Annotated in this window: 191 protein-coding genes, 1 tRNA gene, 1 other RNA gene and 1 pseudogene (1 of these 194 only partly in view); 120 read left to right on the forward strand and 74 right to left on the reverse strand. The window is 64.2% G+C overall.

All coding sequences use genetic code 11. From position 1 onward, the window contains the following. The 3 genes from AC56KZ_RS14865 to AC56KZ_RS14875 form a co-directional block, all read left to right on the forward strand. A protein-coding gene (locus tag AC56KZ_RS14865; protein WP_497162953.1) for a TonB-dependent receptor plug domain-containing protein crosses the window boundary here: on the forward strand, nt 1-1,887 show its 3' portion. Its footprint begins 894 nt before the window's first position; only the last 1,887 of its 2,781 coding nucleotides appear in the window; the start codon falls outside the window, past its left edge; its stop codon occupies nt 1,885-1,887. Between the two features lie 107 nt (nt 1,888-1,994). After that, nucleotides 1,995-2,309 (forward strand): hypothetical protein, encoded by a 315-nt coding sequence (locus AC56KZ_RS14870; RefSeq protein WP_497162954.1) that lies wholly within the window; start codon nt 1,995-1,997, stop codon nt 2,307-2,309. Nucleotides 2,310-2,447: 138 nt separating this feature from the next. Then, nucleotides 2,448-2,891 (forward strand): hypothetical protein, encoded by a 444-nt coding sequence (locus tag AC56KZ_RS14875; RefSeq protein ID WP_497162955.1) that lies wholly within the window; start codon nt 2,448-2,450, stop codon nt 2,889-2,891. An 83-nt stretch (nt 2,892-2,974) separates the two neighbouring features. Here AC56KZ_RS14875 and AC56KZ_RS14880 read toward each other — a convergent pair whose 3' ends face one another. The 3 genes from AC56KZ_RS14880 to AC56KZ_RS14890 are packed head-to-tail and all read right to left on the reverse strand — an operon-like array spanning nt 2,975 to nt 5,698. Further along, the gene (locus tag AC56KZ_RS14880; RefSeq protein ID WP_497162956.1) at nt 2,975-3,457 is read right to left on the reverse strand and encodes a glutathione peroxidase; all 483 of its coding nucleotides are present in this window, start codon (nt 3,455-3,457) and stop codon (nt 2,975-2,977) included. Between the two features lie 53 nt (nt 3,458-3,510). Next, nucleotides 3,511-4,647: a PilT/PilU family type 4a pilus ATPase gene (locus AC56KZ_RS14885; RefSeq protein WP_497162957.1), complete on the reverse strand. Its 1,137-nt coding sequence runs from the start codon at nt 4,645-4,647 to the stop codon at nt 3,511-3,513. 7 nt (nt 4,648-4,654) lie between these two features. Then, nucleotides 4,655-5,698, reverse strand: coding sequence for a type IV pilus twitching motility protein PilT (locus tag AC56KZ_RS14890; RefSeq protein ID WP_497162958.1), 1,044 nt, complete (start codon nt 5,696-5,698; stop codon nt 4,655-4,657). 77 nt (nt 5,699-5,775) lie between these two features. On the opposite strand from AC56KZ_RS14890, the gene AC56KZ_RS14895 reads away from it, so the two are divergent. Continuing rightward, nucleotides 5,776-6,486 (forward strand): YggS family pyridoxal phosphate-dependent enzyme, encoded by a 711-nt coding sequence (locus tag AC56KZ_RS14895; RefSeq protein ID WP_497162959.1) that lies wholly within the window; start codon nt 5,776-5,778, stop codon nt 6,484-6,486. 9 nt (nt 6,487-6,495) lie between these two features. Beyond that, a complete protein-coding gene (gene proC / locus AC56KZ_RS14900; protein WP_497162960.1) occupies nt 6,496-7,308 on the forward strand; it encodes a pyrroline-5-carboxylate reductase in 813 nt (270 codons plus the stop codon). A 107-nt stretch (nt 7,309-7,415) separates the two neighbouring features. Here the strand turns inward: proC and AC56KZ_RS14905 are convergent, their stop codons facing one another. From AC56KZ_RS14905 to AC56KZ_RS14915, 3 genes are all read right to left on the reverse strand, one after another. Next, complete coding sequence (locus AC56KZ_RS14905) at nt 7,416-7,733, reverse strand: ElaB/YgaM/YqjD family protein (RefSeq protein WP_497162961.1); 318 nt, start codon at nt 7,731-7,733, stop codon at nt 7,416-7,418. 72 nt (nt 7,734-7,805) lie between these two features. Further along, on the reverse strand, nt 7,806-8,660 hold the full coding sequence (ubiA, locus tag AC56KZ_RS14910) for a 4-hydroxybenzoate octaprenyltransferase (protein WP_497162962.1): 855 nt from the start codon (nt 8,658-8,660) through the stop codon (nt 7,806-7,808). A gap of 60 nt (nt 8,661-8,720) precedes the next feature. Beyond that, nucleotides 8,721-9,662 carry a hydrogen peroxide-inducible genes activator gene (locus AC56KZ_RS14915; protein WP_497162963.1) on the reverse strand — a complete coding sequence of 314 codons (942 nt, stop codon included), beginning with the start codon at nt 9,660-9,662 and terminating at the stop codon, nt 8,721-8,723. Nucleotides 9,663-9,825: 163 nt separating this feature from the next. Between AC56KZ_RS14915 and AC56KZ_RS14920 the strand changes: the two genes are divergently transcribed. From AC56KZ_RS14920 to AC56KZ_RS14930, 3 genes are read left to right on the forward strand one after another with little or no spacing between them, the layout of a single operon-like run. Then, nucleotides 9,826-11,013 (forward strand): PilT/PilU family type 4a pilus ATPase, encoded by a 1,188-nt coding sequence (locus AC56KZ_RS14920; RefSeq protein WP_497162964.1) that lies wholly within the window; start codon nt 9,826-9,828, stop codon nt 11,011-11,013. Nucleotides 11,014-11,018: 5 nt separating this feature from the next. After that, on the forward strand, nt 11,019-11,495 hold the full coding sequence (locus AC56KZ_RS14925; protein WP_497162965.1) for an adenylyltransferase/cytidyltransferase family protein: 477 nt from the start codon (nt 11,019-11,021) through the stop codon (nt 11,493-11,495). A 41-nt stretch (nt 11,496-11,536) separates the two neighbouring features. Next, nucleotides 11,537-12,286, forward strand: a complete 750-nt coding sequence (locus AC56KZ_RS14930; protein WP_497162966.1) for an alpha/beta hydrolase — start codon at nt 11,537-11,539, stop codon at nt 12,284-12,286. Here AC56KZ_RS14930 and AC56KZ_RS14935 read toward each other — a convergent pair. The 3 genes from AC56KZ_RS14935 to AC56KZ_RS14945 form a co-directional block, all read right to left on the reverse strand. Further along, nucleotides 12,277-13,176: a DUF4394 domain-containing protein gene (locus tag AC56KZ_RS14935; protein WP_497162967.1), complete on the reverse strand. Its 900-nt coding sequence runs from the start codon at nt 13,174-13,176 to the stop codon at nt 12,277-12,279. The two genes, AC56KZ_RS14930 and AC56KZ_RS14935, sit on opposite strands and share 10 nt — an antisense overlap. 211 nt (nt 13,177-13,387) lie before the next feature. Next, nucleotides 13,388-13,858 (reverse strand): tRNA (uridine(34)/cytosine(34)/5-carboxymethylaminomethyluridine(34)-2'-O)-methyltransferase TrmL, encoded by a 471-nt coding sequence (trmL, locus tag AC56KZ_RS14940; protein ID WP_497162968.1) that lies wholly within the window; start codon nt 13,856-13,858, stop codon nt 13,388-13,390. 40 nt (nt 13,859-13,898) lie between these two features. Continuing rightward, complete coding sequence (locus AC56KZ_RS14945) at nt 13,899-14,669, reverse strand: phosphoribosyltransferase family protein (protein ID WP_497162969.1); 771 nt, start codon at nt 14,667-14,669, stop codon at nt 13,899-13,901. Between the two features lie 89 nt (nt 14,670-14,758). Here AC56KZ_RS14945 and AC56KZ_RS14950 point away from each other — a divergent pair, with 89 nt between their 5' ends. From AC56KZ_RS14950 to AC56KZ_RS14975, 6 genes are all read left to right on the forward strand, one after another. Beyond that, entirely contained in the window at nt 14,759-15,643 is an 885-nt protein-coding gene (locus tag AC56KZ_RS14950; protein ID WP_497162970.1) for a methyltransferase domain-containing protein, read from the forward strand. A gap of 373 nt (nt 15,644-16,016) precedes the next feature. Further along, nucleotides 16,017-17,204, forward strand: coding sequence for a cytochrome c oxidase subunit II (coxB, locus tag AC56KZ_RS14955; RefSeq protein ID WP_497162971.1), 1,188 nt, complete (start codon nt 16,017-16,019; stop codon nt 17,202-17,204). Between the two features lie 21 nt (nt 17,205-17,225). After that, nucleotides 17,226-18,839, forward strand: a complete 1,614-nt coding sequence (gene ctaD, locus AC56KZ_RS14960) for a cytochrome c oxidase subunit I (protein ID WP_497162972.1) — start codon at nt 17,226-17,228, stop codon at nt 18,837-18,839. 116 nt (nt 18,840-18,955) lie between these two features. Continuing rightward, the gene (locus tag AC56KZ_RS14965) at nt 18,956-19,510 is read left to right on the forward strand and encodes a cytochrome c oxidase assembly protein (RefSeq protein WP_497162973.1); all 555 of its coding nucleotides are present in this window, start codon (nt 18,956-18,958) and stop codon (nt 19,508-19,510) included. Continuing rightward, a complete protein-coding gene (locus AC56KZ_RS14970) occupies nt 19,510-19,731 on the forward strand; it encodes a DUF2970 domain-containing protein (protein WP_497162974.1) in 222 nt (73 codons plus the stop codon). The genes AC56KZ_RS14965 and AC56KZ_RS14970 overlap by 1 nt, the downstream gene beginning before the upstream one ends. Nucleotides 19,732-19,794: 63 nt before the next feature. Beyond that, nucleotides 19,795-20,685, forward strand: coding sequence for a cytochrome c oxidase subunit 3 (locus AC56KZ_RS14975; protein WP_497162975.1), 891 nt, complete (start codon nt 19,795-19,797; stop codon nt 20,683-20,685). A gap of 58 nt (nt 20,686-20,743) precedes the next feature. On the opposite strand, the gene AC56KZ_RS14980 is transcribed toward AC56KZ_RS14975, so the two are convergent. Beyond that, nucleotides 20,744-20,944: a twin transmembrane helix small protein gene (locus AC56KZ_RS14980; protein ID WP_497162976.1), complete on the reverse strand. Its 201-nt coding sequence runs from the start codon at nt 20,942-20,944 to the stop codon at nt 20,744-20,746. A gap of 42 nt (nt 20,945-20,986) precedes the next feature. Here AC56KZ_RS14980 and AC56KZ_RS14985 point away from each other — a divergent pair, with 42 nt between their 5' ends. The 6 genes from AC56KZ_RS14985 to AC56KZ_RS15010 are packed head-to-tail and all read left to right on the forward strand — an operon-like array spanning nt 20,987 to nt 26,010. Continuing rightward, entirely contained in the window at nt 20,987-21,712 is a 726-nt protein-coding gene (locus tag AC56KZ_RS14985; protein WP_497162977.1) for an SURF1 family protein, read from the forward strand. Continuing rightward, nucleotides 21,705-22,295: an SCO family protein gene (locus AC56KZ_RS14990; RefSeq protein ID WP_497162978.1), complete on the forward strand. Its 591-nt coding sequence runs from the start codon at nt 21,705-21,707 to the stop codon at nt 22,293-22,295. The genes AC56KZ_RS14985 and AC56KZ_RS14990 overlap by 8 nt, the downstream gene beginning before the upstream one ends. Nucleotides 22,296-22,299: 4 nt before the next feature. Next, nucleotides 22,300-23,448 (forward strand): COX15/CtaA family protein, encoded by a 1,149-nt coding sequence (locus tag AC56KZ_RS14995; protein WP_497162979.1) that lies wholly within the window; start codon nt 22,300-22,302, stop codon nt 23,446-23,448. After that, the gene (gene cyoE / locus AC56KZ_RS15000; protein ID WP_497162980.1) at nt 23,445-24,335 is read left to right on the forward strand and encodes a heme o synthase; all 891 of its coding nucleotides are present in this window, start codon (nt 23,445-23,447) and stop codon (nt 24,333-24,335) included. Before AC56KZ_RS14995 ends, cyoE begins: the two co-directional genes overlap by 4 nt. Nucleotides 24,336-24,350: 15 nt before the next feature. After that, entirely contained in the window at nt 24,351-24,938 is a 588-nt protein-coding gene (locus tag AC56KZ_RS15005; protein WP_497162981.1) for an SCO family protein, read from the forward strand. A gap of 25 nt (nt 24,939-24,963) precedes the next feature. Beyond that, entirely contained in the window at nt 24,964-26,010 is a 1,047-nt protein-coding gene (locus AC56KZ_RS15010; RefSeq protein WP_497162982.1) for an AI-2E family transporter, read from the forward strand. A gap of 10 nt (nt 26,011-26,020) precedes the next feature. Here the strand turns inward: AC56KZ_RS15010 and AC56KZ_RS15015 are convergent, their stop codons facing one another. From AC56KZ_RS15015 to nhaR, 4 genes are all read right to left on the reverse strand, one after another. Next, complete coding sequence (locus AC56KZ_RS15015; RefSeq protein ID WP_497162983.1) at nt 26,021-27,574, reverse strand: hybrid sensor histidine kinase/response regulator; 1,554 nt, start codon at nt 27,572-27,574, stop codon at nt 26,021-26,023. A 2-nt stretch (nt 27,575-27,576) separates the two neighbouring features. Further along, a complete protein-coding gene (locus tag AC56KZ_RS15020) occupies nt 27,577-28,380 on the reverse strand; it encodes an alpha/beta fold hydrolase (RefSeq protein WP_497162984.1) in 804 nt (267 codons plus the stop codon). Between the two features lie 87 nt (nt 28,381-28,467). Next, nucleotides 28,468-29,835, reverse strand: coding sequence for a hemolysin family protein (locus AC56KZ_RS15025; RefSeq protein WP_497162985.1), 1,368 nt, complete (start codon nt 29,833-29,835; stop codon nt 28,468-28,470). A gap of 90 nt (nt 29,836-29,925) precedes the next feature. Continuing rightward, entirely contained in the window at nt 29,926-30,813 is an 888-nt protein-coding gene (gene nhaR / locus AC56KZ_RS15030; protein WP_497162986.1) for a transcriptional activator NhaR, read from the reverse strand. A gap of 104 nt (nt 30,814-30,917) precedes the next feature. Between nhaR and AC56KZ_RS15035 the strand changes: the two genes are divergently transcribed. The 8 genes from AC56KZ_RS15035 (at nt 30,918) to AC56KZ_RS15070 (ending at nt 37,286) form a co-directional block, all read left to right on the forward strand. Continuing rightward, nucleotides 30,918-31,979, forward strand: a complete 1,062-nt coding sequence (locus AC56KZ_RS15035; protein WP_497162987.1) for a DUF475 domain-containing protein — start codon at nt 30,918-30,920, stop codon at nt 31,977-31,979. A 221-nt stretch (nt 31,980-32,200) separates the two neighbouring features. Continuing rightward, the gene (locus AC56KZ_RS15040; protein ID WP_497162988.1) at nt 32,201-32,776 is read left to right on the forward strand and encodes a TerD family protein; all 576 of its coding nucleotides are present in this window, start codon (nt 32,201-32,203) and stop codon (nt 32,774-32,776) included. 43 nt (nt 32,777-32,819) lie between these two features. After that, nucleotides 32,820-33,515: a TIGR00266 family protein gene (locus AC56KZ_RS15045; RefSeq protein WP_497162989.1), complete on the forward strand. Its 696-nt coding sequence runs from the start codon at nt 32,820-32,822 to the stop codon at nt 33,513-33,515. Between the two features lie 20 nt (nt 33,516-33,535). Further along, nucleotides 33,536-34,117: a TerD family protein gene (locus AC56KZ_RS15050; protein ID WP_497162990.1), complete on the forward strand. Its 582-nt coding sequence runs from the start codon at nt 33,536-33,538 to the stop codon at nt 34,115-34,117. 166 nt (nt 34,118-34,283) lie between these two features. Continuing rightward, on the forward strand, nt 34,284-34,502 hold the full coding sequence (locus AC56KZ_RS15055) for a CsbD family protein (RefSeq protein ID WP_497162991.1): 219 nt from the start codon (nt 34,284-34,286) through the stop codon (nt 34,500-34,502). Between the two features lie 191 nt (nt 34,503-34,693). Continuing rightward, nucleotides 34,694-35,092 (forward strand): GntR family transcriptional regulator, encoded by a 399-nt coding sequence (locus tag AC56KZ_RS15060; RefSeq protein WP_497162992.1) that lies wholly within the window; start codon nt 34,694-34,696, stop codon nt 35,090-35,092. After that, nucleotides 35,089-35,862, forward strand: a complete 774-nt coding sequence (locus AC56KZ_RS15065; protein ID WP_497162993.1) for an ABC transporter ATP-binding protein — start codon at nt 35,089-35,091, stop codon at nt 35,860-35,862. Before AC56KZ_RS15060 ends, AC56KZ_RS15065 begins: the two co-directional genes overlap by 4 nt. Further along, nucleotides 35,859-37,286 carry a hypothetical protein gene (locus tag AC56KZ_RS15070; RefSeq protein WP_497162994.1) on the forward strand — a complete coding sequence of 476 codons (1,428 nt, stop codon included), beginning with the start codon at nt 35,859-35,861 and terminating at the stop codon, nt 37,284-37,286. Before AC56KZ_RS15065 ends, AC56KZ_RS15070 begins: the two co-directional genes overlap by 4 nt. Nucleotides 37,287-37,308: 22 nt before the next feature. On the opposite strand, the gene AC56KZ_RS15075 is transcribed toward AC56KZ_RS15070, so the two are convergent. Together AC56KZ_RS15075 and ggt are read right to left on the reverse strand one after the other, a co-directional pair. Then, the gene (locus AC56KZ_RS15075; RefSeq protein ID WP_497162995.1) at nt 37,309-38,193 is read right to left on the reverse strand and encodes a dienelactone hydrolase family protein; all 885 of its coding nucleotides are present in this window, start codon (nt 38,191-38,193) and stop codon (nt 37,309-37,311) included. 78 nt (nt 38,194-38,271) lie between these two features. Then, on the reverse strand, nt 38,272-40,029 hold the full coding sequence (gene ggt / locus AC56KZ_RS15080) for a gamma-glutamyltransferase (RefSeq protein WP_497162996.1): 1,758 nt from the start codon (nt 40,027-40,029) through the stop codon (nt 38,272-38,274). Nucleotides 40,030-40,210: 181 nt separating this feature from the next. On the opposite strand from ggt, the gene pstS reads away from it, so the two are divergent. Further along, the gene (gene pstS, locus AC56KZ_RS15085; protein ID WP_497162997.1) at nt 40,211-41,254 is read left to right on the forward strand and encodes a phosphate ABC transporter substrate-binding protein PstS; all 1,044 of its coding nucleotides are present in this window, start codon (nt 40,211-40,213) and stop codon (nt 41,252-41,254) included. A 135-nt stretch (nt 41,255-41,389) separates the two neighbouring features. Here the strand turns inward: pstS and rpoH are convergent, their stop codons facing one another. From rpoH to ftsY, 4 genes are all read right to left on the reverse strand, one after another. Continuing rightward, nucleotides 41,390-42,280, reverse strand: coding sequence for an RNA polymerase sigma factor RpoH (gene rpoH / locus AC56KZ_RS15090; RefSeq protein WP_497162998.1), 891 nt, complete (start codon nt 42,278-42,280; stop codon nt 41,390-41,392). A 468-nt stretch (nt 42,281-42,748) separates the two neighbouring features. Then, nucleotides 42,749-43,666 carry a permease-like cell division protein FtsX gene (gene ftsX, locus AC56KZ_RS15095; protein ID WP_497162999.1) on the reverse strand — a complete coding sequence of 306 codons (918 nt, stop codon included), beginning with the start codon at nt 43,664-43,666 and terminating at the stop codon, nt 42,749-42,751. Beyond that, nucleotides 43,663-44,448, reverse strand: a complete 786-nt coding sequence (locus AC56KZ_RS15100; RefSeq protein ID WP_497163000.1) for a cell division ATP-binding protein FtsE — start codon at nt 44,446-44,448, stop codon at nt 43,663-43,665. The genes ftsX and AC56KZ_RS15100 overlap by 4 nt, the downstream gene beginning before the upstream one ends. Nucleotides 44,449-44,466: 18 nt before the next feature. Further along, nucleotides 44,467-45,555: a signal recognition particle-docking protein FtsY gene (ftsY, locus tag AC56KZ_RS15105; protein WP_497163001.1), complete on the reverse strand. Its 1,089-nt coding sequence runs from the start codon at nt 45,553-45,555 to the stop codon at nt 44,467-44,469. Between the two features lie 218 nt (nt 45,556-45,773). On the opposite strand from ftsY, the gene AC56KZ_RS15110 reads away from it, so the two are divergent. Then, on the forward strand, nt 45,774-45,932 hold the full coding sequence (locus tag AC56KZ_RS15110; RefSeq protein WP_497163002.1) for a hypothetical protein: 159 nt from the start codon (nt 45,774-45,776) through the stop codon (nt 45,930-45,932). 20 nt (nt 45,933-45,952) lie between these two features. On the opposite strand, the gene AC56KZ_RS15115 is transcribed toward AC56KZ_RS15110, so the two are convergent. Next, on the reverse strand, nt 45,953-46,753 hold the full coding sequence (locus AC56KZ_RS15115; RefSeq protein WP_497163003.1) for a DUF4261 domain-containing protein: 801 nt from the start codon (nt 46,751-46,753) through the stop codon (nt 45,953-45,955). Between the two features lie 351 nt (nt 46,754-47,104). Here AC56KZ_RS15115 and AC56KZ_RS15120 point away from each other — a divergent pair, with 351 nt between their 5' ends. From AC56KZ_RS15120 to AC56KZ_RS15130, 3 genes are all read left to right on the forward strand, one after another. After that, nucleotides 47,105-47,479: a collagen-like protein gene (locus AC56KZ_RS15120; RefSeq protein ID WP_497163004.1), complete on the forward strand. Its 375-nt coding sequence runs from the start codon at nt 47,105-47,107 to the stop codon at nt 47,477-47,479. Between the two features lie 63 nt (nt 47,480-47,542). Beyond that, complete coding sequence (locus AC56KZ_RS15125) at nt 47,543-47,926, forward strand: response regulator (RefSeq protein ID WP_497163005.1); 384 nt, start codon at nt 47,543-47,545, stop codon at nt 47,924-47,926. Beyond that, nucleotides 47,926-49,083, forward strand: a complete 1,158-nt coding sequence (locus AC56KZ_RS15130) for a sensor histidine kinase (RefSeq protein ID WP_497163006.1) — start codon at nt 47,926-47,928, stop codon at nt 49,081-49,083. Before AC56KZ_RS15125 ends, AC56KZ_RS15130 begins: the two co-directional genes overlap by 1 nt. Nucleotides 49,084-49,095: 12 nt before the next feature. On the opposite strand, the gene AC56KZ_RS15135 is transcribed toward AC56KZ_RS15130, so the two are convergent. Next, the gene (locus AC56KZ_RS15135) at nt 49,096-50,796 is read right to left on the reverse strand and encodes a thiamine pyrophosphate-binding protein (protein WP_497163007.1); all 1,701 of its coding nucleotides are present in this window, start codon (nt 50,794-50,796) and stop codon (nt 49,096-49,098) included. A 174-nt stretch (nt 50,797-50,970) separates the two neighbouring features. On the opposite strand from AC56KZ_RS15135, the gene rnpB reads away from it, so the two are divergent. Beyond that, nucleotides 50,971-51,320: RNase P RNA component class A (gene rnpB / locus AC56KZ_RS15140), an RNA gene on the forward strand. A gap of 42 nt (nt 51,321-51,362) precedes the next feature. Next, the gene (gene glpK, locus AC56KZ_RS15145) at nt 51,363-52,850 is read left to right on the forward strand and encodes a glycerol kinase GlpK (RefSeq protein WP_497163141.1); all 1,488 of its coding nucleotides are present in this window, start codon (nt 51,363-51,365) and stop codon (nt 52,848-52,850) included. Between the two features lies 1 nt (nt 52,851). Here glpK and AC56KZ_RS15150 read toward each other — a convergent pair whose 3' ends face one another. After that, a complete protein-coding gene (locus AC56KZ_RS15150; RefSeq protein ID WP_497163008.1) occupies nt 52,852-53,550 on the reverse strand; it encodes a fumarylacetoacetate hydrolase family protein in 699 nt (232 codons plus the stop codon). Nucleotides 53,551-53,611: 61 nt separating this feature from the next. After that, nucleotides 53,612-54,562 (reverse strand): AAA family ATPase, encoded by a 951-nt coding sequence (locus AC56KZ_RS15155; RefSeq protein ID WP_497163009.1) that lies wholly within the window; start codon nt 54,560-54,562, stop codon nt 53,612-53,614. A 447-nt stretch (nt 54,563-55,009) separates the two neighbouring features. On the opposite strand from AC56KZ_RS15155, the gene mraZ reads away from it, so the two are divergent. From mraZ to lpxC, 25 genes and pseudogenes are all read left to right on the forward strand, one after another. Further along, on the forward strand, nt 55,010-55,438 hold the full coding sequence (gene mraZ / locus AC56KZ_RS15160) for a division/cell wall cluster transcriptional repressor MraZ (protein WP_497163010.1): 429 nt from the start codon (nt 55,010-55,012) through the stop codon (nt 55,436-55,438). Between the two features lie 7 nt (nt 55,439-55,445). Beyond that, a complete protein-coding gene (gene rsmH, locus AC56KZ_RS15165) occupies nt 55,446-56,408 on the forward strand; it encodes a 16S rRNA (cytosine(1402)-N(4))-methyltransferase RsmH (RefSeq protein WP_497163142.1) in 963 nt (320 codons plus the stop codon). Next, nucleotides 56,408-56,683, forward strand: coding sequence for a cell division protein FtsL (gene ftsL / locus AC56KZ_RS15170; RefSeq protein WP_497163011.1), 276 nt, complete (start codon nt 56,408-56,410; stop codon nt 56,681-56,683). The genes rsmH and ftsL overlap by 1 nt, the downstream gene beginning before the upstream one ends. 59 nt (nt 56,684-56,742) lie before the next feature. Continuing rightward, a complete protein-coding gene (locus tag AC56KZ_RS15175; RefSeq protein ID WP_497163143.1) occupies nt 56,743-58,467 on the forward strand; it encodes a peptidoglycan D,D-transpeptidase FtsI family protein in 1,725 nt (574 codons plus the stop codon). After that, nucleotides 58,467-60,002, forward strand: a complete 1,536-nt coding sequence (locus AC56KZ_RS15180) for a UDP-N-acetylmuramoyl-L-alanyl-D-glutamate--2,6-diaminopimelate ligase (protein WP_497163012.1) — start codon at nt 58,467-58,469, stop codon at nt 60,000-60,002. The genes AC56KZ_RS15175 and AC56KZ_RS15180 overlap by 1 nt, the downstream gene beginning before the upstream one ends. Beyond that, complete coding sequence (locus AC56KZ_RS15185) at nt 60,002-61,372, forward strand: UDP-N-acetylmuramoyl-tripeptide--D-alanyl-D-alanine ligase (protein WP_497163013.1); 1,371 nt, start codon at nt 60,002-60,004, stop codon at nt 61,370-61,372. The genes AC56KZ_RS15180 and AC56KZ_RS15185 overlap by 1 nt, the downstream gene beginning before the upstream one ends. After that, nucleotides 61,373-62,542, forward strand: coding sequence for a phospho-N-acetylmuramoyl-pentapeptide-transferase (gene mraY, locus AC56KZ_RS15190; RefSeq protein ID WP_497163014.1), 1,170 nt, complete (start codon nt 61,373-61,375; stop codon nt 62,540-62,542). Continuing rightward, a complete protein-coding gene (gene murD, locus AC56KZ_RS15195) occupies nt 62,542-64,068 on the forward strand; it encodes a UDP-N-acetylmuramoyl-L-alanine--D-glutamate ligase (RefSeq protein ID WP_497163015.1) in 1,527 nt (508 codons plus the stop codon). Before mraY ends, murD begins: the two co-directional genes overlap by 1 nt. Continuing rightward, entirely contained in the window at nt 64,068-65,282 is a 1,215-nt protein-coding gene (gene ftsW / locus AC56KZ_RS15200; protein ID WP_497163016.1) for a putative lipid II flippase FtsW, read from the forward strand. The genes murD and ftsW overlap by 1 nt, the downstream gene beginning before the upstream one ends. 8 nt (nt 65,283-65,290) lie before the next feature. Continuing rightward, complete coding sequence (gene murG / locus AC56KZ_RS15205) at nt 65,291-66,370, forward strand: undecaprenyldiphospho-muramoylpentapeptide beta-N-acetylglucosaminyltransferase (RefSeq protein WP_497163017.1); 1,080 nt, start codon at nt 65,291-65,293, stop codon at nt 66,368-66,370. Then, a complete protein-coding gene (gene murC / locus AC56KZ_RS15210; RefSeq protein ID WP_497163018.1) occupies nt 66,370-67,776 on the forward strand; it encodes a UDP-N-acetylmuramate--L-alanine ligase in 1,407 nt (468 codons plus the stop codon). Before murG ends, murC begins: the two co-directional genes overlap by 1 nt. Next, nucleotides 67,773-68,729, forward strand: a complete 957-nt coding sequence (locus AC56KZ_RS15215; RefSeq protein WP_497163019.1) for a D-alanine--D-alanine ligase — start codon at nt 67,773-67,775, stop codon at nt 68,727-68,729. The genes murC and AC56KZ_RS15215 overlap by 4 nt, the downstream gene beginning before the upstream one ends. A 4-nt stretch (nt 68,730-68,733) precedes the next feature. After that, nucleotides 68,734-69,555 (forward strand): cell division protein FtsQ/DivIB, encoded by an 822-nt coding sequence (locus tag AC56KZ_RS15220; protein WP_497163020.1) that lies wholly within the window; start codon nt 68,734-68,736, stop codon nt 69,553-69,555. A gap of 11 nt (nt 69,556-69,566) precedes the next feature. Continuing rightward, nucleotides 69,567-70,799 (forward strand): cell division protein FtsA, encoded by a 1,233-nt coding sequence (gene ftsA, locus AC56KZ_RS15225; protein WP_497163021.1) that lies wholly within the window; start codon nt 69,567-69,569, stop codon nt 70,797-70,799. A 148-nt stretch (nt 70,800-70,947) separates the two neighbouring features. Continuing rightward, nucleotides 70,948-72,141 (forward strand): cell division protein FtsZ, encoded by a 1,194-nt coding sequence (gene ftsZ / locus AC56KZ_RS15230; RefSeq protein ID WP_497163022.1) that lies wholly within the window; start codon nt 70,948-70,950, stop codon nt 72,139-72,141. A 141-nt stretch (nt 72,142-72,282) separates the two neighbouring features. Further along, nucleotides 72,283-72,789 (forward strand): peroxiredoxin, encoded by a 507-nt coding sequence (locus AC56KZ_RS15235; protein ID WP_497163023.1) that lies wholly within the window; start codon nt 72,283-72,285, stop codon nt 72,787-72,789. Nucleotides 72,790-72,895: 106 nt separating this feature from the next. Continuing rightward, nucleotides 72,896-73,738: a DMT family transporter gene (locus tag AC56KZ_RS15240; RefSeq protein WP_497163144.1), complete on the forward strand. Its 843-nt coding sequence runs from the start codon at nt 72,896-72,898 to the stop codon at nt 73,736-73,738. A 215-nt stretch (nt 73,739-73,953) separates the two neighbouring features. Next, complete coding sequence (locus tag AC56KZ_RS15245) at nt 73,954-74,388, forward strand: PAS domain-containing protein (protein ID WP_497163024.1); 435 nt, start codon at nt 73,954-73,956, stop codon at nt 74,386-74,388. Between the two features lie 553 nt (nt 74,389-74,941). After that, the gene (locus tag AC56KZ_RS15250; protein WP_497163025.1) at nt 74,942-76,765 is read left to right on the forward strand and encodes a M2 family metallopeptidase; all 1,824 of its coding nucleotides are present in this window, start codon (nt 74,942-74,944) and stop codon (nt 76,763-76,765) included. A gap of 139 nt (nt 76,766-76,904) precedes the next feature. Then, nucleotides 76,905-78,065: pseudogene (locus tag AC56KZ_RS15255) on the forward strand (IS30 family transposase). Nucleotides 78,066-78,548: 483 nt separating this feature from the next. Next, nucleotides 78,549-78,887, forward strand: a complete 339-nt coding sequence (locus AC56KZ_RS15260) for a hypothetical protein (protein WP_497163026.1) — start codon at nt 78,549-78,551, stop codon at nt 78,885-78,887. A 731-nt stretch (nt 78,888-79,618) separates the two neighbouring features. Continuing rightward, nucleotides 79,619-79,942, forward strand: coding sequence for a hypothetical protein (locus AC56KZ_RS15265; RefSeq protein ID WP_497163027.1), 324 nt, complete (start codon nt 79,619-79,621; stop codon nt 79,940-79,942). Between the two features lie 340 nt (nt 79,943-80,282). Further along, nucleotides 80,283-80,711 (forward strand): hypothetical protein, encoded by a 429-nt coding sequence (locus tag AC56KZ_RS15270; RefSeq protein WP_497163028.1) that lies wholly within the window; start codon nt 80,283-80,285, stop codon nt 80,709-80,711. 162 nt (nt 80,712-80,873) lie between these two features. Continuing rightward, a complete protein-coding gene (locus AC56KZ_RS15275) occupies nt 80,874-81,356 on the forward strand; it encodes a hypothetical protein (RefSeq protein ID WP_497163029.1) in 483 nt (160 codons plus the stop codon). Between the two features lie 135 nt (nt 81,357-81,491). Then, the gene (gene lpxC / locus AC56KZ_RS15280) at nt 81,492-82,427 is read left to right on the forward strand and encodes a UDP-3-O-acyl-N-acetylglucosamine deacetylase (protein WP_497163030.1); all 936 of its coding nucleotides are present in this window, start codon (nt 81,492-81,494) and stop codon (nt 82,425-82,427) included. 9 nt (nt 82,428-82,436) lie between these two features. Here the strand turns inward: lpxC and AC56KZ_RS15285 are convergent, their stop codons facing one another. Further along, nucleotides 82,437-82,913: a DciA family protein gene (locus AC56KZ_RS15285; RefSeq protein WP_497163031.1), complete on the reverse strand. Its 477-nt coding sequence runs from the start codon at nt 82,911-82,913 to the stop codon at nt 82,437-82,439. 228 nt (nt 82,914-83,141) lie between these two features. Between AC56KZ_RS15285 and secA the strand changes: the two genes are divergently transcribed. Further along, entirely contained in the window at nt 83,142-85,922 is a 2,781-nt protein-coding gene (gene secA, locus AC56KZ_RS15290; protein WP_497163032.1) for a preprotein translocase subunit SecA, read from the forward strand. Between the two features lie 64 nt (nt 85,923-85,986). Here the strand turns inward: secA and AC56KZ_RS15295 are convergent, their stop codons facing one another. Then, complete coding sequence (locus AC56KZ_RS15295; protein ID WP_497163033.1) at nt 85,987-87,000, reverse strand: peptidoglycan recognition protein family protein; 1,014 nt, start codon at nt 86,998-87,000, stop codon at nt 85,987-85,989. A gap of 13 nt (nt 87,001-87,013) precedes the next feature. Further along, complete coding sequence (locus AC56KZ_RS15300; RefSeq protein WP_497163034.1) at nt 87,014-87,760, reverse strand: hypothetical protein; 747 nt, start codon at nt 87,758-87,760, stop codon at nt 87,014-87,016. Between the two features lie 257 nt (nt 87,761-88,017). Between AC56KZ_RS15300 and argJ the strand changes: the two genes are divergently transcribed. The 4 genes from argJ (at nt 88,018) to AC56KZ_RS15320 (ending at nt 92,117) form a co-directional block, all read left to right on the forward strand. After that, the gene (gene argJ, locus AC56KZ_RS15305; RefSeq protein WP_497163035.1) at nt 88,018-89,256 is read left to right on the forward strand and encodes a bifunctional glutamate N-acetyltransferase/amino-acid acetyltransferase ArgJ; all 1,239 of its coding nucleotides are present in this window, start codon (nt 88,018-88,020) and stop codon (nt 89,254-89,256) included. Nucleotides 89,257-89,268: 12 nt separating this feature from the next. Continuing rightward, a complete protein-coding gene (locus tag AC56KZ_RS15310) occupies nt 89,269-90,162 on the forward strand; it encodes an ATP-binding protein (RefSeq protein WP_497163036.1) in 894 nt (297 codons plus the stop codon). A gap of 210 nt (nt 90,163-90,372) precedes the next feature. Beyond that, a complete protein-coding gene (locus AC56KZ_RS15315) occupies nt 90,373-90,783 on the forward strand; it encodes an NUDIX domain-containing protein (protein ID WP_497163037.1) in 411 nt (136 codons plus the stop codon). 32 nt (nt 90,784-90,815) lie between these two features. Beyond that, nucleotides 90,816-92,117 (forward strand): D-amino acid dehydrogenase, encoded by a 1,302-nt coding sequence (locus AC56KZ_RS15320; RefSeq protein ID WP_497163038.1) that lies wholly within the window; start codon nt 90,816-90,818, stop codon nt 92,115-92,117. Between the two features lie 65 nt (nt 92,118-92,182). On the opposite strand, the gene AC56KZ_RS15325 is transcribed toward AC56KZ_RS15320, so the two are convergent. From AC56KZ_RS15325 to AC56KZ_RS15340, 4 genes are all read right to left on the reverse strand, one after another. Further along, a complete protein-coding gene (locus tag AC56KZ_RS15325; RefSeq protein ID WP_497163039.1) occupies nt 92,183-92,374 on the reverse strand; it encodes a DNA gyrase inhibitor YacG in 192 nt (63 codons plus the stop codon). Nucleotides 92,375-92,389: 15 nt separating this feature from the next. Further along, nucleotides 92,390-93,145, reverse strand: coding sequence for a cell division protein ZapD (zapD, locus tag AC56KZ_RS15330; RefSeq protein WP_497163040.1), 756 nt, complete (start codon nt 93,143-93,145; stop codon nt 92,390-92,392). Between the two features lie 64 nt (nt 93,146-93,209). Next, on the reverse strand, nt 93,210-93,851 hold the full coding sequence (gene coaE, locus AC56KZ_RS15335) for a dephospho-CoA kinase (RefSeq protein ID WP_497163041.1): 642 nt from the start codon (nt 93,849-93,851) through the stop codon (nt 93,210-93,212). 4 nt (nt 93,852-93,855) lie between these two features. Further along, nucleotides 93,856-94,719: a prepilin peptidase gene (locus tag AC56KZ_RS15340; RefSeq protein ID WP_497163042.1), complete on the reverse strand. Its 864-nt coding sequence runs from the start codon at nt 94,717-94,719 to the stop codon at nt 93,856-93,858. Nucleotides 94,720-94,948: 229 nt separating this feature from the next. Between AC56KZ_RS15340 and AC56KZ_RS15345 the strand changes: the two genes are divergently transcribed. From AC56KZ_RS15345 to udk, 4 genes are all read left to right on the forward strand, one after another. Then, the gene (locus AC56KZ_RS15345) at nt 94,949-95,623 is read left to right on the forward strand and encodes a hypothetical protein (RefSeq protein ID WP_497163043.1); all 675 of its coding nucleotides are present in this window, start codon (nt 94,949-94,951) and stop codon (nt 95,621-95,623) included. Next, nucleotides 95,616-96,305 carry an RES family NAD+ phosphorylase gene (locus tag AC56KZ_RS15350; RefSeq protein WP_497163044.1) on the forward strand — a complete coding sequence of 230 codons (690 nt, stop codon included), beginning with the start codon at nt 95,616-95,618 and terminating at the stop codon, nt 96,303-96,305. Before AC56KZ_RS15345 ends, AC56KZ_RS15350 begins: the two co-directional genes overlap by 8 nt. A 52-nt stretch (nt 96,306-96,357) precedes the next feature. Further along, nucleotides 96,358-97,536, forward strand: coding sequence for a pyridoxal phosphate-dependent aminotransferase (locus tag AC56KZ_RS15355; protein ID WP_497163045.1), 1,179 nt, complete (start codon nt 96,358-96,360; stop codon nt 97,534-97,536). A 69-nt stretch (nt 97,537-97,605) separates the two neighbouring features. Beyond that, a complete protein-coding gene (udk, locus tag AC56KZ_RS15360) occupies nt 97,606-98,244 on the forward strand; it encodes a uridine kinase (RefSeq protein WP_497163046.1) in 639 nt (212 codons plus the stop codon). Nucleotides 98,245-98,308: 64 nt separating this feature from the next. On the opposite strand, the gene AC56KZ_RS15365 is transcribed toward udk, so the two are convergent. The 9 genes from AC56KZ_RS15365 to uraH form a co-directional block, all read right to left on the reverse strand. After that, complete coding sequence (locus AC56KZ_RS15365) at nt 98,309-99,439, reverse strand: YsnF/AvaK domain-containing protein (protein ID WP_497163047.1); 1,131 nt, start codon at nt 99,437-99,439, stop codon at nt 98,309-98,311. A gap of 29 nt (nt 99,440-99,468) precedes the next feature. Continuing rightward, entirely contained in the window at nt 99,469-100,128 is a 660-nt protein-coding gene (locus AC56KZ_RS15370; protein ID WP_497163048.1) for an OmpA family protein, read from the reverse strand. A gap of 344 nt (nt 100,129-100,472) precedes the next feature. Then, nucleotides 100,473-101,708, reverse strand: coding sequence for a type II secretion system F family protein (locus tag AC56KZ_RS15375; protein WP_497163049.1), 1,236 nt, complete (start codon nt 101,706-101,708; stop codon nt 100,473-100,475). Between the two features lie 19 nt (nt 101,709-101,727). Next, complete coding sequence (gene pilB, locus AC56KZ_RS15380; protein WP_497163050.1) at nt 101,728-103,464, reverse strand: type IV-A pilus assembly ATPase PilB; 1,737 nt, start codon at nt 103,462-103,464, stop codon at nt 101,728-101,730. 221 nt (nt 103,465-103,685) lie between these two features. Continuing rightward, nucleotides 103,686-105,242 carry a methyl-accepting chemotaxis protein gene (locus AC56KZ_RS15385; protein ID WP_497163051.1) on the reverse strand — a complete coding sequence of 519 codons (1,557 nt, stop codon included), beginning with the start codon at nt 105,240-105,242 and terminating at the stop codon, nt 103,686-103,688. Between the two features lie 99 nt (nt 105,243-105,341). Further along, on the reverse strand, nt 105,342-105,749 hold the full coding sequence (locus AC56KZ_RS15390; RefSeq protein ID WP_497163052.1) for a hypothetical protein: 408 nt from the start codon (nt 105,747-105,749) through the stop codon (nt 105,342-105,344). A 10-nt stretch (nt 105,750-105,759) separates the two neighbouring features. Next, nucleotides 105,760-107,013: a porin gene (locus AC56KZ_RS15395; RefSeq protein WP_497163053.1), complete on the reverse strand. Its 1,254-nt coding sequence runs from the start codon at nt 107,011-107,013 to the stop codon at nt 105,760-105,762. Nucleotides 107,014-107,255: 242 nt separating this feature from the next. Continuing rightward, on the reverse strand, nt 107,256-107,813 hold the full coding sequence (locus AC56KZ_RS15400; protein WP_497163054.1) for a ClpP family protease: 558 nt from the start codon (nt 107,811-107,813) through the stop codon (nt 107,256-107,258). Between the two features lie 90 nt (nt 107,814-107,903). Then, a complete protein-coding gene (uraH, locus tag AC56KZ_RS15405; protein ID WP_497163055.1) occupies nt 107,904-108,257 on the reverse strand; it encodes a hydroxyisourate hydrolase in 354 nt (117 codons plus the stop codon). Nucleotides 108,258-108,389: 132 nt separating this feature from the next. Between uraH and puuE the strand changes: the two genes are divergently transcribed. The 11 genes from puuE to AC56KZ_RS15460 all read left to right on the forward strand — a co-directional run bounded on the left by puuE (nt 108,390) and on the right by AC56KZ_RS15460 (nt 125,656). Further along, nucleotides 108,390-109,337 (forward strand): allantoinase PuuE, encoded by a 948-nt coding sequence (gene puuE, locus AC56KZ_RS15410; RefSeq protein ID WP_497163056.1) that lies wholly within the window; start codon nt 108,390-108,392, stop codon nt 109,335-109,337. Between the two features lie 96 nt (nt 109,338-109,433). After that, complete coding sequence (xdhA, locus tag AC56KZ_RS15415; protein ID WP_497163057.1) at nt 109,434-110,900, forward strand: xanthine dehydrogenase small subunit; 1,467 nt, start codon at nt 109,434-109,436, stop codon at nt 110,898-110,900. Nucleotides 110,901-110,910: 10 nt separating this feature from the next. Then, nucleotides 110,911-113,250 (forward strand): xanthine dehydrogenase molybdopterin binding subunit, encoded by a 2,340-nt coding sequence (xdhB, locus tag AC56KZ_RS15420; RefSeq protein WP_497163058.1) that lies wholly within the window; start codon nt 110,911-110,913, stop codon nt 113,248-113,250. Then, entirely contained in the window at nt 113,250-114,254 is a 1,005-nt protein-coding gene (xdhC, locus tag AC56KZ_RS15425; protein WP_497163059.1) for a xanthine dehydrogenase accessory protein XdhC, read from the forward strand. The genes xdhB and xdhC overlap by 1 nt, the downstream gene beginning before the upstream one ends. Further along, nucleotides 114,254-115,564 carry a guanine deaminase gene (gene guaD / locus AC56KZ_RS15430; RefSeq protein ID WP_497163060.1) on the forward strand — a complete coding sequence of 437 codons (1,311 nt, stop codon included), beginning with the start codon at nt 114,254-114,256 and terminating at the stop codon, nt 115,562-115,564. Before xdhC ends, guaD begins: the two co-directional genes overlap by 1 nt. A gap of 193 nt (nt 115,565-115,757) precedes the next feature. Next, on the forward strand, nt 115,758-117,302 hold the full coding sequence (locus AC56KZ_RS15435) for an adenosine deaminase (protein ID WP_497163061.1): 1,545 nt from the start codon (nt 115,758-115,760) through the stop codon (nt 117,300-117,302). A gap of 393 nt (nt 117,303-117,695) precedes the next feature. Continuing rightward, nucleotides 117,696-121,112 carry a TonB-dependent receptor gene (locus AC56KZ_RS15440; RefSeq protein WP_497163062.1) on the forward strand — a complete coding sequence of 1,139 codons (3,417 nt, stop codon included), beginning with the start codon at nt 117,696-117,698 and terminating at the stop codon, nt 121,110-121,112. Nucleotides 121,113-121,248: 136 nt separating this feature from the next. After that, entirely contained in the window at nt 121,249-122,946 is a 1,698-nt protein-coding gene (locus AC56KZ_RS15445) for a bifunctional metallophosphatase/5'-nucleotidase (RefSeq protein ID WP_497163063.1), read from the forward strand. Nucleotides 122,947-122,969: 23 nt separating this feature from the next. Then, nucleotides 122,970-124,022 (forward strand): S1/P1 nuclease, encoded by a 1,053-nt coding sequence (locus AC56KZ_RS15450; protein ID WP_497163064.1) that lies wholly within the window; start codon nt 122,970-122,972, stop codon nt 124,020-124,022. Between the two features lie 28 nt (nt 124,023-124,050). Further along, nucleotides 124,051-124,695, forward strand: coding sequence for a DsbA family oxidoreductase (locus AC56KZ_RS15455; RefSeq protein ID WP_497163065.1), 645 nt, complete (start codon nt 124,051-124,053; stop codon nt 124,693-124,695). A 118-nt stretch (nt 124,696-124,813) separates the two neighbouring features. Further along, nucleotides 124,814-125,656, forward strand: coding sequence for a MipA/OmpV family protein (locus tag AC56KZ_RS15460; RefSeq protein ID WP_497163066.1), 843 nt, complete (start codon nt 124,814-124,816; stop codon nt 125,654-125,656). 46 nt (nt 125,657-125,702) lie between these two features. Here AC56KZ_RS15460 and AC56KZ_RS15465 read toward each other — a convergent pair whose 3' ends face one another. The 5 genes from AC56KZ_RS15465 to AC56KZ_RS15485 all read right to left on the reverse strand — a co-directional run bounded on the left by AC56KZ_RS15465 (nt 125,703) and on the right by AC56KZ_RS15485 (nt 131,653). Next, complete coding sequence (locus tag AC56KZ_RS15465; RefSeq protein WP_497163067.1) at nt 125,703-126,665, reverse strand: ABC transporter permease; 963 nt, start codon at nt 126,663-126,665, stop codon at nt 125,703-125,705. Between the two features lie 3 nt (nt 126,666-126,668). Beyond that, nucleotides 126,669-127,754: an ABC transporter permease gene (locus AC56KZ_RS15470; RefSeq protein ID WP_497163068.1), complete on the reverse strand. Its 1,086-nt coding sequence runs from the start codon at nt 127,752-127,754 to the stop codon at nt 126,669-126,671. A gap of 5 nt (nt 127,755-127,759) precedes the next feature. Beyond that, nucleotides 127,760-129,289, reverse strand: a complete 1,530-nt coding sequence (locus tag AC56KZ_RS15475; protein WP_497163069.1) for an ABC transporter ATP-binding protein — start codon at nt 129,287-129,289, stop codon at nt 127,760-127,762. Between the two features lie 99 nt (nt 129,290-129,388). Beyond that, nucleotides 129,389-130,384, reverse strand: a complete 996-nt coding sequence (locus tag AC56KZ_RS15480) for a BMP family lipoprotein (RefSeq protein ID WP_497163070.1) — start codon at nt 130,382-130,384, stop codon at nt 129,389-129,391. Between the two features lie 399 nt (nt 130,385-130,783). After that, nucleotides 130,784-131,653: an alpha/beta hydrolase gene (locus AC56KZ_RS15485; protein WP_497163071.1), complete on the reverse strand. Its 870-nt coding sequence runs from the start codon at nt 131,651-131,653 to the stop codon at nt 130,784-130,786. Nucleotides 131,654-131,820: 167 nt separating this feature from the next. Between AC56KZ_RS15485 and AC56KZ_RS15490 the strand changes: the two genes are divergently transcribed. Next, entirely contained in the window at nt 131,821-132,123 is a 303-nt protein-coding gene (locus AC56KZ_RS15490; RefSeq protein WP_497163072.1) for a YciI-like protein, read from the forward strand. A 27-nt stretch (nt 132,124-132,150) separates the two neighbouring features. On the opposite strand, the gene AC56KZ_RS15495 is transcribed toward AC56KZ_RS15490, so the two are convergent. Next, complete coding sequence (locus AC56KZ_RS15495; RefSeq protein ID WP_497163073.1) at nt 132,151-133,302, reverse strand: SMP-30/gluconolactonase/LRE family protein; 1,152 nt, start codon at nt 133,300-133,302, stop codon at nt 132,151-132,153. Between the two features lie 182 nt (nt 133,303-133,484). On the opposite strand from AC56KZ_RS15495, the gene AC56KZ_RS15500 reads away from it, so the two are divergent. Genes AC56KZ_RS15500 through pcp form a run of 3 tightly spaced genes read left to right on the forward strand, consistent with a single transcriptional unit; the run spans nt 133,485 to nt 135,825 of the window. Next, nucleotides 133,485-134,177 carry a DUF969 domain-containing protein gene (locus AC56KZ_RS15500; protein WP_497163074.1) on the forward strand — a complete coding sequence of 231 codons (693 nt, stop codon included), beginning with the start codon at nt 133,485-133,487 and terminating at the stop codon, nt 134,175-134,177. Further along, nucleotides 134,174-135,157 (forward strand): DUF979 domain-containing protein, encoded by a 984-nt coding sequence (locus AC56KZ_RS15505; protein ID WP_497163075.1) that lies wholly within the window; start codon nt 134,174-134,176, stop codon nt 135,155-135,157. Before AC56KZ_RS15500 ends, AC56KZ_RS15505 begins: the two co-directional genes overlap by 4 nt. Before the next feature lie 23 nt (nt 135,158-135,180). Beyond that, a complete protein-coding gene (pcp, locus tag AC56KZ_RS15510; RefSeq protein WP_497163076.1) occupies nt 135,181-135,825 on the forward strand; it encodes a pyroglutamyl-peptidase I in 645 nt (214 codons plus the stop codon). On the opposite strand, the gene AC56KZ_RS15515 is transcribed toward pcp, so the two are convergent. Genes AC56KZ_RS15515 through AC56KZ_RS15525 form a run of 3 tightly spaced genes read right to left on the reverse strand, consistent with a single transcriptional unit; the run spans nt 135,822 to nt 138,761 of the window. Beyond that, on the reverse strand, nt 135,822-136,724 hold the full coding sequence (locus AC56KZ_RS15515) for a LysR family transcriptional regulator (protein WP_497163077.1): 903 nt from the start codon (nt 136,722-136,724) through the stop codon (nt 135,822-135,824). The two genes, pcp and AC56KZ_RS15515, sit on opposite strands and share 4 nt — an antisense overlap. 10 nt (nt 136,725-136,734) lie before the next feature. Further along, nucleotides 136,735-137,652: a pseudouridine-5'-phosphate glycosidase gene (locus AC56KZ_RS15520; protein ID WP_497163078.1), complete on the reverse strand. Its 918-nt coding sequence runs from the start codon at nt 137,650-137,652 to the stop codon at nt 136,735-136,737. Between the two features lie 11 nt (nt 137,653-137,663). Then, nucleotides 137,664-138,761 carry a carbohydrate kinase gene (locus AC56KZ_RS15525; RefSeq protein WP_497163079.1) on the reverse strand — a complete coding sequence of 366 codons (1,098 nt, stop codon included), beginning with the start codon at nt 138,759-138,761 and terminating at the stop codon, nt 137,664-137,666. Nucleotides 138,762-139,053: 292 nt separating this feature from the next. On the opposite strand from AC56KZ_RS15525, the gene xapA reads away from it, so the two are divergent. The 6 genes from xapA to AC56KZ_RS15555 all read left to right on the forward strand — a co-directional run bounded on the left by xapA (nt 139,054) and on the right by AC56KZ_RS15555 (nt 146,415). Then, nucleotides 139,054-139,899, forward strand: a complete 846-nt coding sequence (xapA, locus tag AC56KZ_RS15530) for a xanthosine phosphorylase (RefSeq protein WP_497163080.1) — start codon at nt 139,054-139,056, stop codon at nt 139,897-139,899. 12 nt (nt 139,900-139,911) lie between these two features. Further along, nucleotides 139,912-141,105, forward strand: a complete 1,194-nt coding sequence (locus AC56KZ_RS15535) for a phosphopentomutase (RefSeq protein ID WP_497163081.1) — start codon at nt 139,912-139,914, stop codon at nt 141,103-141,105. Next, nucleotides 141,102-142,058, forward strand: a complete 957-nt coding sequence (gene deoC, locus AC56KZ_RS15540) for a deoxyribose-phosphate aldolase (protein WP_497163082.1) — start codon at nt 141,102-141,104, stop codon at nt 142,056-142,058. The genes AC56KZ_RS15535 and deoC overlap by 4 nt, the downstream gene beginning before the upstream one ends. 18 nt (nt 142,059-142,076) lie before the next feature. Further along, nucleotides 142,077-144,467 carry an aldehyde dehydrogenase family protein gene (locus AC56KZ_RS15545; protein WP_497163083.1) on the forward strand — a complete coding sequence of 797 codons (2,391 nt, stop codon included), beginning with the start codon at nt 142,077-142,079 and terminating at the stop codon, nt 144,465-144,467. 212 nt (nt 144,468-144,679) lie between these two features. Next, the gene (gene deoA / locus AC56KZ_RS15550) at nt 144,680-146,005 is read left to right on the forward strand and encodes a thymidine phosphorylase (protein ID WP_497163084.1); all 1,326 of its coding nucleotides are present in this window, start codon (nt 144,680-144,682) and stop codon (nt 146,003-146,005) included. A 5-nt stretch (nt 146,006-146,010) separates the two neighbouring features. After that, a complete protein-coding gene (locus tag AC56KZ_RS15555) occupies nt 146,011-146,415 on the forward strand; it encodes a cytidine deaminase (RefSeq protein ID WP_497163085.1) in 405 nt (134 codons plus the stop codon). 70 nt (nt 146,416-146,485) lie between these two features. Here AC56KZ_RS15555 and AC56KZ_RS15560 read toward each other — a convergent pair whose 3' ends face one another. From AC56KZ_RS15560 to AC56KZ_RS15575, 4 genes are all read right to left on the reverse strand, one after another. Beyond that, entirely contained in the window at nt 146,486-147,247 is a 762-nt protein-coding gene (locus tag AC56KZ_RS15560; protein ID WP_497163145.1) for a LytR/AlgR family response regulator transcription factor, read from the reverse strand. Further along, a complete protein-coding gene (locus AC56KZ_RS15565) occupies nt 147,247-148,137 on the reverse strand; it encodes a sensor histidine kinase (protein ID WP_497163086.1) in 891 nt (296 codons plus the stop codon). The genes AC56KZ_RS15560 and AC56KZ_RS15565 overlap by 1 nt, the downstream gene beginning before the upstream one ends. A 2-nt stretch (nt 148,138-148,139) precedes the next feature. Further along, nucleotides 148,140-148,391, reverse strand: a complete 252-nt coding sequence (locus AC56KZ_RS15570; RefSeq protein ID WP_497163087.1) for a hypothetical protein — start codon at nt 148,389-148,391, stop codon at nt 148,140-148,142. Between the two features lie 89 nt (nt 148,392-148,480). Continuing rightward, nucleotides 148,481-149,074, reverse strand: a complete 594-nt coding sequence (locus tag AC56KZ_RS15575; protein WP_497163088.1) for a GNAT family N-acetyltransferase — start codon at nt 149,072-149,074, stop codon at nt 148,481-148,483. Nucleotides 149,075-149,377: 303 nt separating this feature from the next. Here AC56KZ_RS15575 and aptA point away from each other — a divergent pair, with 303 nt between their 5' ends. The 8 genes from aptA (at nt 149,378) to AC56KZ_RS15615 (ending at nt 159,607) form a co-directional block, all read left to right on the forward strand. Further along, entirely contained in the window at nt 149,378-150,694 is a 1,317-nt protein-coding gene (gene aptA / locus AC56KZ_RS15580; RefSeq protein ID WP_497163089.1) for an omega-aminotransferase AptA, read from the forward strand. 11 nt (nt 150,695-150,705) lie between these two features. After that, on the forward strand, nt 150,706-152,208 hold the full coding sequence (locus tag AC56KZ_RS15585) for a CoA-acylating methylmalonate-semialdehyde dehydrogenase (protein WP_497163090.1): 1,503 nt from the start codon (nt 150,706-150,708) through the stop codon (nt 152,206-152,208). A gap of 99 nt (nt 152,209-152,307) precedes the next feature. Next, a complete protein-coding gene (locus AC56KZ_RS15590; protein ID WP_497163091.1) occupies nt 152,308-153,678 on the forward strand; it encodes an NAD(P)-dependent oxidoreductase in 1,371 nt (456 codons plus the stop codon). Further along, nucleotides 153,666-155,015, forward strand: coding sequence for an NAD-dependent dihydropyrimidine dehydrogenase subunit PreA (gene preA, locus AC56KZ_RS15595; protein ID WP_497163092.1), 1,350 nt, complete (start codon nt 153,666-153,668; stop codon nt 155,013-155,015). Before AC56KZ_RS15590 ends, preA begins: the two co-directional genes overlap by 13 nt. Nucleotides 155,016-155,083: 68 nt before the next feature. Continuing rightward, nucleotides 155,084-156,568: an NCS1 family nucleobase:cation symporter-1 gene (locus AC56KZ_RS15600; RefSeq protein ID WP_497163093.1), complete on the forward strand. Its 1,485-nt coding sequence runs from the start codon at nt 155,084-155,086 to the stop codon at nt 156,566-156,568. Nucleotides 156,569-156,602: 34 nt separating this feature from the next. Continuing rightward, complete coding sequence (gene hydA / locus AC56KZ_RS15605) at nt 156,603-157,994, forward strand: dihydropyrimidinase (protein ID WP_497163094.1); 1,392 nt, start codon at nt 156,603-156,605, stop codon at nt 157,992-157,994. A 29-nt stretch (nt 157,995-158,023) separates the two neighbouring features. Further along, entirely contained in the window at nt 158,024-159,265 is a 1,242-nt protein-coding gene (locus AC56KZ_RS15610) for a Zn-dependent hydrolase (protein ID WP_497163095.1), read from the forward strand. Between the two features lie 12 nt (nt 159,266-159,277). Then, the gene (locus AC56KZ_RS15615; protein ID WP_497163096.1) at nt 159,278-159,607 is read left to right on the forward strand and encodes a hypothetical protein; all 330 of its coding nucleotides are present in this window, start codon (nt 159,278-159,280) and stop codon (nt 159,605-159,607) included. Nucleotides 159,608-159,646: 39 nt separating this feature from the next. Here AC56KZ_RS15615 and AC56KZ_RS15620 read toward each other — a convergent pair whose 3' ends face one another. From AC56KZ_RS15620 to AC56KZ_RS15630, 3 genes are read right to left on the reverse strand one after another with little or no spacing between them, the layout of a single operon-like run. Beyond that, nucleotides 159,647-160,117, reverse strand: a complete 471-nt coding sequence (locus AC56KZ_RS15620) for a GNAT family N-acetyltransferase (RefSeq protein WP_497163097.1) — start codon at nt 160,115-160,117, stop codon at nt 159,647-159,649. A 60-nt stretch (nt 160,118-160,177) separates the two neighbouring features. Then, on the reverse strand, nt 160,178-161,923 hold the full coding sequence (locus AC56KZ_RS15625; protein WP_497163098.1) for an allantoate amidohydrolase: 1,746 nt from the start codon (nt 161,921-161,923) through the stop codon (nt 160,178-160,180). A gap of 25 nt (nt 161,924-161,948) precedes the next feature. Further along, nucleotides 161,949-162,887: a LysR substrate-binding domain-containing protein gene (locus AC56KZ_RS15630; RefSeq protein WP_497163099.1), complete on the reverse strand. Its 939-nt coding sequence runs from the start codon at nt 162,885-162,887 to the stop codon at nt 161,949-161,951. Between the two features lie 128 nt (nt 162,888-163,015). Here AC56KZ_RS15630 and AC56KZ_RS15635 point away from each other — a divergent pair, with 128 nt between their 5' ends. Next, nucleotides 163,016-164,254 (forward strand): urate hydroxylase PuuD, encoded by a 1,239-nt coding sequence (locus AC56KZ_RS15635; RefSeq protein WP_497163100.1) that lies wholly within the window; start codon nt 163,016-163,018, stop codon nt 164,252-164,254. Further along, nucleotides 164,251-165,489, forward strand: coding sequence for a M20/M25/M40 family metallo-hydrolase (locus tag AC56KZ_RS15640; RefSeq protein ID WP_497163101.1), 1,239 nt, complete (start codon nt 164,251-164,253; stop codon nt 165,487-165,489). Before AC56KZ_RS15635 ends, AC56KZ_RS15640 begins: the two co-directional genes overlap by 4 nt. Here AC56KZ_RS15640 and AC56KZ_RS15645 read toward each other — a convergent pair. From AC56KZ_RS15645 to AC56KZ_RS15655, 3 genes are all read right to left on the reverse strand, one after another. Continuing rightward, a complete protein-coding gene (locus AC56KZ_RS15645; RefSeq protein WP_497163102.1) occupies nt 165,486-167,174 on the reverse strand; it encodes a vWA domain-containing protein in 1,689 nt (562 codons plus the stop codon). The two genes, AC56KZ_RS15640 and AC56KZ_RS15645, sit on opposite strands and share 4 nt — an antisense overlap. 112 nt (nt 167,175-167,286) lie before the next feature. Further along, nucleotides 167,287-169,503, reverse strand: a complete 2,217-nt coding sequence (locus tag AC56KZ_RS15650; RefSeq protein ID WP_497163103.1) for an RIFT barrel domain-containing protein — start codon at nt 169,501-169,503, stop codon at nt 167,287-167,289. An 84-nt stretch (nt 169,504-169,587) separates the two neighbouring features. Continuing rightward, nucleotides 169,588-171,951 carry a S9 family peptidase gene (locus tag AC56KZ_RS15655; protein ID WP_497163104.1) on the reverse strand — a complete coding sequence of 788 codons (2,364 nt, stop codon included), beginning with the start codon at nt 171,949-171,951 and terminating at the stop codon, nt 169,588-169,590. A 382-nt stretch (nt 171,952-172,333) separates the two neighbouring features. On the opposite strand from AC56KZ_RS15655, the gene AC56KZ_RS15660 reads away from it, so the two are divergent. Beyond that, nucleotides 172,334-174,028, forward strand: a complete 1,695-nt coding sequence (locus AC56KZ_RS15660; protein ID WP_497163105.1) for a DUF4832 domain-containing protein — start codon at nt 172,334-172,336, stop codon at nt 174,026-174,028. 104 nt (nt 174,029-174,132) lie between these two features. Here AC56KZ_RS15660 and AC56KZ_RS15665 read toward each other — a convergent pair. Further along, a tRNA-Pro gene (locus AC56KZ_RS15665) sits at nt 174,133-174,209 on the reverse strand. A 58-nt stretch (nt 174,210-174,267) separates the two neighbouring features. Next, entirely contained in the window at nt 174,268-175,257 is a 990-nt protein-coding gene (ispB, locus tag AC56KZ_RS15670; protein WP_497163106.1) for an octaprenyl diphosphate synthase, read from the reverse strand. A 295-nt stretch (nt 175,258-175,552) separates the two neighbouring features. On the opposite strand from ispB, the gene rplU reads away from it, so the two are divergent. From rplU to AC56KZ_RS15700, 6 genes are all read left to right on the forward strand, one after another. Beyond that, nucleotides 175,553-175,864, forward strand: a complete 312-nt coding sequence (gene rplU / locus AC56KZ_RS15675; protein WP_497163146.1) for a 50S ribosomal protein L21 — start codon at nt 175,553-175,555, stop codon at nt 175,862-175,864. Between the two features lie 36 nt (nt 175,865-175,900). After that, nucleotides 175,901-176,182 (forward strand): 50S ribosomal protein L27, encoded by a 282-nt coding sequence (gene rpmA / locus AC56KZ_RS15680; RefSeq protein ID WP_497163107.1) that lies wholly within the window; start codon nt 175,901-175,903, stop codon nt 176,180-176,182. A 101-nt stretch (nt 176,183-176,283) separates the two neighbouring features. After that, on the forward strand, nt 176,284-177,402 hold the full coding sequence (obgE, locus tag AC56KZ_RS15685; RefSeq protein ID WP_497163108.1) for a GTPase ObgE: 1,119 nt from the start codon (nt 176,284-176,286) through the stop codon (nt 177,400-177,402). Then, complete coding sequence (locus AC56KZ_RS15690) at nt 177,392-177,826, forward strand: hypothetical protein (protein WP_497163109.1); 435 nt, start codon at nt 177,392-177,394, stop codon at nt 177,824-177,826. Before obgE ends, AC56KZ_RS15690 begins: the two co-directional genes overlap by 11 nt. A gap of 22 nt (nt 177,827-177,848) precedes the next feature. Beyond that, a complete protein-coding gene (proB, locus tag AC56KZ_RS15695) occupies nt 177,849-178,967 on the forward strand; it encodes a glutamate 5-kinase (protein ID WP_497163110.1) in 1,119 nt (372 codons plus the stop codon). Between the two features lie 164 nt (nt 178,968-179,131). Next, a complete protein-coding gene (locus AC56KZ_RS15700) occupies nt 179,132-180,760 on the forward strand; it encodes a methyl-accepting chemotaxis protein (protein WP_497163111.1) in 1,629 nt (542 codons plus the stop codon). Between the two features lie 8 nt (nt 180,761-180,768). Here AC56KZ_RS15700 and nth read toward each other — a convergent pair whose 3' ends face one another. Beyond that, complete coding sequence (gene nth / locus AC56KZ_RS15705; protein ID WP_497163112.1) at nt 180,769-181,446, reverse strand: endonuclease III; 678 nt, start codon at nt 181,444-181,446, stop codon at nt 180,769-180,771. A 3-nt stretch (nt 181,447-181,449) separates the two neighbouring features. Continuing rightward, on the reverse strand, nt 181,450-182,172 hold the full coding sequence (rsxB, locus tag AC56KZ_RS15710) for an electron transport complex subunit RsxB (protein ID WP_497163113.1): 723 nt from the start codon (nt 182,170-182,172) through the stop codon (nt 181,450-181,452). 151 nt (nt 182,173-182,323) lie between these two features. On the opposite strand from rsxB, the gene AC56KZ_RS15715 reads away from it, so the two are divergent. Both AC56KZ_RS15715 and AC56KZ_RS15720 read left to right on the forward strand, forming a co-directional pair. Continuing rightward, nucleotides 182,324-182,764 (forward strand): RcnB family protein, encoded by a 441-nt coding sequence (locus AC56KZ_RS15715; RefSeq protein WP_497163114.1) that lies wholly within the window; start codon nt 182,324-182,326, stop codon nt 182,762-182,764. A gap of 98 nt (nt 182,765-182,862) precedes the next feature. Then, entirely contained in the window at nt 182,863-183,066 is a 204-nt protein-coding gene (locus AC56KZ_RS15720) for a hypothetical protein (RefSeq protein WP_497163115.1), read from the forward strand. A 66-nt stretch (nt 183,067-183,132) separates the two neighbouring features. Here AC56KZ_RS15720 and AC56KZ_RS15725 read toward each other — a convergent pair whose 3' ends face one another. The 4 genes from AC56KZ_RS15725 to AC56KZ_RS15740 form a co-directional block, all read right to left on the reverse strand. Continuing rightward, complete coding sequence (locus tag AC56KZ_RS15725; RefSeq protein WP_497163116.1) at nt 183,133-184,368, reverse strand: polyhydroxyalkanoate depolymerase; 1,236 nt, start codon at nt 184,366-184,368, stop codon at nt 183,133-183,135. Between the two features lie 240 nt (nt 184,369-184,608). Then, on the reverse strand, nt 184,609-185,706 hold the full coding sequence (locus AC56KZ_RS15730) for an NAD(P)/FAD-dependent oxidoreductase (RefSeq protein WP_497163117.1): 1,098 nt from the start codon (nt 185,704-185,706) through the stop codon (nt 184,609-184,611). Nucleotides 185,707-185,862: 156 nt separating this feature from the next. Then, a complete protein-coding gene (gene fdxA, locus AC56KZ_RS15735; protein ID WP_497163118.1) occupies nt 185,863-186,186 on the reverse strand; it encodes a ferredoxin FdxA in 324 nt (107 codons plus the stop codon). A 183-nt stretch (nt 186,187-186,369) separates the two neighbouring features. Beyond that, entirely contained in the window at nt 186,370-187,911 is a 1,542-nt protein-coding gene (locus AC56KZ_RS15740; RefSeq protein ID WP_497163119.1) for a hypothetical protein, read from the reverse strand. Between the two features lie 170 nt (nt 187,912-188,081). Here AC56KZ_RS15740 and AC56KZ_RS15745 point away from each other — a divergent pair, with 170 nt between their 5' ends. Next, nucleotides 188,082-188,363, forward strand: coding sequence for a polyhydroxyalkanoic acid system family protein (locus AC56KZ_RS15745; protein ID WP_497163120.1), 282 nt, complete (start codon nt 188,082-188,084; stop codon nt 188,361-188,363). 42 nt (nt 188,364-188,405) lie between these two features. Here AC56KZ_RS15745 and AC56KZ_RS15750 read toward each other — a convergent pair whose 3' ends face one another. Together AC56KZ_RS15750 and AC56KZ_RS15755 are read right to left on the reverse strand one after the other, a co-directional pair. Beyond that, complete coding sequence (locus AC56KZ_RS15750) at nt 188,406-188,660, reverse strand: acyl-CoA-binding protein (RefSeq protein ID WP_497163121.1); 255 nt, start codon at nt 188,658-188,660, stop codon at nt 188,406-188,408. 76 nt (nt 188,661-188,736) lie between these two features. After that, nucleotides 188,737-189,093, reverse strand: a complete 357-nt coding sequence (locus AC56KZ_RS15755) for an FKBP-type peptidyl-prolyl cis-trans isomerase (protein WP_497163122.1) — start codon at nt 189,091-189,093, stop codon at nt 188,737-188,739. Nucleotides 189,094-189,234: 141 nt separating this feature from the next. Between AC56KZ_RS15755 and AC56KZ_RS15760 the strand changes: the two genes are divergently transcribed. The 4 genes from AC56KZ_RS15760 to AC56KZ_RS15775 all read left to right on the forward strand — a co-directional run bounded on the left by AC56KZ_RS15760 (nt 189,235) and on the right by AC56KZ_RS15775 (nt 197,334). Beyond that, nucleotides 189,235-190,080, forward strand: coding sequence for an EI24 domain-containing protein (locus tag AC56KZ_RS15760; protein ID WP_497163123.1), 846 nt, complete (start codon nt 189,235-189,237; stop codon nt 190,078-190,080). 284 nt (nt 190,081-190,364) lie between these two features. Then, nucleotides 190,365-193,922 carry a transglycosylase domain-containing protein gene (locus tag AC56KZ_RS15765; protein WP_497163124.1) on the forward strand — a complete coding sequence of 1,186 codons (3,558 nt, stop codon included), beginning with the start codon at nt 190,365-190,367 and terminating at the stop codon, nt 193,920-193,922. A 1-nt stretch (nt 193,923) separates the two neighbouring features. Further along, the gene (locus AC56KZ_RS15770; protein ID WP_497163125.1) at nt 193,924-195,333 is read left to right on the forward strand and encodes a TAXI family TRAP transporter solute-binding subunit; all 1,410 of its coding nucleotides are present in this window, start codon (nt 193,924-193,926) and stop codon (nt 195,331-195,333) included. A 57-nt stretch (nt 195,334-195,390) separates the two neighbouring features. After that, nucleotides 195,391-197,334: a CocE/NonD family hydrolase gene (locus AC56KZ_RS15775; protein ID WP_497163126.1), complete on the forward strand. Its 1,944-nt coding sequence runs from the start codon at nt 195,391-195,393 to the stop codon at nt 197,332-197,334. A 4-nt stretch (nt 197,335-197,338) separates the two neighbouring features. On the opposite strand, the gene AC56KZ_RS15780 is transcribed toward AC56KZ_RS15775, so the two are convergent. Beyond that, nucleotides 197,339-197,797 (reverse strand): rhodanese-like domain-containing protein, encoded by a 459-nt coding sequence (locus AC56KZ_RS15780; RefSeq protein ID WP_497163127.1) that lies wholly within the window; start codon nt 197,795-197,797, stop codon nt 197,339-197,341. 261 nt (nt 197,798-198,058) lie between these two features. Between AC56KZ_RS15780 and glnA the strand changes: the two genes are divergently transcribed. From glnA to corA, 5 genes are all read left to right on the forward strand, one after another. Continuing rightward, nucleotides 198,059-199,474, forward strand: coding sequence for a type I glutamate--ammonia ligase (glnA, locus tag AC56KZ_RS15785; RefSeq protein ID WP_497163128.1), 1,416 nt, complete (start codon nt 198,059-198,061; stop codon nt 199,472-199,474). Nucleotides 199,475-199,661: 187 nt separating this feature from the next. After that, nucleotides 199,662-200,192, forward strand: coding sequence for a DUF4124 domain-containing protein (locus AC56KZ_RS15790; protein WP_497163129.1), 531 nt, complete (start codon nt 199,662-199,664; stop codon nt 200,190-200,192). Next, complete coding sequence (glnL, locus tag AC56KZ_RS15795; RefSeq protein ID WP_497163130.1) at nt 200,189-201,289, forward strand: nitrogen regulation protein NR(II); 1,101 nt, start codon at nt 200,189-200,191, stop codon at nt 201,287-201,289. Before AC56KZ_RS15790 ends, glnL begins: the two co-directional genes overlap by 4 nt. An 86-nt stretch (nt 201,290-201,375) precedes the next feature. After that, nucleotides 201,376-202,818, forward strand: coding sequence for a nitrogen regulation protein NR(I) (ntrC, locus tag AC56KZ_RS15800; protein WP_497163131.1), 1,443 nt, complete (start codon nt 201,376-201,378; stop codon nt 202,816-202,818). Between the two features lie 53 nt (nt 202,819-202,871). Further along, on the forward strand, nt 202,872-203,840 hold the full coding sequence (corA, locus tag AC56KZ_RS15805) for a magnesium/cobalt transporter CorA (RefSeq protein WP_497163132.1): 969 nt from the start codon (nt 202,872-202,874) through the stop codon (nt 203,838-203,840). Between the two features lie 9 nt (nt 203,841-203,849). On the opposite strand, the gene AC56KZ_RS15810 is transcribed toward corA, so the two are convergent. From AC56KZ_RS15810 to AC56KZ_RS15820, 3 genes are all read right to left on the reverse strand, one after another. Beyond that, a complete protein-coding gene (locus AC56KZ_RS15810) occupies nt 203,850-204,953 on the reverse strand; it encodes a GGDEF domain-containing protein (protein ID WP_497163133.1) in 1,104 nt (367 codons plus the stop codon). A 117-nt stretch (nt 204,954-205,070) separates the two neighbouring features. Further along, nucleotides 205,071-205,985 carry an EamA family transporter gene (locus tag AC56KZ_RS15815; RefSeq protein ID WP_497163134.1) on the reverse strand — a complete coding sequence of 305 codons (915 nt, stop codon included), beginning with the start codon at nt 205,983-205,985 and terminating at the stop codon, nt 205,071-205,073. Between the two features lie 2 nt (nt 205,986-205,987). Then, nucleotides 205,988-207,634, reverse strand: a complete 1,647-nt coding sequence (locus AC56KZ_RS15820; RefSeq protein ID WP_497163135.1) for an NAD(P)/FAD-dependent oxidoreductase — start codon at nt 207,632-207,634, stop codon at nt 205,988-205,990. A 502-nt stretch (nt 207,635-208,136) separates the two neighbouring features. On the opposite strand from AC56KZ_RS15820, the gene AC56KZ_RS15825 reads away from it, so the two are divergent. Beyond that, nucleotides 208,137-211,172, forward strand: coding sequence for a TonB-dependent receptor (locus AC56KZ_RS15825; protein WP_497163136.1), 3,036 nt, complete (start codon nt 208,137-208,139; stop codon nt 211,170-211,172). An 82-nt stretch (nt 211,173-211,254) separates the two neighbouring features. Here the strand turns inward: AC56KZ_RS15825 and AC56KZ_RS15830 are convergent. After that, nucleotides 211,255-211,336, reverse strand: an 82-nt coding sequence (locus AC56KZ_RS15830; RefSeq protein WP_497163137.1) for an IS3 family transposase, incomplete at its 5' end; no start/stop codon positions are given.

Raw genomic sequence — 211,336 nt, forward strand, 5'->3', positions numbered from 1 at the left:
TACGCCATCGCCAGCAACACCCATTTCCGCATCGGCTCGAGCATCGACGCCAACTTCGAAGTCACGACCGGCGGCGCGAAGAACGACTACATCGTCGCCCCATTCAACGTCAGCAACGGCGCGGCAACGAGCTCGTCCAGCATCTGGTACAACGTGCTCGACGGCAAGCTGGTCGGACCGTTTTCCTATCCACGGCTGCCGGTGGGCCACCCGAACAATCCGGATAACACGCCGATCGAGTACCGTGCGCGCATGATGGACACGGGCGACGGCTTCAACTTCAACACGACCGACTCCGACCAGTCCCGCGTCATGCTGGCCTTGACCGGCACGATCGGCAAGTACGACTGGAAATCGGCCGCCGGCTGGATGCGATCGTCGGCCACCAAGGCTACCCGCGCCGTCAGCCAGAAGGGGTATACCGACGCGATCATCAACCGCACCTACAAGTTCGGCCAGCAGAACGATCCGGCACTGCTCAACACGATGTTCCCGATCCGTACCACCGAAGGCCAGGCGGACGTCAAGTTCTTCGACGCGACCATTTCGGGCGCCGTCATGCAACTGCCTGCCGGTCCCCTGAATGTGGCAGTGGGCACCGACATCCGCAGCAACGGCTACTGGATGAAGAGCTCGGAAAACGTGCTGCGCGGCGAGCTGGTCGGCATTTTCGGCCTGCAAGTCGACGACCGTGTCATGCAGTACGCGGTGTTCACCGAAGCGGTTGCTCCAGTGACCAAGCGTATCGAAGTGTCCGCCGCCCTGCGTGCCGACAAGACCGCCGGTTTCGAGTCCAACCTGTCGCCGAAACTGGGCGTGCGTTACACCGTGACGGACAACCTGCTGCTGCGCGCCACGGCGTCGGGCGGTTTCCGCGCGCCGAACATCGTCGAGTCCGGTAACGGCCTGGGCCGCAGCTCGGTCGCCACCAGCGTCGTCGATCCGCGCCGCTGCCCGACCGCCAACACGCTCAACGCCCTGGTGCAAGGCGCCGCCGGCGCAACCACCGCCGACAAGGCGCAGGCGAACGCCTTCCGCAGCGCCGAATGCCTGGCCGGCTTGCCAAGCTTCGTGTCGTCGAACCCGAACCTGGAGCCGGAAACCTCGCGCTCGCTGACCGCAGGCCTGGTGTTCCAGCCAATCAAGAACTGGTCGATGGCGCTTGATTACTACTTCATCGAGCGCGAGAACGAGATCGGCTCCCGTGCCGTGACCGACATCCTGCGCGGCGAAGCCAACCTGCCGGCCGGCCAGCTGATTCGTGTTGACAACACTGCCAACGACAACGAATTCCTGTCGCTGGTGCGCAAATATGCGCCCAACAACACCGTCAACTACGGTGGCGTCGGCAAGCTGGGCCTGATCTACAACCCGTACGTCAACAGCGGCAAGACGCGCGTGTCGGGCCTCGACTTCGATGCATCGGGCCGCTTCAAGCTGCTGGGCAACGACGTCCGCGTGAAACTCGACGGCACCTACGTGCTGAAGTACCAGAGCTTCAGCGTGGCTGACAATGCCTACGAGCCAAATGTCGTCGGTACCTACGACTTCGGCTCGCGCATGCAGGCCATTGTCGGCGTGTTCGTGAAAAAAGGTGACTTCGACCACGGCGTGCGCGTGAACTATTCCAGCGGCTACACCAACAACAGCCTGTCGTCGCCAACCTACTGCGTCACGCAGAATGTAGCTGCCCAAAACCTGGCTGATTGCGAGCGTGTCGATCACAACATCACCACCAACTACAGCCTGGCCTACAGCGGCATCAAGAACGTGAAACTGAACCTGTACATCGACAACATCTTCGAACAGGAAGCGCCGATCCAGTGGCGTGATGGTTTCAGCTCGCAGTTCCGCCGCATCGGCGGCGCAGCCAGCTACAGCTTCTGATCACCAAGTAGTCAGTAGCCATCCAGAAGACCAGGCTTCGGCCTGGTCTTTTTTTATGCCCGCTCGTGATAGCATCCTTGTCCTATCGAGTTCGAGCAGGACAAGCAATGAGTTTCGTATTTCGCCTGGTGCGCGAAGAAGGCGGCGACGCACCCGCCGTCGTGTTCCAGGATTCCACCAGCCCCGGTTTCGTGCCCCTGTGGGAAGAAGTCGGCGTCTACGACGCGCTCTACAACAGCGACGGCAAGATCGCGCGCGAGGTCTCGCGCCGCATCGCCTATGGCCTGGATCGCATCAGCGCCGAGGCCGCGCTGGCACGCCTGCTACCGCCTTTCCTGTCGCAGGGCGAAGCGATCCGCTTCCTGGAAAACGTGAATCGCGCCTGTGTCGTCCACGGCACGGCGCAAGTCGAAACGCGCTGAGTGCACGTAACTGTAAGCAATTGCCACTATTGTAAGAATTTGTTAAATCGGTCAACGCAAGCCGCCTCAGCTTCGTTAACGGTCGAGTAGCATGTGCATACGTGCGCTAACACGACAATTAAACCGAGGAGCCACAACATGAAAAAAATTATCGCCACCCTGATCGCCGGCCTGTTCGCTACCACCGCCTTTGCACAAGTTCCGGACAAGGTCGTCTCGAAAACCACCGTCGAGACCAAGGATTCGAAGACCGGCGCGCTGGTCGACACCAAGGCTGCCCAGGCTGACCTGAAAGGCACCACCATGGATGCCCAGAAAGCGGCAACGACCACCACCAAGAGCAAAGTGGTCACCAAGGTAGACGCCAAGGACAGCAAATCGGCGGCCGCCATGAAAGCCGATGCCAAGGCAGCCAAGGCTTCGGCCAAGGCCGACATGAAGGACGCCAAGGCCGAAGTCAAGGCGGACATGAAGGATGCTAAGGCAACGACCGACGCCCATGCCAACCATGGCGCGAACGTCTCGGCTGAAGCCCACGCCAACCATGGCGCGGACGTCTCGGCCACGGCCAAGACCAAGTAAGCATCCATCCAGGCAGCATCAGGCAGGAACGAAGCCCGCGCAGACGCGGGCTTTTTTTCGCCTGCCGCTGTTGCGCTAGCCCTTCAAGAGGCGAGCAATTGCTCGATGTCGTCGACGATGTCTTCCGGCTCCGTCTGCGGCGCATAGCGATTCACCACCTGTCCGTCGCGGTTGACGAGGAACTTGGTGAAATTCCACTTGATGAGCTGGGTGCCGAGCACGCCCGGCGCTGCGCTTTTCAGGTGCCGGAAGAGGGGATGGGCCTGGCGGCCGTTGACGTCGATCCTGGCAAACATCGGAAAGCCGACGCCGTAGTTGCGCCGGCAGAAGGCGTCGATGCCGGCTTCGTCGAGGGGCTCCTGGCCACGGAACTGGTTGCAGGGGAAGCCAAGCACCGTGACGCCACATTCCTCGAACCGGCGGTGGATCGCCTCCAGGCCGGAAAACTGGGACGTGAACTTGCAGGCGGTAGCCGTGTTGACGATCAGGAGCACCCGGCCGCGGTAGCGCGACAGGTCGATGGGAGTGCCATCGAGGGCAGTTGCTGCGAAGTCGAAAACGTTCATGTCCGGATGATACCAAAATTGCAAGCATCATCCGACCATCGTTTAGACCGGGTTCAAAGCAGCCCGAGGTGCTCGGTGCCGCTGTTGAAATCGCGGTCCTTCGCGTTCTTGCTGTTGAGCTTGATGTTGAGGCGCAGGTCGTTCACCGAGTCGGCATTGCGCAGCGCGTCTTCGTAGGAGATCTTGTCCGCCTCGTACAGGTCGAACAGGGCCTGGTCGAAGGTCTGCATGCCCAGCTCGCGCGACTTCTTCATGATTTCCTTGATCTCGTGGACTTCGCCCTTGAAGACGAGGTCCGAAATCAGCGGCGAATTGAGCATGATTTCCATCGCCACCACGCGGCCCTTGTCTTCCTTTTTCGGGATCAGGCGCTGCGACACCAGGCCGCGCAGATTCAGCGACAAATCCATCAATAGCTGCTGGCGGCGCTCTTCGGGGAAGAAGTTGATGATGCGGTCGAGGGCCTGATTGGCGCTGTTGGCGTGCAGCGTGGCCAGGCACAGGTGGCCGGTTTCGGCAAAGGCGATCGCGTGTTCCATCGTTTCGCGGTCGCGGATCTCGCCGATCTGGATCACGTCCGGCGCCTGGCGCAGGGAGTTCTTCAGGGCCGCCTCGAAACTGTCGGTGTCGACGCCGACTTCGCGCTGCGTGATCACACAGTTCTTGTGCGGGTGGACGAATTCGACCGGGTCCTCGATCGTGATGATGTGGCCGAAGCTGTGTTCATTGCGGTAGCCAACCATGGCCGCCAGCGTCGTCGATTTGCCGGAACCGGTCGCGCCGACCATGATCACCAGGCCGCGCTTGGACATGATCACGTCTTTCAGCACGTGCGGCAGGTCCAGGTCCTCGAACTTCGGGATCTTGGTCGTGATCGTGCGCAGCACCATGCCGACGTTACTCATCTGCACAAAAGCCGACACCCGGAAGCGCCCCAGGTCGCCCGGGCTGATCGCGAAGTTCGCTTCCCGGGTCAGCTCGAAACCGGCGGTCTGCTTGTCGTTCATGATCGAGCGCGCCAAATCGGCCGTGTGGGCGGCGGTGAGCGGCTGGTTCGAGACCGGCGTCATCTTGCCGTCGATCTTGACCGCCGGCGGGAAGCCGGCCGTGATGAAGAGGTCCGAACCGCCCTTGCTGACCATCAGGCGCAGCAGGTCGAACATGAATTTGGATGCCTGGTCGCGTTCCATGATGTTCTTAGCCTGGGAAGTTTTCGGGGATTTTGGCGGCCGAACGGGCGGCGGCGCTGGAAATCACGTTGCGGCGCACCAGGTCGGTCAGGTTCTGGTCGAGCGTCTGCATGCCGACGTTGCTGCCGGTCTGGATCGACGAATACATCTGGGCGATCTTCGCTTCGCGGATCAGGTTGCGGATCGCCGGCGTGCCGATCATGATCTCGTGCGCCGCCACGCGGCCCGAGCCGTCCTTGGTTTTCAGCAGAGTCTGCGAAATCACGGCCTGCAGCGACTCCGACAGCATCGCCCGCACCATCTCCTTTTCTTCGGCCGGGAACACGTCGACGATACGGTCGATGGTCTTCGCCGCCGACGAGGTGTGCAGGGTGCCGAACACGAGGTGGCCGGTTTCAGCGGCGGACAGGGCCAGGCGGATGGTTTCCAGGTCGCGCAGCTCGCCGACCAGGATCGCATCCGGGTCTTCGCGCAGCGCCGAGCGCAGCGAATTGGCAAATGACAGGGTGTGCGGGCCGACTTCGCGCTGGTTGATCAGGCATTTCTTCGACTCGTGCACGAACTCGATCGGGTCCTCGATCGTCAGGATGTGGCCGTATTCGGTCTCGTTCAGGTGGTTCACCATTGCCGCCAGCGTGGTCGACTTGCCGGAGCCGGTGGGGCCGGTCACCAGCACCAGGCCGCGTGGTTTCAAGGCCAGGTCGCCGAAGATCTTCGGGGCGTTGAGTTCTTCCAGCGACAGGATTTTCGACGGGATGGTCCGCAGCACGGCGGCCGCGCCGCGTTCCTGGTTGAAGGCATTCACGCGGAAACGCGCGAGGCCCGGAATGGCGAAGGAGAAGTCGATCTCGAGCATCTCTTCGTACTGTTTGCGCTGGCCGTCGTTCATGATGTCATAGATCATGGCGTGCACGTCCTTGTGCTCGAGCGGCGGCAGGTTGATGCGGCGTACGTCGCCATGGACCCGGATCATCGGCGGCAGGCCGGCCGAGAGGTGCAGGTCCGACGCCTTGTTCTTCACTGAGAAGGCCAATAATTCTGAGATGTCCATCTATAATCCCTAATCCAGGATGGGCGTTTCCGGCATGCGCGCTGGCATCTTTCCGAATATTTCCCAAGAAAAACATTATGTCCACAATCGCTGCTAACTTGCAAGCTGTCGAAGCGACAATTACTGCTGCGGTAGAGGCCGCCGGCAGGCCCCGTTCGACGGTCCAGTTGCTTGCCGTGTCGAAGACCTTCCCGGCGGAAGCGGTGCTGGAGGCGATGGCTGCCGGCCAGCGCGCCTTTGGCGAAAACTATTTGCAGGAAGGCGTCGAAAAAATCGCCGCCGTGGCGCGCGCGCAACCGGCGCCGCCGGGCGAGCCGGTCGAATGGCATTTCATCGGTCCGATCCAGAGCAACAAGACGCGTCCGATCGCGACCGGCTTCGCCTGGGTGCACACGGTCGAGCGCCTGAAAATCGCGCAGCGCCTGTCCGAGCAGCGCCCGCCCGAGATGGGGGCGCTGAATATCTGCCTGCAGGTCAACATCAGCGGCGAAGCCACCAAGAGCGGCGCCACCGCCGCCGAACTGCCCGAACTTGCGCGCCAGGTGGCTTTGCTGCCGAACCTGCGCCTGCGCGGGCTGATGGCCATTCCCGAAGCGCAAACCGACCCGGCCCTGCAGCGCGCCGCTTTTGCAAAGCTGCGCCGGATGGCGGACGAGCTGCGTGCCGGCGGCCTGTCCATCGACACGCTGTCGATGGGGATGTCGGGCGACATGGCGGCGGCGATTGCCGAAGGCGCGACCATCGTGCGCGTGGGCAGCGCCATTTTCGGCCATCGCAACTACGACTAGGACGACCCAATGAAGATCGCATTCATCGGCGGCGGCAACATGGCCACCGCCTTGATCGCCGGATTGAGCACGCAGGCCGGCGCCGGGCACCGCTTCCACGTGGTGGACCCGAACGCGGACGCCCTGGCACGCCTGGCCGCCGAGCATGGCGTGAGCACCGCAACGGCCATCGATGACCAGCTCGCCGGCGTCGACGTCATCGTGCTGGCCGTCAAACCGCAGCAGATGCGCGAGGTCGCGGCCACGCTGGCGCCGCACCTCGGTCAGCAGCTAGTGCTGTCGATCGCGGCGGGCATCCGCGGCGCCGACCTGTCGCGCTGGCTCGGCGGTCACAAAGCCATCGTGCGGACCATGCCGAACACCCCGGCGCTGATCCGGCAGGGCATCACGGGCATGGTGGCGCTGCCGGGCGTCAACGAGGCCCAGCGCGCGGCGGCAGACAGCATATTGCGCGCGGTCGGGCAAACCGTTTGGCTGGACGACGAAGCACTCATCGACCCGGTGACGGCGGTTTCCGGCAGCGGCCCGGCCTATGTGTTCTATTTTTTGGAAGCGATGCAGGCGGCGGCGCTCGAGATGGGCCTGAGCGCCGAGCAGGGCAGGCAGCTGGCACTCGCCACTTTTGCCGGCGCGACCCAGCTGGCGGCCGAGTCGGACGAGCCGCTCGACGTGCTGCGCCAGCGCGTGACCTCGAAAGGCGGCACGACGCATGCGGCGATCAGCAGCATGGAGGATTCGGGGGTCAAAGAGGCGATTGTCGCGGCCTTGAAAGCCGCGGCTGCGCGCGGGCGCGCATTAGGGGACGAACTAGGGGCGGCCTAGGGTGGGCGGCTCCGCCGCTCACGCGTTCAACGACCGCAAGAGCAGGCGAGCAGGTATTCCAGACGTGGTTTGAACGCGTGAGCGGCATAGCCGCCCACCCTACAGCATCAACGACGGGTATTGATCAGCAAGCCCAGTACCACACCGACGGCGGCGCCAATGCCGACCGCTTTCCACGGGTTTTCCTTGACGTACACGTCGGTCGCCTTGGCGGCGGCCTTCGATTTTTCCACGACTTCCAGGTTGGTCAGGCCTTCTTTGGCGGTCGTGATGGCGCTCTCGAACTTGGCCTTGGCGGCATCGAGCTGCTCGCCGGTCAGCGATCCGCCATGGCGCAGCCAGGCTTCAGCGTCGTGAAGCACGGTTTTCAGGTCGGTCAGCAGTTGATCGCGGGCGCCGGTCTGGGTCGGGATTTTTTCCATCATGGGAGGACCTCTTTCTTTGAAAAATAGGCCGCCATCTTGTGGACGGCGACGGTACATGCAATTCGGACAATATTATCCTAATGCATAGTCTAACGCGACACCCATGAATAGTGCCGCACCTAACCAATTGTTGTGACGGAATGCGGCAAAGCAGCGCATCCGGTCCCGCTCGCGAATCAGGGTGTAGTGATACAAGGCGATCGCCGCGGCAACGAGCACGCCGCCGACGAACCACCAGCGCAGGCCCAGCAGCCAGCCGCACACCAGGTTGATCACCAGGGCCAGGCCATAGCACAGCATCACCGCGGCCACGTCGAAGCGTCCGAAGGTGATGGCCGAGGTGCGGATGCCGATTTTCAGGTCGTCGTCGCGGTCCACCATCGCATATTCGGTATCGTAGGCCACGGCCCAGAACACATTCGCCGCCAGCAGCCACCAGGCAATGGCGGGAACCGCGTTCTGGATGGCGGCGAAGGCCATCGGGATGCCGAAGCCGAAGGCGATGCCGAGATAGGCCTGCGGAATGGCGAAGAAACGCTTGAAATAGGGGTAGCTGCCGGCGATGATCACGGCCAGCACGGACAACTGTTTGGTCAAGGTATTGAGCGACAGGATCAGCAGGAAGGACAGGATCGCCAGCACGGCGGCCACCATCAGCGCTTCCCAGCCCTTGATGCGCCCGCTGGTGAGGGGGCGGTCGACGGTGCGCTTGACGTGGCGGTCGAAGTCGCGGTCGGCGTAGTCGTTGATGGCGCAGCCGCTTGATCGCATCAGCGCGGTGCCGAGCACGAAGATCGCGACGATCATCGGGTCGGGCCTGCCGTCGGACGCCATCCACAGCGCCCACAGGGTCGGCCACAGCAGGAGAAGAATGCCGATCGGCTTGTCAGCACGGATCAGCCGGAAGTACAGCGCCAGCTTGTTCATGATTCGCTTCTTGTCGCGCAAGAATATTGTGTACAAGACAGCGATTTTAGCAGCCGAACGTCAGGCCGCCTGCTCCAGCGCCAGCATCTCCACCCCTGGCAGGGCGCATTGCGCCACCGCATTGCACACCGCCTCGATCGCTGCGCGCCGCGTAAAACTCTTGCGCCACACCATCACCACGCGCCGCGAGGGCGCCGGGCTCGAGAAGGGCACGAAGGAGAGCATCCCGTTCGGGTCTTCCATGTCGCGCACCGAGGCGCGCGGCAGCACGGTAATGCCGATGCCGCTGGCGACCATGTGGCGGATCGTTTCCAGCGAGGAGCCCTCGAAGGTGCGCTGCATGCCATTGCCAGGGGAGGCGAAACGCGCCATTTCCGGGCAGACTTCCAGCACCTGGTCGCGGAAGCAGTGGCCGCTGCCGAGCAGCAGCATGGTTTCCGCTTTCAGGTCGTCGGCAGGCATGTCGCGGCGTCCGGCCCAGGGATGGGCTTTCGGCACCGCCACCACGAAAGGCTCGTCGTACAGCGTCTGCATCAGCATGCCGTGGTCCGGCAGCGGCAAGGCCATGATGGCGGCGTCGAGTTCGCCCTGGCGCAGCAGTTCCAGCAATTTGACGGTGAAATTTTCCTGCAACACGAGCGGCATCTGCGGCACATTGTCGATCAGGTTTTTCACCAGCGGCGGCAGCAAATAAGGGCCGATGGTGTAGATCACGCCCAGGCGCAGCGGCCCTGCCAGCGGGTCCTTGTTCTGCTTGGCCAGTTCCTTGATCGCGGCAGTCTGTTCCAGCACGCGCTCGGCCTGCGCCACGATCTGCGCCCCGATCGGCGTGACCGACACTTCCGATCCACCGCGCTCGAACAGCGTCACACCGAGCTCGTCCTCCAATTTCTTGATCGCGACCGACAGCGTGGGTTGGGCGACAAAACACGATTCGGCGGCGTGCCCGAAGTGTCTGGCGCGGGCGACGGCGACGATGTATTTCAGCTCGGTGAGGGTCATGGAAGGTTGGTCAGTTCAATTGCAAAGGGTGCAATGTCCAGATAAATAAGCTACTGCCACGCTCCCGGCAGGTACCGCCGAGAAAATGTATTTTACCGGGAATCGAACCGATATAATTGCCGGGCGAGCGGATATCGTCGCGCACCATCCAGAAAGGCAATCCATGTCCACTTCCTTTGGCCCGGCCGAGGCCCTCGCCTATATCCAGAAGCTGCTGGTCGTCATGCACCAGCAGGGCGGTTCCGACCTCTTCATTTCCGCCGACTTCCCGCCGAGCATGAAGCACCAGGGCGCCATGAAGCCGATGAGCCAGCAACGGCTGACCGGCGAAGTCACCCGCGCCTTGGCCATGTCGCTGATGAACGAGCGCCAGCGCGCCGAGTTCGAAGCCGAAATGGAGTGCAATTTCGCCATTTCACTGCCAAACGTCTGCCGCTTCCGCGTCAACGTCTTCGTACAGCAGCAAAGCGTGAGCATGGTGGTGCGAACGATCGCTTCGGAAATCCCGAATTTCGAAAAACTCGAGCTGCCCGAGGTACTCAAGGACGTCGTCATGACCAAGCGCGGCCTGGTGCTGGTGGTCGGCGGCACTGGTTCCGGCAAGTCGACCACGCTGGCCGCGATGATCGACTACCGCAACAGCCAGTCGGCCGGCCACATCATCACGGTCGAAGACCCGGTCGAGTACGTCCACAAGAACAAGAGCTGCCTGGTGACGCACCGCGAAGTCGGTGTCGATACCCATTCCTGGCACAACGCCCTGAAAAACACGTTGCGCCAGGCGCCGGACGTGATCCTGATCGGCGAAATCCGCGACACCGAAACGATGGAACACGCGATCGCCTTTGCCGAGACCGGCCACCTGTGCCTGGGCACGCTGCACGCGAACAACGCCAACCAGACGATGGACCGGATCATCAATTTCTTCCCGGAAGAGCGCCGCAACCAGCTGCTGATGGATTTGTCCACCAACCTGCGCGCGATCGTCTCGCAGCGCCTGATCCGCACCGAAGACGGCAAGGGCCGCAAGGCGGCAATCGAAATCCTGCTCAATACCCCGACCATCGCCGAGATGATCCTGAAAGGGAATTTCCAGAGCATCAAGGAGATCATGCACAAGTCGCGCGAGCTGGGCATGTGCACCTTCGACCAGGCCTTGTACGAGCTGTATAACAAGGGTTATATCGCTTACGACGAAGCGATCCGCAATGCCGACTCGGCCAACGGCCTGCGCCTGCAGATCAAGCTCTCGGGCGAGCGGCGCGAGGCGGACGAGGGCGGCGGCGGCAAGGCCGCTTCGCTGTCGATGATGCTCGAGGAAGAACCGGAAGACCCCGCAACGCCCCAATAGACACCATGCCAAACTTTGAAAACAAACTTTGCTCGCGCGCCGAACTCCGGGCGCGCGTCGCCGCCCTCCCGAAACCGGTCGTGCTGACCAACGGCGTCTTCGACATCCTGCACCGCGGCCACGTCACCTACCTGGCGCAGGCGCGCGAACTGGGCGCCTCGCTGGTGGTGGCGGCGAACACCGACGCCTCCGTCAAACGCCTCGGCAAGGGCGAAGACCGGCCCCTGAACACGCTGGTCGACCGCATGGCGGTGCTGGCGGCGCTCGAATCGGTGAGCCTGGTGGTGGAATTCGACGAGGACACGGCGCTGGAAACGGTGCTCGAAGCGCGGCCCGAGATCTACGCCAAGGGCGGCGACTACCAGATGGATGCGATTCCGGAAGGGCAGGCGGTGCTGGCCTATGGCGGGCAGGCGGTGGCCATCGATTTCGAGCACGACCGCTCGACGACCAAGCTGCTGACCAAAGTGCGCGCCGGCTGAACCGGTTTTTTTTAGGCAGGCTAATGCAGAAGGCGCTCGCCATGATCCTCCTGAGCGCGATTGCCGCTTACGCGGCTGCCTGCCTCGCCCTGTTTGCCTTCCAGCGTTCGCTGATCTATTTTCCTCCGGCGATCCCTTCCGTGCCGGCGCCGCACACGTCGATGCTGGCGGTGCCGGGTGCGCTCGTAAAAGTGTCCGAGCGGCCGCGCCAGGGACGGAAAGCCCTCATTTATTTCGGTGGGAACGCCGAAGACGTATCAGCCAGCCTGCCGCTGCTGGACGGCGCCTTTCCCGACCACGCCCTGTATCTCATGCATTACCGGGGCTACCTCGGCAGTTCGGGTAAACCGACCGAACAGGCGCTGGTGTCCGATGCGCTGGCGCTGTTCGACCGGGTGCGTGCCCAGCACAGTGAGATCGTGGTGCTTGGCCGCAGCCTGGGCAGCGGCGTCGCGGTGCAGTTGGCCAGCCAGCGTCCGGTCAACAAGCTGGTGCTGGTGACGCCGTTCGACAGCCTCGGCGCGATCGCCGCCGGGCAGTTCCCGGTGTTCCCGGTGCGCTGGCTGCTCAGGGACCGCTATGACTCGGGCAGCTACGCCGCAGGAATCAAGGCGCCCACGTTGATCCTCGCGGCCGGACAGGACGAAGTCATCCCGGCGCAGAGTACCGAATTGCTGTTCTCGCGCTTTGCAAAAGGGGTGGCAAGGATGCAGGTGATCGAGGAGGAAGGGCATAACTCGATCTCCGGCAACCCTGCCTATGTTTCCATGCTCCGCCAGGATCAACGCTGATTCAAGGGAATGGCAATGCCGACGACCTGATACTGGCCCGGAAAGCGGCCTCGCAAGCTGGCCTTACCTGTGGGCAGGCTGATGCTGTACAGGTTGTTCGCCCCAGCGACGGTCTGCAGGGATGCCAGGCCTTGGACTCCGACAGTCACCCCGGAACGGATCGTGCTGTAAATATCGAAACCGACTGCGGGCCCGGCATCGACAGTGAGCTTGCCGGTGGCGGCAAGCGTGCCGTCGTTCGGTGGCGATTGCAGCGCGATCTGGTCGAGCGCGGAATCGAGTGCGTACAGCGTCGTGGCAGTGTCGGGGGAAAGGTCGTTGTTCGTGTAGGCCGACCCGGTAACGAAGGTCGCTGCCGGACCCACGCCATTCACACTGGCTGGATAGTCCAGCGGATCGTCCACGATCGTCACCCCACCTGCGTTGACGTTATGCCGGAGATTCTGCCCGGTATCGCTGACGATGCGCAACCGGTCGGCCGCGGGATTGAAGTCCACACCAAATGCGTTGCCTTCGAGGGCTACCGAGACCTGGTTCACCCTGGTGGCCATGGCAGTGCGCAGGTCGAGCTTGTAGACACCGCCGCTGCGGCTGACGCCATACAGCTGCTGGTCCTGGACCCGATAATCGATGCCGACCAGTACATCGCCCCGCATCAGGCCGTTGATGGCCCCGATGCTGCGGGCGGCGCCCGGCCGGTATTCATTGAAGCAGACGAGCTGCATGTCGCTCGTCAGGCCGACGACCCACAAGGGACCGAAGCGGCCGCGCTTGTCTGGATTTTCACAAGCAGAACCCGCGCGGCTGCTGGTATAGGTTTCTGCGGACATGGCTGGCAGGGACGCGGCGGCAAGGCTTGCGGCGACTGCGATAGTGGCGATCTTTTTCACAATACTTCTCCCGGAAAAATGCCGCATCGGATAACGAGGCGGCGCTACTTCTATGTGAAGCGAAGGAAAATGTTGCCACGTGATTGAGAGCGTCCGCGCAGCAACACCATGGTCGAATCCGGGTGGATCCGATAGGGTGACTACGCGGTGTGCCGGGGGATGGATGCAGCCAGCTACAAATATAATTTAAACAATGTTTCGACGTTCATTGCTACGAACCGCCCGCGTAGCCATTCTGGCGCCAGGCCTCGTACACGACCACCGCCACCGTATTCGACAGGTTCAGGCTGCGGTTGTCCGGCATCATCGGCAGGCGGATGCGCTGGGAGGGCGGGAAGCTTTCGCGCAGGGCGGGGTCGAGCCCGCGCGACTCGGGGCCAAACACGAAGACGTCGCCCGGTTTGAAGGCGGCATCGGCGAAGGGAGCCGAACCGTGGGTTGTGAGGGCGAACATGCGCGCCGGGTCGGGTTTGGTGTCAGTTAAAAACGCGTCCCAGTTCTTGTGCACTTTCATGGTCGCGTAATCGTGGTAGTCCAGCCCGGCGCGGCGCATCTTGGCGTCGTCCAGCGGGAAGCCGAGCGGCTCGATCAGGTGCAGCTGCACGCCGGTGTTGGCGCACAGGCGGATGACATTGCCCGTGTTGGGCGGGATTTCGGGTTCGACCAGGACGACGTGAAACAAATAATTCTCCTCAATAATTAAAACGCTGCATCAGGGTGCGTCAAGACGGAAGCGTCCTGGCAAACACCAGGTTCGAGACGCGCGCCGCGCCGGCCGCCTTCAGCGTGGCGGCCAGTTCGTTCAGCGTATGCCCGCTGGTCATGACGTCGTCGACGACGCCGACATGGCGGCCGTACACGAGGTGCGCCATGTCCGGCGCCACCGCGAAGGCGCCGCGGATGTTCCGGGCGCGCTCGCGTGGCGACACGCCGGACTGGGCCACCGTGTCGACGACGCGTGTCGCCAGCCGCGGCTGCAGTTCGATACCCGCCGCGCTTGCCAGCGGCCGGGCGATCTCGAGCGCCTGGTTGAAGCCGCGTTCGGCGAGGCGGCGCCGCCCCAGCGGCACCGGGCACAGCACCTCGGGCAGCGTCATTCCGGCTTGCGCCAGCACGGCGTCGCGCAGCAGTTCGCCGAACCAGGGCGCCAGCGGCAACTGGGCGCCGAATTTCAGGCCGAGCACCAGGGCGTCGAGCGGCGCCACGTAATCGACGGCGGCAATGGTGGCGTCGTAGGCGGGCGGATCGGCCAGGCAGGCGCCGCAACGCTGTCCCGCGCCGGCGCCGGGCGCCAGTGGATTGGCGCAACAGGGACAGCGCGCTCCGCCCGGGGCGGCGTAACGCAACCTGCAATGGCCGCAGACGACCTTGGGCGCGAGCTCGCCGCACAGCGCGCAGGAGCAGGGCAGCAAGGCGTGGATCAGCCCCCTCATGGAGCTGCGGCGCAAGCCAGGCAGCCAGCCGATCGTCCATCCTTCCAGGTGCCCGGCCATCGGCTCGCATCCCCACAAACATGTACACTCCCGCCATTATCTCATTTGAACGCAACAGAACCATGGCTTCTCCCCCGTCCCAAACGAAAATGAGCGCGCCGATTGACGGGCAGCGCGTGCGTGCGCTGTTTGCGGAACCAGCTCGCGTGGGCGCGGCGGACTTTCTGCGCCGCGAGATCGCCGAGCGCATGCACGAGCGGCTGAGCCTGGTAAAAATCGTGCCGCAGCGCGTGCTCGACGCCGGCTGCGGCTGCGGGCCCGATCTCGCCACCTTGCAGAAGAGCTATCCGGCGGCCCAGATCGTCGGGCTCGATGCCTCCGCCGCCATGCTCGCCGGCGCCAGGGCGCCGGCGCAGCGCTCGCTCGGCGGCATGCTCAGCCGCCTGATGCCGGCGAAAGCCGGGATCGATCTCGTGTGCGGCGACTTCGGCAATCTGCCTTTGGGGCCGAACTCGATCGACCTGGTGTGGTCCAACCTGGCGCTGCACTGGCATCCCCAGCCGGACCGCGTGTTCGCCGAATGGCGCCGCAGCCTGCGCGTCGATGGTTTGCTGATGTTCTCGAATTTCGGTCCCGACACCTTCAAGGAGCTGCGCGCCGCCTTCGCCGCGCTGGACGAAACGCCGCATACGCTGCCGTTCGTCGACATGCACGATTTTGGCGACCAGTTGGTGGAGGCCGGCTTTTCGACGCCGGTGATGGATGCCGAGCGCATCACCGTCACCTATGGCACGGTGGCCTCGCTGCTGGCGGATGTACGGGCGATCGGCGGCAATCCGCTGGCAACGCGCCGCCGTGGTTTGATCGGGCGGGCGGCCTGGGGGCGGATGGTCGATGCGCTCGAGGCCGGGCGCGGGGCGGACGGCAAGATCGCGTTGACCTTCGAGGTGATTTATGGACACGCATTCCGGCCGGTGCCGAAAACAACGGCGGCCGGGGAGTCGATCGTACGCTTCCAGCCGCGCAAGCCTTGAACGCCGCCTTGCAGCAACAGCAGATGCCTCCGCGCACGAAATAAGCGGGCTATTGGAACAATTTTCCTTGAATAAAAATTACCGGTTTGAGTATAATCAATGACTATTTTTTCGCCCTGTGCGCTCAAAACGCCAAGAACCAGGCGAAAGGGTTGAGAAAATAGAAAATTGATTAATGCAGCATCAGCAAGTTTCGCGCCCGTCAGTGTGTATGCAGTTGCTGGTGGACGCCCCTGGGGTTTCACCTGCTCGCGCGTCCGCACGCCGCGCCGTCGGGAGCCAGGCTTGCACTGGCTTCGGAGCGGCGGCGGTTCGATCATGGAATTGCTGACCGTTTAAAAATATTCTTATATTTGGTGGTTGGGGACAATTCATGACATATGCAAAGCGACTTCACGCCTTGATGCTCGGCCTGGCGGCATCGGCCGCCATTCCGGCACTGGCAGCTCCGGAAATCACGGGCCGGCCGCTGGAACACCAGTTGAACATGCAGACTCCGGTCACTGCGATCGGCGCGGAGATCTACAGCATGCACAACTGGCTGATGATCGTCTGCCTCATCATCTTCGTCGCCGTCTTCGGCGTCATGTTCTATTCGGTGTTCAAGCACCGCAAATCGCTCGGCCACAAGCCCGCCACCTTCCACGAATCGACTGCCGTCGAAATCGCCTGGACCATCGTGCCTTTCCTGATCGTCATCGGCATGGCCCTGCCGGCCACCAAGACCGTCATTGCACTGAAAGACACCTCGAGCGCCGACATCACCATCAAGGCGACCGGCATGCAGTGGAAGTGGGGTTACGACTACCTCAACGGCGAAGGCCAGGGCATCAGCTTCCTGTCGAACCTGGCAACGCCCCGTTCCCAGGTCGGCGAGCCGGGCATCGCGGCCACCGAGGCGCGCGGCGAAAACTACCTGCTCGAAGTCGACAACGAAATGGTGGTCCCGGTCGGCAAGAAGATCCGCATGGTGTTTACCGCCAACGACGTGATCCACGCCTGGACCATTCCGGCCTTCGCCATCAAGCAGGATGCGATCCCCGGTTTCGTGCGCGACGGCTGGTTCAAGGCCGAAAAGATCGGCACCTACCGCGGCAATTGCGTCGAGCTGTGCGGCAAGGAGCACGCCTTCATGCCGATCGTGGTGCGCGTTGTCTCGGCCGAGGATTACAGCGCCTGGGTCGCTGGCGAGCAGAAAAAGATGGCCGCGCTGGCGGACGACCCGAACAAGGTCTGGACCATCGACGAACTGAAGGTCAAAGGCGAGCAGGTCTACGCCGCCAACTGCGTGGCCTGCCACCAGGCCAACGGCAAGGGCGTGCCGAACGCCTTCGCACCGCTCGACGGTTCGGAAGTCGTGCTCGGCCCGAAAGCGCCGCAGATCGACGTGCTGCTCAATGGCCAGGACACGCCGCGCTACGCCTCGGCCATGCCGGGCTGGAAGCAGCTGTCGGACACCGAAATCGCCGCCGTCATCACTTATACCCGCAACTCCTGGAGCAACAAGGCTGCGGAAAATATCGTTCAACCAGCTGAGATTCTGGCTGCGCGTAGCAAGTAATCAGTTCCCAGGGATATCGACATGACTACCAGCACTATCGACCACGCGCACGACGACCATCACGGCCACGGTCATGACCATGATCACGCGCACGAAATGCCTACCGGCTATCGCCGTTGGCTGTTCGCCACCAACCACAAGGACATCGGTACCTTGTACCTGTGGTTCTCGTTCATCATGCTGCTTTCGGGCGGCGTGCTGGCGCTGATGATCCGCACCGAGCTGTTCCAGCCCGGCCTGCAGTTCTTCCGTCCCGAGTTCTTCAACCAGCTCACCACCATGCACGGCCTGGTGATGGTGTTCGGCGCGATCATGCCGGCCTTCGTCGGCTTCGCCAACTGGATGATCCCGCTGCAGGTGGGGGCCTCGGACATGGCGTTTGCGCGCATGAACAACTTCTCGTTCTGGCTGCTGCCGCCGGCGGCGCTGCTGCTGGCCGGTTCCTTCTTCTCGCCGGGCGGCGCCACCGCCGCCGGCTGGACCCTGTATGCGCCGCTGTCGACCCAGATGGGACCGGGCATGGACATGGCGATTTTCGCGATGCACATCATGGGCGCGTCGTCGATCATGGGTTCGATCAACATCATCGTCACCATCCTCAACATGCGCGCCCCTGGCATGACGCTGATGAAGATGCCAATGTTCTGCTGGACCTGGCTGATCACCGCCTTCCTGCTGATCGCCGTGATGCCGGTGCTCGCGGGCGCCATCACCATGACCCTGACCGACCGCCACTTCGGCACCTCGTTCTTCAACGCCGCCGGCGGCGGCGACCCGGTCATGTACCAGCACATCTTCTGGTTCTTCGGCCACCCCGAGGTCTACATCATGATTCTGCCGGCCTTCGGCATCGTCTCGCAGATCATCCCGGCCTTTGCCCGCAAGCCGCTGTTCGGCTATGCCTCGATGGTCTACGCGACCGCCTCGATCGCCGTGCTGTCCTTCATCGTCTGGGCGCACCACATGTTCACCACCGGCATGCCGGTGACCTCGCAGCTGTTCTTCATGTACGCCACCATGCTGATCGCGGTGCCGACCGGCGTGAAGGTGTTCAACTGGGTCGCCACGATGTGGAAGGGCTCGATGACCTTCGAGACCCCGATGCTGTTCGCGGTCGGCTTCATTTTCGTGTTCACGATGGGCGGCTTCACCGGCCTGATCCTGGCCGTGACCCCGGTCGACATCCAGGTGCACGACACCTATTACGTGGTGGCGCACTTCCACTACGTGCTGGTTGCCGGCTCGCTGTTCGCGCTGTTCGCCGGCTTCTACTACTGGGCGCCGAAGTGGACCGGCCACATGTATCCGGAAGGCCGCGGCAAGATCCACTTCTGGCTGTCGCTGATCACCTTCAACGTGACCTTCTTCCCGATGCACTTCCTCGGGCTGGCCGGCATGCCGCGCCGCTACGCCGACTACAACGCCGTCTTCACCGACTTCAACATGCTGGTCTCGATCGGCGCCTTCGGTTTCGGTTTGTCGCAGGTGTACTTCCTGTTCGCAGTGGTGTTCCCGACCATCCGCGGCGGCGCCAAGGCTGACGCCAAGCCATGGGAAGGCGCAGAGGGCCTGGAGTGGACCGTGCCGAGCCCGGCACCATTCCACACCTTCGAGACCCCGCCGCTGGTGAAGTAATGAACGGATCGAAGAAGGCCAGCAACAAGAAAATCGCCCTGGTGCTGTGTGTGGTCGCCGCGTTTTTCTTCGCGGCGGTCATTCTCAAGCGCTTGTGGATGTAAGGTAATTTTTAGATGAGCTACAGCCCGACCGAGCGCCTGCGCCTGAACCGCTCCACCTTCGGCAAGCTGGTGGTGGTGGCGATCATGATGTTCGGCTTCGGTTATGCGCTGGTGCCGGTCTACCGCCAGATGTGCGAGGTGCTCGGCATTAACGTGCTGACCCAGCAGGACGGCACCGTCGAGCGTCCGGCCAATACCCAGGTCGATAAAAGCCGCCTGATCACGGTGGAGCTCGACGGTAATTCGCAGGGCTCGTGGCGATTTCGCCCGACCACGCGCAGCATCCAGGTGCATCCGGGCGAGCTGGCAACCGTCGTGTACGAGGTCGTCAACACCCAGCCGCGTGCAGTCAAGGCGCAGGCGATACCGAGTTATGCGCCGCAGTCGGCGACGCCGCATTTCAAGAAAGTCGAATGCTTCTGCTTCCGCGAGCAGACCATGAAGCCGAACGAAGCGCGCCAGATGCCGGTGGTATTCTTCATCGACCCGAAGCTGCCGAAGGAAGTGAAGACGATTACCCTGTCGTACACGTTTTTTGAAATCGGCGGGGCAGTGGCGGCCAAGTGATGGATCCCGACCCGCATACCCCCGAACCCCGCCGCCAGTCGTCGTTCGTCAGGTCGATGAAGGCGGTGTTCTGGTCGTTTTTCGGGGTGCGCAAGCGCCGCGACTACGAGGACGATGCGGTCAACCTGAATCCGCTGCACGTGATTCTCGCGGCCTTGCTGGGTTTGATGATTTTTATCGGCGTGCTGGTTCTCCTGGTGAGAATCGCGGTCGCGCAGTAAGCGTCGCGTAGTAATACAGTTTTTCAGCAATCCATTCAAAGAAGATTGATTTAGGAGACGAAGATGAGTTTGCCAAACACCGCGCCACACGGCACGCCAGTAAGCGCGCACGCCGCGCCGCATTATTTTGTGCCGGGCCCTTCGATGTGGCCGATGGCGGGCGGCATTGCGATGCTGGTGACCATGCTCGGCGCGTCCGCCTGGGTCAACAGCGCTTCCTGGGGGCCGGCAGTCTGCCTCGCCGGCATCGTCGCGATGCTGGTCGTGCTCTACTTCTGGTTCGGCGACGCCATCGGCGAGTCGGAATCGGGTCAGTACAGCCGGAATATCGATTCGTCCTTCCGCTGGTCGATGAGCTGGTTCATCTTCTCGGAAGTGATGTTCTTCGCCGCCTTCTTCGGCGCGCTGTTCTATGCCCGCACCATCTCCATGCCCTGGCTGGCCGACCTCGACCACAAGGTCCTGTGGCCCGACTTCGCCGGCCACTGGGGCAACACCGGCCCGGCCGGCGTGGTCGAAGGTTTCAACACGATGGGCCCGTTCCCGATCCCGACCATCAACACCGCGCTGCTGCTGCTGTCGGGCGTGACGCTGACCATCTCGCACCACGCGATCCGCGCCGGCCACCGCCGCAACACCGCGGTCTGGCTGTTCGCCACCATCCTGCTGGGCGCGATCTTCATGGGCTTCCAGGTCTATGAATACATCCACGCCTACCAGGAACTGAACCTGAAGATGACCTCGGGTATCTACGGCTCGACCTTCTTCATGTTGACCGGTTTCCACGGCTTCCACGTGACCCTCGGCGCGATCATGCTGTCGGTGATCCTGTACCGCGTGCTGCGCGGCCACTTCACGCCTGACAACCACTTCGGTTTCGAAGGCGCCGCCTGGTACTGGCACTTCGTCGACGTGGTCTGGCTCGGTCTGTACGTGGTCGTGTATTGGTTGTAATTTAGTTGTTTGGCAGCCTTAAGCGGGGACAGTCACACATGTGGCTGTCCCCGTGTTGTTAGCGGATGCCGGTTGGCTGGATCCAGCCCATCTTGTACGACGCCAGCAAAATCAGGAACAGGGTGATCGACAGGCCGACGCGCATTGCCAGGGCCTGGACCGTGCGGTTGCTCTGGCCCTTGTCCTTCATCAGGAAGAACAGCGCCGACCCAAGGCTGGCGATGATCAGGATGAAGGCAATGGCAACGAAGATTTTCATGGTCGGCCCGGCAGTAGGGGTTCAGTAAGGGATTTCATTGTAATGCGTTTGGCATTTCGTTTTAGGACCATTCCTTTTCTTGCGACGGTGCTGCTGGTTGCCCTGGGCCTGGTGCTGGGCAATTGGCAGATGCGTCGGGCCGAGGAGAAGCTGGCGCTGGCGGCGCGCATGGCCGAGCGTTCGGCAGCGGCGCCGGTCGCCCTCGGTGGCGCGAATGTCCCCACGGATCTCGAATATCGGCGGGTGCGGGTGACGGGGGAGTGGGTTGCTGGCTGGCCGCTGTTCCTGGATAACCGGCCGCAGGATGGCAGGGCCGGGTTCTATCTGGCGATGCCGTTTAAAATAGCGGGATCAAGCACACATGTGCTGGTGCTGCGCGGGTGGCTGCCGCGCGATGCGCGCGATTATGCGCGCCTGCCCGAGTTCGCCACGCCGGCCGGTTCGGCGACGATCGAAGGGATCGCCACCGCCAGTGCCGGCAATGTCATGCAGCTCGGCACCAAGGCGGCCCTGAAGCCTGGCGCCGTCGTCCAGAACCTGACGCCGGAGGAAGTGGCGCGCGCCAGCGGACTGCGCCTGCAAGCCTTTTTCGTGCAGCAGACCGGTCCCGCCGCGCCGGGTGAAGCGCTGGTGCGCGACTGGCCGGCGCCGGCAAGTGGCGTCGACAAGCACCATGGCTATGCCTTCCAGTGGTATGCGCTGGCCGCGATGGCGTTCTTATTTTTCGTGATAACGGGATTTCGAAGTGGAAGAAAACAAGTTGTCTAATCAAAAAAAGCGCATGTCGGGGCGCTGGAAGCTGTTCGCGCTGCTGATGGTGTGCGCAGCGCCCATCATCGCTTCCTATGTCACCTATTACATCATCAAGCCGGGCGGGCGCACCAACTACGGCGCCTTCATCGACCAGCGCGCGCACCAGATGCCGGACCTGGCCACCACCACGCTCGACGGCCGCCCGGAAAAACTCCAGCAATACGCCGGCAAGTGGGTCATGCTCAAGGTCGGCGGCGGCGCCTGCGAAGAAGCCTGCCTGAAGCAGCTGTTCGCGATGCGTCAATGGCGCACGATGCAGGGCAAGAACATGGACCGCATCGAGCGGGTCTGGCTGATCACCGACAGCGCGCCGATCGACACCAGGATCATCCGCCAGTACGACGACCTGCACATGCTGCGCGTGGCGCCCGAGTCGCTCGTGAAATGGCTGCCGGTGGAGCAGGGCGGCAAGCTGGAAGACCACATCTTCCTGATCGACCCGCGCAGCAACCTCATGATGCGCTTCCCGAAAGACCCGGACCCGCGCCGCGTGCACAAGGACGTCGCCAAGCTGCTCAAAGCGTCCGCGATCGGATAAAAGCATGAGCGCCGGCACCCTGTTCCAGCTTGCACTGATGGGCCTGTTCGTGGCCAGCATCCCGCTGACCATGGTCTGGCTGTCGAGCGACGCCAACAAATACCGCAAGCTGGTCTGGGTGATGGCCTTCCTCACCTTCGACCTGATCGTCTTCGGCGCTTTTACCCGCCTGACCGACTCGGGCCTGGGCTGCCCCGACTGGCCGGGCTGCTACGGCGCGGCCAATCCGTTTATCGCCCACGAGCAGATCGCCGCGGCCGAAGCGGCGATGCCGACCGGTCCGGTGACGCAGGCCAAGGCCTGGATCGAGATGATCCACCGCTACCTGGCCATGGGCATCGGCGTGCTGATCATGGCGCTGATGTTCCAGTCGATCCGCCAGTGGCGCAAGACCCGCTTGCCAGCGTTTGCGCCGGCGATTCCCGTCGCGCTGTTCGTCTTCGTCTGCATCCAGGGCGCCTTCGGCGCCTGGACCGTAACCCTCAAATTGCAGCCGGTGATCGTCACCATCCACCTGCTGCTGGGCATGCTGCTGCTGGCCATGCTGGTGTGGCTGGGCGCGCACCAGGACCGTTTGCTGGCGCCACTGGTCCCGAGCCCGAACCCGGGCGGCCTGCGTGGACTGCGCACCCTGGCCCGGCTGGCGGCGCTGGTGCTGATCGTCCAGATCGCCCTCGGCGGGTGGGTAAGCACTAACTACGCAACCCTGGCCTGCGACGAATTCCCCCTGTGCGACGGACAGCTGGTGCCCGACATGGACTTCGAGCATGGCTTCACGCTGTGGCGCCAGCTCGGCATGACGGCGGCCGGCGACTACCTGCTGTTCCCGGCCCTGGTCGCCATCCATTGGGTGCACCGCAATTTCGCGATCGTGGTGACGCTGGTGCTGGGCTGGACCGCCTGGCGCGCCATGCGCGAGCCGGCGCTCGGCCGCACCGGGCGCCTGCTGGCGCTGGCCCTGGTCGCGCAGCTGTTCACGGGCGTGGCCACGGTGTTCTTCAACTTCCCGCTGGCGATCGCCGTCTTGCATAATGCCGGCGCCGCGGTCCTTGTGGTACTGGTGACCATGTTAAACTACAGGGTCAAGACCTTACTCGACGTGTCGCAGCGCAGCCCCGCGAATGCGGACGCCCTTGCGAACTCGTATCGATGACCACCCAGACCGCCATCCAACCGCTCAACCGCATCGCCCAGTACTGGACGCTGACCAAGCCACGGGTCACCCAGCTTGCGGTGTTCTGCGCCGTCATCGGCATGTTCCTCGCCACCGACGGCTTCCCCGGCTGGCGCGTCCTGATCGCCGGCACCGCCGGCATCTGGCTGCTGGCCGGCGCCGCCTTTGCCGTGAACTGCCTGATCGAGGCGGAGATCGACGCGCGCATGGCGCGCACCGCGCGCCGCGCCACTTCCACCGGCGAACTGACGCGCAACCAGACCCTCGTTTTCTCCGGCATCATCGGCGGCCTCGGCATGCTGATCCTGTACACGCTCGTCAATCCGCTGACGATGTGGCTGACCCTGGTCACCTTCGTCGGCTACGCCGTCGTCTACACCATCTACCTGAAGCCGGCCACGCCGCAGAACATCGTCATCGGCGGCCTGTCGGGCGCGATGCCGCCGGCGCTGGGCTGGGCCGCGGTGGCCAACGAGGTGCCGATGCAGGCCTGGCTGCTGGTGCTGATCATTTTCGTGTGGACGCCGCCGCATTTCTGGGCGCTGGCCATGTACCGGCGCGACGATTACGCGCGCTCGGGCCTGCCGATGCTGCCGATTACCCACGGCATGGACTACACCGGCCACCAGGTCTGGCTGTACTCGCTGGCGCTGTTTGCGACCACGATGCTGCCCTTCGCGGTGCGCATGAGCGGCCTGATCTACCTGGCGGCGGCGGTCGTGCTGAACCTGATGTTCATGCGCCATGCATGGCGCGTGCACAAGCACTACACCGACCAGACGGCGCGCAAGGCCTTCGCTTTTTCGATCGTCTACCTGTCGCTGCTGTTCGCGGCGCTGCTGGTCGACCATTATTTTCGGTTTTAATTGGCCGCTCTCGAGATGAAAAAACTGATCATTGCGTCGATGCTCGCGCTGGCGGTCCTCGCCGCCGGCTGCGACAAGCTGTCCTCGAAGCCCGCCGCCTTCCAGAATACCGACCTGACCGGGCTCGATTATGCGAAAGGGTTTTCGCTGACCGACCACACCGGCAAGGCGCGCACCCTGGCCGACTTCAAGGGCAAGCTGGTGGTGCTCTTCTTCGGCTACATCCATTGTCCCGACGTATGCCCGACCACGATGGCCGAAATGGCCGCCGTCATGAAGGAGCTCGGCCCGTCCGCCGACGATGTACAGGTCCTGTTCGTCACCCTCGACCCCGAACGCGACACCCAGCAGGTGCTGTCCGAATACGTGCCGGCCTTCGACAAGCGTTTCCTCGGCCTGCGCGGCACGCCGGAACAGACGGCGGCGACGGCCAAGGAATTCAAGGTTTTTGTCGCCAAAGTCAAGGGTACGGAACCGGGCAGCTACACGGTCGACCACACGGCCGGCAGCTATGTCTTCGACCGCGACGGCAGGGTGCGCCTGTTCCTGCGCCACGGCCAGGGGCCGGCTCCGATCGTCCACGACCTGCGCCAACTGCTTTAATCAAGTAACGACACACGCACCCCGAATGGAAGAGCGCCCAGCAAGGAACTACACCCGCATCGCCACCGTCGTCCTGCTCACGCTGGGCTGCCTCTTCGTTCTGAAACCCTTCCTGCCGGCGATCCTGTTCGCCGCCGCCGTCGTCATTTCTTCCTGGCCGCTCTACCTGCGGGTCCTGTCCTGGATGAAGGGCCGCCGCTCGCTGGCGGCGCTGACGATGACGCTCTCGCTGACCCTGCTGGTCATCATTCCGCTGGCCACCGTCGCCTACAACCTGGCCGACGACGTCGCCACTACCTTCGGCGAGCTGCGCAATGCAATCGAACACGGCGAGCTGCTGCCGCCAAGCTGGGTGCGCGACCTGCCGTTCCTCGGCGAATGGGTCGACAGCTACCTGCGCCAGCTGGTCGCCAGCCGCGACCAGATGCTGGCCCTGGCCCAGCGCATGCTGGAGCCGGCGCGCAAATACCTGATGGCCGGCGGCCTGATGCTGGGCGGCGGCGTTGTGCAGATGAGCCTGGCCGCCTTTGTCAGCTTCTTCCTCTACCGCGACGGCAATGCGTTGATCGCGGTGACCTCGGCGATGATGAGGAAAGCGATGGGCGAGGGCGCCCAGGCCGTCACCGACATCATCGGCCAGACCACGCGCAGCGTCATGTACGGCTTGCTCGGCACGGCGCTGGCGCAGGCGCTGGTGGCGGCGATCGGCTTTGCGATTGCCGGCGTGCCGGCGGTGCCGCTGCTGTCGGTGATGGTATTCCTGTTCTCGCTCGTCCCGGTGGGGCCGCCGATGATCTGGGGCGGGGCGGCGATCTGGCTGTTTTCCCAGGGCAGCACCGGTTGGGGCATCTTCATGCTGGTCTGGGGCGCCTTCCTGATCAGCGGCGTCGACAACGTGGTACGGCCGATGCTGATCAGCCGCGGCACCAGCCTGCCCTTCCTGCTCACCTTATTGGGCGTGCTGGGCGGCGTTCTCGCCTTTGGCTTCGTCGGGATGTTCATCGGCCCGGTGCTGCTGGCCGTGGGTTATTCGCTCATTACGGAATGGGCGGGGGCGCGCGAGGCGAGCTAGAGTGCCCACCCTAGGCCAGCAAGGACCTTAATCGTTCGAAATCGATCGGCTTGGTGAGATGGTGGTCGAAGCCGGCATCCATCGCCAGGCGTTTATCCGCTTCCTGGCCCCAGCCGGTGGCGGCGATCAGGAGCATGCCGGCGCCGCCGGGCAGGGCGCGCGTGCGGCGCGCCAGTTCGTAGCCGTTCATGTCGGGCAGGCCGATGTCGAACAGCGCCACTTCGGGCGCGAATTCGCCGACCGCGCTGAGCGCCGCTTCGCCGCTGTGCACGGCGCGCGCCGTGCAGCCATACAATTCCATGAACATGACCAGGGTGTGGGCGGCGTCGGCGTTGTCGTCGACGATCAGGATGCGCCGCGCGTGCATGCCCTGGGCTTGCGCCGGCGCGGCCACGGCGCGCGCCGCGCCGGGGGCGAGCGGCAGGCGCACGGTGAAGGTGCTGCCCAGGCCTTCGCCCGCACTGTCGGCGCTGATGCTGCCGCCATGCAGCGTCAGGATGCCGCGCACCAGTGCCAGGCCGATGCCCAGGCCGCCCATCGAGCGGTCGAGCGCCGGTTTGAGCTGGGAAAACATGCCGAAGACACTGTCGAGCGCCTCGGGCGGAAGGCCGATGCCGTTGTCGCGCACTTCGATCAGCGCTTGATCGTTTTCAATCCAGGAGCGCAGCGTGATGGCGCCGCCGTCGGGCGTGTACTTGGCCGCATTGGTGAGCAGGTTGACGACCACCTGGGTCAGGCGCGTGACGTCGGCATCCACGACCACATCCGGCCCGGGCAGGGTCATGGTCAGCGTATGACCGGCCGCCGCCATCTGGGCCGAGGTGTCGTGCGCCGCGCTTTGCAGGATGCCGGCCAGCGCGACCGGGGCGCGGCGCAGCTCCATGCGGTCCTGGGTGATGCGCGAGATGTCCATCAGGTCGTCCACCAGGTGCGTCAGGTGGTGCAGCTGGCGATCGAAAATGCCCAGCAGGCGCGCCGGCGGCGGGCCGTCGGTGCGGGCCAGCTTGAGCACTTCAAGGGCGCTGCGCATTGGCGCCAGCGGGTTGCGCAGTTCATGCGACAGCGTGGCCAGGAACTCGTCCTTGCGGCGGTCGGCGTCGGACAGCTCGGCATTGAGCGCGCGCAGTTTCGTCTCCGCTTCGAGCTGGGCCGCCAGGGCGCGCTCGGCGCTTTTGCGCGCCGCGAGCAGCTCGCGTTCGTAGGAGCGGCGATCCCTGACCACGAACAGCGCCCATTCGTCGTGCACCGTATCGCCATGGCGGCGGCGCGCGATGTTGGCCAGCATCGGTACGCGCTGCTGCTGGTAATCGAGCACTTCGATCTGCAATTCCGCGATCGAGCCCTGCATTTGCAGGATCGGTTCGCAATGGGTCTGGTGAAACACGCGCGCCCCGATCGGAAGCCGGTCGTGCAGCCTGGTTCCCACCAGCGCGTCCGCTTCGATACCGAGCCAGGCGCAGAGGGTCGCGTTGGCGCGCAGGACCAGGCCGCTGCGGTCGGTGACGAGCAGACCGCAGCCGGCCTGCTCGTACAGCAACCCAACCTCAGGCAGCGTCCTGTCCATGATCATCGCAGGTGCGCGTCCAGGAAGTGGTTGATCGCGAGCGTACTGGCGCTCGGCGCGCTCATGTGCGGGCAGTGGCCGATGTTGTCGATCACGTGCAACGCGCTCTGCGGCAGGTGGCGGTTCAGGTAATCGCCGACGCTGCGCGGCGCGATCAGGTCGTCGCTGCACTGCAGGATCAGCGCCGGGATGGACGAGCGCGGCACGTCCGCGCGATGGTCCGACAGGAAGGTGACTTCGGCGAAGTGCCGGGCAATCTGGGGATCGTTGCGGCAGAAGCTGGTGGTCAGTTCCAGCGCCAGCTCCGGCTGGCCCGGCGCGCCCATGATCGCCGGCGCCAGGTTGCTCGACCAGCCAAGGTAGTTCGAGTCCATCGTGTCGAGCAGCTCCTCGATGTCGCCGCGCGAGAAGCCGCCGATGTAGTCGCCGTCGTTGATGTAGCAGGGCGACGGTCCGATCATGATCTGCGCGGCGAAGCGCTGCGGCGCCGCGATCGTGGCCAGCATGCCGATCATCGAACTGACCGAATGGCCGACAAAGATCACCGGCCCCTCGGCGCATTCCTCGACAATTTCCAGCAGGTCGGCGGCATGGGCGTCCAGCGTGGCGTACTTGTCGCGGTCATACAGGGCAAGCTCCGAGCTGCCGCTGCCCATCAGGTCATACTTGACCACGCGAAAACGGTCTTCGAAGGCCGGCGCCATCATGCGCCACATGGCCTGGTCGCAGCCGAAGCCGTGGGCAAAGACCATCGTGGCCTTGCCGCGCCCGGAAACGGACACGTTATGGCGCGTATGTACGGACATGCTGTTTTCCAATGCAGAAAGGAGATCTTATGAAAGAGGAAATTATAGCCCGCCCGATCGCGCGCACGTTTGGGCTGTGCGGGGCTGTCAGCCGCGCTCTTCGGCGTCGCCGCGCGCCAGTTGCGGGATCACCTTCACCAGCAGGATACGCGGGCCATTGGTTTTCTTGACTACCACGTCGAACTTCGGGAATTCGATGCGCTGGCCCTGTTTCGGGATATCGCCCAGCTTTTCCATCAGCAGGCCGCCGACCGATTCGACATCGTCCAGGCCCATTTCCTCGTTGTCGATGTCGATGCCGAGCAGGCGCTCGAGCGAATAGATCGGCAGGCTGGCCTTGCCGATATAGGTGCCGTCCGCCTGCGGCAGCCAGTCGTTCTCGTTCATGCGGAATTCGTCGCGGATCTCGCCGACCATCGCGCCCAGCAGGTTGTCGAGCGTGATGAAGCCGACCGGGCGCTTGCCCTTTTCGCCGATCAGCGCGAAGTGCGGGGCCCCGGTGCGGAAACGGCGGAAGATGTCCTGGGCCGGCGTGCGCGCCGAGATCGTCTCGACCGGGCGCAGGTAGGGTGACAAATCGCTGATCTCCTTGCCGGCCTGCTGGGCGAAGAACAGGTCTTTCAGGTGGATCACGCCGAGTACTTCCTCGCCTTCCTCGTCGAAATATGGATAGCGCGAGAACCGGTTGCGGCGCACGGTGTCGAGGTTTTCCTCGATCGACAGATCCTCGTGCAGGGCGATGACTTCGTTAATCGGGCGCATCAGGTCGGACGCGGCCATTTCCGAAAATTCGAGCGACTGCGCCAGGATGTGGCGCTCGTCGTGGGTGAACTTGTCCTTGCCGCCGCCGGTACTGCTACCGGTGTTGGTGCTCGTATTCGTGCGCAGGATGAGTTTCAGTTCGTCGGTCGAGTAATGGGTCTCGTGGCTGCCGGAACCGGCCAGGCCCGCCACGCGCAACACGCCGTTGGCGCTCTTGTTCAGCACCCAGATTGCCGGGTACATGGCCCAGTAAAAACCATACAGCGGCAGCGCACACCACAGCGCGACCACTTCCGGAATCCGGATCGCTAGCGATTTCGGGGCCAGCTCGCCGACCACGATGTGCAGGAAGGAAATGACGCTGAAGGCCACGAAGAAGGACACGCCGTGGATCACTTGCGGCGAGGTCACGCCGAGCATGGCGAAGACCGGTTCGAGCAGGCTGGCAAAGGCCGGTTCGCCGACCCAGCCCAGGCCGAGGGAAGCCAGGGTAATGCCGAGCTGGCAGGCCGAGAGGTATTCGTCGAGCTGGCCGTGGACCTTGGACAGGATCCGCCCGCGCAAGCCGGTGGTCTTGGCAATCGCCCGCACCCGTGTCTTGCGCAGCGTGACGATACTGAATTCCGCTGCGACGAAGAAGCCGTTCAGCGCCACGAGGAACAGCGCCAGAACGAGAAATAAAATATTTTCCATAGAAACGGTGAGTTGATAAAAGGTACTGCCGATATGCATTGTACAACTCAAGCGGAAACGGACTTCCGCAGGGGGAGCAGCGCCGGTCCCTCAGTGCATGGAAGCGAGGATAGCGGCGACGGCCGGATGCTGGATCTTGCGCTCGTTCGAGATCGCATAAAACTGTTCGCGCACCTGGGGCACGCGCCCGACCAGCACCGCCTGCAATTGCTCGAGCAGGTCGCTCGCCAGCGCCGCCGGCGCGAAGAACAGGCCGAGGCCGCGCCGCCCGAAGGTATTGAGCAAGGCGTTGTCCTCGAACTCGCCGACGATATCGGGGTGCACCCCCTGCAATTCGAACCATTCGTCGATTTTGATGCGCAATGCATTATTCCGCGTCGGCAGCAAGAAAGGCGCGCCGTTCAGTTTCTTCGGGAAATCTTCCGAATAGGTCGCCGCCAGGCCTGCCGTGCCGACTACGGTCATTTCGCTTTCGAACAGCAGGTGGCTGAACACGCGCAGGGTGCTGCCGGTGGAGAGGGCGCGGTCGGTCAGCACCACGTCGAGCTTGTGCAGCGCCAGATCGGCCAGCAGCGCTTCGTGCTGGTCTTCGAAGCAGACCAGGCGCACCGGCATGGCAAGCCGGGTCGTTGTCTCGAGCAGGCGGAAAGCGGTGAGTTTGGGCAGGGAATCGGCGATGCCGACGGTGAGGCGGGTACGCAGGTTGCCGTCGCCGTCGAGCGCTTCCTGCATCTGTTCGCCGAGCAGGAAAATCTGGTCGGCATACTTGTGCGCGACCTCGCCGGCTTCCGACAGCACCAGGCGCCGGCCCTGCTGGGTGAACAAGACCTTGCCGACCGCTTGTTCAAGCAGCGTAATTTGGCTGCTGACGGTTTGCACGGCCAGGCCGAGCCGCTCGGCCGCGCGCGTGATGCTACCCTCCTTGGCGACCACCCAGAAGTAATATAGATGCCGGAAATTTGTGCTGGCGTTTTTCATGTCTTCCGTTTTTCCGAAGTAATCATTCGATTATCTTCGCTTTTTCAAGGATTGTGTGTGCGTTACACTGCGTCCTATCAATTTCACAATGGGGAAAATTCAACATGAAACACTTTAGAGGATCGATCCTCGTCGCAATCGTCTGTCTGGCCATCGCCGCCTGGTGGGGCTTCAAGCAGGGTGGCACGTCCGGGGCCATGACGGCACTCGGCGTCGCCGTCATCCTGTCGATCATGGAAGTCTCGCTGTCCTTCGACAATGCCGTGGTGAACGCCTCGGTGCTGAAAAACTGGAACGAATTCTGGCTCAAACTGTTCCTCGGCCTGGGCATGATCATCGCCGTGTTCGGCATGCGCCTGGTATTCCCGTTGGTCATTGTCGCTGTCGCGGCCGACCTGGGCGCGGCCGAGGTGTGGAACCTGGCGCTGACCAATCCAAAAGCCTTCTCCGGGCACCTGACGGCGCACCATGCGGAAGTGGCGGCCTTTGGCGGCATGTTCCTGCTGCTGGTCTTCCTGAACTTCCTGCTCGACGACGAGAAGGAAACGCACTGGCTGGGCACTTTCGAACGCAAGCTCGGTTCCATGGGCCGCGTGTCGTCGATCGCGGTGATGGTGGCCCTGGCTGCCCTGCTGTTCGCCTCGACCTTCGTGGAAGACGCACAAAGGATGATCGTCCTGATCGCGGGTATCTGGGGCATCCTGGTCTACGTCGGTGTCGACATGATCAGCGGCCTGCTGGAAAAGAGCGAAGAAGCGGGCGGCGACGTCGGCGACATGGTCAAAAAGGGCGGTATCGGCGGCTTCCTCTACCTCGAAGTGCTCGACGCATCGTTCAGCTTCGACGGCGTGATCGGCGCCTTCGCGATCACCAGCGACGTCGTCATCATCATGCTGGGCCTGGCCATCGGCGCGATGTTCGTGCGTTCGATGACGGTCTTCCTGGTCAAGAAGGGCACGCTCGACGAGTTCGTGTACCTGGAACACGGCGCGCACTACGCGATCGGCATCCTGGCCGTGATCATGCTGGTCAGTATGAAGATGCACGTGCCCGAGCTGGTGACCGGCCTGACCGGCGTGGCCTTCATCGTGGCCTCGCTGTGGTCCTCGATCCAGTACAAGAAGAAGCATCCCGCAGTGGAAGAGCATGAGAAGCAGATAGCGTAAGGTTTACTGCGTGGAGTCGGGACTCCACCCTACGAGAGCCGGGCAGTTGTAGCGTGGGCTCTCGAGCCCACGCGGTACACCGCAAGCACAGCAGCACAGAATGTCGCCCAGCGCCACAAGCGCTGCGCCAACAAACCGCACGGCGAGCGGCAGAACACCAGCTCGCTGCGCGTGGTTTACCGGTGTTCAACAATAAGTTATCCACTTAGGAGATACACATCATGGCAATCAGTCTGCAAAAAGGCGGCAACGTCAACCTGTCGAAAGAAGCACCCGGTCTGACCAACCTGAAGGTCGGCCTCGGCTGGGATACGCGCGCCACCGACGGCGCCGCCTTCGACCTCGACGGCGCCGTGTTCCTGCTGAACGCGTCCGGCAAGGTCCGTTCGGACGCCGACTTCATTTTCTACAACAACCTGAAGTCGGCCGACGGCTCGGTCGTCCACTCGGGCGACAACACCAGCGGCGCCGGCGAAGGCGATGACGAATACGTCAGCGTCGACCTGGCCAAGGTGCCGGCCGATGTCGACAAGATCGTGCTGGCCGTGACCATCCACGACGCCGAGACCCGCCGCCAGAACTTCGGCATGGTCGGCAAGGCCTTCATCCGCTGCGTCAACGCCAGCGGCGACGCGGAAATCGCCCGCTACGACCTGTCGGAAGACGGCTCGACCGAAGCGGCCATGGTCTTCGGCGAGGTCTATCGCAACGGCGCCGAGTGGAAGTTCCGCGCCATCGGCCAGGGCTTCAAGGGCGGCCTCGGGCCACTGGCCAAGAACTACGGCGTCAACGTTTGATTCCAGCGTAAATTAACAACCGCCAAAAGGAAGCCACTTCAACATGCCAACTTTTACCGTGACCGGGGATGTCGATCCCTTCCTGCATGTGTCGATGCGACAGGGCGAGACCATCTATTGCGAATCCGACGCGATGGTGATGATGGAATCGACCCTCGACCTGAAAGGCAAGATGCGCGGTGGTATCGGCAGCGCGCTGATGCGCACCTTCGCCAACGGCGAGTCCTTCTTCCAGCAGCACATCGAAGCGACGCGCGGTGCGGGCGACTGCCTGCTGTCGCCGACGCTGCCGGGTGCGATGCAGATCGTCGACGTCGGCCCGAACAACTACATCCTCAGCGACGGCGCCTTTGTCGCTGCTTCGTCCGGCGTCGAGCTGAAGGTGCGCACCCAGAACATCGGCAATGCGCTCTTCGCCAACAGCGGCGGCTTCTTCGTCACCGAGACCGGTGGCCAGGGGCAGGTGGCGGTGTCGGGCTTCGGGTCGATGTCGGTGCTCGATGTCGAGCCGGGCAAGGATGCAATCATCGACAACTCGCACGTGGTGTGCTGGGACAGCACGCTGCGCTACGAGATCTCGATCACGACCGGCACCAGCGGTGGTTTCCTGGGTAACCTGATCAACAGCCAAACCAGCGGCGAGGGCATGGTCCTGCGCTTTTCGGGCAAGGGCAAGGTCTACGTGTGTTCGCGTAACCGTGCCGCCTTCAAGGCCTGGATGCAAACGCCCGCGAAGTAAGCCAACTAAGGAGTAATGCAATGACAGTCAGTCTGCAAAAAGGCCAGAAAATCTCGCTCTCGAAAGAGGGCGGTGGAGCATTGACCCGTGTCACGATGGGCCTGGGCTGGGACGCCATCAAGTCCAAGGGCTTCCTCGGCTTCGGCGCCAAGACCGAAAGCGTCGACCTCGACGCCTCGGTCGTGATGTTCGACGAGTCGAACCGCCCGGTCGACACGGTCTGGTTCCGCCAGCTCAAAAGCAAGGACGGCAGCGTGGTCCACACCGGCGACAACCGCACCGGCGCCGGCGATGGCGACGACGAACAGATCAACGTCGACTTGTCCGGCGTGCCGGCGAATATCCGGTCGCTGGTGTTCACGGTGAACAGCTTCACCGGCCAGAACTTCTCGCAAGTGCAAAACGCCTACTGCCGCCTGCTCGATGCAAGCGGCAACAAGGAAGTGGCGCGCTACGACCTGTCGGTGCAGGGCGCCCACACCGCCCAGGTGATGGCCAAGCTGTACCGCCACAACGGCGAGTGGAAGATGCATGCCATCGGCGAAAACGCCAGCGGCCGCACCTTCGACGACCTGATGCCGGCAATCACGCCGCACCTGTAATCGTCTGGGCAGTATCGAACGAGAAACCGGGGACAGTTCACATGTCCCCGGTTTTTCTTTTTCGAAATGTGATCCTTGTGTGCGGGTGGTAACGGAAGAGCCAGGAAGTGGGGCTTATGATGGCTTCAATGCATGGCCATCCGGGCCTGACTTTGAGGAGAACAGCATGAATCAAGACCAAGTTGCGGGCAAACTGAAAGAAATCGGCGGCAAGATTCAGGAAGAATTCGGCGATGCAATCGACAGCCGCGAGCAGGAAGCCAAGGGCCTGGTGAATCAGGCCGAAGGCAAGGTCCAGAAGAAGGTCGGCGATGCAAAAGAAGTGATCGACGATGCGACCCATGGCACCACGACCACCACGACGACGACCACCCGCCGTCCATAAAACGATCTGCCGTTCCGGCACATCGCAGAACGGTCCGCTCCATATTTGGACGGGCCGTTTTTTTACGTCCGCACGCTGCCAATCCTCCCAGCCTTTTCTGGACAAGCCCTCTGATCGACATTGTTGATATTTCGTATTGACATCGCTTCCGATCTAGTCTACTGTATTAATCAACTAATACAGCAGACACCATGACAACCCACTCCGCCCAGCTTTTTTCGATCAGTACCGGCTCTCCCGAGCCGATCTACCGCCAGCTCGTCGAGCAGGTGCGCCGCCTGGTGGCGGCCGGCCAGATGGCTCCCGGCGACGCGCTGCCCTCGGTACGCGAGGTTGCGCACGCCCTCGCGCTCAATCCGATGACCGTCTCGAAGGCCTACAACCTGCTCGAGATGGAAGGCGTATTGGCGCGCCGCCGCGGCCTGGGCATGCTCGTTGCCGAGCGCAGCGGCGCCAGCCACAGCACTGCCAGCCGCGCCGCGCTGCTGCGTCCCATCCTGGAGCGCGCCGCGCTCGAAGCACGCCAGCTCGAACTCGATTCCGACACCGTCCTTTCTCTCCTCACCCAAATCCTGAAGGAACAAGCATGAGCTCACCGACCGTCGCTCCGATCGTTGCTCCGATCGTCGAAATGTCCTCGATCAGCAAGCGTTTTGGCAGCCAGACCGTATTGAATGGCCTCGACTGGAAGATCATGCCGGGCCAGGTGGTCGGCCTGCTGGGCCGCAACGGCGCCGGCAAGTCGACCCTGCTCGAATGCCTGCTCGGGCTGCGCGAAACGGAATCGGGCAGCGTGCGCATCTACGGCGAGGACGTCGCGAACCTGTCGGACGCCACGCGCGCCCGGATCGGCTTCGTGCCGCAGAAGTCCGAGCTGTTCGACTGGCTCACGCCGCGCCAGATGCTCGATTACTTCAAGGCGCTGTACCCGCGCTGGAATGACGCCAGGACCGACGCGCTGCTGGCGCGCTGGGGCTTCGATGCGCTCATGCAGTCCAGGGCGATCGGCAAACTCTCGGGCGGCGAGCAGCAGCGCCTGTCGATCATCCGCGCCCTCGGTCCCGATCCGGAGCTGCTGATCCTCGACGAACCGGTCTCCAGCCTGGACCCGGTCGGGCGCCGCGAGTTCCTGCGCGAGCTGATCGACAGCGTCATCGAACACGGCACCACGGTCGTGTTCTCGACCCACATCCTGTCCGACTTGGAGCGGGTGGCGCTCGATGTCGCCTTCCTGAAGGATGGAAAAATCACCCTGCAGGGCCAGCTCGACGACCTGCTCGAAGGTGCGCGCGGTCTCGAAAGCGGCGTTCGCACAGAGGCAATCAGCCTGGAAGACCTGTTCATCGAGGTGACGCAATGAAGGCCGCGCTGCGTGACTATGCTGTATTGCTGCGCGCCGCAATGGCGCTGCAGCGGCCGCACGTGCATGCCGTCCTGCTTGGCGCGGCGCTGCTGGGCGCGCTCGCGGCGGGTGCGCTGGCCTGGATGAAGACGCTTGACCCGCTCGAGGTGGCGGTCAACGCCCTGCGTGCCGTCTACGCCCTGCCGGCTTGCGGCTGGCTGATGATGTTCATCGATGGTGCGATCAAGCTCAACACCCCGGCCAATGCGAAACTGGTGCCGCGCATGCGCCGTCGGGCGATGCAGATGACGGCGCTGGCCTGGCTGGCCGTTGTCGGCTGCAGCGCAGCCCTGGCGCTGGGCAGCCCGGTGGCGCCGATCCTGGTCGTGCTTGGCGCCGGCCTTGCCCTGATCCTGGGAGGCCTGGCGCGCAGCGGCCACAGTGCCGGCGCGCTGATGGTCATGGTGATCCCGATCGGGCTCTTCGCCAACAGCGCCGTGCCGCGCGAATGGTATCCGCTCTTGGGCAGCGCGCCGGTGCTGGCGCTGGCCGTGCTGCTGATGCTGGCCCTGGGCGCCTTTACGCTAGGCGCCATGTTCCCGCATGGCGGCGAGCGCCATTTCCGCCTGCGGGCGGTGCAAAAACGGGCCAGCGACCGAACCAGCGTCGAGGCGCGCGCCAGGCAGGCCCCGCTGCCGCGCATCGGCCAGTGGATCAACGACGCCGCCTCGCGGCGCATGGGTGCCCGCCGCGATGCCGGAGTCCTGCTGATGCAGCTGCTGGAATCAGGCGTGCATCCCGTCGGGCGCTTGCTGTCGATGGCCCTCCTGGTCGGGATCATCGCCGTCGTCATGGCCGTCATGCGCCGCGTGGCGGACGCGGACACGCTCACGGGACTGGCCGCCAGCTTCTGGATTGCCTTGTCGACGGTCCTGCTGCTGCCGCTGTTCGACGGCGAACGCCGTCTGATACGGCTGTCCGTCACACGTGCCGAGCAGGGCCTGGTGCGGCTGGTCCCAAGCATGCCCGGAGCGCCCGCTGCGTTCAACCGCCTGCTCGCGTCGCGCCTGCTGCTGGCCGCGCTGACCGACTGGGCGATCGTATCGATTGGCGTGCTGTGCGTGGTGGCGCTCACCGGGGCCACAGCGTCGACATTCTGGATGCAGGCCTGTCTCTGCTGCCTGACCTTGCCGATGCTGGCGGCGACCCTGCGCGACCATGCGCGCCACAGCGGTTCCGGCGGCCTGCCGCTGGTGCTGTGGCAGGCTTTGTCGCTGGGCGCCTGTTTGATGCTAGGCGCCCTGGCAGGGCGCATGTTGAATACACCCCTGCTGCCAGTGGCCGCGCTCGCATCGGTGCTGCTGGCCGTGGCGGCAGTGGCCTGGCGCTGGCGTGGCCTCGAGGCCGCACCGCACGCCTTCCCGGTCGGGCGCCTGGCCTGAACCGCCAGGCCGGCAGCGCGGATCAGGCCAGCTTGGCTTTGAAAAACGCGACGGTGCGGCTCCAGGCCAGCTTGGCCGCCGCCTCGTCGTAGCGCGGGGTCGTATCGTTATTGAAGCCGTGTTCCGTGTTTTCGTACACGAAGTGCTGGTACTCGACCTTGTTCGCCTTGAGCGCTTCTTCAAACGCGGGCCAGCCGGCCAGGATGCGCGTGTCCTTGCTTGCGTCGTGCACCATCAACGGCGCCCGGATCCTGCGCACATCGGCGACGTTGGCCTGGCCGCCATAGAAGGGCACCGCGGCGCCGAGGTCGGGCATCACGGTCGCCAGGTAATTCGCCATGGACCCGCCATAGCAGAAGCCGACGACGCCGAACTTGCCGGTCGTCTGGGGCAGGGTCTTGAGGGCGTCCGCCGCGGACAGGAAATCGGCCCGGGTCTTGACCTGGTCCAGCTTCTGGAACAGCACGCGCGCCTTGTCTTCGTCGCCCGGATAGCCACCCAGCGGATGCAGCGCGTCCGGCGCGAAAGCGATGAAGCCTTCGAGCGCCATGCGCCGCGTGACATCCTCGATATGGGGATTGAGGCCGCGGTTTTCGTGCACCACCAATACGGCCGGCAGCTTGCCCTTGGCATTCGCGGGAACCGCCATGTAGCCGCGCACCTTGCCGTAACCGCGCGGGGAAGGGAACTCCTCGTAGCTGGTCTTCAGACGGCTGTCCGTCGGCGTGACCAGGGGCGCGGCAAAGGAAGGCGACAGCTGCGCCAGCAAGGTTGCCGCCGTCAGGCCGCCGACCGCGTGGCGCGAAGCGGCGGCCAGGAAGTCGCGGCGCGACAGTTGTCCGTGCACATAGCCGTCGAATAATTCCAGTACTTCGGGATCGAAATCTTTTGCTGTCAATCGGGTCATGGTGGTGGTCTCTTGGTGTTTGGAAATATTCTCTTAGCATACGCCGCTTGTCTGCCGTGTGCTTCTGCCAGTGTTACCTTAATGACCCATCTTTTGTACCAGCGCGCTGCCGACGCCGTGGCGGCGCCCTTCGCTGACCGCCGTCACCGTGCCATCCGGGTTGAACACGATGGCGTTGGCGGCGCCGATTTCTTCGGCCGGATCTTCCCACTTGTGGCCGAAGGCGGCCAGAGCCCGTGCCTGCGGGGTGGCGGCAAAACCCGGTTCGACCGAGGTGGCCGTGCCGTTGCGCTCGGACAGGCGCGGCGCGTTCAGGGCCGCATCCATCGGCATGCCGAAGTCGATGTGGTTCACGATCGTCTGCAGGACGGTCGTGATGATGGTCGCGCCGCCCGGGCTGCCGATGGTAAACGCCGGCTTGCCGTCCTTGAAGGCGATGGTCGGGGCCATGCTGCTGCGCGGGCGCTTGCCGGCTTCCGGCACGTTCGGGTGCGGCCCTGAAAAATCGAAGTCGGTCATCTCGTTGTTCAGCAAGAAGCCGTAGCCCGGCACCACGATGCCGCTGCCGCCCCAGGATTCGATGGTGAAGGTGTAGGAGACCACATTGCCCTCCTTGTCGGAGACGGTCAGATGTGTCGTGTGCGCGCTTTCCTGGCCGAGCCGGCGCGCGGGGGCAGGGCGCAGCGGCACGCTCGGGTCGGCCTGCCAGGCATACGGGTCGCCGGCCACAACCCTGGCGGCGGCGCGGTTCACGTCGATCGCGGCGCGGCGCTGTCCCGCATACCCTTTCGAGAGCAGGCCGGCGACCGGCGCTTCGACATATTCCGGGTCGGCGAGATAGGCATTGCGGTCGGCAAAGGCGAGCCGGCTCGCTTCCAGGTAGAGGTGCTCGGCCTGCGCGCGCGGCATGGCTTTCAGGTCGTAGCCTTCGAGGATGTTGAGCGCCTCGGCCACCGCAATGCCGCCGCTGCTCGGCAGCGGCATGCCGGCGATCTGGTAGCCGCGGTAGCTGCTCATCACTGGCTGGCGGATGCGCGCCTCGTAATTGGCCAGGTCGGCCAGGGTCATTTGCCCGGGCCGCACGCTCGCACTGCCGGCCACCGGTGGGCGGTTCACGGCATCGACGATGGCGCGCGCCATCGGGCCTTCGTAGAAGGCGCGCTGGCCACGGTCGGCGATGGCGCGATAGGCCTTTGCCATGTCGGGATTGCGCAGCAGCGTGCCAGCCTGCACCGCTTTGCCGCCGCGCAGGTAGAGCGCGGCCGTGCTGCCGAACTGGCGGAATTTCGGTTCGTTCTGCTGCGTCAGCTGATGAAACGTGGCGCTGACCCTGAAACCCTTGTTGGCGACGTCGATCGCCGGCGCCAGCACCGTCTTGAACTTCATCGTGCCGTAGCGTTCCAGCGCTTCGTGCCAGCCGCGCACCGTGCCCGGCACGCCGACCGCGGCGCCGCTGGCGATCGCCTGCTCGTAGTCGCGCTCCTTGCCATTGTCGAGGAAGACCGCGGGCGTGAACGAGGCCGGGGCGGTTTCGCGGCTGTCGATGGTGACGACGCGCTTGTCCCTTGCCAGGTAGATGAGCATGAAACCGCCGCCGCCGATGCCGCAGCTGAAGGGATCGGTCACGCCCAGCGTGGCGGCGGCTGCCACTGCCGCGTCGACCGCATTGCCGCCGCGGTTCAGGATGGCCAGCGCCGACTGCGAGGCCTGTTCGCTGATGGTGGCGACGGCGCCGCCGCTGCCGGTGGCGACCGGCGTCTTTGCCAGCGCCGGCGGCGCCTGCAGGATGATCGAGAGGGACAGGCCGCAGGCGAGGGCGGTTACGGATCGGGTCATGGGCGGCAATGGGAAAGTGGAAAAGCGGACAGGTTGTCTGGCGAGCATAGCAAAAACGCCAACGCGGCGGCGCATTCGCCTGTCATGCAACCGTCACATGCACGTCACATGCCGGTCACACTGGGTCGTTAGACTGCGCTGGTTACTTGATCAACCTTCGCCAACACCGGACCACGACAACATGAAAACCAAGCAGCTGTTCAAAACGATGATCGCCGGCGCCGCCGCAGCGATGGTGATGTCTTCCTCCTTTGCCGCCGACGTCACGGGCGCCGGCGCGACCTTCCCGTACCCGATCTACGCCAAGTGGGCCGAAATGTACAAGGGCGCCACCGGCAGCAGCATGAACTACCAGTCGGTCGGTTCGGGCGCCGGCATCAAGCAGATCAAGGCCAAAACCGTCGACTTCGGCGCCTCGGACATGCCGCTCAAGGCCGCCGAGCTGGAAGAAGCGGGCCTGATGCAGTTCCCGGCCATCATGGGCGGCGTGGTCGCCGTGATCAACGTCGAAGGCGTGACCCCGGGCCAGCTGAAGCTGACCGGCCCGGTCCTGGCCGACATCTACCTCGGCAAGATCACCAAGTGGAACGCGCAGCCAATCACCGCCCTGAACCCGGGCGTGAAACTGCCGGACGCCGACATCACCGTCGTGCACCGCGCCGACAGCTCGGGCACGTCCTTCCTGTTCACCGACTACCTGTCGAAAGTGAACCCTGACTTCCAGGCCAAGATCGGCGCCGGCACCTCGGTGAAGTGGGCCACGGGCGTGGGCGGCAAGGGCAACGAAGGCGTCGCCGCCAACGTGCAGCGCATCAAGGGTTCGATCGGCTACGTCGAGTGGGCCTATGCCAAGAAGAACAAGCTGTCGCACACCCAGCTGAAGAACAAGGACGGCCAGTACCTGCAGCCGGACGACGAAGCCTTCAAGGCCGCCGCCGCCAGCGCCGAATGGACCAAGACCCCGGGCTTCGCCGTGATCCTGACCGACACCGCCGGCAAGAACAGCTGGCCGATCACGGGCGTGTCCTACATCCTGATGCACAAGGCGCAGGCTGACGCGGCCAAGGGCAAGGAAGTCGTGAAGTTCTTCGACTACGCCTACAAGAACGGCGCCGCCGCAGCAGCCGAGCTCGACTACGTGCCGATGCCGGCATCGGTCATCAAGCTGGTGCAGGGCGCCTGGAAAGTGCAGCTGAAGGATACGGCTGGCGGCGCGATTTATTGATTGAAAACGGGCGAAAGCCCGTTGTACTTACCGGATTTGCGGCGGCCCTCACAGGCCGCCGTTTTTTTTGGTGGCCCGTTCGTACAAAAAAAAGCGGCCCTCGCGGGGCCGCCTGTTCCTGCATGCGACTGGCGCTTAGATAAACGCCGCCAGCGCGCCTTTCATCTTCTTCAAGGCCGCCGATTCGATCTGGCGGATGCGCTCGGCCGACACGCCGAACTCTTCGGCCAGCGTGTGCAGCGTCGCACCGGAACCGTCGTCGTTCGCCAGCCAGCGCGCTTCGACGATGCGGCGCGAGCGCGGGTCGAGCTTGCCCAGCGCCGTTTCCAGGCCTTCGGACTGCAGGCGCGTGACCTGTTCGGCTTCCAGCACCTTGGTCGGCTCCTGCATGTCCGAGGACAGGTAGGCGATCGGCGAGAACTTGTCGTCTTCGTCGTCGGTCGGCGCTTCCAGGGCGATGTCGCGGCCCGAGAGGCGGGTTTCCATCTCGATCACTTCTTCGCGCTTGACGTTGAGCATCTTCGCCAGGTCGTCGACCTGGGTCGGCGTCATCGAATCGAGGCCAACCTTGTTGCTGCGCAGGTTGAAGAACAGCTTGCGCTGGGCCTTGGTCGTGGCGACCTTTACCAGGCGCCAGTTCTTCAAGATGTATTCGTGCATCTCGGCCTTGATCCAGTGCATGGCGTACGACACCAGGCGCACGCCCTGGTTCGGGTCGAAACGCTTGACTGCCTTCATCAGACCGATATTGCCTTCCTGGATCAGGTCGGCATGCGGCAGGCCGTAGCCGAGATAGCCACGTGCAATCGACACCACCAGGCGCAGGTGCGACAGCACCAGTTTTTGTGCGGCATCGAGATCGTTCGCATCGCGCAGGCGCGTTGCCAGCGAAACTTCTTCCTCATGGGTCAGCATCGGCAGGCGGTTCACCGCGGAAATATACGCGTCGATGTTACCGAGTTGGCCGGTAAAGCCGAGTCCCAGGGCACGATTGCTGGTTGGAACCAATGCGGATTGTGCGGACATTATCTTTTCCTCGTAGAGTCATTTGTGCTGCATCGTCAAGCTGACCAGGACACCCCGGCGCCGACTGCACGACATCGTGCGCGATGCGTTACAAGCCTTGTAGTCGTTCACTTGAGGACATATATTAGCACTCCCTGAGGGTGAGTGCCAGCGACCCCCCATAGGAGCGGAATCGTTTAAGTCTGCTTAAAGTATTGCCCATCAGTATTTAAAAAAAGTGCAGATTCACTGTAGAGCAGAATCTTGCAAATCTCTTGATAGACCTCAAATGTGTGTGACTTGTACTGCCGTTTAAACCGCAGGGTACGGGGACAAGCACCCTGTTTTCTGTTAGTTGGCGCACGGTGGGGGAAGTTCGCCGGGTGAAGCGCTGCTATCCGGCGCAGGCGCGGCGCGCAGGACTACAAGAAGATTTGGTCAGGAAATAATATGGTAGGCACGAGCGTGCCTACCATAAACAAACTACGCTCAGCTCAGCCGCGCCAGATGCCGCTGCACGGACAGCATCGCCCCGATCAGGCCGAGTCCGGCGCTTACCGCCAGCAAACCCAGCAGCTCCAGCGCTCCCAGCGGCGCCAACTGGAATTCCGACGCGTACAGGCGCGCGAAATCGGCAATCGCCGCGTTCAGCGGGTGCAGGGCCAGCATGACCGCGCCCAGCGCCACGGCGCCGGCGCACAGGCCGAGCAGGGCGCCGGTGTAATAGAAGGGGCGATGGATGAAGTTGTCGGTTGCACCCAGCAGTTTCGAGACGGCGATTTCGTCGCGCTGGGTCAGCACCTGCAGGCGGATGGTGTTGAACACGACGGCGATCACGACCACGCCCAGGGTCACTGCCAGCAGCAGCGCCAGGCGCAGGATGCCCAGCAGCGCGGCCAGGCGCTTGACCCAGGCCGAGTCGACCTGCACCGTATCGACCTGCGGCAGCGCGCCCATCTGTTCGACGATGCCGTCGATGCGCGCCGCGTCGGCACTGCTGGAAAAGCCTTCCAGCTTCATCACATAGCTGTCGGGCAAAGGATTGTCGCCGAGGGTATCGAGGGCGGCCGACAAGCCGCTGCGTTCCTTCAAGTCTTCCAGCGCGTTCTCGCGCGGCACGAACGCGATGCGGGCCTGGCTGCCCTGCAGGATGCGGCGCAGCTGCGGCTCGAGCGCCTGGGCGTCTGCGCGCGAGGCTTCCGGTTTCACGAACAGGCTCACTTCCGGGTCAACCGACAGTTGGCCGGTCATCGGGCGGACGTTGTCGAGCAGGGTCAGGCCGGCGAAGGGCAGGGCGAGCGCAACGGCGACGACCAGCACGTTGAACAGGAAACTGCCCGGCGCCTTGCGCAGGTGCGAGAGCGCTGCGCCGATGGCGAAGCGGTGGTGGCGGATCCACGGGCTCATGGCGCAGCTCCCAGGTCATCGACGGCAGGGTCGGCGGCAGGCTCGGCAATCACGCGGTCGGCCAGGGCGCGGTCGGCAACCCGGCGGTCGGTCGCCGCGCGCTCGGCCAGGACATGGCTGCCCGGGGCGCCGGCGGAGACCAATATCCCGTGCTCGAGCCGGATCACGCGCGCCGCGCGGTCGAGCACCTGCTCGTCGTGGGTCGAGATGACGCAGGTGACGCCGACCGAATTGAAGGCGCGCAGGGCGTCGAGCACCTTGTCGGCCGCCACGCGGTCGAGGTTGGCCGTCGGTTCGTCGGCCAGGATGATCTGCGGCCGGTTGACGATCGCACGGGCAATCGCCACGCGCTGCTGCTCGCCGCCCGACAGTTCGAGCGGATGGGCGCGCACGCGGTCGAGCAGGCCGACCTTGTCGAGCGCGGCCCGGGCGCGGCTTTCGGCAGCGCCCGTCGGTGCGCCCGAGACCAGCAGTGGCAGCATGACATTGGCCAGGATGTTGCGGTCGTTCAGCAGGCGCTGGTGCTGGAAGATCAGCCCGAGTTTGCGCCGCAGGAAGGGGATGCTCGGCTTTTTCAGCTTGCCGATGTCCTGGCCGAACACGATCACGCGTCCGCTGCTGGGGCGCTCGATGGCCGCGACCATTTTCATCAGGGTCGACTTGCCGGCGCCGGAGGGGCCGGCCAGGTACACCAGCTCGCCCTTGTCGATGTTCAGGGAAACGTCGGAGAGGGCGGTGGCCTCGGCGGAATACTGTTTTGAAACGGAGTGAAATTCGATCATTGGCTGTAGCTCTTCTTGTTAACCCAACAGCGCTTCGACGAATTCTTCGGCATTGAAAGGCTGCAGGTCGTCCAGCTTTTCGCCCACGCCGATGAAGTACACCGGCACCGGGCGCGTGCGCGCGATCGCGGCCAGCACGCCGCCCTTGGCCGTGCCGTCCAGCTTGGTAATGACCAGGCCGGTCAGTTGCAGCGCATCGTCGAAGGCTTTCACCTGGGCCAGCGCGTTCTGGCCGGTATTGCCGTCGATGACGAGCAGGAGCTCGTGCGGCGCGCCATCCATGCCCTTGCCGATCACGCGCTTGATCTTCTTGAGTTCTTCCATCAGGTGCAGCTGGGTTGGCAGGCGGCCGGCGGTGTCGACCATGACGACGTCGACGCCGCGCGCCTTGCCCGACTGTACCGCGTCGAAGGCGACCGCGGCCGGGTCGCCCGATGCTTGCGAGATCACGGTGACGTTGTTACGCTGGCCCCAGACCATCAGCTGCTCGCGCGCGGCGGCGCGGAAGGTGTCGCCGGCGGCCAGCAGCACCGACTGGCTTGAGCGCTGCATGTGCTTGGCCAGCTTGCCGATGGTTGTGGTCTTGCCGGCGCCGTTGACGCCGGAAATCATCATCACCATCGGCTCATGGCGGCCCAGTTCGAGCGGCTTTTGAAGGGGTGCGAGCATCTCGACCATCAAGTCCTTGAGCGCGGCCTTGACGGCGGCGGCGTCGAGCAGCTTGTCTTCCTTGACCTTGCGGCGCAGGTTGTCGAGCAGGAACTGGGTTGCGTCCATGCCGGCGTCGGACATCAGCAGCGCAGCCTCGAGTTCCTCGTACAAGTCTTCGTCGATGCGCGCGCCCACGAACAGCAGCGACAGGTTGCTCGAGGTCTTCGACAGCCCGGCCTTCAGGCGCCTCATCCACGATGTTTTCTTTTCGGCCTCGGTGGTCGGGCGCTCGGCCGTTTCCTCGATGAAGAGCTCGGCTTCGGGCAATGCGACAGGGGCGACCGCGACAGGCGCGGGCGGGGCTGCGCGCTCGGGCGCCGGGGCGGGCTCGACAGCAGCAGGCTCGACCGGGTCCGGCGTTTCGGGGGCTTTTTTTCTTTTGAAAAAACTAAACATGGATATGTGTTGGGGGGCTAGGGTCGCGCGTATTCTACCAGAGGGCGACCTGCCGAATCGGCCTGGGCGAGCCGAACCCGGCATGCACAAACGCGACAGTTCCGCCGTCCCGTCCGCCGCCGTTCGAATAGCCCGGCGCGCCCAAGCGTGCGCACTGGCGGCGCAGGCGCAGGAAGGGTAGATTCGGCGTGAACGCATCCAGACCGACAGGACCGCCCATGAAACTTCCGCGATTTCCCAGCCGCCCCATGCGCCATGCGCTTGCCTGGATTTTCATCACCGTGGTCGCGCTCTTCCTGACCGAGCAGCACAGCCTGTTCGACGGGCCGGTGCCGTTGCCGGCGGAACTGGGCCTGGAACCGGGCCAGCCGGGTTGAACGAAAGGCGCACGAGGTTCTCAGGAGCGGATCTTGCTCCACCAGCCGTGTTGCTTGTCTGCCTGCGCACTCTCGGTGAGCGCTTGCCCGGCTTCGGCTCCCTCCAGCTCCAGGCGCCAGGCGCCGTAGGGATTGTTGAAGAGGGAGTCGGGGCCGTAGTCGCGTGCCGGCACTTTATGCACGCGGTAGACCGGCTCGCCCTCGCGTACCGAGAAGGTATGCCCGTCCGCGAGCAGCGGCGCGCCTTCCAGCAGGTAGCGGGTAAACGTGCGCAGCATGTCGGCGGCGGCCGCCTTGTCGAAGGCGCCCGTCATCGCATCGGGCAGGCCGAAGTTATGCATGCCGCAGGAGAAAACCTCTTCCCTCCCCATGACGTACACCACCAGCGCCCGGTGCGCGGTCAGCTGATCGAGCTTGTCGCAGATGTCGAACCAGTAGGCCGGGCCGTGGGCGATGCCGGTACTGTCGACCTTGACCCCCAGCCCGCCGGCCTCGACCAGTGCGCCGGCGGCGCGCATCATCGACTCGGCCGCGTCGCGCGAGCCGCCCTTGCCGACCAGGTAGACGACGCAGTCATGGTCGGCCACCGCCGCCATCGCATCCGACTGCGCCCAGTGCGGTCCGGCCTTGGCGAAGGCGGCCGCCAGCTCCGGATCGGCGCCCTCGAGCACGAGATCGCAGGCAAAGCCGTCGAAAGTATCGCGCAGCACGCCGGCGATCAATTGATAACCGGTCTCGCTGTCGGCAATGCTGTCCGTCAACTCCTTGCGGTCCCGCCAGGGTCCGGGAATACACAGGACCAGCTCTGGGGCGTCATTCACGGTAGTACGTCTCCTTGATCGTATGTGGTGCGCGTGTGTGGCGCGGCCAACCGGGCCGCTGCCGAGCAGCATAGCGTATCCGCCGGGCGGCTGTCGTTCTGCCCGCGCGGCATGAGATCCGTCAAAAATCACTGTCATGCGCACAGCTAAAACTGCGCAATGTACGTTTCCGTACGGAAGCAGGTGAAATGGCGGCGCATGATGGTTTTACTCCCCGCCGTTCCGCCTGCGTCGAAGTTGACGCCGGCCGCACTCCTGGCCACTTTCCCTCACCCGCCACGTAGAACGCCTGCCCGACGCCGTCGAGCCGTTCCGCCTGCCGCGGCGCACGTCCCGACAAAAGGATTCATCATGAAACATTCCCTGATTCTGCTCGCCCTGGCCGCCACCGTTTCCCTTTCCGCCTGCAGCAAATCCGAGGCGCCTGCGGCAGCGCCAGCCCCGGCTCCCGTGGTGCAAGTGATTGCCGGTCCTGCCGGCGCACCCGGTGCTACCGGCGCCACCGGCGCTACCGGTGCTGAAGCGCCAGCCGGCGCCACGGGCGCCACGGGCGCGACCGGCATGACTGGCGATACGGGCATGACCGGCCAGACCGGCGATACCGGCACCACGGGCCAGACCGGCGACACCGGCAACACCGGTGCGACCGGCGCCCAGGGCTACGAAGGCGAAAAAGGCGACAAGGGCCGCACCGGCGACACCGTCGTCGTGCTGCCACAGCGTTAATACGGTGCCGGCGGCCATGCCGCCGGCATGAATACAGGCATTCGCAGGCTCGAGGAGAGAACCATGATTTTAATTGCAGACGACGACTCAGACTTCGCCGAGAACTGTTCGATGTTGCTGGAGTCTTACGGCTATGACACCAGCGTGGTATTGAGCGGCGGGGAAGCCCTCGCAAAAATTTCCGACAAGCAGCCCGAGCTGCTCATTTCAGATTGCTGCATGCCTGATTTTACCGGCCTGGAACTGAGCAAACAAATGAAGGCCAGCCCATCGATGACAGGCATCCCGATCCTGTTGATGAGCGGATCCCTGCAATGCCGGGTTGCCCCTGGGAAAACCTACGATGCCTTCCTGAGAAAACCGTTCCTGGCCGAAGAATTACTGGTCGAGGTGCGCAGGCTGCTGCAGCAGAACCCTGTTACGGCTAATCAACATATAGGACATTAATGAAGTTATCGAGTTTTATTGTAGGCAACCTCGAGTGCATCTTGCAGGAGTGGGAAGATTTCGCTTCGACGATCGAGCCTTTGGTTAACGCCAACAAAAAAGAGTTGCGCGATCACGCCGCGGCCGTCCTGAAAGTGGTCGCGGCCGACCTCGACACGCCTCAGGCGGAACACGAGAGCATCGCCAAATCCAAGGGACTTGGCCCGCAAATGGCAACCGATACGGCGGCCGAGGTTCACGCGGCCGACCGCGTGGCGGCAGGTTTCACCGGCGAGCAGGTGATGGCCGAATACCGGGCGTTGCGCTCGAGTGTCCTGCGCCTGTGGGCGCGCCAGGTCGACATTACGACCGCCGGCGACATCCAGGACATGATCCGTTTCAACGAAGCGATCGACCAGGCCCAGACCGAATCGATGGCGCGCTATGCCAAGATGCTGCGCGAAGCCCAGAACCTGTTCCTCGCCATCCTCGGTCATGACGTGCGCACGCCGCTCGGCGCCATCAGCATGGGCGCACAGGTGTTGCTGCAAGACCAGAGCCTGCCCTCGAAAGCCCTGAAAGTCGGCCTGCGGATCTTCAACAGCTCGAAACGCATGGATGCGATCGTGCGCGACCTGCTCGATTTTTCGACCTCGCACCTGGGCGATGGCATCCCGGTCGATCCGACGACGGTCGACCTGGCGGAGATCTGCCTCAACGTGGTCGAGGAAGCGAAGACCTTTCATCCGGATCGCCAGATCGAGCTGACGACCGAGGGTGGCCTGGTCGGGGCTTGGGACGGCGCGCGCATGTCCCAGGTGTTTTCGAACCTGATCTCGAACGCCGTCCAGCATGGCAAGCCGGAGTTCCCGATCAAGGTGGCGCTGCGCGGCCTTCCAGATGAAGTCATCTACGAGGTGCGCAACGCGGCCGAGCCTATTGCGCCGGCCAAGCTGCGCACCCTGTTCGACCCGGTCAAGCGGTTTGCCATCCGTCCGCCGAGCGAGCGGGTTGCGGCCGGTACGCCGAACCTGGGTCTGGGCCTGTATGTGGTCAAGCAGATCGTCAACGCCCACCATGGCGAGATTTCCGTCACCTCGGGCGATGATGACGGCGTGGTCTTCTCGGCACGCCTGCCGCGAATCACGCCGGCTCGCCGGGGCGACGACGTCGTATAAGCCAAGCGCGGTTCAGGCGGCCTTTGCCGCCTGGGCCTGGGCCCGCAGCGTCTCCAGCGTGGCGTTCGGCGTGATCAGGTTGCCGTCGTAGCGCAGTTCGATCAGGGCCGGCAGCTGCTGGCCATTTGCATGACGCACCGCGCGTTCCAGCGCCGGCGCGAAGTCGGCCGTCTTTTCCACTACCTCCCCATGCGCGCCATAAGCCCGCGCCAGCGCCGCGAAATCGGGGTTGTGCAGGCCGGTCCCGGACACGCGTCCCGGATAGGTTTTTTCCTGGTGCATGCGGATGGTGCCGAACATGCTGTTGTTGAAGACGATGATGATCACGCCCGCCCCGTATTGCACGGCGGTCGCCAGTTCCTGCCCGGTCATCATGAATTCCCCATCGCCAGCGAAGGTCAGCACCGTGCGGTCCGGGTCGACGATTTTCGCGGCCACGCCCGAGGGCACGCCATAGCCCATGGCGCCGTTGGTCGGCGCCAGCTGCGTACGCATGCCGCCGTAGCGCCAGAAGCGGTGCGCCCACGAGGCGTAGTTGCCGGCGCCATTGGTGACGATGGTGTCGTGCGGCAGGGCGGCCATCAGGTCCTGCACGACTTGCCACAGGTCGAGCGGGGCTTCTCCACTTTCAAAAATCGGCGGCTGCTGCTGGAAGGCGGCCAGTTCGGCCTTGGCCTGGGCCACCGAGTCGCGCCAGGCGCCCGCATCCACCGGCGCCATTGCCGCCAGCATGCTGGCCACTTGCGGCGCGCCGCTGGCGATCATCAGGTCGGCCTGGTAGACGCTGCCCAGTTCCTCGGGGTCGGCATGGATGTGCACCAGGCGCTGGGTGGGCACCGGGGAAGCGAGCAGGGTGTAGCCGCCGGTCGTCATCTCGCCCAGGCGCGGGCCGATGGCGATCAGCAGGTCGGCATTCCTGACGCGCGCGGCCAGCTTCGGGTTGATGCCGATGCCCACGTCGCCGATGTAGTTCGGATGGGCGTTGTCCAGCAGGTCCTGGAAGCGGAAGCTGCAGGCCACCGGCAGCGCGTTCGCTTCGGCGAAGGTCTGCAGGTCGGCGCAAGCCTGCGCATTCCAGGTGCCGCCCCCAAGCAGCACGAGCGGCCGCCGGGCCTCCATCAGCAGCGTGCGCAGCTTGTCGATCTGAGCGGCCGACGGCGAGGCCTGCACCGGCGCATAGCGGCGCGTGTCGGCCACCTGGGCGAGGTCGATCAGCATGTCTTCGGGCAGGGCCAGCACCACCGGGCCGGGGCGGCCACTGGTCGCCACCTGGAAGGCGCGCGCAAGGTATTCCGGGATGCGCTCGGCACGGTCGATCTGCGCCACCCACTTCGCCATTTCGCCGAACATGCGGCGGTAGTCGATTTCCTGGAAGGCTTCGCGGTCGATGAAGTCGTTGCCGACCTGGCCGATGAACAGGATCATCGGGGTCGAGTCCTGATAGGCCGTGTGCACCCCGATCGAGGCGTTGGTGGCGCCGGGACCGCGCGTGACGAAGCAGATGCCCGGCTTGCCGGTCAGCTTGCCATAGGCTTCGGCCATGAATGCCGCGCCTCCCTCCTGGCGGTTGACGATGAAGCGGATGCTCGAATCGTGCAGCGCGTCGAGCACGTCGAGATAGCTTTCGCCGGGCACGCCGAAGGCGGTGTCGACGCCGTGGACATGCAGTGCATCGACCAGGATCTGGCCGCCGGTGCGGGAAGGGTGCGTCATGGGTCGGTCATCCTTGGTGGTTTGCGGGCATCGGCCCATTCTATGTGAGCGGTCCGGCCGGGGCTTTTGAAATGGCGACACCAAATTTCAGAAATGACAAATAAGAACAAATGCGGAAAAACGCGCCGGCGCGCAGCGCAGGGCGATGGCGGCATCGGGTACAATGCATCCCGTGAAGCAGGCCAGACAGCCGCTGGCTGGCACTCTCAAGGTGCTGGCGGGAGGAAGGTCCGGACTCCATAGAGCAGGGTGACGGTTAACGGCCGTCCGCTGAAAGCCCTGGCGCAAGCCAGGGTATAAGGCGAGGAACAGGGCCACAGAGACGAGCGTATTAAGTTACGGTGAAACGCGGTAACCTCCACTCGGAGCAATTCCAAATAGGCACGCGTTGATGTTGCTCGCGGAGCGTGCGGGTAGGAAGCTTGAGCGCCGGAGTAATTCGGCGCCTAGAGGAATGGCTGTCATAGGGGCGTCCCGCAAGGGAAACCACTACACAGAATCCGGCCTATCGGCCTGCTTTACACTGAATTTTTTTTCAAGCGCAGGGGACCCACGTGCCTCAATATGTGCAGCAATACATTCTGGCGCTCGACCAGGGAACGACCAGTTCCCGCGCCATCCTGTTCGATCGCCAGGGCCAGGTCGTCGCCTGCACCCAGCAGGAATATCCCCAGCATTTTCCGCAGCCCGGATGGGTCGAGCACGACGCGCTCGATATCTGGAACAGCCAGCTTGCCTGCGCGCGCAAGGTGCTTGCCGACGCCGGGGTCAAAGCCGGGCAGGTGGCGGCCATCGGCATCGCCAACCAGCGCGAAACCACCCTGGTCTGGGACCGCGCGACGGGCGAGCCGATCGCGCGCGCCATTGTCTGGCAGGACCGCCGCACCGCCGGCGCCTGCGACCGTCTGCGCGAGGCGGGCCATGCGCGCCTCGTTCAGCGCAGCACCGGCCTCGAACTCGACGCCTATTTCTCGGCCACCAAACTGCAATGGCTGCTGGAGCATGTGCCGGGCGCCCGCGACCGGGCCGAGCGCGGCGAGCTGTGCTTCGGCACGATCGACAGCTGGCTCGCCTATAAACTGTGCGGGCGTCACGTTACCGACGTCAGCAACGCTTCGCGCACGATGCTCTACAACATCCATTCGATGCGCTGGGACCCGCAGCTGCTCGAGCTGTTCGGCATTCCCGCGGCGATGCTGCCGGAAGTCGTGCGCAGCTCGGAACAGGTCGGCGTCGTGCACGATGCATGGTTCGGCGCCCCGATCCCCCTGTCCGGCATCGCCGGCGACCAGCAGGCCGCCACCTTCGGCCAGGCCTGCTACGACAAGGGCATGGTCAAGAATACTTATGGCACAGGCTGCTTCATGCTGATGCATGCCGGCTATGTGCCGCCCGTTTCCCGCAACCGGCTGCTCGCCACCGTCGGCTGGAAGGTCGACGGGCGCACCGATTACATGCTGGAGGGCAGCGTGTTCATGGCCGGCGCCACGGTGCAGTGGCTGCGCGACGGCCTCGGCATCATCAAGCAATCCAGCGACGTCGAGGCGCTGGCCACCTCGGTGCCGGACGCCGGCGGCGTGATGCTGGTGCCGGCATTCGTCGGCCTCGGGGCGCCGCACTGGGATCCGTACGCGCGCGGCACCATCGTCGGCATGACGCGGGGCACCACCGCCGCCCACATCGCCCGTGCTGGGGTCGAAGCGATCGCCTACCAGAGCGCGGAACTGCTGGCGGCAATGCAGAAGGACGCCGCCTGCCCGGTGCGCGAAGTGCGCGCCGATGGCGGCGCCGCCAGGAACGACCTGCTGATGCAATTCCAGGCCGACCTGCTCGGGGTGCCGGTGGTGCGCCCGGCGGTCACTGAAACCACGGCGCTCGGCGCGGCCTACCTGGCCGGGCTGGCCGAGGGTTTCTGGAGCTCGCGCGAGGAAATCAAAGCCCTGTGGCGCGCCCAGCGCCGTTTCGAGCCGGCGATGGAAGCCGAGCGGCGGATGGAGCTGCGCGGGCGCTGGGCGCGCGCGGTCGAGCATGCCAAGGGCTGGATCGAGCACTAGATTATTTCTCGACGATCTCCAGGTCGAATTCATCCACCCCCGCCACTTCGCCATGCACCCTGTCGCCCGGCTGCAAGGCGCCGACCCCGCCCGGCGTACCAGTAAAAATCAGGTCGCCCGGCGCCAGCGTCACCAGGCGCGACAGGTGGCTGATGATGTCGGCGATCGGCCAGATCATTTCATTGAGCGCGCCGTCCTGGCGCGTTTCGCCATTCACCGTCATGCGGATGCAGGCGTCCTCGGACGGGTGGCCGAAGCTGCTGACCGGGCGCAGCGGGGTGCAGGGCGCCGAGGCGTCGAAGCCTTTCGCCATGTCCCAGGGCCGGCCGGTCTCCTTGGCGGCGGCCTGCAAATCGCGCCGGGTCAGGTCGATGCCGACGCCATAGCCCCAGACTTTCGCCAGCGCTTCGTCGGACGGAATGTCGGCGCCGCCCGAGCGCAGGGCCACGACCAGCTCGATTTCATGGTGCAGGTCTTGCGTGGCCGGCGGATAGGGCAGGGCGCCCTCGGCCGGCACCACGGCGTCGGCCGGCTTGGTGAAGAAGAAGGGCGGTTCGCGGTCCGGATCGCTGCCCATTTCGCGCGCGTGGGTCGCGTAGTTGCGCCCAACGCAAAAGACGCGGCGGATCGGGAAACGGGCGCTGCTGCCGAAAATGGCCAGCGAGGGAAGCGCGGGCGGCGTAAAGGCGAAATCGGTCATGGCGCTCTCATGTTGACAAAATGAACCTATTCTAGCGCCGGTCCCGCTTCGATGGGGCACGTCAAAACCCGATCCGCCCCCGTCCCGGCGCCTGGCGCAGGCGCACGTCGTCGGCCAGCACCTGCCCGCGCCCGTTCGCCACCGCATAACCCAGGCTGTCGAGCAGGGTCTTGCGCAGGTCGCGCGGCGACACGCCGGCCAGGCGCTCGAGCACCGCATCGGCCAGGCATGGATCGAAACCAGCCAGGTTCAGTTCGCCCAGCAGCGCGGCATACATGCGCTGGGCGATGCCGGCCGCCTGCTCCGGCGTCGGCGCCAGCACCTCGTACACCGCCATCCGGTTCAATAGCGGCGCCGGGATGCCCTCGACCGAATTGGCCGTCAGCACCCAGAAGATCTGGCTGGCGTCGATTTCGACGTCGATGAATTCGTCGCGGAAGGCTTTCGAGGTTTCCGGTTCCAGCAGCTGGTAGAGCGCGGCCAGTGGATCGGACTGCGAGGAGCCGCTCGCCTTTTCCACTTCGTCGAGCACCACCACCGGGTTGGCGTACTGGCCGCGCACCAGGCGTTCGGCGACCTTGCCGCATTTGGCGCCGCGCCAGCTGGCCGAGCTGCCGGTGATGACGAAGCCGGCCGACAGCGCGTTCATGCTGATCAGCTCGCACTCGGTGCCGAGTGCGCGCGCCAGGCGCTTGGCGAAATGGGTCTTGCCGACGCCGGGGCCGCCCAGCAGCAGGATCGGCATTACGTTGACACCCTTGTTGCCGGCATGGGCCAGGCGCAGGTAGCGCGCCAGGTCGTCCAGCACGTCGTCGAAATTCGGGCATTCCGCGAACAGCGGGTCGAGCGCGTCGAGGGAAGAGGGGGTGGTGACGAAGCGTTCCGGCCCGGTATCGAGCATGCGTTCATAAAAGGCATCGAGCTCGGGCGAGCGCCCGCGGCTGCGCTCGAGCGCCTCCTGCACGTCGAGCAGGTCGTAGAGGGGGCGGGTACGGGCAATGGCAATGCTCACGGCAGGTCTCCGATGCGGGCAACAGTCCTTGCCTGGAAATCCTAACCCGGCGCGCATGAAATCGCAATTTCTTGCTGTGCAGTGCGGCACTGTCTTGCCGACCCGGCTTGCCGTCCGGCCTCGCGTGTGCTCAGCCGTGTAATGACAAATATTTTTCCTAAAAGCAAAGATTATTAGGCGGTAATCAGATGAGGTAGCACATTCACTGTTTTACCTAAGTGCTTAATTTTCCGGAGTATTTTACTTTAGCGCTGCTTGAGGGAAGCGTGCTAAGTCCTTCATTTCATTAGCAAAATTCAGGTTTTTCCTACTGGAATTCGCTTGACCAGACACAACCCTTCCTCTAAAGTGGGAAACAGTGTGAAAAAGTGCAGTTTTGTGGGAGAAGTCAGGTTTCTCCGGCACGCAAAACAATTCAACTGATAACTCTCCAAAGCTAGGTTCAACGTGTTCCAAGGCGCGTCAGCGATCAATCTCGATGCGAAAGGCCGGATGTCAATACCGGCAAAGCATCGTGACGCCCTCGCGCTTCAATGCGAAGGCCGCCTCACGCTGACCCGCCATCCACAGGGCTGCCTGTTGTTTTTCCCGCGCCCCGTGTGGGAAACCCACCGCGACCAGATCGCCGCCTGGCCCATGTCGGCGCGCGCATGGCAGCGCATTTTCCTCGGGAACGCCTGCGATGTCGAGCTGGACAGCGCCGGCCGCGTCCTGATCTCGCCCGAGCTGCGCGCGGCTGTCGGCCTGGAAAAAGAAGTGATGATGCTCGGCATGGGCAGCCACTTCGAAATCTGGGATGCCGCCAGGCTGGCCGCCGACGAAGCGGCTGCCGTGGCCGGCGGCATGCCCGATGTACTCTCCAATTTCTCTTTCTGAGGCACCGATGACGATTGCGAACACGGTGCCAGAGTTCCTGCATCGCACGGTGCTGCTCGACGAAGCGATCGCCGGCCTCAACCTCGAAGAGGGTGGGCGCAAGGATGGTGTCTATATAGACGGCACCTTCGGACGCGGCGGCCACAGCCGCCTGCTGCTGTCGCGCCTGGGGCCAAGCGGCCGCCTGATCGCTTTCGACAAGGATCTGCAAGCCATCGCCACGGCCGAGCAGATCGACGACCCACGATTTTCGATTGTCCACGACAGCTTCGCGACGATGGGCGCCAGCCTGGCCGCGCGCGGCATCGCCCAGGTCGACGGCATCCTGCTCGACCTCGGCATTTCGTCGCCGCAGGTGGACGATGCCGCGCGCGGCTTCAGCTTCCGCAACGACGGCCCGCTCGACATGCGGATGGACACGACCCGAGGAATCTCGGCCGCCGAGTGGATTGCCACGGCGACCGAACAAACACTGGAAAAGGTAATACGCGAATATGGGGAAGAACGGTTTGCTTTTCAGATTGCAAAGGCGATTGTTGCTCGCCGGGCAGTCGAACCAATTTCAAGCACACGACAGCTTGCCGCAATCCTGGCAAACACGGTCAAGACTCGGGAAAAGGGCAAGGATCCGGCCACCCGTACCTTTCAGGCTATCCGGATTTTCATCAATAAAGAGCTTGAGGACCTCGAGGCTGGGCTGAGCGCCGCTTACGCGATGCTGCGTCCCGGCGCGCGCATGTCCGTCATCAGCTTCCATTCCCTCGAAGACCGCATGGTCAAGCAATTTTTGGCAAGCAAGGCCAATGTGCCGCAGCCGGACCGCCGCCTGCCGATCCGCGCGGTCGACCTGCCGCAGCCGCAGATGAAGCTGGTCGCCAAGATCAAGCCGTCCGATGCCGAGGTGGACGCCAACCCGCGCGCCCGCTCGGCGGTGCTGCGCGTGGCCGAGCGCCTGGAGGATGCATCTTAATGAGCAGCAACAAGCTCAACATCTTCCTGGCGGCCGGCCTGGTTGCCTGCGGCCTGACCCTGGTCAACGCGCGCTACCAGGTGCGCCAGCTGACCACCGAGCTCGAGCGCATGCAGGGGCAGTCGCGCCAGCTCGACATCGACTGGGCCCAGCTCCAGCTGGACCAGTCCACCCTCGGCAAGAACGAGCGCATCGAACAGATCGCGCGCACTGAACTGAACATGACGCCGCTGACGCCCGCCCGCACCCAGTACCTGACCGAGGGCGCACCGTGAAGCGCGACAAACCCTTCAGCAACAGCAGCGGCAGCGGCCGCGTGGCCGCCTCGAAAGGCATGGCGTTCTCGAAAAGCCCGGTGCTGGCCGTGCGCCTGCCCGACTGGCGTTCGCGCGTGATGCTGTTCGTGCTGTTCGCCGCCTTTGCCGCACTCGGCGCGCGCGCCGTCTGGCTGCAGGCGATGTCGACCGGCTTCCTGCAAAAGCAGGGCAAGAGCCGCTACGAGCGCACGCTCGACATGCCGGCCACGCGCGGCAAGATCATGGACCGCAACGGCCAGGTGCTCGCGTCCTCGCTGCCGGTGAAAGCCGTATGGGCTTTGCCGGAAGACGTGCTGGCCTCGCCGCCGGAAAAAATCACGGAACTGGCGCGCCTGCTGGAGATGCCGGAAGCGCAGATGCGCAAGAAGCTCGACTCCGACCGCACCTTCGTCTATCTCAAGCGCCAGGTGGAGATGGATGTCATCGCCAAAATCGAGAAGCTGAAGATTCGCGGCATCGACACCAGGAAAGAATACAAGCGTTTCTACCCGCAGGGCGAAGTTATGACCCACATGGTGGGTTTTACCAACGTCGAGGACATCGGCCAGGAAGGCATGGAGCTGGCCCAGCAGAAAACGCTGGTCGGCACGCCCGGCAGCCGCCGCGTCATCAAGGACCGCCTCGGGCGCGTGGTCGAAGACCTGGGCATCGTGCGCGTGCCGCACGACGGCAAGGACCTGACCCTGTCGGTCGACAGCAAGCTGCAATACATCGCTTTCACCAGCGTCAAGAACGCGGTCGAGAAATTCAATGCCGACGCCGGCGGCGCCGTCGTGCTCGACGTGCAGACCGGCGAAGTGCTGGCCATGGCCAACTACCCGACCTACAACCCGAACGACCGCAGGAAGCTGACCGGCGCCCAGCTGCGCAACCGCGTCATCACCGACACCTTCGAGCCCGGCTCGACGATCAAGCCGCTGACGGTAGCTCTCGGCCTGGAGACCAAGCGCATCACGCCGAATACCGTGTTCGACACCGGAGGCGGGCGCATCGTCGTTGGCGGCAAGACGATCCGCGACCTGCACCCGAAGCCGATGCTGACCACCAACGGCGTGATCCAGAAGTCGTCGAACGTCGGCGTGGTCAAGATCGCGCAAATGATCCCGCCGCAGCAGATGTGGGAGCTGTACACCAAGGTCGGCTACGGCCAGGCGCCGCGCTTCGGTTTCCCGGGTCCGACCGCTGGCCGCGTGCGCCCATGGAAATCCTGGAAGCCGATCGAATACGCGAACATGGCCTTCGGCCACGGCCTGTCGGTGTCGCTGCTGCAGATGGCGCGCTCGTACATGATTTTCGCCCGCAATGGCGACATCATCCCGCTCTCCTTCGTCAAAGTGACCGAAGAGCCGGTCGGCCAGCAGGTGATCTCGCCGAAGACCGCGGCGCAAGTGCGCACCATGCTCGAATCGGTGGTCGGCCCGGAAGGCACGGCCTCCAGGGCCCAGGTGCCGGGCTACCGCGTGGGCGGCAAGACCGGCACCGCCGAGAAGATCGTAGCCGGCCGTTATTCGAAAACCGACAACATCGGTTATTTCGTCGGCATCGCGCCGATGTCCAAGCCGCGCTTCGTGATCGCCGTCATGGTCGACAACCCGCGCGGCGCGCTGCGCCAGGGCGGCAACGTCGCTGCGCCGACCGCCGCCGACCTGGCCGCGAATGCGCTGCGCGCCGCGAACATCGTGCCGGATTCGTCGGTCACCGACATCATCATTCCCGAAATCCCACTCGAGGAGGGCCTGTGATGCTTCCAGCTCACCACGACATCGCACGCTGGGTCGTCGCTGCCGCACCCGGCGGCAAGCTCGTATCCGACTCGCGCCAGGTGGCGCCGGGCGACGTCTTCTTTGCCTACCCCGGCGATACGGCCGACGGCCGCCGCTTCATTCAAGCCGCGCTCGACGCCGGCGCCGCCGCGGTGGTCTATGACGACACCGGTTTCGCCTGGGACGAGAGCCTGGCCGTGCCGCACCTGGCCGTGCCCGGCCTGAAGCCGCAGGCTGGCCGCATCGCCCACGCCTGCCTCGGCCAGCCCGACGCCGACATGTTCACCGTCGGCGTGACCGGTACCAACGGCAAGACCTCGATCGCGGTCTGGCTCGGCCAGGCGTTTGCCAAGCTGGGCGAGACCGCCGCCGTGATCGGCACCCTGGGTGTCGGCGTCTACAAGGGCAGGGCCGAAGCGGAGTTCATCGAGACCGGCTACACCACGCCCGACGCGGTGCTGCTGGCCAGCCGCCTGGCCGCCGTGCGCGAAGCCGGCGCCCGTACCCTCGCCATCGAAGTGTCGTCGATCGGACTCGAGCTGGGACGTACGGACGGCATGCATTTCGACGTCGCGATCTTCACCAACCTGACGCGCGACCATCTGGACTTCCACGGCGACATGGCCAGCTACGAATCGGCCAAGGCGAAACTGTTCGCCTGGCCCGACTTGCAGCATGCCGTCATCAACCTCGACGATCCGGCCGGGCAACGGCTGGTCGCGCAACTGCGCGCCACCAACCCGACCCTGGCGCTCACCGGCTACACCCTGCACGACGCCGCCACCCAGCCGGCCATCGACGGCGTCGCCATCCTGCGCGCTACAAATAAACGCAGCCGTCCGGCGGGCAGCGAATTCCAGCTCGAATCAAGCGCCGGCAGTGCGGTCGTGAAAACCCAGCTGGTCGGCCACTTCAATATCAGCAATGCGCTGGCCGTGCTGGGCGCGCTGCTGGCCAAGGGCGTGGCCCTGAAAAACGCGGTCGAGGCTCTCGAAGCGCTGGTGCCGGCCCCGGGCCGCATGCAGCAGGCCGGCGGCCAGGACGCGCCGCTGGTCGTCATCGACTACGCGCACACGCCGGACGCGCTGGAAAAAACCCTGGGCGCGCTGCGCCAGGTGGCGGACGAGCGCCATGGCCAGTTGTGGTGCGTGTTCGGCTGCGGCGGCGACCGCGATCCGGGCAAGCGCCCGCAGATGGGCGCCGTCGCCCAGCTGGCCGACCAGGCGATCGTCACCAGCGACAACCCGCGCAGCGAGGAGCCGGCCGCCATCATCGAACAGATCGTCGCCGGCATGGACCCGGCGCAGGCAGCTTCGCGCATGCAAACCATCGAAGACCGCGCCACCGCCATCCTGTCGGCCGTGAAGAACGCGGGCAAGGCGGACGTCATTTTGCTGGCCGGGAAGGGCCACGAGCCCTACCAGGAAATCAAGGGCCGCAAGATGCCGTTTTCCGACGCCGACCACGCCGCGCTGGCCCTGTCCGCGCGCATGACCATGATGAGGAATAGCTGATGCGCGGTTCGCTCGCAGACATCGTTGCGTCCATCGACGGCGCCAGCATCACCGCCGATGCCGCTTTCGAGTCGGTGTCGACCGACAGCCGCAAGGCCGGCGCGGGCGCGCTGTTCGTCGCCCTGCGCGGCGAGAACTTCGACGCCCATGACTTCCTGGCGCAGGTCGCCGCCAACGGCGCCGCCGCCGTCGTCGTCGAGCGCCTGCCGGAAGGCTGGACGCTGCCGGCGCTGGTCGTGCCCGATACGCTGGTCGCGCTGGGACGCATCGCCAATGCCTGGCGCCGCCGGTACGCGCTGCCCCTGATCGGCGTCACCGGCAGCAACGGCAAGACCACCGTCAAGGAAATGATCGCCGCAATCCTGGCCGCCGCGGTCGGCGAGCAAGCGCGCCTGGCAACCCAGGGCAACCTGAACAACGAGATCGGCGTGCCGCTGACCCTGATGCGCTTGACAAGCGCGCACCGCGCCGCTGTCGTCGAACTCGGCATGAACCATCCGGGCGAGATCGGCCGCCTGGCCGCGATTGCCGAGCCGACCGTCGCGCTGGTGAACAACGCCCAGCGCGAGCACCAGGAATTCATGCACACCGTGGAAGCGGTGGCGCTGGAGAACGGTTCCGTGTTCAAAGCGCTGCCAGCAAATGGCGTGGCCGTCTACCCGGGCGACGACATCTATACGCCGCTGTGGCAAGGGCTGGCGGCAGGTTGCCGCAGCATGACTTTCGGCCTGAGCGACAGCTGCGACGTGCGCGCCAGCTTCACCAGCACCGGATTTGGTAACAATTTGAAAGTCACGGCCCCGGACGGCGCCTTTGCGGTAAAACTGGCCGCAGCCGGCGAGCACAACGTCCGCAACGCGCTGGCCGCGATTGCCTGCGCGCTGGCGGCGGGCATCGATCAGGACACGATCGTGCGCGGGCTGGAAAGCTTCGCGCCGGTGGGTGGGCGCCTGCAGCGCAAGCAGGCCGCCAACGGCGCGGTCGTCATCGACGACACCTACAACGCCAATCCGGATTCGATGCGCGCCGCGATCGACGTCCTGGCAGCCTATCCGGCGCCGCGCCTGCTGGTCATCGGCGACATGGGCGAGGTCGGCACGCAGGGCCGCGAGTTCACCGAAGAGATCGGCGCCTATGCGCAAGCGCGCGGCATCGAGACGGTGCTGGCGACGGGCGAACTCTCACGCCACCTGGTGGCAACGGGCGCACAGCATTTCGAGCAGTTCGACGCATTATTGGCAGCACTGGACCAGCAACTGGGCGGCAATTCTGAGGCAACTGTGTTGGTGAAGGGCTCGCGTTTCATGAAGATGGAACGCGTCGTCAATCACCTGATTGGTTCCACAAACACTGGCAAGGACGCCCACTAAATGCTTCTCTGGCTTGCACAATACCTTCAGGACTATATCGGTCCGATGCGTGTCTTTAACTTCATCACTTTCCGCGCGGTGTTCGCCACGATTACCGCGATCGCGCTCGGCCTGTTCACGGGACCGGCCGTCATCCGCAAGCTCACCGAGATGAAGGTGGGGCAGGCGGTGCGCACCCAGGGTCCGCAGACCCACCTGAAAAAACACGGCACCCCGACCATGGGCGGCGTGCTGATCCTGATTTCGATCGCCATCTCCACGCTGCTGTGGTGCGACCTGTCGAACCGCCTGATCTGGCCGGTGCTGATCGTCACGCTCGGCTTCGGCGCCGTCGGCTGGGTCGACGATTACCGCAAGGTGGTCTACCAGGACCCGGAAGGCATGCGCTCGCGCGAAAAATACTTCTGGATGTCGCTGGTCGGCCTGACCGCCTCGCTGTATCTGGCGTTCTCGGTTTCGGCCTCGACGCCATGGGGCGTGGCGCAGCTGTTCTGGGCCTGGGTGCAGTCCGGCTTCTCGCTCGACCTGCCGCCAAAGGCCGACCTGATCGTCCCCTTCTTCAAGACCATCAGCTATCCGCTGGGCGTGTGGGGCTTCATCGCGCTGACCTATTGCGTGATCGTCGGCACTTCGAACGCCGTCAACTTCACCGACGGCCTCGATGGCCTGGCGATCATGCCGACCGTGATGGTGGGCGGCGCGCTAGGCCTGTTCGCCTACCTGACCGGTAACGTCGTGTATTCGAAATACCTGCTCATTCCCTATATCGCCGGCGCCGGCGAGCTGATGATCTTCTGCGGCGCAATGGCGGGCGCGGGCCTGGCCTTCCTCTGGTACAACGCCCACCCGGCACAGATGTTCATGGGCGACGTCGGGGCCCTGGCCCTGGGCGGCGCGCTCGGCACCATCGCCGTCATCGTGCGCCAGGAAATCGTCCTGTTCATCATGGGCGGCGTGTTCGTCGCCGAAACCCTGTCGGTGATCATCCAGGTGACCTGGTTCAAGTACACCAAGAAGCGCTACGGCACCGGCAGGCGGGTATTCCTGATGGCGCCCCTGCATCACCATTTTGAACAAAAGGGCTGGAAAGAGACCAAGGTCGTGGTCCGCTTCTGGATCGTGACGATGGTGCTGGTCCTCGTCGGTCTCTCCACCCTGAAGCTGCGCTGATGAATTACGACGGCAAACTCGCACTGGTCTTGGGGCTCGGGGAATCCGGGCTCGCGATGGCGCAATGGCTGCACCGTTGCGGCGCGCGCGTGCGCGTGGCCGATACGCGTGCAGAGCCGCAGCGCCTGGCCGCGCTGCGCGAGACCGTGCCCGCTGCCGAATTCGTGGCCGGCAACGCAGTTGACGGAAAATTCACCGCCGCACTGGTCGAAGGCGTTGATTTCGTGGCCGTCAGCCCGGGGCTGGCGCCGAACAAGGAACTGGCCGAGATCATCCCGGCCGCGCAGAACGCGAACGTTCCGCTCTGGGGCGAAATCGAACTCTTCGCGCAAGCCCTGGCCGCCTTGAAGGCGGAGCGCGGCTATGCGCCGAAGCTGATCGCGATCACCGGCACCAACGGCAAGACCACGGTCACCAGCCTCACCGGCCTGCTGTGCCGCCGCGCCGGCCTGGAGACGCGCGTTGCCGGCAACATCAGCCCGGCCGCGCTCGACGTGCTGCGCGAAGCGCTGGATGACGCCGTACGCGGAGGCGGCACGCTGCCGCAGGCCTGGGTGCTCGAATTGTCGAGCTTCCAGCTGCACACCACCTTCAGCCTGAACGCCGATGCCGCGACCGTCCTGAACATCACCCAGGACCATCTCGACTGGCATGGCGACATGGCAGCGTATGCCGCCGACAAGGCGCGCATTTTTGGCGCGGACACGATCCGGGTGCTGAACCGCGACGACGCGACCGTCATGGCCATGGCCGCGCCGGGTGCGCCAGTCACCACCTTCGGCACCGGCGAACCGGATGCGCCGGGCGCCATGGGCCTGGTCAATGAGCGCGGCGTGCTCTGGCTGTCGACCGCCATTGCCGGCGAAACTGTCGAGAAAAAACTCAAAAAAGGCGAAACCGCGCCGGCCGTCGAATTCAGCGTGAATCGCCTGATGCCGGCCGACGCCCTGAAAATCCGCGGCATCCACAATGCCTCGAATGCGCTGGCCGCGCTGGCACTGTGCCGCGCCGCGGGCCTGCCGCTGGCGCCCCTGCTGCACGGCCTGCGCGAGTATGCCGGCGAGCCGCACCGCGTGGAACTGGTCGCCACCATCATGGATGTCGATTACTACGACGACAGCAAGGGCACCAATGTCGGCGCCACCGTGGCCGCCTTGCTCGGCCTCGGCAAAGCCTTTGTCGGCGACAACCAGCAGATCGTGCTGATCGCCGGCGGCGACGGCAAGGGCCAGGATTTTGCGCCGCTGGCCGAGCCGGTGTCGCGCCATGTGCGCGCCGTGCTCCTGATCGGGAAAGACGCCGCGGCTGTGCGCGCGGCGATCGAACCGTCCGGCGTGCCGTGCTTCGACATGGATGACCTGCCGCAGGCCGTGCGCCGCGCCGCGGGTCTTGCGCGCACGGGCGACTGCGTGCTGCTGTCGCCGGCTTGCGCCAGTCTCGACATGTTCACCAATTACGCGCACCGCGCGCAGGTGTTCGTCGATACCGTGCGCGAGCTCGCTTTGGATAAGGGAGTGGAAATCTGATGGCTTTCCAGCTGCCCTTCAAATTCCTCGGTGCCAGCGCCGACGCCGTCTCCGAGCGCGCGCGTCCGTCGAAAATGATGGATTACGACCAGCCCCTGGTCTGGATCACGCTGATCCTGATGCTGTTCGGGATGGTGATGGTGTACTCGGCCTCGATCGGGCTGCCGGACTCGCCCAAGTTCACCAACCTGAACGGGCGCCACGAGTACTTCCTGTACAAGCAGGCCGCATTCGTGATCGCGGCCATCATTGCCGCGTATGTCGCTTTCCGCTTCCCGGTCGCGTTCTGGCAGAAGATGGCGCCGGTGATGTTCGTCGCGACCCTGATCCTCCTGATCCTGGTGCTGATTCCTGGCGTCGGCGTGGTCGTCAACGGCGCGCGGCGCTGGCTGTCCTTCAAGCTGTTCCAGGTGCAGCCGTCCGAAATCATGAAGATCGTCGTGGTGCTGTACGCCGCCGACTTCACGGTGCGCAAGCAGCAGTTCATGCACAAGCTGACCAAGGGTTTCATGCCGATGGCCTTCGCCGTCGGCGTGGTCGGCATGCTGCTCCTGCTCGAGCCGGACCTGGGCGCCTTTGGCGTGATCGTCTGCATCGCCATGGGCATCCTGTTCCTGGGCGGCTTCAACATGATCTGGTTCGGCGGCATCGGCGCCATCCTGGTCGTGGTGTTCTCCTCGATCATCGCGCTCTCGCCCTTCCGCCGCGCGCGCATGTTCGCCTACCTCGACCCGTGGCAGGAAGATAATGCGCTCGACAAGGCCTACCAGCTGACCCATTCCTTGATCGCCTTCGGGCGCGGCGAGATCACCGGCGTCGGCCTGGGCAACAGCGTCGAGAAGCTGCACTACCTGCCGGAAGCGCATACCGACTTCATCATGGCCGTGATCGGCGAAGAGCTGGGCCTGATCGGCGTGCTGATCACGCTGGCGATGTTCTACTGGCTGGTGAAACGCGCCTTCGACATCGGCCGCCAGGCCATCGCCCTCGACCAGTTCTTCGCCGGCCTGGCCGCGAAAGGCATCGGCATCTGGATCGGCGTGCAGACCTTCATCAACATGGGCGTGAACCTGGGCCTGCTGCCCACCAAAGGCCTGACCTTGCCCCTGATGAGCTACGGCGGCTCGGGCGTCCTGATCAACTGCGTGGGTCTCGCGATCCTGCTGCGCATCGACTACGAAAACCGTGTGTTGATGCGGGGAGGACGAATTTGAACAAGCCAATGAAACGCTTGATGATCATGGCGGCCGGTACCGGCGGCCATATCTTCCCCGGCGTGGCGATCGCCCAGACCATGCGCGAGCGCGGCTGGGAAGTGAGCTGGCTCGGCACCGCGCACGGCATGGAAGGCGAGTTCGTGCCGAAGCACGGCATCCCGATGGACACCATCGATTTCGCCGGCCTGCGCGGCAAGGGCATCGGGCACTCCGTCAAGGGCGTCTTCAAGATGGTCGCCGCGTTTGGCGCCTGCCTGCGTTACCTCGGCCAGCGCAAGCCCGACGTCGTGCTCGGCATGGGCGGCTATGTCACCGTCCCCGGCGGAATGATGGCGCGCGTGCGCGGCATTCCGCTGGCGCTGGTGAATGCCGACGCTGCGCTGCTGTTGTCGAACAAGACGCTGGCGCCGCTGGCGTCCCGCGTGCTGTTCGGCTTCCCGGCGAATTTCGGCGCCGCTGCCGGCAAGGCCGTCGTCACCGGCAACCCGGTTCGCCAGGCCATCCTCGACCTGCCGGCGCCCGTCGCACGTTTTGCCGGGCGCAGCGGTCCCTTGCGGGTGCTGGTCGTCGGCGGCAGCCTCGGCGCGAAGGTGCTCAACGACAGCGTGCCGGCTGGCCTGGCCCTGATCGACGCGAATGTGCGTCCCGTCGTGACCCACCAGTCGGGCAAGAAAAATATCGACGCCTTGCGTGCGGCCTATGCCGCCGCCGGCGTGCAAGCGACCGTGGTCGATTTCATCGACGACATGGCGTCCGCCTATGCGGCCGCGGATTTGGTAATCTGCCGCGCCGGGGCGATTACCGTGTCCGAGCTGACGGCGGCCGGCGTGGCCAGCGTGCTGGTGCCGTTTGTTGCCAGCACCACCGGCCACCAGCGCGACAATGCGGTCTGGATGGCGGGGCAGGCCGCTGCCGTCCACCTGCCGCAGGGCGAATTGTCGGCCCAGCGCGTGGCCCAGCTGCTGCAGGGTTTGACGCGCGCGGCTTGCCTCGAGATGGCAGGGGCGGCGCGCTCCGTAGGAAAACGCGACGCGAACGAACAAATAGCGAATGTGCTGGAACAACTGACGAAGAAACAACAGTAATGAAACATAAGATCAAGCACATTCATTTCGTCGGCATCGGCGGCAGCGGCATGAGCGGCATCGCCGAAGTGCTGCTCAATCTCGGCTATAAAGTGTCGGGCTCCGACCTGTCGAGCAATGCGGCCAGCAACCGCCTGAAGGACCTCGGCGCGCGCGTCTACCTGGGCCATGCCACCGATAACATCCTCGGCGCCGACGCCGTCGTCACCTCGACCGCCGTGAACGAGGCGAACCCGGAAGTCATCGCCGCCCGCGCCGCGCAAGTTCCCGTGGTACCGCGCGCGATCATGCTCGGCGAACTGATGCGCCTGAAGCGTGGCATCGCGATTGCCGGCACCCATGGCAAGACCACCACCACCAGCCTGGTCGCTTCGGTGCTGGCCCAGGGCGGGCTGGACCCGACCTTTGTCATCGGCGGCAAGCTGACCAGCGCCGGCGCCAATGCCAAGCTGGGTACCGGCGACTACATCGTGGCCGAGGCCGACGAGTCGGATGCCTCCTTCCTGAACCTGTCGCCGATGATCGAAGTGATCACCAACATCGACGCCGACCACATGGAGACCTACGAGCACGACTTCGAAAAGCTGAAGGCCGCTTTCGTGAACTTCACCCACCGCCTGCCGTTCTACGGCCGCGTCATGCTGTGCATCGACGACCGCCACGTGCGCTCGATCCTGCCGCAGGTGACGAAACCGGTCACCACCTACGGCTTCTCCGAGGACGCTCAGGTACGCGCCCTCGACGCCTACGCCGACGGCGTGCACATGCATTTCACCGTGCGCCAGGACGGCTATGCGGACACGAAATTCGTGCTGAACCAGCCAGGCATGCATAACGTGCTGAACGCCTGCTCGGCGATTGCGATCGCCCGCGAAATCGGCATCGACGACGCCGCCACCGCCCAGGGCCTGCTCGAGTTCCGCGGCGTCGGCCGCCGTTTCACCCGCTACGGCGAGGTGGCGCTGGAGGGCGGCGGCAGCTTCACGCTGGTCGACGACTTCGGCCACCACCCGGTCGAGACCGAAGTGACGCTGGCCGCGGCGCGCGCCGCCTACCCGGGCCGGCGCCTGGTGCTGGCCTTCCAGCCGCACCGCTACAGCCGCACGCGCGACCTGTTCGAAGACTTCGTCAAGGTGCTGGCCACGCCCGACGTGCTGTTGCTGGCCGAGGTGTATGCGGCTGGCGAGACGCCGGTCGTCGGCGCCGACGGCCGCGCCCTGGCACGCTCGCTGCGCGCCGGCGGCAAGGTCGAACCGATTTTCGTGGAAACCATCGCCGACATGCCCGACGCGATCCGCCAGGTGGCGCGCCCGGGCGACGTCGTCCTGACCATGGGTGCGGGCTCGATCAGCGGCGTGCCAGCAAAATTAACTGAGCAACTGACTTCTTCAAAGGTTCCATCGTGAGCGACACCATCACCAATTTCGGCAAAGTCGGCGTCCTGTTCGGCGGCCGCTCGGCCGAGCGCGACGTCTCGATCATGTCCGGCACCGGTGTGCTGCAGGCTTTGAAAAGCCGCGGCATCGATGCCCATGCCTTCGACCCGGCCGAGCGCAGCATCGCCGAACTCGCCGCTGAAAAATTCGACTGCGTCTTCATCGCGCTGCACGGCCGTTACGGCGAAGACGGCAGCCTGCAGGGCGCCCTCGAGCAGCTCGGCATTCCCTACACCGGCAGCGGCGTGATGGCCTCGTCGGTCGGCATGGACAAGATCACGACCAAGATCATCTGGCTCTCGAAGGGCATTCCGACTCCGCGCTACGCGACCGTCGTGCCTGGCGACGACCTGGACGCCATCGTGGCCGAACTCGGCCTGCCGCTGATCGTCAAGCCGCCGCTCGAAGGCTCGACCATCGGCATCACGAAAGTGGAACAGGCCGACGAGTTCGAAGCGGCGGTCAGCCTGGCCGCGGGTTTCGACGAAACCGTGCTGGCCGAGGAATTCGTCACCGGCCGCGAGTTCACCGTCGCCGTGCTCGGCTCGGGCAAGAGCGCGCGTGCGCTGCCGATCGTCGAAATCATCGCCCCGCAAGGCAATTACGACTACCAGAACAAGTATTTTACGGACGACACCCAGTACCACTGCCCGGCGCAGCTCGACGCTGCCCTGACCGCCGAGATCCAGAAGCACGCGGTCGACGCCTACCGCGCTTTGGGGTGCGAGGGCTGGGGCCGGGTCGACGTGCTGGTGCGCGAGAGCGACATGCGGCCGTTCCTGCTGGAAGTGAATACCTCGCCGGGCATGACCGGCCACTCGCTGGTGCCGATGGCGGCGCGCGCGGTGGGCATCGATTACGAAGACCTGTGCATCGAGATCCTGCGCTCGGCACGCTGCAAGATGGTAAAGGCACAAGGCTAAGACTATGTGGCATGACGTACGCGCCCTCAACGCCACCGCCAGCGCACTGCTGGCGGCGACGCTGCTCGCCGCGATCGCGTCGGGGGTGTGGTGGCTGTCGCAGCGGCCGATGTTCACGCTGCGCGAAGTGCGTGTCGAAAGCCTGTACGGCATGCAGCTCAAGCACGTGAACGAACTGACGGTACGCAACAGCGTGTTGGGCAAGCTGCGCGGGAATTTCTTCACGACCGACCTGGAGCAGGTGCGCACGACCTTCGAAGCGGTGCCCTGGGTGCGCCGCGCAACGGTGCGCCGCGAATGGCCGAGCAACCTGATCGTGGAAGTCGAAGAGCACGAGCCGCTCGGTACCTGGGGCGAAGGGCGTTTGCTGTCGGTGAAGGGCGACGTCTTCACGGCCAACCTGGCCGAGGCCGACGACGACCACGAACTGCCGGCCTTTGTCGGCCCGGCCGGCAGCGAACGGGAAGTGCTGGCGCGTTTTGCCGAACTGCGCGCCTGGTTTGCCCCGGTCAAGCTGGTGCCGCAGCAGCTGTCGCTGTCGTCGCGCTATGCCTGGACGGTGAAGCTGGACAACGGGATGAGCGTGGAGCTGGGACGCGAGCCGAACAAGAATACGATCAAGGCGCGCGTGCAGCGCCTGGTCGCGGTCTACCCGCAGCTGGTTGCAAGGCTGCAGGAAGGCCGCATCGATACGATCGACATGCGCTACCCGAACGGGCTGGCGCTGTCTTCGGCGGCATTGACGGTGCCGACGGATGCCACCAAGCCTGTGAAGGCCGCGGCAAAAAAGAAAACTCCTACTAACAAGACTACAAAGAACATCTAAGCAGGCGAGCAATGACAAAAGACGCGAAAAACCTGATCGTCGGCCTCGACATCGGCACCTCCAAGGTGGTGGCGGTGGTGGCCGAAGTGATGTCCGACGGACGCCACGAGGTGATCGGCCTCGGTCAGGCCGAGTCGAAAGGATTGAAGAAGGGCGTCGTGGTCAACATCGAGGCCACCGTCGAATCGATCCAGCGCGCGCTCGAAGAAGCCGAGCTGATGGCCGACTGCAAGATCCGCAATGTGTATGCCGGTATCGCCGGCAGCCATATCCGCTCGTTCAATTCGAGCGGCATGGTGGCGATCAAGGACAAGGAAGTCACGCCGACCGACGTCGCGCGCGTGATCGAGACGGCGAAAGCGGTCAACATCCCGACCGACCAGCAGCTGCTGCACACGGTGCCGCAGGAATTCATCGTCGACAACCAGGAAGACGTGCGCGAGCCGATCGGCATGAGCGGCATCCGCCTCGAGGTGAAGGTGCACATCGTCACCGGCGCCGTTTCGGCGGTGCAGAACATCGTCAAGTGCGTGCGCCGCTGCGGCCTGGAAGTGTCGGACCTGATCCTGCAGCCGATGGCCTCGGCCGACGCCGTGCTGACGATCGACGAGAAGGAACTCGGCGTGGTCCTGATCGACATTGGCGGCGGCACCACCGACATCGCCGTGTACTCCGACGGCGCGATCCGCCACACGGCCGTGATCCCGATCGCCGGCGACCAGATCACCAGCGACATCGCCATGGCCCTGCGCACGCCGACCAGCGAAGCCGAGGAAATCAAGCTGCGCTACGGCGTGGCAAAACAGGTATTAGCCGATCCGGGCGAAACCCTGGAAGTGCCGGGCCTGGGCGACCGCGGACCGCGTGCCCTGTCGCGCCAGGCGCTGGCCGCCGTCATCGAACCGCGCGTCGAGGAACTGTTCGCGATGGTGCAGCAGGTGATCCGCGAATCGCGCTACGAAGGCGTGCTGTCGTCGGGCATCGTCATCACCGGCGGCACCTCGATGATGCCCGGGATGATCGAAATGGCGGAAGACATGTTCCTGAAACCGACGAGATTGGGAACGCCGGACTACCGCGGCCAGCTGGCCGACGTCGTACGCAGCCCGCGTTACGCGACGGTGCTCGGCCTGTTGCTGGAAGCGAAAAAACAGCACGAACGCGGCCATATCGTGACAAGGCAGGACGGCTCGGTGAAGGCGGTTTGGCAAAGAATGAAGGAATGGTTTTTAGGGAATTTCTAAGCAGCAAGTAGACGCATTAGTTTTAACGTATTTGATTCGAAACAAAACACATATTTTTATATTACTAAGCTGTATCCAAGCGCTAGGCCTGATACCCTTATGAGGTTTGGTGCATGGATATAGCACATTGAAAATTAGGAGTGACATCATGGAGTTCGATATGGTCGATAACGCAGCACTGGGAACGGTGATCAAGGTAGTCGGCGTGGGTGGTGCAGGCGGCAACGCGGTGCAGCACATGATCAATAAAGGTGTGTCGGGCGTGGAGTTTATCGCCGCCAACACCGATGCCCAGGCGCTGGCTGCCTCGAGCGCGAACAACATCATCCAGATCGGCGAGTCCGGCCTGGGCGCGGGCATGCGTCCTGAAGTCGGCCGCCAGCTGGCCGAGCAGACCCGCATGCGCATCGAAGACTCGCTGCGCGGCGCGCACATGGTCTTCATCGCGGCCGGCATGGGCGGCGGCACTGGCACCGGCGCCGCACCGATCGTGGCCGAAGTGGCCAAGTCGATGGGCGCACTGACCGTGGCCGTGGTCTCGAAGCCGTTTTCGTACGAAGGCCAGAAGTGCATGGACATCGCCGAGGCAGGCTTGGAAGAGCTGTCCAAGCACGTCGATTCGCTGATCATCATCCTGAATGAAAAGCTGGAAGAGATCTACGAAGACGAATCGATGATCGACTGGATGAAGCACGCCGACGACGTCCTGAACAACGCCGTCGCCGGTATCGCCGAGATCATCAACGTGCCGGGTCACATCAACGTCGACTTCAACGACGTGAAAACGATCATGAGCGAACAGGGCAAGGCCATGATGGGCACCGCCACGGCCTCGGGCGTGGACCGCGCGCGCATCGCCGCCGAGCAGGCAGTCGCTTCGCCGCTGCTCGACGGTATCGACCTGTCCGGCGCCAAGGGCGTGCTGGTCAACGTCACCGCCAGCCGTGGCCTGAAGGGCAAGGAAATCAAGGAAGTCATGGCCGCCGTGCGCGCCTTTGCCGCTCCGGACGCATCGATCGCCCAGGGCATCGCCTACGACGACGCCATGGGCGACGAGATCCGCGTGACCGTGGTCGCCACCGGCCTCGGTAAAGCCAAGAAGATGCAGCTGGTGCAGCCGCAGCAGGTGCTGCGCACCGGTACCTACAACGCGCCGATGATGGGCACCGCGCCGCTGACCGGCGGCATGACCATGGGTTCGGCCAGCGTTGGCGCCGGCGACGGCATGAAGCAGCCAGCCGTGTGGCGCCGCGAGCAGGCCTCGGAGCAGGTCCGTGCGATGCAGAACAACGGTGTCGAGACTTACGACATCCCGGCCTTCCTGCGCAAGCAGGCTGACTAAGCTTTTCAAAGCTTGATAAAAACCGGGACTGGAGCATTTGCTCCAGTCCCGGTTTTTTTATGGGCCGGCCCCTCCCGTGCAAGCCTTGGCGGTATCAGGCATACTTGCAGGCTTACCAAAATAACACTTGAGGAGTAGCACATGACGATCAAGATTGGCGACCGCCTGCCGGAAGGCACCCTGGCCGAATTCATCGAAACGGAAACCGCAGGATGCTCGCTCGGCCCGAATACCTTCCAGGTCAGCGAACTGGCCAAAGGCAAAAAAATCGCCATCTTCGGCCTGCCTGGCGCCTTCACGCCCACCTGCTCGGCCAAGCACGTGCCGGGCTATGTCGCCAACGCCGACGCCTTGAAGGCCAAGGGCGTCGACGAAATCTGGTGCATCTCGGTGAACGACGCCTTTGTCATGGGCGCCTGGGGCCGCGAGCAGCAGTCGACCGGCATCGTGCGCATGATGGCCGACGGTAACGCCTCCTTCAGCCAGGCCCTCGGCCTGGACGCCGACTTCTCGAAGCACGGCATGGGCACCCGCTCCCAGCGCTATTCGATGCTGGTCGAAGACGGCGTCGTCACCCAACTGAACGTGGAGCAGGGCGGCGGCTTCGATGTGTCGAACGCCGAAACGATGCTCAAGCAACTGGGCTGATCGCCGGCTTCTGTTTTACTCAACGGCGCTGCGGCGCCGTTTTTCTTATCGACCTATGAATAAACTTGGTGGAAACCTGAGCGGCAACCTGCGCAGCATCTACGCGATGATGATCGCCGTCTTCATGTTCTCGCTGATGGACACGGCGATGAAGCTTCTCGCCGAGGACTACCCGGCGATGCAGGTGGCGGCCCTGCGCTCGCTGTCCTCGCTGCCCCTGGTGTGCGCCTGGGTCGCCTGGCGCGGCGGCTTTGCCACCATGCTGAATGTCCGCTGGTCGCTGCAGGTGTTGCGCGCTGTGGTCGGCATCGCGATGCTGGCGCTGTTCGCCTACGGCCTGAAACAACTCTCGCTGGCCGAAGCCTATTCGATCTTCTTCATCGCGCCAGCCCTGATCACGGCCCTGTCGGTGTTCGTGCTGAAGGAAAAAGTCAACCTGGCGCGCTGGATTGCGATTGCCGTCGGCATGGCCGGCGTGCTGGTCGTGCTGCGCCCGGAAGGCGGCGGCGTCCTGACCCTCGGCGGCCTCGCCATCCTCGGTTCGGCCGTGTGCTACGCGATCTCCGCGATCGGCGCCCGGGTGCTCGCGCGCAGCGACAGCAGTGCCCAGATCATGTTCTGGCTGATGCTGATGATGGCCATTGGCGCCACCGTACTGGCGCTGCCTTCATGGGTGGCGGTCGACGCGGTCCACATTCCTTTGTTGCTTGGCCTGGCCGTCAGCGGCTTCTTCGGCCAGCTGGCCATCACCGAGGCCTTCAGCCATGGCGAAGCATCGGTGGTCGCGCCTTTCGAATACTCGGCGCTGGCCTGGGGCGTGGCGATCGACTGGCTACTGTGGCAGACCCTGCCCGACGAGTACACGCTGCTGGGGGCAGCGATCATCATTGGCAGCGGGATTTACCTGATCCGGCATGAGAAGGTGCATGTGGACGCGGAACATCCATAGGGTGGGTGAAACCTCCTGCTTGTCGTGACTGCAAACGGACTCGTACTGCGCGTGTAGGGTCGCCGGCTTTCGAGCACAAGCGGACCTGGTTGTTCGTGCGAACAACTGCAAACAGTGGAGGTTTTAGCCACAATTGCCAAGGCTCACCCAGCAGCTGTCAATACACTCGGCTATCATGCGAGGTTGCGACGTGTATAACTATAGCCGAGGCCATCGTGACAAGCCAAACAACACCCCCGTCGGTAAGAAACAAGCAAACCGCCGAGCTACCCGAGCTTTCAGGGGGAGTCGTACTCTTCCGCGCACTCACTGAACACATTCCTGACGCAGCTGTCTTTGTGCTCGACCATCATTTTCGCTACGTCCTGGCAGGGGGCAGCGGGCTTCTCGACGCAGGAATGAAAGCTTCAGATTTTGAAGGAAAGTATCTTGCCGACGTAGTGCCAGATGAACTCTTGAGTCAGTACATGGCGGACTACACTGCGATTTTTGCGGGGAAGACATTCGTTCGTGAGCATTCAGTGGGCTCGAGAATGTATGTAACTCGCGGTAGATTGATCAAGGGAGTCAATGGCAAGCCTGATCTTGCTATGGCTATTTCCTACGGTATTGCTAACGACCAGCAGGTTGCGAAATTTGGGCAATTTTAGCCATTGGCTTGTATGGCCGCTTGGGTCACCAACGATCGTCCGCGGCCGGCTCGGGAGCGGATGCTACCACTGCAATCGGCCAGAAGCGGACGAGATGAAAGCCGCTTCTAAGGATCGCGGCTGGTTTCGTTGTTGTACCAACCTCGGCTTGGTGGCGGATCATTCATGATAGCGAGCGGCAGGGGGATACGAGCTGACAGTCGAACTGTCTGTGATCGCGCACTTGAGCGCGCAGGCGTTATCGGGACGCCAGTAGCGAACGAAGCAATTTTGATAGTGGACTCGCTCTGGCTCACGGAGCTGCGAATTGAAGAAATTCGGGCGTTGGACAGCATCGTTCAACCTTAAGCTTGTAGGCCCGCTCTGGGCCGAACGCCGTTGCCACGTCAGTTCAACCGCTAGAAGTAGCCACCATCGGAGCTTCCGCAGAGCCATACCCAGAGCATGGTTCAGATAGCCGGAACCGGCCGAAACTTCCTTGCAGCGGCAGCGCTTAGCTATACTGTTGGCAACCTTGTACAACAAAGCCAGCCGTCCAACAAAGGAGACAAGTTTGAAACTGCCACGCCCATCCCGCCTCGCCGCGCTGTTCGCGCTTACCGCCATCGCCGCAGCTACCAGCGCGCTGGCTGCACCGAAGGCCAAGCCGGCGGTGGCCGAGGCCGAGAAGTTTTTAGCGGCCACCGAAACCCGCTTCGCCGACGAATACGAGGACATCGTACGCGCGCAATGGATCGGTGCGAATTTCATCACCGACGACACTGAAGCGATCGCGGCCCACTTCGGGGAAAAGGCCTTGAACTCGCAGGGCGAAGCAGCCCTCGCCGCGCGCCGCTACAATGGCCTCAAGCTGAAGGATGACGCGGCGCGCAAGCTCAAGCTGCTGCAGCTGACGCTGATGCTGTCGAATCCGAAGGAGCGTGCCGACTACGCCAGCAAGCAGGCCGCCCTGTCGGGCGCCTACGGCAAGGCCAAGTACTGCCCGGCCGGGTCGCAGGATGCCTGCCTGGCGCTGGGTGAGCTGGAAAAGGTCCTGGCTACCAGCCGCGATCCTGTCAAGCTCAAGGACGCCTGGACCGGCTGGCACCAGCAGGCCCCTGGCTACAAGCAGACCTATGTCGACTATGTGGTGCTGTCCAACAAGGGTGCGCGAGAAATGGGATTCGCCGACACCGGCGCCCTGTGGCGCTCGCAGTACGACATGAAGCCCGAGCAGTTCGCCGCCGAGATGGAGCGCATGTGGCAGCAGGTCAGGCCGCTGTACGAATCGCTGCACACCTACGCCCGTCTGAAGCTGCGCCAGAACTACGGCGCGGCCGTGGTACCGGCCAGCGGTCCGGTGCCGGCCCATCTGTTCGGCAATATGTGGAGCCAGGACTGGCAGCACATCTATCCGCTGCTCAAGCCGGCGACCGGCGCAAGCAGCTTCGACCTGAGCAAAGTGCTGGTCGAGCGCAAGACCTCGGCCAAGGAAATGACGCAGTATGCCGAGCGTTTCTATACCTCGCTCGGTATGCCGAAACTGCCGCCAACCTTCTGGACGCGCTCCCTGCTGACCAAGCCGACCGACCGTGAGGTGGTGTGCCATGCATCGGCCTGGAGCCTGGACCGCCTGGACGACGTGCGCATCAAGATGTGCATCAGGCCGACCGCCGAAGACTTCAAGGTCATCCACCATGAGCTGGGCCACACCTATTACCAGCTGGCCTACAAGAAGCAGCCGATCCTGTTCCAGAACGGCGCCAACGATGGCTTCCACGAAGCCATCGGCGACACGGTCGCGCTGTCGATGACGCCAAGCTATTACCAGCAGCTCGGTTTCATGGACAAGGCGCCCGAGACCAACGCCGACATCGGCGAACTGCTGCAGGTGGCCCTGTCCAAGGTTGCCTTCCTGCCGTTTGCCTACTCGGTGGATAAATGGCGCTGGGATGTGTACGCAGGCAAGGTCAAGCCGGACGACTACGACAAGACCTGGTGGCAGCTGCGGGAGCAGTACATGGGCGTGAGCCGACCCGCGCCGATGGCCGCGGGCGGTTTCGATGCCGGCGCCAAGTACCACGTGGCGGCCGACGTACCGTACGCACGCTACTTCCTGGCCCACCTGTTGCAGTTCCAGCTGCACCGTTCGCTATGTGCTGAGGCCGGATACAAAGGACCGCTGCATCAGTGCTCCATCTATGGCAGCCAGAAAGCAGGTGCCAAATTGCAAACCCTGCTGGAAATGGGCGCAAGCAAGCCTTGGCAGGAGGCACTGAAAGCGGCGACCGGCGAAGACAAGATCGACGGCTCGGCCTTGCTGGACTATTTTGCGCCGTTGAAGATCTGGCTTGACGAGCAGAACAGGCAGTTGGCCGCTGTCGAGGTCAAGAAGTAATTCGACCAGGAGGATTGGCCGTTGAGGGGGCAGGGCAAATCACCTGCCCGCCTGTTCTTGTCGCAAGTGCAGTAGGTCTGCTACCGGCCGTGGATTCAACTGGTGAACGCAACACTCTAAGACGTATGGAGGAGTTCACATGAAGCGGAAACCTCGGATTTACTATTCGGACAGTCAAAAGGCACTGATGTGGGAACGATGGCGGCAAGGCGATTCGCTTCAAAAGATTGCCCAGCTGTTCGACCGTAATCACTCGTCTGTTATCCGGATTCTGGCGGAAACGGGTGGCATCCGTCCACCCCAAAGATGCCGCTCTCGACTGGCGCTAACGCTCGCTGAGCGCGAGGAAATATCGCGATCAGTAGTGGCTGGCCAATCGATTCGCTCCATTGCCGCTACCCTCGGACGGGCTCCGTCCACAGTCAGTCGGGAGGTCAGGCGAAACGGCGGTCTGGAAAACTATCGCGCAACCCAGGCCGACCAGCGTGCATGGGATCGAGCGCGACGTCCCAAGCCATGTAAGCTCGTGGTGAATCGGAAGCTGGCCGATATCGTCGCAGGCAAACTGCAGTTCCAATGGTCGCCGGAGCAAATCGCTGGTTGGCTAAAGCAGGCATACACGGGTGACGAGGACTTCCACGTGTCGCACGAAACGATCTACCGTAGCCTATATATTCAGGCTCGAGGCGCTTTGAAAAAGGAATTGCTCGAGCACTTGCGGCGCAGCCGAAACATGCGCCGATCTCGCCATCACACACAAAAGACCGACGACCACGGCAGGATCAATGGAACGGTATCGATCAGCGAACGGCCTGCCACTGCAGAGGATCGAGCAGTGCCCGGGCACTGGGAAGGCGACCTGCTCTTTGGCAGCCATAACAGCCAGATTGCCACCTTGGTCGAGCGCCAGACTCGTTACGTCATGCTCGTGAAAACCGCAGGCAAAGACACCACGTCGGTCGTTGATGCACTCATCTTGAATGCACGAAAGCTGCCACAGGAACTCTATAAATCACTGACATGGGACCGCGGAAAGGAAATGGCTGACCACAAGCGCTTTACTTTGGACACCCATATCCAGGTATATTTTTGCGATCCTCATCAACCTTGGCAACGTGGCTCTAACGAAAACACCAACGGACTCTTGAGGCAGTAGTTTCCCAAAGGGCTGGACCTCTCTACGTACTCGCAGGAGAATCTGGACGAGGTAGCCAGGCTACTGAACGAGCGTCCACGGAAAACTCTCAGCTACCAAACACCCGCACAGCGATTTCATGAATGTGTTGCGTCGACTGGTTGAATGCGCAGCCAACAGCGGACTTTCACGGTGAATATTCATGATGAGGTCAAACGTATGCTTCGATACGTTTTCATAAGTAGTTGCGTGTTGTGCCTTGGGGGATGCTATACCGTGAACGATGAACGGTTTGCGGCTGACATGCGCAAGCTCGTCCAACCTGGACTTGACATGGTAAGTGCGACGGCACGCCTCAAAGCTGCTGGGTTTGACTGTGATGCAGTGAGTGCAGCCCCTTCGACCACTTGCACGAAAACACGTCAAAGCCTTCTTCCTTACACGTGTGTCGAGCGGGTCAACCTTGTACCCGCTGGCGAACCTCCCGGCGTTAATCGTGTCGATATCCCACAAATCATGTGCGCCGGGCTCTAGCATCGGTGGCATGTCAAGGTCCGTAATGGGTCGTAAGCGGACCTAACCATACGTCCACGAACGGCCAAAAGCGGAGGCTCGCCCCTTGGTGCGATCTCCCTACTGACTTAGTCAATGAAAAAAATTCTATTGATCGCAGCGTTAGCACTACTCGCCGTGTATTGGGAATCAAGATTGGGTGGAGTTGAGTTTACGCTTGAGAATGCAGGATCTGAAGCGCTCCGCGGGGTCATTGTCGAGGTTACTGGTAGATCATATGAGCTTGGCGACCTGCCTCCAGGAGGCAGCGAAACGGTCGAGCTTAATGCCACCGGGGATTCGCACATTGAGTTGCGGTTTTCAAACGGCCGCCGCCTGACTATTGATTGCTACTTTGGGCCTGGCTTTGGCGGAAGCATCAAAGCAAAAGTCACATCACAAGCTGTTGTCGCTGTTGAAGATGAAATCAGCTAGCGGTCCTGTTCTGAACAAATTGAACGTCTGTTCCGGGTGGCAGTAAGCGGACCTCATCGAAGGTCCGAAAGCGGCCAAGAGCGGACTGATGACTTACGGAGGATTATGGTTTAAGCACTTGCCATGTGTAACCAGCTGCAATCACTAGTCCAGTAGCTACCGAAAAAAGAACAACACCGTAGACGACGCGGAGTAGCGAAAATGACTGTGTGGCAGTTTTCTGCTCCACGAAACGCGTGGCTTTGTTGTTTGAGACAAGCTCACCTAGGAACTCGAAAGCCAGCTGAAGCGGGATAGCAAGTAGGAAGGCCCATAGCAATGCGCTTTGTGTGGATAGGATATTGAGGTAGAAAAAGATGGCCTGCATCAGTACTAGAAAGACTGACATTCCAATATAGATGCCTACAAATTTTATTGTGGTACGCATGAACTGATAGTACAGAATTTTGACTGCTTTGGGGCGGGAGCGGACGTCGAGTCCGGCCTAAGCGAGATCTCTAAACTTTCCCAACTGGCAATAAGTCCGGTAGACTTAGCGCCTAAAGAGGGTCTACTACCGGCCAAACGCGGACCTTCGGCTTGCCAGTCCGCATGTCGTAGCCGTACCTATCCACAGTATCCGCCATGGCCAAACAGTGTGAAAAATGTAGGAAGCCAACACTACCGATTCTTGGGGTTGTGTTCGCTAGCGTCCTTCATAGCCCCTTGAAATGCAGAGCGTGCGGCGAATTATGGGTCGTCATCCCTTCCAGAGCATGGAGGAATACCGCAATGGTTTGGGGCGCGATAAGTGGGTCTGTCATGCCCTATGCGGCGATACTGCTGTGGAGTTGGCTGCCGATAATGATGTCTTCGGCGCTCCTGTGCTTCCTTACCTACAAGGCAGCAGAAGCTGGGACGATCAAAAGACGTTTTTGCCTCAGCTGAGCTGGCAGTGCGCGGTCTGCACGATGCTCGGCAGCTGTAAGGTCCGCTACCGGCCAGAAGCGGTCGTTAGTGCAACTGAGGTTGTCGACAGGTCTGCAAGAAATAGCGAGGAAATATGGATCATCTGACGGCGCAAAAGCTTATGGCAGTTTACAAACGCATAGGCGATGCCATCAACGAAGCAGACAACATCATTCACACACTGCCTAAAGACGAGAGGACTGAGCACTTACGTGGCCTAGGCGACATGATGGGCCACCTATGGTGCAAGCTTCAGTTACCAGTTGTTCGCGAACATAGTGATCTAGATCCAGACGGCGATCGTTTCCAGAAGAGGCCAACTCAAGGGCAATAGGATATGGCTGCTTAGGGTCGGAAGCAGACGCTACAATGGGTCTGCTACCGGCCAAGAGCGGACATCACTGCACGAAAATCATAGAGTTGGACTGTGATTTCGATGGAAAATAAATGTTCGAATTTATACTGCTCTTTTTCCTCAGCAGGACTGACATCAATGAAAAACCGATGCATCTAGGCGTCGGAGAACATCAATTTCGCCTGAAGGAACCTGTGTGGGTTTTGAACTCTAGAGCTCACCTCGATATTGAAGTCTCGACTATGCTCAAGAAGTTGGGTCATAGACGTGGAACTTTGCCCTCGAAGTTGGTCAATAAGCGCTTTCCAACAAAATGCTTCAAGGCGGTTTTGCATGGGCCAGGCGGCGTTTCTGCTCGACTGGAATTCAGCGGCAGTCACGCATACAACGGCAATGAAGTTTTCTTGCGGGTCGGCGAGCCAGGTTCGCTCAGTAGATGGGAAAAGTTCGATTTGATTAAGTTGTCTAGTTGCACCCCACTCGACAGTGTTACTTTGCGTTGGACAAACGCTGAACCGTAACCGATCACCAATGGTTAAGATGTCCGCTTCGGGTCGGGAGCGGACACCATCGAAGGTCTGCAACGGCCAAGAGCGGTTGTTTAGTCGGGGATAACCCTATGGTGCATAGCCAACGGGAGTTCACACCATGCGATACTGAAAAGTCATCCGGAGCGCTCCAACTTGCCAGAAATCTCGTTCGAAAAGATCGACAGCTCCAAGAGTGGGGGGCAGGACGCCGCATACATCATGAGCGTTCTGCTCCTGATCGTTGGCGCATGGACACTTTTTACAGCCACGGGAACAGGTACATTCGTCGGAGGGGTGGCGTTGATCGTGGTGGCGGTTCTAGGCTATGTTCGGCTCTTAAAAAAGACACCAAAGCTGCACTACTTCCGTTACTTCTGGCTGGATCAAGACGGTGTCCACCACATCGAAGGCAGCAGCCCGACTGACCGGGTTGCGCATTTCACTTTGAATGAAATTCAAAGCGCTGAGGCGTCGGCGTCAGGGGACGACTTCAGGGGACTAGTGCTCACCTTGAAGCGTCGGGGGTGGCAAGGGGTGCCAGTTCTCCTAACAATGGATGATGCCGAAGAGGCAGCGGCCGCCATACGAGAAGCCATAGACTGTGGGCATCGTCGTCGAGGAAACGTGCATAGTTGAGTAGCATCTGCTTCGGGTCGTTAGCAGACGTGCACAAAGTACTTTCGAACACCGTGTTCCAACAGCGCCTGCAGTATTGCCCAGCTGCGCAGACCAGCCCCGGCAGCGATTCGGCAGCACCTATATAATCTTCCCATGCTCAAACAACGAACCATCAAAGAACTGGTGCGCACGACCGGCGTGGGGATGCACTCGGGCCGCAAGGTCGAACTGACGCTGCGCCCGGCGGCCGTCGATACCGGCATCGTGTTTCGCCGTGTCGACCTCGACCCGGTCGTCGAATTCCCGTCGAGCGCCGAGGTGGTGGGCGATACCCGCATGGCCTCGGTGCTGGTCAGTGGCGGCGCGCGTGTGTCCACGGTCGAACACCTGATGTCGGCCTGCGCCGGCCTCGGTATCGACAACCTGTACATTGAAGTCACGGCCGAGGAAATCCCGATCATGGACGGCTCGGCGGCCTCCTTTGTGTTCCTGCTGCAGCAGGCCGGGGTCCAGGACCAGGCGGCGCCGAAGAAATTTATTCGGGTGCTGAAAGAAGTGGAAGTGCGCCAGGGCACGGGCAGTAACGAGAAGTGGGCGCGTTTGAAACCCCACGATGGCTTCAAGCTCGATTTCTTCATCGAATTCAACCACCCGGCGGTGGACGGCACGACCCAGAACGCCTCGGTCGATTTCGCCCATGTCTCGTATGTGCACGACGTGGCGCGGGCGCGCACCTTTGGCTTCATGCAGGACGTCGAAAGCCTGCGCGGCATGGGGCTGGCGCGCGGCGGCTCGCTGGAAAACGCGATCGTGATGGACGAGTACCGCATCCTGAATGCGGACGGTCTGCGCTACGACGATGAATTTGTGCGCCACAAGATCCTCGATGCGATCGGCGACCTGTATCTGGTGGGGCATCCGCTGCTTGCCGCTTACGAGGCGCACAAGTCGGGGCATGCGCTCAACAATGAGCTGCTGCGTGCTTTGCTGGCGCAGCCGGATGCTTATGAGATCGTTTCGTTTGATGGGATCGAAGGGGCGCCGGCGTCTTACCTGAAGCAGATGAAGCAGGAGTGGGCGCAGATGTAATGGGGCGGGTTACCCGGCCCGGCGCTTTGCGGCCAGTCTCTTGATCGCGGCCACCAGGGCGGCATTCTGCGGGGTGTCCGGCAGGCTGTCACCGAGTTCTTCAAAGGCATTCACGGCCGTCGGCGGCAATTCCAGGTTGCGCATTTCGACCCGGTCCGGCATGGCGCGCGTGACCTGCACCTTCAGGCGCATCGACGTGACTTGCCAGCCGCGCGCCTGCAGGGTGGACTGCAGCTTCGGCAGGCCCTGCTTGAGCCTGGCGGCGACCGCCGAGCTGGGGACGGCCAGCACCAAAGCGCCGTCCTGGAAGGACAGCACGTCGCAGTTGCCGGCCACCGCGGGCAGCGCCAGGCCGACGTCGCGCTGCAGGTCGGCCATGCGCATCGCGGTCGGCAGCAGGCTCGCCATGCGCTCGTTCGAGCGCAGGAAACTCGTTGCTTCGAACGAAGTAGGGCGGTTGCGGGTGCCGTAGATATGCATCGGCATAACATACCACAGGCGTCCCCCGGCACGCCAATTGTGGCCCTATCCTGTGGCTTCGATGCAATTTGATAACATTCTTTAGTGCACGATACTTGTTATCGGGCGTGTCAGCCCCAAGTGTGGCCCTATCGCATGATAAAATCACTCGCTTTTTGCCACCGTCGGTCTTGGTTAGGTATCGTTTGATATCATTCCTGGCTCTTTTTGCGGCGTCTTTTTAAGAAACCTAGCATGTCATTACTGACCCAGATTTTCGGTAGCCGCAACCAGCGGCTGCTCAAGCAATACCAAAAAACCGTGCGCCAGATCAGCGCGCTCGAGCCGCAGATGGAAGCGCTGTCCGACGCTGAGCTCCAGGCAAAAACGCCAGAATTCAAGGATCGCGTCGCCAAGGGTGAATCGCTCGACGATATCCTGCCGGAAGCCTTCGCAGTCTGCCGCGAGGCCGCCAAGCGCGTCCTCAAGATGCGCCACTTCGATGTGCAAATGATCGGCGGCATTGTCCTGCACCAGGGCAAGATCGGCGAGATGGGCACGGGCGAGGGCAAGACCCTGATGGCAACCCTGCCGGTCTACCTGAATGCGCTGTCCGGCAAGGGCGTGCACGTCATTACCGTCAACGATTACCTGGCGCAGCGCGACGCCGATTCGATGGGCAAGCTGTACGGCTGGCTGGGCCTGACGACGGGCGTGAACCTGTCGCAGATGGACCATGACACCAAGCAGACCGCCTACGGTTCGGACATCACCTACGGCACGAATAACGAGTTCGGCTTCGACTACCTGCGCGACAACATGGTCTACGAAGCACGCGAGCGCGTGCAGCGCGGCCTGAACTTTGCCGTGGTCGACGAGGTCGACTCGATCCTGATCGATGAAGCACGGACGCCGCTGATCATTTCCGGCCAGGCCGAGAACCATACCGACCTGTACCACCGCTTGAACGAACTGCCGCCGATGCTGGTGCAGCAGATTGGCGAGGAGACGTCGGACGGCAAGGGCGTCGTCGAAGTCCCGGGCGACTACATCAAGGACGAGAAAGCGCACACCGTGCTGCTGACCGAGGCCGGCCACGAGAACGCCGAAGCCATTCTGACCAAGATGGGCCTGCTGCCGGAAGGCGCCTCGCTCTACGACGCCGCCAACATCACGCTGATCCACCACCTGTATGCGGCGCTGCGCGCCCACGTCCTGTACCACAAGGACCAGCACTACGTGGTGCAGAACAATGAAGTCGTGATCGTCGACGAATTCACCGGCCGTCTGATGACGGGCCGGCGCTGGTCCGATGGCCTGCACCAGGCCGTCGAAGCCAAGGAAGGCGTGCGCATCCAGAACGAGAACCAGACCCTGGCCTCGATCACCTTCCAGAACTACTTCCGCATGTACACCAAGCTGTCCGGCATGACCGGTACCGCCGATACGGAAGCCTACGAATTCCAGGAAATCTACGGCCTCGAAACCGTCGTTATCCCGCCGAACCGTCCTTCCCAGCGCAAGGATCGCCAGGACCAGGTCTACAAGTCGGCGCAGGAAAAGTACAACGCGATGCTGGTCGACATCCAGGATTGCTACGAGCGCGGCCAGCCGGTGCTCGTCGGTACCACCTCGATCGAAAATTCGGAACTGCTGTCCGGTATCCTGACCAAGGCCGGCCTGCCGCACAACGTCCTGAACGCCAAGCAGCACGCCCGTGAGGCGGAAATCATCGCCCAGGCGGGCCGCCCGAAGATGATCACGATCGCCACCAACATGGCCGGCCGCGGTACCGACATCGTCCTCGGCGGTAACGTCGAGAAGCAGATCCAGATCATCGAAGCCAATAACGAGCTGTCGGAAGCGGACAAGGCGGCGCAGTCGGCCAAGCTGCATGATGAATGGCAGTCGCTGCACGACCACGTGGTGAACGCCGGCGGCCTGCACATCGTCGGCACCGAGCGCCACGAATCGCGCCGCGTCGACAACCAGCTGCGCGGCCGTTCCGGCCGCCAGGGCGACCCGGGTTCCTCACGCTTCTACCTCTGCCTCGACGATGCGCTGCTGCGCATCTTCGCCGGCGACCGGGTGCGCGCCATCATGGAACGCCTGAAAATGCCGGAAGGCGAGCCGATCGAGGCGGGCATCGTCAGCCGTTCGATCGAGACCGCCCAGCGCAAGGTCGAGGCGCGCAACTTCGACGTGCGCAAGCAGCTGCTCGAATACGACGACGTCGCCAACGACCAGCGCAAGGTGATCTATGGCCAGCGTAACGAACTGCTGGAAGCGGCCGACATTTCGGAACTGATCGCTTCGCTGCGCGCCGGCGTCTACACCGACGTCGTGCGCACCCACGTGCCGGCCGAATCGGTCGAGGAGCAGTGGGACATCAAGGCGCTGCAGTCGGCCCTGGCGACCGAATGGGCGATCGACGTGCCGCTCGAGCAGATGCTGGTCGACGAGCCGAACCTGAACGACGACGACATCCTGGAAAAGGTGCTGGCCGCGGCCGACGCTTCGTACAACGCCAAGATCGAGATCGTCGGCAAGGATTCCTTCGGCGGCTTCGAGCGCAATGTCATGCTGCAGAGCGTCGACACCCACTGGCGCGAACACTTGGCCGCGCTGGATCACCTGCGTCAGGGTATCCACCTGCGCGGCTATGCGCAGAAGAACCCGAAGCAGGAATACAAGCGCGAAGCTTTCGAACTGTTCGGCAGCATGCTGGACCAGATCAAGAACGAAGTGATCCGCACCGTGATGACGGTCCGCATCCAGTCGCGCGAGGAAGTCGAGGCGGCGGAAGCGGCCATGGCGGCCCAGCACACGCAGCTGGAAAACATCAACTACCAGCACTCCGACTTCAACCCGTCCGCTGCGCCCGAAGAACTGCTGGCGCCGATCACGAATCCGTCGTCGGAATCGGTCTCTGCGGAAGACCACAGCACCTACCTGGGTGTCAAAGTCGGCCGCAATGACCCATGCCCTTGCGGCAGCGGCAAGAAGTTCAAGCAGTGCCACGGCAAGCTGGCGTAAGCCGGTCGTCGTAAAGCAGAAAGGCGTCCCGCGGGACGCCTTTTTTACGTTCAGCGATCAACCATCACCAGGCCATCTTGCTCCAGGTATTGTCGCCCACGATGCCATCCACGCCCAGGCCCTTCGAGGACTGGAAGCTGCGCACGGCGCTGTTGGTGCCGGCGCCGAAGATACCGTCGACGGTCAAGCCATAACCGCTTTCGTTCAGCTGGCTCTGCACGGCGCGCACTTTGGCGCCCGATTCGCCCTGCTGGGTGACGATGGTCAGCGCCGGCCAGGTCGCGTTGCCGACGACGCCATCGGCGCCCAGGCCGCGCGAGCCCTGGAAGTTCTTCACCGCGTTCTGGGTGGCGGTGTCGAAGCTGCCGTTGACGGTGAGCGTATAGCCCCACTGTTGCAGCAGGTACTGGATGGTGCGCACGCGTTCGCCCGTGTTGCCGTACTGGACCAGGGGCCAGGTGAGGGAGGCATCGCTGCCGCCGCCGCCGGCGGTGCCGCCTGCGACCAGGGTTTTATAGCGCGGCCAGTCCCAGCCCGAACCCGGGTCGGTATGGCTCTGGCTGGCGAAGTTGACGTGGCCCTTGACGTTGTACAGCGAATCGGACGGCACCGCGTTCCAGCCGCTGCTGCCGTCATACACTTTTTGCGACAGGCCGCGCGAGGCGAGGATGTCGCGCGTCAGCGCCGCAGAGGCGTTGTACATGGCGCTGGTGTACCAGGTGGATGGCGCGTTGACGTAACCCTCGTGCTCGATGCCGACCGTGTAGCCGTTCGAATTGCCGACGTGCCAGGCCTTGTCGGCCTCGCGCACCATCTGCGTCACTTGCCCGTCGGACGAGCGGATCACGTAGTGGGCGCTGACGCCCGCCTGGCAGTTCTGGAACCAGGAGATCGAGCCGGCGTAGGAGCCTTGCGTGGTGTGCACCGTCACGTGGCTGACCGCCACCGTACGTGCCGACTGGTTGCAGCTGGCGGCCGGATTCCAGATCGCCGGCGGATAGTCGGTCGAGGCGCTGACGGGGAGGGCGAGGGTCGCCAATGCCAGGCTTGCGGCCAGGCCTTTCATGCTGTTTTTCATGGATCAGTCTCCGTTATTTGTTCTTGGCAGAGGCATCGACGAAGTCGGGCGCCGAGATCTTCGGATCGGGCACGCCGGTTTCGACCGTGATGCGGCGCGCGGACAGCTTCCTGAGCTTGTCCTTGCCATAGACTTTTTCCATCTCCACGTGGCGCTGGTTTATCTTGTAGCCGCTGTCCTCGCGGCCCTGGCGGATCGCGGTCAGGATTTCATACGTGTAGATCTGGGCGACTTCGGGCTGCGGGATGCCGGAATAGCGGGCCACGGCGCCTTCCCATTGCTCGAGCGGGAAGGCGCGGGTCTTGCGCGCGCCGTACTGGGAGAGCAGGGCGGCGGCGGCGCGGATGTTGCTGCGTACGTCAGTCATGACGAGGGCGGGCGAGACGCGGATCAGCGCCGCGCCCTGCGTCAGCGAGGTGCCGAAATAGGTGTCGTTGCGCAGGCCCATGATGCCGTAGCTGGGCGGCATGCCGTGGTGCGGGTCTGGATCGATTTCAATCTGGGGCTCGCCGTTCTTTTTCAGCTGGCCTTTCGGCACGTGCGAGATCCAGCGCGTTTCGGCATAGGCGATCGACTCCAGCAGCTCGACCGGCACGTCGAACTCTTTCGATGCTTCCTGGAAGTATTGCTTGTAGAGCTTGGCAGAGGCCGTCAGCTGGCGCGGCTGGCCATCGGCAAACGCGGCTGGTGCGGCTGCGAGGCCTGCACACAGCACCGCACACAGCACAGCAGGCACGCGCGCTTTCATGGTGAACTTCATTTTCCGTCTCCTGATTTTTTGCTTTAGTTATGTACGCCCGTGGCAGCCACGGGCACCGCCCGATTAAGTTGCACCAGGCAAATCGAGTATAGGCACGTTTCTTCCTCGCACAATTGCTGTGGTGTATTTTTAACACTGGCTGCCTGGAAGTTGACAGTTCATTCATTCTGGTGTTCAAGAAAGCGTTCCCTGCGCCGCGCCTGGGCTGTCGTCTGCGCAGTACAATAACGAATTCGACAATCTTTCCAGAGACCACCATGGCCGTGAATTCCCCCCTGCCCGTCGCCGCCGACCTGAAACCGGTTGCCGGTATCGAGATCGGTTTTGCCCAAGCCGGCATCAAGAAGCCCAACCGCAAGGATGTGCTGGTGATGCGCCTTGCCGATGGCGCGACCGTCGCCGGCGTGTTCACCCTGAACCGTTTTTGCGCCGCCCCGGTGCAGGTCAGCAAGGCCAACCTGGCGGCAGTGACGCAGGGTGGGGCGCCGATCCGTGCGCTGGTGGTCAATACCGGCAACGCCAACGCCGGTACCGGCGAGACTGGCCTGGCCAACGCCCGGGCCACCTGCGCCGAAGTGGCGCGCCTGCTCGGCTGCGAGCCGGGCCAGGTGCTGCCGTTTTCGACCGGCGTGATCCTCGAACAGCTGCCGCTCGAAAAAATCGTCGCCGGCCTGCCGCAGGCGGTCGCCAACCTGACGCCGGACAACTGGTTCAATGCGGCCGAAGCCATCATGACCACCGACACCCAGCCCAAGGCGGCGTCGGTGACGACCACCATCGGCGGCCACACGGTCACCATGACCGGCATCAGCAAGGGCGCCGGCATGATCAAGCCGAACATGGCGACCATGCTCGGTTACCTGGCGTTCGACGCCAAAGTGGCGCAGCCGGTGCTGGACGAACTCGTAAAGTATGCCGCCGACCGCTCGTTCAACAGCATCACCATCGACGGCGACACTTCGACCAACGATTCCTTCATGCTGATCGCCACCGGCGCCGGCAGCCTCGAGATCACGCAAGCTTCGGGTCCCGACTACGAAGCGCTGCGCGATGCGGTAACAAGCATTTCGCGCAACCTGGCGCAGCAGATCATCCGCGACGGCGAAGGCGCCACCAAGTTCATCACCATCACGGTGGAAGAGGGCCGCACCCTGGAAGAGTGCCGCAAGATCGCCTATGCAATCGCGCACTCGCCACTGGTGAAGACCGCCTTCTTCGCGTCGGATCCGAACCTGGGCCGCATCCTGGCCGCCGTCGGTTATGCCGGCGTCGACGACCTCGACGTCACCAAACTCGATCTGTACCTGGACGAGGTGCTGGTCGCGCAGGCGGGCGGGCGCAATCCGGCCTACCAGGAAGCGGACGGCCAGCGCGTCATGAAGCAGTCCGAGATCCTGGTGCGGGTGACGCTCGGTCGCGGCGAGGCCAGCGCCACGGTGTGGACCTGCGACCTGTCGCACGACTACGTCACCATCAACGCCGACTACCGCTCGTAAGGGTTTGCGCCCATGACGCCGCTCGAGCAGTTCCTGCAACGCGCCGAGGGCCTGCTGACGCGGCTGGAGGCGGTGCTGCCGCCGGCCGTGCCACGCGAGCCGGACTGGAAGCGCGCAGCGGCCTTCCGCTGGCGCCGCCGCGCATCCGGCGGCGGCAGCTGGCTGCAGCCGGTGCTGCATGCCTCGAACATCCGCTTCGAGGACCTGCAGCACGTCGAGGCGCAAAAAATGGCGATCGAGCAGAACACGCGCCAGTTCATCGCACGCCGTCCCGCCAACAACGTGCTGCTGACGGGTGCGCGCGGCACCGGCAAGTCTTCCCTCATCAAGGCCTGCCTGAATGGCTTTGCCGACCAGGGACTGCGCCTGATCGAAGTCGACAAGGCGGATCTGGCCGACCTGCCCGACATCGTCGACCTGGTGGCGTCGCGCCCGGAGCGCTTCGTCATTTTTTGCGACGACCTCTCCTTCGAAGAGGGCGAGGCCGGCTACAAGGCGCTCAAGGTGGCGCTCGACGGCAGCATCGCCACTCCCTCGGACAATGTGCTGATCTACGCGACGTCGAACCGGCGCCACCTGATGCCGGAAAAGATGGCGGACAACGCCGGCTTTTCGCACAGCGACGAAGGGGAGCTGCATCCTGGCGAAGCGGTGGAAGAAAAGATTTCGCTGTCCGAGCGCTTTGGCGTGTGGCTGTCGTTTTATCCGTTTCGCCAGGACGACTATTTGGCCATCGTGGCGCACTGGCTGGGCAGCTTCGGCTGCACGCCGCAGCAGATCGAAGCGGCGCGGCCGCTGGCGCTGCAATGGGCGCTCGGACGCGGCTCGCGTTCCGGGCGCGTTGCGTGGCAGTTTGCGAAGGATTACGCAGGCAAACTGGCTGCCGACGGTTCGCCGGCTGGTTGAACGCGTGGGCGGGATACCCGCCCACCCTACGTCCCGGGGAATACCGCTAACGTTTGCAGCAGGCCGTAGGGTGGGCGGCTTCGCCGCGCACGCGTTCAACCAGCCGACGCATCGCGCCGCCATCACAATTCCGCATCACCCGACACAACAGCACCCATGCCTTGCGCATCAGCCTGGCGTACAATATCGGATTTTCCGGACGGACCAGCCATGCAGGAAGCGAAGGCCCAGCCGATCGATGTGGCGGTCGGCATCTTGATGCGCCCGAACGGCGACGTGCTGCTTGGCCAGCGGCCGGCGGGCAAGCCCTATGCGGGCTACTGGGAATTCCCCGGCGGTAAAGTCGAACAGGGCGAGGACATTTTCAAAGCCCTGCAGCGCGAATTCGTCGAGGAGCTGGGCGTCGAGATCGTCAGCGCCACGCCGTGGTGCGGGGTCGAGCACGTCTACGAGCACGCCCATGTGCGGCTCCATTTTTACATCAGCCGCGACTGGCGCGGCGAACCGCAAAGCCTGGAAGGCCAGGCCTTTGCGTGGCAAGGGACAGTCGGCGTCACCCCGCTGCTGCCCGCCACCATCCCCTTGCTCGAGTGGCTCGATCAGCTGCGCTTTGCAAGGTAAGAAGCAGTCAATCAATCTGTTGAAGGATCCCTGTGAAAATCATCGTCCTGGGTAGTGGTGTCATCGGCACCACCACCGCGTATTACCTGGCCCAGGCCGGGCATGACGTGACCGTCATCGACCGCCAGCCGGCCGCCGGCATGGAAACGAGCTACGGCAACGCCGGCGAAATCTCGCCCGGCTATGCATCGCCATGGGCCGGCCCCGGCGTGCCCGCCAAGGCCTTCAAGTGGCTCATGATGCAGCACAGCCCGCTCGTGGTGCGCCCCAAGTTCGACCCCGTCCAATGGCGCTGGATGCTGCAGATGCTGGCCAACTGCAACCACAAGAGCTATGCCATCAACAAGGGCCGCATGGTGCGCCTGGCCGAGTACAGCCGCGACGTGATGGTGCAGCTGCGCGCCGACACCGGCATCGCCTACGACGAGCGCACCCAGGGCACACTGCAGCTGTTCCGCACCCAGAAGCAGGTCGACGGCGCCGCCACCGACATCGCCGTGCTGCAGCAGTATGGCGTGCCGTATAAAGTGCTCGATCCGGCCGGCTGCGAAGCTTTCGAGCCGGCCTTGAGTAAAGTGCGCGGCAAGTTTGTCGGCGGTCTGCTGCTGCCGAACGACGAGACCGGCGACTGCTTCAAGTTCACCCAGCGCCTGGCCGAGATGGCCAAGGAACTGGGCGTGAAATTCCGCCACGGCGTCGACATCCGGCGGCTCTCGGTCGAAGGCGACAAGGTGGTCGGCGTGGTGACCTCGCAGGGCGAACTGAAGGCCGATTCCTTCGTGCTGGCGCTGGGCAGCTATTCGCCGCTGATCCTCAAGCAGATCGGTATCCATATCCCGGTCTATCCGGTGAAGGGCTATTCGATCACGGTACCGATCACGGACGCCGCCGGGGCGCCGGAATCGACCATCATGGACGAGACCTACAAGGTGGCGATCACGCGCCTGGGCGACCGCATCCGCGTCGGCGGCACGGCCGAAATCGCGGGCTACGACCTGAGCCTGCACCAGGCGCGCCGCGACACCCTGGAGCACTCGGTGACCGATCTGTTCCCGCAGGGTGGCGACGTATCGAAAGCGGAGTTCTGGTGCGGCCTGCGCCCGATGACGCCGGACGGCACGCCGGTGGTGGGCCCGACCCCTTACCGCAACCTGTTCCTGAACACCGGCCATGGCACGCTGGGCTGGACCATGGCCTGCGGCTCGGGGCGCGTCCTGGCCGACATGGTCTCGGGCCGCCAGCCGGAGATCGGCCTGGAAGGCCTGTTCATGGACCGCTACGGGCGCCGTAACAAGCCGGTGCTGGTGCCGGGCGGGATTACCGTCAACGCGTAATTCGTGGGGTGGGCCGGGCGGCGAACCGCTCTTGAGCCCACCCTACAAACTACGAAGCCGTCATATCAGTGCTTGTCTTCGTCGTCGAGCGGATTGTCCTGCAGCTCGCTCGGCGCGGCGCCGGGGATGGTGTATTTCTCTTCGGCCCAGGCGCCGAGGTCGATCTGTTTGCAGCGCTCCGAGCAGAATGGACGGAACTTGTTTTCAGGCGTCCATTCGACTTTGCGGGCGCAGGTAGGGCAGGCAACAACGGTCATGGCAGGTAGTAAAGCTTAAAAATTACAGAGCGTCAGCTCGAACGGCACTTCTTCTTCCAGCGACTTGGGCTTCAGGTCGCCGCCCTGGGTGGTGAACCGCACCCACAGCATGTACTTGTTGGCGGAAATCTCGGGGATCGCGCCCAGAGACTCGTCGATGGTCAGCCGCAGCATGTGGTAGATCTTCCCCTGCAACATCTGCTGGTAGCTGCCGGAAGTCGCGACCATTTTGGTCGGGCGGCCGGAGTCGCGCAGCAGGCGCAGCACGAGGGAGAGGGCGTCGCACAGCGGCGCGAGCGGGCCGAACCAGCCCATGATGTCGGCGTGGCGCTGCTCGAAGGGGCGCTGCTGCCAGGCGTAATACGAGGGCAGGTCGAATTCGCAGGCGCCGCCGGGAATGATCGTGCGGCCGCGGATGCTCATCAGCCACTCGTTGTCGCGCACGTTCTGGCCGGTCTTGCCCTGGGCGGCAACGAGTGCGCTGCTGACCTGGTCGAGTTCGCCGAGGATGGCGTCGAGGGCTTCGGCCGCCACCGCCGGATTGCTGCGGTAGGCCAGCAGGCTTTGCTTCTGGCGTTCGAGTTCTTGGAGCAGGTCGGATTTCAGGTCGGCGCGGCCGGCCACTTCCAGTATGTCGAAGATCGTCGCGAGCGCGACGTGGTGCTGCATCGGATGATCCTGTTGGACGAAAAATTTGAATTTTTCGTACAGGTCTTCCAGCCGCAACAACGTGCGAATGCGCTCGTTGAAAGGATATTCATAGACGATCAAAGTAACATTCCCCTGGAGGTGGGCTGGCGAGCAACCCCGTGATTCTGAACCATGCGAAGCAAAATTACAAATCCCGCTTGATCGACGCTTTGACGCGCGCGGACTCGGCCAGGTAAAACACGTGCAGGCGTTCGACCTGGGGCTGCAAGGCGTCGATGCCGTCCTCGTTGAGGATCACGTCGTCGGCCGCCGCCAGGCGCTGCGCACGGGTCGCCTGCGCCGCCATGATGGCGCGTACCTGGGGCTCGGGCAGAGCGTTCCTGGCCATGACGCGCGCCACTTGGGTGGCCTCGGAACAGTCGATCGCCAGCACCCGCGTCACGCGATCGGCCCAGCTGCCGGACTCGATCAGGAGCGGCACCACGAAGATGACGTAGGGGCCGGTGGCGATCGCCGCCGCGGCGCTCGTGGCCTCGCGGATGCGCGGATGCAGGATCGCTTCCAGCCTGGTGCGGGCGCCGGGATCGGCGAACACCAGTTCGCGCATCTTCGCGCGGTCCAGTGCACCCTCGGGCGTGACGAAAGCAGGGCCGAACTCGGCCAGGATCGGCGCGATCGCAGCCCCGTGCGGGGCGGTGAGCGCATGGGCGATGGCGTCGGTGTCGACCAGGGTGGCGCCGAGCGCGCCGAACATGTCGGCGACCGTCGTCTTGCCGCAGCCGATGCCGCCGGTCAGTCCCACTGAAAATGCGGGGGCGGCCGTCATGGCGTCAAGCCAGGTAGCCGAGGAACATCGCGCCGATCTGCTCGCCGTAGAGCAGGGCGATCATGCCGGCGGCGGCCAGGTAGGGACCGAAGGGAATCGGCTTGTCGCGCCCGCGCTTGGCGAACACGATCAGGCTGATGCCGACCAGGGCGCCGACCACCGAGGACAGCAGGATAATCGTCGGCAGCATGGTCCAGCCGAGCCAGGCGCCGAGGGCGGCGAGCAGTTTGAAATCGCCATAGCCCATGCCTTCCTTGCCGGTCGCGAGCTTGAACAGCCAGTACACCGCCCACAACACGAGGTAGCCGGCGGCCGCGCCGATGACGGCGTCGCGCAGCGGCACGAAGGTGCCGTCCAGGTTGACCAGCAGGCCGGCCCACAGCAGCGGGAAGGTGAGGTCGTCCGGCAGGAGCTGGGTGTCGACGTCGATGAAGGTCATCGCGATCAGGAGGTAGGCGAACAGCAGGGTCGCCATGCCGGCCACGCCGGAACCGAAGGTCCAGACCAGCAAGGCGGACAGCAGGCCGGTCAGGAGTTCGACGGCAGGGTAGCGTGCCGAGATCGGCGCCTTGCATTTGCGGCACTTGCCGCGCAGCGCCAGCCAGCTGACGACGGGGATGTTTTCCATCGCCCCGATCTGGTGGCCGCAGTGCGGGCAGGCCGACCTCGGCACCATCAGGTTGTAGCGGTCGGTGTGCGGCAATTCCTTGCCGCTTTCGCTGGCAACATAATTGTCGGACTCGCGCTGCATCATCTTCGGGACGCGGTGGATCACCACGTTCAGGAAACTGCCGATGAGCAGGCCAAACAGGCCGGCAACCAGGGCAGGGGCGAGCAATGCCGGGGCGGCGAAGAGAAGAGTTTCCAAAGGCTGGCTTCCGAAAGTAAAGAATGGTTCCGTAGATCAACGTATTTTAGGGGGTTTCTCCCCGTTTGGCGAAGGAAGCTTGCATCGGCAGCCCTGCCAACATGGCAGACGCGCCTTCAAGGGCCGTTGGCGGCATTCTTTCCGTCTCCTTAAGGCGTTCGTGGTGCCAATCGGTTATATGGGTTATGATGAAACAAAGTTAGCCGGCATAATCTCATCAGGAGGGGCCATGTACGCACTGGAACAGGAAGTGCCTGGTATTTCGGCATTGGCAGGCGACCCCGAAGAAGTCAGCAGGGGCTTGCACCAGGTCGACGCCGAACAGGTGGTGGCCGTGGCGCTGGCCCATGCCACGCCGCGCGAAGCGGCTGCGATAGCGCAAACCTTCGCCAGCATCGCCGAGCTCGTGAAAACCCTGGTCGGCAAGCACCACCGCGCATCGCTCGAAGCGATCGTCGGGGCGCTGGTGCCGAAGGTGCCGCCCACGCCGAACGAGCTGAGGGAAGCGACCATGCTGGCGCGCGCGCGCACCGCCGTCATCGACAGCGGCGACTGGATGACGGCGGCCGAAATCGCCACCGCGGCCAATTTCAGCGCCACCAATCCCAGCGCCCAGCCCAACAAGTGGAAACGCGACGGCGCCATTTTCGCCATCCGCCACAACGGCGTCGATTATTTCCCCAGTTACGGACTCGACCCCCAGGCCGGCTACCGGCCGCGCAAGGCGCTGGCGCAAGTGCTGAAAACCTTCGGCGATGCCAAGGACAGCTGGGGCCTGTCCTACTGGTTCATGTCCGCCAACAGTTACCTGGGCGGCAAAACGCCACGCGAGCTGCTCGCGCTCGACCCCGCCCGTGTCATCGCGGCAGCCGCGGACGAATGCGAAGGCGTGCTGCATGCGTAAGCCGCCGGCCGCCAGGCCGCGCAGCATCCGACACCACGACACCGCAAGTTCGCCATCATCCACCCTGCATATTTCCACGACGGCCTGGCCGGCCGGCGCCACCATTCACCGGGTACATGCCGGCTTGTACGGCGCGGTGCAGTTCAATCCTGGCGTGCGCGGCAACGCCCGCTTCAGCCCCATCCGCAACAGCCGGGGCGAGCCGATTCCCACCCTGTACGGCGGCTCCAGCTTTGCCTGCGCGGCGATGGAAAGCGTGTTCCACGACGTGCCTTTCGCGCCAGGTCATAAAACCTTCGACAGGAACAAGCTCGACGGTCAGCTGCATTCCCGTTTCGAAGCGACAAACGGCCTGCTGCTGGCCGACCTCGGCAGCAAGGCCCTGCGCAAGCTCGGGGTGCAGCGCAATGCCCTGATCGACACCGAAAAAGACCAGTATCCGGTCAGCCGGCTGTGGGCCGAAGCGATCCACGCCCAGTGCCCGCAGGTGCAGGGGCTGTGCTGGACCTCGCGCCAGGACGACAGCGCGCGCTCGCTCGTGCTGTTCGGCGACCGGGTCGACGGCGAGGCCCTGCGCGAGGTGGCAGGCTCGCGCAGCCTGGTGGGCGATGCGAGCGCGTATGGCGAACTGCTGGCGCTGGCCGAGCTGATCGGGGTAGATATCGTCCCTGGCCGCAGTTGAGGCGCCGGCGCGGTTAAAATCCGCCTCAGGCAGTCTTCAACCGGAACCCATCATGAAAATATCCCAGCGCGCCCAGGCGGTCGATCCCTTCTTCGCCATGGAGTTCGGCAAACGCGCCGCCGCCCTCGAAGCGCAAGGCCACCACGTCATCAAGCTCAGCCTCGGCGAGCCCGATTTCGGTCCGCCTCCGGCCGTGCTGGAAGCGGCGCGCGCGGCCCTCGACGGCGGCGCGCTGCCCTACACCGCGGCCCTGGGCATACCGGCCCTGCGCGAGGCGATCGCCGGCTTTTACCTGCGCGAGCATGGCGTGACGATTGCGCCGAGCCGGATCGTCGTCACCGCCGGGGCCTCGGCCGCGCTCTTGCTGGTGACGGCGGCCCTGGTCGATCCGGGCGACGAGGCCATCGTCGGCGACCCTTCGTATCCCTGCAACCGCCAGTTCCTGAGCAGCTTCGGCGCGCAGGTGAAACTGGTGCCCACCGATGCCGGCAGCCGCTTCCAGCTTTCCGCCGAGAGCGTGCGCGCCCACTGGACGGCGCAAACGAAGGGCCTGATGATCGCGACGCCCTCGAATCCGACCGGCACTTCGGTGGCGCCGGCGGAGCTGCGCGCCATCTGCGACTGGGCGCGCGAGCACGACGCCTGGCGCATCGTCGACGAGATCTACCTGAACCTGGGCGACCGCGACGGCGCCGGCCACGCGCCGCAGACGATCCTGGCGCACGACCCCGGCGCCATCGTCATCAACAGCTTCTCGAAGTATTTCGGCATGACCGGCTGGCGCCTCGGCTGGGCCGTGGTGCCGGACGCGATGGCGCCGACGATGGAGCGCCTGGCCCAGAATTACTATATTTGCCCGTCCAACGTGTCGCAGCAGGCGGCGCTGGCCTGTTTCACGCCGGCCTCGCTGGCGATCTGCGAAGAGCGGCGGGTCGAGTTCGCCCGGCGCCGGGAGCTGGTGTTACAGGGTCTGGCCGGCATCGGCCTGCCGGTGCCGGTGCCGCCGGACGGCGCTTTCTATGTGTACTTCGACGTGAGCGCGACCGGCTTGAGCTCCTGGCAGTTCTGCGAGCGCGCGCTGGACGAGGTGCACGTGGCGCTCACGCCCGGCAAGGATTTCGGACATTGCGGCGCCGACCGTTACGTGCGGCTGTCGTATGCGGCCAGCGCGGGGAACCTGATGGAGGCGATCAGGCGGCTGGGGGTGCTGATGGCGCGTATCAAACAGTAAGGCTGTGCAGACGTCGGCGCCGGCAGCATGCCACTGTCAGTTCAGCCGCCGCTCCGGTATCATGCGGGGATGAATGCAATTTCTTCCCCTCCGTTTGTCATTGGTGTCGCTGGCGGCAGCGGCAGCGGCAAGTCGACGGTGTCCCAGCAGGTGCTCGCTTCCTTCGGCGCCGATACCGTCTCGGTCGTGATGCAGGACGATTATTACTGCGATCAGTCCGATCTCAGCCCCGAAGTGCGGCGCAAACAGAATTACGATCATCCGCAGGCCTTCGACTGGCCGCTGCTGGTGCAGCACGTGCAGGCCTTGCGCAATGGCGAAGCGATCGAGATGCCCGAGTACGATTTCACGATCGACAACCGCTCCAACAAGACCATTCCCGTCAAACCTGCCCCGGTCATCGTGATCGAGGGCCTGTTTGCCCTGTACGACGCGGACTTGCGCAAGATGATGTCGCTGAAGATTTTTGTCGACACCGCTCCCGACGTGCGCTTCATCCGCCGCATGCAGCGCGATATCGCCGAACGCGGCCGCTCGGTGGAGAGCATCGTCAGCCAGTACCTGGAAACCGTGCGTCCGATGCACAAGCAGTTCATCGAGCCGACCAAGCGCCACGCCGACGTGATTCTGCCGCACGGCGCAAACGGCCCGGCGGTCGATGTCATCACCACCAAGGTGGCGAGCGTGATCGGACAGAGGCGGCCATAGAACGGCGATAGAACAGGCATGAAAAAACGCGGGCGAACCCGCGTTTTTTACTCAGTCAGGAAGCTTAATACGACCGGTTCGTGCCCTTGTCGTCAGTCATGCGATCCCATCCATGACGGACGGCCGCCTTCATCTTTTCCCAGGTCGAACCCGTGCCGGCGTTGCGCGACTCCCAGTCGGTGCGCAGGTCGCTTTCGACGCTGTCCCATTGACGGCCGCTGTAGCGGGTGTCGCCGCGCATCTGCGAGCCATAGGAATAGGCCGGGGCAAAGTCGTCGTACGAACCGCCTGCGCTGCCGTAATTGCTCTGGAAGTGATTCCGATAGTAGCTGTCGTCATCCGTGCCGCCCAAGCGCTCGACTTCCACTTCGGTATGGCGCACCGTGTCGTGGATCTGCTGCTGGCGCTCGCTCACGTCCTTGCTGATCGTGACTTCCTCGACGACGCGGGCGGTTTTCTGGACCACGGCTTCCTCGGCGGTTTCACGCATCTCGATGCTTTGCTCCTTGAACGCGGTCGCGTCGGCACCGCTGATCGGCTGGTCGACGGCGCGGCGTTGCACATCCACGTGCTCCTCGCGCAATTCGACGCTTTCGTTGACGGGCGTTTCGACGACATGCGAGTAGACCCGCACGCCGCCGCGCTCGACTTCACGCTTGCCAACCTTCAGTTGCTCTTCCACGACGGGAATACGCTCGCTCGTCGTATCGCGTTGCAGGGAGTCGGTACGACCCGTGCTGTCCTGCAGGTTCGAGGACTGCGCCGACATCGACGAAGAGTGCTGCGCGCCGGCGCCCATGCCTGCCATGCCTGCCATGCCGGCACCCGTGGCCGCAGGCGTCCAGCCTTCCGACTTCCACTGATGGGCGCGGTCTTCGACATCGACGCTTCTGAGCTGGGATTCGTTGAGTGCCGCAACGGCCTCGTCGGCTTCGTCGTCGTCGACGTCGGCGATCAGCAGGAAGCCGCCGCGGCGCAAGCCTTCTTCATAGACATGACGGTCTTCGCCGGGCAGGAAGGCGTTCTTGTTAGCCGCCCAGATCCCCGATTCCTGCTGCGACGAACCCGTTTCACCCAACGCCGACTTGTCGTAAATCTTGACCCTTTCGGTATCGAGATTGGCTGCAAGCAGCCGCTGGCGGCCTGCGTCGGCGTCGGCATAGCTGTCGAACAGTGCGGTAATAGTACGTGACATGAGAGTTTCCTTTCTTGAAACGGATGGGATCAGCGCTGCAGCACGATCAGTTCGGTGCGGCGGTTTTCGGCCTGGCCGGTCGAGGTGGCATTCGTGTCGGCGGGGTTGGTCTCGCCACCGGAAGCCGTATCGATGCGATCGGCGGCAATGCCGTCGGCCACGAGTGCCGCCTTCACGCTGTCAGCGCGCGCCTTGCCCAGGGTCGCGTTGGCAGTGGCGTCGCCGCGTGCATCGGCATAACCGACGATCTGGATGCGCGCGTTCGGATACTGCTTCAGCGCAGCGCCCAGCATGTTCACTTCTTCGCGGTCGGCTGCCCGAATCTCGCTTTTCGAGGTATCGAAATAGAGCTTTTCAAACACGAAGGTGCGCGGCAGTGCTTCGGTGCCGGCAAGATAGCTGCCAACGCCCGAAGTGCCGGCCAGGACCGCGGTGGTGCCGGTGGCGGGAGCGGTGACAGGCGCCGGCGCCACGGTCGCATCGGCGACGGGCGCCGTTGTTGTCGTGGTCGTGGTCGTGTCGACGCGGGTAACTGCCTCGTCGTCGCTGCAGCGGCGCAGCCCGAACAGCAGGGCCAGCAAGCCCAGACCCAGCAGGATCCATGGGAGGATGCTTTTCTTCTTAGTTGCTGGGCCAACATGCACTTTGCTTGGCGGGGCGCCGTCGCCCTTGTGATCCGAATTTGCCATCAGATGATTTCCTTTTGGTTAGTTAAGTGTTTTCACGAATTCCGTGCGAGCGAACGCCCAGGTTTCGTTCCTTATTTGACAATTCATTTTAGCCAATCGTTCTCTCGCCTTCAGTCGATTCTGTAGGGGAATCGCGCAGGGAGATGTAGGAAAAAAGGCGGGTTGGCTGTCGCAGTAGCCCCACAGACTGGTTGACATTGTGGAGGCAAGGACAGGCAGGTTAAAGAAGCCGGGGAGACGTGCTGAAGGGAGTCGGGCGGAAGAAGCGTGCAGGGCCGTGGCGCCCTGGTGATGCTGTGCAGTAGTTTCGCCCGCTCGGGGCAAAACTACTGCGAACGGTAAGTTTACACGACCGAACCGAGCTTGAAAATCGGCAAATACATCGCCACCACCAGGCCGCCGATCAGCACGCCCAGGATGACCATGATCATCGGCTCCATCAGCGAGGACAGCGCGGCGACGGCCTCGTCGACTTCTTCCTCGAAGAAGTCAGCCACTTTGCCCAGCATGGCATCGAGGGCGCCGGATTCCTCGCCGATGGCGACCATCTGGATCACCATGCTCGGGAACACGTTCGCGTTCTGCATGGCGCTCGTCAGGCTGGTGCCGGTGCTCACTTCGGTCTGGATGCGGCGCGTGGCGTCCAGATAGACGGCATTGCCGGAGGCGCCGCCGACCGAGTCGAGCGCTTCGACCAGCGGCACGCCGGCGGCGAACATGGTGGCCAGAGTGCGCGTCCAGCGGGCGATGGTCGCTTTCCTGATCACGGCGCCGAAAATCGGCAGGCGCAGCAGGATGCGGTCCATCGCCTGCTGCATTTTCAAGGAGCGGCGCCAGGACTGGAAGAAGAAGTAGACGGCGCCGAAAATCGAACCGAAGATCAGCCACCACCACTGCACGAAGAATTCCGACATGCCCATCACGATCAGGGTCGGTGCGGGCAGGTCGGCGCCGAAGCTCTGGAACACCGATTTAAAAGCGGGGACCACCCAGATCATGATCACGGCGACGACGATGAAGGCGACCGACAGGATCGCGATCGGGTAGGTCAGGGCGGACTTGATCTTCGATTTGATCGCCAGCGTCTTTTCCTTGTAGATGGCGAGGCGGTGCAGCAGGTCTTCCAGGATACCGGCCTGTTCGCCGGCGCCGACCAGGTTGCAGAACAGCGGATCGAAATAGCGCGGGTATTTGCGGAAGGCGTTGTTCAGGCTGGTGCCGGTCTCGATGTCCGAGCGCAGGTCCAGGATGAGTTTGGCCATCGACGGATTCGCATGGCCCTTGCCGACGATGTCGAAGGCCTGCAAGAGCGGAACGCCGGCCTTCATCATCGTCGCCAGCTGGCGCGTGAACATGGTCAGGTCCTTGTCGGTGATCTTCTTGCCGCTGCGGTAGACCTTTTTCTTGACCTTGGTGACCATGATGCCCTGGCGGCGCAGCGTCACGTTGACGATCGCCTCGCCCCCGGCGCGCAGCTCGCCGCGCACCGTCTTGCCGGCCTTGTCCTTGCCTTCCCAGGCGTAGACCGCTTCCTTGATTTGTGCGCCGGGGCGGGGCCGGGTGGTAAGGGACGTTGCCATAAGTAATCCTGTCAGTTCGCTATTCGTTGGTACAGCCGAGCACTTCTTCGACGCTGGTCAGCCCTTGTTTGACCTTCAGCAGGCCCGAGCGGCGCAGCGAGTTCACGCCTTCCTTTTCGGCCTGAGCGGCGATCTGCATCGCGTTGCCCTGGGCCAGGATCAGGGCTTCGATCGAGGGGCTGATCGGCATGATCTGGTAGATGCCGACCCGTCCCTTGTAGCCGGAACCGAGGCAGCGCTCGCAGCCGACCGGGCCGTAGGGCTTCCAGTCGCCTTCCAGGTCGCTTTCGCGGTAGCCGGCCGCCAGCAGGGCATCGCGGCCCATCTCGAGCGGCTGCTTGCAGGTGCAGAGGCGGCGCGCCAGGCGCTGGGCGGTGATCAGGATCACCGAGGAGGCGATGTTGAAGCCCGCCACGCCCATGTTCATCAGGCGCGTCAGGGTCGAGGGCGCGTCGTTGGTGTGCAGGGTCGAGAACACCATGTGCCCGGTCTGCGCGGCCTTGATCGCGATGTCGGCCGTCTCCAGGTCGCGGATCTCGCCGACCATGATGATGTCCGGGTCCTGGCGCAGGAAGGATTTCAGCGCGACCGGGAAGGTCAGGCCAGCCTTGTCGTTGACGTTGACCTGGTTCACGCCGGGCAGGTTGATCTCGGCCGGGTCTTCCGCGGTCGAGATGTTGATGCCGGGCTTGTTCAGCACGTTCAGGCAGCTGTACAGCGAGACCGTCTTGCCGGAGCCGGTCGGCCCCGTCACCAGCACCATGCCGTAGGGGCGCGAGATCGCGTCCATCAGCAGGTCGCGCTGGTCGGGGTCGTAGCCGAGGGCGTCGATGCCCATCTGGGCCTGGGTCGCGTCCAGAATACGCATGACCGTCTTTTCGCCGAACAGCGTCGGCAGCGTGGACACGCGCAGGTCGATGGTGCGCGTCGGCGACAGGATCAAGCGCATGCGGCCGTCCTGCGGCACGCGCTTTTCCGAGATGTCGAGTTTCGCCAGCACCTTGATGCGCGAGACCAGCTTGTCGCGGATCGACAGCGGCGGCATCGCATGGTCGCGCAGCACGCCGTCCACGCGCAGGCGGATCCGGTAGTATTTTTCGTAGGGCTCGAAGTGGATGTCGGAGGCGCCCAGGTTTACCGCGTCCATCAGGATCTTGTTCAGGAAGCGCACGATCGGCGCGTCCTCGACCTCGTTGGTCGATTCCAGCGGCACGCTGGTCGATTCTTCTTCGGCGAATTCGATCTCGGCGCCGTCGCCGGCCAGGTCGTTCAGGCTTTGTTCGGCGCTCTTGGTCAGGATCGCCAGCAAGGCGAGCAGGGCGTCGTGCGCCACGATCACCGGCTCGACCGCGGCCTCGCTCTGGAACTTGATCTGGTCCAGGGCCTGGGTGTTGGTCGGGTCGGAAATCGCCACCGATAGCCGGTTGCCGCGCTTGGCCAGCGCGATCACGCGCTGCGCCGTCATCAGCTTGGTGTCGATCGCACCCGGCGGCAGGGAATCGACGCTGAAGGTCGACAGGTCGAGCAGCGGGTAGCCGAAGGTCTCGGCGCAGAAGGCCGCCAGCGTGCCGGCGTCGAGCGCGCCGCCGGCGAGGATGGCGTCGATGAAGGTAACGCGCTCGGCCACCGCTTTTTTCTGGAAGGCGTCGGCCTGTACCGCAGTCAGGCGGCCGGCCTGCACCAGGGCGCGCGCAAGTCCGGACATCGGCGCCGACATCGGTGTGCCTGAAGTCGTGCTTGGGAGGACTGCTGCCATAAGCAAATGCGAAGCCGGTGATTTAAGGAACAACAAGGGAACAACCAGAAGCCGCGCGCGGCGGAGCGAGACGGCGGACCCTTCGGATGATGCCTACAGGCATCAAATTTGTAAAGCGTTTCAACAGGGTAGAGATGCATGCACGCCACGTAGACAAAAAGGCATGACGCCCCGCGGCGTCATGCCTGTTGGTGCTCTGTCAAGAGGTGTTGTCTGCTTGATCAGCGTAGCGCCAGCGGCGCTGTGGCCGGTGTCGCCGCCGTCGCGGCCAGCTTGAACACGGACAGCGCATTCGTGAGCTGCCCGGTCTGCTCGGTGAGCGATTCGGCGGTGGCCGAAGCCTGCTCGACCAGCGCCGAGTTCTGCTGGGTCATCTCGTCCATGCTGTCGATGGCGCGGCCGATATCCTCGATGCCTTCGCTCTGGCGCTGGCCGGCCAGGGTGATCTCGGCCATGATGTCGTGCACCTTCTTGACCGAATCGACGATCTGGCCCATGGTCACGCCGGCTTGGTCGACCAGCACGCTGCCGGCGTTGACCTTGGCGACCGAGTCGCCGATCAGCCCCTTGATTTCCTTGGCCGCCGCCGCGCTGCGCTGGGCCAGGTTGCGTACTTCGCTGGCCACGACCGCGAAACCGCGGCCCTGCTCGCCGGCACGCGCCGCCTCGACCGCGGCATTGAGCGCCAGGATGTTGGTCTGGAAGGCGATGCCGTCGATGACCGAAATGATTTCGACGATCTTCTTGGCCGAGGTATTGATGTCGCCCATGGTGGCGACCACGCCGCCCACGACCTGGCCGCCGCGGGTGGCGATGTCGGTGGCGCTGACCACCAGCGCGTTGGCGTCGACGGCGTTGGCCGCGTTCTGGCGCACCGCGCCCGTCACTTCGGTCATCGCGCGCGCGGTGCGCTCGATGTTGGCCGCCTGCGATTCGGTGCGGCCGGCCAGGTCGGCGTTGCCGCTGGCGATTTCGGCGCTGGCCAGGGCGATCGTGTCGGCCGAGGTCTTGATTTCGGCGACCATCGTCGCCAGGCGCGCACGCATGTCTTTCAGGGATGCCAGCAGGCTGGTGGTGTCCTTGCTGTCGGTGCGGATGTCCATCGCCAGGTCGCCGGCGGCCACCGAGCGGGCGATCTCGCGCGCATATTCCGGCTCGCCGCCGAGCTGCTGCCAGATGGCGCGCACCACGAACCAGGACACCAGCGCCAGGCTGAGGACGACGACCAGGGCGGTGAGGATCATGGTCCAGAGCACGCGGCGCACGTTGGCTTCGCTGTTGGCGATGCCGGCGCTGAACTGCTGCCCGGCCCTGGCCTGGGTCTTTTCCAGGTCGGCGTTCAGCACCGCGAGCGTGCTTTGCATCTTCGGCACCACGGCTTGCGGGTCGCCCTGCTCGAGTTCGAGCATGATGCGCGCGGCCGACAGGGCCGGCGCATAGTAATCGTTGAATTCTTTGAGCAAGCGGGCGCCGTTGTCGCGCTGGCCCTCGATCCGGCCGAACTGGCCGATGTGTGCGCGCAGCTTGTCGGCCTGTTCGTTGAGGCTGCCGATGCGCGCCTTGTCGCCTTCGGTCACGGCATCGGAGAGGCCGGCGGTGATTTCCCTGACCTCGAGCGTGATCGCCTTCGAGGCGTCGAGCACGGGGTAGTCGGTGCGCCCGGTGGCGGCGATCGAGCTCAAGGCGTCGTTCGCGATCGTCGCGGACAGGCCGACGCCGAGGCCGAAGATGAGGGTCGAAATGACGGGTAGTGCCCAGATTTTGCGCTTGATGCTCATGTTCTTGTCTCTCTTGACTTGCTGCTGTGCGTCGCTGCTATCGAAAGCGCCCTGCCGGCACGGGGCGGGCAGGGCGGACCTCAACGTGGGCGGTACCGCTTACGGTGCGGTGTAGACCACTTTGACGCTGGCGTCGACGGCGCTTTTCTCGATGTAGCCGATGGCTTTCGGATTGGCGGCCACGGCGCTTTTCACGGCGGCGCTGTTTGCCACTTCCTTCGGCATCGTGGCCTTGCCGGTGAAGACCAGCTTCGACCACAGGGCCTTGGCTTGCGAGGCTTCCTTGTCGGTGACCTTCTTGTAGAACTCGGCGCGCACGGGCGCGTCTTCCGGCTGGTCGACCGGGGTCATCGCGCTCGACTTACCGAGGAAGAACTGGGCGATCTGGTCTTTCGACATGGTCGCTTCAGCCGCTTTCGGGTTCACCACCACCACCACTTCGGCCAGCGCCAGGCTGGAGGTGCCGAGGACGGCTGCGGCCACGGCCGCTTTGATTAGCTTATGCATGGCGCGTTCCTTAGAAAACGAAGTCGAGGGCGACGGCGCCGACGGTGACCGGGCCGGTGAAGCCAGGCTGGGCGTTGAGCAGCAGGCCGCTGCCGACTTCCGGCTTGACGCGGTCCAGCTGGGCTTTCAGCGCCACCGAACGGTAGAAGTCCCAGCGCACGCCGATCGAGGTGGTGCTCTGCTCACCCTGGCCGATGCCGCTGTACGGCAGGCGGGCCGCGCCGGCGCGCAGTGCGGCCAGGGTCGGGGTGCAGGCAGCCGGGAAGCCGGCCGGGCAGGCGGTCGGCACGACGTTGGCCGGGAAGCCGTCGATCGAGACCTTGCTCTGGATGACGTAAGGCAGGACCTTGCCGAAGCGGTAGCCGCCCATCACGTACCAGGAGGTCGTGTCGTTGACATAGGTCTCGGTCTTGCGCTTGGCGAACTCGGTCTGGACAACCAGGTTGTTCCAGTCCAGGCCCAGGCCCAGCGAAGTAAACGACGCCTTCTTGTCGTTCGCGTCGAGTTCGGCCGCCATCGCGTTCAGTTGCGGGAAGCGGTAGCCGGTGCCGGTGGCGCGCAGGCCTGCCAGCAGCGAATCGAAGCTGGCCGAACCGGTGATCGACACGGTCGCGTCGACGCGGCCGGCACGCAGCGTGAACGGGCCGTGCTCGGCCACCACGCTCAGGGCCGACATCTTCTTGGCCTTGCCGGTGACGCCGCCGGCGATCTTGGCTTCGGTGCCGCCGTAGGCGAGCTGCGCGGTCACGGTCGTGTCGCCGATGCTCTGCTGCCAGCTGGCGTCGACGCCGTCGAGGCTGTTGAACGGCACCTGCGAATACATCTCGCCAGGCGGGCGCAGGAAGGTGTTGGCGTAGCCGACGTTGCGGTAGTCCGAAATCATGAAGGCCGGCAGGCCGATGCGGCCGACCCGGAAGCTCAGCTGGTCATTGACTTTGGCCTTGGCGAAGGCCCAGCCCAGTTCCGCGCCAAAGTCGTCTTCGGCGTCGCGCCGCACCAGGCCCTGGCCGGTGAACGAGAGCCAGTGGTTGATACGGACGTCAGCCTGCAGGCCGAGGTTCGAGTCGACGCCGGTGCGTGGATTTTTCTTGGCGCCGGTGGCCTGGTTCGGACGGCCGAATTCGGCGTCGTTCGTATTGGTCCAGGTGAGGGCGGCGGTACCGAAACCGCTGACTTTGACCGACGGTCCTTCCGCTTCCTGCGCGAAGGCCGACGAGAGTGCGAGCGGCAGGGCCAGCACGGCGGCAATAATCTGCTTATTCATTAGACAACCTGTAACTGATGCTGCGTTTATAAGATTTGCTTCTTGTTGTGATGCCTCAACACGCGATGTGCGTGAATGGACAGAAATAATTCTATCCATGCGGCAAATATGCTGACAAGCAAAAGTCTGTTGCAACAGGCTAAATGTCTGAATGTCAGGTCGCGACGTTGCGCTACTGAAACAGATGCGCTGTCATCATTACAAACCCGGCAATGTTCTGCCAAGCAAGCTTGTCTGAATGATCAATTCCACCAATGCGAGGTGGCGCCCATGGGGGGCAGGCGGGCCTGGAAGGCTTCGTGGACGAGTCCGGCGCGCACGGCCTGCTCGGCCGTATAGATGCGCGCATTGCCAAATAGGTGAGGGCGGATGTCGCCTGCTTCCGGGGCGCCGCGGGTGGCGTCGTCGAAGATGCTGGCATAGCGTTCGGCGTCGAAATCCAGGCATTCGCGCCATTCGGACACGCGCGAATGGTCGGCTGCGGCCAGGTTGCCGAAGCCCCAGTGCAGCGGATGGACGAGAAAACGGGCGCCGGGGCAGGCGAAGCGCCTGGCGCCGGCCAGGAAGATGACGACACCGACCGATTCCACGCTTCCGATATTGAAGGTGGTCAGCGGTACCGGCAAGGATTTCAGGAAGAAATAGAGCGCGAAGCCGGCCGTCATGTTGCCGCCTTCGGTCGACAGGTGCAGCTCGATTTCGCTGGCCCCGTTTTGCAGGGCCTGCAGGCACAGGTTGCGCACGGTGCAGGCCGAGTTGTGGTTGATCGGGCCGATGAAATGAACGATGTGCAAGGACATGAGCTTTCCCTCCTGACATCTCAGGATAACAAGTTCATGCGGCGATGCAATCGCCCCTGCATATGTGCGGCTTGTATACCGTTTTATCTGTCAGCTGCCGCGGTAGGTGGAGTAGGACCAGGGTGTTACTACCAGCGGCACATGGTAGTTCTGGCCAGGGTCGGCGACGCCAAACGCAATCGTCACGCGGTCGATGAAACGCGGCTCGGCAAGCGCCAGGCCCTGCGCCGCGAAATAATCGCCAGCCGCGAAGACCAGTTCGTAGCGCCCCGCCTGCAGGGCGCCGCCTTCGAGCAGCGCGGCGTCGCAGCGGCCGTCGGCGTTGGTCCTGGCCTGCGCCAGCAGGGTGCGGCTGCCGGCGTCGACGGCGTACAGCTCGATCGCCACGCCGGCGGCCGGACGGCCGTGCGCGGTGTCGAGCACGTGGGTGCTGAGTTTGCCCATCTCTTCTCCTGTACGAGCATGTGGAAGGTGCTTATTCATGGGATGATATACGGTTGCAGTTGAGGTTGTAGTTGAGGGTTGTACATCCGTCAATATAAGATCAACATAGTCCTTTCATCCTGCGAGTCAGCCATGGACCAAGCTTACCCCCGCGACCTGGTCGGTTACGGCCGCAATCCCCCGCATCCGCGCTGGCCAGGCGAGGCGCGCATCGCCCTGCAGTTCGTGCTGAATTACGAAGAGGGCGCGGAGAACTCGGTGCTGCATGGCGACCCGGCCTCGGAAACCTTTTTGTCGGAAATCATCGGCGCCCAGGCCTTTCCGATGCGCCACATGAGCATGGAGTCGCTCTACGAATACGGTTCGCGCGCCGGCCTCTGGCGCCTGCTGCGCCTGTTCGAGGCGCGCGGCCTGCCGCTGACCGTCTTCGGCGTGGCGATGGCGCTGCAGCGCAATCCGGATGCGGTGGCCGCTTTCCGCGAACTCGGCCATGAAATCGCCTGCCACGGCCTGCGCTGGATCTCCTACCAGAACATGAACGAAGCCGAGGAACGCGCCCACATGCGCGAAGCGGTCGAAATCATGCGCGGCCTGACGGGCGAGGCGCCGCTGGGCTGGTACACCGGGCGCGATTCGCCGAATACGCGGCGCCTGGTCGTCGAACATGGCGGCTTTGCCTACGATGCCGACCATTACGGCGACGACTTGCCGTTCTGGCAAAACGTGGCGTTTACGGGCAGCGATGGCGCGCCGGCCGAGCGGCCCCACCTGATCCTGCCGTACACGCTCGACACCAACGACATGCGCTTCGCCGCCATGCAGGGCTTCAATTCCGGCACCCAGTTCTTCGATTACCTGAAGGACGCCTTCGACCTGCTGTATGCGGAAGGGGACCCGAATGGCCTGAACCAGCCTAAAATGCTGTCGATCGGACTGCATTGCCGGCTGGCGGGCCGCCCGGCGCGGGCCGCATCGCTGGCGCGCTTCCTGGATTACGTACTGGGGCACAAGCATGTGTGGATCACGCGCCGCATCGACATCGCCAATCACTGGCGGGCGACCCATCCGTATGGCGGGTAATATATTCTTTCGACGATAAGCAATATCTGATTTTATTGATAGTGGCTTGACACGCGCAGGGAGTATCCTTCACGCTGCCTTTCATCCGAGACCAGCATGGCCGAACCGATCCGCTTTTATTTCCGCAACGCCGTGCATGAACTGACCGGCGTGGCGCCGACGCAAACCATCCTGCAGCACCTGCGGGAGGATTTGCGTTGCACCGGCACCAAGGAAGGCTGCGCCGAGGGTGACTGCGGCGCGTGCACGGTCGTGATCGGTTCGCTCGAAGGCGGGCAGCTCGAACTCAAAGCGGTCAATTCCTGCATCCAGTTCACGCCCACGCTCGACGGCAAGGCCTTGTTCACGGTCGAGGACCTGCAGTTGCCCGACGGGCGCCTGCATCCGGTGCAACAGGCGCTGGTCGAATGCCATGGCTCGCAGTGCGGCTTTTGCACGCCGGGTTTTGCGATGTCGCTGTGGGGCATGTACCTGAAAGCCGACGGCCAGCCACCGCTGCGCTGCCAGGTCGACGATGCGCTCTCGGGCAACCTGTGCCGCTGCACCGGCTACCGCCCGATCATCGACGCCGCGGCGCGCATGGTGGAATTGCCGCGCGCCGAGTTCGACCGCGCCTTTGTAGCCGGGCAGCTGCGCGCCTTGCAACGCGAGGCCGGCGCCAGCTACACCTTTGAAAACCGCAGTTTTCATGCACCGCGCACGCTCGATGAACTTGTCGCGCTGCGCGCCGCGCATCCGGGGGCGACCATCCTCGCCGGCTCGACCGACGTCGGCCTGTGGGTGACCAAGCAGATGCGCGAGCTGAACGACATCATTTACCTCGGCCACGTCGAGGCGCTGAAATCGGTGCGGCAAACTGGAGACAGCCTCGAGATCGGCGCCGGCGTCACCCTGCAGGACGCTTACGCGGCCGTGTGCGTCCACTATCGCGCTGAACTGAGCGAGATGTGGCAGCGTTTCGCTTCGCTCCCGATCCGCAATGCGGGTACGCTGGGCGGCAACGTCGCCAATGGCTCGCCGATCGGCGACTCGATGCCCTGGCTGATCGCGCTCGGCGCGCGCATCGTGCTGCGCGGCGCGTCGGGCGAGCGCGAGCTGGCGCTGGAAGATTTTTATCTCGGCTACCAGCAGAAGGACCTGCAGCCTGACGAATTCGTCGCGGCCGTGCGCGTGCCGCTGCCGCGCGCCGGCCTGCGTTTTCGTACCTATAAACTCGCCAAGCGTTTTGACCAGGATATCTCGGCCGTCTGCGCCGCCTTCGCCCTGACGGTCGAAAACGACATGGTGGTGGAAGCGCGCATCGCTTTCGGCGGCATGGCCGCCACGCCGAAGCGCGCGGCGCAAGCGGAAGCGGCGCTCGTTGGCCACGCCTGGAACGAAGCGGCGCTGCAGGAAGCGATGGCGGCGCTGGCCCGTGACTACGCGCCCTTGTCGGACATGCGCGCGTCGAGCAACTACCGCATGAAAACCGCGCAAAACCTGCTGCGCCGCTTCTGGCTCGAGACGCGCAGCAGCAACCCGCTGCCGCCGCAAGCAGTCAACGCTTTCGCTGTCCAGGCCTGAGGAGATCACCATGAACGACGCAGGCGCACCAGCGATCAAGGCGGCGGCGTGGAGCGCGGTCGGCCGCGCCCGGCCGCACGAATCGGCCACCTTGCACGTGCTCGGCCAGGCGACGTACACCGACGACATCGCGGAAGTGGCCGGTACGCTGCATGCGGCGCTGGGCTTGTCCAGCAAGGCGCACGCCAACATCGTGTCGCTCGACCTGGCGCAGGTACGCGCCGCGCGCGGCGTGGTCGCGGTGCTCACCGTGGGCGACATCCCCGGCACCAACGACTGCGGCCCGATCATCCACGACGACCCGATCCTGGCCGATGGGCTGGTCCAGTATGTCGGCCAGCCGATCTTCATCGTGGTCGCCGATACCCACGACAATGCGCGCCGCGCCGCGCGCCTGGCGCACGTCGAGTATGCCGAGCTGCCGGCCATCCTGACGCCCCAGGAGGCGCACGCCGCCAAGTCCTATGTCGTGCCGCCGATGCGCCTGGCGCGCGGCGACGCCGCCACCGCCTTCGCGAACGCGCCGCGCAAGGTGGCGGGCAAGCTGTTCGTGGGCGGCCAGGAGCAGTTTTACCTGGAAGGCCAGATCGCCTACGCCATTCCCGGCGAGGACAAGGGCATGCTGGTGCAGTGCTCGACCCAGCACCCGAGCGAGATGCAGCACGTGGTTGCGCATGCACTCGGCCTGCATTCGCACCATATCGTGGTCGAGTGCCGGCGCATGGGCGGCGGCTTCGGCGGCAAGGAATCGCAGTCGGCCTTGTGGGCCGCTGCCGCCGCCATCGCCGCAAGCAAGCTCAAGCGCCCTGTAAAACTGCGCGCCGACCGCGACGACGACATGCTCGTCACCGGCAAACGCCACTGCTTCTATTATGAATACGAAGTCGGCTACGACGACATGGGCCGCATCCTGGCCGCGAAGGTCGACATGGTCTCGCGCGCCGGCTATTCGGCCGACCTGTCCGGCCCGGTCGCCACGCGCGCGGTCTGCCACTACGACAATGCTTATTATTTGAGCGACGTCGACATCCGCGCCGCCTGCGGCAAGACGAACACGCAGTCGAATACGGCCTTCCGCGGCTTCGGCGGCCCGCAAGGGGCGATTGCGATCGAATACGTATTGGACGAGATCGCGCGCGATTTGCAAGTCGATGCACTCGACATCCGCAAGCGTAATTTCTACGGCACGCTTGAGCGCAACGTCACGCCCTATGGCCAGGCGGTGGTCGACAACGTCATCCACGAGCTGGTGGACGAGCTGGAAACGTCGAGCGACTACCGCGCGCGGCGCAAGGCCATCGACGCCTTCAACGCCAACAGCCCGGTCCTGAAAAAAGGCCTGGCGCTGACGCCCGTGAAATTCGGCATCGCCTTCAACGTCACCCACCTGAACCAGGCCGGCGCGCTGGTGCACGTGTATGTGGACGGCTCGATCATGGTGAATCACGGCGGCACCGAGATGGGGCAGGGCATCAACACCAAGGTGATGCAGGTCGTCGCCCACGAACTGGGCGTGGACATGGACCACGTGCGGGCCACCGCCACGAATACCAGCAAGGTCTCGAATACCTCAGCCACGGCCGCCTCCACCGGCGCCGACCTGAACGGCAAGGCGGCGCAGGACGCGGCGCGCCAGATCCGCGAGCGCCTGGCCGCCTTCGCCGCCGCGCAATATGGCGGCGCGGCTGACGAAGTGCGCTTTGCCGCCGATACCGTCTTCGTGAACGGCATGGAAGTACCGTTCCCGCAGCTGGTGCAAAAGGCTTACCTGGCGCGCGTGCAGCTCTGGTCCGACGGTTTTTATGCCACCCCCGGCCTGTCCTGGGACGCGAAAACCATGAACGGCCGTCCCTTTTCCTACTTTGCCTATGGCGCGGCCGTGGCCGAAGTCGTGGTCGATATTTTGACGGGCGAATGGAAGCTCTTGCGGGCCGATGCGCTCTACGACGCCGGCAATTCCCTGAACCCGGCGATCGACATCGGCCAGGTCGAAGGCGCTTTTATCCAGGGCATGGGCTGGCTGACGACCGAGGAATTGTGGTGGAACCCGGGCGGCAAGCTGATGACCCACGCCCCCTCGACTTATAAAATCCCCGGCGTTTCGGACTGTCCGCGCGATTTCCGCGTGCGCCTGTTCGAGAATCGCAATGTCGAAGACAGCATCCACCGCTCCAAGGCCGTGGGCGAGCCGCCGCTGCTGCTGCCGTTCTCGGTATTCTTCGCGATCCGCGACGCGGTCTCCGCCGTGGGTGGGCACCGGGTCAATCCGCCCCTGAACGCGCCGGCGACGAGCGAGGAAATCCTGGGCGCCGTCGCCGCCGTCGAATCCGCAGTCGAACAGCGCGCGTGATGGACGACTGGATCACCGCTGCGCTGCATGCGCCGGCCGTGCTGGTGACAGTCGCCATCGTCGAAGGTTCGGTGCCGCGCGAGCCGGGCGCTAAGATGCTCGTCACGCAAGGCGGCTTTGCCGGGACGATCGGCGGCGGGCACCTGGAGCACCGGGCGATCGCACTGGCGCGCACGATGCTCGACGAGGGGGGAGCGCCGCGGCTGGAACGGTTTGCGCTGGGGCCGAGCCTGGGGCAGTGTTGCGGCGGGATTGCGCATCTGGCATTCGAGCCCGTGGATCGCAAGCAGATGGCGCTGCTCGATACGCGGCGCGACCTCGACACGGTGCGGGTGATTGGATTGGGCGGCGGCTGGGCGCTGTTCGACACCGCCGGCGGCCAAATCGCGGGTGGCGCTGTGCCGGCTTTCGACCGCACGCTCGGCACCCACGTGATGCACGACGATGCCGGCCGCCGCTGGCTGGTCGATCCTGTCCTCGCCCCGCGCGCCCACCTGATGCTGTTCGGCGCCGGCCATGTCGGCGCGGCCATCGTGCGTGCGCTGGCCGAGTTGCCGTGCCGCGTCACCTGGGTCGACGAGCGCGACGACATGTTCCCCCCAACAGTGCCGGCGAACGTCACGGTCGAAGCCACCGACACGCCCGAGGCGATCGTCGCTGCTGCCGCGCCCGGCACGACCTTCCTCGTCATGACCCACAGCCACGCACTTGACCTGGCCCTGTCGATTGCGATACTGTCGCGACCCGCGGCAGTAGCAGCAACGGCGGACTGGTTCGGCCTGATCGGTTCAAGCACCAAGCGCCGCCAGTTCGAGCACCGCCTGCGCGAACGCGGCATCGACGCTGCCCGCATCGACGCCATGGTCTGCCCGATCGGCCTGCCCGGCATTGCCGGCAAGGCCCCGGCGGTCATCGCCGTCTCGGTCGCCGCACAACTCCTGACCGTCTGGGAGGCGCTTGCAAGCGCCGCCAGCTCCTACCCCGTTTCTTCGGAATCCAACTGATGTCCAGCGCACCACCTACCCTGCAAGCCTATCGTGCCAGCTTGCTGCATTTCCACGCCGACCCCGCCTTTTCCGACGATGCCCATGCCTGGTTCGAAGACGGCCTGCTCGTCATCGAAGATGGCCGCGTCAAGGCCGCCGGCGACTACGCGCAGCTCGCCGCCACGCTGCCGCCCGGCGTCGAGCCGGTCGATTACCGCGGCCGCATCATCACGCCCGGCTTCATCGACACCCACGTGCATTATCCGCAGACCGACATGATCGCTTCGCCGGCTCCGGGTTTGCTGCCCTGGCTGGAGACCTACACCTTCCCGACCGAGCGCCAGTTCGGCGACCCGGCGCATGCGCGCGCGACGGCCGAGTTCTTTCTGGATGAGCTGACCCGCTGCGGCACCACCACGGCCGTCGTCTACTGCACCGTGCACCGCGCATCGGTGGACGCCTTTTTCGAGGCGAGCGAAGCGCGCAACCTGCGCATGGTGGCCGGCAAGGTGCTGATGGACCGCAACTGCCCGGACTTCCTGCGTGACCCCGAAGGGGAGCTGGGCGAGAGCGAAGCGCTGATCAACAAGTGGCACAAGCATGCACGTTCGCTGTACGCGCTGACCCCGCGCTTCGCGCCGACGTCCTCCGAAGCGCAACTGGGCGCGCTGGCGGAACTGGCCAAAGCCTACCCGGACGTCTTCATCCAGACCCACGTGTCGGAAAACCAGGACGAAGTGCGCTGGGTGCGCGAGCTCTACCCGAAGGCGCGCAGCTATCTCGACGTGTATGACGGCTACGGCCTGCTGCGCCCGCGCGCGATCTTCGGCCACTGCATCTGGCTCGACGATGAGGACTTTGCGCGCATGGCGGCCACCGGCGCCGCCTGTGCATGCTGCCCGACCTCGAACCTGTTCCTGGGGAGCGGCCTGTTCGACTTCGCAAAAGCCGACGCCGCCGGGGCGCAGGTCGCCTTCGGCACCGACGTCGGCGCCGGCACCTCGTTCTCGATGCTGCAGACGATGAACGAAGCCTACAAAGTAGCGCGTTTGAAGGGGAACTACCTGCCGGCGCTGCGCATGTTTTACCTGGCCACGCTCGGCGCGGCGCGCGCGATGGACCTGGAAGGCACGATCGGCAGTTTCGCGGTCGGCGCCGAAGCGGACTTCATCGTCCTCGATCCGAAGGCGACTCCGCTGCTGGAGCGCCGCAGCCGGCACTGCGATTCGCTGGAGGAGCAGTTGTTTGCGCTGGCGCTGCTGGGGGATGACCGGGTGGTGCGCGCGACCTACGCGGCGGGTGTGAAGGTGCACGAGCGGACGGAGTAATACCTGGGCTGTCATCGGCACCTCGAACAGCGTGGACTCGGGAGTCCACCCTACGAAAGACGCCATCACCTCGTAGGGTGGACTCCCGAGTCCACGCGCAAGCCTGCACCGTGTTGGCACCACATTGCCAAGCATTCCCGAACCCGTTAGAGTTGCGCGGTCGCGCCCGCCAACCCATTACGAAAGACCCGTCATGCAGAACACCACCGGCTCCAGCCTACTGATCGCGCTGGCCCTGGCCTCCGCGCCGGCCATGGCAAAAGAACCCGCCACCGCCACCCGCCACGCCAACGAAGCGGCCACCGCGCGCCACTACGCCGCCCTGATCGCCGGCGAGCAGCCGAAGCTGGCCGAGCTGACGATGTTCTTCACGCAGATGCCCAAGGGCGGCGACCTGCACCACCATTATTCGGGGTCGATCTACGTCGAGCAGTATCTCGACTTCCTCGACAAGCAGGGCCTGTGCGTGAACAAGGGGACCTACCGCATCGAGACCAACAAGGACGTCATCGCTGCGGAACGCGCCAAGCCGGCCAAGGAGCGCAACTGCCTGTCGAGCGCCGAAGTCTATGCCGACGACCACACCTGGCGCGAGCTGGCGCAGCGCTGGTCGAACAAGGATTTCAACAACCACGGCGCCATTCAGCCGCCGCCGGACCGCCTGTTCTTCCAGACCTTCGGCTACTTCGGCCCGGTCTCGAACGCGAACTTCGCCGAAGGCCTGCAGGAACTGAAAAAGCGCGCGATCGCCGAGAACGTGGGCTATATCGAGACCATGTTCAAGATGGCGCCGGCAGTGGCCAACCCGGAATTCGACGCCCGCGCCTGGCAGCTGGCCGGTGACGACGCGGCCCTCCAGATCGAGATGCGCAAGTCGATGGAGGCGCTCGAGCGCGATCCGGCGTTCGCCAAATCGATCGCCGATTTCGTCGCGAAGATCGAGGACGCGGCGCAAGGCATCGACGACGAACGCTTCACGATGCGTTACCAGACCTATGTGCTGCGCCTCCTGAATCCGTCGCAGGTGTTCTCCTCGATGCTGGCCGCCTTCAAATCGGCGTCCACGGGCGGCAAGGTGGTCGGCGTGAACATCGTCGGCCAGGAGAGCACGCATGTGTCGATGCGCGACTACGCGCTGCACATGAAGATGTTCGGCTTCCTGAAGTCGATGTATCCGAAGGTGAAAGTGGCGATGCACGCCGGCGAACTGGCGATGGGCGACGTGCCGCCGGAAGGCCTGAAGTTCCACATCGACCAGGCCCTGAATGTGGCGCGCGCCGACCGCATCGGCCATGGCATCGACCTGGCGCACGAGGCGAATGCGATCGGGATCCTGCAAAAAATGCGGGCGGACGATATTCCGGTCGAGATCAACCTGACCTCGAACGCCTTCATCAGCGGCATCGAAGGGGCGAATCATCCGGTCACGCTGTACCGCAAGTATGGCGTGCCCTACGTGATCTCGACCGACGACGCCGGCGTGACGCGCCACACGCTGTCGCAGGAGTACGTGCTGTTCGCCAGCCGCTACAAGCCGGACTATGCGGAAATGAAGAAGACCTCGTACAACAGCGTGCGTTACGCCTTTTTGCCCGCGCCCGAGAAAGCGCGCCTGACGCGCCAGCTCGACACCCGCTTTGCCGCTTTCGAGGCCGGGATGGCGAAGCTGACACGCGGTGTCGCTGCAGCGTCATGCGGCGCATCAAAACAGTGCAAACGAAAGTTGGCGCCGAATTAACTTATGTAGTGGAATCACCACAAAATAGTGGCCGCATCCCGAGGATTGCCGAAAATATTTAGCAAAATATTTCAGTCAAGAATGCACCCTTTATAATCCCGGCTTGTGCTTGCGCTCAGGGACTCCCCCGCACCGCGCGCCGGATGCTGGCATCCGGGTCGATTCAGAGGATAGCGCTCTGAATAGCGAACTAAAAACATATTTGTCTCGTATGGGGCGCTCATGCATATTTGGCGGTGTTGCCAAATATGCTTGAAAATTTTTCAAGGCAGCTGGTAATGGGGATGACATATTTCCCCCCTACAATCGCCTGTTCAGGGTTGCAGTACTTGTAAAGAGGGGCGTCTTTCGGGGCGCCCAAATAACTATTAAGTCTATTTTGGGGTTTCAATAATGATCACTCAACAACAGATCCGGCTGACCAAGCTGGCGCTGGCTTTGTCGATTGCGCTGGCAGCAGCGCCGACCTTCGCACAGAACACCACCTCGGCCATCGGCGGCCGGGTTTCGGGTGCCGATGGCGCGCCGACAGCTGGCGCCCAGGTGTCGATCCTGCACACCGAGTCCGGATCTGTCAGCAACGTGACTACCGATGCGGAAGGCCGTTACGTCGCACGCGGCCTGCGCGTGGGTGGTCCGTACACGATCGTGATCACCAAGAACGGTATCTCGGAAAAGCGCGAGAACGTGTTCGTCGAGCTGGCGCAAACCGCCGCCGTCGACGCGACCCTCGGCCAGCAGATGCAGACCGTGTCGGTGACCGGCAGCCGCGCCCGCAACGAGATTTTCTCGACCAGCGCCATGGGTTCGGTGACCACGCTGACCCGCGCTGACCTGGAAACCCAGGCATCGATCAACCGCAACCTGCAGGACTTCGCACGCCTCGACCCGCGCGTCTCGCAGACGGACAAAGAGCGCGGCGAAATGTCGGTGGCCGGCCAGAACTCGCGCTACAACTCGCTGACCATCGACGGCGTCGCGATCAACGACACCTTCGGCCTCGAAGCCAACGGCAGCCCGACCGCCCGTCAGCCGATCTCGATGGAAGCCATCGCTTCGGTCCAGGTCAACGTGGCCAACTATGACGTCACCCAGCGCGGCTACACCGGCGCCAACGTCAACGCCGTCACCAAGTCGGGTACCAACGTGTACCACGGCGGCGCCTACTACATCACCCGCGACGACAGGCTGGTCGGCGACCGCTTCAATGCGACCACCGGCGATTACACCGAAGCGCCGCCGTTCAAGGACAACACCAAGGGCCTGTGGGTCAGTGGTCCAATGATCCAGGACAAGCTGTTCTTCTTCGCCCTGGCTGAAAAATACGAAAGCACCCGCAGCGGCCCGGAATTCGGCGCCATCGGCTCGGGCACCGGCACCACCGTCGGCATCAGCCCGACCCAGATCGCCGCCATCCAGCAGATCGCCCAGAACCGCTACGGCTTCGACATCGGCAATACCTCGATCCCTGCCGGTACCAAGATGAAGACCGACGAGATCACGTTCAAGGTCGACTGGAACATCAACGACGACCACCGCGCCAGCTTCCGCTACTCGAAGACCGAGCAGAACGAGCCGATCTTCCCAGGCTTCTCGCAGACCGGCGTGTCGCTGAGCTCGCAGTTCTACAACCAGGACAAGCGCATCGAGACCGCTGTCGCCCAGGTGTTCTCGGACTGGACCGAGAACTTCTCGACCGAATTCCGCGCTTCGACCCGTGACTACGATTCGGTGCCGATCAACAACGCGCGCCTGCCGACGATGTCGTTCTCGTTTGCAGGCCCGTTGCCGTCGGATGCACCGGCCGGTACCCGCACCGGTACCCGTTTCCTGAACACCGGTACCGAAAACAGCCGTCATAACAACGTGCTGGGCACCAAGACCCTGGACCTGTACGCTGGCGCCAACTACAAGTGGGGCGACCACGAATTCAAGCTCGGCGCCGACTACACCGATAACGAGGTGTACAACGCGTTCCTGCAGAACGTCTACGGCAACTACACCTTCCAGTGCGATAACAACTTCACGTACACCTTCGGTACGATCAATTGCGCCGGCGCGACCACGACCGCAGCGCAGATCAATGCCGCGATCTACGAGAACTTCTCGCGCGGCCGTCCGTCGTCGTACACCGTGCAGCTGCCAGTGCCTGGCGGTTCGCTGAGCAATGCAATTGCCCAGTTCACGATGAAGAACACCGGTTTCTTCCTGCAGGATAACTGGAACGTCAACAAGAACCTGACCATCAGCGCCGGCGTGCGTGTGGACATGACCGACGTCGGCGGCCGTCCACTGCAGAACAACGCAGTGGCCGCAGCAACCATCGCCGGCACCGGCCAGTTCGGCCGTCAGACCGGCGGCTACGGCGTCGACAATACCGAGACCTTCGACGGCGACAAGCTGTGGCAGCCACGCGTCGGCTTCAACTACAAGTTCGACACGGCGCGTCCAATGCAGCTGCGCGGCGGTTTCGGCCTGTTCCAGGGCGCCGCGGCAACCGTCTGGATGTCGAATCCGTTCTCGAACCCGGGCGTCGCTACCCGCATCATCACCTGCTCGGGCTCGGGCGCAACCCGCTGCCCGATCACGGACGGCACCTTCACGCCGGATGTGAATGCACAGCGCACCGTGACCGGCGCCACGCCGGCCGCGAACGTCGACGTGCTGTCGCCTGACCTGAAGCAGCCGGCAATCTGGAAAGCCAACCTGGCCTTCGAGCACGAGCTGCCATGGTATGGCCTGGTGTTCGGCGCCGAGTTCCTGGCAACCCAGAACAAGAACGCGATCTTCTACCAGAACCTGAACATCGGCGCGCCAACCGCCACCGGTAAAGATGGCCGTGAGCTGTACTACAACGCCAACGGCCTGAGCGCTGCCTGCTACGGCTTCAGCAACAATACCGTGTCGACCCCGACCAACTGCCAGAACACCAACCGCGCCCGTTCGAACCTGAGCTACGCCAACGTGCTGCTGGCCAAGGGCACCGACAAGGGCGACGCCCAGCTGGTGACCGTGTCCCTGACGAGCCCGACCCGCCAGGGCTTCGGCTGGTCGGTGGCCTACACCCACACCAACGCGACGGAAGTCTCGCCGCTGACCTCGTCGACCTCGAACTCGAACTGGTCGGGCCGTTCGGTCTTCAACCCGAACGAAGAAGTCGCCGCCAACTCGTCCTACCTGGTGCGTGACCGCGTGAATGCCCGCCTGTCGTGGGAAAAGCGCTTCTTCGGCAACTTCCGCACCCGTCTCGGCGTGTTCTATGAAGGCCGTGAAGGCAAGCCATTCAGCTGGACGGTCAACAATGACCTGAACGGCGATGGCCTGCTCGGCAACGACCTGATGTACATCCCGTCGGCCGAAGGTTCGGGCGAAGTCGCGTTCTTCGGCGCCGATGCCGCAGCCCGCGCTGCCAACGAGCGTCGCTTCTTTGACGTCGTCAACGCCAACAAGGCCCTGCGCAATGCAAAGGGCGGCGTGATCGAGCGTAACAGCGACTTCTCGCCATGGACCAACAGCTTCGACGTGAAAGTCACCCAGGAAATCCCGGGCTTCTCCGCCAAGCACAAAGCCAGCTTCTCGCTCGACATCCTGAACTTCGGCAACCTGCTGAACAAGAAGTGGGGCCGTATCGAAGAAGTGGGCTTCCAGTCCGCCGGCGCGCAGGCACGCAGCTTCGTCGACTACGTCGGCCTCGATGCCCAGGGTCGTTATACCTACGCCGTGCGTGACACGGTGGAAGACCTGAACGTGCGTCAAGCCCGCGGCGAGTCGCAGTGGGCCGTCCAGGCCAGCCTCAAGTATGAGTTCTAATACTTGATCGCCTGCTTGTAAGGTAAAGAACGGCCGGTGGCAACACCGGCCGTTTTTTTATGTGAGGTAAGAGCGCCCGTGTAATAATTCTGTTTGCCCATGGGGCCGCGTTCCGAATTTTTAGTAAAGGTAAGTCATGACCGTTTTCCCGCGCGCGTGCGCCCGTCTTTCTCTTCTGGCGCTGGCCCTGGCCACGGCCGGCTGCGCCACCGCACCGCGCGGTCCGGTCACTATCAATCTCGTTGCAATCAATGACTTCCACGGCAACCTCGAGCCGAGCAAATACACCTATACCAGCGCCGCCGGCAAGACCGAAACCCTGCGCGCAGGCGGCATCGAAACGCTCAGCGGCGCGCTGGCGCAGTGGCGCAAGGAAGACAAGGACCTGCTGTTCATCGGCGCCGGCGACCTGATCGGCGCCAGCCCGGCGCTGTCGTCGATGTGGGCCGACGAGCCGGCCATCGAAGCGATGAACCTGATCGGACTGCGCCTGTCTTCGGTCGGTAACCATGAATTCGATGCCGGCAGCAAGGAATTGCTGCGCCAGCAGGCCGGGGGCTGCGATTCGCCGCGTCCCGCAAAAGCCTGCAAGCTGATGCCCGGCTATGCCGGCGCGCGCTTTACTTACCTGGCCGCGAATGTGCTCGACAAGGCGACCGGCAAGCCCTTCATGCCCGCTTACCGCATCGAAAACGTCAAGGGCGTGAAGGTCGGCGTGGTCGGCGCGGTGCTCGAGGGCACGGCATCGGTGGCGGTGGCGTCGGCGATCGCCGGCCTCTCGTTCATCGACGAGGCCGAAGCCATCAACCGCGAGTTGCCGCGCATGCGCGCCGAGGGCGCCAAGGTGTTCGTCGCCCTGATCCACGAAGGCGGCCGCACCGACGAGGCGCCCGACCAGCCGGCCTGCAGCAACCTGAAGGGCGGCATCGTCGACATCGTCAAGAAGCTCGACCCGGCGTTCCGCTTAGTTATCACTGGCCACTCGCACCAGGGTTACCTGTGCAAGGTCGATGGCCGCGTCGTGACCCAGGCCGACGCCGCCGGCCACCTGCTGTCACGCATCTCGATGCAGGTGGACCCAGGCAGCGGCGCCGTCGCCGACATCCAGGTGCGTAACGTGGTGATGAACCCGGAACTGTTCCCGGCCGACCCAAAAGTCACCGCTTTTCTCTCCGGCGTGAAAGAGCGCAGCCGCGCCTTGCTGGCGCGTCCGCTGGGCAAGCTGGGCGCGGCCAGCGTGGCGCGCAAGGCGAGCGAGGCCGGCGAGTCGCCACTTGGCAACCTGATTGCCGACGCCGTGCTGGAAGCCACCCGCAGCCAGGGCGCCCAGATCGGTTTCATGAACAACGGCGGCATCCGCAAGGACCTGGAAACGTCCGACACGGCGCTGACGACGAATTTCGGCCATGCCCAGGCCGTGCTGCCTTTCGGGAACTGGATGGTCTTGATGGACATGACCGGCGCCCAGCTGATACGCCTGCTCGAGCAGCAGTGGCAGCGCCCGGGATCGTCCAGCGCCAACATCCTGCAAGTGTCGCAAGGCCTGTCCTACAGCTGGGACGAGAAGCGTCCAGTGGGCAGCCGCATCGTGCCGGGCAGCCTGAAGTTCATGGGTGCGCCGGTGGACGATGCCAAGACCTACCGCGTTGTGGCGAACAATTTCCTGGCCGAAGGCGGCGACCATTTCCCTGAGTTCGCCAAGGGCACGAATCGCGTCGAAACCGGGATCGTCGACCTCGACGCCCTGAGCGCTTATATTGCAAAACACCCGGGCGCCGGCGGCACGACTGCCGGCATGGCCCCAACCGTTCGCATCGACAAGGTGCGTCAATAAATCCATCGCAGTACGGAGAAATGATGAAAAAACTGGCTTGTGTCCTGGCGCTGTCGAGCGCTTTTGTATCGATGGATGCGCTCGCGTGGGGCAACGATGGTCACCGCGCCGTCGGCGCCATCGCCGATAAACTGCTCAAGGGCACCAACGCCGAGAAGCAGATCGCCGCGCTGCTGCTGCCGGGCGAGTCGCTCGAGTCGATCGCCAACTGGGCCGACTGCGTGAAGGGTACTTATTGCGGCCCGCAAACGCCGGAGATGGTCGAGTACGTGAACGGCAATCCGAAGCACAGTACTTACCATTACACCGACGTGCCCTTCCAGCTGGCGCACTACCACGACCACGGCGTCGGCACTTTTGAAGAAGACATCGTCCAGACCCTGAAGCAGGCGATTGCCGTGTTGCAGGGGAAGACGGATCCGAAGCTGAACCCGCACAAGTTCACCAAGCGCCAGGCCCTGATGATCCTGGCGCACATGACCGGCGACATCCACCAGCCGCTGCACGTGGGCGCGGCCTTTGTCAGCAAGGATGGCAAGTTCGTGGTGCCAAAGACCCATGCGGAAATCGACGAAGTGGCGATCTTCGATTCGCGCGGCGGCAACAACCTGCTGCTGGACGACCAGAAGCTCGCCGAGCTGAGCGGCAAACTGATCCCGCCGGGCGAGCCGAAGCCGGTGCGCGAAGGCGTGCCGCAGTCGCTGACCAAGCCTTTCCACTCTTACTGGGACAGCACCACGGTCGATTACGCCTTCCGCCGCATCCGCACCAAGACCCCGGGCCAGTTCGCCGACGCCGCGATCGCCGGCAAGCCGGCCATCAAGGCCAACAGCGGCGATCTCGCCACCTGGCCTTACCAGTGGGCCGACGATGCGCTGGTCGTCTCGAAAGAAGCCTACAAGGACGTGGTGCCGGGCAAACTGGTGCCGCAGACCAGTAAAAAGGGTGAGACCTATTACACCTTCACGCTCGAAGTGCCGGCCAACTACCCGGTGCCAAGCTCGCAGATCGCCAAGGAACAGTTGATCAAAGGCGGCTACAAGCTGGCCGAAGTCCTGAAGGCCATCTACGGCTAAGGACCTGCCGCGATTAGAAAGGGTTTTCATGCAAGACACCGCAAGCACTGCTGCCCGGCCGGGACGCGCCGTGATCCAGGTGTGGATCGACTTCGTCTGTCCCTATTGCCTGCTGGGGGAGAGCATCGTCGCCGAGGCGACTGCCGGCCTGGATGTCGACATCGCGTGGATGCCCTTCGAATTGCGTCCGTATCCGACGCCCACGCTGCGGCCTGAAGACGACTACCTGCCATCGGCCTGGGAAAACGGGGTCTATCCGGCTGCCCGCCGCGCGGGTGTCGACATCCGGCTGCCAAGCGTGTCGCCCCAGCCGTACAGCCGCAAGGCCTTCCTCGGACTCCAGCTCGCTGTACGGCACGGCAAGGCCGATGCGTATGTCGATGCGGTGATGCGCGCGTTTTTCCAGGACGACCGCGACATCGGGGACACCGCTGTACTGAAGGACATCCTCGACCGGCTGGGAATGCCGGCCGAGGAACTCGATGCGGTGCTGGCCTCCCGCAGCTGCAATGCAGAGCACGATGCGGCCCTTCAGTTTGCAAGGGAAGTGGGCATCCGCGCCGTTCCCTCGGTCGCCGTCGGCAGGCGCCTGTTTGCCGGGATACCGGAGGCGGGCGATTTGCGCGCCGCCATCCTGGCGCACATCGGCACGACGGCCGGCAAGGGCGCCTGAACGCCGTAGGCTGGCCGAGTCTGCGGAAACGGGCGGAATCTGCTGATGTGCTGCGGGCCGGGGCTGTGGGGGCTAGAATGCGGGTTCCGGCGCGCCGCGCCCCCATTTCAGCTACCGCATGAACAACTATCTTTCCAGCGCGGCGCTTGCCTGCCTGCTCGCCACCCCGGCGCTTGCCGCATCTGCCGTGGAGCCGGAGGGCCCGCCGAACCAGCCGCTATGGGAGCTGGGCCTGGCTGGGGGCGCCGTCAGCACGCCTTCCTATCCGGGCGCCGAAGACCGCGAAACGCGCGCCCTGGCGCTGCCGACCATCATCTACCGGGGCAAGGTCTTCCGTTCGGACCAGGGGGGCATCGGCGCGCGCCTGTTCCGCAGTGAAGTCGCTGAGCTCGATATCGGCCTGGCGGCCTCGCTGCCGGCCAGATCAGACAACGTGGCGGCGCGCGCCGGCATGCCGGATCTGGGCGGCCTGGCCGAATTCGGCCCGCGCCTGAAACTGCGCCTGGCGCAATTCGACGAGCGCCGCGGCCTGCGCGCCGACCTGCCGCTGCGCGCCGTCATTGAAATACGCAGCGGCGTGCGCCACCAGGGCTATACCTTCGAGCCGCGCCTCGTGTACGAAGAGCGTAGCGCCGACGGCAAGTGGCGCTTCGACGTCCAGGCAGCGGTCGTCGTCGGCGACGGCAAGATCAACCGCTATTTCTATGAAGTGCGCCCCGAGTTCGCCACGGCGACACGCCCTGCCTATTCGGCCGACGCGGGCCTGATCCTGGCGCGCCTGGGCCTGTCGGTCGGGCGTGTCATCAATCGCGACCTGCGAGCCTACAGCTTCCTGCGCGCCGAAAATTATGGTGTCGGCAAGAATGCCGACAGCCCTCTGCACCGGCGCAACAATGGTGTGTCGGCCGGCATAGGCCTGGCCTGGACCTGGAAGCGCTCGGCGACGCTGGCCAGCGATTGATAAAAAAAGGGCGGCCCGCAGGCCGCCCTTGTTCCTTGCGCCGCGCTTAGCGCGACTTGATGAAAGGCTTGCCGACCGCCTTCGGCGCCACCGACTTGGCCATCAGGCCGGCCAGCACGATCACCGTCACGACGTAAGGAATCATCTGGATCAGCGACCCCGGGATGCGGCCCACGAGCGGCAGGTCGACGCCTTCGAGCTGGATCTGCACGGCACCGAAGAAGCCGAACATCAGGCAGCCCAGCACCGTGTGCAGCGGGCGCCAGTTGCCGAAGACGAGGGCGGTCAGCGCCAGGTAACCGGCGCCGGCCGACATGTCCCGCAGGAAGAAGCCGCTCTGGACGATCGACAGGTAGGCGCCCGAGAACGAGCACAGCACGCCGGCCACCAGCATCGCCAGGTAGCGCGTTTTTTCGACCGAGACGCCGGCCGCATCGGCGGCATGCGGGTTTTCGCCGCAGGCACGCAGGCGCAGGCCGAAACGGCTGTGGTAGACGACCCAGTGCACGATCGGCAGCAGCGCGAAGGCCAGGTAGACCAGCGGCGAGTGGCCGCCGAGCACGCTGCCCCAGAGCCAGCCCAGCACCGGCACGCCGGCCAAGGCTTCGGTACCCGGCAGCACCACGTTGCTCAGGCGCGCCGCGCCCAGGTCCGGCGTGCGTCCGCCCTGCTGGAAGATGTACTGGGCCACGACAAAGGTCAGGCCGCTCATGGCGATGTTGATGGCGATGCCGGCGACGAGCTGGTTGCCTTTCTGGGTGATCGACACAAAGGCCTGCACCATGGCGATGGCGACCGAGGCGGCGATGCCGGCGGCGATGCCGAACCACGGGTCTTGCGTGCTGAAGCCGACGGCGGCCGAGACGAAGGCGGAGGCGAGGATTTTACCTTCCAGGCCGAGATCGACCACGCCGCTGCGTTCGGCGAACAGGCCGGCCAGCGCGGCGAACATCAGCACCGGCGCGTTGCGGATCGTCGAGACGACGATATTGGCGATATCAAAGTCCATGGCTTATCCCTTGCGCGTTGCGTTGATCAGTTTCAGGAGCGGCTTGGCGTAGAAGTTTTCCATCGCGCCGCAGAACAGGATGATCAGTCCCTGGATGAAGACGAAGGTCTCGACCGGGATGTTCGGCTTTTCCAGCGACAGGTCGAAACCGCCCTGGATCAGCGCGCCGAACAGCACCGAGGACAGGAAAATGCCGACCGGATGCTGGCGCCCCATCAGGGCGATGGCGATGCCGACGAAACCGGCGCCGGCCGGGAAGTTCAGGCTCAGGTAGTGGGTCGAGCCCATGATCGAATTGACGGCGGCCAGGCCGGCCAGCGCCCCCGAGATCAGCATGGCGACGATGATCATGCGGCTGATGCGCACGCCGGCGTAGTGGGCCGCGTGCTGGTTCAGGCCGGTGGCGCGCAGCTGGTAGCCCCAGGTTGAACGCGATACCGCGATGCCGTAGATGACGAGGGCCAGGATCGCGATCGGGAAACCGATGTTCAGCGGGGTGTCGCCGAAGACCGGGAACCAGGTGTTCAGGGTCGGCAACGCGGCCGAATCGGCGAACACGCGGCTGGCCGGATTCTGCTCGCCCTCGGGGATCAGGTATTTGACGATGATGAAGTTCATCAGGCTGGCCGCGATGAAGTTGAACATGATGGTCGTGACCACCACGTGGCTGCCGCGCTTGGCCTGCAGGTAGCCGGGCAAAAAGGCCCATAGGGCGCCGAAAATCGCGCTGCCCAGCATCGCCAGGGGGATCACAAGCCAGGGCGACATCGTCGCATCAAAAGCGAGCACCGCCAGCGTCAGGCCGAGGCCGCCGAAATACATCTGGCCTTCGGCGCCGATGTTGAACAGGCCCGCCTTCATGGCGATCGAGACAGCCAGGCCGGTGAAGATGAAGGTGCTGGCATAGAACAGCGTATAGGCCAGGCCTTCCGGATTGACGATCGCCGAATCGACCAGGATGCGCATCGATTCCGCCGGGCTTTCGCCGAGCAGGTGGATTACCAGCGCGGCGACCAGCAGCGCCGACAGCAGGTTCAGGAGCGGCAGGGCGACGCCCGTCGCCCAGCGGGGAAGTTCAGTGGTTTTCATCTGTGTCATGACTTGTGCATGCCGCCCATCAGGAGGCCGATGCGGGTAGTATCGAATTCGTCGATGTTCAGTTCGCCGGTGATGCGTCCGCCAGAGACGACCACGATGCGGTCTGCCAGCGCTCGCACTTCTTCCAATTCGGTCGACACCAGCAGGATCGCCACGCCTTCGTCGCGCAGGCGCAGCAGCTGGGTGTGGATCGATTCGATGGTGCCGATGTCGACGCCGCGCGTCGGCTGGCCGACCAGCATCAGTTTCGGCGCGGCCGACACTTCGCGCGCGATCACGACCTTTTGCTGGTTGCCGCCCGAGAGCAGGCCGATGCGCAAGTCCGGATTGTTCGGGCGCACGTCGAAGGCCTGCAGCAGGTGCGCGCAGCGCTTGGCGACCGCGTCGAAATCGAACAGGCCCCAACGGTTCTTCACGCGGTCCTGGTAGCCGAACACGGTGTTCTGCATCACCGAGAAGTCCTTGATCACGCCGTCGCGCAGGCGGTCTTCCGGCACGTGGCCGATGCCCAGTGCGCGGAAGGTGGCGGGCAGGCCGTCGGCATTCGTGCGGCGCGCGAAGGGCAGGGGCTTGCCTTCGAGTTCGACCGTACCAAGCGTCGGCAGGCGCATGCCCGACAGGATTTCCATCAGTTCGCTCTGGCCGTTGCCCGACACGCCGGCAATGGCGACGATTTCGCCGGCGCGCACCGTCAGGTCGATATCGGCCAGGAGGCGCACCTTGTTCGCGTCCTGCAGCTGCAGGTTCGTCACTTTCAGCACCGTGGCGCCGGGTTTGAAGGGCGCGCGCGGCAGGTTGCCTTCGATCGGGCGGCCGACCATCATGTTGGCCAGCTGCTCTTTCGAGGTGTCGCTGGTGCTCACCGCCCCCGAGACGCGGCCCGCGCGCAGCACCGTCACCTGGTCGGTGATGTCCATGATCTCCTGCAGCTTGTGGGTGATCAGGATGATGGTTTTGCCCTGTTCCTTGAACAGGCGCAGGATGTCGAACAGCGAGGCCGTCTCCTGGGCGGTCAATACCGCAGTCGGCTCGTCGAGGATCAGGATGTTGGCGCTGCGGTAGATCTGCTTCAGGATCTCGACGCGCTGCTGGGCGCCGACCGACAGGTCGTGGATGGTGGCCAGCGGATCGACGTCGAGACGGTAGCGCGTGCAGATTTCGCGCAAGGCCTGCTCGACTTCCTTGCGCTTGCGCGCCAGCTGGAAGCCGCCTTCGGCGCCCAGCATCACGTTATCGAGCACGGTCATGTTCTCGACCAGCATGAAGTGCTGGTGCACCATGCCGATGCCGAGATCGATGGCTTCGTGGCTGGTGCGGATGGTGCGTTCCTGGCCGTCGACCAGCAGCTGGCCGCTGTCGGCGTTGTAATAGCCGTACAGGATGCTCATCAAGGTGGATTTGCCGGCGCCGTTCTCTCCGATGACGCCGTGGATCGAGCCCTTGGCGATCGAGAAGCTGACGTCAGCGTTCGCTTGCACCGGCCCGAAAGCCTTGCTGATGTTGCGAAATTCTACGGCTGGCTGCATGGCGATCAGTAGTGAAGAATGATGAATGTAATGACTTAAAAAGCGCGCCGGACCGGAAAACCCGGTGCGGCGCGCCTCTGTGAGAATGAAAAAAGGGTCTTAGACCGGGCAGCGGCTGGCGGCGCGGTAGTCGATCACCTTGATCTTGCCGCTGATGATGTCGGCCTTGACGCCATTCACGCGCTTTTCCATTTCCGGGGTGACGACCTTGCGGTTGTCCTTGTCCAGCACCCAGTCCACGCCGCCTTCTTTCAGGCCCTTGTGGGTGACGCCGGCTTTCCAGCTACCGTTCTTGACTTGCATGAACGAGTCGTAGACGGCGAGGTCGACGCGCTTGACCATCGAAGTGAGCATCGAGCCCGGATGCAGGTAGTTCTGGTTCGAGTCGACGCCGATGGCCAGCTTGCCTTTTTCCTTGGCCATCTGGAGTGCGCCCATGCCCGAACCGCCGGCCACCGCGAACACGACGTCGGCGCCGCGGTCGAACTGCTGGCGTGCCAGCTCGCCGCCCTTGGCCGGGTCGTTCCAGGCCGCGCTGGTGGTGCCGACCATGTTCTGCATCATTTCGATCTTCGGCTGCTGCGCCTTGGCGCCCTGGCCATAGCCGCAGGCAAACGCGCGGATCAGCGGAATGTCCATGCCGCCGACGAAACCGATTTTCTTCGACTTCGAGGCCATTGCCGCGGCGACGCCGACCAGGTAGGAGCCTTCCTGTTCCTTGAACATGATCGAGTTCACGTTCGCGCCCGGCGCGATCGAGTCGATCAGCACAAACTTCACGTTCGGGAATTCCTTGGCGACCTTGGCCACGGCCTGGGTCTGCGAGAAGCCGATGGCGGCGATCATGTCGAGTTTTTTACGCGCCAGGCCGCGCATCACCTGCTCGGCTTGCGTGTCGCTATTGGCCTGGACTTCGATGTACGAAATCCTGGTTTCTTTCTTGAAGCGCTCAGCGCCTTCGAAAGCGGACTGGTTGAACGATTTGTCGAACTTGCCGCCGGCGTCATAGACGATGGCCAGTTTCGGATTCGCCGCGACTGCGCCGCCGGCGACGCACAGCGCCGCGATGGTCATGCTGAGTTGCTTGAATTTCATGAATTAGCTCCTGGAATTTCGGTATTGTACCCGGCGCAACGGCTGCGTTGGGAGGGGCGGGCTAGAGGCAAGGCTCGACACCCCAGGGGCTGCAGCGTGCAGCCCGGGTGCAAAGCCTTGTCGATGCCGTGCGGATTGTGTCAGCCCGGGACATTTCATGCGGTTACCATTTGTATCGGAGCCCTTCCTTGGGCGGCGCTGCGTGCGCGGATGTCGCGATATCGCAACAGCAAACGCGCAATAACAAGTACCCGGCAGGGGGCAGCAATCGAGCGAATGGCCCACTTTGCTCAAGCTGCCAAATATGCATCACTCAAGGGATGCAAGGCAAATACGATTTTACTTGGCAATTTATTCTGTGGAAATATAAATGCTGACAAGCCTGGGCATTTTTTTCCATCAAGCCACAGTTTCGATCGCCTCCAGCGTCTTCAGGGCGGTGCTGAAGCGCATGGTGAGAAAGGCCGCGATACGGCACTGCGTCGCTGCCAGGTAGGGGATGGTGAAGTGGTCCGAGTCGGGGACGATCTCGTCGAGGATCAGGTTGCCGAGCTTTCCGCACAGCTGGTCGGTATGCGAATGCGGCACGATGTCGTCGAACTCGGCGCGCAGCACGTAAGTGGGCACCTTCAGCGAGGGCGCGTGCTTGATCGATTCGAAGCGGTGGCGCAGCATGTATTCGATCGGCATCGCGCGGAACCTGCGCTTGGCGATCGCCAGGATCGAATCGTAGGGCGTGATCAGCACCACCGAATGCGCCGGCCGTTCCCTTGCCACCTGCACCGCAACGCCGGAACCGAGGCTGCGGCCGACGATCGCGATGCGCTCCGCGTCGACCTGGCCAAGGCTGGCGAGCCAGTCGAAGTGGGCGCAGCCATCGTCGATCATCAGGGTTTCGGCAGGGTCTCCGTGGGAATTACCATAACCGCGGTAATTCATCGCCAGCACCGTCATGTTCGGGAACAGGTTGCCGGCGTCGCGCACGACCCACGACACTTCTTCGGAACGCCCGCCGAAATACAGCACCGCGGGCCGCGGTCCGGGCGTACGCGGCGTCATCAGCCAGCCGCAGAGGCGGGTGCCGTCTTTCGCGCGCAGGACGATCGGGCGGGTACGGTGGCCGCTGCTGCGCGGATTGGCCACTTCCGGAACGATGGTCGGATTGAACACCAGCCGGCGCTGGTTGGCGGCAATCGCAGCCGTCAGGCCCAGCCACAACACGCTGGCGAACCCCGCCATCCCTGCCGCCATTTTTTTCGAAGTGTTCATGGCCCGAGTCTAACTCGACAGTATGAAAAGTTCTGTGCGCCATGTCGCCATGCATTGCAGCATGAGTGTTGGTCGGTGGGACAGTATGCTTTTTGCTACATGGGCAGGGTCGACTGCCTGCTTCAGGTAAGATTGCCGCTCGATTGCCCATCCGACAAGGAACCCCCGTGCACTTCCTGCTGACCTACGATCTCGCCCCCGATTACCTCGAGCGCCGCGCCGAATTTCGCAATGAACACCTGAAGCTGGCGTGGGAAGCACAGCAACGTGGCGAGATGCTGCTGGCCGGCGCGCTCGATGAACCTGCCGACCGGGCACTGCTGGTGTTCAGTTGCGACAGCGCCGAGACGCCCCAGATGTTTGCGGCAAAAGACCCCTATGTGACAAACGGCCTGGTACGCGCCTTCCACGTGCGGCGCTGGAATACCGTTGTCGGCGACATGGCGGCGACTCCAGTGCGTCCGGACTAAACGCAAACCGTCCCGCTGATCCAGCCGTCAGCGCGGCACCAGTTTCAATACCAGGTGCTGGGTGGTCGCCACCAGCGTGCCGGCGCCGAGGACGGCAATGCCGCGCGGCGCGTTCAAGCCGCCGGGCAGGGGCCCGAGCACGTTGTTCTGGCTGCCCGCCACGCCGATCACGGTGCCGACTGCGCCATCGGTGCCGATGCGCCGGATGGTGCCGTTGCCGGTGTCGGCCACGAACAGGTTGCCGGCGCCGTCGATCGTCAGCCCGGCCGCCCGGCAGAAACGCGCGGCGCCGGCACGGCCATCGGCGCTGCCGCATTGTCCGGCCGCGCCGGCTAGGGTGCGCACCTCGCCCGATGGGGAAATTTCACGGATCGTGGAGTTGGCCGTATCGGCCACGTACAGCCAGCCGTCTTCATCGACCTCGATATCCTGCGGCTCGCAAAAGCGCGCGGCATTGCCGCGGCCGTCGCTGCTGCCGCAGGCGCCGGCCGTGCCGGCAATGGTGGTGACGTTGTTGGCGCGGTCGATGCGCCGGATGGTGTGGTTCAGGGTATCGGCCACGTACAGGTTGCCCTGGCGGTCGAGCGTGATGCCCTGGGGTGAGCAGAAGCGCGCCGCGCCCCCATTGCCATCGATGCTGCCGCACTGGCCGGTGCTGCCTGCCAGGGTGGTGACGGCGCCGGCGGCGCTGATCTGGCGGATCGTCGAGTTGCCGGTGTCGGTCAGGAACAGGTTGCCGCCGGCATCGACTTCGATGCGGGTCGGCGCGTTGAAGCGCGCCGCCGTGCCGGCGCCATCCTGGCTGCCGATGGCCCCGGTGCTGCCCGCGAGCGTGACGGCCACGCCCTGGGGCGAGACCTTGCGGATGGTGGCGCTGTTCTTTTCGGCGATATACAGGTTGCCGTCGGGCGCGGCGACGATGCCTTCGGGGCCGTCGAAACGGGCGTTTGAGCCGGAACCGTCCTGCGAGCCGCCGCATTGCGGGCACAAGCCGCCGGCGACCAGGAACACGCCGGTGTCAGGGGGCGGCTGGCCGGGGCCGGGGTCGTGCGGCCGGTCGTCATCGAAATCGGTATAGCCGAGGCCGACCGAGACGCCGCCGCCGCAGGCGGCCAGGGCGGCGCACAGCATGAGGGAAACAAACCGATGCACGGCTTGACGGAAAGTGGGCAGGGGCATGGCGTCTCCTTGTCGTTGCAGGCGAGCGTGGCGGTGTATCCGCCTTTATTTTATTGAGATTAATCATTGCCCGCATGTCGCGGTTGAGCGCGATCAAGCGTGTGCGGGGTGCGGTTTTGTTTCGCGTCTGCAAGCTCCCTCGGGTACACTTGCCCGGCTATTCAATCCGGGCAGGAGACCCCATGCAATCCGCTGTTAACCTGTGGCCGCTGCTGGGCGTGGCCGTCATCGCCGCCGGCTTCCTGCTGCGCGCCAATCCGGTGCTGGTCGTGGTTGCCGCCTGCGGCGTGACCGGCGCCGCCGCCGCCATGCCCTTCATCCATGTGCTCGAGTCGCTCGGCACCGCCTTCCTGAAAACCCGCAACCTGCCGCTGGTGCTGCTGCTGCCGCTGGCCGCGGTCGGCCTGCTCGAGCGCTTCGGCCTGAAAGAGCATGCGATGGCCAGCATCGCCAAATTCCGCGCGGCCACCAGCGGGCGCCTCTTGATCGTCTACCTGTTCCTGCGCGAGACCTCGGCCGCGGCCGGGCTTACCAGCCTGGGCGGGCATCCCTCGATGGTGCGCCCGCTGGTGGCGCCGCTTGCCGAAGGCGCTGCCGAGGCACGCAACGGCACAATTTCGGACGCGCTGCGCTACCGCATCCGGGCGATGGCGGCCGCCACCGACAATGTCGGCCTGTTCTTCGGCGAAGACATCTTTGTCGCCTTCGGGGCCATCGTGCTGATGCAGACCATCCTGCGCGCCGAAGGCATCGAAGTCGATCCGCTGCACATGGCGATGTGGGGCATTCCGACGGCGGTGTGCGCCTTCATCATCCACAGCTGGAATCTGCGCCGGCTCGATGTGGCGATTGCGCGCGAAGGGGAGGGCAAATGACGCCGCTGGCCACGCCCTCGTCGATCTTTTCGCTCGACTTGCTGTACCTGCTGGTGGGCGGTCTGCTGGCCTTTGTCGCGCTGCTGACCCTGCTGGACCGCGCTCACCCGCGCCGTATCACGTCCGGCCTGTTCTGGGGTCTGTACGCCGCGGTCTACCTGGCCGGGGACTTCATGGCCCCGGCGCTGGCCGGCGCCATCATGCTGGCGATGGCGCTGCTGGCCGGTTGCGGCCTCGTCAAACCGGGCAAGCACGGCACCCTCGATGAATCTGCGCGCCGTGCCAGCGCCGCCCGGCTCGGAAACCGGCTGTTCCTGCCGGCGCTGGTGATCCCGGTCGTCACCGTGCTCGGCGCCACCCTGCTGAAAGACGTGCAGATCGGTGAATTAGCCCTGTTCGACAAGGCGCACCTGACCCTGGCCAGCCTCGGCCTCGGATCGCTGCTGGCGATCGTCGCGGCCTGCTGGCTGACCCGCGCCACGCCCGTGCAAAGCCTGCGCGAAGCGCGGCGCCTGGTCGACGCCATGGGCTGGGCGGTGACGCTGCCGCACATGCTGGCCGTGCTTGGCCTGTTGTTTACCGAAGCGGGCGTCGGCAAGGCAGTGGCGGCGGTCACGACCACCTGGTTCGACGTTGATTCGCGCTTTACCGCCGTGGCGCTGTATTGCATCGGCATGGCGCTGTTCACCATCATCATGGGCAATGGCTTCGCCGCCTTTCCGGTGATTGCCAGCGGTATCGGGGTGCCGGTGTTGGTCGGGCAATACGATGCCAATCCGGCAGTGATGGCTGCCATTGGCATGTTCAGTGCGTATTGCGGCACATTAATGACACCGATGGCGGCGAACTTTAATATCGTCCCGGCGGCCTTGCTGGAGTTGCCTGACAAGAACGCCGTGATCAAGGCGCAAATTCCGACCGCGCTGCCGCTGCTGGCGGCAAACATCGTCCTCCTTTATTTCCTCATGAACTTTTCCTGAATTTTCCTAACCGAGCGATCGCCATGAAAAAAACTGTGCTGCTGACCGGATTCGAGCCCTTCAATGGCGCGACCATCAACCCGGCCTGGGAAGCGGTGCGCGCGCTCAAGGGCTGGAGCGGCACGGACTTTTTCGTCGAGGTGCTGCAGCTGCCCTGCGTATTCGGTTTCGCCAACCGCGTGCTGCGCGGCGCGATCGACGAAATCAAACCGGCCATCGTGATCTGCGTCGGCCAGGCCGGCGGGCGGGCCGACCTGACGCTCGAGCGGGTGGCGATCAATCTCGACGACGCCCCGATCCTCGACAATGACCGACAGCAGCCGGTCGATGCGCCCATCGTGGCGGGCGCACCGGCGGCGTATTTCGCGTCCCTGCCGGTGAAAGCCATCGTCGCCGCGATGCGCGAGCGCGGCTTGCAGGCCTCGGTATCGCAGACGGCCGGTACTTTTGTCTGCAACCACGTGTTTTACGGGCTGATGCACCATATCGAAGGCAGCGGGGCGCAGGGCGGCTTCATCCACGTGCCCTACCTGCCGGAGCAGGCGGCTGCTGTCGAGGGCGCGCCGTCGATGGCGCTGGCGCAGATTGTCGAAGGCTTGCGGGCGGCGGTGGAAACCGCGGTGCGCGGCGGGGATGATGTTGCGGTCGCCGGTGGCGCCACCCACTAATCGCCGTTCGGCTTCAAGATCTTCAAGAACGCGCGCACCACCGGCGCATCGTCCTGGCCGGTATAGGTAATGTACAGATTCGCCGACGGCGGATCGGTACGGATCGGCAGGAACACCACCCCCGGCCAGCCGATGCGGCTGGTCGTCTCGGGCATCAGGGCCACGCCCAGGCCGGCGCCCACCATCGCCAACAAGGTCTGCGGTTCGGCCGCTTCCTGGAAAATCGTCGGCTGGAAGCCGGCATTGATGCAGCACTGGACCAGGTAGCGCGGCTCGGCCGACTGATTCAAGTGCAGGGAGAGCATCGGTTCCTGGGCGATGTCGGACAGCTCGATCGCATCGCGTCCTGCCAGCGGGTGGTGCTTGTGCACGGCGACGCAGACGTTCTCGCGGAAGCACAGTTCCTGGCGCAGGTTGGCCGCCTTCAGTTCCTCGTCTTCCAGGCGCGGCTCGCGCCAGAAGCCGACGTCGATCTGTTTCGAACGCAGCGCTTCGAACTGCTGGTCGGGGCCGGATTCGTGCAGGGTCCAGGTCACGCGCGGGAATTCGGTCTGGAAGCGTTCCAGCAGGCTCGGGATCGGTCCCCACATGGCGGAACCGACGATGCCCACCCGCAGGCGTCCGACTTCGCCGCGGTCGATCTGGCGGATGGTGTCGATCGTCATGCGCATGCGCCCCAGCATGTCCGACGCTTCCACCATCAGCGCCTTGCCGGCCACGGTCAGCTCGAAACTGCGCGTGGTGCGCGCGAACAGGCGCACGCCGAGTTCCGATTCCAGTTTCATGATCTGCTGGGACAGCGGCGGCTGCGAAATGTGCAGGCGCTCGGCGGCGCGGCTGAAGCTTTTTTCCTCGGCCACGGCCAGGAAGTATTTCAGCTGTTTCAGGTCGATCGACATGGCATGCGCTTCAGGCGGCGTGTGAGTTCAGGGCCACGGCCAGGCGCGAACCCACCAGGGCGTTGTGCTTGACCAGCGCGATGTTGGTCGCCAGGCTGCGCCCGCCGGTCAGCTCCTTGATGCGCGCCAGCAGGAAGGGCGTGACCCGCTTGCCGGTCACGCCCTGCTGCTGCGCCTCGCCCAGCGCCTGCGCGGTGATGCGGTCGATCTCGTCACGCGGCATGGCTGCTCCCTCCGGCACCGGATTGGCGAGCACGACCCCGCCGGCCATGCCGAGCTGCCACTTGGTGCGGATGAAGTTCGCCTGTTGTTCAGCGGAGTCGAGCTGGAAGTCGGCCGTAAAACCGCTGTCGCGGGTGAAAAAGGCGGGGAAGCCGGCCTGGCCGACGCTCACCGTCGGCACGCCCAGGGTTTCCAGGTATTCCAGCGTCAGGCCGATGTCCAGGATCGATTTCACGCCGGCGCAGACCACCGCCACGCTGGTGCGCGCCAGTTCCTGCAGGTCGGCCGAGATGTCGAAACTGGTCTCGGCGCCGCGGTGCACGCCGCCGATGCCGCCGGTGACGAACACCTCGATGCCGGCCAGCTGCGCGCAAATCATCGTCGCCGCCACCGTGGTCGCGCCCAGCAGGCGCTGCGACAGCACATAAGCCAGGTCGCGCCGGCTCACCTTGATCGCGTCCGGGGCGGTGCCGAGCTGCTCGAGCTGCTCGTTCGACAAGCCGATGCAGATCTTGCCGTCCATGATGGCGATCGTGGCCGGCACTGCGCCCGCGTCGCGGATGATCTGCTCGACTTCGCGCGCGGTCTGGACGTTCTGCGGGTAGGGCATGCCGTGCGAGATGATGGTCGATTCGAGGGCGACGATCGGCAGCCCGGCGTTGCGGGCGGCGGCGACTTCGGGGGAGAACAGCAGGAACGAATGCATGGTGTGGTCAATCAGACGTGGGTGAGGGCGCCGAAGGTGTCCGGCGCCAGTTGCGGGCAAACTGTTTCGCTGCAGGCGAGCGTCATGGCTGCGAGGCGCAGGCCGCGCCGGCAGGCCAGCGCCAGGTCGTTGCCGCCGCCATGCAGCGACAGGCAGACCGCGGCGGCAAAGGCGTCGCCGGCGCCGGTAACGTCGACCACGGTCGCCGCCGGCGCCGCCAGGTGCTCGACGCCGCCGGGGCAGGTAAACAGCACGCCGCGCGCACCCAGGGTGACGATGACGTCTTCGGCGCCCTGTTCTTGCAGCGCGCGGCAGGCTGCGGCCAGCGCCGCATCGTCTTTCAGGGCGCGCCCGACACGCGCCGCCAGTTCGCCCGCGTTCAGGATCAGCAGGCGCACGCCGTTGAGCGACGGCGGCAGCCGGTTCATCTTCGGCTCCGACACCGCGACGATGACCAGCGAAATGCTGTCGAGCGCAGCGTCGCGCTGCAGCGTGGCGATGGCTTCCATCGGCAGATTCAGGTCGGCCACGATGAGGGAGGCGCCGGCGCGCTGCTGCTGGCGCATGGCGAGGAAGGACGGGGTGATGCGGTCGTAGAGCGCCATGTCGGCCAGCGCCACCACCATCTGGCCGTCGGCGTCCAGTACCGCGGTGTAGGTGCCGCTGCCGGCGTCGTCCAGCCTCAACGCGCCGCGGGTGTCGATGCCGACGCTCTCCGCCTGAGCGAGCAGGGCGCGCCCCGACGCGTCGTTGCCGACCGCCGTTACCAGCGCCACCTGGGCGCCCATGCGCGCCAGGTTCTCGGCAATGTTGCGGGCGACTCCGCCGCAGGACTCGGTGCCGCATGCCGGGTTCGAACTGCCCATCGCCAGCGGTCCGCTTGCCCTCAGCTTGCGGTCGATATTCGCCGCTCCCACGCATAGGATTGGCCGGCCGTCGGGCAGCACGTAGGCGCGTCCCAGCAGGCGGCGTTCGCGCACGAGCGTGGCGATATAGCCTGCCACCGCCGAGCGCGAGAGGCCGAGTTCGGCGGCGAGATCCTGCTGCGCAATGAAGGGATTGGCGCGAATCAGCTCGTACAACTGTTCTTTTTTCGAGAGTTCAGTCACAAGTGGAGGCTTTATTAAACAACTGTTTTTAATTATAGACAAATGTTTAGTTGCCATCAACACATTTGTCGGCTTTATCAGATTGTAACTTTCTGCCTGGCAGGTGCGAGACTTAATTTACCGCCATTTATTTGATTGCCGTATAAATAGGCAAGTGAAATGGTATTTGCCATACATATCCGGGATAATGCATAGTTATAAGAATCGTAGTCATCAGATTATTTGGTGCTCCCTCCGCACGCCTGCCTCGTCACCCATCATTCATCGTTCAGATTCAACAGAAGGAAACCCCATGTCCAGCAATACCCCATTCGAAGCCGCCGACCTCATCCGCGCCCGTAAACCTGGCTTCGCGCCGCGTGTGGCGATGATCCTCGGTTCCGGGCTTGGCGTATTGGCCGAACAGATGACGGATGCGGTCTCGATCAGCTACAGCGAACTGCCCGGTTTCCCGATCAGCACCGTGCACGGCCACGCGGGCGAGCTGGTGCTCGGTACCTTGGCTGGCGTGCCGGTCGTGTGCATGAAGGGCCGTGGCCACTTCTATGAAGGCTATGGCGCCAACGTGATGACCTCCGCCGTGCGCACCTTCAAGCTGCTCGGCTGCGAGATGCTGCTGGTGACCAACGCCGCCGGTTCGCTGCGCGCCGAAGTCGACGCCGGCAGCGTCGTCGTCCTGAATGACCACATCAACATGCTGCCGGGCAGCCCGATGGCCGGCCCGAACGACGAGCGCTTCGGCCCGCGTTTCTTCAGCATGGCCAATGCGTATGACGCCGAACTGCGCGACCTGGTGAAGGCGACCGCCGCGGATAAAGGCATCACCGTCGCCGAAGGCGTGTATCTGGCCGCGCCGGGTCCGAACTTCGAGACCCCTGCGGAAATCCGCGCCTTCCGCGCGCTCGGCGCCGATGTCGTCGGCATGTCGGTGGTGCCGGAAGTGATCTCGGCGCGCCACTGCGGCCTGAAAGTGGTGGGTATTTCCGCGATCACCAACCTGGCCGAAGGCCTGTCGCCGTTCGCGCTGTCGCACGAGCAGACCCTGAAGTACGCGGCGGTTGCCGCCAAGGACCTGGTCACCCTGATCCACTCGTTCACCGAGCGCCTGGGTGCCATCCCACGCACCGCAGCGCAATAATCGAGGACCTCCATGTCACGCGCATTCATCCTCCTGCTTGACTCCTTCGGCCTGGGCGCGCTGCCCGATGCCGAGCAATACGGCGACACGGGCGCCAACACTTTCGGCCACATCGCCGCATGGGCCGCGAAAGAGGGCAAGCCGATGTCGCTGCCCAACCTCGAGCGCCTGGGGCTGGCCGCTGCCGCCCACAAGGCCAGCGGCGAATGGGCCGCCGGCTTCACCCTGCGCGACGGCTTTACCGGCGCCTGGGGCGCGGCGCGCGAACAGTCGACCGGCAAGGACACGCAGAGCGGCCACTGGGAAATCGCCGGCGTGCCGGTGCTGTTCGACTGGGGTTATTTTCCGAAGACGGTGCCCTCGTTCCCGCAAGAGCTGACCGATAAACTGCAGGAGCTGACCGGCGTTCCCGGCTGGCTCGGCAACTGCCATGCCTCGGGCACCACCATCATCGACGAGCTTGGCGACGAGCACGTCGCGAGCGGCAAGCCGATCCTCTACACCTCGGCCGACTCGGTGCTGCAGATCGCCGCGCACGAAGAGCACTTCGGCCTGGAGCGCTTGTACGAAGTCTGCGAAGCGGCCTACGAACTGGTCAAGCCCTACAACATCGGCCGCGTGATCGCGCGTCCTTTCCTGGGCGAGAACGGCAAGTACAAGCGCACCTCGAACCGCCACGACTATGCCGTGCCGCCGACCGCGCCGACGCTGCTCGACCACGTCAAGAACGAGGGCGGCGAAGTGATCGCGCTCGGCAAAATCAGCGACATCTTCGCCGCGCAAGGCGTGACCCGCCTGATCAAGGGCGTCGACAACATGGCGCTGTTCGACCGCCTGCTGGAAGTGGCTGATGAAGCGCCCGAAAAATCGCTCAGTTTCGTGAATTTTGTTGACTTCGACATGCACTTCGGCCACCGCCGCGACGTCGCCGGTTATTCGAACGCGCTGCACGAACTCGACGCGCGCCTGCCCGAATTCATCGCGAAACTGAAAGACGGCGACCTGTGCGTCATCACCGCCGACCATGGCTGCGACCCGACCGCGCCGGGCTCGGACCACACGCGCGAACACATCCCGATGATCTTCTTCGGCCCGAACGTCAAACCGCAAGCGCTGCCGATCGCGGACACTTTTTCCAGCATCGGCGCCACGCTTGCCAAGCACCTCGGCGTCAAACCCCTTTCCAACGGAACCGCACTGCTATGACCCAGAACCTGGACTTCAAACGTAACACCGCCGTCGGCCTCGACCTCGGCTGGGTGAACAGTATCAAGGTCAACCGCAATGCGGCCGACCGCCGCGCCGCCAGCCTGGCGAACCGCCGCACGGTGAAAAAGGAATACCAGGCCGCCTGGCTGATCCGCGCCGTGCAGTGCATGGACCTGACCACCCTCGGCGGCGACGATACCCCGGGCCGCGTCGAGCGCCTGTGCATGAAGGCGATGCGCCCGCTGCGCGCCGACCTGATGCAGGCACTCGGCATCGAATCGCTTACCACCGGCGCCGTCTGCGTGTATCACGAAATGATCGGTCCGGCCGTCAAGGTACTGCAGGGCCGCTTGCCGATCGCCGCCGTGTCGACCGCCTTCCCGGCGGGCCTGTCGAGTTTCGAGACCAAGATCCGCGAAATCGAGTTGAGCGTCGCCGCCGGCGCCACCGAGATCGACATCGTCATCACGCGCCAGCACGTCCTGATGGGCAACTGGCAGGCACTGTACGACGAGATGGTCGCCTACCGCAACGCCTGCGGCGAGGCCCACGTGAAAGCCATCCTCGCCACAGGCGACCTGGTCACGCTCGACAACGTGGCCAAAGCCTCGTGGGTCTGCATGATGGCCGGCGCCGACTTCATCAAGACCTCGACCGGCAAGGAAGGCGTGAATGCCACGATTCCGGTATCGCTGGTGATGGTGCGTGCGATCCGCGAATACTACGAGCAGACCGGCTTCCAGGTCGGCTACAAGCCGGCCGGCGGCGTGTCGACCGCGAAGTCGGCGCTGCAGTACCTGACCGTCATGAAGGAAGAGCTGGGCAACGACTGGCTGCAGCCGCACCTGTTCCGCATCGGCGCCTCGAGCCTGATGACCGACATCGAGCGCCAGCTCGAGCACTACGTGACCGGCGCCTATTCGGCCGCACATCGCCACGCGCAACCTTAAATACCGAACGGATTCGTCATGCCAACTATTAACGAGATTTTGCAAACTATGGACTACGGCCCCGCACCTGAAAGCACCAAAGAAGCACAGGCGTGGCTGGACCAGCATGGACGCCGCTTCGGCCTCTTCATCGACAACGAATGGGTCGATGGCGGCGAGACCTTCGCCACCAACAACCCGGCCGACGGCACGGAACTGGCCCAGGTCGCCCAGGCTTCGAACGACGACGTCGAGCGTGCCGTCGCTGCCGCCCGCCGCGCGCAGCCGGGCTGGGTCGCGATGGGCGGCCACGGCCGCGCGAAAGTCATGTACGCGATCGCGCGCCTGCTGCAGCGCCACGCACGCCTGTTCGCCGTGCTGGAAACGCTGGACAACGGCAAGACCATTCGCGAAACCCGCGACGCCGACCTGCCCCTGTCCGCGCGCCATTTTTATCACCACGCCGGCTGGGCCCAGCTGCAATCGGAAGAATTCGCCGACTACCGCGCCGTGGGCGTGGTGGGCCAGATCGTTCCCTGGAACTTCCCGGTGCTGATGCTGGCATGGAAAATAGCGCCGGCGCTGGCCGCCGGTAACACCATCGTCTTCAAGCCGGCCGAGTACACCTCGCTGACCGCGCTGCTGTTCGCCGAGATCTGCCAGCAGGCCGGTGTGCCGGCGGGCGTGGTCAACATCGTCACCGGCGACGGCCGCGTCGGCGAAGCCATCGTCAACCATCCGGGCATCGACAAGATCGCGTTCACCGGCTCGACCGAAGTCGGCCGCCTGATCCGCAAGAGCACCGCCGGCAGCGGCAAGAAGCTTTCGCTGGAACTGGGCGGCAAATCGCCCTTCATCGTGTTCGACGATGCCGACCTCGATGCGGCTGTCGAAGGCCTGGTCGATTCGATCTGGTTCAACCAGGGCCAGGTCTGCTGCGCCGGCTCGCGCCTGCTGGTGCAGGAATCGGTCTACGACCGCTTCATCGCCAAGGTCAAAACCCGCATGCAGAACCTGCGCGTCGGCTCGCCGCTGGACAAATCGAACGACATCGGCGCGCTGGTCGATCCGGTGCAGCAGCAGCGCATCCATGGCCTGGTGGAAGCCGCCCGTGCAGAGGGTTGCGAAATCTGGCAGCCGGCCTGCGAAGCACCGCTGGCTGGCTCGTGGTACCTGCCGACCCTGATCACCGGCGCCTCCACCTCGGCTGCGGTGGCCCAGACCGAAATCTTCGGCCCGGTGCTGGTCGCGATGAGCTTCCGCACCCCGGGCGAAGCGGTGCAGCTGGCGAACAACACCGTCTACGGCCTGGCCGCCTGCGTGTGGTCGGAATCGATCTCGCTGGCGCTGGACGTGGCGCCGCAGATCAAGGCCGGCGTGGTGTGGATCAACACCGCCAACCAGTTCGACGCGGCCTGCGGGTTCGGCGGCTACAAGGAATCGGGCTTCGGACGCGAAGGCGGCAAGGAAGGCATGTACGAATACCTGACGCCGCTGTCGGAAGATGCACGCCCGGCCGCGCCAATGCTGGCCGCGAGCGGCTCGGCCCTGACGGAAGTGCGCCAGGCCTCGAGCGGCAACCCGTTCGCCGTCGACCGCACCGCCAAGCTCTACATCGGCGGCAAGCAGGCCCGCCCCGACGGCGCCTACAGCCGCGCGATCAAGGGCGCGGATGGCGCCTTCCTGGCCGATATCGGCGAAGGCAACCGCAAGGACATCCGCAACGCCGTGGAAGCGGCCCATAAAGCGGCCGGCTGGTCGAAAGCCACTGCCCACAACCGCGCCCAGGTGCTGTACTACATCGCCGAAAACCTGGCGATCCGCGCCGAGGAATTCGCCGCGCGCCTGGCCAGTATGACCGGCGTGCGCGATCCGCAACGCGAAGTGGCGGCATCGATCGAGCGCCTGTTCTACTGGGCCGCCTGGGCCGACAAATACGACGGCCAGGCCCACCAGCCGCCGATGCACGGCATCACCGTCGCCCTGAACGAGCCGGTCGGCGTGATCGGCGTCATCTGCCCGAACGAGAACCCGCTGCTGGGCTTCATTTCGCTGGTGGCGCCGGCGCTGGCGCTGGGCAACCGCGTCGTCGCGGTGCCGTCCGAAGCCCATCCGCTGGCCGCGCTCGACCTGTACCAGGTGCTCGATACCTCCGACCTGCCGGGCGGCGCACTGAATATCGTCACCGGTTCGGCCGACGAGCTGGCGCGTACCCTGGCTACCCACGGCGACGTCGATGCGCTGTGGCGCCACGACGGTTCGCTTGAGGGCTGCGCCGAAGTCGAGCGCCTGTCGAGCGAGACCCTGAAGCGTACCTGGGTCGGCGGCGGCAAGGGCCGCGACTGGTTCGATGCCAAGCAGGCGTGTGGCCGAGTGGTGCTGCAGCATGCCAGCCAGGTGAAAAACGTATGGATCCCATACGGCGTCTGATTAAGTAAATAAGGCGGTCACGTTCGGCAAGTGACCGGTAGGGTGGGCGGGTCTCCCGCTCACGCGTCGATAGTTGGCATATGGCGGTTCGATCACGATATCGGAGCCGATAACTATCACCGCGTGGGCAGCAGAGCTGCCCACCCTACGTCGTTTTTCAGCGAGATCGATATGGTCGCGCTCAACACTGATCAAAAAGAGAGGCGAACATCATGTTCCTCCCCCAAGAAATCATCCGCAAAAAGCGCGATGGCGGCGTCCTGAGCGCCGAGGAAATCCAGTTTTTCGTCCGCGGCATTCCCGGCGGTGAAGTCACCGAAGGCCAGATCGCGGCCTTTGCGATGGCCGTCTATTTCAAGGACATGAACATGGACGAGCGCGTCGCCTTTACGCTGGCGATGCGCGACTCCGGCCAGGTGCTGGAATGGACATCGCTGGACCTGCCGGGGCCCGTGGTAGACAAGCATTCGACCGGCGGCGTCGGCGACGTCGTCTCCCTGATGCTCGGGCCGATGATCGCCGCCTGCGGCGGCTTCGTGCCGATGATCTCGGGCCGCGGCCTGGGCCACACCGGCGGTACGCTCGACAAGTTCGATTCGATCCCGGGCTACAGCACCGTGCCCGATCCGGAACTGTTCCGCCGCATCGTCAAGGACGTCGGCGTCGCCATCATCGGCCAGACCGCGCAGCTGGCGCCGGCCGACAAACGTTTCTACAGCATCCGTGACACCACCGCGACCGTCGAATCGGTGGCGATGATCACCGGCTCGATCTTGTCGAAGAAGCTGTCGGCCGGCCTGGACGCGCTGGTGATGGACGTGAAAGTGGGCAGCGGCGCCTTCATGCCGAGCTACGAGAAATCGGTCGAACTGGCCGAGAGCATCGTCAGCGTGGGAACAGGCGCCGGCACCCGTACCTCGGCCATCCTGACCGGCATGGACGAGTCGCTCTGCCATGCGGCCGGCAACGCCGTCGAAGTGCGCGTCGCCATCGACTATTTAACGGGTAAATCGCGCCCGGCACGTTTGCACGAAGTGACGATGGCGCTGTGCGCCGAGATGCTCGTCATCTCCGGCCTGGCTGCGAACGACGCCGAAGCACGCGTCAAGCTGCAAGCCGCCCTCGATTCCGGTGAAGCCGCCGAGCGCTTCGCGCGCATGGTGGCGGCACTGGGCGGCCCGGCCGGCCTGATGGACAAGCCGGACGCCTACCTGGAGACCGCGCCCGTCATCGTGCCCGTGCCAAGCGTGCAGGAAGGCTTCGTGGGCAAGGTCGACACCCGTGGCCTCGGCCTGGCCGTCGTCGCGCTGGGCGGTGGCCGCGTGCGTCCGCAGGATGCGATCGACTTCGCCGTCGGCCTGACCGGCCTGGTGGAACTGGGCGACCGGATCGAAGCCGGCCAGCCGCTGGCGATGGTCCATGCGCGCACGCTGGAGGCAGCCGAGCAGGCCGTGCGCCAGGTGCAGGCGGCCTACCATGTCGGCCTGGCAAAGCCGGCAGCCCAGCCAATGATCCACCGCACCATCCGCCCGGAGTGAAGAGTATGAGCTACGAAAAACTGATCGATGAGGCGCGCGCCGCGCGAGAACTGGCCTACACGCCGTATTCGAAATTCCAGGTCGGCGCCGCCCTCGAGTGCAAGGACGGCCGCATCTTCCGCGGCTGTAACGTCGAAAACGCCTCTTACGGCCTGACCAACTGCGCCGAACGCACCGCCTTCTTCTCGGCGATTGCCGCCGGCTACAAGCCGGGCGACTTTACCGCACTGGCCGTGATCGGCCAGACCGACGGCCCGATCGCTCCCTGCGGCGCCTGCCGCCAGGTCGTCCTGGAACTCGGCGGCAACGAGCTGCCGGTGATCTTAACCAACCTGCAGGGCGATATCCACGAAACCACGGCGGCTGGCCAGCTGCCGAATGCGTTTGGCGGGGCGAACCTGAACACGTAATCGTTGCCGTAAAAATGAAAAAGCGCTGTCCACGTTGAATCGTGGCAGCGCTTTTTTGTCTGGCTTCCGATTACATCTGCTGGAACAGGTGAGAGTGGTTGCGGCTCACCTCGAGTTCGCCGGGATAATTGCGCACCTTGAGCATCTGGCGTCCCCGAATGTCGCGCGCGACTTCGGCGATGGCGTCCACCCGCACCAGGGTCGAGCGGTGGATGCGCCAGAATTCATCGGGGTCGAGCTCGTCGGCCAGTTCCTTGAGCGTCTTGCGGATCAGGAGTTCCGCCGTGGCGGTTTGCACGCGCGTGTATTTTTCGTCGGACTGGAAAAACAGGATTTCGCGCGTGCTCACCATGCGCAGGCTGCCGCCGACCTGGGCCTGGATCCAGCGCAGGTAGTTGGGCTTCGGCGGAGTGCCTTGCTGCAGCAGGCTGCCCAGTTGCGCGAGCTGGGCGCCGATGTCCTGGGGCGCCTGCGGTAGCCGTGCGCGCAGGCGCTCGCAGGTGGTGGCCAGGCGTTCCGCGGTGACGGGTTTGAGCAGGTAGTCGATGGCGCCGCCCTCGAAGGCGTCGACTGCGTACTGGTCGTAAGCGGTGGCGAACACGATGTGGCAGCGGTTGTAGAGCTGGCGCGCGGCCTCGATGCCGCCCATGCCGGGCATGCGGATGTCGAGGAAGGCGATCTGCGGCTTGTAGCGCGCGGCCAGTTCCACTGCCTCGATGCCGTTCGAGGCCATCGCCACCACCTCCAGCGCAGGCCAGACTTCGGCCAGGCGGGCGCGTAGCTGCTCGCGCATCGCCTCTTCGTCGTCGGCGATCAAGGCGGTAACTGGCATCACGCACCCTCCATCATCTGGTAAGGAATGCGCACCGACGCGCAGGCGCCGCCGCCGGGTGGCGCTTCGATCACCAGCTCCGCCCGGGCGCCATACAGCAGTTGCAGGCGCTCGCGGATGTTGGCCAGGCCGACGCCTTCGTCTGCATGCAGGTCGATGCCGGCGCCGTCGTCGCAGACGTCGACGATCAGCGTGGCGCCGTCGACACGGGCCCTGACCGTGATGGTGCCGCCTTCGATCTTCGGTTCCAGTCCGTGCTTGATGGCGTTTTCGATCAGGGTCTGCAGCATCATCGGCGGGAAGGGCGAGCTGCCGAGGAAGTCCGGCACTTCGAAGCGCACCTGGAGCCGTTCTTTCATCCGCGCCTGCATGATGGCGAGATAGGCGCGCGACAGTTCGAGCTGCTTGCCGAGCGTGGCGCCGCCGCTCGAGCGCATCTGCGGCAGGGTCGACCTCAGGTAGGCGATCAGGTGGGTATGCACCCTGGCCGCTTCAGGCGGGTCGGTTTCGATCAGGCGGCCGATCAGGGCCAGCGTGTTGAACAGGAAGTGCGGCTCGACCTGCGCCTGCAGCGCGGCCATTTGCGCTTCGGTCAGGCGCCGCTCGAGGTTGGCGACGTCGGCCTTCAGGGTGGCGTCGCGCGCCACCAGCTCGGCGCGGCGCTTGCCGCCGGCAGCTACCTTGATCCCGAACGACACCAGGATGTACCAGAATGCCGGCTCGGGCGTATTCACGATCGCGAAGAAGACGAACACCAGCAGCCAGGTAATGGCCAGCTGGCGCCACTCGACGACGGCAAGCCAGTCGAAGAAGGCCCAGCCGAGCTTGGCGGCTTCCTTGAAGGCTTCACGCATGAAGTCGATGGTCCGGTTGATCTGGCTTGCCTGCACGTTCAGTCTCCGAGCGGGGTGGTCTTGTCTTTGTTAATCGCCAGCAGCGCGTACTTGATGGCAAGGAAAATGGCGAACAGCGTCAGGGCCAGCGGGATGACGGTGATCGCGCAGGCCACGATGACGGCGGCAAGCAGCAGGGCCGGCCATGGCAGCGCCGAGAAGGTGCGCAGGCCGCCGCGCAGGGTGTGCATGCAAGCCTGGGCGGCATTTTCGAGTTCGGCGGCAAAGGTCTGGAAAGTCGTGGTTTTCATGCGTGTGCTCCTCGGGGGTGGTGAGTCGATGGAGTCACTTTAGCCCTGTTGGGCAGCCGGCGCGCGCCTGCTGCGACGAAGCGCGCGTTTCATGGGCTCACCGGTAGCGCCGGGCGACGAACGGAAGCCGTGCGGTCCTCCCAGTAACGCTTGAGCAGGCCGTAGAACTCGGTGTCCGCCGTTTCGCCGTGCACGATCCAGCGTTCGGGCATGAAACCTTCGCGCCGGAACGCGAGCTTTTCCAGCACCTGGCGCGATCCGGCATTGCGCGGGTCGATGTCGGCCTCGATCCGGTTCATGCCCAGCGCACCGAAAGCATGATCGAGCACCGGCCCGAGCGCTTCGGTCGCATAACCCTGGCCCCAGTGCCTGCTGCCGAGTACATAGCCGAGGTCGCAGCGGCGGTTGCTGCGGTCGAAGGCGAACAGGCTCGCAACGCCGACGAGCTCGCCGCTGGCCTTTGCCACGATACCGTAACGCAGTCCGCTGGCATCGGCATAGCCGGCGGCGGCGGCTGCCAGCATTTCCTCGGCCTGCGACATCTCGGTCCAGGCGCTGCGCGACCAGTAGCGTACGACCTCGGGATCGGAAAAAATCGCGAACAGGGCAGGGCCATCGCCGTCCGCCAATGGACGCAGAATCAGGCGTTCAGTGTGCAGGACGGGCGGCAGTGGTTCGGGCATGTCGTTCTCCGGTCAGAGCAGGGTCGTCTACCCCGCATGGCTGAGTTTGCGTTAGATCAAAGGTGTCGCCATTCTTGTACTGGACGTTCGTCCAGTGCTTTAGCATTGTCCTGTTATCGCCGGCGAATGGGCATATACGCAAAATGATATGACGGCATCACGGCGTGCGTTTATATTACCGGATCGGCGTTGAGCAATTGCATTTTTGCAACGCGTCGCACACGGCTGGCGCTTGACTGCTTTACATTCGCGGCGCAGACGCGCACATTGCCAGAATTGTTTCGCAAACAAGGGAGAGAGTGCATGAACGAGTCCAGACCCGAATCGATGTCCGCCTTCTGGATGCCTTTCACGAACAACCGCGACTTCAAGGCCAATCCGCGCCTGCTGGTCTCGGCCGAAGGCATGTACTACAAGGACGTCGACGGCAATTCCATCCTCGACGGCACCGCCGGCCTCTGGTGCGTGCCCTGCGGGCATGCGCAACCGAAGATCGTCAGCGCGGTGCGCGAAATGGTCGGCCAGCTCGACTTCGCACCGACCTTCCAGATGGGCCATCCGGCCGCCTTCGACCTGGCCGAGAAACTGATGGACTACACCGGCCACAAATTCGGCCACGTGTTCTATACCAATTCCGGCTCCGAGGCCGTCGATACCGCCCTGAAGATCGCGCTGGCCTACCACAAGGCGCGCGGCGAGGGCGGGCGCACCCGCCTGATCGGACGCGAGCGCGGTTACCATGGCGTCGGCTTTGGCGGGCTGTCGGTCGGCGGCATCGGCCCCAACCGCAAGCATTTCGGACCACTGCTGCCGGGCGTGGATCACCTGCCGCACACCCACAACCTGCTGAAAAACGCGTTCTCGCGCGGCGAGCCGGACTTCGGCGCCGAACTGGCCGACGAACTCGAACGCCTCGTCAGCCTGCACGACGCTTCCACCATTGCCGCCGTGATCATCGAGCCCGTCTCCGGTTCCACCGGCGTGCTGGTGCCGCCGAAAGGCTACCTGAAGCGCCTGCGCGAACTCTGCACCAAGCATGGCATCCTGCTCATCTTCGACGAAGTGATCACCGGCTTCGGGCGCCTGACGACGCCATTCGCCGCCGACTATTTCGACGTCGAGCCGGACATGATGACGACCGCCAAGGGCCTGACCAACGGCGTGATTCCGATGGGCGCGGTGTTTTCCAAGCGCTTCATCCACGACGCCTTCATGGAAGCGCCGGCCGGCATCGAACTGTTCCACGGTTACACCTATTCCGGCCACCCGGTCGCCTGCGCTGCCGCGCTCGCTACTCTCGAGGTATTCCAGGACCAGCAGATCCTGGAGCACGCCAGGGCCATCCAGCCCTACTGGGAAGACGCGGTGCACTCGCTCAAGGGCCTCCCGCACGTGATCGACCTGCGCACCATCGGCCTGGTCGCCGGGATCGAACTCGAGCCGATTCCAGGCAAGCCCGGCGCGCGCGCCTTCCAGGCGTTCAAGAAGGCCTTCGCCGAGGGCATCCTGATCCGCACCACAGGCGACATCATCGCGCTGTCGCCGCCCCTCGTTCTCGAAAAACAGCACATCGACGACTTGTTCGGCAAGCTCGCCGGCGTCCTGAAAAACCTCGACTGAAGAGACACAGCATGAATCCACTAGACACCATCGGCCACTTCATCGGCGGCCAACTCGTCGGCAAGGCCAGCGAGCGCCATGCCGAGGTCTTCAACCCGGCGCTGGGCGAGCCTTGCGCGCGTGTGGCGCTGGCCAGCCTTGACGACGTGAACGCCGCCGTCGCGGCCGCCGGCGCCGCCTTCCCGGCCTGGTCGGCGACGCCGCCGCTGGCGCGCGCGCGCATCCTGTTCAAGTACCTGCACCTGTGCCAGCAGCATGCCGACGACTTCGCCGCGCTCATCACGCGCGAGCACGGCAAGACCTTCAGTGACGCGCAAGGCGAAGTCGCGCGCGGCATCGAGATGGTGGAATTCGCGGTCGGCATTCCGCAGATGCTCAAGGGCGAATTTACCGACCAGATCGCGCGCGGTATCGACGCCTGGTCGATGCGCCAGCCGCTGGGCGTGGTGGCCGGCATCACGCCATTCAACTTCCCCGTCATGGTGCCGATGTGGATGTTCCCGGTCGCAATCGCCTGCGGCAACACGTTCGTGCTCAAACCCTCCGAGCGTGACCCGTCGCCCTCGCTGCTGCATGCGCGCCTGTTGCAGGAAGCGGGGCTGCCCGATGGCGTCTTCAACGTGGTCCAGGGCGACAAAACGGCGGTCGATGCGCTGCTCGACCATCGGGCCGTGCAGGCCATCAGTTTCGTCGGCTCGACGCCGATCGCCGAATACATCTACAGCCGCGGCAGCGCCGCCGGCAAACGGGTGCAGGCCCTCGGCGGCGCCAAGAACCACATGGTGGTGATGCCCGACGCCGACATGGACATGGCGGTGGACGCGCTGGTCGGCGCCGCCTTCGGCTCGGCCGGCGAGCGCTGCATGGCGATCTCGGTGGTGGTGGCGGTCGGCGACGCCGGCGACAAGCTGGTGAACGCACTTGCCGAACGCACCGCCAAACTGAAGATCGCCGACGGCATGAGCGAAGGCGCGGAAATGGGGCCGGTGGTGACCCAGGCGGCGCGCCAACGCATCGAACGCCTGATCGGCGAGGGCGTGGAGCAGGGCGCCACGCTGGTCGTGGACGGGCGCGGCCATACCGTGGCGGGCCGCGAGAACGGCTTCTTTGTCGGCGGCACCCTGTTCGACCACGTCCTGCCCTCGATGAGCATCTACCAGGAAGAGATCTTCGGGCCGGTGCTGTGCGTGGTGCGCCTGCCGGACGTCGGCAGCGCGGTCGAGCTGATCAACGCCAACGAGTACGGCAACGGCGTCGCCGTGTTCACGCGCGACGGCGGCGTGGCGCGCGAATTCGTGCGCCAGATCCAGGTGGGCATGGTCGGCGTGAACGTGCCGCTGCCGGTGCCGATGGCCTTCAACAGCTTCGGCGGCTGGAAGCGCAGCATGTTCGGCGACCACCACGCCTACGGCCCCGAAGGCGTGCGCTTCTACACCCGCCACAAGGCGGTGATGCAGCGCTGGCCGAATACGGCGAGCGCGGGGGTGGAGTTTGCGTTCCCGCAGATGAAGTAGGGTGGGCACCTGTGCCCACGCGGACGTACGCGTCCCGTCAGCCGCACCAGGTAACGCAGCAGTCGAACACCAGCACTCCAACAAAAACCAGGGATGCACATGATCGAGACCCTCCAGCACCTGCCGCCGGCAGCCGATTCGCACGGCACGCTTGCGGCCCAATTTACCGACCTGGCGCCGCCCTTGACAATGCGCCAGGCAGCCGTCGAGTCGGCGCGCTGCCACTATTGTTACGACGCCCCCTGCATGCGCGCCTGCCCGACCGGCATCGACGTGGCCAGCTTCATCCGCAACATCCACGACCAGAACATCAACGGTGCCGCCATCGGCATCCTCAGCCAGAATATTTTCGGCGGCAGCTGCGCGCGCGTCTGCCCCACCGAGATCCTGTGCGAGGACGCCTGCGTACGGAATAACCCGGCCGAGCGCGAGCCGGTAAAAATCGGCCTGCTGCAGCGCCACGCGGTCGACAACGCGACATTTGCTGGCCACCCGTTCGCGCGCGGCCCTGCCACCGGCAAGATCGTGGCGGTGGTGGGCGCCGGCCCGGCCGGCCTGTCCTGCGCGCACCGCCTGGCGGTGCTCGGGCACGATGTCGTCGTGTTCGAGGCCAGGCCGAAACCCGGCGGCCTGAACGAATACGGCATCGCCAAATACAAGCTGCCCGGCGATTTCGCCCAGCAGGAGGTCGACTTCCTGCTCGAGATCGGCGGCATCGACATCCAGTATGGCCAGGCGCTCGGGGAAAACCTCTGGCTCTCCGACCTGCACGCACGCTTCGACGCAGTCTTCCTCGGCCTGGGCCTGGGCGCCAGCCGCCGGCTTGGCCTGACGGGCGAAGACGCGCCTGGCCTGATGGCGGCCACGGACTATATCGCCGCGCTGCGCCAGGCCAGCGACTTGTCGAACCTGCCGGTGCCGCGGCGCGCGGTCGTCATCGGTGCCGGCAATACCGCGATCGACATGGCCGTGCAGATCCGGCGCCTCGGCGCCGACGAGGTCACGCTGGTCTACCGCCGCGGTTTCGATGCGATGAGCGCGACCGGCCACGAAATCGAGATCGCCAGGCTTGAAGGCGTGCGCATCCGCACCTGGGCTTCGCCGCTGGAGGTGCTCCTGGGCGAGGACGGCCGCGTGCTCGGCATGCGCTTCGAGGAAACCCGTCTCGACGAAGGCCGCCTGGCGCGCACCGGCGCCATCATCGACATCGCCGCCGACGCCGTGTTCAAGGCCATCGGCCAGGCAATCGAGGCGCCCCCGCCGGACGATGCACTCGCGCAAAGCCTGTGGCAGGAGGGCGCGCGGATCACCGTCGACGGCGCGCTCCGCACGACGGTACCGGGCATCTACGCCGGCGGCGACTGCGTCTCGCTCGGCCAGGACCTGACGGTGCAAGCCGTCCAGCACGGCAAGCTGGCCGCGCTGGCCATCCATAACGATTTTCTAGCGGGGGCAGCATGGCCGACCTGAGCATCAATTTCTGCGGCATCAGTTCTCCGAATCCGTTCTGGCTGGCCTCCGCGCCGCCAACTGACAAGGCCTATAACGTCGTCCGCGCCTTCGAAGCCGGCTGGGGCGGCGTGGTCTGGAAGACGCTGGGCGAAGATCCACCGGCGGTGAATGTTTCGTCGCGCTACTCGGCCCACTACGGCAAGAACCGCGAAGTCATCGGTTTCAACAACATCGAGCTGATCACCGATCGCAGCCTCGACATCAATTTGCGTGAAATCACCGCCGTCAAGAAGGCCTGGCCCGACCGCGCGATGATCGTCTCGCTCATGCTGCCCTGCGAGGAGCCGCTGTGGGCCGCCATCCTGCCGCTGGTGGAAGCGACCGGCGCCGACGGCATCGAGCTCAATTTCGGCTGCCCGCACGGCATGCCCGAACGCGGCATGGGCGCGGCGGTAGGCCAGGTGCCGGAGTATGTGCAAATGGTGACCGCCTGGTGCAAGAAACACTCGCGCCTGCCCGTCATCGTCAAGCTCACCCCCAACATCACCGACGTGCGCGCACCGGCGCGCGCCGCGCTGGCCGGCGGCGCCGATGCGGTTTCCCTGATCAACACCATCAACTCGATCACCCACCTCGATCTCGACCGCATGATCGCGTTTCCGGTCGTCGGCGGCGCCAGCACCCACGGCGGCTATTGCGGCTCGGCCGTCAAGCCGATCGCCCTGAACATGGTGGCCGAAATCGCACGCGATCCGGCAACGCGCAACCTGCCGATTTCCGGCATCGGCGGCATCGGCAACTGGCGCGACGCCGCCGAATTCATCGCGCTGGGCGCCGGTTCGGTGCAGGTATGCACGGCGGCGATGCTGCACGGTTTCCGCATCGTCGACGAGATGAAGGACGGACTGTCGCGCTGGATGGATACCCAGGGCTACGCGAACATCGCCGCGTTCTCGGGCAAGGCCGTGCCGAACACGACCGACTGGAAATATCTCGACATGAATTACCAGTCGATCGCCCACATCGACCAGGACAAGTGCATCGGCTGCGGCAAGTGTTTCATCGCCTGCGAAGATACCTCGCACCAGGCCGTTGCCCAGATGGTCGGGGACAAGAGCGGGCGCCGCTACGAAATCATCGAGGATGAATGCGTCGGCTGCAACCTGTGTGAAATTACCTGCCCGGTCGAGGCCTGCATCACGATGGTGCCGCAGCAAACCGGCAAGCCCTACATGAACTGGACCCAGGACCCGCGCAATCCCCGTGCCGAAGTGCCGGCCGCCGGTTTCGTCGCGGAGCCGGCAGCCGGCGCTGCCACGGCCATTGCCACGACAAGGGCAGAACTGCCGGTCTGATTTACCCGCGTCGGTATTGACGTTTGTTACACTGGGTTTGCGTTTGCAACCCGACTGGAGAGGCCATTGTGACGGAACACCGCGCTGTCAGCACCGAACTCTGGAACCACGACCTGGCGCCCACCAGCGCTGCCCAGCGTACCTGGCGCTGGTACCATTTCGCCGCGCTCTGGGTCGGCATGGTGATGTGCATCCCGGCCTATACGCTGTCGGCGAGCCTGATCGAATCGGGCATGTCGGGCTGGCAGGCGGTATGGACGGTATTCCTGGCCAACGCCATCGTGCTGCTGCCGATGCTGCTGATCGGGCACGCCGGCACCAAGTACGGCATTCCATATGCGGTGCTGGCGCGCTCCTCCTTCGGCACCTCGGGCGCCAAGCTGCCGGCCCTGATGCGCGCAATCGTCGCCTGCGGCTGGTACGGCATCCAGACCTGGTTCGGCGGCAGCATGATCTACACGCTGCTGGGCGTCATGGCCGGGCAGCCCATTGGCGGGGAACCGATCACCGGCCTCGGGATCAACCTTGGGCAGCTGCTCTGTTTCCTCGGCTTCTGGGCGGTCCAGTTGTATTTCATCGTGCATGGCATGGAATCGATCCGCAAGCTCGAGACCTGGACCGCGCCCCTGAAAATCGCGATCTGCTTCGTACTGCTCGGCTGGGTCTACAACAAGGTCGGCAGCTTCGGCCCGCTGCTCGACCAGCCTTCGCAATTCGTCGAAGGCGGCAAGAAGGCCGGCCAGTTCTGGAGCACCTTCTGGCCCTCGCTCACCGCAATGGTCGGTTTCTGGGCCACGCTGGCCCTCAACATCCCCGACTTCACCCGCTTCGCCAGGACCCAGCGCGACCAGGTCATCGGCCAGACCATCGGCCTGCCGGCGCCGATGGCCTTGCTGGCGGCGCTGGCGGTGATCGTCACCTCGGCCACCGTGGTCTTGTACGGCAAGGCGCTGTGGGATCCGGTGGACGTTGCCAGCCGCATGACCGGCATCGCGGTGCTGGTGGCCCTGATCGTGCTCCTGATCGACACCGTCAGCGTCAACCTGGCGGCCAACCTGGTTGGCCCCGCCTATGATTTTTCGGCGCTCGCGCCGAAACGCATCAGCTACCGCGCGGGCGGCTACCTCACGGCCGGCATCGCACTGGTAATGATGCCATGGAAAATTCTCGAGACCACCCAGGGCTATATCTTCACCTGGCTGATCGGCTACTCGGCGCTGCTCGGGCCGATCGCCGGCATCATGATCATCGACTATTACTTCATCCGCAAAACCACGCTCGATGTCGACCAGCTGTACCGGCATGGCGGCATTTATTCGTACGGCAATGGCTGGAACCTGGCCGCGATCGTCGCCTTCGTGCTGGGCGTGGCGCCGAACATCCCCGGCTTCCTGAACGCGGCCTTCCCGGCTGCCTTCCCGGATGTGGGCGCTGCCTTCAAGACCATCTACACCTATGCCTGGTTCGTCGGCGTGCTCATTTCCGGCCTCGTGTACGGACTGATGATGAAGGGGCGGGCGCTGCCGGCGCTGCATCCTGCCCCCAACGCATGAACCGCCCCTCATTCCTAACATTCCTGGAGAACCCATGACGACGCTACTCCGCGGCGGCACCATCGTGAACGCCGACCGCGCCTTCCGCGGCGACGTGCTTTGTGAAGGCGACAAGATCGTCGCCGTCGGCGACAAGCTGGAGGCGCCCTTGGGCGCGCTCGTCATCGACGCCGGCGGGCAGTACGTGATGCCAGGCGGGATCGACACCCACACCCACATGCAGCTGCCCTTCATGGGCACCGTCACCGCCGACGACTTCTTCACCGGCACCGCGGCCGGGCTCGCGGGCGGCACCACGACCATCATGGACTTCGTGATTCCCGACCCGAAGCAGTCGCTGCTCGACGCTTACCACACATGGCGCGGCTGGGCGCGCAAGTCGGCCGGCGACTACACCTTCCACGTTGCCGTGACCTGGTGGGCCGATTCCGTGCATGCCGAGATGGGCACTCTGGTGCGCGAGCATGGCGTGAACAGCTTCAAGCACTTCATGGCCTATAAAAACGCGATCATGGCCGACGACGAAACCCTGGTCAAAAGTTTCAGCCGCGCGCTGGAACTGGGCGCGATTCCGACCGTGCACGCCGAGAACGGCGAACTGGTCTACCAGTTGCAGCAGGACTTGCTGTGCCGTGGCATCACCGGCGCAAAAGCGCATCCGCTGTCGCGCCCGCCGGAAGTCGAGGCGGAAGCGGCCAACCGCGCGATCGCGATTGCGAATGTGCTGGGCACCCCGGTCTACATCGTCCACGTGTCCTGCGCCGAGTCGCTGGACGCCATCGCGCGCGCGCGTGCCCGCGGCCAGCGCGTGTACGGCGAGGCGCTGGCCGGCCACCTGGTCATCGACGACAGCGTGTACGCCAGCGAGGACGAAGATTTTGCGCGCGGCCACATCATGAGCCCGCCGTTTCGCAGCAAGCACCACCAGCAGGCGCTGTGGCAGGGCCTGCGTGGCGGCAACCTGCACACCACGGCGACCGACCACTGCACCTTCTGCGCAGAGCAGAAGGCGGCCGGCAAGGACGACTTCACGCGCATCCCGAACGGCTGCGGCGGCGTCGAGGAACGCATGGCCGTGGTCTGGGACGGCGGCGTGAACACCGGTCTCCTGACCCCATCGGAATTCGTGCGCGTTACCTCGACCAACGCCGCCCAGATCTTCAACATGTACCCGAGAAAAGGCGTGATCGCCGTAGGCGCCGACGCCGATCTTGTCGTCTGGGATCCGAACGGCACGCGCACGATTTCCAGCAAGACCCAATTCGCGAAGGGCGGCTTCAACGTCTTCGAAGGCCGCACCGTGCGCGGCATTCCGACGCACACGGTTGCCGCTGGCAAGCTGGTCTTCGTGCGCGGCGACCTGCGCGCCGAAGAGGGCGCCGGGCGCCACATCGACCGTCCGGCGTTTGCGACCCAGACAGCGTAAAAAAAACCAACAACTTCGGAAGAACAACCATGCTTGAGAACCTGCGCATCAACGGCGACCGCCTGTGGGACTCCCTGATGGAACTGGCCCAGATCGGCGCCACCGAAAAGGGCGGCGTCAAGCGCCTCACCCTGACCGACCTCGACCGCGAAGGGCGCGACCTGGTGGTGCGCTGGGCCAGGGAAGCCGGCATGTCGATCACGGTCGACAAGATAGGCAACGTCTTCATGCGCCGCGCGGGGCGCGATAATGCTCTGGCGCCGATCGTCACCGGCAGCCACATCGACACCCAGCCGACCGGCGGCAAATTCGACGGCAACTACGGCGTGCTGGCCGGCCTGGAAGTCGTGCGTACCCTGAACGAGCGCGGCATCGTCACCCAGGCGCCGCTCGAAGTCGCGTTCTGGACCAACGAGGAAGGCTCGCGCTTTGTTCCGGTGATGATGGGTTCCGGCGTGTTCTGCAGCGCCTTCAGCCTCGAGACCGCGTATGCGGCGAAAGACGTGGACGGCAAGACGGTGCGCGAGGAGCTCGAACGCATCGGCTACCTCGGCGAGGAAGAGCCCGGCCAGCACCCGATCGGGGCCTACTTCGAAACCCATATCGAGCAGGGTCCGGTGCTGGAAGATGCCGACAAGGTGATCGGCGTGGTGCCGGCCGTCATGGGCCTGTCCTGGTACGACTGCATTGTCACCGGCATGGAAGCGCATGCGGGCCCGACGCCGATGGGCCTGCGCCGCGACGCGTTGCAGGTGGCCACCCGCATCATGCAGGAAACCGTGGCGATTGCGAACCGCTACCCGCCTTACGGGCGCGGCACGGTCGGCATGGTGCAGGTGTTCCCGAACAGCCGCAACGTCATTCCCGGCGAGGTGAAGTTCAGCATCGACCTGCGCAACGTCAGCGAGGAGCTGCTCAATACGATGCACGAGGAGATGCTGGCTTTTGTCGCCAGGACGCGCAGCGAGTCCGGCCTGGGCATCGAGGTCGAACGCGTGTCCTACTACCCGCCTTGCCCCTTCCATCCCGACTGCGTGAACGCGGTGCGCGCCGCGACCGAGAAGCTGGGCTACTCGACGATGGACGTGGTCTCGGGCGCCGGCCATGACGCGATCTACACTGCGCGGGTGGCGCCCTCGGGCATGATCTTCGTGCCCTGCAAGGATGGCATCAGCCACAACGAGATCGAAGACGCGCAGCCGGCGCACCTGGAGGCCGGCTGTAATGTCTTGCTGCATGCAATGCTGGAACGGGCAGGGGTGGTGGGCTGATAAAATGGCCGCATGCCCAGCAAAACTCCTACCTATCCCGGCCCACTCACCGCGCGCGGCGCGGTGCTGGCCGTGCTGCTGTCGAACGAAGACCAGACCGGCACCGAACCGTTGCGCGGCCGCGTCACCCTGGCCGCCATCGTCCGCACCCTGAAGCGCAAGTACAACTGGCCGATCGAAACGAGCAGCTTTCCATCGAATGCCGCGGACGGCCGCGCAACCTGGGCCACGGTGTACAGCCTGCCGCCGGCGGCCATCGCGCGCGCCCTCGAGCGGGGCGGGCGCGACTGGCTCAAGAGCCGCGCCAGCTCGAAGCGCCAGACGCCACCCGAATTCGATTGATCCCTGCCGCGATGGATGCGCCGGCCGGTGACGACGCGTTCAGGCCAGGGTTTTTTCCATGAACACGGACGGAATGCCGATGCCGGAACGGTGGGGGTAAAGTTCCTCGCGCAGGGCGACGAAGCCGGCATGCTCATAGAAGGGCACGGCATTGAGCGACGCCGACAGGAACAGGCGCTCGATGCCTGCTTGCCTGGCAATGTCCTGCAAGGCGTCCAGCAGCATCGATCCGATCGCGCGACCCTGGGCATCGGGCTCGACAAACACGGCGGTTACCTCGCCGGTCGCGGTGTCCAGCACGGCGTAAGCGAGCAGCCTTCCCGCCTCCTGCGCGGCCATTGCGCCACCGTTCGCTACCAGCTCGCGCAGGGAGTCGGGCGCCGGAGCGGTGAGCCAGGCAGCCAGCACGGCCTCGGTGTAATGGGCGGCGCAGCTGTGGGCGACGGCACGCGTGCGGATTTCCCACAGGGCGCCGAGATCATCGCAGCTTGCTGGTCGTAGTTCGATCATGCCTGTCCTCAAGAACGCCCGAGGGAACCGGTTTCCGGGGCCGACTCTGTTCACTCCAGCTTAGTGGACGTGTCGCAGGAAGTCGAGCAGCACCTGCGCCGCCAGCTCGGCGTCGTCGGCCGTCATCGTTTCGAGCGGGTTGTGGCTGATGCCGCCGTTGCCGCAGCGGGTAAACAGCATGGCGACCTCGGTGAGCTGGGCCATCTGCATCGCGTCATGGCCGGCGCCGGACAGCAGGTCGAAACGCGGCACGCCCTGGCGCTCCACGGCCGCGCCCAGCAGGCCCATCAAACGCGGCGCACAGGGCGCCGCTTGCGCTTCCACGATCTTCGACAGCTTTTCCTCGATGCCGCGCCGCGCGCAGATTGCCTTGATTCCGGCCAGGATGTCGCCCACCGCCGCCAGGCGCAGCGCGTCCTCGGCCGCGCGGATGTCGAGCGACAGCTTGCAGGCGCCCGGGATCACGTTGACCGAGCCGGCGGGCACCTCGAGCTGGCCGACGGTGCCCACCAGCGAGGCGACGCCGCTGCAGCGCTGCTCGACCAGCAGCACGATCTCGGCGGCCGCAGCCGCGGCATCGCGCCGCATGCCCATCGGCGTGGTGCCGGCATGGCTGGCCACGCCGGTCAGCTCCACCAGATAGCGCGAGCTGCCGACAATCGCCGTCACCACGCCGACCGGCAGCGCGCGTTCGAGCAGCACCGGACCCTGTTCGATGTGGACTTCGACGAAGCCGAGCAGGTCTTCGGGCTTGCGCGCAATCGATGGGATGGCGGCAGGATCGCTGCCTGCCTGGCACAAGGCTTCGCGCATCGATACGCCGTCGGCATCGAGCGCGTCGAGCAGCGCCATATCGAAGCCGCCGGTGATCGCGCTGCTCCCCAAAAACGTGCTGCGAAACCGCACGCCTTCCTCTTCCGCGAAGCCGACCACCTCGAGATGGAAGGGCAGGCGTTCGCCGCGCGCATGCAGGTGGGCGACGACCGCGATCGGCAGCAGGATGCCGAGGCGGCCATCGTACTTGCCGCCGTTACGCACGGTGTCGTAGTGCGAGCCGGTCATCAGCGTCTTTGCATCCGGGTCGAAGGCGGCGTAGCGCCCGACCACGTTGCCTACGGCGTCGATATGCGCTTGCATGCCGGCGTTCGCCATCCATTGTGCGATCTGGGCGGCGGTACGCTGATGTGCCGGGGTCAGGTAGGCACAGGTCAGGCCGTTCTCCGCATCGCTCCATTGCGCCAGGTGTTCGCACCAGTCCATCACCTGGGCGCCGAGCTGCGGCGTGACGCCAAGCAGCGCGTTCAGGCGGATTTCTGCAATGCGGTGTACCTGGCGCAGGGCCTCGGCGAATTCGTCGGCGCGGGCGTTTTTCAGGCGCCGCGCGAAGGTCTCGACGATGGCGCTGCGCGTCAGGCCGGTTCCGGTCGGCCCCTTGACCGCCAGGATGAAGGGAAAGCCGAACTTCGCGTTGTAGTCCGCGTTGAGCTGGTGCAGGCGCGCGTATTCTTCAGGACTGCACAGGTTCAGGCCCGACGCAGCCTGTTCGCCCCTGGACTCCTGGGTCAGCTCGCCGGCAATCGCTGCCTTGCCGGCCAGTTCCGGGTGCGCGCGCAGCAGCTGCAGGCGTTCTTCCTCGCTGGCCTGGTTGACGGTCTCGGTCAGCGCATACTTGAGCGCGGCGACGCTGGCGAACGGGCGCCTGGCAAACGCCCGTTCGGGGATCCAGGGCGAATGCTCGTAGATGCCGTCGAGCTTTGCAACGAAGGCGGCGGCGTCAAGGGTGTTCAGGCTTGCAAGGGTCGTCATGAAGGCCTCTCTCGATGGAACGGTCCTAGTGTTGCACCAGTGTGCGCGCCGCCTGGCTGACCTGGTCGCGCAGCCACTTGTGTTCGGGCGAGCCGTGCACGCGCTCGTGCCACAGCTGATAGAAGCGCATCGGCGGAAACTTGATCGGCATCGTGAAGGTTTTCAGGGGCAGGGTTTTTTCGTAGGCGCGCATGAACTGGCGGCCGGTGGTCAGCACCAGGTCGGTTTGCGTGAGCATGTAGGGGATCAGCCCGAAATACGGCGACTCGACCGCGATCCTGCGCTGCATGCCCGAGCGCGCCAGGAAGGAGTCGATGACGCCATGGTAGCCGGGCAGGGTCTGCGTCGGCGCCACGTGGGGCAGGCTGAGATAGTCTTCGACAGTCATGGCGTCGACGCCGGTCCTGCGCGCATACGGGCTGTCGGCGCGCATGGTGCAGACGATCGGGTCTTCGAACAGTTTCGAGATATGCAGGTGGGCGGGCGGCTCGTCCCAGTTGGCGATGACCAGGTCCATGTCGCCGTCGGACAGCATGCGCAGGTAGTCGGTGCCTGCGCCCATGCCGTGGATGGCGACCCGGCTGTTGGGCGAGCCGCGGCGCACGGCGGCCACCACGTTGGGCAGGAACTGGGTGTCGAGGTAGTCCGGGGCCGCGATGTGGAAGGTACGCGCCGCTTCCTCGGGCACGAAGGGCGACTTCTTGACGAACAGGCTTTCGGTTTCGTCGAGGATGCGCTTGGCGGGTTTCAGCAGGCTTTCGCCGTGCTGGGTCGGCACCATGCCGCGCGCGCCGCGCACCAGCAGCGGGTCCCCGGTCAGCTCGCGCAGTTTGCGCAGCGAAGCCGAGATCGACGGTTGCGGCTGATTCAGCTTGAGCGCGACGCGCGAAACGTTTTTCTCGACCAGCAGCAGGTAGAGGATGCGGATCAGGTGCAAGTCGAGGTGCTGCGGCAGGGCGGCCATGTCGAAAAATGTCTTTACGTATATCCGTTCGATTATGTCGAATATACGGTATCTTTCATGTTGTACAAAATGAAATCGGTTTATCTTCGCTGAATTACTGCGACTAATATTTGCTACAAGGATAGTGCATGGACGTGTTCGGATACCTGGCGCCCTACGGCCTCGAATGGCTCAACCTGCTGTTGCGCTGGCTGCACATCATCACGGGCATCGCCTGGATCGGGGCTTCGTTCTATTTCGTCTGGCTCGACAACACCATCCGCCCGCCCGCGCCGGGTTCGGAACTGGCGCAAAAAGGCGTGGCCGGCGAACTATGGGCGGTGCACGGCGGCGGCTTCTACAACCCGCAAAAATACCTGGTCGCACCAAAGGAACTACCGAAGGAACTGCACTGGTTCAAGTGGGAAGCGTATTCGACCTGGCTGTCGGGCTTCGCGCTGCTGGTGATCGTGTATTACCTGAACGCGCAGGCGATGATGGTCGACCGCAGCGTGCTCGAGCTCACCAGCTGGCAGGCGGTCGGCATTGGCCTGGGCAGCCTGGTCGCCGGCTGGCTGGTGTACGACCTGCTCTGCAAGTCCCCGCTCGGCAAACACGACCTGGCCTTTGGCGTGGTGATTTTCGCGCTCCTGGTCGGCGCGAGCTATGTGCTGACGCACCTGCTCAGCGGCCGCGCCGCCTACCTGCACATCGGTGCGATGATCGGCACCATCATGGTCGCCAACGTGGCGCACGTGATCATTCCCGGCCAGCGCAAGATGGTGGGCGCGATGATGGCGGGGCAGCAGCCCGACCCGGTCTACGGCATCAAGGCCAAGCAGCGCTCGGTCCACAACAATTATTTCACGCTGCCGGTGCTGTTCCTGATGATCAGCAACCACTACGCGATGACGTATAACCACCGCCATGCCTGGGCCGTGCTCGCCACCGTGATGGCGGCCGGTGTGCTGATCCGTCACTTCTTCAACCTGCGCCACAGGGGCCGCATCGAGTGGAAGTATCCGGCCGCCGGCGTCGCATTGCTGGCCGTGCTGGCAGTGCTGATTGCCCCCAAAGCGCCGCCGGCGCAGGTGGCGTCCGCAGGTGTCGACCACGCCGCCCGCTTCACGCAGGTAAAAGCCATCGTCGACCAGCGCTGCGTGAGCTGTCATGCGGCGCAGCCGACTCAGCCCGGTTTCGCCACCGCGCCGGCGGGCGTGCTGCTCGACTCGCCGCAGCACATCGCCCAGCACGCCGCGCGCATCTACCAGCAGACCGTGCAACTGAAAGCCATGCCGCTGGCGAACCTGACCAACATGACCGATGCCGAACGGGCGCAGGTCGGCGCCTGGTTCGAAGCAGGCGCAAAGACGGGACAACAACCATGACGACCGAAGCACAACAACAGCAGATCCTCGACTGGATCGACGCCCACTTCGACGAACAAGTCGCCTTCCTCCAGGGCGTGGTGCGCATTCCGACCGATACCCCGCCCGGCAACAACGCGCCGCACGCCGAGGCCGTGGCCGGCATGGTGCAGGCCTGGGGCTGGGAAGCCGAGCGCCATGCCGTGCCGCCCCGGCTTGTTCACGACTACGGCATGGAAAGCATCACCAACCTGATCGTGCGCCGTCCGTATGCGCCAGGCGGCCCGACGGTGGCCCTGAACGCCCATGGCGACGTGGTGCCGCCGGGCGAGGGCTGGAGCCGACCGCCCTATGGTGCGCAGATCGAGGATGGCTTCCTTTACGGGCGCGCCGCGGCGGTCTCGAAAAGCGATTTCGCCACCTATATCTTCGCCGTGCGCGCGCTGGAATCGCTCGGCGCGCTGTTAAAGGGGGGAATTGAGCTGCACTTTACGTATGACGAGGAGTTCGGCGGGCTGCTCGGGCCGGGCTGGCTGCTGGAGCAGGGCCTGACCAAACCCGACATGGTGATTGCCGCCGGCTTCAGCTACGCCATCGTCACTGCCCATAACGCCTGCCTGCAGCTCGAAGTGACGGTGCATGGCAAGGCCGGCCACGGCGCCATGCCGGAGACGGCGCACGACGCGCTGCAGGCCGCCACGCGCGTGCTGAATGCGATCTACGGCCAGCTGCCCGAACTGAAAAAGATCAAGTCCCAGGTGGCGGGCATCGACTCGCCGACGATGCTGGTCGGGCGCATCGATGGCGGCACGAACACGAATGTCGTGCCGGGCAAGGTGGTGCTGAAAATGGACCGGCGCATGATCCCCGAAGAAGACCCGGTGGCGGTGGAGGCCGGGGTGCGCGCGCTGATCGAGGATGCGGTCAAGGGACTGCCCGGCATCCGCGTCGAGATCCGGCGCCTGCTGCTGTCGCAGGCCCTGCGTCCCTTGCCGGGGTCGGAGGCGCTGGTGGCGAGCCTGCAGCGCCATGCGCAGGCCGTGCTGGGCGAAGCGGTGCCGGCGCTTGGTACGCCGCTGTATGCCGACGCGCGCCTGTATGGCGAGCGTGGGATCCCGGCGGTGATGTACGGCGCCGGCCCGCGCACGGTGCCGGAATCGAATGCGAAGAAGGCGGACGAGCGGCTGGCGCTGGAGGATTTGCGCAAGGCGACCAAGGTGATCGCCCTGACGCTGCTGGATGTGCTGGCGGTCTAAGGCTGCCCGGTCGCCCCCGCCTTGCCCAGCGATTCCGCCATCCGCACCAGCTTGACGAATTCGGCGCGATAACCCTCGCTGTCGGCGCCGCGCGCGGCGTTGGCCAGGGCGCCGATCTCGGCAAACGAATAGTCCGCCACCTGCTGTTCGCCGCGCAGGCGCTGGCCGAATGCGGCGACGGCAACGGCGAAGCGCTGCTCAAGCGGGACCGATTCCAGGGTCGCACGTGCCGAACGGGCCAGCACCGGACGCTCGACCAGGCGGCTGGCCGACTCGCCCGGCCGCTTGTAGCGCACCCGCACGAAGCACAGTTCGCCACCCTTCGGCGCCGGCTTGGCCGGCTGGCCCTCGCCATAGCGCAGCGGGTCGACCAGCTGCCCTTTACTCGCGGCAGGGGTGATCTCGTAGATGGCGGTGACGGTATGGCCGGCGCCCATGTCGCCGGCGTCGACCTTGTCGTCCTTGAAGTCCTGGCGGTTCAGCATGCGCGTCTCGTAGCCGATCAGCCGGTAAGCCGCGACCTGGGCCGGGTTGAACTCGACCTGCATCTTGACGTCGTTCGCGATCGGGACCATGGTCGAGCCAAGCTCCTCCTGCAGGGCCTTGCGCGCCTCGAGCAGGGAGTCGATGTAGGCCGCGTTGCCGTTGCCCGACTGGGTCAAGCGCTGGATCAGCGCGTCGTTCAGGTTGCCGCTGCCGACGCCGAAGACGGACAGGTAAACGCCGCTCTTGCGCTTGCCCGCGATGAAGGATTCCAGCTGGCGCGGATCCCTGATGCCGATGTTGAAATCGCCGTCGGTGGCGAGGATCACCCGGTTCACGGCCTGGGCGTCGAAGTGGCGCTCGGCCAGCGCATAGGCGCGCTGGAGGCCCTCGGCGCCGGCCGTGCCGCCGCCCGCGCCAAGGGCATCGATGGCGGCGATGATCTTGTGCTTGTCCCGTCCCGTGGTGGGCTCGAGCGCCACCGCGGTGCCGTTTGCATAGGTGACGATGGCGACCCGGTCCTGGGGGCGCAGCCCTTCCGCGAACAGGCGGAAACCCTGTTTCAGGAGGGGCAGGCGGTCCGCCGGCGCCATCGACCCGGAGACGTCGACCAGCAGCACCACGTTCATCGCGGGCCGCTCGTCCGCCTTCATGTCGACGCCGCGCACGGCGATGTGGAGCAGCTGGTTTCCTGCTTTCCAGGGGCTGGGCATCACCTCGGTCGTCACCGCGAAAGCGTCGCTGCGGGTGGCCGGGCGCGCGTAGTTGTAGGGGAAGTAGTTCACCATTTCCTCGACCCGTACTGCGTCCGGGGGCGGTATCCGGCCTTCGTTGAGCTGACGCCGCACGAAGGCGTAGGAGGCCGTGTCGACGTCCGAACTGAAGGTGGAGACCGGCTGCTCCTCGACCAGTACGACGCTGTTGGCCGCCTTGTCGGGGAATTTGTCCATGCCGGGCATGAACATCGGCGCTGGCGCCATCGACCTGCGCGTCAGCATCGGCGCCGGTGCGTAGCTGTTCGAAGGCAGAATCGATGAACCGCTGACGGTCACCCACTCCTTCTGCAGTTGCTGCAATTGCTGCTGTTGCTGCGCTTGCTGTTGCTGCTGCGCTTGCCGGGCGGGATCCGGCGCGGTGCCGCAGGCAGCCAGCAACAGGGAAGCAGCTGCCATCGCGGGCAGCATGCTGGAGAAGCGTCTCATGACATCACCTTGTAAAAATTATTGTTCGTACAAGATGCGATAGTCACTTTGGTAATGCAATTGCAGTTACAAGTTGTAATGATTTACGTCGTTTGCGAGGGACGGCGCGGGTTCAGCGCGGCACGATCGCGAACTGCGGCTCCCTGCCGTAATCGGGCTTGACGGTGCGTGCCATGAACTGCGCCCAGGCCTTGCGTCCGGCTTCGCCACTGACGCCGGCGGCATAGGCCAGTGCCGGCTGCATGTTCGAGGGGAAGCCGATCGGTTCGGCGGCATAGCCCCCCATGTCACCGATGGGCCTTTTCAGGGCGGCTGCCATCTTGCTGCTGGCGCAGGGCAGGGCGGCGATCTCGGGTCCGACGGTGGCGGCGTAGGCCTGGCGAATCGAGTCGAAATACGGAGCCGACGACGTCGTGCGCACCGTGTAGGTGTAGTTAGCAGCTTCTGTCCAGCAGGCGCCGTCGCCGGTCATGCGCGCGACCGGGAAGCGCGCCTTCCACTTCAGCAGCGGCTCGGCTGCCTTGAAACCCAGTTCCGCCACCAGTCCCACGGCCGAGGTGAAGAAATCGTCCTGCCAGGGCGCGAGCCCGGTGCCCCCGTTGTACACCACCGAGTAGCCGTTGACGATGACGCCCAGCTTGTTCGCGTTGGGGTTGCGGGTGTACTCGGCGTTGTACCAGTCCAGGTTATTGTCGAGGAAGGTGTTCAGGTGGCGCTTGAGCGGATGGCTGTCGGGCGTGATGTAGGCGGCCTGGCCCAGGGTGCGCAGGCTCCATGCCTGGCCGCGCACCTGGTCCGGCGCCAGCAAGCCGCGGCTATCCTTGCGGTAGCCGGGATTGTCGACGAAGACGTTGTACATGGCCCAGAACTGCAGCTCTTCGAGGTAGTAATGGTCGCCGGTGACGAGGTAGGGCAGGTAGGCAAAGCCCGGCTGGTGCGGGGTGTCCGGAATGAGAGGGGAGGCGCACATGTCCTTGCGGCAGGCGGGAAAGGCCTCGTACTTGCCGGTCTTCGGGTTGAGGGTGTCGCCATGATTGCCGAGCAGCGTCATGTAAGGAAAATCCAGCACGCTGACGGGCAAGCCGGTGCGCTTGTCGCGGTAGTGTATCGGCCAGCTGCCGGCCAGGTCGGCGGTGCCGAGCGTGACCATCTTGGCGCGCGCGTCCATGCTGAGAAGGTAGGCGGCGGCCCAGCCGGGCAGCAGCCCGATGTCGATGCGCCCACCCGTGCCGGGCATCGCGGGCACGGCCTGGCCGACCCCCATCGGCTGCGTCTTCGGGCCGTTCCAGCTCGAGGCCAGTGCGGCGAGTAGATCGCCGCGCACCGCCACCGAGCGGTCGTAGTTGGGCACCGCGCGGGAGGCGATCAGGTAGGTGGTGTCGTGGCGCAGGTGCAGCTCTGGAGCGTCGCCGAGCCAGCCGACCTTGCGCCACCGCGCATGGTGCAGGTGGGTCAGCTTCTGCTGCTTGTAGATCGGCTTGCCGCCCACGCTGAGCGTTACGTCATAGGTGATGTTCTGAGGATCGGGCTCGAATGCCCAGGCGTTTTCGACCGTGACGTCGACCCGTGCCTTGCCTGCCGCGCCATACCAGCGGATCGCGAACCGCGCCGCCAGGTGCGGATGGGGCTGGCCTTTGACATCGACCAGCGGCCCGGCCGCCTGCAGTTCAGTTACCACCGGCCCATCGAGCCAGGTTTGCCGTGTTCGTCCCTTCAGGAGGGCGTCGGCCGAGGCGCTGTAACGCTTGCCGTCGATGACCACCTCAAGGATGGTATCGCCTGCGGCACCAGCTTGCATGGCGGGTGCCGCTTTTTTCTTCGCGCCCTTGACCAGGGCAATGGCGATGTCCCTGCCTTCGCCGAGCTGCGGCAGGAGGGTCGAGATGACGGCGTGGCGTACCGACCCGTCGGGGTGGGTGGCCTTGACATCCATCTGCAGCGGCAGCGAGGCGCCGTCCGCCAGCTTGCCGACCAGGTCCGTCCCGCGCGGCAGGTCGCCAGGAGCGAAGACCTGGCCGAAGGTGACCGGCACGTTCGACTGAGCGCCGCGCCCGGTGTTCTCGATCACGACGGCGGTGATGCCGCCTGCGGGAATCGCGGCGCCGTTTTTCGCGGCCGGCTGCCTGGCGCCAGACTTGTTGTCTCGGGCCGACGGATCGGCGCCGTGGCGTTCGGACAGCACACGGGTCGAGTCGAGCGCACCGGTGACGGGCAGGCCAATGAAGCCGGGATCGTCGGCAGCCGTTTTGTTGTCCTGCGCCTGGACGGCGCTGGCGGCAAGGGCGAGCAGGCAGAGAAGGAGGCGGGCAGGGCTGGAAGCTGGTCGCATGCGGTCGAGAGAAGTTGGCGCAAAGGAGAGCACAGTAAAACAAAAAGCGCCCCGAAGGGCGCTCGCTTGGCGCGCTGCCTGCGACTACTGCTTGAGCGTACGCTCGAACAGCTTGTAGATCCGGCGGTACTGGTCGAACCAGCTTTCCGGCTGGGTGTAGGCATGGCGTTCGAGCGGATAGCTGGCCAGTTCCCAGTTATCTTTTTTCAGCTCGATCAGGCGCTGGGCCATGCGTACAGAGTCCTGGTAGAACACGTTATCGTCGACCATGCCGTGCGCGATCAGCAGGTTCCCCTGCAGCTTGTCGGCGTATTCGATCGGCGACGAGACCTTGTAGGCCTGCGGATCGAGGTCAGGCGTATTCAGGATGTTCGCGGTGTAATCGTGGTTGTAACTGGTCCAGTCGGTCACCGGGCGCAGGGCGGCGCCGGACTTGAACATCTCCGGTGCGCGCATCAGCGCCATGAAAGTCATGAAGCCGCCGTAGCTGCCGCCGTAGATGCCGACGTTGGCCGCATCGCCCTGGTGGTTGGCGACCATGTACTTCACGCCGTCCTGGTAATCGACCAGTTCCGGGTGGCCCATCTGGCGGTAGATCGCCGTGCGCCATTTGCGGCCGTAACCCTTCGAGGCACGGTAGTCCATGTCGAGCACGACATAACCTTTTTCGACCAGCAGGTTGTGGAACATCTGCTCGCGGAAGTAAACAGGGAAGCGCTTGGTCGTGTTCTGCAGGTAGCCGGCGCCGTGCACGAACATCACCACCGGATATTTTTTACCAGGCTCCATCGTGGTCGGGCGGTACAGCTTCGACCACACCGGGTCGCCGCCGTCGCTCGACGGCACCGCGACGTACTCGGGCTGGATCCACGCGCGCGCCTTGTATTCGGCATTGCGGGTGTCGGTCAACTTGGCGGCCGCGCCGCCGGTCACGGCGACGGTGGCCAGTTGCGCCGGCATGTAGCTCGTCGAATAGTGGACCAGCAGCTTGCGTTCGTCGGGCGCCAGCACAAAGCGTTCCACACCCTCCAGGGCAGTCACTTCGCGCGTCGCGCCATCCTTGGCGTTCACCGCGCATACTTCATAGCTGCCCGGGTTCTTGCGGTTGCAGAGCATGTAGGCGGTGCTGCCGTCGACGTTCCAGCGCACGTCGCCGGCTTCCCACTTGCCGCTGGTGAGGGCGCGCGCCTGGCCGGCGGGGTCTTGCAGATACAGGTGCGCGTAACCGCTTTCCTCGGACACGTACCACAGCGTGCGGTTGTCAGGCAGCCAGCCGAAATCGCTGTTGTCGTAGTTGACCCAGGCTTCGTCGGTCAAGCGATGCGCCGGTTTCAGCTTGGCCGCCTTGAAATCGATGGTGGCGATCCAGCGGTCCTTGTTGTCCACCGCGCGCAGCATCACTGCTGCAAGCTGGCCATCGGCGCTCCATTGGACCGCGTCGCCACCGTCGGTGATGCGCAGGGGGCGATTGCCCTTCAAGGGATCGAGCTTGGCCGTGGCGCGCAGTTGCGCCAGCGGGTCGGTCGCGATGCCGGGCAGCGTGTCGAAGCTCAGGTCCTGGATCCGGTTGGTCGCCAGGTCGATCAGTTTCAGGGCGTGCGGGGCCGGGTTGTTGCGGCCGACGCGGGTGCGCTCGTCGTCCATCTCTTCGTAGCCCGATTCGGTCACGTAGCGCGGCATCTTGCCGACGCGGCCCTTGTCGCCCCCCTTGGCGGCGGTTACCACGACCAGCCAGCGCCCGTCCGGGGACAGCGCACTGCCTTCGATCGTCACTTTGTCGCCCAGGTAGAACGGGGCCGGCGCACGGGTCGGATCGGCGCGGCGCTCTTCCTCGAGACGGGCACGGCCGGCATCGCGCTCGTCCTTCGCGCGCTTCAGGGTGGCGATCAGGCGCAGCTGCATGTCGCGCAGCGCGTCCGGCTCGAGCGCGGCCGGGTCCTTGGCTGCGCGCGGCAGTGCGGCCGGCGCCTGCAGGCGGCTGGCGCGGTCCCAGCTGAACCAGTCGTGGCCGACGCGGAACTGCACCGCACGCTCATCGCTGGAGAACTGCGGTTCTTCGGCCTTGACGCCGCGCGTGATCTGCACCAGCGCGCCGCTTTTCAGGTCACGCTCGAACAGGTCGCCATTGCGCACCATGATCATGCGGGTGTGCTTGCGGTCGTAGACCACCGCCGGGCTGTCGAGCTTGGCCAGTTCGGCGTCGGCCACCTTGCGCGGTCCTTTCTCGTTGGCCAGGAAGGTATCGCGCAGGTTCGAGCCCGTGCGCTTCTGCTTGAAATACACACTCCTGCCGTCCCAGCTCCACCATGCCTGTTCGGCTGGATTGCCGATCCAGTCCGGGTGAGCCATGGCCTGGTCGAGGCTGATCGGTGTGGGTGCGGATGTGGGTGCGGCCGCTGCCGGGAGTGCCGTCAGCGCGATAAGGAAACTCAGTGCAGGAAGTCGCATCGTGGTGTCTGGTGGGTGAAAGGGAGTGCTTTCCGGCTAGAAAATGCGAATGCATTCTAGCGCAGCCACCATGCAAGGGGGGTGATTGCCTGCGAATTATCCGACGTCGACAGGCCGTAACGCAGGTCAGAGAGCCTGTGACAGGACATGCCACCGCGGGCCCTGCTTGAGCGTGCGCAGTGCCCCTGCCGGGCTGATTGCTTAATATAGTGGAAAGGATATGTGCTTTCAGGTAACTTTTTTTTGCGTCCATCGCTCGGTGGGCGTGGCCATGCAGCATCCGGGGCAATCCAGAGCGCATGAAAACATCGCACGCAATCATGACGATTGGCAGGTACACAAAGTGAAAATGACCGGACCAATGGATGGTGTGTCGAGCCCCGTGAAGTCACGTGAGTTCGACGGCCCGTCGATGAGCGCGGAAACCACGTCGCCGAAGGCGAGGAACCTGCGAATCAGCCTGAAGCAGTGGAAGATGTTTCACGCAGTGATCGACCATGACGGTTTCTTTGGCGCCGCCGACGCATTGACCGTAGCCCGCGCCGATATCGGCGCCTCCACGACCGCCGGCATCAACCTCGTCACGCAAAGCGATGCACCGTCAGTCGTGTCGCCTGTCATCCGCCACGTCTTTACGACGGCGGCCCCGACGCCAACCCCGACGCCAACGCCGACCCCAACGCCAACGCCGACGCCGACCCCGACCCCGACGCCGACGCTAACCCCGACCCCAACGCCGACGCCGACGCCAACGCCGACCCCGACGCCAACCCCGACGCCGCCACCAGGCGTCACGGTCCCGGTCAATTACACGGCCAGCACGGCAGTCATCACCAACCCCGAGCGCGGTTTCTATCGCCACGTCGGCTGCGAGACGCCACTGAGCCAGAGCCAGCTGACCAGCTACCGCACCTCGGGCGGCGAATCGCTGATGCTGTGCGTGTTCTATCTCCGCAACTTCGTGAACTCGCCGATCAACCAGGCCACGCTGACCCTGTTCCAGACGCAAATGGACACGGTGCGCAAGGCCGGTTTGAAAGCGATCATCCGCTTCGCCTACAACGATGCCAATTCGCCTGTCGATGCGACGCCGGCCATGGTCAACACCCACCTGACCCAGCTCGCTCCCTACCTCGCGGCCAACAAGGACATCATCACCGTCGTGCAGGCCGGCCTGATCGGCGCCTGGGGCGAGTGGGGCAACACCAACAACTACGGCGACAGCTACAACATGACGGCGAAAAACATCGCCGACCGTAAATCGGTGGTCGACAAGCTGCTGGCGGTCGTGCCTGCCGAACGCATGGTGCAGTTGCGCATGCCGCTGTTCAAGACCAAGCTGTACACCCCGACCGCGCTGACCGCGGCCGAAGCCTTCACCGGCACCGCCAAGGCACGCCTCGGACACCACAACGATTGCTTCCTGTCGAATTCGTCCGACTACGGCACCTACATCAATCCGTCGGTGGAATTCCCTTACCTGATCGCCGAGACCAACTACGTGGCCTCGGGCGGCGAGACCTGCGGCTACTCGGCGCCGCGCAGCGATTGCCCGACCGCCATCAGCGAAATGACGCGTTTCCACTGGTCCTACCTGAACCTGGACTACAACGTCACCGTGCTGGACAAGTGGAGAAGCCAGGGCTGCTTCACCCAGGTCGATCAAAAGCTGGGCTATCGCTTTGTCCTGAAGAGCGGCGCGTATTCGAGCAGCGCCAAGCCGGGCGGTGGTTTCACCGTGAACCTGCAGATGCTGAATGCCGGCTGGGCCGCACCGTTCAATGCACGTAACGTGGAACTGGTGTTCCGCAATACGGCAAGCGGCGCACTCTACCGCGTCAAGCTGGCGACCGACCCACGTCGTTGGGGTGCAAACCAGACCACAGCGATCAACCAGACCGTGACATTGCCGGCCGCCATGGTCAAAGGCACGTATTCGCTGCTCTTGAACCTGCCTGATCCGATGGCGTCGCTGAGCAACCGTCCGGAGTACTCGATCCAGCTGGCCAATACCGGCACCTGGGAAGCGGCTACCGGCTTCAACAACCTGAACCACACCGTCGGCATCGCTCCTTAAGCCTCGTCGGTAACATCAGCAAAAAGCCGGCTCTGCCGGCTTTTTTTGCGTCCAGAAAAGAAAACAGCCAGGCTGTCGCTGACTGTCTTATCAGAAGGAAGTTCTGGTCGGGGTGAGAGGATTCGAACCTCCGGCCTCTACGTCCCGAACGTAGCGCTCTACCGGGCTAAGCTACACCCCGACTGGGTTCGAGGCGCCGCATTCCGGCACCTCAGGGATAGCCCCAATCTTAAATATTCTCAGTGGTTCCTGTCAACAGCGAAGCTGCACAGCTGGAGCAGGCTCTGCTTGTAGACGCTGTCGGGCAAGCCGGCGATGGATTCGGCCGCACGGCGGCCCGCGGCTTCCGCTTCGCGCCGGGTGTAGTCGAGCGCGCCACTGGCGGTGACGGCGGCCAGCACGGCATCGAAATGCTGCTCGTCACCCTGCTCGATGCAGGCGCGCACCAGTTCGCGCTGTTCAGGCGTGCCGTGTTCCATCAGGTAGATCAGGGGCAGGGTGGGTTTGCCCTCGCGCAGGTCGTCGCCGACGTTCTTGCCGATCTCGGCGGCGTCGCCGGCATAGTCGAGCACGTCGTCGATCAGCTGGAACGCGGTGCCGAGTGAGCGCCCGTATTCGCCGGCCGCCGCCACCTGTTCCTTGCTGGCGCCTGCCACCAGCGCGCCCAGCTCGGCGGCCGCCTCGAACAGCTTGGCCGTTTTCGAACGGATCACGTTCAGGTAGCTTTCGTGCGACACGTCCGGGTCGTGCATGTTCAGCAGCTGCAGCACTTCACCTTCGGCGATGACGTTGGTCGCGTCCGACAGGATCTGCATGACGCGCATGTTTTCGAGGCTCACCATCATCTGGAAAGAGCGCGAATACAGGAAGTCGCCGACCAGCACCGAAGCGGCATTCCCGAACAGCGCGTTGGCGGTCTGGCGGCCGCGGCGCATCGAGGACTCGTCGACGACGTCGTCGTGCAGCAGGGTGGCGGTGTGGATGAACTCGACGACGGCGGCCAGCTCGTGGTGCGCGCTTCCACGATAACCGTGGGCATTGGCAAACAGCAGCACCAATACCGGACGGATGCGCTTGCCGCCGGCGCTGATGATGTATTCCGCGATCTGGTTGACCAGGCTCACTTCCGAATGCAGGCGCTGGCGGATTACCGTGTTGACCGCATCCATGTCGGCGGCGATCGATTGGGTAATGTTGTTCTGTTGTGCTGGAGGGGTAGCGGCGGACAAGGCGAACCTGCGATAACGTTGATATGCGGTTGATGTGCGGGGAAGTGGGGGCGATTATACGTCATGCAAGCATAAGCCGTGCCATTTGGCCAAGTGTCGCGTGTGCCCGGGCGCGGGGCCGATTTTGCGGGCGGCCGGGCTACGTTGCCGCAATGCCACGCGCATTCGCGGACGAAGCCGGCTTTTGACGCACCGTGTCGATCCGTGTATAATTCCCTGTTCCCCGGCACCAGAGAAGCACGACGCAAGCGTCGCCGCAGGGATTTTTATTAAACAATTGATGAGGTTTTCAATCATGTACGCGGTCATAAAAACCGGTGGCAAGCAGTATAAAGTTGTCGCTGGCGAAAAACTTAAAGTAGAACAGATACCGGCAGACATTGGTTCCGAACTCACAATCGATCAGGTCCTCGCCGTTGGCGCGGGCGAGAGCATCAAGTTTGGTGCTCCCCTGGTAGATGGTGCAACGGTGCTGGTGAAGGTCATTTCGCATGGTCGCCACGACAAGGTCCGCATTTTCAAGATGCGTCGTCGTAAGCACTACCAGAAGCGTCAGGGCCACCGCCAGAACTTCACCGAAATCCAAGTGGTTTCGATCAACGGCTAATTGCCCCTCTCTTCAAAGTCATCAAGGAGTACTTAAATGGCACACAAAAAAGGCGGCGGCACTACCCGTAACGGCCGCGATTCAGAAAGCAAGCGCCTCGGCGTGAAGGTGTATGGCGGCCAGGCGATCACCGCCGGCGGCATCATCATCCGTCAGCGTGGCACCCCAGTGCGTCCAGGCACCAACGTTGGCCTGGGCAAGGATCACACCCTGTTCGCGCTGGTCGACGGCACTGTGAAATTCGTCAAGCAAGGCGTGGGCTCGAAGCAATTCGTGACCGTCGTCGCTGCCCAGGCTGTGGAAGCAGTCGCAGCATAATTGACAGGCGCCGCCCAGAGCGGCGCATCCTTGTAAGGCGCAAGCCTTTCATCGAGAGGCTCTGCCAAGGCAGGGCCTTTTTAGTTTTTTTGGCGGTCAAAATGAAGTTTATCGACGAAGCAAGAATTGAAGTCATCGCGGGCGACGGCGGCAACGGCTGCGCATCGTTCCTGCGCGAGAAGTTCCGTCCATTCGGCGGTCCCGACGGCGGCGACGGCGGCAAGGGCGGCTCGATCTGGGCAATCGCCGACCGTAACATCAACACCCTGGTCGACTTTCGCTATTCGAAAACCCACCATGGCCGCCATGGCGAACCGGGCCGCGGCTCGGACTGCTACGGCAAGGGCGCCGACGATGTCTATCTGCGCATGCCGGTTGGCACGCTGATCATCGACAATGTCACCGGCGAAATCATCGCCGACCTGACCGAACACGGCCAGACCGAAATGCTGGCCAAGGGCGGCGAGGGCGGCTGGGGCAACATCCACTTCAAGACCTCGACCAACCGCGCACCGCGTCAAAAGACCGAGGGCAAGGAAGGCGAACGCCGCGAACTGCGCTTGGAGCTGAAGGTACTGGCCGACGTCGGCCTGCTGGGCATGCCGAACGCCGGCAAGTCCACTTTCATCACGGCCGTTTCGAACGCCAAGCCGAAGATCGCCGACTACCCGTTCACGACCCTGCATCCGAACCTGGGCGTGGTGCGCGTGTCGCATGAAAAGAGCTTCGTCATCGCCGACATCCCGGGCCTGATCGAAGGCGCCGCCGAAGGCGCGGGCCTGGGCCACCAGTTCCTGCGCCACCTGGCGCGTACCGGTTTGCTGCTGCACATCGTCGACATGGCGCCCTTCGAAGAGGCGACCATCGATCCTGTGAAGGAAGCGAAAGCCCTGATCAAGGAACTCGAGAAGTACGACGAAGAACTGCTCAACAAGCCGCGCTGGCTCGTCCTTAACAAGCTCGACGTGGTGCCCGAAGACGAGCGCAAGAAGCGCGTCAAGGACTTCATCAAGAAGATGGCCTGGAAGGGTCCTTACTTCGAGATCTCGGCCCTGAACCGCGAAGGCTGCCAGGAGCTGATCAATGCGATCTACATGCACCTCGAAACCAAGCGCGCGACCGACCTGCGCGTGGACGAATCGGTGCAGATGACCGAGGAAGCACGTGGCATCACCTCGATCGATCCGGACGATCCTCGTTTCAAGATCCTTGAAGACTGAGAATATCCCGGTCAAGGCGCGCCCGGCCTTCACGCGTGCCTGGGCGCGCAGCCAGCTGCTGCAGCTGGTCGCGACCGTCAGTTCGCTGGCGGCGCTCATTGCCATGCTCGACCCGGACCGGGTCGCTACAGCAATGGGCCTGTTCCTGGTTGGCGTGAACGGCTACAGCCAGTTCTACGCCGTCTATGTGGGCATGCGCCTCGCAGTTGCCGGGCTGGCCTGGCTGGCGGCGAGCCGCAGCGACCAGCCTTTGCTCGGCGATCTGCTTGCCTTCTTCCTGCTGGCCCAGCCGGCCGGGCGCCTGGTCGCCGCGTTCGCGATCGGCCTGCCGCGCGGGGCCTTGCTGGCCGTGTGCGTAGTCGAGCTGCTGGCGGGCATAGCATTGCTGGCCCTGCGCCCACGCGCAAGCAAACCGCAACACTGAGTCTGAAACGGAGCAGCGCGCCATGAAGTCCGTCATCCAGCAAGCCTCCCGCATCATCGTCAAGGTCGGCTCCTCGCTCGTCACCGACGAGGGGCGCGGGCTCGACCACGGCGCCATCGCCCGCTGGGCCAGTCAAATCGCCGCCCTGCGCGGGCTCGGCAAGGAAGTCGTGCTGGTCAGTTCCGGGGCGATTGCCGAAGGCATGCTGCGCCTGGGGTTTGCGACCCGCCCGCACGACATCCACGAACTGCAGGCCTGTGCCGCCTGCGGCCAGATGGGCCTGGCGCAAATCTACGAGTCCAGCTTCAGCGTGCACGGCGTGAAAACCGCGCAAGTGCTGCTGACCCACGCCGACCTCGCCGACCGCGAACGCTACCTGAACGCCCGCGCCACCCTGACGACCTTGCTGCGCCTGGGCGTGGTGCCGATCATTAACGAGAACGACACCGTCGTCACCGACGAAATCAAGTTCGGCGACAACGACACCCTGGGCGCCCTGGTCGCCAACCTGATCGAGGCCGACGCCCTCGTGATTCTGACCGACCAGCGCGGCCTGTATTCGAGCGACCCGCGCAAGGACCCGAATGCCACCCTGATCGCACAGGCGCAGGCCGGCGACGAAGGCCTGGCCGCCATGGCCGGCGGCGCCGGCAGCAGCATCGGACGCGGCGGCATGCTGACCAAGGTGCTGGCCGCGCGCCGCGCCGCCCGCTCCGGCGCCCACACCGTCATCGCCTGGGGCCGCGAACCCGAGGTGCTGACGCGCCTGGCGGCAGGCGAGGCGATCGGCACCGAACTGACCGCCGCCACCACGCGCCTGACCGCTCGCCGCCAGTGGATGGTCGACCACCTGCACACGGCCGGCGAAGTCGTGCTCGACGCCGGCGCCGTCCAGAAGCTGACCCGGGAAGGCAAGTCCTTGCTGCCGATCGGCGTGCTCGCCGTGAAAGGCGAATTCGGACGTGGCCAGCTCATCACCTGCGTCAGCGAGGCCGGCCTGGCCGTAGCGCGCGGGCTGACCAGCTATACCAGCAGCGAAGTGCGCCGCATCATGCGCCACTCCTCGAATGAGATCGAAGCCATCCTCGGGTATATCGAAGGGCCGGAACTGGTGCATCGGGATAACCTCGTCCTGCTTTGACGCGACCTTTGCACCAGCGCAGTGCATTTATTTGCGACTGTTGCTGCAGACGCACATCTTGAACGTCCGCAACCCAAGCAATGCTTGGTTTTCGTTGCCGCACGGATATACCTGTCGTAGAGTACTTACCAACTCTACTGTATGTATTTCAAGAAAGTGCAAGCATGAAACTCAGCCGTAAGCTTCCTCTTTGTTTTGCCGCCGTTGCCGTGGTCGTTGCCTGCGCCGGTTTCTTCGGGCTCTCGGAACTGAATGGGTCGGTCAAGACCTACCAGGGCGCCGTTGCCAGCTACGCTCAGGCGCAAGGCGTGGAAACGCTCTTGTCCACGTTCAAGACCCAGATCCAGGAATGGAAAAATACGCTCCTGCGCGGCAAGGACGAAGCGCAACGCCTGAAATACTGGAAAGCCTTCCAGGATGGCGAACGCAAGGTGACGGACGAGGTCGCCAAGCTGGTCAGTGGGATGGCCGCGGGCGGGGAGCGCGATGCGCTCGAGCAGTTTGGCCGCGCGCATGCGCAGATGGGCCAGGATTACCGCAAGGGCTACCAAGCCTTCGAGGCCGCCGGCTTCGACCCGGCTGTCGGCGACAAGGCAGTCAAGGGCAAGGATCGGGCGCCGTCCGAACTGCTGGTGAAGGTGCGCGAACAGATCGTTGCAGCAACCGAAAAGAGCGTCGCACAGGCTGATGCGAGCAGCGAGCGCGCCACGCTACTGAGCCTGCTCGCGATGATTGCCGGTTCGGCCGCTGCGATCGCCGCCGGCATCGTCGTCTCGCGTTCGATCGTGCGTCCGCTCAACTACGCCGTCAAAGTCGCGCAGTCGGTGGCCGCGGGCGACCTGCGCACCCCGATCGAGGTCACCTCCGCCGACGAAACCGGCCAGCTGCTCGCTGCCCTGAAAGAAATGAACACCAGCCTGAAGTCGATTGTCGCGAACGTGCGCAGCGGCGCGGAGACCATCTCCGTCGCCGCGGCTGAAATCGCGCAGGGCAATATGGACCTTTCCGGCCGTACCGAGCAGCAGGCCGGCGCCCTGGAGGAAACCGCTTCGTCGATGGAAGAACTGACCTCGACCGTCACGCAGAATGCGGACAACACGCGCCAGGCCAACCAGTTGGCCATCAGCGCATGCGACGTGGCGCTGCGGGGCGGCGAGGTGGTCGAACGTGCCGTCACGACAATGGCGTCGATCAACGCGTCGTCCAGGGAGATCGTGGATATCATCGGCGTCATCGACAGCATTGCTTTCCAGACCAACATCCTTGCCTTGAACGCCGCCGTTGAAGCGGCGCGTGCCGGTGAGCAGGGCCGCGGTTTCGCCGTCGTCGCCTCTGAAGTGCGCAACCTGGCGCAACGCTCGGCGACCGCCGCGAAAGAAATCAAGGCGCTGATCGGCGCCTCGGTCGAGCGTGTCGAGGCGGGCAGCGTGCTCGTCGACGAGGCGGGCACGACGATGACCGAGATCGTGACCAGCGTCAAACGGGTGATGGACATCATGTCCGACATCAGCGCCGCCACGGCGGAGCAGCGCGCCGGCATCGAGCAGGTCAGCATGGCGGTCACGGAGATGGATACGGCGACGCAACAGAACGCCGCATTGGTCGAGGAAGCGGCGGCGGCGGCGCAGGCGCTGCGCGAGCAGACCGTGGCGCTGAACGCTGTCGTCGGCGTGTTCAAGCTCGATGACGATACGGCAAGGCCCGCCGGCGCGCAGCGGCGTGCGGCGCCACAGAAACGCCCGGCGCTGGCCGCGAGGGGCGCAGCAAGCATCGATGCCTGGGAAGCGGCGTAAAGCCTTGCCTACACCACAGGTTCGACCGGTGAAGGTGCAATCAAGCCCTCCGGCGCCGGCGTCTTGTCGGGGAACTCGCACAGATCCTGGATGATGCAGTTCCAGCAGCGCGGACGGCGCGCGACGCAGGTGTAGCGTCCGTGCAGGATCAGCCAGTGGTGGGCGTCGAGCAGGAACTCCTTCGGCACCACCTTCATCAGCTTCATTTCCACCTGGTCGACATTCTTGCCTGGCGCGATCCTGGTGCGGTTCGATACCCGGAAAATATGCGTGTCGACCGCCATCGCCGCTTCGCCAAAGGCGGTATTGAGCACCACATTGGCCGTCTTGCGGCCCACGCCCGGCAGCGCTTCGAGCGCCTCGCGCGAATGCGGTACTTCGCCGCCGTGCTGGTCCACCAGGATCTGGCAGGTGGCGATCACGTTCTTCGCCTTGTTGTTGTACAGGCCGATGGTCGAGATATAGGTTTTGAGTTCGTCGACACCGAGGTCGAGGATCTTCTGCGGCGTGTTCGCTACCGGGTACAGGCGGCGCGTGGCCTTGTTGACGCCGACGTCGGTCGACTGCGCCGACAGCAGCACGGCAATCAGCAACTCGAACGGCGTCGTGTATTCCAGCTCGGTCGTCGGCTGCGGGTTGGCGGCGCGAAAGCGCGTGAATATTTCTAAGCGTTTTGCCGGATTCATGAATTAAGTTTCATCTGGGGGCGGAGTGGCAGCTGCGCGCAGGCGCGCCCGTTCCATGGCGGCGGCGATGATGGCGCGCTTGCGTTCCTTTTCGGCCAGCTCCTCGGGGGTATTCGTCGCTTCCAGCGTGACGGCACGCATCTTTTCGACTGCTTTCGCCGCCAGCCGGGCGTCGTTTTCCTCGCGCTCGCGTTTTAAACGTTCAGTGCGGAAATCGTGACGCGCGCGCGCCGCATCCGCCGCCGCTTGCGACCATGCCGCCCAGCCGGTGGCCTCGCCGTTGGGATCGTCATTGCGCGGCACCATGCTGATGCAGTCGACCGGGCAGGGCGCCACGCACAGGTCGCAGCCCGTGCACAGGCTCGGCAGGATGCTGTGCATCTGCTTGGCCGCGCCGATGATGGCATCCACCGGGCAGGCCTGGATGCACAGCGTGCAGCCGATGCAGAGCGACTCGTCGATGAACGCGACCGGACGCGGGCGCTCGACGCCGTTGGCCGGATTGATCGGAATGACCGGATGGCCGGTGACGCTCGACAAGCGCCGCACGCCTTCGATGCCGCCGGGCGGGCACTGGTTGATCCGGGCTTCGCCGCTGGCGATCGCTTCCGCATACGGACGGCAGGCCGGATAGCCGCACTTGGTGCATTGCGTCTGCGGCAGCTGGTCTTCGATCAGGTCGGCAAGAGTCTTGGTCACGGCGGGGGGGTCGGCTAAAGCCGTCATTATCCGATAAATACCGGTGAAAGGGGTGCGATCCACCTGGCGCTCAAGCAGGCTCTGCATTTAGGTGCTGGAACGTACAGAAGGCAGTCTGTAACCGTGGCTAACTGGCGCTATTGGGCACGCTGCCCGAACCACCTACGGGAGGAATACCATGAAGACGAACATGATTGCCAAGGCATTGCTTGCCATCGCCGTGGCCGCCAGTTTCCCGGCGACCGCCCAGGACCGCAGCTATGAGCGCCAGGAGCGCCAGGAGCGCCGTGAAGACCGCCGCGACTACCGCGAAGACCGGCGCGATATCCAGCGCGAAATGCGCCGCGACATGCGCGATGACCGCCGCGACGCACGCCGCGACATGCGCGACGACCGCCGCGACTATCGCCAGGGCCGCGGCGCCGGCCCGCGCCACGACCTGTACCGCGGCCATCGCCTGCCGCCGACCTACCACAGCCGCCATTACGTGGTCGACAACTGGCGCTCGCACCGCCTGAGCGCGCCGCCGCGCGGCCATCACTGGGTGCAGGTCGGCAACGACTACGTCCTGGCGGCGATCGCCACCGGCATCATCGCCAACGTCCTTCTGGGCAACTGACCGGCAGGGCATTGCAACCGAAGCGGGCATCCGTGAAGGCCGCTGCTATGATGACGTTTGTGTCATGGCAGCGGCCTTTGCTAATATCGGAGAACATAATGAACGAATGGATTATCGCCCCTTTGCTGGCTGCCGATGGAACGGCAACACACCGTCCGGGCAGCAACAACAGCGAGGTGGCCAAGGACGAGCAGGAGGACAGCACCGAAGACCGCCGGCATGGCGACCGGCGCGACAACCACGAGCCGGAGGTCGATACCGACTTCGCGCGTGGCGAGGACCGGCGCGAGGATTTGCCCTGAGCCTGCCCTGAATTGCCAAAAAAAATGCCGCGCAGTGCGCGGCATTTTCATTGCTGCCCGATCCGGTCAGGCGAATTCGCGAATGAACTCGCCGATCTTCGGGCAGATCGTCTCGCGCCAGCGGCGGCCCGAGAAGATGCCGTAGTGGCCGGCTTTCGGCGCCACGAAGTCGCGCTTCATGTTTTGCGGGATCCCGCTGCACAAGTCGTGCGCTGCCTGGGTCTGGCCGGCGCCCGAGATGTCGTCGAGTTCGCCTTCGATGGTGAACAGTGCGACCGTCGTGATGTCCTGCGGACGCACCAGCTGGCCGCCCACTTCCCAGGTGCCCGCCGGCAGGCGGAATTCCTGGAACACGGTCTTGATCGTGTCGAGGTAGTATTCGGCCGGCATGTCGAGCACGGCGTTGTACTCGTCGTAGAACTGGCGGTGGCTCTCGGCCGACTCGTCGTCGCCCTTCATCAGGTGCTGGTAGAACTCGCGGTGGCTCTGGGCATGGCGGCCCGGGTTCATCGCGATGAAGCCGGCGTGCTGCAGGAAGCCCGGATAGACCTTGCGCCCGAAGCCCGGGTAATTGCCCGGCACCGAGTAAATGACTGTGTTCTCGAACCAGGAGAACGGTTTTTCGACGGCCAGGTCGTTCACGGCGGTAGGCGACTTGCGCGGGTCGATCGGGCCGCCCATCATCGTCATCGTCTTCGGCAGCTTCGGGTCCTTGTTCGAGGCCATCAGCGAGATCGCCGCCAGCACCGGCACGGTCGGCTGGCACACCGAAATGACGTGCACGTCCGGACCGACGGCGCGGATGAAGTCCTGCACGTAATAGATGTAGTCGTGCAGGTGGAAGGGACCGTCGGACAGCGGCACCATGCGCGCATCGATCCAGTCGGTGATGAAGACGTCATGGTCGGGCAGCAGGGCGCGCACGGTGTCGCGCAGCAGCGTCGAGTGGTGGCCCGACAGCGGCGCGACCAGCAGCACGGTCGGCTGCGCCAGCGCGGCGAACGCGGCTTGCGGCAGGTCTTTCCGGAAATGCAGCAGCTTGCAGAAGGGCTTGGCGACGGCAGTCTCTTCGACGATGCCGACCGCTTCGCCCTTGATCAGGGTGGTGTCGATGCCGAAGGCCGGCTTTTCGTAGTCCTTGCCCAAACGGTACATTAGCTCGTAACCGGCGGCGATACGCTGGGAAAATGGGGTATGCGCGAAAGGGGAAACCGGGTTCGAGAACAGCTTCGATGACGCATCCGCCCATTGCATCAGCGGGGTCAGGAAGGAGCGTTGCATCTCGTGCAATTGGTAGAGCATATGAATCCTTCTGTGTGGAGCGTGCAGCCTGCCAGACTGTATCGGGCGGGCATATCATCAAATCATTATAGGGTAAGTTGCTTGTCCATTGGAAATATCCATTCCCGGCAAGACTTGCATTTGATGTGCGCTTAACCGGGGTTATACACCCCTTTTTGTTATGGCGTCAGTGATGCGACGCACATAAAAAACAATGCCCCGCAGAGGCGGGGCATTGTGGTTTTCAGGACACTCGACGCATCAATCGAAGACCGGCGACTCGACGCCGAGGATCTTGTGCAGCTTCGGCGAGGTCGTCGTGTACTGCATGTGGATCTTCTTGTCCGGGAAGATGTAGGGCGCCGCGCCGAAGGCGGCCAGCGCCGCTTCGTGGAAGCCCGACAGGATCAGTTTCTTCTTGCCCGGATAGGTGTTGATGTCGCCCACGGCAAAGATGCCCGGCACATTGGTTTCGAACTTTTCGGTATCGACCACCTTCAGCTGGCGCCGCTCGATGTCCAGGCCCCATTCCGCGATCGGGCCCAGCTTTGGCGACAGGCCGAAGAACACCATCAGCATGTCGAGCGGAACGCGGCGCGTGACGCCGTCGGCGCCGGTGACCTTCACTTCGCTCAGCTTGCCGTCGGTTTCATCGAAGCCGGTGACCTGGCCGATGATCAGCTGCATTTCGTATTCGTCGCACAAGGCCTTCATCTTGGCCACCGACGCGGGCGCGGCGCGGAAGTCTTCGCGGCGGTGCAGCAGCACGACCGATTCGGCCTTGCCGACGAAGTTCAGGGCCCAGTCCAGGGCCGAATCGCCGCCGCCGCAGATGACCAGGTTCTTGCCTTCGAACAGGGCCGGGTCCTTGACGCGGTAGTGCAGCTGGCTGCCGTCGAACTTGTCGATGCCGTCAACCTTGATCGTGCGCGCCTGGAAGGAACCGACGCCGGCCGCGATGAAGATGGTTTTCGTGATGAAGCGGGTGCCGGCCGAGGTTTCGACGTTGAAGCGGCCGTCTTCGCGGCGCTGCACGGTCGTCACTTCCTGGCCCAGGTGGAAGGTCGGCTCGAAGGGCTCGATCTGCTTGAGCAGGTTGTCGGTCAGTTCCTGGCCGGTGCACACAGGCACTGCGGGGATGTCGTAGATCGGCTTGTCCGGATACAGCTCGACGCACTGGCCGCCGACGGCCGTGAGCGAGTCGATGACGTGGGCCTTGATTTCGAGCAGGCCGAGTTCGAAGACCTGGAACAGGCCAACCGGACCGGCACCGATGATGACGGCGTCGGCGTCGATGGCGCCGGCAAACGAACTGTTAGGGGCGATGCTGCCCGCATCGTGGTTGGCACTGATAGTCATGCGCGATGGTCCTGTTGATTTTTGAATAGAGGGGCGCTGGAGCGCTGTTTACTGCTGCAGGCCCGTTGCTGCGATGGCCGCTAGTGTGCCATGGATGAAGCGAGGCTGCTGACGACGGTCGAAAACCGCGCCAGCAATTGCTGCGGCTGCGCCAGCTTAGCGGGCCAGCTGTTCCAGCTTGTTCGTGACGTCTTTCCACTGATCGGCGTCGGGCAGGGCCGGCTTGGTCTTCGTGATCGAAGGCCAGGCGCGCGACAGGTCCGCGTTGATCTTGATGAATTGCTGCTGGTCGCCCGGCACGTCTTCCTCGGCATAAATCGCGTTCACCGGGCACTCGGCCACGCAGACGGCGCAGTCGATGCACTCGTCCGGGTCAATCGTGAGGAAATTCGGGCCTTCCCGGAAACAATCGACCGGGCATACATCGACGCAGTCGGTATACCGGCAGCGGATGCACGATTCGGTGACAACGTGGGTCATAACAGTCCTATCTATGGTGGGGAGCTGCGACCGTCAGCGCGAAGCGAGGCCGCCAACATGGCAAAGCACTGTATTTTAGGGCAATTCAGCGTTTCCTACAAATCACGCTTAGACACAATATACATAAGCAAATGGGGAGCGTGACGCCCGATTCGGCCCGTCTCCCCACCATCGGTCCCCCAATTACAGGTGGCGCCCCGCCACCGCGATCGCCGCTGCCGCCATCGCGCCCGATTCGTCGGGTACCGGAACGTCCGCCGTGCCCGCGCCGGCCGGCCCGTTGCGCCCGCGCTCGGCGCACCAGCGCGCCAGTGCCTGCGCTTCGGCTTCGAGCACGCGTTCGATGTTGTAGTACTCGGCCAGGTTCATGGTGCCGCAGCAGGCGCGCCGGTCCTGGCGCGCGCCGGGCGCGTCGCACACCCCGGCGCGCAGCCTCTGGTACCCGAAGCCGAGCGCCGGCGTGGCGCCCTCAGGCCCGGCGGCCTCGCCTTCCTGCTCCGGTTCGGCCACCACTTCGCGGATGGTGAACTGGTGGCGGATCGCCGCGCCATAGCTGGCCGGCTTGCCGTCCTCCGCCGCCAGGCGCAGCATTTCGTTGGCCACGTCGGCGTAGGTGGCGGCAATCTCGGGCGCCGCCACCAGCGCGCGCAGCACCACCCCGCGCAGCCAGGCCGCGACCCGGTGCAGCACGGCGGCGTCGTCCTCGAACGCGGGTTTGCGCTCGAGCGCGAACAGGTCGGCCAGGATGTCGTAGACCGCGCCCGTGAATACCTGGGAAATCGCATGCACCTGGGTGCCGGCCTGGGACAGGGTCAGGTCGTTGTCGGCATTGCGCAGGCCGGTGGTACCGCCCAGGGCCAGGCCGAACTGTTCGGCGATATCGGCCAGGAAGGTCTTGTCGTGCAGGTGCGCCTTGGTCTGCGCCACCACCGCTTCGCACTGGTCCAGCTGCGACAGCGCCAGGAAAATCGCGGTCAGGTCGCCGAAGGCTTCGTGCAGGCCGCCGGTCTGCGGCGGGTTGTCGGCCTCGAGCCAATGCGGTTTCAGGCCGTCGAGCACGGCGTGGCCGGTTTCGTGGGCGACGATGTCGAAGGAGCGGCAGGTAAACACCCGGTCCTTTTGCCCGGCCGGGACGAAGTCGCCGAACTTCAGGCAATTCTGGGTGCGGCTGTAGAACGCGTTCATCACGTTCGGCAGGCCGTAGGGGAAGATTTGCAGCGGCGCCGTGTCGATGCTGCTGTTCCATTGCCAGGGCAAGGGCATTTCACTGCCGCTCGCGGACAGCGAGCGCTGGTACATCGTCAAGGTCTGGCGCACCACGGCAAAGGTGTGGACGGCGTCGAACTGCGGGGTGTCGGGCATGGTCACGAAGTCGCCGAAGGCGTTCGGCTCGACCGGGCTGATGCCGGGGTCGCCTGAAGCGATGCGGGCGTCGCGCGGGCCGGCCAGCACGATGCCCGGCAGGAAGGCCTTGCGCGTGCCCATCTCCAGCACCGACGGGTCCTGCTTCCACATCAGCACGCGCGCGCCGAACGCATACGGCAGCGGCACGTCCGACGCCGGCGGCGCGTCCACGGCGCGCGGCAAGCCCGGTTGGTCGAGCAGTTTGGCCGTCTTGCGGTGCTGGCGGTAGGCCGCGCTCGGGGTGGGAATATAGGCCAGCGGAGGCTGGTCGCGCTCGAAGGTGACTGGGTCATCGGGCAGCAGGGCTCGGTTTTGTTCCATACCATATCCTCAGGTGATCCAACTCAGTGGTTGAGACAGTTCAACGGATACTCTCGCGCCCCCGGGAGATTGGATATTGACCCAGATCAATTGCGTAGTGGACTGGCATCCGACCCATGCAACTGGCATCATGGCGGCTTGTCTTGCGTTCGCAGAGGAAGGAAGTACCGATGGCCGAGATCCGGATTGTCCAGGAACACAAGCTGAACCCCGAGCAGGCACGTGCCGCGGCGCAACAGGTGGTCGACAAAGTGTCGGCCGAACTCGGCATGGAATGCCGCTGGGATGGGGATGTGCTGCGCTTCGAGCGCAGCGGGGTCGAGGGCGCCCTGACCCTGGAAGAACGCAGCGCGGCGCTGCGGATCAAGCTGGGATTGCTGATGAGCGCCTTCGGTCCGGCGATCGAGGCCAAGGCGGCCGACAAGATGCGCCGCATGTTCGCAGCGGCATAAACGTGTTCGCAGGGTGGGCTCTCGAGCCCACGCGGACGCTGATCAGCCCTTGAGCTCTTCGATCAAGTCGATATACTGCTGCATGGCTTCCTCTTGCGAGGTGCCTTTCAGGCCGTCCCAGGCATCGAACTTGGCGCGGCCGACCATGTCGGTGAAGCCTGGACGCTCGCCGCTGGCGTCGCCGTTCGAGGCTTGCTTGAACAGCGCGTATATCTTCAGCAAGGTCATGTTGTCCGGGCGCTCCGGCAGGTTCTTCGAATCGGCCTGGGCCTGGGTAAACTGGTCTTGCAAGTTCATAAAAACTCCTGTTGGCTGGTTGCTGGGTAAGGCTGATACAGGTAGAGATGCCCGGGCGGTGCCGGGCATCGGACCATTACACTGCCAGCAGTTCGACGTCGAAGATCAGGGTCGCGTTCGGCGGGATGGCGCCGCCGGCGCCGCGTGCGCCATAGCCCAGGTTTGCCGGGATGGTCAGGCGGCGCTGGCCGCCGACTTTCATGCCCTGCACGCCTTCGTCCCAGCCTTTGATCACATTGCCGGCGCCCAGCGGGAACTGGAAGGGATCGTTGCGGTCTTTGCTCGAATCGAACTTCGCGCCAGGCGTGCCGTCGTCGTTGCGCAGCCAGCCGGTGTAGTGGACGGTGACGTAAGCGCCGGCTTTCGCTTCGGCGCCTTCGCCGACGACGGTGTCTTCGTACTGCAGGCCGGAAGCGGTGGTGGTATTGGTCATGATATTCCTTCACTATTCTGGTGGAGGGCCGATTGTAGTGCATGGTCTCGTATCATGCGAATTCTGACTACAATGCTGTTTTGATATCGGGATTTCCAAGGCCATGCCAGCACTCCTTCCGTCCGCTTTCCGGGGCCGCGCATGAGCGGCGTCGCCCGCGCCTGGCGCCGCGCGCTGCGCGCCCAGTTTTCCGGACGCATGCTGATGCTGTCCCTGATTCCCTTGCTGCTGTCGCTGCTGCTCTGGGGCGGCCTGCTGTGGGCCTTCCTGCCCGGCCTGCTCGACTGGCTGCATGCGCTGTTCAACCAGTACGGCTGGTTCCAGTCGAGCAGCAGCATGCTGTCGACGCTGGGCCTGGGCGTGCTGAAAGTGGTGGTGGTGCCGATGGTGGCCATCGTCCTGCTGCTGCCGCTGATGATCGGTTCGTCGCTGCTGTTCATGGGCATTTTCGCGATGCCGGCGATCGAGCGCCATGTCGGCCAGCGCGACTACCCGGGGCTCGCGCAGAAAGAGGGCGGCAGCTTTGCCGGCAGCGTCTGGATGAACCTGTCGAGCGTGGCGGTGTTCGCGCTGTTGTGGCTGTGCACGGTGCCACTGTACGCGATTCCGCCGCTGGCGGTGGCGGTGCAGGCGGCGCTGTGGGGCTGGGTGGCCTCGCGCGTGATGAGCTACGACGCGCTGGCCGCCCATGCCAGCGCGCCCGAACGGCAAGCCATCATGCGCACCCACCGCTGGCCGCTGCTGGCGATCGGCATGGCCTCTGGCGCGCTGGGCGCCCTGCCGGGCATTGCCTGGATCGGCGGCGCCCTGGTGGCGGTGGTGCTGTTCCCGATCCTGGCCATCCTCTCGGCCTGGCTCTACCTGGTGATTTTCCTGTTCACCGGCCTCTGGTATCAGTACTACTGCCTGCAAGCCCTGGAAGAGCTGCGCAAGGCGGACACGACTGCGTCTGCGCCGGTCCCGATGCATGGCGACAAGACTGTTTGAGCGGCGCTTGTAGGCGCAAAATACCCGTGCCTGTAGGCATCAATGCCATGGAGATAACTCTGCCGTTGTTTTTTTGCGAAAAAAATCCGGGCAGGTCAAATTTGTTGAACAGGGCTTCATGCAAGACCTGTTGATGTGGTGGAATGGTGACTTGGGCATCGTGAATTTCAACCCACAAAAGTGTGAAACAAAGACGACCTCGGCCACCCGAACAGATCCTCAACGGAATGGCGGGCAGGTTGACAGGCATTGCAGGAAAAACGATTCAAACCGGTTAAGCCATCATGGAAAGCACTCGCCGTTTCAAACGGCCACGTAAGGTATTTCGCGCGGTGCGCAACCTGCACACCCGCTCCGACGGCAATGCCGCGCCAGTCATGGACGCGCAAGCCCTCGAGGCGCCGCAATACGACACCATCCCCCATCTGTCGCTCGTTACCGGGACGGGCACGGGCGCGGCTGTCGCCGAACCCGTGTCCGGGGCCGCCGGCGATCCTCCCGCGGTCGAGCCCGATCACGAGCGCGAAGGCGAGCCGCCGCGCGGCAAGGGCCGCGGCAGGGGCATCCTGATCGGCCTGCTGCTGCTGGCGGTTGCCGCCGGCTCGGCCTATGCCGTCTACGAAACCCGCACCTCGACCCTCCAGGCCAAGCTGTTTGCCGGCATGATGGAAGACGTCAACTTCCGCATGGCCAAGGGTCCGAGCGACTCCATCCGTTTCCCGGCCATGAGCCCGTATGACGCGCGCCTCGGCTACGCGCACATGCCCGCCTATCTGGCCAGGCTGCAGACGCGCGACTACACCATCGACTCGCAGGCGCGCATGTCGCCGAAGATGCTGGAGCTGGCCGAGCGCGGCCTGTTCGCCACCTACCAGGAAAAGACCCGTACCGGCCTCGAGATCCTCGATTGGCAGCGCCAGCCGCTGTTCGGTTCGAGCTTCCCCGAGCGCTCCTACGAGCGTTTCGAGGACACGCCGCAACTGCTGGTGCAAAGCCTGCTGTTCATCGAAAACCGCGAGCTGCTCGACCCGGCCTACCCGAAACGCAATCCGGCCGTCGAATGGGACCGCTTCTCGAAAGCGGTGTTCGACAAGGCCCTGTCCTCGGTCGGCATCGGCGGCGGCGGCCGCGTCGCGGGCGGCTCCACGCTGGCCACCCAGATCGAAAAATACCGCCATTCGCCGGAAGGGCGCACCGCATCGCTCGAGGACAAGCTGATCCAGATGGCCTCGGCCACGCTGCGCGCCTACCGCGACGGCGAAGACACCACCGGCACCCGGCGCCAGATCGTTCTCGACTACCTGAACACGGTGCCGCTGTCGGCCAAGCCCGGCTATGGCGAAGTCAACGGCATCGGCGACGGCATGTGGGTCTGGTACGGACGCGATTTCGCGAAAGTGAGCAAGGCCCTGAAAGGCCCGCTCAACACCAGCGAGGCCGTGCTGATCTACAAGGAATCGCTGTCGCTGATGATCGCGCAGCGCCGTCCCGCCTACTATCTCGGCGCCGGCAAGGCCGACCTCGAAACCCTCACCGACAGCCACCTGCGCGTGCTGGCCCAGTCCGGCGTGATCACGGCGCAGCTGCGCGATGCCGCGCTGCGCGCCAAGCTGCGCCCGGCGCTGGGCTCCGGGGTCGAACCTCCGGCCGCCAACGCCTTTGTTTCGCGCAAGGCCGCCAACGCCGTGCGCAACCACCTCGGCTACATGCTGGGCGAATCGCGCCTGTACAACCTCGACCGCCTCGACATGTCGGTGGTGTCGACGCTCGACGGCCAGGTACAGCAGGCCGTGACCAGCATGCTGCGCCAGCTGACCACGCCCGAAGCGGCGGCAGCGGCCGGCCTCACCGGCAAGGGCCTGCTCGGCAACGGCGACCCGGCCAAGGTGATCTACAGCTTCACCCTGATGGAGCGCGGCGAGAACGTCAATTACCTGCGCGTCCAGACCGACAACTACGACCAGCCGCTCGACATCAACGAACAGGCCAAGCTCGACCTCGGCTCGACCGCCAAGCTGCGTACGCTCGTCACCTATCTCGACATCGTCGACCAGCTGTACCGCCGCTACGAGCCGCTCGACCCGAAAGCGCTGCGCCAAGCGCGCATCGATCCGAAGGACCGGATGAGCCAGTGGGCGGTCGAGTATTTCCTGGCGCTGCCGGCAAATGCCGACCGCAGCCTGAAACCGATGCTCGACGCGGCGATGCAGAGAAAATATTCGGCCAACCCGGGCGAAGGCTTCTTCACCGGCGGCGGCCTGCATTACTTCGGCAACTTCAGCAAGCTCGACAACTCGAAGATCATGACGGTGCAGGAAGCGCTGCAACAGTCGACCAACCTGGTGTTCGTGCGCATGATGCGCGACGTGGCCCGCTACTACATGTTCCAGCTGCCGGGCTCTTCCGCCGCGCTGCTGGCCGACAACAATGACCCGCGCCGTGCCGACTACCTGGCGCGCTTTGCCGACAGCGAAGGCAAGACCTTCCTGGCCAAGTTCTGGAACAAGTACAAGGGCAAGAGCACGGCCGAAGTCAATGCGCTGCTGCTGGCCGGCGTGCGTCCGGTGGCGTCGAAGCTGGCCGCCGTGCACCGCACGATCGCACCGAACGCCAGCCTGCAGCAGTTCGGCGCCTTCATCAAGCAGTCGCTGCCGACCAACGAAGTCGACCAGGAACGCATCGAGAAGATGTACGAGATGTACGCGCCGGCCAACATGTCGCTGGCCGACCGTGGCTATGTCGCGTCGACCCATCCGCTGGAGCTGTGGCTGGTGGGCTACCTGCGCACCCATCCGAAAGCGACCTGGAGCGAATCGGTGGCGGCCAGCGTCAAGGAGCGCCAGGAAGTGTATTCCTGGCTGTTCAAGACGAATCGCAAGAACGCCCAGGACAATCGCATCGCCGGCCTGCTGGAAGTCGAATCCTTCCTGAAGATCCACGCCCAGTGGAAGAAGATGGGCTACCCCTTCGATTCGCTGGTGCCATCCTACGCGACGACGCTGGGCGCGTCGGCCGACCGTCCCGCCGCGCTGGCCGAACTGATGGGCATCATCATCAACGGCGGCGTGCGCAAACCGGTCGAGCGCATCGATTCGCTGCACTTCGCCAAAAACACGCCCTACGAGACCCTGGTCAAGCGCTCGGGCAAACTCGAGCACGAAGTGGTGCTGTCGCCGGAAGTGGCGCGCACCGTGGCCGACGCCATCCGTGGGGTGGTGTCGAACGGCACCGCCAAGCGCGTCAAGACCGCGTTTGCCATGGCTGACGGCAACGTCGTTGCCCTGGGCGGCAAGACTGGTACCGGCGACCAGCGTTTCGACGTGTATGCCCGGGGCGGACGCCTGATCGAGTCGCGCTACGTGAACCGGTCGGCGACCTTCGTCTTCAACATCGGCGAGCGCTTCTACGGCAGCATGACGGCCTATGTGCATGGCCCGCAGTCGGAAAACTACGACTTCACCAGCGCCTTGCCGGTGCAGTTGCTGACCACGCTGGCGCCGAGCCTGATGCCGATGATCGAAGGCTCGCGTGGCCGCGTCCCGGCGCAATTGCTGCAGCCGCAGCCACCGAAGCCGGAATCCAAGCTGGCGCAGGCGCAACCGGCAGCAGCGAAGCCGGCGGACGGGCAGCCGGCGCAAGCGCAGGCCCCGCAGCCTGCAGAACCAAAAGCGGCGGAACCGAAACCCAAGGCGGTGGAACCGAAACCCAAGGCGGCGGAACCGAAGCCAAAGGCGGTGGAGTCCAAGCCAAAGGCGGCCGAGCCGAAGCCCAAGCCGAAGGCGGAGCCGGCGGAATCGAAGCCGAAGGCGGAGCCGGAGCCGCTGCAGAACCCCCTGTTCTGAAGTGAGGGGAACACCCGCTGGCGAACGCGCGCGCCGGGCCAGCCGGCGCGCCGTCTCGAGTATCCGCAATTTCAGTTTCGTCTCCCTGCGCGACCTGGTGGTCGCGGCGGGGCCGACGGTCATTCTCGTCAGCATCGCCTGTTTTGTTGCCTGGCTGCTGGTCGATCCGGCGCCGCCACGCCAGGTGCGCCTGGCCACCGGGCAGGAGCACAGCGCCTACGAAGCCTTCGGCGCCCAATACGCAAACAATCTACAACGCGACGGCATCGCCGTCAGCCTCCAGCCCACGCTCGGCTCCCAGGAAAACCTCGAACGCCTGCAGCGCGGGCAAGCCGACATCGCCTTTGTCCAGAGCGGCTCGACAGTGGGCGAGCAGGCCGGCAAGCGCGGCCTGGTGTCGCTGGGCAGTCTGTTCACCGAACCGGTCTGGCTTTTCCTTCGCGAGAATGTCAAGGCCGACAAGCTGACCGGCCTGCGCGGCCTGCGCATCAACCTCGGGCCGGAAGGCACGGGCGTGCCCAACCTGTTCCGGCAGGTGCTGGCGGTCAATGGCGTCGAGCCGAACGAACTGACCATCGGCGCGCTCGAGAACACGCCAGCGACCGTCGAACTGCTGGAAGGACGCATCGACGGCCTCGTGTTCAGCTCGGCGCCGGAAGCGCCGCTGATCCAGATGCTGCTGCAAACGCCCGGCATCCGCCTGTTCAACTTCAGCCAGGCCGAAGCCTATACGCGGCGCCTGCCTTTCCTGACCCACGTGACACTGCCGCGCGGCATCGTCGACCTCGGGCGCGACATCCCGGCCCAGGACTACCACCTGATCGCGCCGACCGCCACGCTGGTGGCGCGGGAAGACCTGCATCCGGCGCTGGTCAACCTGTTCGTCAAGGCGGCAGTCGAAATCCATGGCGGGACAGGGTGGTTCCAGCAGCAGGGGCAATTCCCGTCGCCCAAATACACCGAGATTCCGGTCTCGAACGAAGCGGCGAAATACTACCGGGACGGCCCGCCCTTCCTGCAGCGCTACATGAGCTTCTGGCTGGCCAACCTGTTCGACCGGCTGTGGGTGGTGGTCGTGGCGCTGGCAGCGCTGGTGATTCCACTGTCGAAGATCGTGCCGCCGCTATATGTGTGGCGCGTGCGCTCGCGCGTCTACCGCTGGTATGGCGAACTGCGCGCGGTCGAGCAGGCCTGGGAAGGCGCGACGCTGGAGAAAGACGAGGCCGGGCGCGAGATCGTGCGCAGCGACCTGCTGCGCCGCCTCGACGAGATCGAAGAGAGCGTGAACCACATCTCGATTCCGCTGGCCTACGCCGACGGCCTGTACGGCCTGCGCGGGCACATCAATATCGTGCGCCAGCGGGTGGCGGCCAGCGTGCTTGCCGTGCCCGGCGCCACCTTGCCCGAGTAACAATTTTTTGCGGAATCCGATTACACTGGCGGCCCCTGTGTACTCCGAAAGAATCCGATGCGTCGTCCGCTTCCCCTCCTGGCCTTGAGCATTGCGCTGGCACTTGGCTCTCCCCATGCGCTGGCCAATCAGGCAAGCGAGGCGCCCGCCGCGAAACGCAACCTGCGCGCCAGCTACACCAAGTACGAAGTCCAGATCCCGATGCGCGACGGCGTCAAGCTGTTCACGACGGTGTATGCGCCCAAGGACAGCAGCCGCAGCTATCCTTTCCTGATGCAGCGCACCCCCTACAGCGCCGGCGTGCAGGCCGAAGGCGAGCTGCGCTACGGCGTCGACTGGTTCCCGGAATCGATCGGGCCGTCGCGCGAGTTCGAGGATGCCGGCTATATTTTCGTGAAGCAGGACGTGCGCGGCCGCTTCATGTCGGAAGGCAAGTGGCAGGAGATGACGCCGCACGGCAAGGCCAAGCGGCTGGCGGGCGAGGGCGAGGAAAGCCAGGACATGTTCGATACCGTCGAATGGCTGCTCAAGCATGTTCCGAACAATAACGGCAAGGTCGGCATCCACGGCATCAGCTATCCGGGCTTTTACGCCGCGGCCAGCATCATCGATTCCCATCCGGCGATCAAGGCCGCCTCGCCACAGGCGCCGATCGCCGACCTCTACATGGGCGACGACTCGTATCACGGCGGCGCCTTCATGCTGGCCGCGAACTTCGACTTCTACGCCGCCTTCACCGAGGCGCCGAACCCGACGCCCCTGCCGAAAACGCGCGCCGACTTCGACTACGGCAGCACCGACGGCTACGATTTCTTCCTCGAGCGCCTGACCCTGGCCAATATCGTCGCCAGCATGAGCGAGCAGCAGCGCGCGCTGTTCCTGCCGAACGTCGAACACGACACCTATGACGAATTCTGGAAGTCGCGCGCCATCGGCCCGCGCCTGAAGAAGGTCAAGGCCGCCGTGCTGACGGTGGGCGGCTGGTTCGACGCGGAAGACCCGGAAGGCCCGTTCACGACCTACAAGGCCATCGAACAGCAGAACCCCGGCATCCAGAACGCGCTGGTGATGGGGCCCTGGGTGCACGGCGGCTGGGCGCGCGGCGAGGGCGCCCGCCTCGGCCACGTTTCCTTCGACAGCAAGACCTCCGAGTACTTCCGCAAGGAGCTGCAGTTCCCCTTCTTCGAGCAGCACCTCAGGAACGGCAAGCCGGCGGCCGCTATTGCCGAGGTCACCGCCTTCGAGACCGGCAGCAACGTCTGGCGCCGCTACGCCGCCTGGCCGCCGGCGCAGGCCACGGCGCGCACGCTGTATTTCGGTGCGAACGGCAAGCTGGAGTGGAAGCAGCCCGCGGCAAGCCCTGGCGCCGGCTACGACGAATACGTGGCCGACCCGAAAAAGCCCGTGCCCTTCATCGGCTACCCGGCCACCGGCGTGCCGCAGGAATACATGGTGTCCGACCAGCGCTTCGCCGCCCGCCGCCCCGATGTGCTGGTCTACCAGAGCGAAGTGCTGGAAGAGGACGTGACGATCGCCGGACCGGTGACGCCGAAGCTATTCGTGTCGACCACCGGGACGGACGCCGACTGGGTGGTCAAACTGATCGACGTCTATCCGGCGGCCTACCCGAGCACGCAGGAAGCGCGCAGGAGCGGCGACGTCGGTGCACCAGGCTTTGCCATGGGCGGCTACCAGCAACTGGTGCGCGGCAATCCGCTGCGCGGCAAGTTCCGCAACAGCTTCGAGACGCCGGCGCCCTTCACGCCGGGCAAGGTCGAGGCCGTGAATTTCGGCATCGGCCAGGTTAACCACACCTTCCGCCGCGGTCACCGCATCATGGTGCAAGTGCAGAGCAGCTGGTTCCCGCTGGTCGACCTGAACCCGCAGACGTTTACCCACATCCCGAAGGCGAAGCCGGAAGACTTCATCAAGGCGACCCAGCGCGTGTATCGCGCGCCGGGAACCGCCTCCGGCGTGCAGGTGCTGGTGACGCCGCGTTAAACGGTCACGCGCCGACCCAGGGCAGCCCGGCCTTGCACCAGCCGCCAATGGTCTTGCGGTGGCCTTCGGCATCCTTGTCGCCTTCGAAGCCTTCGAGGATGTCGAACGAATTGGCAAAACCGAGTTCGGTCGCCACACGGGCGCTGTGGCGCGAGCGCACGCCAGAGCGGCACAGGAAGAGCAGGATGTCGTCCGGGCTGGCCAGCTGCGTCAGTTCCTCGCCAAATTGGGGATTGGGCTGGCCGCCGGGGTAGGTTGCCCATTGCAGCGCCAGGTGCTGGCTGGCGGGCACAGCGATGCGCCCGACCCAGTCGCGCTCGGCGTCGGTGCGCACGTCGACGATCCTGACTTTGGGGTCCGCCTGGACCAGGGCAAAGGCTTCCTGGGGGGTGACCGCGCCGGCGTAAGGCTGGTCGGGAGCACGGGCGCGTGCGCTTGCGAGAATGTCGTCGGTGCTAGTCATGCTGTCCTTGTCAGAAAAACGCAGCCATTCGGTGCGGCCTTGCGAAAACGGTGCACACTGCGTCAAAATGGTGCGCTTTTGCTATTTTGCACCAAAACAGTGCAATCAATGCACCACGTACGAAAACCACGGTGTCCAAAGAGTTTATGGTTAAACTCTCGGCTTGCCAAAGAACGATTGCGTATTTGTTCATGCAAATAAGCTGGCACGCTTTGTGCATTAACTGCAGTAATCAGGCCCAAATTCATTCAGGAGAAACGCATGGCAAAGACCGCCGCAGATGTGCTGCAGATGGTGAAGGACAACGAAGTCAAGTTCGTGGATTTCCGCTTCGCGGATACCCGTGGTAAAGAGCAGCATGTCACCGTTCCTGTGTCGCATTTCGACCTCGACAAGTTCGAGTCGGGCCACGCCTTCGACGGCTCGTCGATCGCCGGCTGGAAGGGCATCGAAGCATCGGACATGCTCCTGATGCCGGACCCGAACACCGCCAACATCGATCCCTTCATGGAAGAGACGACGATGTTCATGCAGTGCGACGTCATCGAGCCGACCGACGGCAAGGGCTACGACCGCGATCCGCGCTCGATCGCCAAGCGCGCCGAAGCCTATCTGAAGTCGACCGGCCTGGGCGACACCGCCTTCTTCGGCCCGGAGCCTGAATTCTTCATTTTCGATGCCATCCGCTGGAAAATCGACATGTCCGGCTGCTTCGTGAAGATCGAATCCGAAGAAGCCTCATGGTCGACCGACGCCAAGCTCGACGGCGGCAACAGCGGCCATCGTCCGGGCGTCAAGGGCGGCTATTTCCCGGTGCCGCCGGTCGACAGCTTCCAGGACATGCGCTCGGAAATGTGCCTGATTCTCGAATCGATGGGCATCCCGGTCGAAGTCCACCACCACGAAGTGGCCGGCGCCGGCCAGAACGAAATCGGCACCCGCTTCTCGACCCTGGTCGAGCGCGCCGACTGGACCCAGAACATGAAGTACGTGATCCAGAACGTCGCCCACAGCTACGGCAAGACCGCCACCTTCATGCCGAAGCCGATCAACGGCGACAACGGCTCGGGCATGCACGTGCACCAGTCGATCTGGAAAGACGGCAAGAACCTGTTCGCCGGCGACGGCTATGCCGGCCTGTCGGACACGGCGCTGTACTATATCGGCGGCATCATCAAGCACGCCAAAGCCCTGAACGCGATCACCAACCCGGGCACCAACTCGTACAAGCGCCTGGTGCCGGGCTATGAAGCGCCGGTCAAGCTGGCATACTCGGCCAAGAACCGCTCGGCCTCGATCCGCATCCCGCACGTCGCCAACCCGAAGGGCCGCCGCATCGAAGTGCGCTTCCCGGACCCGCTGGCCAACGTCTACCTGTGCTTCTCGGCGCTGATGATGGCCGGCCTGGACGGCATCCAGAACAAGATCCATCCGGGCGAAGCGGCCTCGAAGGACCTGTACCACCTGCCGCCGGAAGAAGACAAGCTGATCCCGACGGTCTGCGCCTCGCTCGAAGAAGCGCTCGAAGCCCTGAACGCGGACCGCGAGTTCCTGACCCGCGGTGGCGTCTTCAGCGACAGCATGATCGACGCCTACATCGAACTCAAGATGCAGGAAGTGCAGCGCATGCGCATGACGCCGCACCCCCTGGAGTTCGACATGTACTACTCCGCATAAGCGTTCCGCCTGAGCGCTCGGCATAAACCGGCGAAAACAGCGACCTGTTGCGCTACGGCATCAAAAGCTGTAAGCCTAAGTAACAAACGCGGGGAAGGCCAGTGGCTTTCCCCGCGTTTTTATTTGGATGCGGTATATTCGGCTCAACTTCACTTGCACGGCAACCGTGCTGCTCCTGACGATGCGAATGATAAAGATCGATTTTCGCCGCGGTGCGGCCCTCCTGGCCGGCATGCTGGCGCTGCAGTTCGGCGCCCCGGCCCAGGCCCAGGTCTACCGCTGTACCGATGCAAACGGCAACAAGCTGTACACCGACATGAAGAAGGGCAATTGCGAGTTGATCGACGCGGGGTCCCCCGCACCGCGTCCCCCTGCGGCCTCGGCGATGATTCCGTCGGTGCGCCCGAATAACCCGGCGCCGTCCGCCTCGGGTACGGCGACGCCGCCGGCAAGCCCGGCAAACTTCCCGCGCGTGGACAGCGCGCAGCAGCGTGCGCGCGACGACGACCGCCGCGGCATCCTGAACGAGGAACTGCGCGCCGAGGAAAAGAAGCTGGCGGACCTGAAGTCGGTCTTCAAGAACGGCGAGCCTGACCGCCAGGGCAACGAGCGCAACTACGCCAAATACCAGGAACGCGTGGCCCAGATGCGCGACGAGGTCAACCGCACCGAGCGCAATATCGAGGCGCTGCGGCGCGAAATCGCCAACGTCAGATGACCGAACCCGAGCACGAACGCGAGAAGGGAGGCCAGCAATTCCAGGCCCGCTTCGCCGGCCTGGAATTGCTGGCCTCGAGCGTGCTGCTGGTGGACCGGCTTGATCTCGTGCGCTATGCCAACCCGGCTGCCGAAAACCTCCTCGACGCCTCGCTCAAATCGCTGTCGCGCCAGACCCTGGCAGCGCTGTTTTCGAATGGCGGCGAGCTGGCCGCGCTGTGCGCCCAGGCGCGCGCCCACCAGTACGCTGACCTGCGCCAGGACCTGGCCCTCGAGCGTCCCGGACGCGAAACCCTGCATGTGCACAGCATCGCCAGCGCCATGGACGACGGCGAAGTGCTGGTCGAACTGCGCGAAAACGTCCAGCAGCTCAAGCTCGACCGCGACGAGCGCTTCCTCGACCAGAGCCAGGCCAACAAGGAACTGATCCGCAACCTGGCGCACGAGATCAAGAACCCGCTGGGCGGCATCCGCGGCGCGGCCCAGCTGCTCGAGCTCGAGCTGCCGCCGCTGCACCTCGGCGAACTGAAGGAATACACCCAGGTCATCATCAAGGAAGCCGACCGCCTGCAGACACTGGTCGACCGCCTGCTGGCGCCGCACCGCAAGCCGCATATCGTCGGCGACGTGAATATCCACGAAGTCTGCGAGCGCGTGCGCAGCCTGGTGCTGGCCGAGTTCCCGCATGGCCTGGCGATCCGGCGCGACTACGACGCCTCGATTCCCGAGTTCCGCGGCGACCTCGAACAGCTGATCCAGGCTGTGCTGAACATCGTCCACAACGCTGCCCAAGCGCTGTCCGGCCGCATCGCGCTTGGGGACGCCGAGATCGTTTTGCGCACCCGGGTGGCGCGCCAGGTGACGCTGGCGAAGGTGCGCTACGGGCTGGCATTAGACTTGCATATCATTGACAATGGACCGGGCATCGCACCGGAGATCCGCGACCGTATTTTCTACCCGCTGGTGTCGGGCAGGGAAGGCGGCAGCGGCCTGGGGCTGACGCTGGCGCAAACCTTCGTGCAGCAGCACCTGGGCATGATCGAGTGCGAAAGCCGGCCTGGACTGACGGATTTCCGGATCCTGCTGCCGCTGCATTAAGTGAAAGGTTCACGTTAACGTTCACCGGCGGCAGTGACCCGGCCGCCGCGTCCACCTTTGAACTTCGATTGCGGAAAGCCGAACACATGAAACCAATCTGGATTGTCGACGACGATGCATCGATCCGCTGGGTGCTGGAAAAAGCCCTGGCGCGCGAGAATCTGGAGACGCGCAGCTTTTCCAACGCGCGCGAGGCGCTGGCCGCCTTCGAAACGGAGATGCCCCAGGTGCTGGTGTCGGACATCCGGATGCCCGGCGAATCCGGGATCGACCTGCTGCAGGCCGTCAAGGCGCGCCATCCGGGGCTGCCGGTCATCATCATCACCGCGTTTTCCGACCTCGATTCGGCCGTCTCGTCGTTCCAGGGCGGGGCTTTCGATTACCTCGCCAAGCCCTTCGACATCGACAAGGCGGTGTCGCTGATCCGGCGCGCCCTCGAAGAGAGCCTGCGCGAAGCGAGCGTGGAGGCCGCGCCCGCCGAGACGCCGGAAATCCTCGGCGTGGCGCCGGCGATGCAGGAAGTGTTCCGCGCCATCGGGCGCCTGTCGCAGTCGAACGTCACGGTACTGATTACCGGCGAATCGGGCACCGGCAAGGAGCTCGTCGCCAGTGCCCTGCACAAGCACAGCCCGCGCGCGCGCCAGCCCTTCATTGCGCTGAACACGGCGGCGATTCCGAAGGATTTGCTCGAGTCCGAACTGTTCGGCCACGAGCGCGGCGCCTTTACCGGCGCCCAGGCGATGCGGCGCGGCCGCTTCGAGCAGGCCGAGGGCGGCACTCTGTTCCTCGACGAGATCGGCGACATGCCCTTCGATTTGCAAACCCGCCTTCTGCGGGTGCTGTCGGACGGCCATTTCTACCGCGTCGGCGGGCACCAGCCCGTGAAAGCCAACGTGCGCGTGATCGCGGCGACCCACCAGAACCTCGAGCAGCGGGTGCGCGACGGCCTGTTTCGCGAAGACCTGTATCACCGCCTGAACGTGATCCGCCTGCGCCTGCCGAGCCTGCGCGAACGGGTGGAGGACATTCCGCTGCTGGCGCGCCACTTCCTGGTGCAGAGCGCACACCAACTGGGCGTCGAGACGAAGCGCATGAGCGCCGACGCGATGCGTTTTCTGTCGAACCTGGATTTGCCCGGCAACGTGCGCCAGTTGGAAAACCTGTGCAACTGGATCACCGTGATGGCTCCGGGCCAGACCGTCGAGGTCAAGGACCTGCCGCGCGACCTGACCCAGGCGCCGCCAGCGGCCGAGGCGCCGGCCGCGGCGGCCCAGCCGTCGTCGACGCCGGCCCAGGCCGCGTCGCCGGAGGGCTGGACCGGCCTGCTTGAGCTGCAGGCCGCGAGCATGCTCAGCGCCGGCCAGTTCGAGGTGATGGACACGCTCGGCAAGCAGTTCGAGTCGGTGCTGATCAAGGCCGCCCTGAAGCACACCCACGGCCGCAAGAACGACGCCGCGCTGCGCCTGGGTATCGGCCGCAACACCATCACCCGCAAAATCGTGGAGCTGGGCATCGACGACGCGGGGTAGGGACCGCCGGATAGTGTAAGCTCTCGCCTCCGCCGTCCCATCCATTCCACTCCATGCTGATTAACTGCGTCGCCTACCAGGAAGGCAAAAAACTGTCCGATATTCCGGTCGAGGATATCAGCGAGTACCTGAAACAACCCGATTGCTTCGTCTGGGTCGCGCTGCGCGATCCGGAGCTGAGCGAGCTGGCCAAGATGCAGGAAGAGTTCAGCCTGCACGAGCTGGCCGTCGAAGACGCCTCGCGCGGCCACCAGCGTCCGAAACTCGAGGAATACGGCGATTCGGTATTCGCCGTCGTCCACACCGTCAACCTGAACGGCGACGAAATGTGTTCCGGCGAGGTGGCGATTTTCGCCGGCCCGAATTACGTGCTGTCGGTACGGCGCGATTCGGCCCAGGGCTTCCTCGGCGTGCGTGCACGTACGGAACGCGATCCGCGCCTGCTGAAAATGGGTTCCGGCTTCGTGTTGTATGCGCTGATGGACGCGGTCGTCGACCGTTATTTCCCGATCGTCGACAAGCTCGAATCCGACCTCGAATCGATCGAGGACCGCATCTTCGGCGGCCAGGGCGCGCAGCGCGACAACATCGAGCATTTATACGACCTCAAGCGCAACACGCTGGTGCTGCGCCATGCCGTCATTCCGCTGATGGACGCGGTCGGGCGCCTGCACGGCGGCCGGGTGCCGACGGTCGCCTGCAACACCCAGGAATACTTCCGCGACGTCCACGACCACCTGCTGCGCATCTCGGGCCGGCTCGACACCATCCGCGACACCATCGCCACCGCGATCCAGGTGACGCTGTCGATGGTCACCATCGAAGAAAACGACGTCAACAAGAAGCTCGCCGCGTATGCCGCGATCTTCGCCGTGTTTACGGCCTTTGCCGGCGTCTGGGGCATGAATTTCGAGTTCATGCCCGAGCTGAAGTGGAAGTATGGCTATCCGACGGCGGTCGGGTTGATGTTCGGCGTCTGCGGCTACCTGTATTACCGCTTCAAGAAATCGGGCTGGCTATAGCCCGGGGCTTCAGGCTGCCAGGACTTCGCGCTCGGCGGAGACGACCTGGTTGCGGCCCGATGCCTTGGCGGTGTAGAGGGCGGCATCGGCGCGGCTGATCGTTTCGGAAAAACGTTCACCCTGGCGGAACTGGGCAATGCCGATGGAAACCGTCACCTGGGTCAGCGAACCGAGTTCGCCCAGGGGCAGGGCCGCCACGCGCTGGCGGATGCGTTCCGCGAAGGCCTCGGGGTCGAAGCTGTCGGAGCTCTTCAGGATCAGGATGAACTCTTCCCCGCCATAGCGGCCGAAACAGTCGTTGTCGCGCACTTCGCCCTGGATCGAGGTGGCCACCGCTTGCAGCACCAGGTCGCCGGCGGCATGGCCGAGGGTATCGTTGATCCGCTTGAAACGGTCGAGGTCGATCAGGCAGATATGGAAGGTACCGTCGTTCGCCTGCGCGCCCTGTTCCTCGTCCTGCATGCGCTCCCAGATATAGCGGCGGTTGAAGATGCCGGTCAGCGGGTCGCGAATGGCGAGCTGGTGAATGACGCCGTTTGCATCCTGCAGCCGGCGAAAGGCTTTTTTGCGCGAGGCGTCGACCATCAGCACGAAACACACCATGCCAATCGCCAGGAATTCCAGGCTGAAGGTATACAGGAAGTCCGTGTACTGGTGGGCGTCCACCGGCGGGACCGCGGCGTTACCGTAGAGCTGGTACAAGGCAACCAGACTGGCGCTCATGATGCCGAGCCAGACCAGTCCCGACATCACGCTCCCCAGCAGGATGGCGATGGTCGGCATGGCGATGAACCACATGCTGCCGGGGGAATTGACGCTGCCCAGGTAGACGGATTCGTAGAGTTTGAAGATGAATAAGCTGATCAGGAAACTCTCGCGTGCAATCGAGAGGCTCGCGGTTTTGACGTAGATCCAGGGCGCGGCGATCATCACCACGCCCGCCAGGGCCAGGCTGGAGGCCAGCTGCCAGATCCCCAGCAGCGTGAATTCGAGAACGAACGCGATCACGACAGGCACAGCGAGCAGGGCCAGGTTGAGCAGCCTGACAATGTCGTCCGCCTCTTCGGAATTCGGGTCGACGTCAGGAGGCGTGACGCGCGCGAGCAAGGACAAGTAGCTGTGTCGAAGGAAGTTCGTCAACCGCTCCATAGTTTGTCACCGTCTAATCAAGGATGTATAACCTAGCATTATAGAATGTTGCGAGTTGGAAATGTTCTTTCATCACATTTTTTATGGCGCACTGTCTTTTTTTGGAATGGGATCGGCGCGTGTCGCCGTGGCCGTACTACCCGCGGTAGCGGCGATGATCAGCGCGATCGCCAGCCATTGCAGCTTCGACAAGCGTTCGTCGAGCACGAGATAGCCGGCCAGCGCGCCGATTGCCGGACCGGCGCTGACCAGGATGCCGAACAGGCGGCGCGGCAGGCGCGCCAGCGCCGCAATTTCGAGCGAGTAGGGCAGGATGCTCGACAGGACCGCCACCGCCAGCCCCGCCGCCAGAACGCCCGGGGCGAACAGCGCGGCGCCGGCCTGCGCCAGGCCCACGGGCACCGCGCAGAAGGATGCCACCAGCATCCCCCAGGCCACCGCATGGCCGCCTTCCAGGGTCGAGACGCGCTTGCCGAACACGATGTACATGGCCCAGCAGAAGGCCGCCCCCAGCGCCCAGGCGACGCCGATCGGGTCGAGCGCGGGGGACGACGCGTTGCCGGACACAGCAGGAGCGAGGGGCGACAGCAGCCAGAGGCCAATGGCGGCGCAGGCAACCCAGGCCACGTCGCGCGGGCTGCGCGAGGAGAGCAGCACCAGCGCCAGCGGGCCGGTGACCTCGATCGCGATCGCCACCCCGATCGGAATCCGTGCGAAGGCGGCGTAGATGCTCAGGTTCATGCAGCCCAGCATCAGCCCGTAGACGAGCAGGTTGCGCGCGTCGGCGCGCCCTGGCAGGCGGCGCCAGGGCCGCCAGAAGGCCAGCAGCAGCAGGGCCGCCAGCCCGACCCGCAACGCCGTCACGCCGGCGCTGCCGACCAGCGGAAACAGGCCCTTGGCAAAGGCGGCGCCGACATTCACCGACACCATCGAGGCCAGGATGGCCAGCGCCGGCGCCACCGCGCGCACCGGCTGGTCGGCCTCCAGGCGCGGCAAGCTTATTCCTGCAGCGCGGGCACCGGCACGCCCATCGCCAGCGCCACCGCTTCGGCAACGCGGATGCCGTCCACCGCCGCCGACATGATGCCGCCGGCATAGCCCGCGCCTTCGCCGGCCGGGAACAGGCCGCGCGTATTCATGCTTTGCAGGTCGTCGTCGCGGCGCTTGATGCGGATCGGCGACGAAGTACGCGTCTCGACACCGGTCAGCACCGCGTCTTCCTTGTAATAGCCCTTGATCTGCTTGTCGAAGGCGACAAAGGCTTCGCGCATCGCGACGATCGCATAGTCGGGCAGGGAAGGGGCCAGGTCGGTCAGGTGCACGGCCGGTTTGAAGGAGGGGATCACCGAACCGAATTCGGTCGAGGCCACGCCGCGCACGAAGTCGCCCATCAGCTGGCCCGGCGCGTTGTAGTCGCTGCCGCCCAGGACATAGGCGCGCGACTCGAGTTCGCGCTGGAAGGCGATGCCGGCCAGCGGATTGCCTGGAAAACCGGGAAAATCCTCGGGCGTGATGCCGACCACGATGGCGCTGTTGGCATTTCTCTCGTTGCGCGAATACTGGCTCATGCCGTTGGTGACGACCCGGCCTTCTTCCGAGGAGGCGGCCACCACCGTGCCGCCCGGGCACATGCAGAAGCTGTACACCGAGCGCCCGTTCGAGGCGTGGTGGACGATTTTATAATCGGCCGCGCCGAGGATCTTGTTGCCGGCGTTCGGGCCGAAGCGGCAGACGTCGATCAGCGACTGCGGGTGCTCGACCCGGAAGCCGATCGAGAACGGTTTCGCTTCCACATACACGCCGCGCTTGTACAGCATCTCGAAGGTGTCGCGGGCGCTGTGGCCGACCGCCATCACGAGGTGATTCGTCGGGATGTGCTCGCCGCTGGCCAGCACCACGCCGCGCACCTGGCGCACGCCGTTTTCCTCGCTCACGACGATGTCGTCGACGCGGGTCTGGAAGCGGAATTCGCCGCCCAGCGAAGTGATCTCGGCGCGCATCTGCTCGACCATCTTGACCAGGCGGAAGGTGCCGATGTGGGGTTTGCTGACATACATGATTTCTTCCGGCGCACCGGACTTCACGAATTCGGTCAACACCTTGCGCCCGTAATGCTTCGGGTCCTTGATCTGGCTGTACAGCTTGCCGTCCGAGAAAGTGCCGGCGCCACCTTCGCCGAACTGCACGTTCGATTCGGTATCGAGTTTGCGCTTGCGCCAGAAGCCGAAGGTGTCGACGGTCCGCTCACGCACGATCTTGCCGCGTTCCAGCACCAGCGGGTTCAGGCCCATTTGCGCCAGGATCAGGGCCACGAACAGGCCGCAGGGGCCGGTGCCGACCACGATCGGACGCGGCGCGCCGGCGGGCGGGCGCGCCGCGTCGACGAATTTGTAACCGGTGTCGGGCGAGGGCCGGATGCCCGGGTCTGCCTTGATCCGCGCCAGTGCCGCTCCCTCGTCCCTGACCTCGACGTCGATCGCGTAGATCAGCACGATCGCCGCGCGTTTGCGCGCATCGTAGCTGCGCTTGAAGACGTTGAAGTCGATCAGCTCGCCAGCCTCGATGCCGAGCCGCGCAACGATGGCGTCGTGCAAGGCGTGCTCGGGGTGGTCGAGGGGGAGTTTGAGTTCGTTAATTCGAATCATGTCGGAGTCAGTCGCAATGAGGCAGGGCCAGCAGGTCAATCCTCTATTTTACCGTTGATCCGCTTCCCCGACCAAGGCGCACCCGCTCGGTGCGGGCGCATTCTATTGCGGTGCAATATATCCGAGGCTGACGCGCCCCTTTGCAGGCGGCATTCACGGCAAATGAAAGATGTTGAACATATTTAAAGCCGCGAGCGGCGCTTTTTCGCACGGCGGGCAGTTCGCGCTTTTTTGCCTTGCACTGCACCAGTGCGGAAAATTCAAATCACCGAATTTTTTCGAATTCGGTTTAACTGTTGTTTATATGCACGTTAGAAATTGTTGTTCGTTGACATTAGCAGTTTTGATATGGTTTTATGTCCCCCGTCAGATAACGTTTGAACGCATTCAATCGAAATTTGAGACTGATTAATCTGCTGTCCCAGAAAATCGAGGACGCAGTGATAAAACGCAGTACGTAAGATTTAAAAAAACTTTAACAGGGAGAGTTATGTTGCATTCGGTGAAACAACGTTCACGAGTCGCCACGCTGCGCCGCTCGGCTATTTCGGTCGCAGTCGGCATGTGCTTCATGGGCGCCGCATTGGCTGCCGAAACGGGCGGCCTGCGTATTTCCATTACCAGCCCGCAAGGCGTGCCGGTCGCAGGCGCGACGGTGAAAGTCAGTTCCCCAAGCAGCCTGGTAACCCGGACCGCCGTGACCGAAGCCGATGGCTCGGTCCGTATCGCGGGCCTGGATCCGGCAACGGACTACAAGGTTGAAGTCGTCGCCCCTGGCTACCAGAACTTCGCCGCGACGGAAGTTGCGATCGTCAGCAACCAGAACCCGCTCGTGACCTACACCCTGGGCGCAGCAGGCGCCGCAGGCGCAGCCGCCGGTACTCCTGGCGTGCAGCAAGTCATGGTCTCGGGTTCGCGCCTGGTCCGTGTCGACACGACCTCGGCAACCGTCGGCACCATTCTCAACCTGGGCGTCGTGGAATCGCTCCCGACCGGCCGTAACTACCAGAGCTATCTGCAGCTCGTGCCTGGCGTGAAGCCTTCCGCAGGCGGCAACCCGTCCTCGAAGTCCGGCGTGAACTATTCGGACATCGGCGGCGCAACCGGCACCTCGTCGGACAACGTCTACATCCTCGACGGCGTCGACGTCACCGACGGCAGCACCGGTACCTTCGGTTCGAACATCAACTCCGAGATCATCCAGGAACAACAGATCCTGACCGGCGGTATCCCTGCCGAGTACGCGGGTGGTTCGGGCCTGGTCTCGAAAGTGGTCACCAAGTCGGGTAGCAACGAGTTCCACGGCTCGATCAACTACTACCTCCAGAACGACAACCTGGTCGCCAAGTACGACGTGCCGACCAGCTCCGGTTTCTCGACCTACGATGCGGCCGTCACCCTGGGTGGCCCGATCATCAAGGACAAGCTGTGGTTCTTCGGTTCCTACCAGAAGAAGGCGCGCGAGACCGATGTCGTCAACTTTGGTACCAACCAGTTCATGCGTACCGTCAATCGCGACGAGCGCCTGGGCTTCGCAAAGCTGACCTGGCAGGCCACCGAGAACGACCGTCTGACCGCGTCCTTCTTCAATGACCCGACCAAGATTTCCGGCACCACGACCGCGACCACGCTGAACAACCGCGACACCCGTCGCGTGCAGGGCGGCGAAAACTACAACGTCCAGTACACCCGCGACATGGGCAACCTGCGCGTGAACGCCTACGCTTTCCGCCACCTCGGCGAAGTGTCGGACTACGCGGCCGACCAGTCGCCACGCAACAACGTCGCTTTCCGCAACAACTCGGCCGCGACGCTGGAGCAGCGCAGCCTGGGTGGCTTCGGCACCGACACGATCACCGAACGTAACCGCGACGAAGTCGGCTTCAACGCCGAATACTTCCTCGAGACCGCCAACATGGGCACCCACACCATCAAGGGTGGTTTCCTGGTCTCGGAGAACGTGTACTTCGAAGACTCGCGCTACACCGGCACCGAAAAGGCAATCTACACCTCGATCGCCGCCGCCAACAACGGCGTGAGCTTCGCCGAGTTCATCGGCAGCGGCTGGACCGGTACCCGTGCCATGGTCGCCGCCGACGTCCCGCGCGTCCAGACCGCCATCAACGGCGCTTCCGCCGCTGACAAGGCCTACTACACCAACCTGATCGACACCAACCGCGACGGCGTGGTCTCGGATGCCGAAGTGCGCGCGGTACGCTTCAACACCACCGCCGGCAACCCGGGCGGCCAGGTCAACCAGTACCGCATCGTCGAAGCCCAGGCTGCTCCATACAGCGTGGAAGCCACCGGCAAGGCCTTCTACCTCCAGGATACCTGGACCAAGGACCGCCTGACCGTCGGCGCCGGCGTGCGTGCGGAAGAGTGGAAACACTACGATTCGAAGGGCAACGATTCGGCCAAGTTCAAGTGGAAGCTGGCCCCGCGTTTCAACGTGGTGTATGACCCGACCGGCGAAGGCCGCACCAAGGTCTGGGCCTTCCTGGGCCGCTACTATGACCCAGTGCGCACCAACATGTCCGACTTCGCCGGTAACCTGACCGGTCCGGTCCTGGAAGAGCAAGTCCGCCTGGGCGACCGCTGGCTGACCTTCCGTACCCGTGGTGGTGAAAAGACCCCGGATGCGATCTTCTCGCCATCGACCAAGACCCCGTACACCGACGAGTTCATGCTCGGCTATGCGACGAACCTGGGCCGCGATTACACCGTGTCGATCGCTTACACCAAGCGCCAGACCCGCGACATCCTGGAAGACTACGACCTGCACCTGTACTCGGACCCGACCAACACGCCTAGCATGGAAGGTTATGCGGCGCCAAGTTCGGCCTTCTACCTGCCGTACTCGTACTTCGGCTTCAACGGCGCACCGAACGCGAACTACGTGCTCGGTACCCTGGCAGGCGGCAAGCGCGACTACCAGGGCGTGGAAGTGAGCCTGACCAAGGCCAAGCGCGACAACTGGATGGGTTCGGCGTCGTACACCTGGAACGAAGCGAAGGGCAACACCAACTCGGACAGTAACGCCGACTTCCAGGGTGACTGGATCGCCCTCGACCCACGTGCTCCGAACGCCTACGGTCCACAGCCAGGCAACATCAAGCACCAGGTCAAGGGTTACGCCACCTACTACTTCAACAACGGCCTCGAGCTGAGCGCTGTTGCTAACTGGAATAGTGGCCTGCTCTACACCCGTGCCCAGCTGATCTCCGGCCGCTACCTGCCGGTGATGGACGATGCCTACGTCGTCGGCAACACCCTCGACACCTGGATCAAGCCAGGCGTCATCGGCGCCGAAGAAGGTCCTTCGTACTACACCCTGGACATGCGCCTGAAGTACGCGTACAAGTTCGGCGGCAGCCAGAAGGTCGAGTTCTTCCTCGATCTGTTCAACGTGCTGAACAAGCAGTCGCCTACCGCGGCACTGGCACTGGAAGCCGGTAACGGCCCAACCAAGTTCGGCCAGCCAACCAGCTTCGTCGAGCCACGCCGCCTGTACCTGGGCGCACGCTACTCGTTCTGATCGACGAGCAAGCAAGGAGCGATCGTCTCTGAAACCGGCCCCGAAAGTGAACTGACCCCCTAAAGTTGGACGGTTAAGTTTGCTAGGCGGCCAAGGGCTGGGTTCTGTATTGCACAGGACTCAGCCCTTTTAGTTTCATCTTGATGCGGTCGTGATTGTAGTAG

Source organism: Telluria sp. LT2P34, from assembly GCF_059685915.1.

Bases quoted from the DNA above. Each gene is read 5' to 3' on its own strand.
- AC56KZ_RS14870 (WP_497162954.1), top strand. From the start codon at position 1,995: ATGAGTTTCGTATTTCGCCTGGTGCGCGAAGAAGGCGGCGACGCACCC.
- AC56KZ_RS14875 (WP_497162955.1), top strand. From the start codon at position 2,448: ATGAAAAAAATTATCGCCACCCTGATCGCCGGCCTGTTCGCTACCACC.
- AC56KZ_RS14880 (WP_497162956.1), bottom strand. From the start codon at position 3,457: ATGAACGTTTTCGACTTCGCAGCAACTGCCCTCGATGGCACTCCCATC.
- AC56KZ_RS14885 (WP_497162957.1), bottom strand. From the start codon at position 4,647: ATGGAACGCGACCAGGCATCCAAATTCATGTTCGACCTGCTGCGCCTG.
- AC56KZ_RS14890 (WP_497162958.1), bottom strand. From the start codon at position 5,698: ATGGACATCTCAGAATTATTGGCCTTCTCAGTGAAGAACAAGGCGTCG.
- AC56KZ_RS14895 (WP_497162959.1), top strand. From the start codon at position 5,776: ATGTCCACAATCGCTGCTAACTTGCAAGCTGTCGAAGCGACAATTACT.
- proC (WP_497162960.1), top strand. From the start codon at position 6,496: ATGAAGATCGCATTCATCGGCGGCGGCAACATGGCCACCGCCTTGATC.
- AC56KZ_RS14905 (WP_497162961.1), bottom strand. From the start codon at position 7,733: ATGATGGAAAAAATCCCGACCCAGACCGGCGCCCGCGATCAACTGCTG.
- ubiA (WP_497162962.1), bottom strand. From the start codon at position 8,660: ATGAACAAGCTGGCGCTGTACTTCCGGCTGATCCGTGCTGACAAGCCG.
- AC56KZ_RS14915 (WP_497162963.1), bottom strand. From the start codon at position 9,662: ATGACCCTCACCGAGCTGAAATACATCGTCGCCGTCGCCCGCGCCAGA.
- AC56KZ_RS14920 (WP_497162964.1), top strand. From the start codon at position 9,826: ATGTCCACTTCCTTTGGCCCGGCCGAGGCCCTCGCCTATATCCAGAAG.
- AC56KZ_RS14925 (WP_497162965.1), top strand. From the start codon at position 11,019: ATGCCAAACTTTGAAAACAAACTTTGCTCGCGCGCCGAACTCCGGGCG.
- AC56KZ_RS14930 (WP_497162966.1), top strand. From the start codon at position 11,537: ATGATCCTCCTGAGCGCGATTGCCGCTTACGCGGCTGCCTGCCTCGCC.
- AC56KZ_RS14945 (WP_497162969.1), bottom strand. From the start codon at position 14,669: ATGGCCGGGCACCTGGAAGGATGGACGATCGGCTGGCTGCCTGGCTTG.
- AC56KZ_RS14950 (WP_497162970.1), top strand. From the start codon at position 14,759: ATGAGCGCGCCGATTGACGGGCAGCGCGTGCGTGCGCTGTTTGCGGAA.
- coxB (WP_497162971.1), top strand. From the start codon at position 16,017: ATGACATATGCAAAGCGACTTCACGCCTTGATGCTCGGCCTGGCGGCA.
- ctaD (WP_497162972.1), top strand. From the start codon at position 17,226: ATGACTACCAGCACTATCGACCACGCGCACGACGACCATCACGGCCAC.
- AC56KZ_RS14965 (WP_497162973.1), top strand. From the start codon at position 18,956: ATGAGCTACAGCCCGACCGAGCGCCTGCGCCTGAACCGCTCCACCTTC.
- AC56KZ_RS14970 (WP_497162974.1), top strand. From the start codon at position 19,510: ATGGATCCCGACCCGCATACCCCCGAACCCCGCCGCCAGTCGTCGTTC.
- AC56KZ_RS14975 (WP_497162975.1), top strand. From the start codon at position 19,795: ATGAGTTTGCCAAACACCGCGCCACACGGCACGCCAGTAAGCGCGCAC.
- AC56KZ_RS14980 (WP_497162976.1), bottom strand. From the start codon at position 20,944: ATGAAAATCTTCGTTGCCATTGCCTTCATCCTGATCATCGCCAGCCTT.
- AC56KZ_RS14985 (WP_497162977.1), top strand. From the start codon at position 20,987: ATGCGTTTGGCATTTCGTTTTAGGACCATTCCTTTTCTTGCGACGGTG.
- AC56KZ_RS14995 (WP_497162979.1), top strand. From the start codon at position 22,300: ATGAGCGCCGGCACCCTGTTCCAGCTTGCACTGATGGGCCTGTTCGTG.
- cyoE (WP_497162980.1), top strand. From the start codon at position 23,445: ATGACCACCCAGACCGCCATCCAACCGCTCAACCGCATCGCCCAGTAC.
- AC56KZ_RS15005 (WP_497162981.1), top strand. From the start codon at position 24,351: ATGAAAAAACTGATCATTGCGTCGATGCTCGCGCTGGCGGTCCTCGCC.
- AC56KZ_RS15010 (WP_497162982.1), top strand. From the start codon at position 24,964: ATGGAAGAGCGCCCAGCAAGGAACTACACCCGCATCGCCACCGTCGTC.
- AC56KZ_RS15015 (WP_497162983.1), bottom strand. From the start codon at position 27,574: ATGGACAGGACGCTGCCTGAGGTTGGGTTGCTGTACGAGCAGGCCGGC.
- AC56KZ_RS15020 (WP_497162984.1), bottom strand. From the start codon at position 28,380: ATGTCCGTACATACGCGCCATAACGTGTCCGTTTCCGGGCGCGGCAAG.
- AC56KZ_RS15025 (WP_497162985.1), bottom strand. From the start codon at position 29,835: ATGGAAAATATTTTATTTCTCGTTCTGGCGCTGTTCCTCGTGGCGCTG.
- nhaR (WP_497162986.1), bottom strand. From the start codon at position 30,813: ATGAAAAACGCCAGCACAAATTTCCGGCATCTATATTACTTCTGGGTG.
- AC56KZ_RS15035 (WP_497162987.1), top strand. From the start codon at position 30,918: ATGAAACACTTTAGAGGATCGATCCTCGTCGCAATCGTCTGTCTGGCC.
- AC56KZ_RS15040 (WP_497162988.1), top strand. From the start codon at position 32,201: ATGGCAATCAGTCTGCAAAAAGGCGGCAACGTCAACCTGTCGAAAGAA.
- AC56KZ_RS15045 (WP_497162989.1), top strand. From the start codon at position 32,820: ATGCCAACTTTTACCGTGACCGGGGATGTCGATCCCTTCCTGCATGTG.
- AC56KZ_RS15050 (WP_497162990.1), top strand. From the start codon at position 33,536: ATGACAGTCAGTCTGCAAAAAGGCCAGAAAATCTCGCTCTCGAAAGAG.
- AC56KZ_RS15055 (WP_497162991.1), top strand. From the start codon at position 34,284: ATGAATCAAGACCAAGTTGCGGGCAAACTGAAAGAAATCGGCGGCAAG.
- AC56KZ_RS15060 (WP_497162992.1), top strand. From the start codon at position 34,694: ATGACAACCCACTCCGCCCAGCTTTTTTCGATCAGTACCGGCTCTCCC.
- AC56KZ_RS15065 (WP_497162993.1), top strand. From the start codon at position 35,089: ATGAGCTCACCGACCGTCGCTCCGATCGTTGCTCCGATCGTCGAAATG.
- AC56KZ_RS15070 (WP_497162994.1), top strand. From the start codon at position 35,859: ATGAAGGCCGCGCTGCGTGACTATGCTGTATTGCTGCGCGCCGCAATG.
- AC56KZ_RS15075 (WP_497162995.1), bottom strand. From the start codon at position 38,193: ATGACCCGATTGACAGCAAAAGATTTCGATCCCGAAGTACTGGAATTA.
- ggt (WP_497162996.1), bottom strand. From the start codon at position 40,029: ATGACCCGATCCGTAACCGCCCTCGCCTGCGGCCTGTCCCTCTCGATC.
- pstS (WP_497162997.1), top strand. From the start codon at position 40,211: ATGAAAACCAAGCAGCTGTTCAAAACGATGATCGCCGGCGCCGCCGCA.
- rpoH (WP_497162998.1), bottom strand. From the start codon at position 42,280: ATGTCCGCACAATCCGCATTGGTTCCAACCAGCAATCGTGCCCTGGGA.
- ftsX (WP_497162999.1), bottom strand. From the start codon at position 43,666: ATGAGCCCGTGGATCCGCCACCACCGCTTCGCCATCGGCGCAGCGCTC.
- AC56KZ_RS15100 (WP_497163000.1), bottom strand. From the start codon at position 44,448: ATGATCGAATTTCACTCCGTTTCAAAACAGTATTCCGCCGAGGCCACC.
- ftsY (WP_497163001.1), bottom strand. From the start codon at position 45,555: ATGTTTAGTTTTTTCAAAAGAAAAAAAGCCCCCGAAACGCCGGACCCG.
- AC56KZ_RS15110 (WP_497163002.1), top strand. From the start codon at position 45,774: ATGAAACTTCCGCGATTTCCCAGCCGCCCCATGCGCCATGCGCTTGCC.
- AC56KZ_RS15120 (WP_497163004.1), top strand. From the start codon at position 47,105: ATGAAACATTCCCTGATTCTGCTCGCCCTGGCCGCCACCGTTTCCCTT.
- AC56KZ_RS15125 (WP_497163005.1), top strand. From the start codon at position 47,543: ATGATTTTAATTGCAGACGACGACTCAGACTTCGCCGAGAACTGTTCG.
- AC56KZ_RS15130 (WP_497163006.1), top strand. From the start codon at position 47,926: ATGAAGTTATCGAGTTTTATTGTAGGCAACCTCGAGTGCATCTTGCAG.
- AC56KZ_RS15135 (WP_497163007.1), bottom strand. From the start codon at position 50,796: ATGACGCACCCTTCCCGCACCGGCGGCCAGATCCTGGTCGATGCACTG.
- AC56KZ_RS15150 (WP_497163008.1), bottom strand. From the start codon at position 53,550: ATGACCGATTTCGCCTTTACGCCGCCCGCGCTTCCCTCGCTGGCCATT.
- rsmH (WP_497163142.1), top strand. From the start codon at position 55,446: ATGACGATTGCGAACACGGTGCCAGAGTTCCTGCATCGCACGGTGCTG.
- ftsL (WP_497163011.1), top strand. From the start codon at position 56,408: ATGAGCAGCAACAAGCTCAACATCTTCCTGGCGGCCGGCCTGGTTGCC.
- AC56KZ_RS15175 (WP_497163143.1), top strand. From the start codon at position 56,743: ATGGCGTTCTCGAAAAGCCCGGTGCTGGCCGTGCGCCTGCCCGACTGG.
- AC56KZ_RS15180 (WP_497163012.1), top strand. From the start codon at position 58,467: ATGCTTCCAGCTCACCACGACATCGCACGCTGGGTCGTCGCTGCCGCA.
- AC56KZ_RS15185 (WP_497163013.1), top strand. From the start codon at position 60,002: ATGCGCGGTTCGCTCGCAGACATCGTTGCGTCCATCGACGGCGCCAGC.
- mraY (WP_497163014.1), top strand. From the start codon at position 61,373: ATGCTTCTCTGGCTTGCACAATACCTTCAGGACTATATCGGTCCGATG.
- murD (WP_497163015.1), top strand. From the start codon at position 62,542: ATGAATTACGACGGCAAACTCGCACTGGTCTTGGGGCTCGGGGAATCC.
- ftsW (WP_497163016.1), top strand. From the start codon at position 64,068: ATGGCTTTCCAGCTGCCCTTCAAATTCCTCGGTGCCAGCGCCGACGCC.
- murG (WP_497163017.1), top strand. From the start codon at position 65,291: ATGAAACGCTTGATGATCATGGCGGCCGGTACCGGCGGCCATATCTTC.
- murC (WP_497163018.1), top strand. From the start codon at position 66,370: ATGAAACATAAGATCAAGCACATTCATTTCGTCGGCATCGGCGGCAGC.
- AC56KZ_RS15220 (WP_497163020.1), top strand. From the start codon at position 68,734: ATGTGGCATGACGTACGCGCCCTCAACGCCACCGCCAGCGCACTGCTG.
- ftsA (WP_497163021.1), top strand. From the start codon at position 69,567: ATGACAAAAGACGCGAAAAACCTGATCGTCGGCCTCGACATCGGCACC.
- ftsZ (WP_497163022.1), top strand. From the start codon at position 70,948: ATGGAGTTCGATATGGTCGATAACGCAGCACTGGGAACGGTGATCAAG.
- AC56KZ_RS15235 (WP_497163023.1), top strand. From the start codon at position 72,283: ATGACGATCAAGATTGGCGACCGCCTGCCGGAAGGCACCCTGGCCGAA.
- AC56KZ_RS15240 (WP_497163144.1), top strand. From the start codon at position 72,896: ATGATGATCGCCGTCTTCATGTTCTCGCTGATGGACACGGCGATGAAG.
- AC56KZ_RS15260 (WP_497163026.1), top strand. From the start codon at position 78,549: ATGAAAAAAATTCTATTGATCGCAGCGTTAGCACTACTCGCCGTGTAT.
- AC56KZ_RS15265 (WP_497163027.1), top strand. From the start codon at position 79,619: ATGGGTCGTCATCCCTTCCAGAGCATGGAGGAATACCGCAATGGTTTG.
- AC56KZ_RS15270 (WP_497163028.1), top strand. From the start codon at position 80,283: ATGTTCGAATTTATACTGCTCTTTTTCCTCAGCAGGACTGACATCAAT.
- lpxC (WP_497163030.1), top strand. From the start codon at position 81,492: ATGCTCAAACAACGAACCATCAAAGAACTGGTGCGCACGACCGGCGTG.
- AC56KZ_RS15285 (WP_497163031.1), bottom strand. From the start codon at position 82,913: ATGCCGATGCATATCTACGGCACCCGCAACCGCCCTACTTCGTTCGAA.
- secA (WP_497163032.1), top strand. From the start codon at position 83,142: ATGTCATTACTGACCCAGATTTTCGGTAGCCGCAACCAGCGGCTGCTC.
- AC56KZ_RS15295 (WP_497163033.1), bottom strand. From the start codon at position 87,000: ATGAAAAACAGCATGAAAGGCCTGGCCGCAAGCCTGGCATTGGCGACC.
- AC56KZ_RS15300 (WP_497163034.1), bottom strand. From the start codon at position 87,760: ATGAAGTTCACCATGAAAGCGCGCGTGCCTGCTGTGCTGTGTGCGGTG.
- argJ (WP_497163035.1), top strand. From the start codon at position 88,018: ATGGCCGTGAATTCCCCCCTGCCCGTCGCCGCCGACCTGAAACCGGTT.
- AC56KZ_RS15310 (WP_497163036.1), top strand. From the start codon at position 89,269: ATGACGCCGCTCGAGCAGTTCCTGCAACGCGCCGAGGGCCTGCTGACG.
- AC56KZ_RS15315 (WP_497163037.1), top strand. From the start codon at position 90,373: ATGCAGGAAGCGAAGGCCCAGCCGATCGATGTGGCGGTCGGCATCTTG.
- AC56KZ_RS15325 (WP_497163039.1), bottom strand. From the start codon at position 92,374: ATGACCGTTGTTGCCTGCCCTACCTGCGCCCGCAAAGTCGAATGGACG.
- coaE (WP_497163041.1), bottom strand. From the start codon at position 93,851: ATGACGGCCGCCCCCGCATTTTCAGTGGGACTGACCGGCGGCATCGGC.
- AC56KZ_RS15345 (WP_497163043.1), top strand. From the start codon at position 94,949: ATGTACGCACTGGAACAGGAAGTGCCTGGTATTTCGGCATTGGCAGGC.
- AC56KZ_RS15350 (WP_497163044.1), top strand. From the start codon at position 95,616: ATGCGTAAGCCGCCGGCCGCCAGGCCGCGCAGCATCCGACACCACGAC.
- AC56KZ_RS15355 (WP_497163045.1), top strand. From the start codon at position 96,358: ATGAAAATATCCCAGCGCGCCCAGGCGGTCGATCCCTTCTTCGCCATG.
- udk (WP_497163046.1), top strand. From the start codon at position 97,606: ATGAATGCAATTTCTTCCCCTCCGTTTGTCATTGGTGTCGCTGGCGGC.
- AC56KZ_RS15365 (WP_497163047.1), bottom strand. From the start codon at position 99,439: ATGTCACGTACTATTACCGCACTGTTCGACAGCTATGCCGACGCCGAC.
- AC56KZ_RS15370 (WP_497163048.1), bottom strand. From the start codon at position 100,128: ATGGCAAATTCGGATCACAAGGGCGACGGCGCCCCGCCAAGCAAAGTG.
- AC56KZ_RS15375 (WP_497163049.1), bottom strand. From the start codon at position 101,708: ATGGCAACGTCCCTTACCACCCGGCCCCGCCCCGGCGCACAAATCAAG.
- pilB (WP_497163050.1), bottom strand. From the start codon at position 103,464: ATGGCAGCAGTCCTCCCAAGCACGACTTCAGGCACACCGATGTCGGCG.
- AC56KZ_RS15385 (WP_497163051.1), bottom strand. From the start codon at position 105,242: ATGAGCATCAAGCGCAAAATCTGGGCACTACCCGTCATTTCGACCCTC.
- AC56KZ_RS15390 (WP_497163052.1), bottom strand. From the start codon at position 105,749: ATGCATAAGCTAATCAAAGCGGCCGTGGCCGCAGCCGTCCTCGGCACC.
- AC56KZ_RS15395 (WP_497163053.1), bottom strand. From the start codon at position 107,013: ATGAATAAGCAGATTATTGCCGCCGTGCTGGCCCTGCCGCTCGCACTC.
- AC56KZ_RS15400 (WP_497163054.1), bottom strand. From the start codon at position 107,813: ATGTCCTTGCACATCGTTCATTTCATCGGCCCGATCAACCACAACTCG.
- uraH (WP_497163055.1), bottom strand. From the start codon at position 108,257: ATGGGCAAACTCAGCACCCACGTGCTCGACACCGCGCACGGCCGTCCG.
- puuE (WP_497163056.1), top strand. From the start codon at position 108,390: ATGGACCAAGCTTACCCCCGCGACCTGGTCGGTTACGGCCGCAATCCC.
- xdhA (WP_497163057.1), top strand. From the start codon at position 109,434: ATGGCCGAACCGATCCGCTTTTATTTCCGCAACGCCGTGCATGAACTG.
- xdhB (WP_497163058.1), top strand. From the start codon at position 110,911: ATGAACGACGCAGGCGCACCAGCGATCAAGGCGGCGGCGTGGAGCGCG.
- xdhC (WP_497163059.1), top strand. From the start codon at position 113,250: ATGGACGACTGGATCACCGCTGCGCTGCATGCGCCGGCCGTGCTGGTG.
- guaD (WP_497163060.1), top strand. From the start codon at position 114,254: ATGTCCAGCGCACCACCTACCCTGCAAGCCTATCGTGCCAGCTTGCTG.
- AC56KZ_RS15435 (WP_497163061.1), top strand. From the start codon at position 115,758: ATGCAGAACACCACCGGCTCCAGCCTACTGATCGCGCTGGCCCTGGCC.
- AC56KZ_RS15440 (WP_497163062.1), top strand. From the start codon at position 117,696: ATGATCACTCAACAACAGATCCGGCTGACCAAGCTGGCGCTGGCTTTG.
- AC56KZ_RS15445 (WP_497163063.1), top strand. From the start codon at position 121,249: ATGACCGTTTTCCCGCGCGCGTGCGCCCGTCTTTCTCTTCTGGCGCTG.
- AC56KZ_RS15450 (WP_497163064.1), top strand. From the start codon at position 122,970: ATGAAAAAACTGGCTTGTGTCCTGGCGCTGTCGAGCGCTTTTGTATCG.
- AC56KZ_RS15455 (WP_497163065.1), top strand. From the start codon at position 124,051: ATGCAAGACACCGCAAGCACTGCTGCCCGGCCGGGACGCGCCGTGATC.
- AC56KZ_RS15460 (WP_497163066.1), top strand. From the start codon at position 124,814: ATGAACAACTATCTTTCCAGCGCGGCGCTTGCCTGCCTGCTCGCCACC.
- AC56KZ_RS15465 (WP_497163067.1), bottom strand. From the start codon at position 126,665: ATGGACTTTGATATCGCCAATATCGTCGTCTCGACGATCCGCAACGCG.
- AC56KZ_RS15470 (WP_497163068.1), bottom strand. From the start codon at position 127,754: ATGAAAACCACTGAACTTCCCCGCTGGGCGACGGGCGTCGCCCTGCCG.
- AC56KZ_RS15475 (WP_497163069.1), bottom strand. From the start codon at position 129,289: ATGCAGCCAGCCGTAGAATTTCGCAACATCAGCAAGGCTTTCGGGCCG.
- AC56KZ_RS15480 (WP_497163070.1), bottom strand. From the start codon at position 130,384: ATGAAATTCAAGCAACTCAGCATGACCATCGCGGCGCTGTGCGTCGCC.
- AC56KZ_RS15485 (WP_497163071.1), bottom strand. From the start codon at position 131,653: ATGAACACTTCGAAAAAAATGGCGGCAGGGATGGCGGGGTTCGCCAGC.
- AC56KZ_RS15495 (WP_497163073.1), bottom strand. From the start codon at position 133,302: ATGCCCCTGCCCACTTTCCGTCAAGCCGTGCATCGGTTTGTTTCCCTC.
- AC56KZ_RS15500 (WP_497163074.1), top strand. From the start codon at position 133,485: ATGCAATCCGCTGTTAACCTGTGGCCGCTGCTGGGCGTGGCCGTCATC.
- AC56KZ_RS15505 (WP_497163075.1), top strand. From the start codon at position 134,174: ATGACGCCGCTGGCCACGCCCTCGTCGATCTTTTCGCTCGACTTGCTG.
- pcp (WP_497163076.1), top strand. From the start codon at position 135,181: ATGAAAAAAACTGTGCTGCTGACCGGATTCGAGCCCTTCAATGGCGCG.
- AC56KZ_RS15515 (WP_497163077.1), bottom strand. From the start codon at position 136,724: ATGTCGATCGACCTGAAACAGCTGAAATACTTCCTGGCCGTGGCCGAG.
- AC56KZ_RS15520 (WP_497163078.1), bottom strand. From the start codon at position 137,652: ATGCATTCGTTCCTGCTGTTCTCCCCCGAAGTCGCCGCCGCCCGCAAC.
- xapA (WP_497163080.1), top strand. From the start codon at position 139,054: ATGTCCAGCAATACCCCATTCGAAGCCGCCGACCTCATCCGCGCCCGT.
- AC56KZ_RS15535 (WP_497163081.1), top strand. From the start codon at position 139,912: ATGTCACGCGCATTCATCCTCCTGCTTGACTCCTTCGGCCTGGGCGCG.
- deoC (WP_497163082.1), top strand. From the start codon at position 141,102: ATGACCCAGAACCTGGACTTCAAACGTAACACCGCCGTCGGCCTCGAC.
- AC56KZ_RS15545 (WP_497163083.1), top strand. From the start codon at position 142,077: ATGCCAACTATTAACGAGATTTTGCAAACTATGGACTACGGCCCCGCA.
- deoA (WP_497163084.1), top strand. From the start codon at position 144,680: ATGTTCCTCCCCCAAGAAATCATCCGCAAAAAGCGCGATGGCGGCGTC.
- AC56KZ_RS15555 (WP_497163085.1), top strand. From the start codon at position 146,011: ATGAGCTACGAAAAACTGATCGATGAGGCGCGCGCCGCGCGAGAACTG.
- AC56KZ_RS15560 (WP_497163145.1), bottom strand. From the start codon at position 147,247: ATGCCAGTTACCGCCTTGATCGCCGACGACGAAGAGGCGATGCGCGAG.
- AC56KZ_RS15570 (WP_497163087.1), bottom strand. From the start codon at position 148,391: ATGAAAACCACGACTTTCCAGACCTTTGCCGCCGAACTCGAAAATGCC.
- AC56KZ_RS15575 (WP_497163088.1), bottom strand. From the start codon at position 149,074: ATGCCCGAACCACTGCCGCCCGTCCTGCACACTGAACGCCTGATTCTG.
- aptA (WP_497163089.1), top strand. From the start codon at position 149,378: ATGAACGAGTCCAGACCCGAATCGATGTCCGCCTTCTGGATGCCTTTC.
- AC56KZ_RS15585 (WP_497163090.1), top strand. From the start codon at position 150,706: ATGAATCCACTAGACACCATCGGCCACTTCATCGGCGGCCAACTCGTC.
- AC56KZ_RS15590 (WP_497163091.1), top strand. From the start codon at position 152,308: ATGATCGAGACCCTCCAGCACCTGCCGCCGGCAGCCGATTCGCACGGC.
- preA (WP_497163092.1), top strand. From the start codon at position 153,666: ATGGCCGACCTGAGCATCAATTTCTGCGGCATCAGTTCTCCGAATCCG.
- hydA (WP_497163094.1), top strand. From the start codon at position 156,603: ATGACGACGCTACTCCGCGGCGGCACCATCGTGAACGCCGACCGCGCC.
- AC56KZ_RS15610 (WP_497163095.1), top strand. From the start codon at position 158,024: ATGCTTGAGAACCTGCGCATCAACGGCGACCGCCTGTGGGACTCCCTG.
- AC56KZ_RS15615 (WP_497163096.1), top strand. From the start codon at position 159,278: ATGCCCAGCAAAACTCCTACCTATCCCGGCCCACTCACCGCGCGCGGC.
- AC56KZ_RS15620 (WP_497163097.1), bottom strand. From the start codon at position 160,117: ATGATCGAACTACGACCAGCAAGCTGCGATGATCTCGGCGCCCTGTGG.
- AC56KZ_RS15625 (WP_497163098.1), bottom strand. From the start codon at position 161,923: ATGACGACCCTTGCAAGCCTGAACACCCTTGACGCCGCCGCCTTCGTT.
- AC56KZ_RS15630 (WP_497163099.1), bottom strand. From the start codon at position 162,887: ATGGCCGCCCTGCCGCAGCACCTCGACTTGCACCTGATCCGCATCCTC.
- AC56KZ_RS15635 (WP_497163100.1), top strand. From the start codon at position 163,016: ATGGACGTGTTCGGATACCTGGCGCCCTACGGCCTCGAATGGCTCAAC.
- AC56KZ_RS15640 (WP_497163101.1), top strand. From the start codon at position 164,251: ATGACGACCGAAGCACAACAACAGCAGATCCTCGACTGGATCGACGCC.
- AC56KZ_RS15645 (WP_497163102.1), bottom strand. From the start codon at position 167,174: ATGAGACGCTTCTCCAGCATGCTGCCCGCGATGGCAGCTGCTTCCCTG.
- AC56KZ_RS15650 (WP_497163103.1), bottom strand. From the start codon at position 169,503: ATGCGACCAGCTTCCAGCCCTGCCCGCCTCCTTCTCTGCCTGCTCGCC.
- AC56KZ_RS15655 (WP_497163104.1), bottom strand. From the start codon at position 171,951: ATGCGACTTCCTGCACTGAGTTTCCTTATCGCGCTGACGGCACTCCCG.
- rplU (WP_497163146.1), top strand. From the start codon at position 175,553: ATGTACGCGGTCATAAAAACCGGTGGCAAGCAGTATAAAGTTGTCGCT.
- rpmA (WP_497163107.1), top strand. From the start codon at position 175,901: ATGGCACACAAAAAAGGCGGCGGCACTACCCGTAACGGCCGCGATTCA.
- obgE (WP_497163108.1), top strand. From the start codon at position 176,284: ATGAAGTTTATCGACGAAGCAAGAATTGAAGTCATCGCGGGCGACGGC.
- proB (WP_497163110.1), top strand. From the start codon at position 177,849: ATGAAGTCCGTCATCCAGCAAGCCTCCCGCATCATCGTCAAGGTCGGC.
- AC56KZ_RS15700 (WP_497163111.1), top strand. From the start codon at position 179,132: ATGAAACTCAGCCGTAAGCTTCCTCTTTGTTTTGCCGCCGTTGCCGTG.
- nth (WP_497163112.1), bottom strand. From the start codon at position 181,446: ATGAATCCGGCAAAACGCTTAGAAATATTCACGCGCTTTCGCGCCGCC.
- rsxB (WP_497163113.1), bottom strand. From the start codon at position 182,172: ATGACGGCTTTAGCCGACCCCCCCGCCGTGACCAAGACTCTTGCCGAC.
- AC56KZ_RS15715 (WP_497163114.1), top strand. From the start codon at position 182,324: ATGAAGACGAACATGATTGCCAAGGCATTGCTTGCCATCGCCGTGGCC.
- AC56KZ_RS15720 (WP_497163115.1), top strand. From the start codon at position 182,863: ATGAACGAATGGATTATCGCCCCTTTGCTGGCTGCCGATGGAACGGCA.
- AC56KZ_RS15725 (WP_497163116.1), bottom strand. From the start codon at position 184,368: ATGCTCTACCAATTGCACGAGATGCAACGCTCCTTCCTGACCCCGCTG.
- AC56KZ_RS15730 (WP_497163117.1), bottom strand. From the start codon at position 185,706: ATGACTATCAGTGCCAACCACGATGCGGGCAGCATCGCCCCTAACAGT.
- fdxA (WP_497163118.1), bottom strand. From the start codon at position 186,186: ATGACCCACGTTGTCACCGAATCGTGCATCCGCTGCCGGTATACCGAC.
- AC56KZ_RS15740 (WP_497163119.1), bottom strand. From the start codon at position 187,911: ATGGAACAAAACCGAGCCCTGCTGCCCGATGACCCAGTCACCTTCGAG.
- AC56KZ_RS15745 (WP_497163120.1), top strand. From the start codon at position 188,082: ATGGCCGAGATCCGGATTGTCCAGGAACACAAGCTGAACCCCGAGCAG.
- AC56KZ_RS15750 (WP_497163121.1), bottom strand. From the start codon at position 188,660: ATGAACTTGCAAGACCAGTTTACCCAGGCCCAGGCCGATTCGAAGAAC.
- AC56KZ_RS15755 (WP_497163122.1), bottom strand. From the start codon at position 189,093: ATGACCAATACCACCACCGCTTCCGGCCTGCAGTACGAAGACACCGTC.
- AC56KZ_RS15760 (WP_497163123.1), top strand. From the start codon at position 189,235: ATGAGCGGCGTCGCCCGCGCCTGGCGCCGCGCGCTGCGCGCCCAGTTT.
- AC56KZ_RS15765 (WP_497163124.1), top strand. From the start codon at position 190,365: ATGGAAAGCACTCGCCGTTTCAAACGGCCACGTAAGGTATTTCGCGCG.
- AC56KZ_RS15775 (WP_497163126.1), top strand. From the start codon at position 195,391: ATGCGTCGTCCGCTTCCCCTCCTGGCCTTGAGCATTGCGCTGGCACTT.
- AC56KZ_RS15780 (WP_497163127.1), bottom strand. From the start codon at position 197,797: ATGACTAGCACCGACGACATTCTCGCAAGCGCACGCGCCCGTGCTCCC.
- glnA (WP_497163128.1), top strand. From the start codon at position 198,059: ATGGCAAAGACCGCCGCAGATGTGCTGCAGATGGTGAAGGACAACGAA.
- AC56KZ_RS15790 (WP_497163129.1), top strand. From the start codon at position 199,662: ATGATAAAGATCGATTTTCGCCGCGGTGCGGCCCTCCTGGCCGGCATG.
- glnL (WP_497163130.1), top strand. From the start codon at position 200,189: ATGACCGAACCCGAGCACGAACGCGAGAAGGGAGGCCAGCAATTCCAG.
- ntrC (WP_497163131.1), top strand. From the start codon at position 201,376: ATGAAACCAATCTGGATTGTCGACGACGATGCATCGATCCGCTGGGTG.
- corA (WP_497163132.1), top strand. From the start codon at position 202,872: ATGCTGATTAACTGCGTCGCCTACCAGGAAGGCAAAAAACTGTCCGAT.
- AC56KZ_RS15820 (WP_497163135.1), bottom strand. From the start codon at position 207,634: ATGATTCGAATTAACGAACTCAAACTCCCCCTCGACCACCCCGAGCAC.